This is a genomic window from Bacillus sp. FF-1, from assembly GCF_028548245.1.
Taxonomy (GTDB): Bacteria; Bacillota; Bacilli; order Bacillales; family Bacillaceae_G; genus Bacillus_A; species Bacillus_A paranthracis.
The window spans coordinates 632,367-863,052 of record NZ_JAQQGG010000003.1; the positions used below are offsets into that span (position 1 = coordinate 632,367).

At 36.2% G+C, this 230,686-nt stretch carries 257 protein-coding genes, 4 pseudogenes, 2 riboswitches and 2 other annotated features (2 of these 265 only partly in view); of the genes and pseudogenes, 93 read left to right on the forward strand and 168 right to left on the reverse strand.

Annotated elements, in window-relative coordinates:
- The 6 genes from pfkA to dnaE all read right to left on the reverse strand — a co-directional run.
- On the reverse strand, positions 1–465 hold the 5' portion of the coding sequence (pfkA, locus tag PQF83_RS13720) for a 6-phosphofructokinase (protein WP_000821160.1). It extends 495 nt beyond the left edge of the window; the window shows 465 of its 960 coding nt (coding positions 1–465); it begins with the start codon at positions 463–465; the stop codon falls past the left edge of the window.
- Between the two features lie 128 nt (positions 466–593).
- Positions 594–1,568, reverse strand: a complete 975-nt coding sequence (accA, locus tag PQF83_RS13725) for an acetyl-CoA carboxylase carboxyl transferase subunit alpha (protein ID WP_000818794.1) — start codon at positions 1,566–1,568, stop codon at positions 594–596.
- Positions 1,556–2,425 carry an acetyl-CoA carboxylase, carboxyltransferase subunit beta gene (gene accD, locus PQF83_RS13730; protein WP_000942861.1) on the reverse strand — a complete coding sequence of 290 codons (870 nt, stop codon included), beginning with the start codon at positions 2,423–2,425 and terminating at the stop codon, positions 1,556–1,558. Before accD ends, accA begins: the two co-directional genes overlap by 13 nt.
- A gap of 185 nt (positions 2,426–2,610) precedes the next feature.
- Entirely contained in the window at positions 2,611–3,255 is a 645-nt protein-coding gene (locus PQF83_RS13735; RefSeq protein ID WP_000204431.1) for a FadR/GntR family transcriptional regulator, read from the reverse strand.
- Positions 3,256–3,269: 14 nt separating this feature from the next.
- Positions 3,270–4,478, reverse strand: a complete 1,209-nt coding sequence (locus PQF83_RS13740; protein ID WP_001970845.1) for an NAD(P)-dependent malic enzyme — start codon at positions 4,476–4,478, stop codon at positions 3,270–3,272.
- Positions 4,479–4,611: 133 nt separating this feature from the next.
- Complete coding sequence (dnaE, locus tag PQF83_RS13745; RefSeq protein WP_000673751.1) at positions 4,612–7,938, reverse strand: DNA polymerase III subunit alpha; 3,327 nt, start codon at positions 7,936–7,938, stop codon at positions 4,612–4,614.
- 42 nt (positions 7,939–7,980) lie between these two features.
- On the opposite strand from dnaE, the gene PQF83_RS13750 reads away from it, so the two are divergent.
- A complete protein-coding gene (locus tag PQF83_RS13750; RefSeq protein WP_001998397.1) occupies positions 7,981–8,394 on the forward strand; it encodes a YtrH family sporulation protein in 414 nt (137 codons plus the stop codon).
- Entirely contained in the window at positions 8,391–8,894 is a 504-nt protein-coding gene (ytrI, locus tag PQF83_RS13755) for a sporulation membrane protein YtrI (protein ID WP_001265735.1), read from the forward strand. The genes PQF83_RS13750 and ytrI overlap by 4 nt, the downstream gene beginning before the upstream one ends.
- Before the next feature lie 51 nt (positions 8,895–8,945).
- Here the strand turns inward: ytrI and PQF83_RS13760 are convergent, their stop codons facing one another.
- A complete protein-coding gene (locus PQF83_RS13760) occupies positions 8,946–9,878 on the reverse strand; it encodes a DHH family phosphoesterase (protein ID WP_000545147.1) in 933 nt (310 codons plus the stop codon).
- A gap of 236 nt (positions 9,879–10,114) precedes the next feature.
- Between PQF83_RS13760 and PQF83_RS13765 the strand changes: the two genes are divergently transcribed.
- Entirely contained in the window at positions 10,115–10,420 is a 306-nt protein-coding gene (locus PQF83_RS13765; protein ID WP_001144765.1) for a YtpI family protein, read from the forward strand.
- Positions 10,421–10,427: 7 nt separating this feature from the next.
- Here the strand turns inward: PQF83_RS13765 and PQF83_RS13770 are convergent, their stop codons facing one another.
- The 4 genes from PQF83_RS13770 to PQF83_RS13785 form a co-directional block, all read right to left on the reverse strand.
- Positions 10,428–10,691, reverse strand: coding sequence for a DUF3949 domain-containing protein (locus PQF83_RS13770; protein ID WP_000099739.1), 264 nt, complete (start codon positions 10,689–10,691; stop codon positions 10,428–10,430).
- Between the two features lie 89 nt (positions 10,692–10,780).
- Positions 10,781–11,722 carry a phosphotransferase enzyme family protein gene (locus PQF83_RS13775; protein WP_000345500.1) on the reverse strand — a complete coding sequence of 314 codons (942 nt, stop codon included), beginning with the start codon at positions 11,720–11,722 and terminating at the stop codon, positions 10,781–10,783.
- Positions 11,723–11,851: 129 nt separating this feature from the next.
- Positions 11,852–12,175 (reverse strand): hypothetical protein, encoded by a 324-nt coding sequence (locus PQF83_RS13780; RefSeq protein WP_000538208.1) that lies wholly within the window; start codon positions 12,173–12,175, stop codon positions 11,852–11,854.
- A gap of 198 nt (positions 12,176–12,373) precedes the next feature.
- Positions 12,374–13,687, reverse strand: coding sequence for a CBS domain-containing protein (locus tag PQF83_RS13785; RefSeq protein WP_000201583.1), 1,314 nt, complete (start codon positions 13,685–13,687; stop codon positions 12,374–12,376).
- A gap of 244 nt (positions 13,688–13,931) precedes the next feature.
- Between PQF83_RS13785 and PQF83_RS13790 the strand changes: the two genes are divergently transcribed.
- Positions 13,932–14,093: a hypothetical protein gene (locus tag PQF83_RS13790; protein ID WP_000976310.1), complete on the forward strand. Its 162-nt coding sequence runs from the start codon at positions 13,932–13,934 to the stop codon at positions 14,091–14,093.
- A 40-nt stretch (positions 14,094–14,133) separates the two neighbouring features.
- Here the strand turns inward: PQF83_RS13790 and PQF83_RS13795 are convergent, their stop codons facing one another.
- On the reverse strand, positions 14,134–14,817 hold the full coding sequence (locus PQF83_RS13795; RefSeq protein WP_000868938.1) for a metal-dependent hydrolase: 684 nt from the start codon (positions 14,815–14,817) through the stop codon (positions 14,134–14,136).
- 149 nt (positions 14,818–14,966) lie between these two features.
- Between PQF83_RS13795 and pepQ the strand changes: the two genes are divergently transcribed.
- Positions 14,967–16,064, forward strand: a complete 1,098-nt coding sequence (gene pepQ / locus PQF83_RS13800; RefSeq protein ID WP_000994042.1) for a Xaa-Pro dipeptidase — start codon at positions 14,967–14,969, stop codon at positions 16,062–16,064.
- A 30-nt stretch (positions 16,065–16,094) separates the two neighbouring features.
- Here pepQ and PQF83_RS13805 read toward each other — a convergent pair whose 3' ends face one another.
- Positions 16,095–16,472: a hypothetical protein gene (locus PQF83_RS13805; protein WP_001998405.1), complete on the reverse strand. Its 378-nt coding sequence runs from the start codon at positions 16,470–16,472 to the stop codon at positions 16,095–16,097.
- 90 nt (positions 16,473–16,562) lie between these two features.
- Between PQF83_RS13805 and PQF83_RS13810 the strand changes: the two genes are divergently transcribed.
- Entirely contained in the window at positions 16,563–17,390 is an 828-nt protein-coding gene (locus PQF83_RS13810) for a DUF2785 domain-containing protein (RefSeq protein WP_000941483.1), read from the forward strand.
- Between the two features lie 14 nt (positions 17,391–17,404).
- On the opposite strand, the gene PQF83_RS13815 is transcribed toward PQF83_RS13810, so the two are convergent.
- The 10 genes and pseudogenes from PQF83_RS13815 to PQF83_RS13860 all read right to left on the reverse strand — a co-directional run bounded on the left by PQF83_RS13815 (position 17,405) and on the right by PQF83_RS13860 (position 24,494).
- Positions 17,405–17,611: a hypothetical protein gene (locus tag PQF83_RS13815; RefSeq protein WP_001248905.1), complete on the reverse strand. Its 207-nt coding sequence runs from the start codon at positions 17,609–17,611 to the stop codon at positions 17,405–17,407.
- Positions 17,612–17,674: 63 nt separating this feature from the next.
- Positions 17,675–17,867, reverse strand: a pseudogene (locus PQF83_RS13820) (hypothetical protein); the annotation flags it as partial.
- Positions 17,868–18,005: 138 nt separating this feature from the next.
- A complete protein-coding gene (locus tag PQF83_RS13825) occupies positions 18,006–18,461 on the reverse strand; it encodes a GNAT family N-acetyltransferase (RefSeq protein ID WP_001222931.1) in 456 nt (151 codons plus the stop codon).
- A gap of 71 nt (positions 18,462–18,532) precedes the next feature.
- The gene (locus PQF83_RS13830; RefSeq protein WP_001100205.1) at positions 18,533–18,877 is read right to left on the reverse strand and encodes a DUF6176 family protein; all 345 of its coding nucleotides are present in this window, start codon (positions 18,875–18,877) and stop codon (positions 18,533–18,535) included.
- A gap of 2 nt (positions 18,878–18,879) precedes the next feature.
- Positions 18,880–19,668 (reverse strand): GNAT family N-acetyltransferase, encoded by a 789-nt coding sequence (locus tag PQF83_RS13835; RefSeq protein ID WP_000736739.1) that lies wholly within the window; start codon positions 19,666–19,668, stop codon positions 18,880–18,882.
- Complete coding sequence (locus PQF83_RS13840; RefSeq protein ID WP_000516428.1) at positions 19,665–19,997, reverse strand: cupin domain-containing protein; 333 nt, start codon at positions 19,995–19,997, stop codon at positions 19,665–19,667. Before PQF83_RS13840 ends, PQF83_RS13835 begins: the two co-directional genes overlap by 4 nt.
- Positions 19,998–20,143: 146 nt before the next feature.
- On the reverse strand, positions 20,144–20,296 hold the full coding sequence (locus PQF83_RS13845; RefSeq protein ID WP_000600385.1) for a hypothetical protein: 153 nt from the start codon (positions 20,294–20,296) through the stop codon (positions 20,144–20,146).
- Between the two features lie 162 nt (positions 20,297–20,458).
- Complete coding sequence (locus PQF83_RS13850; RefSeq protein WP_000879945.1) at positions 20,459–20,938, reverse strand: CPBP family glutamic-type intramembrane protease; 480 nt, start codon at positions 20,936–20,938, stop codon at positions 20,459–20,461.
- 33 nt (positions 20,939–20,971) lie between these two features.
- Positions 20,972–22,285 carry an HlyD family efflux transporter periplasmic adaptor subunit gene (locus PQF83_RS13855; RefSeq protein WP_000036958.1) on the reverse strand — a complete coding sequence of 438 codons (1,314 nt, stop codon included), beginning with the start codon at positions 22,283–22,285 and terminating at the stop codon, positions 20,972–20,974.
- Positions 22,278–24,494: a peptidase domain-containing ABC transporter gene (locus tag PQF83_RS13860; RefSeq protein WP_000823107.1), complete on the reverse strand. Its 2,217-nt coding sequence runs from the start codon at positions 24,492–24,494 to the stop codon at positions 22,278–22,280. Before PQF83_RS13860 ends, PQF83_RS13855 begins: the two co-directional genes overlap by 8 nt.
- 185 nt (positions 24,495–24,679) lie before the next feature.
- Here PQF83_RS13860 and PQF83_RS13865 point away from each other — a divergent pair, with 185 nt between their 5' ends.
- The 3 genes from PQF83_RS13865 to PQF83_RS13875 all read left to right on the forward strand — a co-directional run bounded on the left by PQF83_RS13865 (position 24,680) and on the right by PQF83_RS13875 (position 25,376).
- Complete coding sequence (locus PQF83_RS13865) at positions 24,680–24,871, forward strand: hypothetical protein (RefSeq protein WP_000775177.1); 192 nt, start codon at positions 24,680–24,682, stop codon at positions 24,869–24,871.
- A gap of 98 nt (positions 24,872–24,969) precedes the next feature.
- Positions 24,970–25,146, forward strand: coding sequence for a hypothetical protein (locus PQF83_RS13870; RefSeq protein ID WP_000421056.1), 177 nt, complete (start codon positions 24,970–24,972; stop codon positions 25,144–25,146).
- Positions 25,140–25,376, forward strand: coding sequence for a hypothetical protein (locus tag PQF83_RS13875; RefSeq protein ID WP_000236389.1), 237 nt, complete (start codon positions 25,140–25,142; stop codon positions 25,374–25,376). Before PQF83_RS13870 ends, PQF83_RS13875 begins: the two co-directional genes overlap by 7 nt.
- A 527-nt stretch (positions 25,377–25,903) precedes the next feature.
- On the opposite strand, the gene ald is transcribed toward PQF83_RS13875, so the two are convergent.
- Complete coding sequence (ald, locus tag PQF83_RS13880) at positions 25,904–27,037, reverse strand: alanine dehydrogenase (protein WP_001219405.1); 1,134 nt, start codon at positions 27,035–27,037, stop codon at positions 25,904–25,906.
- A gap of 213 nt (positions 27,038–27,250) precedes the next feature.
- On the reverse strand, positions 27,251–28,042 hold the full coding sequence (locus tag PQF83_RS13885) for an SDR family oxidoreductase (RefSeq protein ID WP_002163505.1): 792 nt from the start codon (positions 28,040–28,042) through the stop codon (positions 27,251–27,253).
- Between the two features lie 147 nt (positions 28,043–28,189).
- On the opposite strand from PQF83_RS13885, the gene PQF83_RS13890 reads away from it, so the two are divergent.
- A complete protein-coding gene (locus PQF83_RS13890) occupies positions 28,190–28,648 on the forward strand; it encodes a universal stress protein (protein ID WP_001066673.1) in 459 nt (152 codons plus the stop codon).
- A gap of 55 nt (positions 28,649–28,703) precedes the next feature.
- Here the strand turns inward: PQF83_RS13890 and PQF83_RS13895 are convergent, their stop codons facing one another.
- Positions 28,704–29,375: a hypothetical protein gene (locus PQF83_RS13895; RefSeq protein ID WP_000052602.1), complete on the reverse strand. Its 672-nt coding sequence runs from the start codon at positions 29,373–29,375 to the stop codon at positions 28,704–28,706.
- A 78-nt stretch (positions 29,376–29,453) separates the two neighbouring features.
- The gene (locus PQF83_RS13900; protein ID WP_001252896.1) at positions 29,454–30,149 is read right to left on the reverse strand and encodes a hypothetical protein; all 696 of its coding nucleotides are present in this window, start codon (positions 30,147–30,149) and stop codon (positions 29,454–29,456) included.
- A gap of 95 nt (positions 30,150–30,244) precedes the next feature.
- Here PQF83_RS13900 and PQF83_RS13905 point away from each other — a divergent pair, with 95 nt between their 5' ends.
- Positions 30,245–30,424 (forward strand): hypothetical protein, encoded by a 180-nt coding sequence (locus PQF83_RS13905; RefSeq protein WP_000342760.1) that lies wholly within the window; start codon positions 30,245–30,247, stop codon positions 30,422–30,424.
- A gap of 44 nt (positions 30,425–30,468) precedes the next feature.
- Here the strand turns inward: PQF83_RS13905 and PQF83_RS13910 are convergent, their stop codons facing one another.
- The 3 genes from PQF83_RS13910 to PQF83_RS13920 all read right to left on the reverse strand — a co-directional run bounded on the left by PQF83_RS13910 (position 30,469) and on the right by PQF83_RS13920 (position 33,511).
- The gene (locus tag PQF83_RS13910) at positions 30,469–30,822 is read right to left on the reverse strand and encodes a DUF3139 domain-containing protein (RefSeq protein WP_000720046.1); all 354 of its coding nucleotides are present in this window, start codon (positions 30,820–30,822) and stop codon (positions 30,469–30,471) included.
- Between the two features lie 98 nt (positions 30,823–30,920).
- Entirely contained in the window at positions 30,921–32,309 is a 1,389-nt protein-coding gene (gene argH, locus PQF83_RS13915) for an argininosuccinate lyase (protein WP_000041262.1), read from the reverse strand.
- Entirely contained in the window at positions 32,306–33,511 is a 1,206-nt protein-coding gene (locus PQF83_RS13920) for an argininosuccinate synthase (RefSeq protein ID WP_000727589.1), read from the reverse strand. The genes argH and PQF83_RS13920 overlap by 4 nt, the downstream gene beginning before the upstream one ends.
- A gap of 166 nt (positions 33,512–33,677) precedes the next feature.
- Between PQF83_RS13920 and PQF83_RS13925 the strand changes: the two genes are divergently transcribed.
- Positions 33,678–33,995, forward strand: a complete 318-nt coding sequence (locus PQF83_RS13925) for a hypothetical protein (protein ID WP_000417212.1) — start codon at positions 33,678–33,680, stop codon at positions 33,993–33,995.
- A 28-nt stretch (positions 33,996–34,023) separates the two neighbouring features.
- Here the strand turns inward: PQF83_RS13925 and PQF83_RS13930 are convergent, their stop codons facing one another.
- Positions 34,024–34,218 (reverse strand): hypothetical protein, encoded by a 195-nt coding sequence (locus PQF83_RS13930; RefSeq protein ID WP_000910278.1) that lies wholly within the window; start codon positions 34,216–34,218, stop codon positions 34,024–34,026.
- A gap of 841 nt (positions 34,219–35,059) precedes the next feature.
- Between PQF83_RS13930 and PQF83_RS13935 the strand changes: the two genes are divergently transcribed.
- A complete protein-coding gene (locus tag PQF83_RS13935; protein ID WP_001244531.1) occupies positions 35,060–35,722 on the forward strand; it encodes a YitT family protein in 663 nt (220 codons plus the stop codon).
- Positions 35,723–35,753: 31 nt separating this feature from the next.
- Here the strand turns inward: PQF83_RS13935 and PQF83_RS13940 are convergent, their stop codons facing one another.
- The gene (locus tag PQF83_RS13940; protein ID WP_001256867.1) at positions 35,754–36,587 is read right to left on the reverse strand and encodes an EcsC family protein; all 834 of its coding nucleotides are present in this window, start codon (positions 36,585–36,587) and stop codon (positions 35,754–35,756) included.
- Between the two features lie 136 nt (positions 36,588–36,723).
- On the opposite strand from PQF83_RS13940, the gene PQF83_RS13945 reads away from it, so the two are divergent.
- Together PQF83_RS13945 and PQF83_RS13950 are read left to right on the forward strand one after the other, a co-directional pair.
- Complete coding sequence (locus PQF83_RS13945; RefSeq protein WP_001053724.1) at positions 36,724–37,359, forward strand: DUF1796 family putative cysteine peptidase; 636 nt, start codon at positions 36,724–36,726, stop codon at positions 37,357–37,359.
- 222 nt (positions 37,360–37,581) lie between these two features.
- Positions 37,582–38,016, forward strand: coding sequence for an NUDIX hydrolase (locus PQF83_RS13950; RefSeq protein WP_000283488.1), 435 nt, complete (start codon positions 37,582–37,584; stop codon positions 38,014–38,016).
- 23 nt (positions 38,017–38,039) lie between these two features.
- Here PQF83_RS13950 and ackA read toward each other — a convergent pair whose 3' ends face one another.
- The 5 genes from ackA to PQF83_RS13975 all read right to left on the reverse strand — a co-directional run bounded on the left by ackA (position 38,040) and on the right by PQF83_RS13975 (position 42,398).
- On the reverse strand, positions 38,040–39,233 hold the full coding sequence (gene ackA / locus PQF83_RS13955) for an acetate kinase (RefSeq protein ID WP_000034576.1): 1,194 nt from the start codon (positions 39,231–39,233) through the stop codon (positions 38,040–38,042).
- Positions 39,234–39,532: 299 nt separating this feature from the next.
- On the reverse strand, positions 39,533–40,519 hold the full coding sequence (locus tag PQF83_RS13960) for a class I SAM-dependent methyltransferase (RefSeq protein ID WP_000084357.1): 987 nt from the start codon (positions 40,517–40,519) through the stop codon (positions 39,533–39,535).
- 197 nt (positions 40,520–40,716) lie between these two features.
- Positions 40,717–41,217, reverse strand: coding sequence for a thiol peroxidase (tpx, locus tag PQF83_RS13965; protein ID WP_000024528.1), 501 nt, complete (start codon positions 41,215–41,217; stop codon positions 40,717–40,719).
- 134 nt (positions 41,218–41,351) lie between these two features.
- Complete coding sequence (ytfJ, locus tag PQF83_RS13970; RefSeq protein WP_000350002.1) at positions 41,352–41,747, reverse strand: GerW family sporulation protein; 396 nt, start codon at positions 41,745–41,747, stop codon at positions 41,352–41,354.
- 12 nt (positions 41,748–41,759) lie between these two features.
- The gene (locus PQF83_RS13975; RefSeq protein ID WP_000620650.1) at positions 41,760–42,398 is read right to left on the reverse strand and encodes a DUF2953 domain-containing protein; all 639 of its coding nucleotides are present in this window, start codon (positions 42,396–42,398) and stop codon (positions 41,760–41,762) included.
- 205 nt (positions 42,399–42,603) lie between these two features.
- On the opposite strand from PQF83_RS13975, the gene PQF83_RS13980 reads away from it, so the two are divergent.
- A complete protein-coding gene (locus PQF83_RS13980) occupies positions 42,604–43,407 on the forward strand; it encodes an NAD kinase (RefSeq protein ID WP_000785168.1) in 804 nt (267 codons plus the stop codon).
- Between the two features lie 234 nt (positions 43,408–43,641).
- On the opposite strand, the gene PQF83_RS13985 is transcribed toward PQF83_RS13980, so the two are convergent.
- The 8 genes from PQF83_RS13985 to PQF83_RS14020 form a co-directional block, all read right to left on the reverse strand.
- Positions 43,642–45,210, reverse strand: coding sequence for an amidohydrolase (locus PQF83_RS13985; RefSeq protein WP_000503965.1), 1,569 nt, complete (start codon positions 45,208–45,210; stop codon positions 43,642–43,644).
- Between the two features lie 69 nt (positions 45,211–45,279).
- Entirely contained in the window at positions 45,280–45,711 is a 432-nt protein-coding gene (locus tag PQF83_RS13990; RefSeq protein WP_000600363.1) for a VOC family protein, read from the reverse strand.
- A 102-nt stretch (positions 45,712–45,813) separates the two neighbouring features.
- A complete protein-coding gene (gene mbcS, locus PQF83_RS13995; protein ID WP_000817751.1) occupies positions 45,814–47,400 on the reverse strand; it encodes an acyl-CoA synthetase MbcS in 1,587 nt (528 codons plus the stop codon).
- A gap of 222 nt (positions 47,401–47,622) precedes the next feature.
- On the reverse strand, positions 47,623–47,820 hold the full coding sequence (locus PQF83_RS14000; RefSeq protein WP_000091640.1) for an alpha/beta-type small acid-soluble spore protein: 198 nt from the start codon (positions 47,818–47,820) through the stop codon (positions 47,623–47,625).
- Positions 47,821–47,900: 80 nt separating this feature from the next.
- The gene (thiI, locus tag PQF83_RS14005; protein WP_000989282.1) at positions 47,901–49,115 is read right to left on the reverse strand and encodes a tRNA uracil 4-sulfurtransferase ThiI; all 1,215 of its coding nucleotides are present in this window, start codon (positions 49,113–49,115) and stop codon (positions 47,901–47,903) included.
- A gap of 6 nt (positions 49,116–49,121) precedes the next feature.
- Positions 49,122–50,264, reverse strand: coding sequence for a cysteine desulfurase family protein (locus PQF83_RS14010; protein WP_000638965.1), 1,143 nt, complete (start codon positions 50,262–50,264; stop codon positions 49,122–49,124).
- 168 nt (positions 50,265–50,432) lie between these two features.
- Positions 50,433–52,145 (reverse strand): septation ring formation regulator EzrA, encoded by a 1,713-nt coding sequence (gene ezrA, locus PQF83_RS14015; protein ID WP_000377297.1) that lies wholly within the window; start codon positions 52,143–52,145, stop codon positions 50,433–50,435.
- 206 nt (positions 52,146–52,351) lie between these two features.
- Entirely contained in the window at positions 52,352–53,194 is an 843-nt protein-coding gene (locus tag PQF83_RS14020) for a LysR family transcriptional regulator (RefSeq protein ID WP_000362560.1), read from the reverse strand.
- A 124-nt stretch (positions 53,195–53,318) separates the two neighbouring features.
- On the opposite strand from PQF83_RS14020, the gene PQF83_RS14025 reads away from it, so the two are divergent.
- A complete protein-coding gene (locus tag PQF83_RS14025) occupies positions 53,319–54,263 on the forward strand; it encodes a DMT family transporter (protein WP_001036068.1) in 945 nt (314 codons plus the stop codon).
- An 11-nt stretch (positions 54,264–54,274) separates the two neighbouring features.
- On the opposite strand, the gene refZ is transcribed toward PQF83_RS14025, so the two are convergent.
- A complete protein-coding gene (gene refZ, locus PQF83_RS14030; RefSeq protein ID WP_000814931.1) occupies positions 54,275–54,913 on the reverse strand; it encodes a forespore capture DNA-binding protein RefZ in 639 nt (212 codons plus the stop codon).
- 147 nt (positions 54,914–55,060) lie between these two features.
- Between refZ and PQF83_RS14035 the strand changes: the two genes are divergently transcribed.
- Positions 55,061–55,540 (forward strand): GAF domain-containing protein, encoded by a 480-nt coding sequence (locus tag PQF83_RS14035; RefSeq protein WP_000494346.1) that lies wholly within the window; start codon positions 55,061–55,063, stop codon positions 55,538–55,540.
- 61 nt (positions 55,541–55,601) lie between these two features.
- Here the strand turns inward: PQF83_RS14035 and megL are convergent, their stop codons facing one another.
- Positions 55,602–56,780, reverse strand: a complete 1,179-nt coding sequence (megL, locus tag PQF83_RS14040) for a methionine gamma-lyase (RefSeq protein ID WP_000726578.1) — start codon at positions 56,778–56,780, stop codon at positions 55,602–55,604.
- A gap of 397 nt (positions 56,781–57,177) precedes the next feature.
- Here megL and rpsD point away from each other — a divergent pair, with 397 nt between their 5' ends.
- Positions 57,178–57,780: a 30S ribosomal protein S4 gene (gene rpsD, locus PQF83_RS14045; protein WP_000135319.1), complete on the forward strand. Its 603-nt coding sequence runs from the start codon at positions 57,178–57,180 to the stop codon at positions 57,778–57,780.
- Between the two features lie 54 nt (positions 57,781–57,834).
- On the opposite strand, the gene PQF83_RS14050 is transcribed toward rpsD, so the two are convergent.
- The gene (locus PQF83_RS14050; RefSeq protein WP_000050944.1) at positions 57,835–57,963 is read right to left on the reverse strand and encodes a hypothetical protein; all 129 of its coding nucleotides are present in this window, start codon (positions 57,961–57,963) and stop codon (positions 57,835–57,837) included.
- 150 nt (positions 57,964–58,113) lie between these two features.
- Between PQF83_RS14050 and PQF83_RS14055 the strand changes: the two genes are divergently transcribed.
- Positions 58,114–58,416: a YjdJ family protein gene (locus PQF83_RS14055; protein ID WP_000154634.1), complete on the forward strand. Its 303-nt coding sequence runs from the start codon at positions 58,114–58,116 to the stop codon at positions 58,414–58,416.
- A gap of 77 nt (positions 58,417–58,493) precedes the next feature.
- Here the strand turns inward: PQF83_RS14055 and tyrS are convergent, their stop codons facing one another.
- From tyrS to acsA, 6 genes are all read right to left on the reverse strand, one after another.
- A complete protein-coding gene (tyrS, locus tag PQF83_RS14060) occupies positions 58,494–59,750 on the reverse strand; it encodes a tyrosine--tRNA ligase (protein ID WP_000512096.1) in 1,257 nt (418 codons plus the stop codon).
- A gap of 70 nt (positions 59,751–59,820) precedes the next feature.
- Positions 59,821–60,049 (reverse strand) — a binding site (T-box leader).
- A 77-nt stretch (positions 60,050–60,126) separates the two neighbouring features.
- Complete coding sequence (locus PQF83_RS14065; protein ID WP_001293776.1) at positions 60,127–60,372, reverse strand: hypothetical protein; 246 nt, start codon at positions 60,370–60,372, stop codon at positions 60,127–60,129.
- The gene (locus PQF83_RS14070) at positions 60,353–60,898 is read right to left on the reverse strand and encodes an RNA polymerase sigma factor (protein ID WP_000057192.1); all 546 of its coding nucleotides are present in this window, start codon (positions 60,896–60,898) and stop codon (positions 60,353–60,355) included. Before PQF83_RS14070 ends, PQF83_RS14065 begins: the two co-directional genes overlap by 20 nt.
- The gene (locus PQF83_RS14075; RefSeq protein WP_000066454.1) at positions 60,879–61,334 is read right to left on the reverse strand and encodes a hypothetical protein; all 456 of its coding nucleotides are present in this window, start codon (positions 61,332–61,334) and stop codon (positions 60,879–60,881) included. Before PQF83_RS14075 ends, PQF83_RS14070 begins: the two co-directional genes overlap by 20 nt.
- Before the next feature lie 93 nt (positions 61,335–61,427).
- Entirely contained in the window at positions 61,428–61,976 is a 549-nt protein-coding gene (locus PQF83_RS14080) for a GNAT family N-acetyltransferase (protein ID WP_000701361.1), read from the reverse strand.
- Between the two features lie 67 nt (positions 61,977–62,043).
- Entirely contained in the window at positions 62,044–63,762 is a 1,719-nt protein-coding gene (gene acsA / locus PQF83_RS14085; protein ID WP_000862052.1) for an acetate--CoA ligase, read from the reverse strand.
- A gap of 176 nt (positions 63,763–63,938) precedes the next feature.
- Here acsA and acuA point away from each other — a divergent pair, with 176 nt between their 5' ends.
- The 4 genes from acuA (at position 63,939) to PQF83_RS14105 (ending at position 67,444) form a co-directional block, all read left to right on the forward strand.
- Positions 63,939–64,571 carry an acetoin utilization protein acetyltransferase AcuA gene (gene acuA, locus PQF83_RS14090; protein ID WP_000581400.1) on the forward strand — a complete coding sequence of 211 codons (633 nt, stop codon included), beginning with the start codon at positions 63,939–63,941 and terminating at the stop codon, positions 64,569–64,571.
- A 17-nt stretch (positions 64,572–64,588) separates the two neighbouring features.
- The gene (locus tag PQF83_RS14095) at positions 64,589–65,233 is read left to right on the forward strand and encodes an acetoin utilization AcuB family protein (protein ID WP_000634568.1); all 645 of its coding nucleotides are present in this window, start codon (positions 64,589–64,591) and stop codon (positions 65,231–65,233) included.
- Entirely contained in the window at positions 65,230–66,396 is a 1,167-nt protein-coding gene (gene acuC / locus PQF83_RS14100) for an acetoin utilization protein AcuC (protein WP_000092793.1), read from the forward strand. The genes PQF83_RS14095 and acuC overlap by 4 nt, the downstream gene beginning before the upstream one ends.
- 172 nt (positions 66,397–66,568) lie before the next feature.
- Positions 66,569–67,444, forward strand: a complete 876-nt coding sequence (locus PQF83_RS14105) for an alpha/beta fold hydrolase (protein WP_002163503.1) — start codon at positions 66,569–66,571, stop codon at positions 67,442–67,444.
- A 51-nt stretch (positions 67,445–67,495) separates the two neighbouring features.
- Here PQF83_RS14105 and PQF83_RS14110 read toward each other — a convergent pair whose 3' ends face one another.
- The 3 genes from PQF83_RS14110 to PQF83_RS14120 form a co-directional block, all read right to left on the reverse strand.
- Entirely contained in the window at positions 67,496–67,768 is a 273-nt protein-coding gene (locus PQF83_RS14110; protein WP_000502322.1) for a hypothetical protein, read from the reverse strand.
- 118 nt (positions 67,769–67,886) lie between these two features.
- Positions 67,887–68,576 (reverse strand): response regulator transcription factor, encoded by a 690-nt coding sequence (locus PQF83_RS14115; protein WP_001993852.1) that lies wholly within the window; start codon positions 68,574–68,576, stop codon positions 67,887–67,889.
- A gap of 1 nt (position 68,577) precedes the next feature.
- A complete protein-coding gene (locus PQF83_RS14120) occupies positions 68,578–70,032 on the reverse strand; it encodes a sensor histidine kinase (protein WP_000023850.1) in 1,455 nt (484 codons plus the stop codon).
- Between the two features lie 149 nt (positions 70,033–70,181).
- Between PQF83_RS14120 and PQF83_RS14125 the strand changes: the two genes are divergently transcribed.
- The 4 genes from PQF83_RS14125 to mscL all read left to right on the forward strand — a co-directional run bounded on the left by PQF83_RS14125 (position 70,182) and on the right by mscL (position 74,313).
- A complete protein-coding gene (locus PQF83_RS14125; RefSeq protein WP_000475164.1) occupies positions 70,182–70,862 on the forward strand; it encodes an ankyrin repeat domain-containing protein in 681 nt (226 codons plus the stop codon).
- Between the two features lie 709 nt (positions 70,863–71,571).
- Positions 71,572–72,702, forward strand: coding sequence for an RNA-guided endonuclease InsQ/TnpB family protein (locus tag PQF83_RS14130; protein WP_000599329.1), 1,131 nt, complete (start codon positions 71,572–71,574; stop codon positions 72,700–72,702).
- Between the two features lie 154 nt (positions 72,703–72,856).
- A complete protein-coding gene (locus tag PQF83_RS14135) occupies positions 72,857–73,783 on the forward strand; it encodes a Gfo/Idh/MocA family protein (RefSeq protein ID WP_000743066.1) in 927 nt (308 codons plus the stop codon).
- A 128-nt stretch (positions 73,784–73,911) separates the two neighbouring features.
- A complete protein-coding gene (mscL, locus tag PQF83_RS14140) occupies positions 73,912–74,313 on the forward strand; it encodes a large-conductance mechanosensitive channel protein MscL (protein ID WP_000267020.1) in 402 nt (133 codons plus the stop codon).
- Between the two features lie 49 nt (positions 74,314–74,362).
- On the opposite strand, the gene PQF83_RS14145 is transcribed toward mscL, so the two are convergent.
- A complete protein-coding gene (locus PQF83_RS14145; protein ID WP_000636594.1) occupies positions 74,363–74,635 on the reverse strand; it encodes a DUF3917 domain-containing protein in 273 nt (90 codons plus the stop codon).
- A 150-nt stretch (positions 74,636–74,785) separates the two neighbouring features.
- Here PQF83_RS14145 and dhp61 point away from each other — a divergent pair, with 150 nt between their 5' ends.
- The 3 genes from dhp61 to PQF83_RS14160 all read left to right on the forward strand — a co-directional run bounded on the left by dhp61 (position 74,786) and on the right by PQF83_RS14160 (position 75,764).
- Positions 74,786–75,082 carry a protein Dhp61 gene (gene dhp61 / locus PQF83_RS14150; protein WP_000389135.1) on the forward strand — a complete coding sequence of 99 codons (297 nt, stop codon included), beginning with the start codon at positions 74,786–74,788 and terminating at the stop codon, positions 75,080–75,082.
- Between the two features lie 81 nt (positions 75,083–75,163).
- Positions 75,164–75,400: a DUF3949 domain-containing protein gene (locus tag PQF83_RS14155; RefSeq protein ID WP_000637881.1), complete on the forward strand. Its 237-nt coding sequence runs from the start codon at positions 75,164–75,166 to the stop codon at positions 75,398–75,400.
- Between the two features lies 1 nt (position 75,401).
- Positions 75,402–75,764 carry a DUF4288 domain-containing protein gene (locus tag PQF83_RS14160; RefSeq protein ID WP_033671966.1) on the forward strand — a complete coding sequence of 121 codons (363 nt, stop codon included), beginning with the start codon at positions 75,402–75,404 and terminating at the stop codon, positions 75,762–75,764.
- Positions 75,765–75,799: 35 nt separating this feature from the next.
- On the opposite strand, the gene ccpA is transcribed toward PQF83_RS14160, so the two are convergent.
- The 4 genes from ccpA to PQF83_RS14180 all read right to left on the reverse strand — a co-directional run bounded on the left by ccpA (position 75,800) and on the right by PQF83_RS14180 (position 79,323).
- On the reverse strand, positions 75,800–76,798 hold the full coding sequence (ccpA, locus tag PQF83_RS14165) for a catabolite control protein A (protein ID WP_001103296.1): 999 nt from the start codon (positions 76,796–76,798) through the stop codon (positions 75,800–75,802).
- 552 nt (positions 76,799–77,350) lie between these two features.
- Entirely contained in the window at positions 77,351–78,367 is a 1,017-nt protein-coding gene (locus PQF83_RS14170; protein ID WP_000738019.1) for a CamS family sex pheromone protein, read from the reverse strand.
- Positions 78,368–78,484: 117 nt separating this feature from the next.
- On the reverse strand, positions 78,485–78,811 hold the full coding sequence (gene ytxJ / locus PQF83_RS14175; RefSeq protein ID WP_001057466.1) for a bacillithiol system redox-active protein YtxJ: 327 nt from the start codon (positions 78,809–78,811) through the stop codon (positions 78,485–78,487).
- A complete protein-coding gene (locus tag PQF83_RS14180) occupies positions 78,811–79,323 on the reverse strand; it encodes a DUF948 domain-containing protein (RefSeq protein ID WP_001197726.1) in 513 nt (170 codons plus the stop codon). The genes ytxJ and PQF83_RS14180 overlap by 1 nt, the downstream gene beginning before the upstream one ends.
- Before the next feature lie 187 nt (positions 79,324–79,510).
- On the opposite strand from PQF83_RS14180, the gene PQF83_RS14185 reads away from it, so the two are divergent.
- A complete protein-coding gene (locus PQF83_RS14185; protein WP_000654722.1) occupies positions 79,511–80,626 on the forward strand; it encodes an aminopeptidase in 1,116 nt (371 codons plus the stop codon).
- A gap of 45 nt (positions 80,627–80,671) precedes the next feature.
- Here PQF83_RS14185 and PQF83_RS14190 read toward each other — a convergent pair whose 3' ends face one another.
- From PQF83_RS14190 to PQF83_RS14215, 6 genes are all read right to left on the reverse strand, one after another.
- The gene (locus tag PQF83_RS14190; RefSeq protein WP_000878351.1) at positions 80,672–80,854 is read right to left on the reverse strand and encodes a hypothetical protein; all 183 of its coding nucleotides are present in this window, start codon (positions 80,852–80,854) and stop codon (positions 80,672–80,674) included.
- Positions 80,851–81,255, reverse strand: coding sequence for a PH domain-containing protein (locus tag PQF83_RS14195; RefSeq protein WP_001010634.1), 405 nt, complete (start codon positions 81,253–81,255; stop codon positions 80,851–80,853). The genes PQF83_RS14190 and PQF83_RS14195 overlap by 4 nt, the downstream gene beginning before the upstream one ends.
- Before the next feature lie 77 nt (positions 81,256–81,332).
- Positions 81,333–81,824, reverse strand: coding sequence for a GNAT family N-acetyltransferase (locus PQF83_RS14200; RefSeq protein ID WP_001003092.1), 492 nt, complete (start codon positions 81,822–81,824; stop codon positions 81,333–81,335).
- Positions 81,821–82,369, reverse strand: coding sequence for a GNAT family N-acetyltransferase (locus tag PQF83_RS14205; protein ID WP_000494673.1), 549 nt, complete (start codon positions 82,367–82,369; stop codon positions 81,821–81,823). The genes PQF83_RS14200 and PQF83_RS14205 overlap by 4 nt, the downstream gene beginning before the upstream one ends.
- A gap of 57 nt (positions 82,370–82,426) precedes the next feature.
- On the reverse strand, positions 82,427–83,332 hold the full coding sequence (locus PQF83_RS14210; RefSeq protein WP_000792462.1) for a DMT family transporter: 906 nt from the start codon (positions 83,330–83,332) through the stop codon (positions 82,427–82,429).
- Positions 83,322–83,735: a MerR family transcriptional regulator gene (locus PQF83_RS14215; RefSeq protein ID WP_000276595.1), complete on the reverse strand. Its 414-nt coding sequence runs from the start codon at positions 83,733–83,735 to the stop codon at positions 83,322–83,324. Before PQF83_RS14215 ends, PQF83_RS14210 begins: the two co-directional genes overlap by 11 nt.
- Positions 83,736–83,857: 122 nt before the next feature.
- Here PQF83_RS14215 and PQF83_RS14220 point away from each other — a divergent pair, with 122 nt between their 5' ends.
- On the forward strand, positions 83,858–84,202 hold the full coding sequence (locus tag PQF83_RS14220) for a PadR family transcriptional regulator (RefSeq protein ID WP_000414143.1): 345 nt from the start codon (positions 83,858–83,860) through the stop codon (positions 84,200–84,202).
- Positions 84,199–84,861: an HAAS signaling domain-containing protein gene (locus tag PQF83_RS14225; RefSeq protein WP_001031376.1), complete on the forward strand. Its 663-nt coding sequence runs from the start codon at positions 84,199–84,201 to the stop codon at positions 84,859–84,861. The genes PQF83_RS14220 and PQF83_RS14225 overlap by 4 nt, the downstream gene beginning before the upstream one ends.
- 52 nt (positions 84,862–84,913) lie before the next feature.
- Here the strand turns inward: PQF83_RS14225 and murC are convergent, their stop codons facing one another.
- The 9 genes from murC to PQF83_RS14270 all read right to left on the reverse strand — a co-directional run bounded on the left by murC (position 84,914) and on the right by PQF83_RS14270 (position 96,453).
- Complete coding sequence (gene murC / locus PQF83_RS14230) at positions 84,914–86,224, reverse strand: UDP-N-acetylmuramate--L-alanine ligase (protein ID WP_000219470.1); 1,311 nt, start codon at positions 86,222–86,224, stop codon at positions 84,914–84,916.
- A gap of 252 nt (positions 86,225–86,476) precedes the next feature.
- Positions 86,477–87,595, reverse strand: coding sequence for a nicotinate phosphoribosyltransferase (locus PQF83_RS14235; RefSeq protein ID WP_000658369.1), 1,119 nt, complete (start codon positions 87,593–87,595; stop codon positions 86,477–86,479).
- Between the two features lie 61 nt (positions 87,596–87,656).
- On the reverse strand, positions 87,657–91,904 hold the full coding sequence (locus PQF83_RS14240; RefSeq protein WP_196240835.1) for a DNA translocase FtsK: 4,248 nt from the start codon (positions 91,902–91,904) through the stop codon (positions 87,657–87,659).
- Between the two features lie 221 nt (positions 91,905–92,125).
- Entirely contained in the window at positions 92,126–92,470 is a 345-nt protein-coding gene (locus tag PQF83_RS14245; RefSeq protein ID WP_000813335.1) for a hypothetical protein, read from the reverse strand.
- A gap of 229 nt (positions 92,471–92,699) precedes the next feature.
- Positions 92,700–93,314, reverse strand: coding sequence for a YtpR family tRNA-binding protein (gene ytpR / locus PQF83_RS14250; protein ID WP_001006759.1), 615 nt, complete (start codon positions 93,312–93,314; stop codon positions 92,700–92,702).
- On the reverse strand, positions 93,311–94,123 hold the full coding sequence (locus PQF83_RS14255) for a DUF1444 domain-containing protein (protein WP_000784614.1): 813 nt from the start codon (positions 94,121–94,123) through the stop codon (positions 93,311–93,313). The genes ytpR and PQF83_RS14255 overlap by 4 nt, the downstream gene beginning before the upstream one ends.
- Positions 94,124–94,201: 78 nt before the next feature.
- The gene (locus tag PQF83_RS14260) at positions 94,202–94,516 is read right to left on the reverse strand and encodes a thioredoxin family protein (protein ID WP_000838188.1); all 315 of its coding nucleotides are present in this window, start codon (positions 94,514–94,516) and stop codon (positions 94,202–94,204) included.
- A gap of 83 nt (positions 94,517–94,599) precedes the next feature.
- Positions 94,600–95,109, reverse strand: coding sequence for a DUF84 family protein (locus PQF83_RS14265; protein ID WP_000869929.1), 510 nt, complete (start codon positions 95,107–95,109; stop codon positions 94,600–94,602).
- A gap of 270 nt (positions 95,110–95,379) precedes the next feature.
- Positions 95,380–96,453: a M42 family metallopeptidase gene (locus PQF83_RS14270; protein ID WP_001031511.1), complete on the reverse strand. Its 1,074-nt coding sequence runs from the start codon at positions 96,451–96,453 to the stop codon at positions 95,380–95,382.
- 148 nt (positions 96,454–96,601) lie between these two features.
- On the opposite strand from PQF83_RS14270, the gene PQF83_RS14275 reads away from it, so the two are divergent.
- Entirely contained in the window at positions 96,602–96,913 is a 312-nt protein-coding gene (locus PQF83_RS14275) for a PepSY domain-containing protein (protein WP_000118540.1), read from the forward strand.
- Positions 96,914–97,149: 236 nt separating this feature from the next.
- On the opposite strand, the gene PQF83_RS14280 is transcribed toward PQF83_RS14275, so the two are convergent.
- Positions 97,150–98,004, reverse strand: coding sequence for a YtnP family quorum-quenching lactonase (locus PQF83_RS14280; RefSeq protein WP_000436881.1), 855 nt, complete (start codon positions 98,002–98,004; stop codon positions 97,150–97,152).
- Positions 98,005–98,074: 70 nt separating this feature from the next.
- Positions 98,075–98,728, reverse strand: a complete 654-nt coding sequence (gene trmB, locus PQF83_RS14285; protein WP_001239378.1) for a tRNA (guanosine(46)-N7)-methyltransferase TrmB — start codon at positions 98,726–98,728, stop codon at positions 98,075–98,077.
- A 233-nt stretch (positions 98,729–98,961) separates the two neighbouring features.
- Between trmB and PQF83_RS14290 the strand changes: the two genes are divergently transcribed.
- A complete protein-coding gene (locus PQF83_RS14290) occupies positions 98,962–99,240 on the forward strand; it encodes a YtzH-like family protein (RefSeq protein WP_001122234.1) in 279 nt (92 codons plus the stop codon).
- A 3-nt stretch (positions 99,241–99,243) separates the two neighbouring features.
- Here the strand turns inward: PQF83_RS14290 and PQF83_RS14295 are convergent, their stop codons facing one another.
- From PQF83_RS14295 to pepV, 4 genes are all read right to left on the reverse strand, one after another.
- Positions 99,244–100,041 (reverse strand): phosphotransferase family protein, encoded by a 798-nt coding sequence (locus PQF83_RS14295; RefSeq protein ID WP_001998457.1) that lies wholly within the window; start codon positions 100,039–100,041, stop codon positions 99,244–99,246.
- Positions 100,042–100,270: 229 nt separating this feature from the next.
- A complete protein-coding gene (pulA, locus tag PQF83_RS14300) occupies positions 100,271–102,412 on the reverse strand; it encodes a type I pullulanase (RefSeq protein ID WP_000921718.1) in 2,142 nt (713 codons plus the stop codon).
- A 138-nt stretch (positions 102,413–102,550) separates the two neighbouring features.
- Positions 102,551–103,096: an RNA 2',3'-cyclic phosphodiesterase gene (gene thpR / locus PQF83_RS14305; RefSeq protein WP_000418993.1), complete on the reverse strand. Its 546-nt coding sequence runs from the start codon at positions 103,094–103,096 to the stop codon at positions 102,551–102,553.
- A 219-nt stretch (positions 103,097–103,315) separates the two neighbouring features.
- A complete protein-coding gene (gene pepV / locus PQF83_RS14310; RefSeq protein WP_001274287.1) occupies positions 103,316–104,722 on the reverse strand; it encodes a dipeptidase PepV in 1,407 nt (468 codons plus the stop codon).
- A gap of 357 nt (positions 104,723–105,079) precedes the next feature.
- Between pepV and PQF83_RS14315 the strand changes: the two genes are divergently transcribed.
- Positions 105,080–105,301 (forward strand): DeoR family transcriptional regulator, encoded by a 222-nt coding sequence (locus PQF83_RS14315; protein WP_000805512.1) that lies wholly within the window; start codon positions 105,080–105,082, stop codon positions 105,299–105,301.
- Between the two features lie 81 nt (positions 105,302–105,382).
- On the opposite strand, the gene PQF83_RS14320 is transcribed toward PQF83_RS14315, so the two are convergent.
- Together PQF83_RS14320 and PQF83_RS14325 are read right to left on the reverse strand one after the other, a co-directional pair.
- Complete coding sequence (locus tag PQF83_RS14320) at positions 105,383–106,111, reverse strand: pseudouridine synthase (RefSeq protein ID WP_001234931.1); 729 nt, start codon at positions 106,109–106,111, stop codon at positions 105,383–105,385.
- Between the two features lie 41 nt (positions 106,112–106,152).
- Positions 106,153–107,805, reverse strand: coding sequence for a putative polysaccharide biosynthesis protein (locus PQF83_RS14325; RefSeq protein WP_001284044.1), 1,653 nt, complete (start codon positions 107,803–107,805; stop codon positions 106,153–106,155).
- Positions 107,806–108,059: 254 nt separating this feature from the next.
- Here PQF83_RS14325 and PQF83_RS14330 point away from each other — a divergent pair, with 254 nt between their 5' ends.
- A complete protein-coding gene (locus PQF83_RS14330) occupies positions 108,060–109,331 on the forward strand; it encodes an NAD(P)/FAD-dependent oxidoreductase (protein ID WP_000558878.1) in 1,272 nt (423 codons plus the stop codon).
- Positions 109,332–109,616: 285 nt separating this feature from the next.
- Positions 109,617–111,053 (forward strand): MDR family MFS transporter, encoded by a 1,437-nt coding sequence (locus PQF83_RS14335; RefSeq protein WP_001228033.1) that lies wholly within the window; start codon positions 109,617–109,619, stop codon positions 111,051–111,053.
- Between the two features lie 31 nt (positions 111,054–111,084).
- Here the strand turns inward: PQF83_RS14335 and PQF83_RS14340 are convergent, their stop codons facing one another.
- Together PQF83_RS14340 and PQF83_RS14345 are read right to left on the reverse strand one after the other, a co-directional pair.
- On the reverse strand, positions 111,085–111,408 hold the full coding sequence (locus PQF83_RS14340) for an ArsR/SmtB family transcription factor (RefSeq protein ID WP_000098837.1): 324 nt from the start codon (positions 111,406–111,408) through the stop codon (positions 111,085–111,087).
- Positions 111,409–111,840, reverse strand: a complete 432-nt coding sequence (locus PQF83_RS14345; protein WP_000437668.1) for an SRPBCC family protein — start codon at positions 111,838–111,840, stop codon at positions 111,409–111,411.
- Positions 111,841–112,264: 424 nt separating this feature from the next.
- Between PQF83_RS14345 and PQF83_RS14350 the strand changes: the two genes are divergently transcribed.
- The gene (locus PQF83_RS14350; protein WP_000498984.1) at positions 112,265–112,492 is read left to right on the forward strand and encodes a DUF3973 domain-containing protein; all 228 of its coding nucleotides are present in this window, start codon (positions 112,265–112,267) and stop codon (positions 112,490–112,492) included.
- Positions 112,493–112,526: 34 nt separating this feature from the next.
- Here the strand turns inward: PQF83_RS14350 and PQF83_RS14355 are convergent, their stop codons facing one another.
- Both PQF83_RS14355 and PQF83_RS14360 read right to left on the reverse strand, forming a co-directional pair.
- Positions 112,527–112,709, reverse strand: coding sequence for a sporulation protein Cse60 (locus PQF83_RS14355; protein ID WP_000621751.1), 183 nt, complete (start codon positions 112,707–112,709; stop codon positions 112,527–112,529).
- A 1-nt stretch (position 112,710) separates the two neighbouring features.
- Complete coding sequence (locus PQF83_RS14360; protein WP_000533800.1) at positions 112,711–112,947, reverse strand: DUF2553 family protein; 237 nt, start codon at positions 112,945–112,947, stop codon at positions 112,711–112,713.
- Between the two features lie 255 nt (positions 112,948–113,202).
- Here PQF83_RS14360 and PQF83_RS14365 point away from each other — a divergent pair, with 255 nt between their 5' ends.
- Entirely contained in the window at positions 113,203–113,697 is a 495-nt protein-coding gene (locus PQF83_RS14365; protein ID WP_001998466.1) for a CarD family transcriptional regulator, read from the forward strand.
- Positions 113,698–113,768: 71 nt separating this feature from the next.
- On the opposite strand, the gene PQF83_RS14370 is transcribed toward PQF83_RS14365, so the two are convergent.
- From PQF83_RS14370 to moeA, 7 genes are all read right to left on the reverse strand, one after another.
- The gene (locus PQF83_RS14370; protein WP_000286687.1) at positions 113,769–114,554 is read right to left on the reverse strand and encodes a glucose 1-dehydrogenase; all 786 of its coding nucleotides are present in this window, start codon (positions 114,552–114,554) and stop codon (positions 113,769–113,771) included.
- A 13-nt stretch (positions 114,555–114,567) separates the two neighbouring features.
- Positions 114,568–115,425: a glucose uptake protein GlcU gene (gene glcU / locus PQF83_RS14375; protein ID WP_000350871.1), complete on the reverse strand. Its 858-nt coding sequence runs from the start codon at positions 115,423–115,425 to the stop codon at positions 114,568–114,570.
- A gap of 36 nt (positions 115,426–115,461) precedes the next feature.
- Positions 115,462–115,881 carry a DUF3888 domain-containing protein gene (locus PQF83_RS14380; RefSeq protein ID WP_000717662.1) on the reverse strand — a complete coding sequence of 140 codons (420 nt, stop codon included), beginning with the start codon at positions 115,879–115,881 and terminating at the stop codon, positions 115,462–115,464.
- Positions 115,882–115,974: 93 nt separating this feature from the next.
- Positions 115,975–116,208, reverse strand: coding sequence for a molybdopterin converting factor subunit 1 (gene moaD / locus PQF83_RS14385; protein ID WP_000621789.1), 234 nt, complete (start codon positions 116,206–116,208; stop codon positions 115,975–115,977).
- A gap of 2 nt (positions 116,209–116,210) precedes the next feature.
- A complete protein-coding gene (gene moaE, locus PQF83_RS14390) occupies positions 116,211–116,675 on the reverse strand; it encodes a molybdopterin synthase catalytic subunit MoaE (RefSeq protein ID WP_000799835.1) in 465 nt (154 codons plus the stop codon).
- Positions 116,672–117,187 (reverse strand): molybdopterin-guanine dinucleotide biosynthesis protein B, encoded by a 516-nt coding sequence (gene mobB, locus PQF83_RS14395; protein WP_000513637.1) that lies wholly within the window; start codon positions 117,185–117,187, stop codon positions 116,672–116,674. The genes moaE and mobB overlap by 4 nt, the downstream gene beginning before the upstream one ends.
- On the reverse strand, positions 117,157–118,446 hold the full coding sequence (gene moeA, locus PQF83_RS14400) for a molybdopterin molybdotransferase MoeA (protein WP_000229678.1): 1,290 nt from the start codon (positions 118,444–118,446) through the stop codon (positions 117,157–117,159). Before moeA ends, mobB begins: the two co-directional genes overlap by 31 nt.
- 83 nt (positions 118,447–118,529) lie before the next feature.
- On the opposite strand from moeA, the gene moaC reads away from it, so the two are divergent.
- Positions 118,530–119,015, forward strand: coding sequence for a cyclic pyranopterin monophosphate synthase MoaC (moaC, locus tag PQF83_RS14405; protein WP_000094151.1), 486 nt, complete (start codon positions 118,530–118,532; stop codon positions 119,013–119,015).
- Between the two features lie 38 nt (positions 119,016–119,053).
- On the opposite strand, the gene PQF83_RS14410 is transcribed toward moaC, so the two are convergent.
- The 6 genes from PQF83_RS14410 to PQF83_RS14435 all read right to left on the reverse strand — a co-directional run bounded on the left by PQF83_RS14410 (position 119,054) and on the right by PQF83_RS14435 (position 126,082).
- Positions 119,054–120,067, reverse strand: coding sequence for a molybdopterin-synthase adenylyltransferase MoeB (locus tag PQF83_RS14410; RefSeq protein WP_001158102.1), 1,014 nt, complete (start codon positions 120,065–120,067; stop codon positions 119,054–119,056).
- 16 nt (positions 120,068–120,083) lie between these two features.
- Positions 120,084–121,097, reverse strand: a complete 1,014-nt coding sequence (moaA, locus tag PQF83_RS14415; RefSeq protein WP_001157135.1) for a GTP 3',8-cyclase MoaA — start codon at positions 121,095–121,097, stop codon at positions 120,084–120,086.
- Between the two features lie 173 nt (positions 121,098–121,270).
- Positions 121,271–125,011 (reverse strand): BclA-related collagen-like exosporium protein, encoded by a 3,741-nt coding sequence (locus PQF83_RS14420; RefSeq protein WP_001209153.1) that lies wholly within the window; start codon positions 125,009–125,011, stop codon positions 121,271–121,273.
- 119 nt (positions 125,012–125,130) lie between these two features.
- Positions 125,131–125,454, reverse strand: coding sequence for a hypothetical protein (locus PQF83_RS14425; protein WP_001110853.1), 324 nt, complete (start codon positions 125,452–125,454; stop codon positions 125,131–125,133).
- A gap of 20 nt (positions 125,455–125,474) precedes the next feature.
- Positions 125,475–125,699 carry a spore germination protein gene (locus PQF83_RS14430; protein ID WP_000512463.1) on the reverse strand — a complete coding sequence of 75 codons (225 nt, stop codon included), beginning with the start codon at positions 125,697–125,699 and terminating at the stop codon, positions 125,475–125,477.
- Between the two features lie 77 nt (positions 125,700–125,776).
- Entirely contained in the window at positions 125,777–126,082 is a 306-nt protein-coding gene (locus tag PQF83_RS14435; RefSeq protein WP_000141219.1) for a rhodanese-like domain-containing protein, read from the reverse strand.
- Between the two features lie 199 nt (positions 126,083–126,281).
- Between PQF83_RS14435 and PQF83_RS14440 the strand changes: the two genes are divergently transcribed.
- Positions 126,282–126,464: a hypothetical protein gene (locus tag PQF83_RS14440; protein ID WP_000171893.1), complete on the forward strand. Its 183-nt coding sequence runs from the start codon at positions 126,282–126,284 to the stop codon at positions 126,462–126,464.
- Positions 126,465–126,513: 49 nt separating this feature from the next.
- Here the strand turns inward: PQF83_RS14440 and PQF83_RS14445 are convergent, their stop codons facing one another.
- Complete coding sequence (locus PQF83_RS14445) at positions 126,514–127,638, reverse strand: alpha/beta fold hydrolase (RefSeq protein WP_000706681.1); 1,125 nt, start codon at positions 127,636–127,638, stop codon at positions 126,514–126,516.
- 152 nt (positions 127,639–127,790) lie between these two features.
- Here PQF83_RS14445 and PQF83_RS14450 point away from each other — a divergent pair, with 152 nt between their 5' ends.
- The 5 genes from PQF83_RS14450 (at position 127,791) to PQF83_RS14470 (ending at position 132,872) form a co-directional block, all read left to right on the forward strand.
- Complete coding sequence (locus tag PQF83_RS14450; RefSeq protein ID WP_000638096.1) at positions 127,791–129,902, forward strand: spore germination protein; 2,112 nt, start codon at positions 127,791–127,793, stop codon at positions 129,900–129,902.
- A gap of 17 nt (positions 129,903–129,919) precedes the next feature.
- On the forward strand, positions 129,920–131,020 hold the full coding sequence (locus PQF83_RS14455) for a spore germination protein (RefSeq protein ID WP_000049063.1): 1,101 nt from the start codon (positions 129,920–129,922) through the stop codon (positions 131,018–131,020).
- The gene (locus tag PQF83_RS14460) at positions 130,990–132,075 is read left to right on the forward strand and encodes a Ger(x)C family spore germination protein (protein ID WP_000411398.1); all 1,086 of its coding nucleotides are present in this window, start codon (positions 130,990–130,992) and stop codon (positions 132,073–132,075) included. Before PQF83_RS14455 ends, PQF83_RS14460 begins: the two co-directional genes overlap by 31 nt.
- Positions 132,076–132,165: 90 nt before the next feature.
- Entirely contained in the window at positions 132,166–132,351 is a 186-nt protein-coding gene (locus PQF83_RS14465; RefSeq protein ID WP_000038783.1) for a hypothetical protein, read from the forward strand.
- A 98-nt stretch (positions 132,352–132,449) separates the two neighbouring features.
- The gene (locus PQF83_RS14470) at positions 132,450–132,872 is read left to right on the forward strand and encodes a hypothetical protein (protein WP_000180554.1); all 423 of its coding nucleotides are present in this window, start codon (positions 132,450–132,452) and stop codon (positions 132,870–132,872) included.
- A 44-nt stretch (positions 132,873–132,916) separates the two neighbouring features.
- Here the strand turns inward: PQF83_RS14470 and PQF83_RS14475 are convergent, their stop codons facing one another.
- The 11 genes from PQF83_RS14475 to PQF83_RS14525 all read right to left on the reverse strand — a co-directional run bounded on the left by PQF83_RS14475 (position 132,917) and on the right by PQF83_RS14525 (position 145,555).
- Positions 132,917–133,753 (reverse strand): hypothetical protein, encoded by an 837-nt coding sequence (locus PQF83_RS14475; RefSeq protein WP_000677600.1) that lies wholly within the window; start codon positions 133,751–133,753, stop codon positions 132,917–132,919.
- 203 nt (positions 133,754–133,956) lie between these two features.
- Positions 133,957–136,365, reverse strand: a complete 2,409-nt coding sequence (leuS, locus tag PQF83_RS14480) for a leucine--tRNA ligase (protein WP_000009457.1) — start codon at positions 136,363–136,365, stop codon at positions 133,957–133,959.
- Positions 136,366–136,430: 65 nt separating this feature from the next.
- Positions 136,431–136,650 (reverse strand) — a binding site (T-box leader).
- 188 nt (positions 136,651–136,838) lie between these two features.
- Positions 136,839–138,032, reverse strand: a complete 1,194-nt coding sequence (locus PQF83_RS14485; RefSeq protein ID WP_001137564.1) for an MDR family MFS transporter — start codon at positions 138,030–138,032, stop codon at positions 136,839–136,841.
- Between the two features lie 305 nt (positions 138,033–138,337).
- On the reverse strand, positions 138,338–139,561 hold the full coding sequence (locus PQF83_RS14490; protein ID WP_000380204.1) for a cation:proton antiporter: 1,224 nt from the start codon (positions 139,559–139,561) through the stop codon (positions 138,338–138,340).
- Between the two features lie 3 nt (positions 139,562–139,564).
- Entirely contained in the window at positions 139,565–140,062 is a 498-nt protein-coding gene (locus PQF83_RS14495; protein ID WP_001026041.1) for a cation:proton antiporter regulatory subunit, read from the reverse strand.
- A 33-nt stretch (positions 140,063–140,095) separates the two neighbouring features.
- Positions 140,096–140,662, reverse strand: a complete 567-nt coding sequence (locus PQF83_RS14500) for a tyrosine-type recombinase/integrase (RefSeq protein ID WP_000454218.1) — start codon at positions 140,660–140,662, stop codon at positions 140,096–140,098.
- A gap of 328 nt (positions 140,663–140,990) precedes the next feature.
- Positions 140,991–142,850 carry an FtsX-like permease family protein gene (locus PQF83_RS14505; RefSeq protein ID WP_000897792.1) on the reverse strand — a complete coding sequence of 620 codons (1,860 nt, stop codon included), beginning with the start codon at positions 142,848–142,850 and terminating at the stop codon, positions 140,991–140,993.
- 18 nt (positions 142,851–142,868) lie between these two features.
- Entirely contained in the window at positions 142,869–143,630 is a 762-nt protein-coding gene (locus PQF83_RS14510; RefSeq protein WP_000165846.1) for an ABC transporter ATP-binding protein, read from the reverse strand.
- A 337-nt stretch (positions 143,631–143,967) separates the two neighbouring features.
- Entirely contained in the window at positions 143,968–144,990 is a 1,023-nt protein-coding gene (locus PQF83_RS14515) for a DUF418 domain-containing protein (protein ID WP_000527877.1), read from the reverse strand.
- Between the two features lie 136 nt (positions 144,991–145,126).
- Positions 145,127–145,276 (reverse strand): hypothetical protein, encoded by a 150-nt coding sequence (locus PQF83_RS14520; RefSeq protein WP_001129345.1) that lies wholly within the window; start codon positions 145,274–145,276, stop codon positions 145,127–145,129.
- A gap of 15 nt (positions 145,277–145,291) precedes the next feature.
- Entirely contained in the window at positions 145,292–145,555 is a 264-nt protein-coding gene (locus tag PQF83_RS14525; RefSeq protein WP_000840869.1) for a YtzC family protein, read from the reverse strand.
- A gap of 110 nt (positions 145,556–145,665) precedes the next feature.
- Between PQF83_RS14525 and PQF83_RS14530 the strand changes: the two genes are divergently transcribed.
- The 7 genes from PQF83_RS14530 to PQF83_RS14560 all read left to right on the forward strand — a co-directional run bounded on the left by PQF83_RS14530 (position 145,666) and on the right by PQF83_RS14560 (position 151,553).
- Entirely contained in the window at positions 145,666–146,625 is a 960-nt protein-coding gene (locus tag PQF83_RS14530; protein ID WP_000868043.1) for a TIGR01212 family radical SAM protein, read from the forward strand.
- Positions 146,622–147,194 carry a class I SAM-dependent methyltransferase gene (locus PQF83_RS14535; RefSeq protein WP_000764489.1) on the forward strand — a complete coding sequence of 191 codons (573 nt, stop codon included), beginning with the start codon at positions 146,622–146,624 and terminating at the stop codon, positions 147,192–147,194. Before PQF83_RS14530 ends, PQF83_RS14535 begins: the two co-directional genes overlap by 4 nt.
- 192 nt (positions 147,195–147,386) lie before the next feature.
- Entirely contained in the window at positions 147,387–148,220 is an 834-nt protein-coding gene (locus tag PQF83_RS14540) for an ABC transporter ATP-binding protein (protein ID WP_000959708.1), read from the forward strand.
- 18 nt (positions 148,221–148,238) lie between these two features.
- A complete protein-coding gene (locus PQF83_RS14545; RefSeq protein ID WP_000880394.1) occupies positions 148,239–148,919 on the forward strand; it encodes a hypothetical protein in 681 nt (226 codons plus the stop codon).
- A gap of 24 nt (positions 148,920–148,943) precedes the next feature.
- Positions 148,944–149,618 (forward strand): aspartate/glutamate racemase family protein, encoded by a 675-nt coding sequence (locus PQF83_RS14550; protein ID WP_000579312.1) that lies wholly within the window; start codon positions 148,944–148,946, stop codon positions 149,616–149,618.
- Entirely contained in the window at positions 149,615–150,139 is a 525-nt protein-coding gene (locus PQF83_RS14555) for a hypothetical protein (RefSeq protein WP_001024981.1), read from the forward strand. The genes PQF83_RS14550 and PQF83_RS14555 overlap by 4 nt, the downstream gene beginning before the upstream one ends.
- A gap of 112 nt (positions 150,140–150,251) precedes the next feature.
- Entirely contained in the window at positions 150,252–151,553 is a 1,302-nt protein-coding gene (locus tag PQF83_RS14560) for a PepSY-associated TM helix domain-containing protein (RefSeq protein ID WP_000867806.1), read from the forward strand.
- A gap of 37 nt (positions 151,554–151,590) precedes the next feature.
- On the opposite strand, the gene PQF83_RS14565 is transcribed toward PQF83_RS14560, so the two are convergent.
- From PQF83_RS14565 to PQF83_RS14575, 3 genes are read right to left on the reverse strand one after another with little or no spacing between them, the layout of a single operon-like run.
- Positions 151,591–151,824, reverse strand: coding sequence for a hypothetical protein (locus PQF83_RS14565; RefSeq protein WP_117611438.1), 234 nt, complete (start codon positions 151,822–151,824; stop codon positions 151,591–151,593).
- Positions 151,825–151,864: 40 nt separating this feature from the next.
- Positions 151,865–152,929 (reverse strand): tetraprenyl-beta-curcumene synthase family protein, encoded by a 1,065-nt coding sequence (locus PQF83_RS14570; protein ID WP_001102457.1) that lies wholly within the window; start codon positions 152,927–152,929, stop codon positions 151,865–151,867.
- 37 nt (positions 152,930–152,966) lie between these two features.
- Positions 152,967–153,770, reverse strand: a complete 804-nt coding sequence (locus PQF83_RS14575; RefSeq protein WP_000267442.1) for an alpha/beta hydrolase — start codon at positions 153,768–153,770, stop codon at positions 152,967–152,969.
- A gap of 74 nt (positions 153,771–153,844) precedes the next feature.
- On the opposite strand from PQF83_RS14575, the gene PQF83_RS14580 reads away from it, so the two are divergent.
- The 3 genes from PQF83_RS14580 (at position 153,845) to PQF83_RS14590 (ending at position 156,189) form a co-directional block, all read left to right on the forward strand.
- Positions 153,845–154,357: a gamma carbonic anhydrase gene (locus PQF83_RS14580; protein WP_000640211.1), complete on the forward strand. Its 513-nt coding sequence runs from the start codon at positions 153,845–153,847 to the stop codon at positions 154,355–154,357.
- A gap of 143 nt (positions 154,358–154,500) precedes the next feature.
- Positions 154,501–155,034 (forward strand): phosphatase PAP2 family protein, encoded by a 534-nt coding sequence (locus PQF83_RS14585; protein ID WP_000868600.1) that lies wholly within the window; start codon positions 154,501–154,503, stop codon positions 155,032–155,034.
- Positions 155,035–155,046: 12 nt separating this feature from the next.
- The gene (locus PQF83_RS14590; protein WP_001261612.1) at positions 155,047–156,189 is read left to right on the forward strand and encodes a glycosyltransferase family 4 protein; all 1,143 of its coding nucleotides are present in this window, start codon (positions 155,047–155,049) and stop codon (positions 156,187–156,189) included.
- 280 nt (positions 156,190–156,469) lie between these two features.
- Here PQF83_RS14590 and PQF83_RS14595 read toward each other — a convergent pair whose 3' ends face one another.
- The gene (locus PQF83_RS14595; RefSeq protein WP_000049606.1) at positions 156,470–157,072 is read right to left on the reverse strand and encodes a molybdenum cofactor guanylyltransferase; all 603 of its coding nucleotides are present in this window, start codon (positions 157,070–157,072) and stop codon (positions 156,470–156,472) included.
- On the reverse strand, positions 157,069–157,578 hold the full coding sequence (locus PQF83_RS14600) for a MogA/MoaB family molybdenum cofactor biosynthesis protein (RefSeq protein ID WP_000117134.1): 510 nt from the start codon (positions 157,576–157,578) through the stop codon (positions 157,069–157,071). Before PQF83_RS14600 ends, PQF83_RS14595 begins: the two co-directional genes overlap by 4 nt.
- A gap of 239 nt (positions 157,579–157,817) precedes the next feature.
- Here PQF83_RS14600 and PQF83_RS14605 point away from each other — a divergent pair, with 239 nt between their 5' ends.
- The gene (locus tag PQF83_RS14605; RefSeq protein ID WP_000424795.1) at positions 157,818–157,997 is read left to right on the forward strand and encodes a hypothetical protein; all 180 of its coding nucleotides are present in this window, start codon (positions 157,818–157,820) and stop codon (positions 157,995–157,997) included.
- 6 nt (positions 157,998–158,003) lie between these two features.
- The gene (locus PQF83_RS14610) at positions 158,004–158,132 is read left to right on the forward strand and encodes a hypothetical protein (protein WP_001998486.1); all 129 of its coding nucleotides are present in this window, start codon (positions 158,004–158,006) and stop codon (positions 158,130–158,132) included.
- 42 nt (positions 158,133–158,174) lie between these two features.
- Here the strand turns inward: PQF83_RS14610 and metK are convergent, their stop codons facing one another.
- The gene (gene metK, locus PQF83_RS14615) at positions 158,175–159,374 is read right to left on the reverse strand and encodes a methionine adenosyltransferase (RefSeq protein ID WP_000163115.1); all 1,200 of its coding nucleotides are present in this window, start codon (positions 159,372–159,374) and stop codon (positions 158,175–158,177) included.
- Positions 159,375–159,543: 169 nt separating this feature from the next.
- Positions 159,544–159,665, reverse strand: a riboswitch (SAM riboswitch).
- A gap of 228 nt (positions 159,666–159,893) precedes the next feature.
- Here metK and pckA point away from each other — a divergent pair.
- Together pckA and PQF83_RS14625 are read left to right on the forward strand one after the other, a co-directional pair.
- Positions 159,894–161,480: a phosphoenolpyruvate carboxykinase (ATP) gene (pckA, locus tag PQF83_RS14620; RefSeq protein WP_000108804.1), complete on the forward strand. Its 1,587-nt coding sequence runs from the start codon at positions 159,894–159,896 to the stop codon at positions 161,478–161,480.
- 290 nt (positions 161,481–161,770) lie between these two features.
- Complete coding sequence (locus tag PQF83_RS14625) at positions 161,771–161,968, forward strand: hypothetical protein (RefSeq protein WP_000788116.1); 198 nt, start codon at positions 161,771–161,773, stop codon at positions 161,966–161,968.
- 234 nt (positions 161,969–162,202) lie between these two features.
- On the opposite strand, the gene PQF83_RS14630 is transcribed toward PQF83_RS14625, so the two are convergent.
- On the reverse strand, positions 162,203–162,586 hold the full coding sequence (locus PQF83_RS14630) for an ATP synthase subunit I (RefSeq protein ID WP_000624930.1): 384 nt from the start codon (positions 162,584–162,586) through the stop codon (positions 162,203–162,205).
- 278 nt (positions 162,587–162,864) lie between these two features.
- Between PQF83_RS14630 and PQF83_RS14635 the strand changes: the two genes are divergently transcribed.
- Complete coding sequence (locus tag PQF83_RS14635; RefSeq protein WP_000639042.1) at positions 162,865–163,086, forward strand: hypothetical protein; 222 nt, start codon at positions 162,865–162,867, stop codon at positions 163,084–163,086.
- 28 nt (positions 163,087–163,114) lie between these two features.
- Here the strand turns inward: PQF83_RS14635 and PQF83_RS14640 are convergent, their stop codons facing one another.
- Complete coding sequence (locus PQF83_RS14640) at positions 163,115–164,020, reverse strand: DMT family transporter (RefSeq protein WP_001255400.1); 906 nt, start codon at positions 164,018–164,020, stop codon at positions 163,115–163,117.
- Between the two features lie 298 nt (positions 164,021–164,318).
- Complete coding sequence (locus PQF83_RS14645; RefSeq protein WP_000289578.1) at positions 164,319–164,642, reverse strand: iron-sulfur cluster biosynthesis family protein; 324 nt, start codon at positions 164,640–164,642, stop codon at positions 164,319–164,321.
- Between the two features lie 123 nt (positions 164,643–164,765).
- On the opposite strand from PQF83_RS14645, the gene PQF83_RS14650 reads away from it, so the two are divergent.
- Together PQF83_RS14650 and PQF83_RS14655 are read left to right on the forward strand one after the other, a co-directional pair.
- On the forward strand, positions 164,766–164,939 hold the full coding sequence (locus PQF83_RS14650) for a hypothetical protein (protein ID WP_000916134.1): 174 nt from the start codon (positions 164,766–164,768) through the stop codon (positions 164,937–164,939).
- A 24-nt stretch (positions 164,940–164,963) separates the two neighbouring features.
- Positions 164,964–165,884: a Nif3-like dinuclear metal center hexameric protein gene (locus tag PQF83_RS14655; protein WP_001111112.1), complete on the forward strand. Its 921-nt coding sequence runs from the start codon at positions 164,964–164,966 to the stop codon at positions 165,882–165,884.
- Between the two features lie 21 nt (positions 165,885–165,905).
- Here the strand turns inward: PQF83_RS14655 and PQF83_RS14660 are convergent, their stop codons facing one another.
- Together PQF83_RS14660 and PQF83_RS14665 are read right to left on the reverse strand one after the other, a co-directional pair.
- On the reverse strand, positions 165,906–166,532 hold the full coding sequence (locus PQF83_RS14660) for an HAD family hydrolase (protein WP_000676034.1): 627 nt from the start codon (positions 166,530–166,532) through the stop codon (positions 165,906–165,908).
- Positions 166,533–166,546: 14 nt separating this feature from the next.
- Entirely contained in the window at positions 166,547–167,308 is a 762-nt protein-coding gene (locus tag PQF83_RS14665; protein ID WP_033671964.1) for a DeoR/GlpR family DNA-binding transcription regulator, read from the reverse strand.
- Between the two features lie 108 nt (positions 167,309–167,416).
- Between PQF83_RS14665 and PQF83_RS14670 the strand changes: the two genes are divergently transcribed.
- Positions 167,417–168,067 (forward strand): HAD family hydrolase, encoded by a 651-nt coding sequence (locus PQF83_RS14670; protein WP_000946538.1) that lies wholly within the window; start codon positions 167,417–167,419, stop codon positions 168,065–168,067.
- 416 nt (positions 168,068–168,483) lie between these two features.
- On the opposite strand, the gene PQF83_RS14675 is transcribed toward PQF83_RS14670, so the two are convergent.
- The gene (locus tag PQF83_RS14675; protein WP_001030619.1) at positions 168,484–169,704 is read right to left on the reverse strand and encodes an ATP-binding protein; all 1,221 of its coding nucleotides are present in this window, start codon (positions 169,702–169,704) and stop codon (positions 168,484–168,486) included.
- Entirely contained in the window at positions 169,701–170,954 is a 1,254-nt protein-coding gene (locus tag PQF83_RS14680; protein ID WP_000664894.1) for an ATP-binding protein, read from the reverse strand. The genes PQF83_RS14675 and PQF83_RS14680 overlap by 4 nt, the downstream gene beginning before the upstream one ends.
- Before the next feature lie 268 nt (positions 170,955–171,222).
- On the opposite strand from PQF83_RS14680, the gene PQF83_RS14685 reads away from it, so the two are divergent.
- Positions 171,223–172,032 carry an alpha/beta fold hydrolase gene (locus PQF83_RS14685; protein ID WP_000498293.1) on the forward strand — a complete coding sequence of 270 codons (810 nt, stop codon included), beginning with the start codon at positions 171,223–171,225 and terminating at the stop codon, positions 172,030–172,032.
- A gap of 357 nt (positions 172,033–172,389) precedes the next feature.
- On the opposite strand, the gene PQF83_RS14690 is transcribed toward PQF83_RS14685, so the two are convergent.
- Positions 172,390–174,459 carry an LTA synthase family protein gene (locus PQF83_RS14690; RefSeq protein ID WP_000873612.1) on the reverse strand — a complete coding sequence of 690 codons (2,070 nt, stop codon included), beginning with the start codon at positions 174,457–174,459 and terminating at the stop codon, positions 172,390–172,392.
- A 290-nt stretch (positions 174,460–174,749) separates the two neighbouring features.
- Here PQF83_RS14690 and PQF83_RS14695 point away from each other — a divergent pair, with 290 nt between their 5' ends.
- Complete coding sequence (locus PQF83_RS14695; protein WP_000956217.1) at positions 174,750–176,003, forward strand: glycosyltransferase family 39 protein; 1,254 nt, start codon at positions 174,750–174,752, stop codon at positions 176,001–176,003.
- A gap of 82 nt (positions 176,004–176,085) precedes the next feature.
- Here PQF83_RS14695 and PQF83_RS28585 read toward each other — a convergent pair.
- From PQF83_RS28585 to PQF83_RS14705, 3 genes and pseudogenes are all read right to left on the reverse strand, one after another.
- Positions 176,086–176,160, reverse strand: a pseudogene (locus tag PQF83_RS28585) (YwbE family protein); the annotation flags it as partial.
- 106 nt (positions 176,161–176,266) lie between these two features.
- Positions 176,267–176,497 (reverse strand): hypothetical protein, encoded by a 231-nt coding sequence (locus PQF83_RS14700; protein ID WP_000227427.1) that lies wholly within the window; start codon positions 176,495–176,497, stop codon positions 176,267–176,269.
- 11 nt (positions 176,498–176,508) lie between these two features.
- Positions 176,509–176,805: a DUF3986 family protein gene (locus PQF83_RS14705; protein WP_000455572.1), complete on the reverse strand. Its 297-nt coding sequence runs from the start codon at positions 176,803–176,805 to the stop codon at positions 176,509–176,511.
- Between the two features lie 120 nt (positions 176,806–176,925).
- On the opposite strand from PQF83_RS14705, the gene PQF83_RS14710 reads away from it, so the two are divergent.
- The 3 genes from PQF83_RS14710 to PQF83_RS14720 are packed head-to-tail and all read left to right on the forward strand — an operon-like array spanning position 176,926 to position 179,508.
- Positions 176,926–177,933: an ABC transporter substrate-binding protein gene (locus PQF83_RS14710; protein ID WP_000733214.1), complete on the forward strand. Its 1,008-nt coding sequence runs from the start codon at positions 176,926–176,928 to the stop codon at positions 177,931–177,933.
- Between the two features lie 11 nt (positions 177,934–177,944).
- Entirely contained in the window at positions 177,945–178,709 is a 765-nt protein-coding gene (locus PQF83_RS14715; protein ID WP_000009047.1) for an ABC transporter ATP-binding protein, read from the forward strand.
- Positions 178,702–179,508 carry an ABC transporter permease gene (locus PQF83_RS14720; protein ID WP_000368785.1) on the forward strand — a complete coding sequence of 269 codons (807 nt, stop codon included), beginning with the start codon at positions 178,702–178,704 and terminating at the stop codon, positions 179,506–179,508. Before PQF83_RS14715 ends, PQF83_RS14720 begins: the two co-directional genes overlap by 8 nt.
- A 34-nt stretch (positions 179,509–179,542) precedes the next feature.
- Here PQF83_RS14720 and PQF83_RS14725 read toward each other — a convergent pair whose 3' ends face one another.
- Positions 179,543–179,770 (reverse strand): hypothetical protein, encoded by a 228-nt coding sequence (locus PQF83_RS14725; RefSeq protein ID WP_000849110.1) that lies wholly within the window; start codon positions 179,768–179,770, stop codon positions 179,543–179,545.
- A gap of 214 nt (positions 179,771–179,984) precedes the next feature.
- Positions 179,985–181,100: a hypothetical protein gene (locus PQF83_RS14730; RefSeq protein WP_000827057.1), complete on the reverse strand. Its 1,116-nt coding sequence runs from the start codon at positions 181,098–181,100 to the stop codon at positions 179,985–179,987.
- 92 nt (positions 181,101–181,192) lie between these two features.
- On the opposite strand from PQF83_RS14730, the gene PQF83_RS14735 reads away from it, so the two are divergent.
- Positions 181,193–181,867 carry an HAD family hydrolase gene (locus PQF83_RS14735; RefSeq protein WP_000617313.1) on the forward strand — a complete coding sequence of 225 codons (675 nt, stop codon included), beginning with the start codon at positions 181,193–181,195 and terminating at the stop codon, positions 181,865–181,867.
- A gap of 38 nt (positions 181,868–181,905) precedes the next feature.
- Here PQF83_RS14735 and PQF83_RS14740 read toward each other — a convergent pair whose 3' ends face one another.
- From PQF83_RS14740 to PQF83_RS14750, 3 genes are all read right to left on the reverse strand, one after another.
- A complete protein-coding gene (locus PQF83_RS14740) occupies positions 181,906–182,445 on the reverse strand; it encodes a DUF3267 domain-containing protein (protein ID WP_000370319.1) in 540 nt (179 codons plus the stop codon).
- Positions 182,446–182,553: 108 nt separating this feature from the next.
- On the reverse strand, positions 182,554–183,033 hold the full coding sequence (gene mutTA / locus PQF83_RS14745) for an antimutator 8-oxo-(dGTP/GTP)ase (protein WP_000276388.1): 480 nt from the start codon (positions 183,031–183,033) through the stop codon (positions 182,554–182,556).
- Between the two features lie 84 nt (positions 183,034–183,117).
- Entirely contained in the window at positions 183,118–183,435 is a 318-nt protein-coding gene (locus PQF83_RS14750) for a hypothetical protein (RefSeq protein ID WP_000435818.1), read from the reverse strand.
- A gap of 83 nt (positions 183,436–183,518) precedes the next feature.
- Here PQF83_RS14750 and ytzI point away from each other — a divergent pair, with 83 nt between their 5' ends.
- From ytzI to PQF83_RS14765, 3 genes are read left to right on the forward strand one after another with little or no spacing between them, the layout of a single operon-like run.
- Positions 183,519–183,668, forward strand: coding sequence for a YtzI protein (ytzI, locus tag PQF83_RS14755; RefSeq protein WP_000472802.1), 150 nt, complete (start codon positions 183,519–183,521; stop codon positions 183,666–183,668).
- Positions 183,661–183,837, forward strand: coding sequence for a DUF3953 domain-containing protein (locus tag PQF83_RS14760; RefSeq protein ID WP_219993374.1), 177 nt, complete (start codon positions 183,661–183,663; stop codon positions 183,835–183,837). The genes ytzI and PQF83_RS14760 overlap by 8 nt, the downstream gene beginning before the upstream one ends.
- Before the next feature lie 44 nt (positions 183,838–183,881).
- Positions 183,882–184,112, forward strand: a complete 231-nt coding sequence (locus PQF83_RS14765; RefSeq protein WP_000911960.1) for a YczI family protein — start codon at positions 183,882–183,884, stop codon at positions 184,110–184,112.
- 495 nt (positions 184,113–184,607) lie between these two features.
- On the opposite strand, the gene luxS is transcribed toward PQF83_RS14765, so the two are convergent.
- Positions 184,608–185,081: an S-ribosylhomocysteine lyase LuxS gene (luxS, locus tag PQF83_RS14770; protein ID WP_001141369.1), complete on the reverse strand. Its 474-nt coding sequence runs from the start codon at positions 185,079–185,081 to the stop codon at positions 184,608–184,610.
- Between the two features lie 128 nt (positions 185,082–185,209).
- Here luxS and yidD point away from each other — a divergent pair, with 128 nt between their 5' ends.
- Positions 185,210–185,446: a membrane protein insertion efficiency factor YidD gene (gene yidD, locus PQF83_RS14775; protein ID WP_000809333.1), complete on the forward strand. Its 237-nt coding sequence runs from the start codon at positions 185,210–185,212 to the stop codon at positions 185,444–185,446.
- Here the strand turns inward: yidD and PQF83_RS14780 are convergent.
- Positions 185,443–186,006, reverse strand: a complete 564-nt coding sequence (locus PQF83_RS14780; RefSeq protein WP_000838159.1) for a beta-class carbonic anhydrase — start codon at positions 186,004–186,006, stop codon at positions 185,443–185,445. The two genes, yidD and PQF83_RS14780, sit on opposite strands and share 4 nt — an antisense overlap.
- Positions 186,007–186,229: 223 nt before the next feature.
- Here PQF83_RS14780 and cydA point away from each other — a divergent pair, with 223 nt between their 5' ends.
- Together cydA and cydB are read left to right on the forward strand one after the other, a co-directional pair.
- On the forward strand, positions 186,230–187,579 hold the full coding sequence (gene cydA, locus PQF83_RS14785; RefSeq protein WP_001286187.1) for a cytochrome ubiquinol oxidase subunit I: 1,350 nt from the start codon (positions 186,230–186,232) through the stop codon (positions 187,577–187,579).
- Entirely contained in the window at positions 187,569–188,597 is a 1,029-nt protein-coding gene (gene cydB, locus PQF83_RS14790) for a cytochrome d ubiquinol oxidase subunit II (RefSeq protein ID WP_000017662.1), read from the forward strand. The genes cydA and cydB overlap by 11 nt, the downstream gene beginning before the upstream one ends.
- A 166-nt stretch (positions 188,598–188,763) precedes the next feature.
- Here cydB and PQF83_RS14795 read toward each other — a convergent pair whose 3' ends face one another.
- Together PQF83_RS14795 and PQF83_RS14800 are read right to left on the reverse strand one after the other, a co-directional pair.
- Positions 188,764–188,997: a spore germination protein gene (locus tag PQF83_RS14795; RefSeq protein ID WP_001998505.1), complete on the reverse strand. Its 234-nt coding sequence runs from the start codon at positions 188,995–188,997 to the stop codon at positions 188,764–188,766.
- A gap of 84 nt (positions 188,998–189,081) precedes the next feature.
- On the reverse strand, positions 189,082–189,900 hold the full coding sequence (locus PQF83_RS14800; RefSeq protein ID WP_001211243.1) for an S-layer homology domain-containing protein: 819 nt from the start codon (positions 189,898–189,900) through the stop codon (positions 189,082–189,084).
- A 709-nt stretch (positions 189,901–190,609) separates the two neighbouring features.
- On the opposite strand from PQF83_RS14800, the gene PQF83_RS14805 reads away from it, so the two are divergent.
- Both PQF83_RS14805 and PQF83_RS14810 read left to right on the forward strand, forming a co-directional pair.
- On the forward strand, positions 190,610–191,644 hold the full coding sequence (locus PQF83_RS14805) for a YdcF family protein (protein ID WP_000007818.1): 1,035 nt from the start codon (positions 190,610–190,612) through the stop codon (positions 191,642–191,644).
- A 187-nt stretch (positions 191,645–191,831) separates the two neighbouring features.
- The gene (locus PQF83_RS14810; protein WP_000411240.1) at positions 191,832–192,704 is read left to right on the forward strand and encodes a YitT family protein; all 873 of its coding nucleotides are present in this window, start codon (positions 191,832–191,834) and stop codon (positions 192,702–192,704) included.
- 169 nt (positions 192,705–192,873) lie between these two features.
- Here PQF83_RS14810 and PQF83_RS14815 read toward each other — a convergent pair whose 3' ends face one another.
- The 5 genes from PQF83_RS14815 to PQF83_RS14835 all read right to left on the reverse strand — a co-directional run bounded on the left by PQF83_RS14815 (position 192,874) and on the right by PQF83_RS14835 (position 195,699).
- The gene (locus tag PQF83_RS14815; protein WP_000180098.1) at positions 192,874–193,092 is read right to left on the reverse strand and encodes a hypothetical protein; all 219 of its coding nucleotides are present in this window, start codon (positions 193,090–193,092) and stop codon (positions 192,874–192,876) included.
- A 100-nt stretch (positions 193,093–193,192) separates the two neighbouring features.
- Positions 193,193–194,008 carry a DUF4247 domain-containing protein gene (locus tag PQF83_RS14820; RefSeq protein WP_000071211.1) on the reverse strand — a complete coding sequence of 272 codons (816 nt, stop codon included), beginning with the start codon at positions 194,006–194,008 and terminating at the stop codon, positions 193,193–193,195.
- 12 nt (positions 194,009–194,020) lie between these two features.
- Positions 194,021–194,527, reverse strand: a complete 507-nt coding sequence (locus PQF83_RS14825) for a DUF4178 domain-containing protein (RefSeq protein WP_000051759.1) — start codon at positions 194,525–194,527, stop codon at positions 194,021–194,023.
- Positions 194,528–194,548: 21 nt separating this feature from the next.
- Positions 194,549–194,953 carry a DUF350 domain-containing protein gene (locus PQF83_RS14830; protein ID WP_000220322.1) on the reverse strand — a complete coding sequence of 135 codons (405 nt, stop codon included), beginning with the start codon at positions 194,951–194,953 and terminating at the stop codon, positions 194,549–194,551.
- 80 nt (positions 194,954–195,033) lie between these two features.
- Positions 195,034–195,699, reverse strand: coding sequence for a PspA/IM30 family protein (locus PQF83_RS14835; protein WP_000110281.1), 666 nt, complete (start codon positions 195,697–195,699; stop codon positions 195,034–195,036).
- Positions 195,700–196,102: 403 nt separating this feature from the next.
- On the opposite strand from PQF83_RS14835, the gene PQF83_RS14840 reads away from it, so the two are divergent.
- Both PQF83_RS14840 and PQF83_RS14845 read left to right on the forward strand, forming a co-directional pair.
- A complete protein-coding gene (locus PQF83_RS14840; RefSeq protein ID WP_000737498.1) occupies positions 196,103–196,681 on the forward strand; it encodes a lipoprotein BA_5634 family protein in 579 nt (192 codons plus the stop codon).
- 114 nt (positions 196,682–196,795) lie between these two features.
- Positions 196,796–196,915: pseudogene (locus PQF83_RS14845) on the forward strand (IS3 family transposase); the annotation flags it as partial.
- 56 nt (positions 196,916–196,971) lie between these two features.
- Here the strand turns inward: PQF83_RS14845 and PQF83_RS14850 are convergent.
- From PQF83_RS14850 to PQF83_RS14860, 3 genes are read right to left on the reverse strand one after another with little or no spacing between them, the layout of a single operon-like run.
- Positions 196,972–197,139 (reverse strand): FeoB-associated Cys-rich membrane protein, encoded by a 168-nt coding sequence (locus PQF83_RS14850; protein WP_000989595.1) that lies wholly within the window; start codon positions 197,137–197,139, stop codon positions 196,972–196,974.
- A 16-nt stretch (positions 197,140–197,155) separates the two neighbouring features.
- On the reverse strand, positions 197,156–199,144 hold the full coding sequence (feoB, locus tag PQF83_RS14855) for a ferrous iron transport protein B (RefSeq protein WP_001044825.1): 1,989 nt from the start codon (positions 199,142–199,144) through the stop codon (positions 197,156–197,158).
- The gene (locus PQF83_RS14860) at positions 199,141–199,368 is read right to left on the reverse strand and encodes a FeoA family protein (RefSeq protein WP_000060519.1); all 228 of its coding nucleotides are present in this window, start codon (positions 199,366–199,368) and stop codon (positions 199,141–199,143) included. The genes feoB and PQF83_RS14860 overlap by 4 nt, the downstream gene beginning before the upstream one ends.
- A gap of 194 nt (positions 199,369–199,562) precedes the next feature.
- Positions 199,563–199,664: riboswitch (TPP riboswitch) on the forward strand.
- A gap of 85 nt (positions 199,665–199,749) precedes the next feature.
- Here PQF83_RS14860 and thiT point away from each other — a divergent pair.
- On the forward strand, positions 199,750–200,418 hold the full coding sequence (gene thiT, locus PQF83_RS14865; RefSeq protein ID WP_001246599.1) for an energy-coupled thiamine transporter ThiT: 669 nt from the start codon (positions 199,750–199,752) through the stop codon (positions 200,416–200,418).
- A 208-nt stretch (positions 200,419–200,626) separates the two neighbouring features.
- Here thiT and PQF83_RS14870 read toward each other — a convergent pair whose 3' ends face one another.
- The 7 genes from PQF83_RS14870 to PQF83_RS14900 all read right to left on the reverse strand — a co-directional run bounded on the left by PQF83_RS14870 (position 200,627) and on the right by PQF83_RS14900 (position 208,124).
- Entirely contained in the window at positions 200,627–202,480 is a 1,854-nt protein-coding gene (locus PQF83_RS14870; RefSeq protein ID WP_001225473.1) for a sensor histidine kinase, read from the reverse strand.
- Positions 202,477–203,166, reverse strand: a complete 690-nt coding sequence (locus PQF83_RS14875; protein WP_001097107.1) for a response regulator transcription factor — start codon at positions 203,164–203,166, stop codon at positions 202,477–202,479. Before PQF83_RS14875 ends, PQF83_RS14870 begins: the two co-directional genes overlap by 4 nt.
- Before the next feature lie 37 nt (positions 203,167–203,203).
- On the reverse strand, positions 203,204–203,824 hold the full coding sequence (locus PQF83_RS14880) for a class D sortase (protein WP_000771577.1): 621 nt from the start codon (positions 203,822–203,824) through the stop codon (positions 203,204–203,206).
- Positions 203,825–203,913: 89 nt separating this feature from the next.
- Positions 203,914–204,357: an LPXTG cell wall anchor domain-containing protein gene (locus tag PQF83_RS14885; RefSeq protein ID WP_000728008.1), complete on the reverse strand. Its 444-nt coding sequence runs from the start codon at positions 204,355–204,357 to the stop codon at positions 203,914–203,916.
- A 160-nt stretch (positions 204,358–204,517) separates the two neighbouring features.
- Positions 204,518–207,223 (reverse strand): S-layer homology domain-containing protein, encoded by a 2,706-nt coding sequence (locus PQF83_RS14890; protein ID WP_073536317.1) that lies wholly within the window; start codon positions 207,221–207,223, stop codon positions 204,518–204,520.
- A gap of 168 nt (positions 207,224–207,391) precedes the next feature.
- Positions 207,392–207,724 (reverse strand): hypothetical protein, encoded by a 333-nt coding sequence (locus PQF83_RS14895; protein ID WP_000415597.1) that lies wholly within the window; start codon positions 207,722–207,724, stop codon positions 207,392–207,394.
- Positions 207,725–207,908: 184 nt separating this feature from the next.
- The gene (locus tag PQF83_RS14900; protein WP_002156638.1) at positions 207,909–208,124 is read right to left on the reverse strand and encodes a hypothetical protein; all 216 of its coding nucleotides are present in this window, start codon (positions 208,122–208,124) and stop codon (positions 207,909–207,911) included.
- Positions 208,125–208,284: 160 nt separating this feature from the next.
- Between PQF83_RS14900 and hpt the strand changes: the two genes are divergently transcribed.
- Entirely contained in the window at positions 208,285–208,812 is a 528-nt protein-coding gene (gene hpt, locus PQF83_RS14905) for a hypoxanthine phosphoribosyltransferase (protein WP_001019304.1), read from the forward strand.
- Positions 208,813–209,028: 216 nt separating this feature from the next.
- Positions 209,029–209,931, forward strand: coding sequence for a diacylglycerol/lipid kinase family protein (locus PQF83_RS14910; RefSeq protein ID WP_000167903.1), 903 nt, complete (start codon positions 209,029–209,031; stop codon positions 209,929–209,931).
- A gap of 60 nt (positions 209,932–209,991) precedes the next feature.
- On the opposite strand, the pseudogene PQF83_RS14915 reads toward PQF83_RS14910, so the two are convergent.
- Positions 209,992–210,177: pseudogene (locus PQF83_RS14915) on the reverse strand (DUF7003 family protein); the annotation flags it as partial.
- Between the two features lie 145 nt (positions 210,178–210,322).
- Between PQF83_RS14915 and PQF83_RS14920 the strand changes: the two are divergent.
- A complete protein-coding gene (locus tag PQF83_RS14920) occupies positions 210,323–211,294 on the forward strand; it encodes an Rpn family recombination-promoting nuclease/putative transposase (RefSeq protein ID WP_000483132.1) in 972 nt (323 codons plus the stop codon).
- 53 nt (positions 211,295–211,347) lie between these two features.
- On the opposite strand, the gene PQF83_RS14925 is transcribed toward PQF83_RS14920, so the two are convergent.
- The 8 genes from PQF83_RS14925 to PQF83_RS14960 all read right to left on the reverse strand — a co-directional run bounded on the left by PQF83_RS14925 (position 211,348) and on the right by PQF83_RS14960 (position 217,986).
- Positions 211,348–213,252 carry an ABC transporter permease gene (locus tag PQF83_RS14925; protein WP_000059447.1) on the reverse strand — a complete coding sequence of 635 codons (1,905 nt, stop codon included), beginning with the start codon at positions 213,250–213,252 and terminating at the stop codon, positions 211,348–211,350.
- The gene (locus PQF83_RS14930; RefSeq protein WP_000855631.1) at positions 213,239–214,009 is read right to left on the reverse strand and encodes an ABC transporter ATP-binding protein; all 771 of its coding nucleotides are present in this window, start codon (positions 214,007–214,009) and stop codon (positions 213,239–213,241) included. The genes PQF83_RS14925 and PQF83_RS14930 overlap by 14 nt, the downstream gene beginning before the upstream one ends.
- A gap of 177 nt (positions 214,010–214,186) precedes the next feature.
- Positions 214,187–214,603 (reverse strand): SRPBCC family protein, encoded by a 417-nt coding sequence (locus tag PQF83_RS14935; protein ID WP_000024113.1) that lies wholly within the window; start codon positions 214,601–214,603, stop codon positions 214,187–214,189.
- Positions 214,604–214,620: 17 nt separating this feature from the next.
- Positions 214,621–215,631, reverse strand: coding sequence for an aldo/keto reductase (locus tag PQF83_RS14940; protein WP_000653985.1), 1,011 nt, complete (start codon positions 215,629–215,631; stop codon positions 214,621–214,623).
- Between the two features lie 388 nt (positions 215,632–216,019).
- On the reverse strand, positions 216,020–216,199 hold the full coding sequence (locus PQF83_RS14945) for a hypothetical protein (RefSeq protein ID WP_000924672.1): 180 nt from the start codon (positions 216,197–216,199) through the stop codon (positions 216,020–216,022).
- Between the two features lie 75 nt (positions 216,200–216,274).
- Positions 216,275–216,622, reverse strand: coding sequence for a YxeA family protein (locus PQF83_RS14950; protein ID WP_000819359.1), 348 nt, complete (start codon positions 216,620–216,622; stop codon positions 216,275–216,277).
- A gap of 195 nt (positions 216,623–216,817) precedes the next feature.
- Positions 216,818–217,408, reverse strand: a complete 591-nt coding sequence (locus tag PQF83_RS14955) for a DedA family protein (protein WP_000418914.1) — start codon at positions 217,406–217,408, stop codon at positions 216,818–216,820.
- Positions 217,408–217,986, reverse strand: coding sequence for a class I SAM-dependent methyltransferase (locus PQF83_RS14960; RefSeq protein WP_001176078.1), 579 nt, complete (start codon positions 217,984–217,986; stop codon positions 217,408–217,410). The genes PQF83_RS14955 and PQF83_RS14960 overlap by 1 nt, the downstream gene beginning before the upstream one ends.
- A gap of 370 nt (positions 217,987–218,356) precedes the next feature.
- Here PQF83_RS14960 and PQF83_RS14965 point away from each other — a divergent pair, with 370 nt between their 5' ends.
- Both PQF83_RS14965 and PQF83_RS14970 read left to right on the forward strand, forming a co-directional pair.
- Positions 218,357–219,586: a helix-turn-helix domain-containing protein gene (locus PQF83_RS14965; protein WP_001067273.1), complete on the forward strand. Its 1,230-nt coding sequence runs from the start codon at positions 218,357–218,359 to the stop codon at positions 219,584–219,586.
- A 296-nt stretch (positions 219,587–219,882) separates the two neighbouring features.
- On the forward strand, positions 219,883–220,182 hold the full coding sequence (locus PQF83_RS14970) for a YolD-like family protein (RefSeq protein ID WP_000099615.1): 300 nt from the start codon (positions 219,883–219,885) through the stop codon (positions 220,180–220,182).
- Between the two features lie 75 nt (positions 220,183–220,257).
- Here PQF83_RS14970 and PQF83_RS14975 read toward each other — a convergent pair whose 3' ends face one another.
- Both PQF83_RS14975 and PQF83_RS14980 read right to left on the reverse strand, forming a co-directional pair.
- The gene (locus PQF83_RS14975) at positions 220,258–222,207 is read right to left on the reverse strand and encodes an ABC transporter permease (protein WP_000176116.1); all 1,950 of its coding nucleotides are present in this window, start codon (positions 222,205–222,207) and stop codon (positions 220,258–220,260) included.
- Entirely contained in the window at positions 222,194–222,964 is a 771-nt protein-coding gene (locus PQF83_RS14980) for an ABC transporter ATP-binding protein (RefSeq protein WP_000859654.1), read from the reverse strand. Before PQF83_RS14980 ends, PQF83_RS14975 begins: the two co-directional genes overlap by 14 nt.
- Before the next feature lie 305 nt (positions 222,965–223,269).
- On the opposite strand from PQF83_RS14980, the gene PQF83_RS14985 reads away from it, so the two are divergent.
- Complete coding sequence (locus tag PQF83_RS14985) at positions 223,270–224,142, forward strand: AraC family transcriptional regulator (RefSeq protein WP_000377682.1); 873 nt, start codon at positions 223,270–223,272, stop codon at positions 224,140–224,142.
- 42 nt (positions 224,143–224,184) lie between these two features.
- Here the strand turns inward: PQF83_RS14985 and PQF83_RS14990 are convergent, their stop codons facing one another.
- Positions 224,185–224,823, reverse strand: a complete 639-nt coding sequence (locus tag PQF83_RS14990) for an SdpI family protein (protein ID WP_001225511.1) — start codon at positions 224,821–224,823, stop codon at positions 224,185–224,187.
- A complete protein-coding gene (locus PQF83_RS14995; RefSeq protein WP_001070523.1) occupies positions 224,820–225,092 on the reverse strand; it encodes an autorepressor SdpR family transcription factor in 273 nt (90 codons plus the stop codon). Before PQF83_RS14995 ends, PQF83_RS14990 begins: the two co-directional genes overlap by 4 nt.
- A gap of 208 nt (positions 225,093–225,300) precedes the next feature.
- On the opposite strand from PQF83_RS14995, the gene PQF83_RS15000 reads away from it, so the two are divergent.
- The 4 genes from PQF83_RS15000 to PQF83_RS15015 all read left to right on the forward strand — a co-directional run.
- Positions 225,301–225,996 carry a response regulator transcription factor gene (locus tag PQF83_RS15000; RefSeq protein WP_000276737.1) on the forward strand — a complete coding sequence of 232 codons (696 nt, stop codon included), beginning with the start codon at positions 225,301–225,303 and terminating at the stop codon, positions 225,994–225,996.
- Between the two features lie 2 nt (positions 225,997–225,998).
- Positions 225,999–227,021: a sensor histidine kinase gene (locus PQF83_RS15005; protein WP_000765352.1), complete on the forward strand. Its 1,023-nt coding sequence runs from the start codon at positions 225,999–226,001 to the stop codon at positions 227,019–227,021.
- 94 nt (positions 227,022–227,115) lie between these two features.
- Positions 227,116–229,089, forward strand: coding sequence for an FtsX-like permease family protein (locus PQF83_RS15010; protein WP_000145071.1), 1,974 nt, complete (start codon positions 227,116–227,118; stop codon positions 229,087–229,089).
- Positions 229,090–229,163: 74 nt separating this feature from the next.
- Positions 229,164–230,686, forward strand: partial view of an ABC transporter permease gene (locus PQF83_RS15015; RefSeq protein ID WP_000144975.1) — the 5' portion only. Its footprint extends 433 nt past the window's final position; 1,523 of the gene's 1,956 nt are visible here — the first part of the coding sequence; its start codon is at positions 229,164–229,166; its stop codon lies off the right edge, out of view.

Consider the following 230,686-nt stretch of genomic DNA (forward strand, 5'->3'; position numbering starts at 1 on the left):
GTCACGAATTTTATCAATTGCATCAATAACAGTATTTAAAGCTGTATCGAAACCAATTGTAAAGTCTGTTCCAGGGATATCATTGTCGATTGTACCTGGTACACCAACACATGGGAATCCTTGTTCAGTTAATTTTTTAGCGCCTTGGTAAGAACCATCTCCACCAATAACAACAAGTCCTTCGATACCGTGTTTCTTTAATTGCTCGATACCTTTTAGTCGTACTTCTGGGTCTTTAAACTCAGGACATCTTGCTGTATATAATTTCGTACCACCGCGGTGGATAATATCGCCAACAGAACCTAGTTCTAATTTTTCAATGTGACCAGAAATTAATCCAGCGTATCCATGGTAAATACCATATACTTCAATATCATGGAAAATCGCTTTACGAACAACTGCACGAATGGCAGCATTCATACCAGGTGAATCTCCACCACTTGTTAATACACCAATACGTTTCATTTGTACTCACCTCATAAAGATTATTTGCCTTATAATAAAATAACACGAAAAAATATAAAAATACAATGGAGAAGATGTGTCTTTTCATAATAAAAACGTGCATTCGCGAAGTGGAACGCACGCTTTTCTTATTTTATCCAAATGGAAGCGTTTGAAAACGAAACTTGCCCAATTTTCATATATTTTTCATAACGTTTTTCGATTAATTCATCTTTCGAAATTCCGTTTAATTGTTCAAAAGTTTTTCTAAGCATTAAATCTATATTTTCTGACTGTTTCAAAACATTACGGTGTGCTCCACCTTTTGCCTCTGGAATAATTTCGTCAATTACACCTAATTCTTTCAAATCTGCTGCTGTAATTCTCATCGCCTCTGCAGCTTCCTTTGCTTTTCCTGCATCTTTCCAAAGAATTGCCGCTGCACCCTCTGGCGTAATAACAGAATAAGTGGAATTTTCTAGCATATGAATGTAATCTCCTACTCCAAGACCTAGTGCACCACCACTACCACCTTCGCCGATAACGATACAAATAACAGGAACCGTTAAGCCTGCCATTTCAAATAAATTGCGGGCGATCGCTTCACTTTGACCACGTTCTTCAGCAGCTTTACCAGGATAAGCTCCTTTCGTATCAATAAAACAAATGATTGGACGATTGAACTTTTCCGCCTGCTTCATTAAACGCAATGCTTTTCGATATCCTTCTGGGTGAGGCATCCCAAAATTACGGCGAATATTTTCTTTCGTATCTTTTCCGCGTTGATGCCCGATTACAGTTACAGGCATCCCTTTATACTTCGCAATGCCGCCGACAATCGCTGCATCATCGCCAAATAGACGATCTCCATGACATTCAAAAAAATCAGTAAATAAGTGCTCAATATAATCGAGCGTTGTCGGTCGTTCTGCATGACGAGCAATTTGAACACGGTCCCATACTTTCATATTGCCGTATATATCTTCCTCTAAATTTTCTAGCTTGTCTTCCAAAATACGAATCTCCTCACTGAAGTCCATCTGGCTGTTTTTCGTATAGTCTTTCAGTTCACGAATCTTATTTCTTAGCTCAACAACTGGTTTCTCAAATTCTAGCTCTGCCATACAGCCATTTCCCCTCCTTGATGAACTTCTAAAATCTTACGAAGCGATTCTCTCATATCATCACGATGTACCACCGCATCTAATTGACCATGTTCTAGTAAGAATTCTGCCGTTTGGAAATCTTCCGGTAGTTTCTCACGCACCGTTTGTTCAATTACACGTCTACCAGCAAATCCGATCAGCGCCCCTGGTTCTGCAAGATTATAATCACCAAGTGAAGCGAAACTCGCTGAAACCCCGCCCGTCGTTGGGTGAGTCATAACAGAAATAAATAATCCTCCTGCATTACTATGCTTTTTCAAAGCTACGCTTGTTTTTGCCATTTGCATTAAACTTAATATCCCTTCTTGCATACGGGCACCACCCGAAGCAGTAAAGATAATAAATGGAACTTGTAAGTCGTATGCCTTTTCAACCGCACGGGCAATTTTTTCTCCTACAACAGAGCCCATGCTCCCCATTCGAAAACGAGAATCCATTACTGCAACAACAACAAGCATGTCATCAATTGTTCCTTCACCAGTTACAACCGCTTCGTTCAAGTCAGTCTTCTTACGATCGCTCTCTAGTTTCTCTTCATAATCTGGAAACTCGAGTGGATTTAATGAAACCATTTCTTTGTCATACTCACGGAATGACCCTTCGTCCAATATACTATCAAGACGTTCCCATGCATTCATAGGATGATGATATCCACAATTCACACATACTTTTAAATTTTTTAGAAGCTCTTTCGTATACATGATTTTTTTACATTTCGGACATTTTGTCATAACGCCGTCTGGTACATCTTTTCGTACTTGTTCTGAAGGTATTGCAGCGTACTTTTTCTTTTTCACGAATAAATCTCTTAGCACAATTTGACCCCCTTCGTTGAGAGCTAAGGTTAGCGTAAGAAGAAAATTGGGCTAACACCAAAGTTTGATGTTAGCCTTATCTTCTCAATCTGTCTAATAACCTCACTCTTTACGTTTAACTTTAACCGCTACGCGATAGAATGTTTGTCATAACGTGTCATGGTCATTTCGACAAATTTTATACATTACGAGTGAAACTGTATATTCTCTACTAATTCATCGTAAATTTTTAGTGCATCATTTTCTTGTTTTTCTTCCAAAATAGCGTAAAGCTTTCTATACATATCGATAGAATCTCCTGAAACTTTACAAGAAAGCGTTGATACGTAATCATTTACGATCATCCAAATGCGATATAGTAAATAATTATCGACTTGTTCAATAAGTGTTTTAAAGAACGTTTGGTGAAGCATTGGAACTGAGTTTTCATTTCCTTCAAGCACTTGATGTAATTTACTTAGCACTTTAGAAAACATTTCTTTCGGTAAATTACATACAATTCGAATCATATCTTTCTCAAGCAATCGTTTTGTTTGTAATAAATCACGAATTGTTTTCTCATCTTGCAGCAAGAACGGAGCAATCAATTGTACAAGACCGTTATCGTAAAAGTTTCGAATAAACGTCCCTTCACCACGTCTCGTTTCAATTAATCCTACAAGTTCTAAAGCACGCAACGCTTCTCTTACAGAGGAACGTCCTACGTTTAAACGTGAACTTAACTCACGCTCAGACGGCAAACGATCCCCTGCTACCAATCCATCCTCTTCCATAATGGAACGGATTTTTTTTACAATTTCGAGATATACTTTTGTATTTGATGATGTCAATGGAAATTCCTCGCTTATTCTTTACCAATCAGCGCTAATTGTTTTGTTTTCTCAGCAACTTCATTTGGATCTACTTGACGGCGAGCTACTCCTGTCTCCATTGCAGCTTTTGCAACGTAAGCTGCTACTTGAGGCGCTACACGCGCGTCAAACGGTGCTGGAATGATATAGTCTGCATTTAACTCATCTTCTGCTACAAGCTCAGCAATAGCTTGTACAGCTGCCATCTTCATTTCTTCGTTAATTTGTGTCGCATGTACGTCAAGTGCACCGCGGAAAATACCAGGGAACGCTAGTACATTATTTACTTGGTTTGCGAAGTCAGAACGACCCGTTCCAACAACAGCTGCGCCCGCTGCTTTTGCCAATTCTGGCATAATTTCTGGAACTGGATTCGCCATTGCAAAAATAATTGCATCGTCATTCATTGTACGAACCATCTCTTCTGTTAATGCACCTTCTGCAGATACACCAATGAATACGTCCGCACCTTGTACAACATCAGCTAAAGAACCTTCGATACGATTCTTATTTGTATATTTTGCCACTTCATCCTTCACCGGATTCATACCTGTAGGACGACCATCATAGATTGCCCCTTTACGGTCACACATAATAATGTCGCGTACGCCATAGCGATATAAAAGTTTAATAATTGCAATACCTGCTGCACCTGCGCCATTTGCGACAACTTTAATGTCAGACATTTTCTTTCCAACTAGTTTTAGCGCGTTCACAAGACCCGCTACTGTTACGATAGCTGTTCCGTGTTGATCATCATGGAAGATAGGAATATTTGTTTCTTTTTTCAAACGTTCTTCAATAATGAAGCAGTTTGGTGCTGCGATATCCTCTAAGTTAACGCCGCCAAAAGTTGGCTCCATTAATTTTACAGTTTCAACAATTTTATCTACATCGTTTGTATTTAAGGCAATTGGGAATGCATCTACACCAGCAAAGCTCTTGAATAATACAGCTTTACCTTCCATTACTGGAAGAGATGCTTCAGGTCCGATGTTACCAAGACCAAGTACAGCCGTTCCATCTGTCACAACTGCTACCATATTTCCCTTCATTGTATATTCATATACCTTACTTTTATCGTCATAAATTTCTTTACAAGGTTCTGCAACCCCTGGAGAATATGCAAGACTTAAATCTTTTGCATTTTCTACTTTTACTTTTGATACAGTTTCTAATTTTCCTTGATGCACTTTATGCATGTGAAGTGCTTCTTCACGAAGTGTTGACAAACTATCCACTCTCCTCAAATTATTCTTGCTGATATCAATTTCTCCAAGTGGTCTGACCACGAACACTACTACTATAATAATCGAAGTGTAGGGAAATTGTCCATTATATTTTCACAACCACATTTTCTTCCCCGACAATTTCACGAAGTGCTCCTAAACATTCTTCACTTGGATGAATCGATAAACTTCGTGATAATTGTACCATTTTATGTTCCTTTTCATAATAAATTAGTACTTTCGCAAAACCCGAATAGTCAAACAATATTTTAGTAACCTGATTTAAAAGCTTTTTCTCATATTGAGATGGCAATTTCACGTAAACAGACGCATCTTTCTTTTCTTCATACACATCCATTTCTTCTAACGGATATAGTCCATTTACAATCCATTGCAGCTTATGATTTCTAAGCTCAATCATGCCGTCAACTAAAACAATTGCTCCTTCTTGTAACTTATCTGAGAAATGTATATACGTTTCGGGGAAAAGAACTGCTTCCATTTCATCATTTTGATCACAAAATGTAATAAATGCCATCTTTTGCAACTTTTTCGTACGAATCACTCTCACGCTTGTTATGTACACGATAGCTCTTTGTACTTTTTTCTTATGTCGCATCGCCTGAGCGAGAGTTGGAATTTCTAATTCTTTCGCTAACTTCACATACTGCGCTGTCGGATAGCTTGATAAATAAAAACCTAGTACTTCCTTCTCTTTATTTAACTGTTCAATAAAAGAGAGCTCTTCTCCTTGTACGTATTTTGATTTCGGAACAGCATCTCCTAAATCACGTGCAAGATTGGCATACTCTAACGCTCCTTTAAGACTTTTCCATAAATTCGTTCTCGAAACACCGAAATCGTCAAAACACCCAGACCAGACGAACGCCTCTAAATTTCGCTCTGTTACAAACTTTGATGGCATGCGCAGACAAAATTCAAATAAATCTTCAAACATTTTTTTCTCTCGTTCTTCGATTAATGCTGTCACTGTAGCCATTCCGATGTTTCGAATGGAAAGTAAGCTGTAACGTATTGCATTTCCTTCTATTTGGAAATTGTAACCACTTCTCTGAAGAGACGGCGGCAAAACATGAAAACCTTTTCGCTTCGTTTCGCGTATATACTGCACAATCTTATCTTCATTTCCAATTGCACTCGATAATAGTGCCGTCATAAATTCCAGCGTATAATTCGCTTTTAAGTAAGCAAGCTGATATCCAATCATACTGTAGGCTACAGCGTGACTTCGGTTAAAGCCGTAATTTGCAAATCTTACAATTAAATCATAAATTTTCTCTGCAGATGTCTCGTCATAACCATTTTGTAAACACCCTTGCACAAAATGCTTACGTTCCTGATCTAAAATATCACGATTTTTTTTACTCACTGCACGGCGTAATAAATCGGCTTCTCCGAGCGAGAAGCCCGCCAACTTCGACGCGATTTGCATAATTTGTTCTTGGTATACAATTACACCGTATGTTCTTTCTAAAATCGGCTTTAAGTCCGGATGTAAATATTCAATTTGTCTTTTTCCGTGTTTTGATTCAATAAAGGTTGGAATTTGTTCCATCGGTCCTGGTCTATATAACGAGTTAACAGCAACAATATCTTCAAATTCATTCGGCTTTAACCCGCGAAGCACATTTCGCATACCACCTGATTCAAGCTGGAATACACCTGTTGTATCCCCTCTACCTAACAATTGGAATGTCTTTTCATCTTGAAGTGGTAAATTTCTTATATCGATTTCTTTTCCTGTTTTTTGCACGATAAACTTTATAATATTTTCAAGTAACGTTAAATTACGTAATCCTAAAAAGTCCATCTTGAGCAACCCAAGTTCTTCTAATGCATCAGCTGGGTATTGCGTAACATACACATCGTTATGCCCTTCTTGAATTGCAACACTTCCAGTTAATGGCTCTTGGCTCATAATAACGCCAGCTGCATGAATAGACGTATGACGCGGTAAGCCTTCTACACGTTTTGCAATTTCAAACACACGTTCATGCAGAAGATTCCCTTGTATAAATTCACGGAGTGATTGCGATTCCTCATATGCATCTTTTAACGTTATACCAAGCTTTGATGGGATAAGTTTTGAGAATATGTCGATATCTCGCGGCGGAAGACCCATTACACGCGCAATATCTCTAATTGCCGCTTTCGCTGCAAGCGTCCCAAACGTTACAATTTGCGCAACACGAAGCTGACCATATTTATCCTTCACATATCGAATCATCTCATCACGTCTTATATCCGGAAAATCAATATCAATATCTGGAAGTGTCACACGCTCTGGGTTTAAAAACCTTTCAAATAATAGATCGTATTCAATTGGATCAATATCTGTAATTTCTAATACGTAAGAAACGAGTGAGCCAGCCGCTGATCCACGACCTGGTCCTGTTAAAATATGATTTTCATGCGCGTACTTCATAAAATCCCAGACAATGAGGAAATAATCACTAAATCCCATGCTAGAAATCACGTTTAATTCATGATTCAAACGATTTATATGTACTTCTTTCGGCGTACCATAACGTTTCTGTAACCCTTCTTCACAAACGCGGCGCAAATACATATCATTCGTCTCGTTAGATGGAACAGGGAATTTCGGTAATTGATTTACATGAAACGGTATTTCTACTCTACAACGTTCTGCAATTTCTACTGTGTTATAAATCGCTTCTTCTACGTGAGAAAATAGGGCTTCCATTTCATCTGATGATTTTAAATAATATTGATCTGTTTTCAGCCTCGGCCTATCAGGATCCGTCATTTTCGTTCCACTTTCAACAGATAATAAACATTCATGAACAAGTGCGTCACTTTGATTGATGTAGCGTACATCGTTCGTCGCTACAACCGGAATATTTATCCTATTCATAAATGCAGGTAATTTTTCTTGCAGAAGCAGTTCATCTTGAATCGCATGATGCTGTAAACTCATATAAAAACTGCCGAACATATTTTGATACATACGAGCTACTTCTTCAGCTTGACTCTCTTTGTCTTCTAATAATAATTGTTCGATTTCCCCATCTTTACCTGGTGAAATAGCAATTAATCCTTTCGCATAATGTGCAAGCCATTTCTTAGGAATACCTTCTTTTGACTTTGTCATAATGCTACTAGAGATCTTTAATAAATTTTGATAACCTATTTCATTTTCAGCAAGTAAGACAAGCGGATAAGACTTTTCTTCTTCTTCACTAAAAATAGAAGCTGTTAAGCCGATAATAGGATGTATACCATGTTTCTTACATGCTTTATAAAATGGAATAACGCCATACATAACATTTTCATCCGTAATAGCTAGCGATGAATAACCGAGCTCTTTCGCCCTAACTACAAGTTCATCAATTTTACAAGCACTTTTTAATAAACTAAAAACGGTTTGACATTGTAAATGCACAAACTTCACTGTTGTACCCTCTCTTTACCTATTTGACTACTTTTATTATAGGTGAAGAGGAAAGAGGAAATCAAAACATACTTCTTATACTTTGTCCATATATATGAAGAAGAAAGGGGAATGACGATGGATGTAAGAGAACACACTTTTTTCTCTCTGCTTATTATTAGTTACTTTATTGCCTTTGGGGTTATACTTGGTGGTTCATTAATTGGTGGATTTGGTGCATTTCTTATCGGAAAACCAACTCTCACTTACATTAATCAATTCGCCCAAAATTTAAGAATTTGGGCACTCGTTGCAGCGATCGGCGGAACATTTGATACTTTTTATAGTTTTGAAAGAAGTTTCTTTGGCGGGGATATGAAAGATATCGTAAAACAAATTCTCCTTATTTTTTTCGCAACAGGTGGTATGCAAACTGGTCTTATTATTATTAAATGGCTAACGCAGGAGCATGTATGAGAGTACCAAGTGCCAATACAGCAAAAAGATGGTATTTAGTTTTAGCTGGTGCTGCTGTTGGGGGCGTGTTGAGCTGGTTTATTTTTTTGTACATATACGGTGTTTTTCAAGAAGAACAAGCTAGTAAAATAGCAGAACAAAGAGAAATTATAGAAAAACAAGAAGCAAAACTCCACGTCCTTCTCGAAGATCAAGAAAAATTAAATACTGAAAATAAACGGCTCTTAACCATTCAAGAGATTAAAATAAAACTTATAAATCGAGAAAAATACGATTTAGACAACCTTACAATTGAAAACATGACTACTTCTATCCATAATGACCTCCAGCATCTTTTAACGAAAAACATACAAAGTATCGCAAAAAATAAAGACCTACTCAAAAAGGTAATCGAAAACAAAACGTACAAACATTACGATCGGCTATACCGTTTTAAAGTCGATACAATATCTTTCGATACCGTGCTTGAAATTAGCATTACGATAGAGAAAGAAAAATAAAGAAGGAGGGGTTTAGCGCCACTCCTTCTTTTCGTTCTAACATATAATTTCTTATTTACAAATCTCACGTAAATCAGCAAATAGACGATCCGCTTCCTCCCAAGAAGATGCTTTTGCACCAGAAGCCATCGGATGTCCTCCGCCGTTATATTGCATTGCTAATTTATTTATAACTGGTCCTTTTGAACGAAGGCGAACACGAATCACATCGTCTTCCTCTAAAAATAGAACCCATGCCTTTAATCCATCAATATTACCAAGTGCTCCAACAACGCCGGATGCCTCAGAAGGAAGTACATCAAATTCTTCTAATACTTCTTTCGTTAATTTAATGTAAGCTGCTCCTTCTTCTACCATCGTAAAGTTTTGTAAAATATAACCGTTTAAACGAGCGATTTTTTCTTTTGTCTTATACATTTCATTGTATAAGTCTGTGAATTTCACACCCATGTCAACAAGCTCACTTACGTAACGAAGTGTTTTTGCTGTTGTATTCGGGAATAAGAAACGACCTGTATCCCCAACAATACCCGCTAAAATAAGACGAGCTGCTTCTTTTGTTATTTTTAATCCTTTATCTTTTCCATAATTATAAAACTCATAAATCATTTCACTTGTAGAACTTGCTGTCGTATCTACCCACGTAATGTCTCCGTATGGATCTTCATTTGGATGATGATCAATTTTGATTAACATCTTCCCTTTTGTATAGCGTTGATCGTCAACACGTTCTTGGTTTGCTGTATCACAAACGATAACGAGCGCATTTTCGTATACACTATCTTCAATATCATCCATTACTCGTAAATATGCTAATGACGGTTCATTGTACCCAACCGTATAAATATTTTTCTCTGGAAACGATTCTTGTAGAATTGTACTAAGACCGCCCTGTGAACCTAACGCATCTGGATCCGGACGCACATGACGATGAATAATAATTGTATCAAACTCTTTAATTGCTCCTAAAATTTGCTCATGCATATGTATAATCTCCTTTTTATTCAACTTCTTCACTTTAACGTGCAGTAAAAGCCCAATGAATGTGGGCTAATCATTAGCACGGACACATCCCCACACTAATGAAAGTCTCACTTTATCCTCCATTATAACGGAAAGTATTTCATACATGCGAACAATTGCTTTATAATAAAAATTAGAAAGTTTAGATATTTCTTTTTTCTCTACTATTTTTTCATAAAGCGATGGGAGTGTGCATGATGCCAGTATTAGTCTTCTGTATTATCGTCTCATTTATGTTGTACCTCTTCTACAAAACAAAATACTTTCGTACAAACCGCCCAATGGAGAAAGGTTGGCTCTCAGGAAAATCCGCAATGGCACTCGGTTCATTCGTCTTATTCTTCGGGATAAACCAATTCTTTTTAGAACTTTCAACCGCTCGTATTATCGTTGGTATCTTATTCGTTCTATTTGGCAGTGCAAGTGTATTTAATGGATTTCGCCAATACAAACATTTCTTACCATTAGCAGTTGAAGAAGCCGAAGTCTATGAAGCAACGTAAAAAAGCATCAACATTGTGATGCTTTTTTACGTCCTCTAACTTTCAAAATCATATATGCGACAAACGCAGAAGGAATATTGAATGGATTGCCTTGCACATGGAGATGTAACTGTTCTTCCCCAAAAGACATTTTTTCATATAGCTCTCGCTGAGATAATCCTGTTTTTTTCTTTTTTTCATGTAAACCTTGTAAGTATAAATATTGAATCGGTATCATCACAAGGAAGTAAAATAGTGCGATACTACCAAAAAAGAGTACTGTCGATGACATCATGCATACCACCTTTCAGAAATCCATTTTCTTACAATTAAATTATAACATAGTCTAGAATCCAAATGAATTAATATTCTGTTTTTTTATCAGACAATTGTCTTACTGTATAACTCCTCTTCCGCATACTGAATATATCGGCGAATGAAATAATCAGGATTCTTTTTAATAGGTTCAATATCAAGTCTTAATGGTATTTTCCCTGCCATATAAAAGATTCTTAAAGCAGTTCCAAGTCGAATGGCTGCTTCCGAAATATTTCCCCCATATCCCATCATGAAGTTCCCCCATGCCTCTTCTAACTGTCCAGAAGCAATTAAATGCAATCTAGGAACACCAATATCAAACTCTTTATACCCAAATCCACATTCATCAAAATCGAGTAAATACCAATCCTCTTTGTCTACAAGAATATTTCCAAAATGCATATCTCCGTGAACAAATTGTTTTTCTCCCAATTGAATTGAGTTTGTAAGTTCTTGTATTCTTTCTGCAATTCTCAAGCATTTATTTTTATCCTCATAAGATAAAAAAGAAGCATGTAATAAACATTGTAAAGGCTCATGAATCATCTTTTTCTCGCTATATATAGGTCTTTCATAACCCCTCCAAGTTTGCGGCACACTTTTAAGTACTCCATTTGCTTTTTCATGAAACATTCGCATGAGTGATCCAAGTTTTTCATAATCTTTATCCTTTGGTTCTATAATTTCACTTCCATTTATAAACCTAAAGACAACAAAATACTGGATACTTCCCTCATCTTTCATAACAGGTGTGATCCAGTCACCATCTTTATTTACAACTACTTCTGGTACTAACATTTGTTTTTGTATCGCTATTAACCAATGTATTTCAGCTTCTATTTGCTCGGCTGTATAACGTCCTTCTCTATACTGCCTAACTACAAATTTATTTTTGTCCGATTCGAACATATATGTTTGATTTTCTCCCCCATGCAACAATGAAACTTTCATAAGACTATTTAAATTATATTGCTTACATAACTGCTCTTTAATGTGAAAATCCATTCTTCTCCCCCCTAGTACATATAGTGCAGCATAGTTTCCCTTTAATAATTAGTAGTGTAAGCTTTTCTATCGACTAACAACCAATTCTCTAACCTGATATAGATTAGCTAAAGTCTCCAACATATACTGCTATTTTTGCACTTCACTACCCAAACTCTTACGCAGCTTAAATAACAGCTTCAAAATCCAATAAAACAAAATAAAGTTAAAGAAAAAGCCTAATGGATTAAAAGATATTTCCCATCCACCATAATAAACAAATGTTTCAGCTGGTACACCAAAGTATAGAAAATCGCCCTTATTTTCTCCAGCTGTAGAGATAAAGGAACAAACAATAGCGAAAATCAAACTTACTACATACAATTTCTTTTTCTTTATATCCATTCTTCGATGTGTTAACACATGAAAAGTTATTGCAAATACTACCCCTAAAAAGAGAATTATTACTCCCATTCGACACCTCCACAATTATTGTTCAAGCATCTTCAAATGATTGCACGCTTCTATTTATAAATATGAAACAGAACGTAATTTACCTTTTTCTTTTGCAATTCAAAACATAATAGATTCAGTTGATAACTAAATTTTAAAAAGCTCTACTATACCTTCTTAAAAAAAATGGAACAAACCAAAGCGGCTTGCTCCATCTTTTTATTTATCGATCAATTGCACCATAAGTAATGCTTTCCCAACAACATTACCTTCATGATGTACTTCTACATCAACCTTACCAAATTTACGTCCTATTTCTAATACTTTCGGATGAACCGATACAACATTGTCAATTTGAACTGGTTTTACGAAATAAATTGTTAAGTTCTCAACAATTAAATCGCTCTTCTTTTGCGCACGAATAACGCGATTCGTTGCTTCTGTCACAATCGTTGCGAATACACCGTAAGATAGCGTTCCGATTGAATTCGTCATTTGCGGTGTCACTGAAAATTGATATAGATGCTCATTTTTCGCTTCTTTCGGCGTCATAAATTGATTCGTTACAATATCATCGATTGTTTCACCGACTTGCGGTTGACGCTGAATCATTTGCAACGCCTGAAGTACATCTTGACGGCTAATAATACCTTGCAACTTATTTCCTTCATCAACAACTGGAAGTAACTCAATACCTTCCCACACCATCATACGCGCCGCAGCTGCGACAGACATTTTTCCATTTACCGTAATCGGATGCTTTGTCATCACTTTATCAATTGGTGTTTCTTTCGCTACACCGATCATATCTTTTGAAGTTACAATACCTAACACTTTTTTATTTTCATCAACAATCGGATATCTTCCGTGCATCGTCTCTTCGTTATACGCATGCCATTGCTGCACTGTATCATCTGGCTTTAAATATAACGTTTCTTCAATTGGCGTTAAAATATCTTCAACGAGTACAATTTCTTTCTTAATAAGCTGATCGTAAATCGCACGGTTAATTAACGTTGCAACTGTAAATGTATCGTAACTACTTGAAATAATCGGCAGTTTTAATTCATCTGCTAATTTCTTCACATGATCTTCCGTATCAAATCCGCCCGTAATTAACACCGCAGCTCCGGTTTCTAACGCTAATTGATGTGCGTTCGTACGATTACCGACAATAAGTAAGTTTCCAGCTTCTGTATAGCGCATCATCGCTTCTAATTTCATTGCTCCGATTACGAATTTATTTAACGTTTTATGTAGTCCTTCTCTGCCTCCAAGTACTTGACCATCGACAATGTTAACGACTTCTGCATATGTCAGCTTTTCAATATTTTCTTTCTTCTTTTGTTCAATTCGAATTGTTCCGACACGTTCAATCGTACTAACATACCCTTTATTTTCTGCATCTTTAATTGCACGATAAGCTGTACCTTCACTTACACTCAAATCTTTTGCAATTTGCCTTACAGAAATTTTATGCCCTACTGGCAGGCTATTAATATGTTCTAAAATTTGGTTATGCTTGGTAGCCAAATGGTTTCACCATACTTTCTTTTCCCTAAATTCTTCATGTGTTGTATTTTCAGTATACTATATTTTCAAAACTGTTACACTCTCTCTTTGTATATCTGTACTATTTTTTTTATAACAAAATACACCTTACATTACACCACTTCTTCTATTACAACAATGTAATGGTATTGTCATCTCGTTCGATAGTTTGTCCAGCCACTTCCATATACAATGAAGACAAGAAATGAAACAAAGGAGCGGATACATGATGAAAAAATTATTAGAAGTTGTAGGTGCTGTATTGTTAGCTTTCGTAGACGGGAAAAAAGTTGCAATGGAATTGAATGAAACACCTGAACAGCCACTTCCAAAAAGAAAAGAATCATCAAAACAAGTACAACCTTTACAAGCTGTCCTACACACGTAAAAAACCCTTCACTTGTCTTTTCAAATGAAGGGTTTCTTTTCTATAGTGTAATACTTTCTCCAGCTTCTAATACTTTCCCTGTACAATTTTGTAGCTTTTCTACAAATTGATATGGATCTTGTTCAATAACCGGGAACGTATTGTAATGCATCGGTACAACAGTTTTCGCCTGAACCCATTTTGCTGCTAAAACAGCATCTTCTGGTCCCATTGTGAAATTATCACCAATTGGTAAAAATGCTACATCAATGTTATTTAATTCCCCAATTAATTTCATATCAGAGAATAGAGCAGTATCCCCTGCATGGTACAAAGTCTTCTCTTCTGCTGTAAATAAAATACCCGCTGGCATACCTGTATATGTAATCGTCTTATTTTCTTCATCAATATAACTAGAGCCGTGGAATGCTTGTGTAAACTTCACTTTTCCGAAGTCAAATTCATGTGAACCACCAATATGCATCGGATGTGTTTTTACACCTTGCCAACTTAAAAATGTCGCTAGTTCAAATGGTGCCACTACAACTGCATTATTTTTCTTCGCAAGTTCTACTGTATCTCCAACATGATCACCATGACCGTGTGATAAAAGAATCGCATCTACTTTTACATCTTCAGCCTTTAAATCTGTTTTTGGATTTCCTGTTAAAAACGGATCAATTAAAATTACTTTTCCATTCGTTTCAATCTTTACAACTGAATGCCCGTGATAAGATACTTTCATTATTACATTCCTCCCCTTATTACATTCTCACTTTTTATTCTACATGATTTTTCAATTCCCTGTCTTTTCTAACATCGATTTACTTGTCATAACGCTTTCTTCCGAGTTAAAGTTATATTTGTAATTAAATATCTCGGGGGTGCCAATCGATGAATGCTAGATTAGAAAATTTAATGCAATGGCTAAAAGAAAAAAACGTTGAAGCTGCGTTCTTAACTTCTACACCGAACGTCTTCTACATGACAAACTTCCACTGTGAACCACACGAAAGACTTCTTGGTATGTTTGTATTCCAAGAAAAAGAACCTATTTTAATTTGCCCTAAAATGGAAGAAGGCCAAGCACGTAACGCTGGCTGGGCACATGAAATTATCGGATTTACTGATACTGACAGACCATGGGATATGATTGCAAAAGCAATTAAAGACCGCGGTATCAATGCAAATGCAGTTGCAATTGAAAAAGAACATTTAAACGTAGAGCGTTACGAAGAATTAACAAAATTATTCCCAAATGCAGCTTTCACGTCAGCTGAGGAAAAAGTTCGTGAACTTCGTTTAATTAAAGACGAAAAAGAACTTTCTATTTTACGCGAAGCAGCTAAAATGGCAGACTATGCTGTTGAGGTTGGTGTAAATGCAATTAAAGAAGATCGTAGCGAACTAGAAGTATTAGCAATTATTGAACACGAATTAAAAACAAAAGGCATACATAAAATGTCATTTGATACGATGGTATTAGCAGGTGCAAACTCTGCTCTTCCACACGGTATTCCAGGTGCAAACAAAATGAAACGCGGCGATTTCGTACTATTTGATTTAGGCGTAATCATTGACGGCTATTGCTCTGACATTACACGTACAGTGGCATTTGGCGACATTTCTGAAGAACAAACTCGTATTTACAACACTGTACTTGCTGGACAACTACAAGCAGTTGAAGCATGTAAACCAGGTGTTACACTTGGTGCAATCGACAACGCTGCTCGTTCTGTTATCGCAGATGCAGGTTACGGCGACTTCTTCCCGCACCGCCTTGGTCACGGACTAGGAATTAGCGTACACGAATATCCAGATGTAAAAGCTGGTAACGAATCTCCATTAAAAGAAGGTATGGTCTTCACAATCGAGCCAGGTATTTACGTACCAAACGTAGGTGGCGTTCGTATTGAAGATGATATTTATATCACAAAAGACGGATCAGAAATTTTAACGAAATTCCCGAAAGAATTACAATTTGTAAAATAATAAAAAAGGCAGCGTGAGTGCTGCCTTTTTCTATTTCCGCTTTAACACCATCTTCTCTTCATACTTATCATCCCATTTAATCACAATCTCTATCGGTTCATCTTTAGATAGAGGCGCACAACTTACACAAGAAGACTTCATTTCAATCTTTGCTCCTTTATGATTTTCTGACGTTTGTGTCATTGTGCTAAAGGCTCCATTAATAGCAATCTCTAAATTTTTAAATTCTGTATTTCCATCTCCGCCCTTATACTGAAATGTAAACATTCCATCTTCACTGTCATCCTTAATATGGCCTTTATATTGTCCCGTCCAACTTTTGCTCTCGCTAGAAAAAGTAACATACCAAATCGAGCAGCTTCCTAAAAAGAAAATACTAATGAAAAAGAATAATGCTCTCTTCATCATGCCCCTCCATTCAAATGCACTTATTTATTGTCTATTTCTTCCTTCTATTATACTATTAAAATACAGAATTTTCTAAAATAGGAGGTTTATATGTTACAACAACAGTTAGAAGAAATTCGTAATAATAATTACATGCTGGATAACAAAGTTAACATTGATTCTTTAAGTTCCAATATGCTTGAACATATCGGTGTTACTGATAGCTATTTAAGAGACAAACTTATTTACTCTACTTTTTATCATCTCATCAAAAAGGAATACCTTTCACACACGCAATTACAGAAACTACTATTAGAAAGCATCAGTGAAAAATATTTATTGTATAAGATTCATTCGGCTGATGAAGATGCGGTATTTACGCGAGCATTTACAACATTATTAATTGCCCTCATTATTGATGCTGATACAAATCATAATTTCTTATCACGGACTGATATTTCAAATGTAAAAGATCAACTAATTCTATATATGAACAACGAACATGATTTCCGGGGATATGTGCAAGACCACGGCTGGGCACATAGTATCGCTCATGCTTCCGATACATTTGAAGCGCTTGTTCGTAGTCCTAAACTGGAAACTTTATGTTACGAAGAAATATTACAAACTTTATTAAACAAAGTCTGTGTCCATTCTATTTACTACAAATATGAAGAAGACGAGCGTCTCGTTTATCCGATTGTGGCAATGCTACAAAATGGTCTAAAGGAAGAAGTACTCCTATTAGCCCTTCATGACTTAGTAGCTCAATTACCCGTCAAAAAACAAACATTACATATTGAATCGTACGAGTACTTATACGGAAATGTAAAATCTTTCTTACGTAGTTTGTTTTTCCGACTACGCACACTGTCTATATGTGAAGAAACCGAATGCAAAATTGAAAAATTGCTCCAAGAACTTCCAAAATATTATTAAAAAAAGAAGGCCACTTAAAAAGTGCCTTCTTCTATTTCACTAATATTTAATTGAAATTTCACGATCCAAACTGAGAAAAGGTGGACAAGAAGCGCAAACGCCATACATGCTCCGCTTAAAAAAGTTAGTATAGGATGCGAATACACGTGCCCTAATCCATAAGATATCGCCACGAAAAACATTGTTATGTAAATATAAATTGCTCCATGTATTTGCCTCATATAAACCTCCTTTTCATATAGTATAACATAAATTTTCTGATTATTCACATTAATAGACTGTAATTAATATTTCTCAACTGTTACACCTCTAACAGCCACTTTAATATATGGCGCTCCTTGTAAACTTTGTAAATCCTCTGTTTTACCTGTTACAATTACACCTTATATTGGTAGGTCTTTTGGTTTTCTGTTTTTTATTTCTTTATAGTCTGTCCTAAAAGATTCTTAATATCCCACTTTTATTTTCACTTAAAGATATCCAAATACAGCTTTTCTACATTTTTATCATAATAAAAAGCACATCTATTTTGATGCGCCCTTCACATATACTTTAGTAACATATAAATCACTTTTTTGAAATAAAGACTCTCACTCATCTCTCTCCATACTATCGTTATGACTTAGTTTCCATAATAATTGAACGAGGATAAAACCCCAGCTTTTCATAAAACGATACAGCTTCATTTCCGTACACTACTGTTAATTCAATTTCATCTATCTTCTTCGCTTTAAACCATTCCACTGCACTATTCATTAATTTCAAACCAAATCCGTTTCCTCGGTGTTTTTCATCAACGAATAAAACTTCAATCTTTCCGTTTACACTTTTGCTATATGCTATACAACATCCTAATATATTATCTGTTTCCGTCTCAACTAATAATTCAATTCTATACTCTCCGTACTTTGAATTTTGTTTATAATTTTCAATACGTTCCTCAAATGACATTCTTGGATAGTCACCAGAAAAATGTTTTGATGTATTATTATGATATTCATGCAATTTATTTAAAGGTTCTCTTATTACTTCTATTTCATTGAGAGTGATATATTTATTACTAATTCTCATCCTACAGCATCTCCAATAATGTATATTCAACCAAAAAGATGACCATTTTACGGTTACAAAATACCAATCTATTATTTCATCGCATCCTTCACAACATCTTGAATCATAACGACTTCTGTTTTCATATCAACAGAGGGTGCTTCTTCATCAATACATTCATACCAAAATTCCAAATGCTTTTTATCAATTTCATGATGAGAATTTTCGACAAGAGCCCCGCCTTCTCCTTGCACAGAATACCAATATAAGTACTCTTCTCCATCTCTTATTTCCCGGAAAATTGTCTCAACGTACATCTTTTCGTCGTTTAATGTCAAAAGCACTTCTTTCATATTGTCATTCAGAAGCTGCATCCATTCATCTACACGATGACTTTTACCAGGCTTCACTTTAAATCTCGTTAATTCCACATTCATTTTTATTCCCCCGTTTTCTTCCGTACAAATAATCTATATTCTATTGGATTATGAAAACTTAATTTGCTAGCTAATTTTCGCGAAGAAGTATTGTCTACATAACAATCCCAGCACGGTATAATATCATTTTGCATGCAATATTCAATAAACCTTGCTGCAACAGCTTGAGCTAATCCTTTCCCTTGATATGCTTTATGCGTCACAATATCAATTTCAGCAAATCCGTTTCCACTAAATATTGAAACACATTCCGCTACAATCATTCCCTCTAGTTCTATACAAAATCCAAAACCATCGTTTAAAAATGTTTCTTTTGATCCCCAATATTCTTTGTAGTACTCCTCAGTAAATTCACTGCTTCGTTCTATATATCTTCTATCAATACGCTTCACTTCATATGTATTTTTGTTACAATCTCGTTTTCTCTCTTCAAAGATTACGCTTTGAAACTTCATTCGCGGGATGTTTCGAAGTACATGACTAAAACGTTCTTCTATCATCATTTCCCACTCGTCACTCGAAGAGAACAATGTAAATCTCTTCTCTGTTTTTTCAATAGCCTTTTTTATAAAAGAAAATAAATCTTCGTTGTAATTTTGATCATCAGTATGACCAAATAAATAATAAATGCCATTCGCTGTACGAATTAGTCCTGCTGTTAACTTCTCGTTTACAAAAACATCACCATCTATCACTTGATCACATACCGCATAAGCAAACGTCGTCGTTTTTGTATGGCTTTCTAAAATTGGAAGGATTTTTCTATACTCGGCTACGGATAATTTTTTCATAATTGCTCCACTTTAATCGTATCCGCCTCTATATGTTCAAAACAAAGATTTACCGTTCTCTTTAATGCTCTCGTTCTATGAATCGTACATGCTGGAATTAAAATAGAATCATTCGGCTTTAATACCGCTGTTTCTCCATCTTCAAAATCAATAAGTAATTCTCCCTCTAACACAATAAATAATTCATCTGAATTAGAATGATAGTGCCAATCATATTCACCAGTAAACACAGCGATTCGTAAGCAATGACTATTTACATTTGAAACGACGAAGTTTTTATGTTGCTCTTGAATGTCTTTTGTTAGCTCCATTAAATTTATTTTTCCCATAGAATCTCTCCCCTTTACACCCTTTTATATACTTATCTTAAAATTAGCATAAGAGGTATTTTACTAACAAGAAAAAAATCCCATATTCTGAAATCAAAAAAGATCCCTAATCTTTCCTAACTATAAGAAAAATTAAAGATCTTTTTTTATTTTATCGGAAATGTACTATCTCCAGCAGAAAGTACACCTTTCGTATAACCTTTTGCAAAATCAGGCAATCCAATAATAAGTACTGCGGTTACAATTCCAATACCAATACCTCTTAGTTTCGGATTATTCTTCTTTTTACCTAAAATCATTGTAATAATTCCTACTATAAGGGGTCACCATATCATTTCGGGAAAATTGTACGTTTAGATACAATCCAAGTGTTTTCTGTACGTTAAGAAATATTTGTCCAGGAAATCATCATTTATCCAACAAACCAATATACGCAATCTATATAATCAAACTATTATTTATTAGAAAACATTTGCAATAACAACAATAGAATTATGTAATGAGTGAATCAAAAAAACAATCCAAAAAGCAGATATTGTAACTTTAACTTTTTCATTCTTTTTTTGATATACCCAATAAGCGTAATTATATAATACCCCAATTATTGCTGTAGCAACTATATAAGTAATACCCTCTGGATGACTTAATCCAAATATAATTGATGCGATTAAAATAATAAGATAATCAAAATCTTTAATAAAAGGAATACAACTTAATACCCAAAATAAAAACACCTGGTAAATTACTGTTTCATATATAGGTGCCGCAAATACACCTACTAATATCTGTATGATAGCTGGTTCTTCCTTTATCGGATGTTGTTTTAATGGTGGTAAAAATAAATCTAATGGTATTACAACTAAAAATGTCCCCAATACTATAAGCAATACAAACCAAATTACAGGTAAATTAAACATAAATTTATTTAGTTTCGCTAACATATACCTATTTCTCCTCGTTTTTATTAAGTTATACTAATTAGAAGTCAAATCTAGTTTTCTCAATATAAATTTCCATATAGGTTCTTCTCCTATCACTATAGAAGCCCTGCCTACCATCCCTGTATGCAACTCATATAATTCTTTAGTATCAATTGTCCCTTCTAATTCATATACATAGGCTTTTGAATCTTTATCCAAAATTGGATGTGCTGATAAATATGTCACTTTTCCTATTTGTTTATCCGTCTTTTTTAACTTAAATGAATATTGAATTTTATCTCCTTTTTTAATCTCTTTTATATCTTGAGCTGACAACAAAATTCTTACCCTTTTTTCATCTTCCTTTGGAATAATTGAAACTATCTCTTCACCAGATTCAATCAAATCACCTGTCTGTATGATAGAAGGAAATTGTACAATACCATCCTTTTTTGCTTTTATAATTGTCATTTCATTTTGACTTTGTAATCCATCTATTTCTTGTTTATTCACAAATATTTCCTGATCTAAAGATTCAATTCGTTGATTAACTGAAGTAATAGCATTTTCTTTATATTGATTTAAAACATCTCTTTTTTGTTCTTGTTTACCTTTCCTAATAATATCAACCTTATTTCTTTCATTTTCTAAACCTTTTTTTCTCTGTTCAATTTGCTTTTCAATACCATTTTTTTGGGAATCTAAGGACCACTCTTTATCATCCAATAATTGTTTTTGTTCTTCTAATAATTTTCCTCTCTTTTTTTGTTTATCAATAGACTCTATTTCTCTTTGAACATTGTCTTTTTCCATAATTAATCCTTGTAAAATCTGATCTTGTTCATTTGATAATTTACTATTTTCTATTACTTCTATTTCATTTTCCTTTTCATTTTGTAAAGATTGGTATCCCTGTTCATATGTTTTATACTCTTCTTTAATTTTTGTATCTACTCCATTAGAAAAAGAAAATTGATGTACTTGAATACTTTTTTTTAATTGTTCCAACATCCCTCTTTTTTCTTCTAAATATTTCACAATTTGATTCACTTGATTTTGTCTATTAGTTAATTCTTGATTCTTTAATTGAATCAAAATATCACCTTTTTTTACCTCATCCCCTGATTTAACTTTAACATTATCTACAATACCTGCTATTTCAGTTTTAGATACACTTATATCCGTTTTACCTTGTATTATTGCAGTTCCTTTACTAACAACATCAAACTTCCCAACATATGCCCAAATCATAAAACCTATTAAACTCAAAAAAAGCAAGGATAATAATACAGCAATAAACCGAGGTGGTTTTCTTTCTAATAGCTCCACACTATCTGTAAATTGATCAAAAGAATAGATTTTACTCATATTGATCACCCCTCATTGCATAAAATTGTTGTTCTATATGCTCTACATGAACTGTTTGATTCTTCCAAAGACGATAATATTCACCTTTTTTAAATAATAATTCTACATGTGAACCTTCTTCTATAATATTACCCTTTTCCATTACAAAAATTTGATTTGCATGTTCAATTGTACTTAAACGATGAGCAATCATAATTACTGTTATTCCTTGTAAACCTAATTCTTTTAACATATCTGTAATATGTTTTTCAGTTGTAGAATCTAAATTACTTGTTGCTTCATCTAAAATCAATATATCCGGTTTTTTCAATAAGGCTCTCGCAATTGCTAAACGTTGTCTTTGTCCACCTGATAAATTCGAAGCATTTTCCTCCAGAGGGGTTTCATAACGCAAAGGTAAATCACTAATAAAATCATGAACACAAGCCTGTTTACATACTTGAATAATTTCTTCTAATGAAACAGAATTGTTAAGTCCAAATCTTAAATTATCATAAATAGATCCACTAAAGAAAAAAGATTCTTGTGATACATACGCAATTCGTTCTCTCAATGCTGTTCGATTTATCTCTTTAATATGATAATCATCATAATATATTTCACCTTGTTGCGGTTCATAGTAGGACATTAATAATTTTGAAATTGTTGTTTTACCTGAACCACTTTCCCCTACAAAAGCTACTTGACTACCTGGTTCAATAGAAAAACTTATATTATTTAAAACATTCTTACGTGTTCCATAGCGAAATGTAATATTCGAACACTTAATTTTCCCAGATAAATACTTTGGAAAAACTTTATTATGTTCTTTTTCATCTTTTTCTATATCCAAATCAAATATTTCATTTAATCTTTCCCCTGCAACCAATGCAGATTGCATAGTAGGTTGAATTCCTATTAAATTTTCAATAGGGTTTAGAAAATATGCCAAAAGTGCATTATACGTAATCAATTCACCTATTGTCATATTCCCCTTTAATACTTGCATAGCACCCACCCAAAGAATAATTGTACCACCAATCAATTCAAGTCCTGTCTTAATAGAACCCTGTAAATTCAATAACATTCCTTTTTTAAATATATATCTAAGTAAATTAACAAAACGACTTTCTGTTTGATAGAACACTTCTTTTTCAGCATTATAAGATTTTACAGTTGCAATCCCATTTAAAGACTCTATTAAATACGATGTTAACTTTGCATTACTTTCCATTTCCTTACGATTAATACGTTGATATGGTTTATGAAATACAAATATAATCCCTATATAAAATGGAATTAATAATAATGTAATTCCGAATAACATTGGACTATGTGCATATAATAAAATTGCACCTAATAAAACCATTACAGTATCAATCATTAATGTAATAGTTACATTTGATAAAGCATCACGTATTTTACCAGCATCCATAAACCTTGAAATAATTTCACCTACTTTTCTGGTTTCAAAAAAATTCATAGGTAAATTAATTACATGACGATAATATTCAAGTACTAATTGAACATCAATCCTTCGACTCAAATATAAAATTAAATGTGTTCTAAAATAAGAAAGTAAAACTTTAAAAATATACAAAACAATAACTCCAACAGAAATAATATGAAGTGACTGTATTAACTGATTAACTACAATATCATCTATTAAAAATTTAAAATAAAACGCTCCCAATAATCCGAATAAATTTAAGAAAATGGATGCTAAAAATATAGGAAAAAGCAAAGATTTTTGTGTTTTTAGTAATACTAAAAAACGTGATAATGTTCCTACATCCTTATTTCCCGTTTGAAAATTTTGACTAGGAACTAATAATACTAATATTCCAGTCCAAATTTTGCAAAAATCATCTCTCGAATATACCACTAACCCTTCAGCCGGATCAGCTACATATATTTTTTGCTTTTTTATTTTATAAACCACTACATAATGAAGTAATCCTCCTGGCATAACAACATGTGCAATTGCAGGTAAAGGAATTTCATTTAAAGCCTCTGAATCAGTTGCTTTAACACCTTTTACCTCAAAACCTAATTTTTCACCAGATTCAATTAATCCTTGTACATTTGTCCCTTCTAAATCTGTTCCAGCAATTTCTCTAATTTTTGATATAGCTACAGAAAGACCATAATAACGAGAAACCATTGAAAGACAAGCTGGCCCACAATCTTTTAAATCCTGTTGTTTGACACAAATAAATTTTCTTTTCAAGTTATATCCTACCCTCTTATTCCTATGTAAAATTTAATAAGTAAATTATATAATTATAAATTTCAAATTTTAAAAAATATGTAAAATTGCATATTAAAATATGTATATTACAATATATAATCAATATTGTTATTAATTTCAAAAATTAATGCAATTTCAACACATTATAATTAGGAGGAAATATCATGAAACTAAACACAACAAAATTACAGGAAATGAACAAAGAGGAAATTGAAAAAGTAAATGGTGGAGTAAGTCCTTTTGACATGTATACAATTGGATCAGAACTTTGGAAACTTGCTAAGGAATATGGAAAAGGACCAGGTCCATCAATGGAAATGCAATACAAACATGGCATGCCAGGCGGTAAATGGTAATAATAATTAAAAATATCCCTATCAATTTATATAATTGATAGGGGTATTTTATAAATTAGAACACATAAAAAATCTATATAATAAGGGGAATTTTAATCGTGGAACTAAAAAAAACAAAATTAAAAAATCTTAATAAAAAAGAAATAGAAAAAACTAATGGCGGAGCTATAAATGTTAACAAATGGATACGTGAACAATTCGAATCATACACAAAAGGACCAGGTCCATCAATGGAAATGCAATATAAACATGGTATGCCAGGCGGCAAATGGTAATAAATAAAAATGCCTCTATCAATTATATAAATTTAAAAAGAAAAAATACTAATATATTAAAAGAAGAAATAACAATGAATAAAAACAAATGTACTCTACTTTCAAAAAAAGAATTATTAAACACAAATGGTGGTAAAACAACATTTGTAACAACTTCAACTAATGCATCTTATTATCCTATAAAATGGGGTAAAGAACTTGGACGATGGATTGGATCAAAAATTAAATAACAAAAAGACAGCAATAACTCAGCTGTCTTTTCTTTCTTAGGCCTCATCACATTCTATTTTTAGGCATCTATGTATTACAAAATATATAAACTGAAATAAGATACGGATAGTATCAAAATAAGAAAAAAACTAAAATCGAAATTCTTTTTCTTATTCTCCAATGTAAAATTTTGAATATTAGTTTACTTTCATATCCTTTTAAACATTACTTTTCCACTGAATCCCTAATATCCCCAACTTATACAACAAAAATATACATTCAAATTACAATAAATAAAGAAGATTTTCTGGACAAATGTCTCTTAACGTACAGGAAACACTTGAAATGTGTCCAAATTGTGTTTAAACGTACAATTTTCCCGAAATGATATGGTAACCCCTATAAGCAAAACAAATGACAAAATATCATAAATATCCCCCATGTTGTGCCTCCCATTCTCATCCTAATTTCTTATTATATATATTATAAGATGTTTTTATTTTAAATAAAAGCCCTCCTAAAAAAAGGAAGGCTACATATATTTTAATTATGATAAAGCAGGAGCTTTTTCAAGAAGCTCTTTCGCATCAGCGTATTGTAAACCGTGAGCTTCTGCAACTGCTTCGAATGTTACGTATCCATCTAATGTGTTAATACCTTTTAGTAATGCAGTGTTGCCTAAGCAAGCATCTTTGTAGCCTTTGTTCGCAATTTGTACTGCATATGGTACTGTTACATTTGTTAATGCAAGAGTTGATGTACGTGGAACCGCACCTGGCATATTAGCAACTGCATAATGAACAACGCCATGTTTTTCGTAAGTTGGGTTGTCATGAGTTGTAATACGGTCAGTTGTTTCGAAAATACCACCTTGGTCAATCGCGATATCTACAACGACAGAACCTGGTTCCATTGATTGAATCATTTCTTCTGTTACAAGTTTTGGCGCTTTTGCACCTGGAATTAATACTGCACCAATAACAAGATCAGATTCTTTTACAGCTTCTGCGATGTTGTATGGATTAGACATTAACGTTTTTACTTGGTTACCGAAAATGTCATCTAGTTGACGAAGACGTTCTGCACTTAAGTCGATGATTGTTACATCTGCACCTAAACCTACTGCAATCTTCGCTGCGTTTGTACCAGCTTGACCACCGCCGATAATTGTTACTTTGCCGCGTTTTACCCCTGGAACGCCTGCAAGTAAAATACCTTTACCACCCTTGTTTTTCTCAAGGAATTGTGCACCGATTTGTGCAGACATACGACCTGCTACTTCACTCATAGGTGCAAGTAATGGTAATGAACGATTGTCTAATTGTACTGTTTCGTATGCAATTGATACAACTTTGTTATCAATTAATGCTTTTGTTAATTCTGGTTCTGGAGCTAAGTGTAAGTATGTGAATAAAATTAAACCTTCACGGAAATAACCGTATTCACTTGCTACTGGCTCTTTTACCTTCATAACCATATCTTGATTCCATGCTTCTTCAGCAGTTTCAACAAGTTTCGCACCAGCTTGTACGTATTCTTCATCCGTAAAGCCAGATCCTAAACCTGCTCCTTTTTGAACAAAAACTTCATGACCATTTTGTACTAAATGTACTGCTCCCGCTGGCGTCATTGCCACGCGGTTTTCATTGTTTTTAATTTCTGTTGGAATACCGATACGCATTATTAGTTCCCCCTTGAGTTATGAAATGACCCCTGAATCATTTTTTAAAGCGCTTTCTACGCTCTTATATTTTAACATAATATCTCAATATTTGACAAAAAATAATACAAGTTTTCCGATAGATTTAATTTTATATTAAAGGACAGTATTATCCGCACCTCTTTGCATAAAGGATAAACTGTCCAATTATTCGAAACTTCTCTTTATTTTTCTCTATCGATGTCTATGAATAACATCAACTGCACCAGTCACTTCAATAATTGTACCGGTAATCATATCGGAATCGTCCTCACATAAAAACGCAATCGTTCTTGCAATATCTTCACCTGTTCCAGATCTACCAACTGGTGTGTTACGTTCTTTCAACTGACGTGCTTCTTGAATCGTCGCTTCTTTCATTTCACCAATAATATCACCAGGACATACCATGTTTGCAGTAATACCATATTCAGCTTCTTCGTAAGCCACTGTTTTCGTTAATGAAACAAGTCCTACTTTCGCTGCGGCAAAAGCTGAACGATAAATCCATCCCGGTGCGCTATCCGCCCCTTGAAATCCGTAATTAATAATACGGCCAAAGTTCTGTTTTCTCATAATCGGAACGACAAGTTTCAACAAATGAAACACCGCTGTTAAATTACCCTGAATCATTTCATTCCATTCATCTTCTTCATAATCGACTAACTTTTTTCGTTCAAATACATATGGACCAGCATTATTAATTAAGAAATCGATTTTGCCAAAACGGCTTATCGCTTCTTCTACTATTTTATGTAAATCTTCCTTTTTCGTGACATCCGCTTGCACGAATTGTAGACGCTCTTCCATATTTTTATATGTTTCTTTCATCTTTTCCATAGCCGTGATATCGCTATGATATGTTACTGTTACTGAATAGCCTTTAGCCAATAATTTTTCTGTTACTTGCTTTCCTAAACCTTTCGTACCGGCTGTAATGAGCGCGTGTCTCACAAAACGGCCCCCTTTTAAATTGCTATAGTTCATATGTAACAAGTTCTCGCACCAATTACAACTAAAATGAATCAAAACAGAGTTTTCGAAATTCTGTAACGTTTCTGGCAAGCACATTACCAAAATTTGTTTTATAATAAAGTTGTAAACGGTAATAAAAATGATTGGGAGGAATTTACTATGAATAATACATATACAAATATTTTAATCGCGGTGGATGGTTCTAAAGAAGCAGAAAAAGCCTTTAAAAAAGCAATTCAAGTCGCAAAACGCAACAATGCAACATTAACTATTGCTCATATCGTTGATGTAAAAGCATACTCAGCAGTAGAAGCTTATAGCCGTGCAATTGCTGAACGTGCAAATCTATTTGCAGAAGACTTATTAGAAGACTACAAAAAAACTGCGCTTGAAGCTGGCCTTGAAAAAATTGAAACTGTATTAGAATTTGGTAATCCTAAATCAAAAATTTCAAAAGAAATCGCTCCAAATCATAAAGTAGATTTAATTATGTGTGGTGCAACTGGTTTAAATGCTGTTGAGCGTTTCCTAATTGGTAGCGTCTCTGAACATATTATTCGCTATGCGAAATGCGATGTCCTTGTTGTTCGTGGTGATGAGGAGCAAGGTGAGCTTTAATTTATAAAAATAAATAGGGTAAATAAGAGGCTTCTCTTATTTACCCTATTTTCATTTATACTTTTGGAATTCTGTAATCTGGATTATGCTGTTCCCAGCCACCTTGTGTATGTACACTCGTATCGCCATCACCATCTACCCATATTGTTCTCCCGTCAGGTAAAACTCTTTCATGGGGTGTTACATGATGCGTATTCGGGTTTTCCTCCGCTGTATATTCTGCATCCATTACTTCTGGAGCTGATGCTTGTGCTACACTATCACCTTCTACTCCGTCGGCGATTCCATCCACACCATCAACTATATCAATAACTCCAACTGAGAAGACGCCTACAGCTGCAACTTTAGCTAATTCTTTCCCTGCTTCTATTGCTTTATCAGTATCTCCTTCTCTTATTGCTTGTACAGTTTCAACTCCCTTTTCCGAAACATGTACAATCCCTTTTCCAATTGTCGTTGCTGTATCTTGAACTGTTCCAAGTATTTCTTCGTATCCTCGCTTCGCTTGCTGTTTATCATCTGTAATAAGACCACCTATAGCATCATACGTCCCATCAGCAAGATTCCCAACGATTTCCCCAGTTTTCACAGTAGCTTTATTAACACCTTTTCCAACATCCTTTATGAAATTACTGTTCGTAACTTCTCCTACTGCTTCTATCGCACCGCCCACTACTTCTGCTGTAACTTTAGCGGCTGCTTTAGTTACTAATTTAATTAAACTCATACCGCATCTCCTTTTTAATATCATTATATAAAACTATTGCGATTATAATTATATAGCTGTAGTCTATATAACTACAACTTATTTCACATACTTTACTATAAAGACAAAACAAACCACAACAACAATAACGATCGCCAACACATAAGGCGGAAGAAACTTCAAAGACCATAATGCCATCATAATCGTAGCTACTGTTAAATAAGATTGCCTTGCATCTTCTGTCATTTTTTTACGAAGGCAGAATACATACAAATAACCGATTGGCGGCGTAATAAAGCAAAGAACATATATAATTTTAGATTTCAAATACCATTTTTGTTCCCCAAGTTTCTGTATATCTTCTTCTATTCTCTTATGCTCTTGTTCTCTCGCTTCTTCTACAAGCGGATCTTCCTCTTCTCCTCGCTTTTCTTTCATATAAGGAAGAAAATGCATGAAAAAATAGTATGCAAATACGAACGCTCCAAATCCAATATTTAATCTTTCTATTGGAATATGCTCACTAAAAAAGACAGCAGTAAGCACTAAAGACAAACAGTACGTCATCATCCAAAATGAACGTTTTCTCTTTTTTCGTTCCATTTCTTTTTTATCTTGTACATGTTTTCTTTTCGAAAGCCATATCGAAATACAGCAGTCTACTACAAATAGAATAAAGATAAATATCCCGATATGTACTGTTTCTACATCCTCAAATGAAAAGATATTTGGGAATGCAACGTGCAATACAATTAGCGTATACAAAATTAACCCTATAAAATAAATACGTCTCATTTTCCATCCCTTTCTTATTTCCTAACATTACATTAACATACATTTTTTAGAAATAAACGGACAAAATATATATGTTTAGAAAAGGAGGGTGCTACATGGATGATTCTGAACGTATTATTTTAGATGTGAATGGGAAAGAAATCGAAATGTTAGATACGATTCGTACTCATTTTAAAGAGAAACATGGAGTTGAACTAAGTAACGGTGCATTGCTTAGAGATTTGATGGATATTGAGTATATTCGAATTACGGAAGATCGGCATAAGTATGATTAAAAGAAAACGACTGCAGGCGAATGCCATCAGTCGTTTTTCTTTCTTTATTTAAGCTCTTGATGCTTCCCGCCCATACCACCTGGCTCATTGCTATCTTGGTGTACAGTTACTTTATTGGTTTTCGCATCTTTCAAAACTCTATATGTATATGATTCGTTTGGTTCATCTTTAAACTGTACATTCATACCATAAGAATCCATTTTGCTATAAAAGGCCGGTTTTATATATAAAATATCACTTTCTTTATATCCTTTTTCTTGCAAGTGCCACATCGTTGCAAGAATCGCTTCCTCTCGCTTTACTTGTTCACCAACAAAGATATATTTGTCTAGGAGAAACACTTTAACATTTGCACTTAAGCTAATTAACAGTAAAACGATAAATATTATTTTTTTCATAGACTTCCCCTAAATTATTCTTTTTTACTATATCATAACTTAAATACTAGTAAAAAAGAAAGTACGCCAGACTTTAACAGACTGGCGTACTTTTTAACTCAATTCTTGATAACTTCTTTCGTTAATCCCTTCGCCTTCTCCAAAGCCTTTTCAATCTGTTCAAATCCTGTTCCACCAGCACTGTTACGACGCTTTACAGCTGCATATGGTGACAGCACTTCATACAAATCTTCTTCAAATAACGAGCTCATTTCTTTATACGTTTCAAGTGGTACATCTACTAAATAAATTCCTTTTTGTGTACAGTGCAGCACTAGCTTTCCAACAATTTCATGAGCTTGACGGAATGGTAGTCCTTTGTTTGCTAAGTAGTCAGCAATTTCTGTTGCGTTAGAGAAATCTTGCGTTACAGCTTGCCCCATTTTTTCTTTGTTGACAGTCATCGTCTCTAGCATGCCTGCCATAATATGAAGGCATCCTTCTACTGTTTTTACTGTATCAAACATTCCTTCTTTATCTTCTTGCAAGTCTTTATTGTAAGCGAGCGGCAATCCTTTCATTACTGTAAGTAAGCTAAATAAATTACCGTACACTCTGCCTGTTTTACCACGAATAAGTTCCGCCATATCTGGATTTTTCTTTTGCGGCATAATGCTGCTTCCCGTTGCGTATTGATCGCTCATTTCAATAAATTGAAACTCTTGGCTACTCCATAAAATAAGTTCTTCGCAAAAGCGTGATAAGTGCATCATAAGCATAGATGAGTTACTGAGGAACTCCAATATGAAATCGCGATCGCTTACTGCATCTAAACTATTTTCATAGATTCCATTAAATCCAAGAAGCCCCGCACTATATTCTCGGTCAATCGGGAATGTTGTCCCAGCTAACGCTCCTGCTCCTAATGGTGAAATGTTAATACGCTTTAACGAATCTTCATAACGATTCACATCGCGCTCTAACATCCAAAAATAAGCGAGAATATGATGCGCAAATGAAATTGGCTGGGCACGCTGTAAGTGCGTATAGCCAGGCATAATCGTTTCAATATTATTTTCTGCTTGATGAACAAGAACAGTTTGCAATTGTTTTGTAGCTTTTATAATATGCTCTACTTTTTCTTTTAAATATAAGTGCATATCTGTCGCTACTTGATCGTTACGACTTCGGCCAGTATGAAGTTTCCCGCCTACTTCACCGATTTTTTCAATTAACATCTTTTCGATATTTAAATGAATGTCTTCCGCTTCAACGGAAAAATGCAATTTATTTTGTTTCGCTTCTTCTAATAAATATTGAAGACCTATCTTTATTTTCTCTGCTTCTTCTTTCGTAACGATGCCTTGCTTTGCTAGCATCGTTACGTGCGCAATACTCCCGTTTATATCTTGATTTACTAATTGTTGATCGAAGGAGATGGATGCCCCGAACTCTTCAACCCACGCTTCCGCTTCTTCTGTAAAACGTCCGCCCCAAAGTTTGCTCACGCTTCCACCTTCTTTTGATTCACTTGGCTGTATACTTTCGTCGGTAAACCGAATAATGAAATGAATCCAACTGCTGCATCATGATTAAATTCATCCTGAGCTGTATACGTTGCTAATTTTTCATCGTATAAAGAGTACTCAGATTTACGTCCTTCTACAATTGCATGACCTTTAAATAATTTCACACGCACCATGCCTGTTACATTCTTTTGCGTTTCTTGTAAGAAAGCATGAAGCGCTTGTTTTAAAGGCGAGAACCATAAACCGTTATAAATAAGTTCTGTTATTTTTTGCTCAATCATCGGTTTAAAATGTGCTACTTCTTTTACGAGTGTTAAATCTTCAAGTTCTTTATGCGCCGTAATTAATGTCATTGCTGCTGGGCATTCGTATACTTCACGCGATTTAATACCGACAAGACGATTTTCTACGTGATCGATACGTCCAACGCCATGTTTTCCAGCAAGTGCATTTAACGTTTTAATAAGTTCTGAAAGTGGGTATGCAGTACCATTTAAAGTCGTCGGTACGCCTGCTTCAAAGCCGATTTCTACAAACTCTGGTTTATTCGGTGTATCTTCTAATGCTAATGTCATCTCATATGCATCTTCTGGCGGTGCTGCCCATGGATCTTCTAAAATGCCACATTCATTACTGCGTCCCCATAAGTTTTGATCGATTGAAAATGGGCTGTCTAAATTAATCGGAATTGGTACATTGTTTTCTTTTGCATAGGCAATTTCTTCTTCACGTGACCATTTCCATTCACGTACAGGTGCAATCACTTCTAAGTAAGGATTTAACGCTTGAATAGAAACTTCAAAACGAACTTGATCATTCCCTTTCCCTGTACATCCGTGTGCCACTGCAGTCGCTCCTTCTTGTTCCGCAATTTCTACTAATTTCTTTGCGATAAGTGGACGAGATAACGCCGAAACGAGAGGATATTTCCCTTCATATAACGTGTGTGCTTGCATCGCCATCAATGCATATTCGTTTGCAAATTCTTCTTGAACATCAATCATATATGATTTAATTGCACCTACTGAAAGTGCTTTTTCTTTTACAAATGCTAAGTCTTTACCTTCCCCTAAGTCTAAACAAAGCGCAATAATATCATAATTCTTCTCTTGTAACCATTTAATTGCAACGGAAGTATCAAGGCCTCCAGAATATGCTAATACAACTTTTTTCTTCTTCATTTTGCATCCCCCTAAAGAATAAATATTCATTTTCTTTTATAATAATTCACACTTTAACACCTTTTACAAAATGTATCAAGAGTCATTTTCAAATTTTTTCAAACAATTTCGTCGAACTTCTTTCTGTTTTTTTGTACAATATAAGCAGGAAAACGGGGGTGAACTTATGGAAAAGTATTTCTTATACGATGAACATCTCGGAATTGAAATTCCGCATTTACAAGAAGACTGGGAAGATATCCCCGAAAAAATGCAACATGCGATTTTATTAAAATGGGAACAAGTTCGCGGAAAGATTCCTGATCGTATAAAAGAACTCGAACATTATATTAATGCAAAACAGCATCACTTAAATAACGAAGAAGACTTCGAAATTTCTTGCAAACTGAATTCAGAAATTGCCGATCTCGCTTCCATCATTAATGACCTTTGGCTTTGGTATCGACTCACTCAAAATGTATCTGAGGGGAAAGCACACCAATAAAAAAAGCATGCCCCTCAATTACTTTGGGTCATGCTTTTTTGTCGTAACACGATTTACAATATATTTCTTGTGCTGTTTTTGCCAAACACACATCAAATGGACCAACTAATATACTTCTTTCTTTCGGCAACTTTACAAAAGCAACAAGCTCTTCTTCATATTGAATCTTTTTCTGACATGAAACGCATATTAACTCTTTTCTTTTAAACATGTCTTTTAACATATTCTCACTCTCCTCTTCATCTATCTATATTAATATACTCTCATAATAGCTAAAACTTGTAAAAAAATGACACATTCCAAAGTGAACGATTCATATACTATGTACAAAAGGAGGCCTTACACTTATGCGCGCTTTCGTTATTATCGCTTTAACTTTTTTAAGTGTGATTAGCTGGGATGCGTTTTTTAAAGATAAAAATACAACTGAATAGAAACTCTTCTTTTCTTACTTATTGGACAAACTAAAAAAACTGTCCAATTCTCCAAAATAACTTAGGCTTTTCTACAAAAATATTTAAACATAACAATTTTTGTAGATTTCCTCCGTTTATTGTCGGTTTCCATCCGCATACATTTTTTGAAAGTATGATATAATAATATAAATCTTGAAGGAAGGGATTTTGATATCATGATCGCTCGAAGGAGCATGTGGCATCGTATTGACGAATCATACACGTAGCGTATTTTCCAGCTCAGATACTTTAGTCTAGCGAAAAAAATACGAGAGTGGGGAAATTATGATTGCCCGAAGGATAATTTGGCAAAAAAAAGACTCTTCTTACACATAGCGTTTTGTTTAGGGCTTAATTGTTACTAGCTAAACAAAACAAAGAAGAGCAGGATTGCTAAATGAAGAATCCTACTCCACGTTTTGTTTAGTCGTTTTAAGACTTAAACTAAAACGAAAGTAGGGAGAATTGATGGACGAGAGGATTATTCGTTATTTCTTCAGCGACATATAGCGTAGTTAGTTTTTTCGTAAACTAACTGAAGCTACATGTGAGCTCGTAGTTAGTTTACAACACAAAAAGGACTACTAACTACGGAAAGAAGGAATAACGATGAGGAACATCCAAAGTCGACAAATTATTAAAGAAGTTTTTATGGTTTTAATCGGTTCATTTATTTTAGCAGCAGCGCTATATCACATTCACTTCCAAAACCACTTAACAGAAGGTGGCTTTGTAGGTATCGCACTATTCATCCAAAATTTTTATGATATTTCACCATCTATTTCAACTGTAATGATGGATATCCCAATTATTCTACTATGCGCTTCATTGTTAGGTAGAAAAATGGTTGGCTATTCATTCTTAGGTTCAATTTCATTCGGAGTATTTTATTCTCTTATGGAAAATTATTCTCCATTTACGGTCGATTTATCAAACAATTTATTTATAGCTGCAGTAGTTGGCGGTGCGTTAGCTGGTATTGGACTCGGTTTTATATTGCGATTTGGCGGTGCAACCGGTGGAGACGATATTTTAACAATTGTATTAAGTAAAAAAACACGTTTTACAATTGGGCAAATTTTCTTCGTCTTTGACGCGATTGTTCTTGCGCTTTCATTATATTATTTAAATTGGACAGAAATTGCTTTTACTATTCTTTCGATTGCCGTACAGGCAAAAACATTGGATTTAATTTATTATCCAAAAACAGAAAAAGCAGAAGAAAAGCAGCCAGTATCTATTCCAATGTCCAAAAAGCATGCAACAAATTAAAAAAGCGAAAGGCTTCGGCCTCTCGCTTTTTTTATGCTCTTTTTTCCTTCTCGACTATGTGGCGCACTTGATAAAATCTATTTGCAAATTCAGTAACGTTTCTTGTTAAACGATAATTCACTGTAGACCCGATTGCCATTCCAATTACCGGAATACCTTGGAATAATTTACGACGAAGAGCATAAATCGAAAATGTTTTCAAAATTTGTTTTAAAATAATTTCAGTCGAAGCTGGTTGTAACACCGCTTCATCTCCTTCGTAGAAGAAGGAATCTTCTTGTTCTAGCTCTTGCAGTAAATTGTACCATGCGTATTGCTGAAGTCTTCCTGGTAGTAATGACGCATGAAATACCTTTAACGCAAGCATCATTTCATAAGGCTTGTTCACATCATGTCCAAATGATGTTGCAATAAGTTGGACAGCCTTCACATTTAACGCAATCATAACCGGAAAATCAGCCGTTAATAATAATAAACCTCCAGCACCCGTTGCTCCGCCTTGTACGAATGAATATAGGCGATGGCGTGCTGTTTGCTGCTCTGCTATGTATGTTAATTGATCGATAGATAATGCTTTTAAATCCTCTAGTTGCTCAATCGATTCATCAAATAATCTCGATGTTCCTAAAATACGATTACGCGCCTCTAACTGTGATTGTGAACTTTGAATCAATGCATGCAAATGAAAGAGCCATCCATCTGCTTTCGTAAAGAAATCTTTTCGTTTTTTCTCAGGTAGTTTCGCAATTGTATTATGTATCCATTTATCAAACAGTTTTTGAAAATCAGTCGCTTCTTGCTCAACTAATTGCGATTCCCATTCTTTTATATTGTCTAAAATGGCTTGTTCTCGCTTCGATCGCATCGTAACAACCACCTCGTTCGATTTTTTTCTATTGTAACATATTTCTGCTTATTCTTTGCAAATATGCTTGTCTATCTTTATTCACATACCACTTTTAGTGACATAAAATATTAACAAAAAGGATGAGATAAATCACATGAATCTATCCGATATAAAAAAAGAATATCATGCAGTATTCAGTTTAGGACAAAACTGCTGGCCTGCTTGGGCGTTATATCAATTCAAATTATCACCATTTTTTGGCGTTATTGATTTTATGCTAAGCCCATCATTAGAAAAGGTGAATATATTATTACAAAATCGATTTGACCGTTTTTTACAGTTAGAAAACTTATCCTTCATCTCATTTTGGGATGATGATGCGAAATTAAGACTACGGGACAATCTATACGAAATCGACTCCTGCCACGACTTTAAAACAGATGTAAACACACCAACTTCTTGGCCTTCTTATACAGAAATTAAGTTAAATTATGAGCACCGAATTAATCGTTTTCTAACAACAATTGACACAGCACAATCCATATTATTTATTCGAACTGGAGGAACATACGAAGAAGCACGTTCCTTAGAACACATTTTATCTCAAATCGTTACACATACATTCTCTGTCCTATTACTCATTCCTGAAGATGTACCAACTGTTACGGAAGAAGATTGGGGATTGCAAAATATTTGCGTTATAAAATGTCCTATTATGGATGTATTTCAGTACAATGAAACATTTTGGAATGACTTATTTAATGGCATCGTAATTCGACCACATTCTTAAATACACGACACTTTTATTACGCAATACATTATAATCATCCTTATACAAAATAAAGTGAAACTTTAATCAGTGGGGGTTTTGTTCATCCCCACTGATTATCAGCCCTCACCAATCGGACTTTTACGGACAGCCCGACCCCCACCTAACTTCTTTGCTTCCGCTAAATTTTGAGGTGAGGGTCTTACTGCCCGTTAAAGCGGGATAAATAAGGAGTGATTGTATATGTATCCACGTGCAAAAGCTTTCGGTCTTGCTTTACATCACGAGCGGCTTCTCGTACAAGAATATCATACAGACGATGAAACATATTACCGGCCTCTTGGCGGTTCAATTGAACTTGGTGAAAAATCAGCACATACTGTTATTCGTGAATTTCAAGAAGAGCTTCATACAGAAGTGGAAATCACTGCTTATTTAGGTTGCTTAGAAAACATCTTTCATCTTGATGGAGAAATTGCTCATGAAATCATTCAGTTATATTCTTTACGCTTATTAGACACGTCACTATATGGAATGGAAGTACTGAATATACAAGATGAACAAACAGTATCGTATGCGAAGTGGATTCCCATTACAGCATTCATTCAGGAGAAAAAAGCACTATATCCAGATGGAATTTTAAACTGTATCCAAAAGAAAAAAGACGAAATCCTATAGGACTTCGTCTTTCTTTTCATATATTAACCGATGTTTCCAAGACGTAGTACGTCACGAGCGATCATAACTTCTTCGTCAGTTGGAATTACAATAATTTTTACTGGAGAATGTGGGAAGTTGATGAATGCTTCCTCACCGAATACGTTATTGCGTTTTGCATCGAAGTATACGCCCATGTATTCAAGGCCTTCTAATACGCGTTCACGAATAATCGCACTGTTTTCACCTACACCAGCTGTGAAGATGATTGCATCTACACCTTTCATACGAGCAGTGTAAGAACCGATGTATTTGTGGATACGGCTTACGAATACATCAAGTGCTACTTTCGCACGGTGATCGCCTTCTTCTTCTTTCGCAATGATGTCACGTAGGTCACTAGAGTAACCAGTAAGACCTAACATACCACTCTTCTTGTTTAATACGTTAACTACTTCTTCTACTGTTTGGCCTGTTTTTTCCATGATGTATGGAATTAACGCAGGGTCAATGTTACCAGAACGTGTACCCATTGTTACACCAGCAAGTGGAGTGAAGCCCATAGAAGTATCGATAGATTTACCGCCTTCTACTGCTGCGATACTTGCACCGTTACCTAAGTGACAAGAAAGTAAGCTTAAGCTTTCAAGTGGACGACCTAATAGTTCAGCCGCACGTTCAGTTACATATTTATGAGAAGTTCCGTGGAAACCGTATTTACGGATACCGAATTTTTCATAGTACTCATATGGTAAGCTGTATAGGAATGCAGATTCCGGCATTGTTTGGTGGAATGCTGTATCGAATACTGCTACTGCTGGTACGTTTGGTAATACTTCTTGGAATGCTTTAATACCAACAACGTTTGCTGGGTTGTGAAGTGGTGCTAAATCGCTTAATTCTTCGATATCAGCTAATACTTCATCAGTAATTAGAACAGAGTCAGCAAATTTTTCGCCGCCGTGAACAACACGGTGACCGATACCGCCAATCTCATCTAGAGATTTAACGATTCCGTTTTCAGTTAATTTTTTAAGAAGCATATTAACTGCTACTGCGTGATCTGGAATGTTTGTAATTTCTTTTTGTTTTTCGCCATCTACAGTAATAGTGAAGATACTATCTTCTAAACCGATACGTTCTACTAAACCTTTTGTTAATACTGTTTCACTTGGCATTTCAAATAATTGGAATTTTAAGGAAGAGCTTCCTGCGTTAATCGCGATGATTTTTGACATCTAGTCTTTCGCCCCTTTTTCTCTTGGTAGTTGTGTGGATGTTTCCACAAACCGCTCGATTTTATCTGATCAAATTTACTAAATATGAAAACGTTTCATCATTAGTAAATTTTATACTCACGATTTTAATTTAAACATCGTACGACATATATTTCAAGTGAAAAAATTGTAACACCAAGAAAAAAAATATATTACAGATTTCAAAAAAATTCAGTTAAATCTTGTATATATTTAAAAATATGACATATCATATAAAACTGTACTACATGAATTACTAACCCTGTTACATATACCTAGCCTTATTTATGCGTTGCAAACCAAGTATTTAATTGGTCCATAATGTCCTCCATCGCCTTCATGTTGGAGAATTTAGGTAACTCCACTAATAACGCCTGTTTTGGCATCGTTACACTAGGACCTTTCTTTTGGAGAACAAATATACTTTTTGCATTTTTCTCGTTTTTAAACATGGAAACAGGTAGCTGTAATAACCCCTGAATAAAGCATGTTTCTTTAATAAATGCATGTAATTTCGGTGCTTGATCACTTTCAAAAATGAAGTTCGGTACTAGGAAGAATAAGTATCCGCCTTCTTTCGTATGCTTCACACTTTGTTCAATAAATAGGTGGTGGGCATATGACATTCCTTCATCTGCTTTTAACTTATATTCACTTGCACCGATTTCATTTGGATAGTAACCAACCGGTAAGTCTGAAACGACTGCATCAACTGGATCGATATAAAGCGGTGCTAGTCCATCTTGATGGAAGAATTCGATTGCATGCTTTTGTAAATTCGCATTTACTAAAGCAAGTTTAATTAGCACTTCGTCCACTTCTACACCAAATCCACTCATCGTAACGTTTTCTTGAGCACTATTGAAAACTGTCGTCATCAAGTTACCTGTTCCAATTGCAGGGTCTAACACAGTAATTTCATTTTGACCCTTCATAAATTTATGGAATAAGTAACTCATGAACATACCAACTGCATCAGGCGTCATTTCGTGATTCGCTTGTACGCCTTCCTTCATTCCTTTTAAGATGGCTAACTGAAATGCTTTACGAATTTCTTCACCTTTATATGTTTCTTCATTAAACGTACTATATTCACGATTCAGCCTTTCAATTGCTGATTCTGATAATTCCTCTTGTAAAATCGCTCCTTCAAACAAGTTATCCCCTGTTTCTACAAGCGCCTCTAAATATGTTACATCTAATTCTTTACGTAAAACTACCGCAGAAGAATCAAAAATAGAAAATAAAGTTTCTACTGTCTGACTCACGTACATTCCTCCTTCTCTCTTTTACACATAACTTATATCATACCATAATCTGATTTTTTCCCAAAAGAAAAAGCGACCTCTTTTTAAGAGCTCCCTTTTTAGTGATGTATGATGTAACGTCTTCTCTCGTATATCGATTCCATATAGCAATATATGAGAGAAGACGACCTCTTACAAAGAGGTCATCTTCGTTCACATTATTTTGCAGCTTTTGCTGCTTCTAATGCTGCTTCATAGTTTGGATGGCTTGTACCTTCGCTTACGTATTCTACGTAAACTACTTTGTCATTGCTATCTACTACGAATACTGCACGAGCAAGTAAACGAAGCTCTTTCATTACTAAGCCGTAAGCTTCACCGAATGAAAGGTCACGGTGGTCAGAAAGTGTAACAACATTTTCTAAACCGTTTGCTGCACACCAACGTTTTTGAGCGAATGGTAAGTCAGCGCTAATCGTTAATACTTTCGCGTTTTCAATACCTGCTGCATCTTGGTTAAAACGACGTGTTTGTGCATCACATACACCTGTGTCGATAGAAGGTACAACACTAATTAATTTCACTTCACCTTTGTATGTTTCTAAACTTACTGGAGATAAGTCATTTGCTAACACTTGGAAGTTTGGCGCTTGATCGCCAACTTTAACTTCTGTTCCAACTAAAGTCATTGGGTTACCTTTAAAAGTTACGTTTGCCACTTGAAAATCCTCCCTTATTTAAACAAAATATGTACAATGTAAATGATAGTTTGTCCCTATCGATAATGCAAATAAAATCGCTTTATTTACAAAAAAATTAAAGAAGCTAATCTATTGATCAGCTTCTTTATTCGTTAAATTTGAAATTCAGGATCGTCTTCTTTTCGTTTATCCATCATTTCTTTCACTTTATCAACAGCTTGTGGCGCTAATTCAATTATTTTATCGATGACGTGTGTTTGCTTATCTAAGTGCAACACTTTTACGCCTTCTCCATTTATAACAAGAAAAGCAACAGGATTAATAGAAACTCCTCCACCGCTTCCCCCGCCAAATGGATGGCGGCCTGAATGTTCTATTTTACCAAATTCACTTCCACCAGCCGCAAATCCGAAGCTAACTTTTGAAACGGTAAGAATTACACTTCCATCAGCAGCTTTAATTGGATCGCCGACAATTGTATTTACATCAGTCATTTGTTTTAAATGCTGCATTGCAGTTGTCATTAAACCTTGAATTGGATGGTCCATTCTATATCCCCCCTATGCTTGAACAGATTTTTCTGTCGTACCAGATCTTTGTCTTCTCATAAACACGAGTAATTTCACCGCTGTTTTTATAGTACGGAATATACGAAAAGATGCTGTTAACTCACATCTTGATGCAAATCCTTTCCCTTGAAAAACAGGAGTAATTTCAAATTCTGGTACGTCGACAATATGCATATATTGTCCTACAACTCCAGCAGCCATTCCTTTTGTCCCCCATGCATATCCGGTGACAATTCCAGTACTAGCTGCGTCGCCTGCTCCAATTTGTGTATGCCATTTCCAACCATTGATTTTCACTCGTTTGAGAAAATCTTTAACAATAGTATGAACTTCTTGCAGCTTTTTTATCAGTTCCCCCATACTATCAAGTTGTGCCATAATTTTATTGTCTAGTCCGCCGTCCTCTTCAGCTTTTTCGATTTTTTGTCCTGTTTTCTTCTGCTGTTTCTCAATTCTTTCCAACACATCAAATGTATATCGGATCATCCATATTTTCACTTGAAGCAAACATTGCTTTTCCATTTCTGAATATAAAAATGTCACTTTAAGCTTTATTTTCGACAATAGTATAAACAAAATAAAAAGGAGAAGAATTATTATTCCAATTACGAGCCACTTCATACGTATCATCCTTTCACTCCGTACCCATTATCGACAACTTTATTCATCATTAAACAGCGTTTCATAAGATTGAATATAAAAATTTTTCTAAAAACAAAAAGGTATTTTGACAATTTATATCGAAATATATTATTTGAACATATCATCAGGGAACGGACTCTAATGATATGTAGCACGAAGCATAGAAAATTTAACTGCAGTGGAGGGATACATAATGGCAGATCGTCGCAATTTATTTTTCTTTTATGGTGATGACAAAGCAAAGCTCGTTGAAAAAATGAAACCAATCTATCGTATTTTAGAAGAGAATGGATTTACCATATTAGATCATCCAAAAAATGCAAACGCTATCGTCAGTGTTGGAGATGATGCAACTTTCTTACAAGCCGTTCGTAAAACTGGTTTTAGGGAAGATTGTTTATACGCAGGGATTTCTACGAAAGATGAAATTTCATTCTACTGCGATTTCCATATTGATCACGTTGATACAGCCCTTCAAGAAATTACAAAAAATGAAATTGAAGTGCGAAAATATCCAACAATTGAAGTAGATGTAGATGGTAGCACATCTTTCCATTGTTTAAATGAGTTCTCATTACGTTCTAGCATTATTAAAACGTTCGTTGTAGATGTTCACGTTGATGATTTATATTTCGAAACTTTTAGAGGTGACGGTTTAGTTGTTTCTACCCCAACAGGAAGTACAGCTTACAATAAATCGTTACGTGGTGCAGTTGTTGATCCGCTTATCCCTTGCTTCCAAGTAAGTGAATTAGCATCTTTAAATAACAACACATATCGTACACTTGGTTCACCGTTCATTTTAAATCACGAACGTACATTAACTTTAAAACTAAGACCAGACGGTAACGATTATCCTGTTATCGGCATGGATAACGAAGCGCTTAGCATTAAACAAGTGGAAAAAGCTGTTGTACGCTTAAGCGATAAACAAATTAAAACAGTTAAATTAAAAAACAACTCTTTCTGGGAAAAAGTACAGAGAACGTTTTTATAAGATTAAAATAACCGCAGAATTATGGTAGTACATAATTCTGCGGTTATTTATTTACCCCGATTGACGCGTATAACAATCTCTTGCTATCCGGCCGATATTCTTGTCAGTTTTTGTCGGTAAGTCGATATATTCTAATAATCGCTGATATATTTGGAGTTACGGTCGATATATTTCAATAATCGCTGATATAATTCAGGTTACGGTCGATATATTCCGATAATCGCTCATATATTTTTACGCACCTTTTCTATAGACGACTTTGCCATCTATTACGGTCATCTCTGCTTGTACTTCTTTTATTTCCTCTGCCTCTATTTCAAAAATATCGCGGTCTAATATTGTAAAGTCTGCCTCATATCCTTTTGTAATTCGCCCTCGCTTCGCTTCTTTTCCGATTGCATAGGCACTTCCTGTTGTAAATAAAGAAACAGCCTCATATACCGTTAATCTTTCTTCTGGCATATAACATAAACCGTCAATAAAACTTCTACGTGTAACAGCGCTATATATGCCTAGAAACGGATTTACTTGCTCGATCGGAGCATCAGATCCCCCGTTACAGTGTAATCCCGCTTCCAGTAACGTCTTCCAAGCATACGCATAACGAAGACGGTGCTCGCCTAGTTTTTCAATGACTGATGGAAAATCTGATGAAACAAAGACTGGTTGTATATCAATAATGGCTTGCAAGTTTTTCATTCTTTCAATCAACTCTTCACGAGCTAGCTGACAATGAATAATACGGTCGCGTAATCCTTTTGCTGGCGGATACAATTCAAGCGCATCAATGACATATTCAAGCGATAAGTCACCGATAGTATGAATCGCAACTGGCATATGTAAGTCTCGTGCTTTCTTCACTAATTCCGCAAGTTCTTCACGTGAGAAAATGGCAACTCCATTTGTTTCTCTCGCATCTTCATACGGTTCACTTAATAAAGCTGTTCTTCCGCCAAAAGAACCGTCAGAAAAAATTTTCATTGCCCCAAACTCAATATAATGCTCATTTTCATATTCTTTTCGTTCATGTGCTACTTCATGGTGAACAAGTAAATGTGCTTTAAATGGCATTTCTTTTATAACATGAGAAAACGCATTATGCGTTTTTCTAAATCCACCGTAATAATTTAAATCTTCCGTATGCCCGCCAACGAGTCCATATTGCCAGCAGTCTTTAATTGCTGTTTGCACAGCACTTTGTAAGTAGGCTTCATCAATTTCAGGCTGGACATGTTTGATTAACTCTTGGCCTTGTTCATATAAAAGTCCTGTTAATTTATTGAATGAGTCCCGTCCAACTTTCCCGCCTTTTGGATCTTCTGCCTTTTCTGTTATATTCGCTTCTTGCAGTATGTATGAATTCACCCATGTAACGTGACGACAAACTCTCTTTAATAAAATGGGATGTTCTTTCGAAATTTCATCTAAATCACGCGTGTGAACATCTTTCGTATCCTTAAAATTATTTTCGTTCCAGCCCTCTCCGATAATCCAAGAACCTTTCGGCGCTTCTTCTACTCGCTTCCGAACGAGAGTCAGCACTTCTCTATAAGATGTGCAGTTTGATAAATCTAAACGAAGTAACCTCTCCCCGTGACCAATAAGATGCATATGGCTATCAACGAGACCTGGAATCATCGTTTTGCCTTTTAAATCGCGCAATTTAGCCACAGCATATCGGTTTTCTAACTCTTCTTTACTTCCATTATCAATGATCCTGCCATTTTCAACATAAATAGCTTCTACTTTTTCATTTTCTTCCCTCATCGTGTAAATGTTGCCGCCATACCAAATTTCCCCCATATATTTCATCTCCTTTGTTTTATTGTATAAAAAAAAGCACCATTTCAAAACATGGTGCTTTTCTAAACATTACTTTTGTTCAGTAGTAGACGTTGTAACTTGCCATTCAATATTAAATTTATCTTTTACTTGTCCGTATGCTGGGCTCCAGAACGTTTCTTGAAGGGGCATAATAACTTCGCCACCTTCTTGTAACTTATCGAATACTTCTTTCGCTTTTTCTGCGTTACTAATTTGAATTGCGATTGTTACTTGAGATCCAATTGCATGCCCTTGACCTGGGAATGTATCAGAAATCATAAGATCCGTATTACCAACTTTTAAAGTAGCGTGTAAAACGCGTTCTTTCGCTTCAGCTGGAACCGGGTATTCTGGATTTTCAGGCATATCACCAAAAGTTTGCATGACTTCCACTTTTGCATCTAACGCCTCTTTATAAAACTGTACAGCTTCTTGCCCACTACCATCTAAAACTAAGTACGGATTAATACCTAAAATCATACGGACACCTCTTTTTTCAATTTATAAAATCGAACTTGTGTTCGTTTTTATATTATCATTGTTTGCCATTTCATTCAACTATTTCCTTCACTGTTTTCAAATTTATTTTGACGGAATCTCCATCTCTTGTTTTCTAAGCTCAATACGGCGGATTTTTCCAGAAATCGTTTTTGGTAGTTCATCTACAAATTCAATTTTGCGAGGGTATTTATATGGTGCAGTAAGTTCTTTGACGTGTTGTTGGAGTATTGGAATTAATGTTTCTTCGTTCTTTTCTATATTCTCTCTTAATACGATAAATGCCTTCACGACACTTCCGCGAATTTCATCAGGACTTGCGACAACCGCACATTCTCTCACGTAAGGGTGCTTTACGAGCGCATCTTCTACTTCAAACGGCCCGATTGTATAACCAGAGCTAATAATAATATCATCACCGCGCCCTTCAAACCAGAAATAGCCGTCTTCATCTTTTTTCGCTTTATCACCTGTAATATAATAATCACCGCGGAATTGCATCGCTGTACGCTCATCGTCTTTGTAATATTGTTTAAAGAGGGCCGGCGTTTCAATGTGAACTGCAATATCACCAACTTCGCCTACTTTCACTGGAATACCTTCCTCATTTACAATATCAACGTGGTTACCCGGCGTCGGTTTCCCCATTGATCCTGGTCTAATATCCATCCCTTTCATTACACCAACAAGCAATGTATTTTCCGTTTGCCCATAGCCGTCTCTTACTGTAATATGAAAGTGCTTTTGGAACGTTTCAATGACTTCTCTATTTAACGGCTCACCTGCGGATACAGCGCTATGTAACGCTTCTAAATTGTACTCGCTTAAATTTTCTACCTTTGCCATTAATCTATACTCAGTTGGCGTACAACAAAGCACATTCACCTTATTATCGTCTAATAAATTTAAATACGTTTTTGGTTCAAACTTACCGTGGTATACAAATCCTGTTGCCCCCGAGCCTAGAGTTGCTAAAAACGGACTCCAAATCCACTTCTGCCAGCCTGGACTAGCTGTTGCCCACACAACATCATTCTCTTCAATTCCGAGCCAATTTGGAGCGCTCGTACGTAAATGAGCGTATGCCCACGCATGTGTATGAACAACACCTTTTGGATTTCCCGTCGTTCCTGACGTGTAAGATAAAAAGACCATATCTTCTTTATCTGTCTTCGCCATTTCTAACATGTCACTTTCTGTTTCTAACGCTGTTTTTAAATTCATCCATCCATCTACTGACTGCTCGCTCAGAACGAATTTTTGAAGAGATTCCATCGCTTCTATATCATCAAACTGTCCAATGTAAGGCTCATAACTTACGATTGCTTTTACTTCCCCATGTCCAATGCGGTATTCGATATCCTTTTTGCGTAACATTTCCGAACTCGGAATTACGACAAATCCTGCTTTAATCGCAGCGATATACGTCATGTATGCTTCAATTAAACGCGGCATCATAATGAGGAGCTTGTCCCCTTTTTGCAGACCACTCTTTATAAAAGCGTTTCCAATTTTATTTGCACCTTTCATTAACTCCGCGTATGTAACTTCTCGGCGATTCCCTTTATCATCTTGCCAAATTAAAGCAAGCTTCTCTTTATCACCTGTATATTTCTCTATTTCAGAAACTAAATTATAAGACGGTGGTGCCAACAATTCCTCTCTCTTCATAAACATCCTCCTTTTTCTTTATGCCTCCCTTATATAATAAAGAATTTTCTGTCAATTTTGAACCCTCATCTTTTGACAAATTTTTTAGTTCTGTCGAATATATCGAACACAACTTAGAATATATTAACAAAAAATTAAATATATCAATTTACCGACAAATAGCGACACAACACAAAAAAGAAAGAGCGGGAGAACCCGCTCTTTCTAAGCCATCATATGGGATTATTTTTGGTAACCGCCTAATTGTTGCTCAGCTAGTGAAACTAGACGTTTAGTGATTTCACCACCAACAGAACCGTTAGCGCGAGCTGTTGCATCAGCTCCAAGTTGAACACCAAACTCTTGAGCGATTTCGTATTTCATTTGGTCTAATGCTGATTCAGCACCAGGAACCGCTAATTTATTTGTGCTACGTGACATGTTATATCACCTCCTTGTGAGTATAGAGTGTGATAAATAACATGACTTCATACACGGTTTACATATGGTAATTTATGGTTTTAGAAAAGTTCTTCGAATTTTTCTTCTTCCGCTACTACTTCTACCGTTTGTAATACCATTGTTTCTTTGTTCGCTACAGCTTCATCGATTAATGGTGTGAAATCGTATTTCGCTTCAAAACGATTCGCTTTTTCACGCTTCGGCTTCGTCGCTGGGCTTGCTGGTGTGAATACTGTACAGCAATCTTCGTACGGACGAATTGAAATATCATATGTGCCGATTTCTTCAGCAATTTTAATAATCTCTAATTTATCCATCGTAATAAGCGGACGAATAATTGGATAGTTTGTTACTTCGTTAATCGTATGCATACTATCTAACGTTTGACTTGCTACTTGTCCAAGACTTTCACCAGTCGTGATTGCTAGTGCGTTACGCTCCTCTGCGATACGCTCTGTAATACGCATCATCATACGGCGCATAACTGTCATTGAATAGCTAGATGGGATTTCTTTATTAATCGTTTTTTGCACTTCTGTAAATGGAACAAGGTGAAGTGTTACACGTTTACAGTATTTCGTTAACTCTTGTGCTAAATCGATTACTTTTTGTTTTGCGCGCTCACTTGTGAAAGGTGGGCTATGGAAGTGAACTGCCTCCACAGATACGCCGCGTTTCATCGTTAAGTACGCTGCTACTGGGCTATCAATACCGCCAGACAGAAGTACCATTACTTTTCCGCCAACGCCAACTGGTAAACCACCAGCTCCCATACGCTCATCACACATAATGTAGCTATAACCGCTGCGAATTTCTACGCGTACATTTACATCTGGATTATGAACATCTACAGTAATATCTTCTGTATTTTCTAGAATATGTCCACCAATCTCAGGTAATAATTCCATCGTTCTCATTGGGAAATGCTTATAAGAACGGTGTACAGTAATTTTAAATGTTTTCACATCGCCTTTTACTTGTAAGAAAGCTGCTAATGCACCTTTTTTAATGTCTTCTAATTCTGATGGTACTTTCATCGCTAAGTTAAACTTATGAATACCAAACACATCTTTTAATCTTTCAGATACCGCTTCATGATCTTCGCCATTTAATTGGATATACATACGATCATGTGTTGCATCGATTTTAATATTTGGGAATTTTTTCAATTTGAACTTCACGTTATCTTTTAATGTGCTTACAAATTTAGAACGGTTCTTACCTTTAGTCGTCATCTCTCCATAACGAACTAAAATATATTCATATGTCATCATATTCCTTTACCTCATCACTTCATATAATTTTGGCATCGTCTCTTTCACAATACCTTCAAATTGCTTTACTTCTTCCATCGTGTTTTCTGGTGCCAAACTAATGCGAATAGCACTTGCAGCAGCGGCATGTGGTACTCCCATTGACACTAACACTCTGCTCACTTCATTTGCTTTTGAAGAACAAGCAGATTTCGTTGATACATATACACCGTGCTCTTCTAAAGCATGAACGACCACTTCTGGTTTTAAACCTACAAATGATACATTTAAAATGTGCGGTGCTGCATATGCAAGCGACGTATTAATCGTTACATCTTCCATCTCTTTAAAGAAACGAACAAGCTCTGCTTGTAAACTTTGCAAATGAGCTACCTTTTCTTTCACTTGCTCCATTGTCATGCGAAGTGCTTTCACCATCGCTACAATGCCAGGTAAGTTCTCTGTACCAGAGCGATACTTCAGCTCTTGTTGACCACCTGATAAAATTGGATCTAACCTTACGCCATCACGTACATAAAGAAGACCCGTTCCTTTTACACTATGGAATTTATGTCCAGATATTGAGCAAAGATCAATATGAGAAGCGTATAAATTAAGCGGTACTTTTCCTATCCCTTGTACATGGTCCACATGGAATCTTATTTTCGGATAATTCGATAATAACGTTCCAATTTCAGCAACAGGCTGAATTGCTCCAGTCTCGTTGTTCACGTGAATAATTGACACAAGAATCGTATCTTCACGAAGCGCTCGTTTTACATCCTCTACCGATACAACACCATGCTCATTAACCGGTAAATATGTTACATCAAAACCGAGATCTTCTAATTGTTTATATGCTTCAAACACAGACGCGTGTTCAATATTTGTTGTAATGATATGTTTACCGCGCGAACGATTCCTCATCGCTATTCCTTTAATCGCAAGGTTATTCCCTTCCGTTCCACCTGATGTGAAAATAATTTCAGAAGGCTTAACGTGAAGAAGCTGCGCTGCAATTGTTCTTGATTGTGTTAATAGACGCTCTGCCTCTCCTCCAAGCGAATGAATAGAAGAAGGATTCCCAAAATATTTCCCCGCAACCGTTACGTACGATTGAAGAGCTTCTGGATATGGCTTTGTCGTCGCACTATTATCAAAATAGATCATCGTTCTTCCCCTTTCAGCGCTGTCACATCATATAATCATATCACAAATACGTGTCATTACGCTAAGACTACTCAAAGGTTCCGTTATATTTTAAAACGAATAACCTTACTGTATTCCGCTATTCATTATAGCAACATCGCCTGCAAAATTACACAAAAAAACAAACCCTTATGAAAGGGTTTGTTCATTGTCTACATATTCAGCTATTTTTTGAACAACGCCAGGCTCAAGTTGCTCTAGTACAGAAGCCGCTTGTTCTAAAGCTGCATCGTATTGATATTCACGGAATAATTTCTCCGCATAATTTAAGCTCTCTGCAAGGTTTTCATCATGACTGCGGTAACGATTACCGTATTGAATTAATTTTTCAACTAAATACGCTTGTCCAATTAACTCTTCTGTCATTTCAGCAACACCATTAACAGTTGTGTAAGCTTCTTCTAAACTGCTATTTACAGCATTCATATTTAACGGCTTCACTTCTAATTGCTCATATACAGCTTGCATTGCCATTTGTCCTCTTTTTAAATCTTCCATAATGCTCTCTGGAAGACCTGGCAAATTCGACTTTTGCATAAAGCGTTTCGTTTCGAAAATAGTATTTCGCATTTCTTGTAACTTCTCACGCGCTTCAAATTCTTCTTTGCGCATCGTTTGCAGCATTTCTTTATATTCTGCATGAAGTACTTTTAATGTTTCACATTGCTCATAAATCTCTTCTAGTTCCTCACGAATAATAGAGAAGGCAATATCTTGTTCCGCAACCCGTAATTGCAACATTTCAAAACGTTTCATTAAAATGTGCATTTGCTTTTCAATTACTTTTTGAGACTCAATGTCCTTATCTTGTAACTGATAGCTTTGTTTCACGAGCTGTGTTTCTGCTTTTGTTTCAATCGTTTCAATGCGAATTTCTTCTAAGTCTTCATAAACAGAAAGTGTTTTTTGCTCCACATAATGTCTCGCATGTACTTCTTGTTCTAGTTGATCATAGAAGCTATCTAAACTTGTTTTTAAGTTCTCTACTTTTTCAGCCGCTTCTGTTATGTGAAGCTCCTGTATATCCATTAAACATATTTGTAGTTGTTTCTTCATATCGCGAACTTCTTTAGGAATTTCCAAATACTCTAATACATAACCTTGTCTTACCATATCATTATGTCCGTGTAATAAATCTTCCAACTGAACCGGTAACGTCGCTTGACACTCTACCAATAAATCTGGAATTTGGTGAATAATGATTTCTAAATCTGCTAAACCTTCTTCCAAACTAATAACAATTTCTCTCGCTTTTAAATAGTCGCCATTGTTTGTTGCTTCTTCAAAGGTTTTAAATTTCTCAGATTCAGCGTCTAGCATCTCTTCGATTTTCTGCTCTGCTGCTCCATACATATGTCTATGAGCAAGAACACTCTTCTTCATACTACGATATGTATCACGTAACCCTTCGATTTCCGAGCTATTTTTTTCATGGCTTTCTAACAATTGCTGTAATTCATTTAAAATGTCTGTAATACGATTATCAGCGTCATCTAAACCACTTATGGATTCATTCATCGCATGCTTTGCTTTTCGGAAGGAGAATTGCGAGGCGAATTTTCGCGCTTGCGCTAAATCTTTTTCAGCTTTCGGAATGGTTGTTGATACAATTTCATCCCATTCTTCACGCCATTTACCAAACAGTTCTTCTGTTTGACCCGTCATATTTAAATCTTTCACCCGTTTTAGCTCATCTGCCACAGGTTTATCTTTTATCTCTTGTTTCCACTGCTCAAGTGCTTCAATATCTTTATATGAACGATTTCTTATCACAAGCTCTATCATGAGCAGCACTAGAATAGAGCTTACTACAATGATAACGATCGTCAGGATAGAATCCATGCAAAAAAGCCTCCTAGTTATATCTCTTTTTTTGTCCGTTCCGTTTATGAAATGGAAGGCATTATGTATAAAAAGGGAATTCCCCTATATTTAACAACTAACAATGTACTAATCATACCATGTAATGGTTTGTTTTTGACCTAGTTTTTTTAAAATTTCATGTTTCTTTCAATGCAATTGTAATCTTTCTCAATATTCCGTTTGGATTACCTCTCATCAGCAAATGAATGCAATACAAGGCCTTCTTCCATATGAGATGCGAAATAAATTTTGCGCAAAAGTGGCGGTTCAATAGAAATCGCATGCACATTTCCTTGCCTTACCGCTTGCTCTACTGCTATTTCTGGAAGTAACGTAATGCCAAGTCCAGCACTGACCATCGCAAGCATCGGTTCTGCATAAGAAGTTTCAAATGCAATAATCGGTTTCGCACCTATCCCTTGAAACAGATTCGTAATCATTTTTCTTACATCGCAGATTTCTGGGTATACGATTAACTTTTCATTTTGCAAATCTTCCATTCGGATTACTGTTTTCTCTTTATAAAGATGATCATTTGAAACGACACACACAATTTTTTCTTCTCGTATTTCTTTTATACACGTAGCACCTTCTACTACTGAATCGATGAACATCGCTTCAATCTTCCGTTCTTTAAAGAGTCCCATCAGTACTTTCGTATGCTCAATTTTCCATTCTACTTCGAACCCGTCACCTAATACATCTTTACATTTTGATATATAATGTGCTGCTAAACTTGGCAATATGCCTATAGAAATGTTTCGCTTCTCTTGAAATTTCTTCATCTCGGCTTTCACTTCATGTATGTGTTCCAAAATCGGTAACATTCTTGTTATGAATAACTCTCCAGCACTTGTTAATTCCACTCCTTGCGCGGAACGCTTCAGTAAAGTAACTTCTAAATCGGCCTCTAACCTTTGAATTTGTTTACTAAGCGCTGGCTGCGAAATATGTAAAATCTTACTCGCCTTTGATAAACTTCGCGTATTCTTCACTTCAATAAACGATCGTACTGCCTCCAAATCCATCGTACACACCTCTAACAAAAAGTTATAACTGTCATAAAAAATCGATATTTCCTTCTATAAACAATTACTCTTTATACTTATTTCATCAACTTACTATAACGAAATGTAAAGGGGAAAGATACTCTTGAACAAAAAACAAATGCTACTCGGATCCCTCCTATGCTTACTTGCCGTAACGGCTTGGGGATTTATGTTTCCTGTCATGGCAAACGCCTTACAGTTTATCGATCCATTCTTCTTCACAACGATTCGCTATGGATCAGCAGCTATTATTTTTCTTATTCTGTTATTAATGACCGAAGGGACAAAGTCACTCCGCTTAGAAAAGAAAACACTTTCGTTACTCTTTTACGGAACAGTCGGTTTCGCAGGATATGGTTTTCTTGTTTTCTACGGACAGCAACTTGCCGGACCGTCTGGAGCCATCCATGCCGCGATGATTCAGTCTCTTATGCCACTCATCGCTTTATTATTGCAGTGGATAACAAAAAACAAACGTCCACAAAACTACACTTTCCTTTGTATGTTCGTTGCACTTATCGGTGTTATGCTTGTCATTTCAAAAGGAAATATTCACTTATTATTTGGAGCTGCCAGTCACCTTTCAACAAATATACTTATGTTATGCGGCGTTACTTGCTGGGTCATTTATACAAACGGTGGTGCTAGTTTTCAATCTTGGTCACCACTTAGGTATACGACGTTAACTTGTTTATTTGGCTCAATTTCACTCATCACTATCGTCACTTTTTTAACTTATACAAACGTCGTTACTGTACCTTCACTATCGACAATTATGAACGTTCGTTTTGAACTCTTATATATGTCTATTATTGCAGGCGTTATCGCAGTATTTTGCTGGAACGCAGGAAATCGCTATATTTCATCCATTAATGGCATATTATTTATGAATTTAGTTCCTGTACTTGCACTTATCGGTTCCATCTTTCGAGGTTATACAGTCGACAAAATTGAAGTTGCTGGAGCCTCATTAACAATTATCGCGCTATTATGCAACAATTTATGGCAAAGAAAAGAAAGCACAAAAATCCCCACCTCAGTTCGTTAGGTGGGGATTTCTCACATATGAACAGCTCTTGGCCATTCATAATACATATTCGTTATACATAATGTTTGTTCCATCCATTGTTCAATTTCTTTCGTGTACATTTCTAAGAAAAAGGTCTCAGATGGAAAAGAATGCAACACTTCTGATATATATTGCGGATATAAAAACGGCATATTTATCATGCCTTTTAATTGCGTCATAAACATTGTAAAAGATACCTTCTTAAACTCTTGTTTCATTTGTCCCTGTCTAATCATTTGCTCTATATAATATCTTTCTTTAGAAAAATAAACGGTCATCACTTCGCGAATTAATGTCGTATCAAGCGAAAGCTCTCGGTAAAAGAAACGTGTCAGCTCCCTATTATCAAATTGATATCGTAAAATCCCGCGCACCATTTGCACCATCACATCTTTAGCCGACAAATATTCTCTCTGTTCAAAGGACGTTTCAATCACATGAATATACCCTTCTAAAAAATTAGTAATAAGCTGCTCTAATAGGCCTTGCTTTCCAGCAAAATAATATGAAATATTCGCTACATTCACATCCGCTCGCTTTGCAATGTCTCGCACCGACGTTCCATCATAACCTTTCGTGTTAAACAACGATATTGCCGCATCAATTACTTTTTGTTTCGTCTGTTTCATGCGCTCACTTCCTCTCACTGAACAGCTATAGTGTAAATTTCTTGACTTTTAAGACAAATTCCTTTAATTTTCTATCGACAAAGTCATGTGAAATACATCGTATTTTGCTAATATTTTACACATCTCGATAAAAAAGGAGCTGTTTCCATGTTTACTAAAGAAAGTTATACAGGATCTCGCGTGCAGCAATATGAGACAGTAATAAAACAACTGGATGCATTATTAACTGGCGAATCAAACGTAGTCGCAAACTTATCAAATGCGTCCGCATTATTAAACCAATTTTTGGATCGTGTTAATTGGGTTGGCTTTTACGTAACAGAAGGAAATCAGCTTGTTCTTGGACCATTCCAAGGAATGCCTGCTTGCGTGCGCATTCCATTTGGACGAGGCGTTTGCGGCGTTGCAGCTGAAACGAAAACAACGCAGCTTGTAGCAGACGTTCACCAATTCCCAGGACATATCGCTTGCGACAGTGCTTCAAACTCAGAAATCGTCGTACCGATTATTAAGGATGGGAATGTCATTGGTGTACTTGATATTGATAGCCCTGAAAAAAACCGTTTCGACGAAGTAGATCAGCGCTATTTAGAAAAGTTTGTGGAAACACTCCTAAAACATATGTAACAAAAAAGAGCTAGTTATTGATTAAGTACATGACGTACAAAACCGATAGCTAGCTCTTTTTTTATTGATTACTAACAGTAGATATTTTCTTTAACGCTTGCTCTAAATCAGAAACAATATCCTCCCACGATTCTAAACCGACAGATAAACGTATTAAATTATCATAAATGCCCATTTCTTGTCTTAACGCAGCTGGAATCGCAGCGTGCGTCATCGTTGCTGGGTGCTGAATTAACGTTTCTGTATCTCCTAAACTTACCGCAATTGTAATAAAGTGAAGGTCATTAATAAACGCCTGCGTCTCTTCTTTCCCGCCTTTAATTGAAAAAGATATAACACCGCCCCCACGTTTCATTTGGCGAGATGCTAACTCTCCTTCTGGATACCAAACACCTTCTACCGCATCATGATTTTTTAGGAACGATACAATTTTTTCTGCATTATCACAATGACGATCCATTCTTACTGCTAGTGTCTTTAATCCGCGTAACAATAACCATGCGTCAAACGGTGCCATAATACCGCCGATATCTTTTCGCATCGGGCGGATTTTTTCAGCTAACGCTTTCGTTTTACAAATTGTTACACCCGCCACAACATCACCGTGACCACCAATATATTTTGTCGCACTATGAACAACCGCGTCACAGCCAAGTTCAAGCGGTCTTTGTAAATAAGGTGAACAAAACGTATTATCAACAATAACAAGTAACCCATTTCGCTTCGCAACCCGAATCACTTGTTTTAAATCAATTAATTTCATTGTCGGATTAATCGGTGTTTCAACGAAAATAAGCTTTGTATTCGGGCGAATTTTATTTTCCATATCAGCCTCTGTCTCCATATCACAAAACGAATGCGTAATCATAAATTTTTCTTCTAACACTTCTAAAAAACCGTATGTGCAGCCGTATAATCCATTTGAACAAATAATATGATCTCCAGCTTTTAGAAAACCAATTAACGTTGCGGAAATAGCTGCCATACCAGATCCGAAAGCAAGCGCTTCTTCTCCTCCTTCTAACACCGCCATACGTTCTTCGAATAATTTCACAGTCGGATTTCCAAGTCTTGAGTAAATATAAGATGGATCCACTCCCGCAAAACTCGCCTCTCCTTGCTGCGCAGTCTCAAATGTAAATGTAGACGTTTGAAATAAAGGCGGTGTTAAACTTCCTTTATGTGCCTCTGATGTATAACCGTGATGAATTAACGCTGTCTCCATATGCTTCTTTTTCATAAAAACATCCCCTTTTATGTTTTTATTGCCGCATATTCATCATTAAAACTTTGATGAACGTTTTACTTCATTTTATGTAAGCGTTTTATTTGTGTTTCTATCTCTTCTTTTATATCGTTTTAAATTCCTTCTTGTTCATTTCCAAAATTTATATGCATAAAACAAAAACGTACTCGCTTGACGAAACTCTGGGTAAAAGATATAATAGCGTTTGTGTAAAATAAAAAGGCAGCCTTGTAATGTGAGTTTATCGTTTGTATTTTGTTCCTCTACGGAGGTGTATCTCGTAACTCCCTGCTGCTGGAGCGAAGGTACATGAAAACAAAATGCCCGTAAATATCGATTACGTCTGTTTTTATTTTACGTAAATAAAAACATTTTAAAGGAGGAGTCAACTATGGCTCGTTATACAGGTCCAGCTTGGAAACTGTCTCGTCGTCTTGGAATCTCTCTAAGCGGCACAGGAAAAGAATTAGAAAAACGCCCTTACGCACCAGGTCCTCACGGTCCTAACCAACGTAAGAAACTTTCAGAATACGGTTTACAATTACAAGAGAAACAAAAACTTCGTCACATGTACGGCATGACTGAGCGTCAATTCCGTCGCACATTTGACCAAGCAGGTAAAATGCCTGGTAAGCACGGCGAAAACTTCATGATCCTTCTTGAAGCTCGTCTTGACAACTTAGTTTACCGTATGGGCTTAGCTCGCACTCGTCGTGCAGCTCGCCAATTAGTAAACCACGGTCACATCATGGTTGATGGCGCTCGCGTAGATATCCCATCTTACCGTGTAAAACCTGGTCAAACTATCAGCGTTCGCGAAAAATCTAGCAACCTTGTTGTTGTTAAAGAAGCGATCGAAGTTAACAACTTCGTACCAGAATACTTAACTTTCGATGCTGACAAATTAGAAGCTACTTACACTCGTCACGCTGAGCGTGCTGAGTTACCAGCTGAAATCAACGAAGCATTAATCGTAGAGTTCTACTCTCGTTAATGACAAAAAGCCAATCCTGTGGATTGGCTTTTTTCGTTTATATATAAAATAAAGTTATTTATTTTCCTCTTTCTGAACATATACATAAGCATCTTTCTGCTCTTTATGTACATCCACCTTCGAGTTCTCTGCAAGCTGACCCGCATTTAGCAAAGAAAAAATAATGAGCGCTTCTAGTGACATTTTGTTTTACCACTCCTTTCTAGTTGTTATACATTTATCATACCGCTTACATGTGATTTCCGTATGAACTCGAAAAGGAGATTACAACAAAATGGTTACAAGTATATGAATGCACGCTATAATAACCATAAAATAGGAGGTTGATTCATTTTGACAATAAACCAAATGGTTCAGTTAGGCAGTGCATGTATGTTGTTTATTACTTCCGCGCTTATTAATTGGTATCAGGGAAGTAATTTAATAGATGATCCTGATGAATGGAAATATAGCGCTAAGTTTACGAATTACTTCAAAGGCACCGTTTCAAATTACGAAGATATTTATCAAATTGATTTCTTTATATATGCAGCAAAATTTTATCCAACAGCATTTATCGTTATGCTAGTGAGTTTACTTTATATGCTCATATTAATTCTTTATATTCTATTCAAAAGAAAAGATGCGGCGTTTTAAATCCATACATAAAAACCCCGAATCATAAACTTTTCAGCCTACAATTCGGGGTACTATTTGTTTATATTCGTTTCGGATTAGTAACGAATTAAGAAATATTTCTTTTTACCGCGGCGAATGATTGTGAATTTACCTTCGATGCGGTCTTTTTCTGTTACAACGTAGTCTAATGCTTGTGTACGCTCACCGTTTACGTAGATTGCGCCGTTCGTTACATCTTCACGCGCTTGACGTTTTGATGGAGAGATTTTGCTTTCTACAAGTAAGTCGATTAATACTGTATCTTCTGCAGTGCGTTCTACAGATGGTACGTCTTTGAATCCTTGCTCGATTTCGCTTGCAGTCAATTCTGCTACAGAACCGCTGAATAATGCAGCTGAAATTTTAATCGCTTGTTCTAATGCTTCTTCGCCGTGAACAAGTTTTGTCATTTCTGCACCTAATGCTTTTTGTGCTGCACGTTTTTCTGGTGCTTCAGCTACTTGCTTTTCAAGCTCAAGAATTTCTTCATGAGATAAGAATGTAAAGTATTTTAAGTATTTAACAACATCACGGTCATCTGTGTTAATCCAGAATTGGTAGAACTCGTAAGGGGTTGTTTTCTCTGGGTCTAACCAAATTGCGCCGCCTTCTGTTTTACCAAACTTCGTACCGTCAGATTTAGTAACAAGTGGAATTGTTAAACCGAATGCTTTCGCATCTTCTTCTGATTTACGGATTAATTCAAGACCAGCTGTAATGTTACCCCATTGGTCACTACCACCGATTTGTAAGCGGCAATTATGGTGTTGGTATAAGTTTAAGAAGTCGTATGATTGTAAAATCATGTAACTAAACTCAGTAAATGAAATACCAGTCTCTAAACGAGATGCTACTGTATCTTTTGCTAGCATATAGTTTAAACCGAAGTTTTTACCGATATCACGTAAGAATGAAATGACATCTAAGTTACCAAGCCAATCATAGTTGTTAGCCATTGTTGCTGGGTTTTCCACGTTTTCGAACTCTAAGAAGTTTGAAAGTTGGTTTTTAATGCTTTCTGTGTAGTAAGCAACTGTATCTTTCGTATTTAATGTACGCTCTGCTTTTTTACCACTTGGATCACCGATCATACCAGTACCACCGCCAACAAGTGCGATTGGTTGGTGACCAGCTAATTGGAAACGACGTAACATTAATACTGGTAACATATGACCGATGTGTAAGCTATCCGCTGTCGGGTCGAAACCACAGTATAATTTAACGCTTTCTTTTTCTAATAATTGCTCAAGGCCCTCAGCGTCTGTTTGCTGATTAATTAGACCGCGAAATTCAAGATCTTGTAAAATACCCATATCCTACATACTCTCCTTTAAGTTCATTACTGGCGTGAAGGTTAAAAACATAAAAAAATCGCCCCTTCAAATAAGGGACGATTTTGATTATCGCGTTACCACCCTAGTTGCAGACCAAAAAAGCCTACCACCTTATTTACATAACGGCTTAGCACCGTCTCTTCCCTTTTGAATACAATTCAATCGAAAAAAGATGCTCCAGGGGCGTAATTCGCGATCATCTATGTGCTGATTTTCACCGGCCATCAGCTCTCTAAAACAGGGAAATGATCACTACTTCTCCCTTTCCACGCTCAATTATTCATATACTTTTCTTTATACCATCATTTATATAGGCGTGTCAAATAGAGGTCAGGTTTCCCTCCTTGCCAATCCTTTACAGCGTCATAAAGAGTATCGTAATAAGAGAAAGAATTGGAACCCCAACTAATAACGATACGTGAAACACAACTGATAAATCATTCCCAATTGTCGCCTCCACAGGATCTTTCGCCGGGGAACCAAGAAACCCGATTAATCGATCGAATCGACTTACCGTTTTTGGAAAGTCCGGTACTTCTATATGGTCACTATCTAAATGCTGTTTTAATTTATATTCACTCTTAAAGGGATTTTCGCTCAATTTCGTCCACCTCCAGCAATTGTTTCAATTTCTTTATCCCGTTATGAAGTCTCGACTTCACCGTTCCGACTGGAATATCTAATACCTCTGCAATTTCTTTTTGCTGCATATCATGATAATAAGACAGGATTAGGACCGCTCTTTGCTCTTCTGGAACTTTCAAAATTGCTTCTCTTACTGTGAGCCGATCTTCGTGAGAAAATTCTTTTTCCTGAATCGGCACTAAAAACGGCAAAAGCGTACGCCACTTTTTTCTCCTATTTAATTTATTAATCATAAGACGATAACCAATTTGAAATAAATACGTTTTTATTTTTCCCTTTTCAGGTTCATACATATGTTTCTTACGCTCTAGCGTCAAAAACGTATCTTGGACAAGGTCGATACTCAATTGTTCATCTCGGTTAAATCGATATAAAAATGTGTATAGCGCAGGTTTGATTAAAACGTATAGTTTTTCCCCAGCCTGCTTATCTCCACTTTGATACGCAAGCATAAGTTCCTCCTCAATCCCAATCTGCGCCATGATTTTTGATCTCCTTTATTCCTTTTAACGTTAATGAAATACGGGAAATTAAATAGCCACTTGCGACAATAATCCATACTTGTGATTGATTCGTAAAAAATTGAACGTACGGGTTTTGAATTGTCTCGCCGGTTGAAACTAAAATATTTAATGCTTGCACACATATACATGCATACACTGCCAGGCAAGCCGAAATCGTATCAAATACATTCCAGCGAAAATATACTTTTGTTTTCGTAAAATCAATTTTATATCCATTTTTTCTTACTATATGTTTTCTATCAAATGGAATAATGATTGAAAACATAACAATCATCATAACTCCAGCTGTAATCATTGATACTTTAAATCCGATTGGCATCGGTAATAGCAAACCACAAGAAAATACGACTATAACTCCAATTAAAGCAAAAGTAAGAAGTAATTTATTAGACATAAAAAAGCCTCCCTCATCTATTCTTTCATAAATGTATACAGACGAGGAAGGCACTTCGTTCAAATATTATTTTATTTTTTCAGCCATAACCTTTTATCCAAACCAGTCCTCTCTAAATAGTACATAATGGTTTTCCAAAAATAGTTCATTGTATTTAGGGAATAAGCGTTTCACTTGATTCTCTAATTTAAAGCCTATTTGTTCCATAGACCTGCATGAATTGATATTATTATCCCAAGCCTGCGCACGGATCTCATCCACATCTAAAGTTAAAAATAAGTAATTATATATTAAATTCCTTGCTTCTCGATTGACACCTGTACGCCAAAACTTACGTGCAATCCGCTGAGCCTCTGCACTCACAATTAACTTTTTATTTTCATCCACCGTTGGCACAGAGATCCAATATGTCCCTACCATTTCCTTTGTGTGTTTCGTTATAATTGACCAAGCTATAATATCTTTTAAATTTTTATAAGTATGTAACAAGTCCTTAATTTCATTACTATCTTTTGGAGTCACATTCCCTGTCCAATGGTGCATATCTGGATCTTTCATTACCTCATACCACTGTCTGTAATCCTTTTCCGGTTCCACAGAACGTAAGCATACTATGTTTCCTTCTAAAACAGGTATCTTCATCTACATTCCCCCTTTATTATTTACAAAAAGAAAGGTCTGAACGTTGTTTCGTTCAGACCTTTCTCTCTTAATCTTCCATCGTTGATAAGTCACCTGTTGGTAAGTTTAACTCCCACGCTTTTAATACGCGGCGCATAATTTTACCGCTTCTCGTTTTCGGTAATTTATCTCTAAATTCAATTTGTCTTGGCGCTGCATGAGCTGCTAGACCTTTTTTTACAAATTGACGAATTTCTTCTTTTAATTCTTCAGATGGTTCGTACCCTGCACGAAGCGCGATAAATGCTTTAATGATTTCGCCGCGCACCGGATCAGGAATACCAATTACACCAGCTTCTGCAACAGCAGCATGCTCGATTAATTTGCTTTCTACTTCAAACGGACCAACGCGCTCACCTGACGTCATAATTACATCGTCAATACGTCCTTGGAACCAGAAGTATCCATCCTCGTCCATATAGGCAGAATCACCTGATACGTACCAATCGCCCGGCATAAAGTAAGATTCATACTTTTGCTTGTTATTCCAAATTCCACGCATCATAGCTGGCCAACCTTTGCCAATTGCTAAGTTACCCATTGTGTATGGAGGCACTTCATTTCCTTCATTATCAACAATCGCTGCTTTTACACCTGGAATTGGTTTCCCCATTGAACCTGGACGGATTTCCATACAAGGGTAATTACAAATAACTTGTCCACCTGTTTCTGTCATCCACCACGTATCATGAATACGAAGTCCAAATGCGTTCATACCCCAGCGAATTACTTCTGGATTTAACGGTTCACCAACGCTTAACACGTGGCGCACTTGTGATAAATCATATTTTTTAATTGCATCTTGTCCAGCACCCATTAACATGCGAAATGCTGTTGGTGCGCTATACCAAACTGTTACACCGTAATCTTGCAGCGCTTCATACCAAGCTTCTGGACTAAATCGTCCGCCTAAAATAACATTTGATGCTCCGACTAACCACGGCGCGAAAATACCGTAAGCAGTTCCCGTTACCCAGCCTGGGTCAGCTGTGCACCAATATACATCGTCTTCTTTTAAATCTAATACCCACTTCGCCGTTTGATAGTGCTGAACCATTGCGTTTTGTGCATGAAGCACACCTTTTGGCTTACCAGTAGAACCAGACGTGTAATGTAGAATCAAACCGTCTTCACGGCCTAACCATTCAATATGTAATTCTTTTGAAGCTTGTTCGAATAAAGGATTGAATGCTACCGTTTTACCGCCTTCTTCTACATTATCTCCAACAAGAAAGACTGTTTTTAAAGCAGGTAAATCATTTAATGGTACACGCTCTAACAATTCAGGTGTTGTAATTAACACTTTTGCTTCGCTATCTTCTAAACGATCGCGAACTGCGCCTTCCATAAATGCTTCAAATAGCGGACCAACAATTGCTCCCAACTTCACTGCACCAAGAAGTGCGAAATATAACTCTGGGGAACGCGGCATAAAAATAAAAACGCGATCGCCTTTTTCTACATCGCCATAATTTTTTAGGACATTTCCTGCTTTATTAGAAAAATCCTTCATTTCCTTAAATGTATACTTCTCTTTTCGAGATCCATCTTGATAATAAAGGGCTACTTTATTCTTCCGATCGGATTTCGCATGCTTATCAATTGCCTCATACGCCATATTCACTCGGCCTGTTTCATTCCAAGTAAAGTTTTTATTAACCTCTTCCCAGTTAAAATTCGCGTATGCCTCATCATAATTCGGCAAATTATTTTCTCCTTTAATGACAGGAAGCGTTTCTACTTTCATACTTTACATCCCCCTCCTATGTATTCTATTATCTATTATAATAACATTATTTAAAATTTTCAGTATATTTGTTGATTTTTAGACAAATTTTTAATGACAAATTTCGATTCACATCGCATATATTATAAAGTACGATATGAATAGATTCACAAACCCTCAAGGTGGTGAGCAATACATTGATCCATAAAAAAATATATAATGCTAGAAACTTAAAAACAGCGAAAGGCACTTTAATTATTGAAGGGCCTGTCTCTACACATAACTTAGAAATGTATGAATTTCATCCAGATTTAGTTGCGTTTCGTCCTGCCGAGCAGCAATATAAAGCAATTGTCGAAATTTCTAAATTGCCAGAAGCTCGTCTCATTATTGCTAGACATGACCAAACGATTGTTGGATATGTTACATACTTGTATCCTGATCCACTTGAACGATGGTCAGAAGGAAAAATGGAAAACTTAATTGAGCTTGGGGCAATTGAAGTGGTCCCAGCCTTCCGCGGGAGTTCTGTCGGAAAGAACTTACTAGAGGTTTCTATGATGGACGATTATATGGAAGATTACATTATATTGACGACTGAATATTATTGGCACTGGGATTTGAAACAAACAGGCTTAAATGTTTGGGAGTACCGAAAAGTAATGGAAAAGATGATGAATGCTGGCGGGTTACAATGGATGGCTACAGATGATCCTGAAATTTGTTCACATCCTGCTAACTGTTTAATGGTCCGCATCGGCAAACGCGTTGATACGGATTCTATTCAAGCATTTGATCGTCTACGTTTTCACAATCGTTTTATGTATTAATAAAGGGGGCAACTGGAATGATTGTAGAAGAAATTATGAATCAAGATGTGGTGACACTACACCCAAACGATACAATCGAAACAGCAATCCGAACGATACGCACGAAAGGCATTCGGCACATTCCAATTGTCGATCAAAATAATCATGTTGTAGGCATTATTTCTGATCGGGATGTAAGAGATGCAAGTCCGTCTATTTTAGATGAACAAGTTTCACTCGATATGCTGAAGCAACCGCTCGAACTGATTATGAAACATCCTGTTATGACTTGCCATCCTCTCGACTTTGTTGAGGAAATTGCTACTTTATTTTTTGAAAATAAAATTGGCTGTCTTCCTGTTACAAAGGCAGGAAAGTTAGTTGGAATTATTTCTGAATCTACTGTACTGCACACGTTAGTGAAATTAACAGGAGCACATCAACCGAGTTCACAAATTGAAATTCAAGTAAAAAATGAACCTGGCATTCTCGGAAAAGTCGTTGCTATTTTTAGTGAGTTACAAATAAATATCGTGAGCGTTCTCGTCTACCCAGCAAAAGATGAGAATGATAAAGTACTCGTTTTCCGCATTCAAACGATGAATCCGCTAAAAGTGATTGATGCACTTGAAGCAGAAGGCTACCGCGTATTATGGCCAAACATTATGGGGATGCAAGCATGAGTAGCGCGTTTATTTATTCGGATGACTTTCGGGGCTATTCATTTAGCCCTGATCATCCCTTTAACCAACTGCGCGTCACACTTACGTATGATTTATTACAAAAGGGCGGTTTCATCTCTCCTTCCCAAATCATCTCACCACGGATGGCTACAGATGAAGAGATTGCCTACATTCATACAGAGGAGTACATAAATGCGGTAAAACGTGCTGGAGAAGGTAAGTTAGAAAAATCAATTGCGTTGACATATGGACTCGGAACAGAAGATACACCGATGTTTCCAAATATGCACGAAGCAAGCGCATTACTCGTTGGCGGTACGTTAACAGCTGTCGACGCTGTTCTTTCTGGAAAAGTAAAGCACGCGCTTAATTTAGGTGGCGGCTTACATCACGGCTTCCGCGGCAAGGCATCTGGCTTTTGTATTTATAACGACAGTTCCATCGCAATGAAATATATTCAGAAGAAATACGGTTTACGCGTTTTATATATTGATACAGATGCTCATCACGGTGATGGTGTACAGTGGTCCTTTTATGACGATCCTAACGTATGCACCATTTCACTACATGAAACTGGTCGATATTTATTCCCTGGAACTGGCGCTGTAAACGAACGAGGACAAGGTAATGGCTATAGTTATTCTTTTAACGTTCCACTCGATGCTTTTACAGAAGACGAATCGTTTTTAGATTCCTATCGAACTGTCGTAAGAGAAGTGGCCGCATACTTTAAACCGGATATTATTTTAACGCAAAATGGTGCTGACGCACATTACTACGACCCACTTACACACCTTTGCGCAACGATGAGTATTTATCGTGAAATACCGAAGCTCGCTCGCGAAATCGCTAACGAATATTGCGAAGGTCGCTGGATTGCTGTAGGCGGCGGTGGCTATGACCACTGGCGCGTCGTCCCAAGAGCTTGGGCACTCATTTGGCTCGAAATGAACAACATCCAAAACATCTCAGGTTATCTCCCTCCAGAATGGATTGACGCTTGGAAAGGACAAGCAGAAACAGAACTTCCCCTCACATGGGAAGATCCAGACAACATGTATAAACCTATCCCCCGCAAACCAGAAATTGAAGAAAAGAACGCATTAACTGTAGCGAAATCCCTTGAAATTATTCGGAATAATATGAAAAAATCTTTGTACTAAACGAAAAGGAGGCTCGTTTTTGAATAGCCTCCTTTTATTTATTGTCGGTTTCTGTCGGTAAGTCGATATATTTTAATAATCGCTGATATATTCCTAGTTGCGCCGATATATTTTGATAATCGCTGATATATTTCGAGTTGCGCTGATATATTTTTATGTACTAACGGACTTTATGGGAAAAGGTCGTGATATTATGTGGAAACAACAAATGGTCAACACGAAACGTGGCACATTCGAGCTTTTTACTAAAGGCAGTGGCGAACCGCTTTGCATTACACATCACTATTCGCAATTTAATGAGACTGGTGATTACTTTGCGGATGTTTTCACTGCTACGCATCGTGTATTGCTCATTAATTTACGAGATGCTGGTAACTCAGCAAAAGCCCAGGTAGAAAACGAATTAAGTATGATTGAAACAATTCACGATTTAGAAGCGATACGAGAAGCATTACAACTTCCAATATGGCATTTCGCTGGCCACTCAACAGGTGGTATGCTTGGACTTCTATACGCAATCACATATCCAAAATCCTTACAATCACTAGTCGTCGTTGGAGCCGCAGCAAGTAACTATACTGAAACACCATTTTGTATTTATCATCCGGAAAATCCTCAGTTTCATTATATGCAACAGCTCATCGAAAATTTAAAAAGCCCTCACCTTACAAATGAGGAACGGAAAGAACTATCTACTGAGAGAACAAAATTATCATTGTTTAAACCAGAAAACTACAACTCTTATTTTTGTAAACCAATCAACAAAACAATGTCCATTAGCCGGATGAATGCTTTCGCCAATGAATATCCTTCATTTGATTTAAGAGAGTATTTACCTTCCATCCAAACAAAGACACTTATTATATGCGGAAGATATGATGTGCAGTGTCCTATTCAATATTCCATCGAGATACATGAGGATATATGCGATTCTACTTTTGTGACATTTGAGGAGAGCAACCATTATCCTTTTTTAGAAGAAACTACTCTGTTTACTTCTACCACTCAAACATTTTATAAATCATTACGCCAGTACCGTTATTATTAAAAAAAGCTCACAGCCTCTATGAGACTATGAGCTTTTTTCAAAAGAAATATTTCAACTAGTAACAATTAAAAGAAGAACACACAAAACCACTAAACCTAAATCAATAAATACTGCCTTTTTATCTCCTTCTTTTAAACTTATTAGAAAACTAGAAACTATTTTAATTGCAAAAAAGACCATCATAAACAACCCACCAAAATGATCATTTGTATAATCTTCATCATAAAACATTTGTATTGCACCAATAATTAATAAGATAAGTATAATATTAGTCCCGATTTTTAAAGCCTTGTTTGATTTATTATCTTTTAATATATCCCCCAAAATGTAGCACGTCCTCTCACACTCTCCTATGTTTTATCTCTTTTTATATTTTAACATAAATTACCTATTCTTCCCTTTTGATCACATAAAAAAACCTGCCAAAGCTTTGACAGGTTCCCTACACGTTAAAACGATAACCAGCTCCCCATACCGTTTCAATATATTGCGGGTGAGCTGGATCTCTTTCAATTTTTTCACGTAGCTTTCTAATATGAACGACAACAGTTGCTAAGTCACCAGCGGAGTCTAATCCCCAAATACGTTCAAATAGCTGTTCTTTATTTAATACTTGATTTGGGTTTGTGACAAAGAATGTTAATAAATCAAATTCCTTCGTTGTAAACGCAACTTCTTCATTGTTTATAAAAACTTTCCTCGCCCTTTGATCAATAGAGATTCCGTGAATATATAGCGTATCGCGTTGCTTACTTACATTTCCTAATAATCTTTCATAACGAGAAATATGTGCTTTTACCCTTGCGACTAATTCACTCGGGCTAAACGGTTTCGTTATATAATCATCCGCTCCTAAACCGAGCCCGCGAATTTTATCTATATCTTCTTTTTTTGCTGAAACAAGTAAAATCGGAATATCTTTTATAGCTCGAATTTGCTTACAAATTTCAAATCCATTCATTTTCGGAAGCATAATATCTAAAATAATTAAATCGTAGTCTTCTTGCAGGGCCATTTGTAAACCTGTTTCTCCTGAATGTTCGACATCAACTTGAAAATCATTAATTTCTAAATAATCTCGCTGTAATTCTGCAATGCTTACTTCATCTTCTATTAGTAAAATTCTTTTCAATTTACTCACCACATTTCTCTACTTTTTCCAATGAGAAGAAAATGCTTGTGCCTTCCCCAAGCTCGCTTTCCGCCCAAATATTCCCGCCATGTTCTTCAATAATTTGCTTCGCTATCGCTAAGCCAAGTCCACTTCCACCTGTACTAGAATTTCGTGATTTCTCTGCACGATAGAAACGTTCAAAAATATAAGGAAGTGTATCAGATTCTATACCTGATCCGTTGTCCATTACTTTCACAATCACTTTATTGTTATCACTCGATACTGTTACAGTAATTTTCTTTTCTTCTTTATCCATGTATTTCACACTATTATGAATTAAATTTGATATCACTCTATTTATCTTTTCGCAATCAGCCTTTACATAAAGTGGTGATGCATGTAATTGTAAGTTAACTTCTATACCTTCTTTACTTAAATCCATCTGCATCTCTTCTATTAATTCTTGCATAAACATATTTAATTCAACCGTTTCAAACTGAAAGGGAACTCGATTCAAATCGAGCTTTGAGAATAAAAATAACTCATCAATGAGTGTATCCATATGTCTTGCTTTCGTATGGATAGTTGTCAAATACTTATCCATTTTTTCTGGCGTATTTGCTACTCCGTCTTTTATTCCTTCTACATATCCAATAATAGATGTAATCGGTGTTTTTAAATCGTGAGAGATGTTTGAAATGAGCTCTTTTCGATTTTCTTCATACTGCGTTTGCATCTCTATCGATTCTTTTAATTTCTTCCTCATTTCCTCAAATCCTTGATTCAATTGCCCAATTTCATCGTGCGATGTAACTGGTATTTGAAAATCTAAATTTCCTTCTTTAATTTTTTCAGTCGCATCTTTCAATACAAAGATTGGTTTTATAACACTTCTTGAGACGAGGTAACTTAATAATCCAATAAGTAAAATAGCTAACAGTAAAAGTGATACGAACAAAATCGGAAATAACTTTTGTGTAAGATCTACAAATGAACTTTGCTTCTTTAATACAAATATACTCCCCTCTTCTTCCTGAGGAAAATAAAAATCAAACTTTACATATCGATAAAATGTATCGCCTAATTCCGTTGTACCACGACTATTAATATTTGCAGATTCAAATTTCGGAAGAGCTTCCTTTAAAGCCCCACTTTCAAATACTTTTGTAGCATAAGAAATGTTTTCTCCCTTTCTTACAACGATTTTCACCCCTTCTTTTTCAAGTGATGAAACGAATGATTCATCTAATAGTTGCGATTGATGTTTCTTTGCTGCCGTCTTTAACTCAATATACACATTCTCTTCTTCTGACGTAAGCGGCTTTTGAATATAGGAGCTTTTATAGAAATTTTTCACTGCTTCCAAATCACCTGTTATCGAAAAAACGATTAAAAATCCCGCGATTAATATAAGCGTAATGGAAACGAGAATGACAGCGATATAAGAAAATAAAAACCTTGTTTTAATAGACATATGTTACATCCTCACTTTATCAAACCTTGTTACTCATAAGCATAAAAATATATGTTCAAATACTCAAGCGATTTTATAGTAATTTTAGCGTCAGTTTATAAAAATTTAATGTTCTTCTTTTACAGTTGAAATGAGGAGGTTGAAATTCCATGTTCAAAAAAACAGTAAGCATGATATGTTGCGTAATTTTTTTGCAAGGTTGCTCGCAAGAACAAGAAGTTAAAAAGGAGATGATAAACATGGAGACAGCGCTACTAACAGCTACTGAGAAACAAGAAACGAATACTGTTATATCGTTACTCAAAAAAGGGGCTGACATAAATATAACAGACAATAAAGGACGCACCCCTCTTATGATTGCTACATATAAAAATGATGTAAAAACCGCAAAAGTACTTATCGAAGCTGGTGCTGACGTAAATATCCAAGATGATATGAAAAACAATCCCTTTCTATACGCCGGTGCAGAAGGTTACTTGGATATTTTAAAACTAACGATTGATGCCGGCGCAGATCCAACACTTACGAATCGTTACGGCGGAACAGCCCTTATCCCTGCCTCAGAACATGGTTATATTGATGTTATAAAAGAACTCCTCACGCGAACAAATATCGATGTAAATCATGTCAATAATCTCGGATGGACAGCTTTAATGGAAGCCATCGTACTAAGCAACGGAGATGAAACACAACAACAAGTCATCCGCCTTCTTATTGAGCACGGTGCAGATGTAAACATTCCAGATAATGATGGTGTTACTCCGCTAGAGCATGCTCGTGCTCATCACTTTAAAGAGATAGAGAAGATTTTGTTAGAAGAACATAAGTAAAACGCTAATTTTTGCTTTCCTTCCCCGCCCTATGCTACATTTAAGCCGTTATATTAATATTAATAGGGTAACTAACTGTTACGATTTATTTAACCAATTATAACGAAAGTTAATTAAATATATCAGTAAGCCCTGCTAGTCAAGTGATTGGCTAGTAGTGAGGGTTAACTGCGGGCAATCCCTAAAGCTGATTGAACTACAACGTGGCTAGAAATGGCGAGCGTGAATGTCGCGAAAGCAGAAAAAATCAATCAGATGGTGCAAGGTTAAATCCTAAACACTAGAACAATGGGTCTTCCGCCTCGAATCATCTAAGTCAAAATGGATAAGATGAACGTTCAACGACTATCTCGTATAACTGGCGAGAGTACATCACAAGCCTATGGTGATGGAAAAATCCTCTATCTCTAAGTAGATAAACATATAGTCTGCGCTCATGTGAAAACATGAGAAGTTCATAAGAGAACTGGCTAAGGAATTGCGCCCTTAGTTGAACGAGATACATTTAATTAAATCTATCAAACCGCATTGAATTTATCGAACATATGTGCTATTGTGAATTTAATGAGGTAAGAATGATAATGAAATTTTTACGAGTTAGTCAAGTATCAGAATTAACAGGTTTGCATCCGAGTAGTCTCAGGAGAATGCTGGTGGAACACGCTACGATTCAGAAGAACAAATCTTTCATTAAAGGAGTTACATTCTGATGATATTGGCGAAGAAAGTTAGACTGATTCCAACGCCTGAACAAGAAAAAGTGCTTAGAAACCATGCTGGTGCTGCAAGATTTGCTTATAACTATTGTAAAAGAATGAGTGATAGATACTATAAGCTATTTGGAAAATCTGTTTCACAGTTAGCTTTACAGAAACGATTTACAAAGATCAAGAAGCGAAAGAGGTATGAGTGGTTAAAAGAAATCAATGCACAAGTTCCCAAACAGGCTTCAAAAGATTTTGATACGGCGAGAAAACATTCGTTCAAAAAGTACAAAAATGGTTATCACACTTCTTATAAATCCAAAAAAGATGTAATCCAAGGATTTTATGCCAATTATGAAAGACTGGTTATAGGAAAGAAAGTCGTTCATATTCAGTCTATTGGAGAAGTGAAAACAAGCCAACAACTACCAAGGAATAAAAAACCATCCAATCCAAGAGTTACCTTTGATGGTCGTCACTGGTGGATTAGTGTAGGGTTCCAAGAAGACTTTGAATCACAAGAACTAACGAATGAGTCGATTGGTGTGGATGTTGGTTTAAAAGAACTTTTTGTAGCTTCTAATGGTATGAAAGAACGAAATATAAACAAAGATGCTAAGGTTAAAAAACTTTTGAAAAGGAAAAAGTCAGTGCAAAGAGATATGTCTAGGAGATTTAAAAAAGGTGTGAAAATTCAGTCTGCCGGATATGAAAAAGCGAAAGCTGAGCACCTGCGGTTATCTAGGAAAATTATGAATATCCGAAATAACCATATCCATCAAGCAACAGCTAAATTGGTGAAAACCAAACCAATGAGGATTGTTGTGGAAGACTTATCTATTTCGAACCTGTTAAAAAACAAAAAACTATCGAAGGCACTTTCCTTTCAAAAATTAAACTTCTTCTTTCAATGTTTATCATACAAGTGCGAGAAGTACGGCATTGCGTATGAAAAAGCTGATAAATGGTTCGCCTCAAGCAAGATTTGCTCATGTTGCGGCGTAAAATACGACCATTCGGTTCAACCAGAAGGACAGTGGAGTTTAAAGATTCGTGAATGGCGTTGTGCTTCATGCAATAGCTATCACGATAGGGATGTAAATGCTGCGATAAATTTATCAAGATGGGTAAAATAAATGCTTGATAATAGGAGGTAACGATACTGCCTCGTGTGGAGTGTTATACCCCTCGTCCCTTTGGGGCTGCGAGAACACGATGAAGCACTAACTTGTATAAATTTGATTAAATTGTATAGATTTAGTTAAGTTTATCGTATCGGTGGGAATACACATGAAAAAACCTAAAATTGGGATGATTGGACTTGGAAGTATTGCACAAAAAGCTTATCTTCCAACACTTACAAAAGAAACAGATTGGAATTTTGTAGGGGCGTTTACACCTAACGCAGAGAAAAGGAAACAAATTTGTCAGCAATACCGCATTCAAGAATTCCATTCTATTGAAACGTTAGCTTCAGAATGTGATGCAATCTTCGTTCATAGTTCAACTGCTACTCATTATGAAATCGTTTCTGAACTTCTGAAAAAAGGAATCGATGTTTACGTAGATAAGCCGCTAGCTGCTACAGTGGAACAGGCTGAAAAACTAGTCGAGTTGAGCGAAAAATATAACCGAAAGTTAATGGTCGGATTTAATCGCCGCTTCGTTCCTATGTATGTTGCGGCAAAAGAGCAAGCTCATCATATTTCATGGATTCGAATTGAAAAGCATCGTACAAATAAAGTCGGGCCCTATACGTACGACTTTACGATGTTAGATGATTACTTACATATTGTAGATACTGCTCGCTGGTTAGCTAACGATGAGCTTAACGTCGTTCATAATATGATGCAAATCAATGAAAAGAATGAACTTCTTTACGGACATCATACATATACAACGCCAAGTGGACTGTTACTTTCTACCGCAATGCATCGCCATGCCGGTACAAATTTAGAACAAATTGAACTTGTCACAACAGGAAAAATCATTCGCGTAAAAAACATGAACACATTTGAAGTTGAGCAAGAAAATGCAGTTTCTCAAATTGGTTCCCCATCATGGGATACGACGTTAAAACAACGTGGTTTTGAAGATGCTGTTCATCATTTCATTGAATGTGTGCAAGGAGATACAAAGCCTGTTGTAGATGGATTAGAAGGATTAAAAACGCAGCAGCTTTTGCAATCTCTGCTGAATAATGTAAACAAAAATTAAAACGGATACATTTTTCAGAATTTACTTTCATTCCCATTCCCTCTTTATTTCTCTCGAAAATTTCTATAGAATATGTTGATAGGAATTATAAATTTCATAATGAATCGTGGAAAGGATGGGATTAACACATGTGGAACGAGTTTAAGAAATTCGCGTTCAAAGGGAATGTCGTTGATTTAGCTGTCGGGGTTGTAATCGGTGCTGCATTCGGTAAAATCGTTAGTTCTTTAGTAAAAGATGTTATTACACCATTACTTGGTATGGTATTAGGTGGCGTTGACTTTACAGATTTAAAACTTACATTCGGTAAGTCATCTATTATGTACGGTAACTTCATCCAAACAATTTTTGATTTCTTAATTATTGCAGCGGCTATCTTTATGTTCGTTAAAGTGTTCAACAAACTAACATCTAGAAAAGAAGAAGAAGAAAAAGAGGAAGAAATTCCAGAACCAACAAAAGAAGAAGTTCTTCTTGGCGAAATTCGCGACTTGCTAAAACAGCAAAACTCTTCTAAAGATAGAGCATAATTGAACGGATAAAAAGGCATGTCCCAAGGGGGCATGCCTTTTCTATATGCTATAACGTTTCCGAATTCATATGAATAAATAAAATAATACCAGCAACCATAAGTACCATAATACTACTTGAAAATAGTGTAATCCCCATAAACATTAAACTTGTGCTCATATCCACTGATACACTTTCAATAAAAATAGAAATTACATACGTGATAAGGGCAATTCCTGCAAGAATACTTCCTGGAACAAATCGCTTTAAACCATTTTGTTTTAACGTCATATATGCAAAAATAGCAGTCATACAAAGCGTAATTATCCAAAGAACGATCATCTCTTCTCCCCCCTCACAAGCCTTTTCTTTCTATTATACATGACATTGCCCTATAATAGTTATTTTTACACTTATGTGACATATAACAAGGAATCATACAATCTATATAGAAGTCTTCCAGATAAGCTATAGTACTTGGGAGGGTTTCAATTGGAAGATGATATTGTAGGATACTTTAAACAAGTAGAGCGATATGATTATATTATAATTGACTTAGACAAAAAGTTTTTTTACATGGAAGTTGTACAACTAAAAACAAATATAACTTCGCTAAAAATATCACTTAACTTAGATAAAGATGAAACTATTATTGCTGGCAATGTGAAACAATATGATCCTTCTAGGTTAGAACAATTCATACAAAGCTTTAAACACACTGCACAAACATGTCTTGCACATAATTTACGAAGTCCTGAAGAACTTTTTGCATTTTGGAAAGGAAATTGACCACTAGAAACAAATGGATATTATTCGTATAATTTGATATAATTACCATATATAAATATTCTTTATAAGGGAGTGTTCATAATGATTTGGATTTCACTAATCGTATTAGCCTATTTCATCATTCTCGTCCCAATACAGTATAACTACATTAAAATACTCAAAGAAAAACAGAAGAAAATGAATATGTCACAAAACGAACTATATGACAACATGTCTTATGAAGAATCCCAAATACATTACCATTACCAAAGTAACGTATTTACAATACCTGCTTCACTTGTCGCAAGTATTATTTATAGAGTGAAACATGCAGCATAATATGTACGCTGTAAAATTATTGTTTGAATCTGTTCATTCTGGTGAGCCTGATCCTACGAAAATGGATGAGCATTATGAAGAAAATCACGATACACTTTTTGAAGAAAGTATTATTCTTGTTAAGGCACACAGTTTTGAAGAGGCCCATGCACTAGGTGAACAAATCGCTATACAGTCTGAGCATACGTACGATAATATGTACGGTGAGCAAATAACATGGACGTTTCGAAAACTGTTGCATGTATTTGAATTAGACGATACACCATTTGAAACTGGAAAAGAATTATACGCAAGATTTTTACACGTTAAGAAAAATGAAACGGTGGATACTGTAGTAAAAGCATACTATCCTGAATACGAATAAAAGCTCACAGCAATCGCTGTGAGCTTTTTTTATACTTACTTCGTTGAATCTCTAAATTGGATACGGTGAGGTAAGATAACAGTGTGATCTTCCACTTTTTCTTTGTTCATATACTTTGTTAATAGACGCATTGCTACTGCACCGATATCATACATCGGTTGTACAACTGTTGAAAGTTGTGGACGAACCATTAATGCAAGGCGTGTATTATCGAAACCAAGTACTTCTACATCAGTTGGTACATTTAATCCAGTGTCTTGTGCTGCGTGGATTACACCTAGTGCCATTTCGTCAGAAGATACGAAGATCGCTGTTGGCTTTTCATCAAGGCTCCAAAGCTTTTCGAATGCTTCGATACCTGAGTCATATGTGTAATCTCCATCGATTACAAGATTTTCATCATATGAAATACCTGCTTCTTCTAGAGCTTTTTTATAACCTTGTAATTTCTTCGCGCTTCCCGCTTTATCAATGAAAGGACCAGAGACGAAACCGATACGCTTATGTCCTTGTTCAATAAAGTGCTTCATTGCGTCGTAAGCTGCTTGTGTATAATCAATGTTTACTGATGGCGTTTCATTTTGCTCATCAAATGACGCTGCTAATACGATTGGTACTGGAGACTTTTTAAATTCTTCAATGTGAATGTCTGTAATATCTTCACCCATGAAAACAATTCCGTCCACTTGTTTTCCAAGCATCGTATTTAATAAATGGAACTCTTTCTCTTTGTTTTGGTCAGAGTTACTTAAAATGATGTTATATTTGTACATTGTTGCGATATCTTCAATTCCACGAGCAAGTTCTGCATAAAACGTATTTGAGATATCAGGAATAATAACACCTACTGTAGTTGTCTTCTTACTTGCTAATCCACGTGCTACCGCATTTGGGCGGTAGCCTAAACGATCAATTGCTTCTAATACTTTCTTTCTTGTTGTAGGCTTTACATTTGGGTTACCGTTCACAACGCGTGACACGGTAGCCATTGAAACGTTCGCTTCGCGCGCTACATCATATATTGTTACGTTCATCTCATCGCACACTCCTTCTATTTTTGCTATCTATTTTTATGTATCGGTTACTTGAATGAAAAAAAGACATCAACTCTATTTGCAGATGCCACCAATCGTCCCGAGTTCTTCCTTTTACTAATGATACGATAAAAACGCAGGGTCATACAATATTTTCCCGCAAAAGTTTCGAAAAAATTCGCTTCTTTTCTCGTATTTTCGTATTTTTCATGAAAAAAAGGGTATTTTTTGTAAAAATATAGATGTTTCATAAGTAGAAATCTTATTTTAAGCAGTACACTAGCTAGTAATTGAAATTTATATCAGCGATTTTTTGAATATATCGACTTACCAACAAAAATCGACAATGATAGGCATTTGATGCGCTGGATCTGGAAGTACTCTACAATTGGCAATAGAAGATCCCATCCCCCTGTAGAATGCGTTACATCGACAATGCAAGGGGTAAATTGAGATTAGTACAGCGGAAATATGGAGCGTATTACGTGACGCCCTGTCCCATCGTCCCCTTTCATTTACAGTAAAAAAAGACAGTTTAAACACTGTCTTTTTTTATAAGAAGGAAACAAACGGTTTATCGCTGTTTTTCTCTTTTATAACAATTGCCTCAATTTTATTCTCGGACTTTATCTGCAGTTGTACTTTTGCATCTTTCGGTAATTGGTCTAACATACTTTGAGCGGCGAGTTGAGTAAGAGCCATTAATTCTGTTTTACCGTTATATTTAATAACAATATCCATATTTAATGTATCCATTTGATTTTTCTTATAAGAAACTTTAGCATTTACTGGGATAAAGTCTCCAGGAGAAAAACCTTTCATTGCCTCAGCAAATTTATTTATTTTTTCATTATCTTCTCCATGTGCTTGTGTAAATTCATCGGAAGGATATGAATACGCTTTTTCTTCAATTGCATTCCAATTTCCAAGGTTCGTATCATTCTTTTGAACGGTAGCACTAGCAATATACGTTCCATTTTTTAAAGAACTTGTACTTTCTTGCTTAAAGATAGCAAACGTAATTGGGGATTTATTATACTTGTCATTTTTATGAATAGCTTCAATAAGTTGCTTAGCAACTTCAGTCCCCTTAGACATTGCCTCTTCATTGGATACACTTGAAGACATAGCTAACCCAATTACAACGCCAGATAAACTTAATTCATTTGAATTCTGTTTCCCGAAATAGTCTTGTTCTATAATATTTGTCAAAACGGGTGCTTCTACTTTTGCGACTAGTTCATCAACTAACTTCTCAGGAATATACTGATTTAATTGAAGCACATGGTTTTCTGTATCAAATTGCTCTTTTGCAATATTCATTAAACCATTTTCATACTCTGCTAAATCTAATTTAGAATTTGTTTTTACATTAGCTGTATTTATAACCTTTTGTTCTTTTAAAGGAATTACAGTTCTATAATAATCTTTAGAAACAGCAGTTCTCGGAATCATGCTTTTTTCTTTCGTATCTTTCTGTATAACTTCATCCTTCTTACTAATCGTATCATTACTACAAGCTCCTAGTAATAAACTTACGACTGCGAAGGATAATGCCATTTTCTTCATTACTTAAAACCTACTTTCAACAATCTAGTTATTTAGTTTGAACTATTAACAGTTTACCATTAAATATATTTCAACAAAAACAAAAAAAAGAAGCAAGCACCGTTTGCTTGCTTCTTTTTACTTAATATTCTCTTCTAAAGCATCTTTTTTTATGTTCCAATGAGACGTATTCCATACTACCATCCCATCTTTTATGTATAACACTTGCGGAGATTCATGTTTAATGCTGTACTGTTCTGCAACACGATTCGAAACATCTCTCGCATCTTGTACGTATAAGTAATACGCTGGTACCGCTCTTTCTTCACTACAATAAGCTTGAAATTCTGTATAGGCACCATGACTAATCGGGCATGTCGTACTATGTTTAAAAAGAACATAAGGCTCGTTTTTTTCTACTAGTACTTCAAGCTCTTCAATTGTTTCAAGTTTTGTCATATTCATTACGATTCACCTCTCATACGAAGTCTAGAGCGCTTTTCTTTCTTTTCAGCTTTTTTCTCGAGTCTTTCTAATTTACGTTCTTCTTTTTCAACCTTTTTCTCTTGTCTTGTCGCACGATAATGATTGTATACTTCAATTGCTGCGCTACTCCACTGTACAACTTGCGCTACTTTATCTGCATTATTTTCAATTTCATCCGTAACAGACTCTGATACATTACGAAGTTTCGTATTTAAAGAATGGATTGTCGTTCCAATTCCATCTACACCCGATACTACTTTATTTAATGATTGTGACTTCTGTTGAATGTCATCAGCTAACGCATTTGTTTTATGTAATAATTGCTCCGTCTCTACGCTAATCCCTTGCATTTGCTTTTCTAAACCTTCTAACGTGCTTGCAACGTTTTCTAACGTCTTCTGAACCGATAACAACGTTCTGCATACATACACTACTAATACAGCGAAAGCAACCGCGATAATAGCTGCACTTACATATAAAAGAACTTGCATTTCATCACTTCCTTTATCTTTTTCATACTTTCCCCTATTATACAATCATTTTCCGTTTCGTTCTAATCCCTATCTTCCCATTAGAATTTTCATACTTATTCGTTAACTTTAACATAAATGATTCAACAAATTCCACTAAGTAGGTTACAATAGGAGAGGATACATAATTAGTAGGGAGGCTTTACATATGAAAGATCCACGCATTGAAAAGTTAGCATACAATTTAATTAACTACTCTATTCGCTTACAAAAAGGCGAAAAAGTATTAATTGAAAACTTTGGCTTACAAAAAGAACTTGTAACTGCACTTGTTAAAGAAGCATATGCAGCTGGTGGTTTCCCATTCGTTTCTTTAAAAGATCATCAAGTAGATCGCTCTTTATTAATGGGTGCTACTGAAGAACATTTTGAACAAATCGCAGCCTATGAAGCAAACGTAATGAAAGATATGGACGCTTATATCGGTCTTCGCTCTGGCGATAACATTAACGAACAAGCTGACGTGCCAAGTGAAAGAATGCAAATTCACGGTCAAACAGTTGGTAAGAAAGTTCATAGAGACATTCGCGTTCCAAAAACACGCTGGGTTGTTCTTCGCTACCCAAATGCTTCTATGGCACAGCTTGCGAAAATGAGCACAGAAGCTTTCGAAGACTTCTACTTCGAAGTATGTAACTTAGACTACGGTAAAATGGATAAGGCGATGGATAGCCTTGTTACATTAATGAATAAAACAGATAAAGTGCGCCTAACTGGACCTGGAACTGACTTAACATTCTCTATTAAAGACATTCCAGCAATTAAATGCTCAGGTCATTTAAACATTCCAGACGGTGAAGTATACTCTGCACCAGTTCGTGATTCTGTTAACGGTACAGTTTCTTACAACACGCCATCTCCTTACAACGGTTATACATTTGAAAATGTACAACTTAAGTTCGAGAACGGCCAAATCGTTGAAGCAACTGCAAACGATTCAGAACGCATTAACAAAATCTTCGATACAGACGAAGGCGCACGCTACGTTGGTGAGTTCGCAATTGGCGTAAACCCATACATCTTACATCCAATGGGAGACATCCTATTCGATGAAAAAATCGATGGCAGCTTCCACTTCACTCCTGGACAAGCTTACGACGATGCATGGAACGGTAACAACTCGAACATTCACTGGGATTTAGTATGCATCCAACGCCCTGAATACGGCGGCGGCGAAATTTACTTCGACGACGTACTAATCCGTAAAGACGGACGCTTCGTTGTACCTGAATTAGAAGCTTTAAACCCAGAGAACTTAAAATAATGAAAAACGCTCGGGATTTTTTCCGAGCGTTTTTTTATCTTCACTCTATATTGAGCTACTTTTCTCACTTTTTGTTTGCTGGAAGTGAAAATAATACAAAAGCGCCACTGCAATAGTACCAATCAATATAGGAACATATAAAGGCAGATCCCATTTCATATATACTCTAGTGCAACCAACAAGTACAAATAATATTTCCAAGCAAAACAAAGGTTTTACATATTTCATTTCTTCCCTACCATTTCTATTTTCACATGTGGATTCTCTTTCTCAATAAGTGCCAAAAATTCAGTCATATGTTGCGGCATCGCAACCATATGTACTTTATATGCATTCGTCGTAATTTCAAGGTAGTTTCCAACTTGACGAACAACTCTTATATCTTTTAATACAACATCATCATTTAAAATACCGTACTTTAATACACCATCTTCTACTTTATGCTTTTTAATAAATACTTCCCAAACGAGTGGTACATTAACAAGGAAGCATAAACTCATCCCAATTAACGCTGTCATCCACTGCTCTTTATTTGCGACAATCATGACGAGTGGATACACAAACATAAAAGCTAACGTGAGACAAACGAAAATGACTACTGACTTACTTCTTTGAATCGGAAAGTTCATACACGCACCCCCTAACCTAAATTATACCACTTTTTCCATTTTAGTTCATAAAAAAAGGCCATTTCTATATGACCTTCTTAAACAATATATCTATAAAATTTCTTATCCACCTGCAACACTGGAAAACTTTTTGGCAACTCATCTATACTCACACTTTCAAAACCATTCTTTTCATAAAAGCAATGCGCCGCTAAAAATTTCACTGTCGTTCCTAAGTAAATATCCTTCAGCTTTTTATTCTCAGCCCACGAAATTGCTGTTTGGAGCAACTTATGTGATGCACCCCACTCTTTTCCCCGAAATTCTTTTTTTACGAACATTTTTCTTAACGCTACTTGATGATTCCCAATATCTAATAAAGCTACTGTTCCAACTACTTTACCATCATAAATTGCTACCCAAAAGTTGCCATGATTCCTTTGATAAAATGTTTCTATTTCAAGCAGGTCCGGCTGCTCTTCTTTCATAATGGGGACATTGTACTCTTTTTGCTGAATATGAACGATAAGATTTACTACTTCCTCTTGAAATGTACTTTCATACGGAACAATATGAATCTTCTCGTTCATCGAATCTCCTTCCACTCTGAAGCTAATAAACTATATACAGCGATATCGTGGAAGTGATCGTATAGCCATTCTTCATCTCTTAAAACACCATCTAACTTAAACCCTAAACGTTCTGGAATAGCGCGGCTTTTCACATTTTCAACACCGCATCTAATTTCCATTTTATTTAATTTTAAATTCTCAAATGCATAGTGAAGTACAGCCTTCACGCTACGCGTCATAATACCTTTCCCACCAGCATCTTCTGCAAGATAATATCCAAGACTCGCCGCTTTCTTCCCCCAGCTCACTGGATGAATACCTACCATCCCAACGAGCTTTCCTTTATAACGTATACCACTTTCAAAACCGTCTCCCTCTGCAAACTTCTTTAACCACATCGGACAAATCTCATTATAAGCATCAGCAGATTTCGTCCCATCTACCCAAGGAAGCCATCTTCTTAAATGATTACGGTTTTGATTTATTAATTGATATAGTTCCTCTTTATGATGTTTTTCTAGTAATTGTAGTTCGATTTCGTCATCTACCCGGAGTGTGAACATGTTTTTTAGCTCCCTTTTTATTTTTCTTATTATTCTAACATTTCTAAACGAAAAATGTTAAATATTCACACTTTCTTTTGATTTTATTTGTATAAAACCTGATGAACACAATACTCCCGTAATAACCAATAGCATCCCTATACATTGTGCGGGTGCTATATTTACTCCCTCTAAAAAAGAAATAATCATTGTAACTACAGGCACTAGATTAAAAAATAAAGATGTTCTCGCTGCACCAATTTGAGCAATTCCATTATTCCACCATAAGTAACCTAGCACACTCATTCCGATTGCCATAAAGAGAATCGCTCCCCATGCCAACAAAGGAATTTCTAAAACTGTTACTATACTTTTTTGTGTAGAAGATATGATCATAAAGGCAAGTGCACCAATAGTCATCGTATATGTCGTCGTTTGTATTGGATTACCAGTTTTAATAAACTTTCTGCCTAGTACACCGTATAACGCCCAGCAAATATTTCCTAATAAAATATAAAAATCCCCTTTTGAAAATGATAAATTTTGTATTGCGGTAAACGAACCTTGCGTAAGCACAAAAACAACACCAATTAGTGCAAGTAACATTCCAATACCTTGGCGCTTTACTATTTTCTCCCGTAAAATAACACTTGCTAACAGCGTCGTAACAAGCGGGTTTGTCGCCATAATAAGTGCACCATTCATAGCTTCTGTATGTTTCATTCCTAAAAAGAAAAAGAAGTTAAAACCGAATACACCAACAATGCCTAACAAAAGGTAATAGATCCTGTTTTGCCTCCATACCTCCACCTCAAAATCTTTTCGTATTTTTAACAGACATAACATCACAAATGCAGCAATCCCAAAACGCCATGCTGCTATATGAATCGCTTCGAAATACTGCACCGCATATTTCGAAGCATTAAATGTTCCACCAGTAAATATCGCAAATCCTAATAACTGCGCATATACTTTATTTTTCATTGTCGGCCTCCAAGTCTTTTCCTTCTAGAAAACCGTAATAGATTTCTAACTTCTCTTCTGTTAGCTGGACAACTTTTCGCAATTGTTCTTGCTGTTCTTTTAATCTTTCTAAATGAGTTGTTAAAATTGAAATTCTCTTTTTTACTTTCGCTGGCACTTCCTCTTTCCTCTGCCTAATTTCCTCTATAATGCATCCATCACTTGCAAACTCAGCCATCTCTTCTAATGACATTCCAGTTTGTTTTAATGAACATAAAAATTTTAATAGACGCACATCACCTTCTGTATATTGACGAATCCCGCTATTTCGCGTTGGTGGTGGTAATAATCCTAATTTCTCATAGTAACGCAAAGTATGAATACCCATCCCTGTTAATTCTGCTACTTCACCGATTTTATACATGTTCTCTCCCCCTTGTTTTTACATATTCATCTTACAACCTAGAGTTAGCTCTAGGTCAATACAGAAATAAAAACCCACTATATATGATTGATATCTAGATATGAATCGTATATAGTTAAAGTATGGAAAAAAATGATAATTTTATAATTCAATTACGTAAAGGTGTTTTTGATCTCGCTATTTTATCCTTAATAAGTAAACAACCTATGTACGGATACGAAATTACAAGTGCATTACAAGAAATCCCTGTATTTCATATCCCCAATGGCTCGATTTATCCTATATTAAATCGAATCACGAAAAACAATTGGGCTGTTTCCTATTGGGAAGAGTCCGGTGATGGCCCAAAAAGAAAATACTATCGCATTACAGACGAGGGGAGAGAAATTTTACATAGTCGCTTACATGATTATGATGCCGTGTATCAAGCTCTAATGTTACTAGCTAAAGGAGAGGATAAAAAATGAACAAGGAACAATTCTTTGCAAATGAACTCATTATTTCTTTCTTACACGATTTTCAGAAAGGTTTAATGAACTTACCTACATCAGCACGCGAACAACATGTGCTAGAAATTAAATCTGATTTATACGAAAATGCATTAAGTAAAGAAAGTGAAGGGATACCATCAGCAAGCATCCCTTCACAAGTGATTGCAGAATTTCTTCCTCCAAAAGAACTAGCAAAGGAAATTGCAGCAGAATATATCGACGTTATTCAAGATGTACAGCAATCTACAAATACATTTATAAAATATTATTCTGGCCTATCTATCGGTCCACTTGGTGCTCTATCAGTACCTATTGTACTAGGCTTCATCAATATTTCAGCTAATTTGCCATTTGTACTAGCTTTTATAGCAAGTAACATTTGGTTCATCTGTAGAGAAAACCATTGGAATACAGACTTATTAAAATACTTTAAAACAATAATTTCCATTAGCTCAAGGCTTTTAATCGCTCTTCCATTTTCATTTTTCGCAATTCGCATCATCATAACAAAACAATTCGATATGTTTTCATTCTATTATTTAATTGGATATGTACTTTTTAGTTCAATTTATATCGTTTTGTTAAAACAACTCTACAAAAAGAATAAACAATACCAACCTATCCATGGTTTTTAAATATATCGAACACAACAAAAAAGACGCACAGCTAAGCTATGCGTCTTTTCTATTACTTCTCTGCAACTTGAACTTCTTTTACGTAAGCTGCTTCGAATTTTTGGATGTCTCCTGCGCCCATGAAAATGAGAACGCCGTTTTTATGTTTCTTTAATACATCCGTTGTTGTATCTGTAATTAATTCTGCACCGTCAATACGCTTTTGCAGATCTTCGATTGTTAATTCACCTTTGTTTTCGCGCGCTGATCCGAAAATATCACATAAGTATACTTGATCAGCTTTGCTTAGGCTTTCAGCGAACTCATCTAAGAACTTTTCTGTACGTGAGAATGTGTGCGGCTGGAATACAGCGACAATTTCACGCTCTGGATGTTTTTGACGAGCGGCTTCAATCGTTGCATTAATTTCTGTCGGATGGTGTGCGTAGTCATCAATAATAACTTGCTCTCCCATCGGCTTCTCATTAAAGCGACGTTTTACGCCTTCAAAAGTTGTTAACTGATGCTTAACTGCTTCTACATCAACATTTTCATAATGGCAAAGCGCGATTACTGCTAATGCATTTAATACGCTGTGATTGCCGTATCCTGTAATTTTGAACGTGTCATAGTACGTATTACGAACGAATACATCGAAAATAGTACCATCTGTTCTCTTTTGAATGTTACGTGCTTGGAAATCATTATCTTCTCCAAATCCATAGAAAATAACAGGTACTTTCGCTTGAATTTTTTGAAGTTCTTCATCATCTCCACATGCAATAATGCCTTTTTTCACTTGCAATGCCATCTCTTGGAATGCACTGAATACATCATTGATATCTGTGAAATAATCTGGATGATCAAAATCAATGTTTGTCATAATCGCATAGTCTGGATTGTAAGACAAGAAATGACGACGATACTCACAAGCTTCAAATACAAAATACTTACTATTTTCTACCCCATGCCCTGTTCCATCTCCAATAAGGTAAGATGTAGGGTGTGCACCTTGCATTACATGGGCTAACAAACCAGTTGTTGATGTTTTTCCATGTGCACCAGTTACAGCAACACTTGTGTATTGGTTCATAAGGTCACCTAAGAAGTGATGGTAACGATGTACTGGGATGTTTAATTCTTTTGCTGCTACGATTTCTTCATGCGTATCAGGAAATGCATTTCCTGCAATAATCACTTGTCCTTCTTTTACATTACTTTTATCAAAAGGAAGAATCGAGATACTACGCTTTTCCAACGCTGTTTGTGTAAAGAAACGCTTTTCATAATCAGACCCTTGAACAGTATGCTTCATGTCATGAAGAATTTGCGCTAATGAACTCATTCCTGTTCCTTTAATTCCTACAAAATGGTAAACTGTCATCTTAAAGAACCTCCAACATTTCGAACTAATACAACGGCCTATCTATAAGACAGTATATGAATCTTTTCTTATTTTGGTAATCATCATACATTTTTGATGTAGTGAAGTTATTCTTCCCTTCACTTATCAGGATAAACTCGTACGTACTTCTTTTTTATGTCCATAACAAATCCATTATAGCAAAAAAGAAGCCGCTATACTATGATAACAGAAAAACTGATAGGGTCAATCACCTATCAGTTTTTCTCTCTCTTACATATCTTCTCTTTTTTCTAATTGAACACGTTCTAGACGTGGGTTTGGACGATATTTACGACCAGCTTTCGCCTCTGGTTTTCCATTTAATTCTACGTTATCACCAGTAAAGCCAATATTCATTTTTAATAAGCTACTTCCTACTCCGTATATATCAACAGGTACGTTTTGAGCTTCAAATTCACGAATACGTTTCTCATCAAATCCACCAGTTACAACGATGTCTACATGCTGGAATCCTTCTTCATCAAGCGCTTTACGAAGTGCGAATACAAGCGATGGGTTTACACCACGTGGATCGAATGTTCCAAGTACTTCTGGGTGGCGAATGAAGTATTGATCAATCATCGTGCGAGACGTATCTACACGTACACCTTTTAATGTTGATCCAAATTCACGTGCTACGCGAAGTGCATCTGTAATGACATCATTGTTGTAATCAATTAATACAACTAATTCATCTTCTGGGAATTTTTTATGATATGCTTTTGCCGCTTCCACAACATCACCATTAAACATTTGAATTAATGCGTGAGGCATTGTCCCCATACCACTTTTGCCCCACCATTCATTCATCGCATGCGTCGCTTGTGCGCTCATACCACCGATGTATGCTGCATAACCGTCACCAGCTTGTTGTGTATAATGATCATCACGGTCTCCCATGAAAATAACTGGTTTTTCTTTATCTACGCTACGTGCAGCTTGGACAACGTTATATACGTTTGTCGCAACCGATGTACGACGAGCTAAAATCCCATCAATAACACCTTCTAAAAATCCGAAATTTTCATAAGGACCATGAATTGTTAACACTGTTTCAAATGGACTAATTTTATCGCCATCTTTTAAAGAGTTAATCTCAAGTTCCTCAGGATTTTTAGCGAATGTTTGTAGCAATGCAATGACTTCATCTGTTCCGCAAAGAACTGCATTTTCCTTTTGGAAAAATTGCATCGTTACAACACTTTTCGGGCGAAATTCTTCGATGATTTCTCTAGTCTTTAAAAAGTAAACGGCAGAGAACCAACCTTCTCCAACGCGTTCGTCAAATTTAAATGTTTTATTTGTTAGTCTATTTATTTCACCTTTTAATTTTAATTCAATTTCTTTCATGTCGCTTTACTCCCTACTTTACTATCCAACATTTTCTCTTAGTATACAGCAAAACCGTTTACTATACATTTGTTTCCTGCATAGCGGCAAATTCATCCTCAGAAATAAGGACATCTCTTGGCTTCGTTCCTCGTGCTTCAGAAATAATTCCTTGCGATTCCATCTCTTCAATGAGACGTGCCGCGCGATTATAACCGATGCGGAATTTTCGCTGTACAGAAGATGTGGACGCTCCCCCTTGTTCTACAACAAATTGACATGCATCAAGGAACAATTCGTCTTCCGACTCAGCCTGTTCTGTTTTCGCTAATAAATCCTCTTGCTTAAATAAGTAATTCGGCTTCATTTGCTTTTTCACATGATCAACTGTCTTTTCAATCTCATCATCCGATACATATACACCTTGTACACGAACTGGCTTAGACGTACCGTTCCCTAAGAATAACATATCACCACGGCCAAGTAATTTCTCCGCGCCCCCAATATCAATAATCGTACGCGAATCAACTTGAGATGATACAGTAAACGCAATACGCGTTGGAATGTTCGACTTAATTAAACCTGTAATAACATCTACAGATGGACGCTGCGTCGCTACTAATAAATGAATACCACAAGCACGTGCTTTTTGCGCAATACGACAAATCGCTTCCTCAACATCACCAGGTGCTACCATCATTAAATCGGCTAGCTCGTCAATGACAATAACGATATAAGGTAATGTCTCTCCCGGAATTTCTCGCTCACTTACAATCGTATTGTAACGAGTTAAATCACGAGCTCCTGCGTGCGCAAATAATTCATAACGGCGCTCCATTTCTTCAACTGCCCATTTTAATGCAGCTGTCGCTGCTTTTACATCCGTAATAACAGGTGCTACAAGATGTGGAACAGAATTGTATGGTGCAAGCTCAACCATCTTCGGATCGATTAACATTAACTTCACTTCATGTGGTTTCGCTTTATATAAAATGCTCGTTAAAATGGCGTTAATACACACACTTTTACCTGAACCTGTTGCACCTGCAATAAGTCCGTGTGGCATTTTTCGAATATCCGTTACAATTGGATCACCTGAAATATCAAGTCCAAGCGCAACCGTAAGCGGTGATTCACTCTTTGTAAACACAGGACTTCTTAAAATTTCACGAAGAAATACTGGCTTACTTTCTTTATTGGGAACTTCGATTCCAATCGCACTCTTCCCTGGAATCGGCGCTTCAATACGAATATCTTTCGCAGCTAAACTTAGCTTAATATCATCACTTAAGTTTGTAATTTTATTTACTTTTACACCTGGGTCTGGCTGTACTTCAAAACGAGTTACTGCTGGACCTTGCGATACATTAATAACATGTGCGCCAACGTGGAAATTATTAAACGTTGTATCTAATAATTCTTTCTGTTCTTCCAACCATTCCGTATTATCTAACGCTGCTTGCTGCGGAATCGATAGTAATGTTAATGATGGAATCGTATACGTCGGTGGCGTTTGCAATACATTGCGCACATCATTCTCTCTTTGATTTACAACATATGCTTTCTCTTCTACTTCCGTACTTGAAATTGGCTTTTGTACTTGCTCTGCCACTACTTGTTGTACTGGCTGCACTTGTGGCTCCACTACTTGCTGCATTGGCTTTTCTTCCACTTGTGGTTCCACTACTACTTGTTGCATTGGTCTTTCTTCCACTTGTGGTTCTACCACTACTTGCTGCATTGGCTTTTCTTCCACTTGTGGTTCTACCACTACTTGCTGCATTGGTTTTTCTTCCACTTGTGGTTCCACTACTACTTGTTGCATTGGTTTTTCTTCCACTTGTGGCTGTTCTTCTACTTGATGTACAGGCTTATTCTCTACTCGTTCACTCATAGAAGGTTGCATTGCATTCGTTCTAGACGCATGTCTTTCCATTAATCGCGCTCTATCTTGTTTCAACATAACAACATTAAATGGTACGTGACGCTTTTTCTCACGTTTTGGTTCTTCTTTTTGTACAACTGGTTGTTCTTCTACAATCGGTGTTTCTTCTGCAACTGGTTGTTCTTCTACGACCGATGTTTCCTCTGCAACTGGTTGTTCTTCTACGACCGGTGCTTCTTCTGCAACTGGTTGTTCTTCTACAATTGGTGCTTCTTCTGCAATCAGTGCTTCTTCTACAATCGGTGCTTCTTCTGCAACTGGCTGTTCTTCTACGACCGGTGCTTCTTCTGCAACTGGCTGTTCTTCTACGACCGGTGCTTCCTCTGCAACTGGCTGTTCTTCTGCAATCGGTGCTTCTTCTACAACTGATTGTTCTTCTACGACCGATGTTTCTTCTGCAACTGGTTGTTCTTCTACGACCGGTGCTTCTTCTGCAACTGGTTGTTCTTCTACAATTGGTGCTTCTTCTGCAATCAGTGCTTCTTCTACAATCGGTGCTTCTTCTGCAACTGGCTGTTCTTCTACGACCGGTGCTTCTTCTGCAACTGGCTGTTCTTCTACGACCGGTGCTTCCTCTGCAACTGGCTGTTCTTCTGCAATCGGTGCTTCTTCTACAACTGATTGTTCTTCTACGACCGATGTTTCTTCTGCAACTGGTTGTTCTTCTACGACCGATGTTTCCTCTGCAACTGGTTGTTCTTCTGCAATCGGTGCTTCTTCTACAACTGATTGTTCTTCTACGACCGGTGCTTCTTCTACAACTGATTGTTCTTCTAAGGCCGGTGTTTCTTCTGCAATTAAAACATCCGCAAAGCTTTGAACATCTTTTTTCGTTTGTTCATCAGCCTCAGCAACATGTATGAATTCATTCTTTTGTTCAATTGCTTCATTTAACACCATTTCTTGCTGCGTTTCCTCAAGTACTACAGGTTCCACTTCTTCTGACTCTTCTGTTTCTGCAATTACTTCTACTTCTTTTCGCTCTTCCGCTTCCGCAATTGCTTCTACTTCTTCTTGCTCTTCCGCTTCCGCAATTGCTTCTACTTCTTCTGCTTCCGCAATTACTTCTACTTCTTCCGACTCTTCTGTTTCTGCAATTACTTCCACTTCTTCTGATTCTTCCGCTTCCGCAATTACTTCTACTTCTTCTGACTCTTCAGCTTCCGCAATTACTTCTACTTCTTCTGACTCTTCTGTTTCTGCAATTACTTCCACTTCTTCTGACTCTTCTGTTTCCGCAATTACTTCCACTTCTTCTGACTCTTCTGTTTCTGCAATTACTTCTACTTCTTCTGACTCTTCTGTTTCCGCAATTACTTCCACTTCTTCTGGTATTTCTACAACAATTGTTTCTTCAAGTTTTTCTTCTGCTTTGACAATCACTGATTCTTCTGGTGCTTGTTTTTCTACTTCAATAGTAGGTTGTTCTATTTCTGTACTACGTTTAATTTCTTCTGATAATATTGTATCCTCGTGCTCTACTTTAGAATCTACTAATTCCTCTTGTAGAATGTTTTTGTCCACTACATCACTTTCTTGCTTCGCACCTTCCATGCGCTCAGCAATTGTTTCATGAAGTAATTCAGCCGCTGGAACTTCCTGCGGTGCACTCATTTCTTGAACCACTTCTTTTTCTTCCACTATAGGCTCTTGGCGTTCGATTTCATAACCGTTTTTCTCTAGCCATTGATCAACAACTGACTTTTCTTCCTTTTTACTCTCTTCATATTGTTGCTCTCCTTGCTCGTTAGCAGCTCTATGACTAGAAGAAGTCGGTGCTTGTCCTTCTGAGAAATCAGATAATGTATATCCTTTTTTCTCTAACCATGCATCAACGACTGATTTGCCCTCTACAGATATTTCAAGGTCTTCTCTTTCCTTTACTTCCTCCTGCTTTTCTTCCTTTTTCTCTACTGAAGGACGGTTATATCCGTAAATTGGCGAAATCATTTCTGTTGGACGAAATGGTCTACGGTTACTTTCTTGCGCTGGTGTAGATGCTTTCTTTACGACAGGCTCTCGCTCCGGTTCATATTGTATTTCCGGCTCTTCATATGTAGAAACTACCTTCTCCACATACTGTCGTCTGCTTCTTTCCACTTTGATTCCTCTTTGAATAGGCTGATTCTCATATGTTACAGCTTGAACAGGTTGTTCTTCAAAACGCCCTGTTTCTATAACATCCTCTTCATCGAACCCATTATCCGGTACTAATGGAAAACGGCATTTACCTGCATTCCTACTTGCCATTTGTGCTTCTCTTGCTTCAGTGTAGTGGTTTACACGAGGAATTTTCGGCTGACTTTCAACTTGCTTTTGTACTTCTTTATTCATCGCTGTTTGTTCTTCCTCTTTGTTAAACAGCTTTTTCATCCAATCTAACATGCTTACCACTCTTTCTACTAAATAGTAACATCCTTTATTGTATCAGCATTCGGCAAAAAGTGCAGGTAAAATTAAGCATGTCATATTTATCCATAATATTCTAATTTACGAGTGTTTTCATATAGAAAAACGCATTCTTACATGTAAGAATGCGTTCAAGCTTTACTCTTCCGATACTCATCTACCCTATCCGTTACACTTTGCACCGGTCTCAAAGTTTTTTATAATTGTTTTATAATCTCATCTATATTTCCAATATGAACGGGTTGCCACAATTCTGTACCACGCTCTGCCGTATACACTGGATACGCATCATCATCGATATTCACGAAAACTGGGTCTCCCATATCTGTTTCATATCCAATAACAATCCATTCATCTTTCCATTTTCCGTGTTCTTTACTTAGTAATGAATTTTTATGTTTATCATATCGATAACCAATTTGTCCTTTTTCTAATTCATTTTCACTAAACAAATATATCTCATAAGTACCTAACTCGATATCTTGCTGTTTTGAAGTTTCAATTCGTTTCAGAAGTTCTGCGATTTTTGGTTGTTGTTTCATACGTCTATCCCCTTCTTTTTTCTAAATTTTAACTAGTTTGTTTATAAAATACAATATAGATTCAAAGAAAAAAGGTGACATCCTTATAATATGAACGATTTTTTGAATATATCTGTCACAACTCGCAATATATCAACGATTCAATAGAAAACATAGATTACCCGGCGCAAAATAAAAATAAAGAAAAGAGAGGCTGCCCAAAAGGACAACCTCTCTTTTCTTATATCAATTAAAATTTAAACTCTTGTCCAACTTCAAAGCTATCTTCTAATACAAGAATACCTTTTTCTTGTGGAGCATCTGGAAGCTCTAATTCACGTGCTGAACAAATCATTCCAGCAGAAGGAACTCCGCGAAGCTCAGCTGGCTTGATTAACATACCGCTTGGCATTACAGCGCCGATTTTTGCAACGACAACTTTTTGTCCTGCATCAACGTTTGGTGCGCCACATACGATTTGTAATGTTTCTGTACCGATTTCTACTTTACAGATGTTTAGCTTATCGGCATTTGGGTGTTTCTCTTTTTCAGCTACATAGCCTACAACAAATTTCGGAGAAAGATCTGCTTCTACTGTTTCTTCAAAGCCGTTCTTCGCTAAAATTTCGTTAATTTTTTCTACAAGTTCTTTCGTTAATGTAAGGTTACCTGTTTCTTTTACTTCTAAGTAAGAAGATGCATTAAAGATGTTGAATCCTGCTGTTTCGTTGCTTTCACGGTCATATACGCGTGCAACATCTCCTTTGCGATCAAAAGTACGGTTCTCTAAAGTAATATCTTGTAAGGCAACAATTAAAGTGTCACCAATTCCTTCAAGGTTGTAAAAAACGTTCACTTCGTTCATCCTTTCTCTTTTCCATCTGTCTTCTTCCGATTCTTCGCTAAAATAAAGATTGGTTCAAAGTCCCCATCTTCATATACGAATGAAAGTGATGTAATCGGAACATGCCCTTCGGCAAAAAATTTCATTGTCATTTGTGCAATAATATCATAACCGATTTCGTTGACGATATCAGCAATAATTAATACATCTTGGTGAGGAACAGCAACAACCATGTCACCAGAAATCTTTTCACGCATCGATTGTAGTAACGATTCGTTTAAAATACGAGTGGCATCATACCCATCATTTGTGTTTAAAAAGTAGAATGTATTACCTGCTACTGTGTCTTGTTTAAATTCATAACTTAATGAGCGAGCGTTGAATAATGCCATTTCACGTACTTGTTGCTCTGTAAGCCCTAATTTTTGTAATAAACGCTCGTCAATGAGACGATATGTTTTATTCGAATCTAGCGCATAGTAAATACGTGTTTCCGCCGTATGATCCGTCATAATAAACGGATTTCCTTCTTCTGCTTGTTTCGGGAAAGAAGTAGAGCGAATAACAGGTAAAATTTTCGCCGCGCTATTTTCTTCCTTATGCATCGCAATTAACGCTTCTTGTACGTAGTAGGCAACCTCTTCAATCGCCTTTTCTTTATTCACTTCCCATTTTGCTACAACTCCTGGAAGCGATACGTTAATACCTTTTTTTGAGTCTTTCTGTTCTATACGTAGAACTTCTTTCTCACTATCATACTGAAAGTCCCATTCCGGGCGAGATAATCTCTTCATTAACTCGTCTTTCATCTTTTTACTTGTCATCTTCATCTCTTTTTCCTCCCTTCCAAAAAAATAACCTCCCCCGCGAAGGTAGAGGTTGTTTTACAATTCAATTGGCAAATTGCCTTATTTTAAACCTTCAATGAACTCTTCGATTTGTTCTTGTGTTTTACGATCTTTGTTTACATAGCGACCTGTTTCTTCACCTTTATTGTACGCTACAAAGCTCGGAATGCCAAATACGTCTAATTTTACGCATAGATCAATAAACTCATCACGATCTACATAGTAAAATGAGAAATCACTATATTTCTCTTCTACTTCTGGCATAAATGGATCTACGAAGCGGCAGTCTGGGCACCATTCTGCTGAGAACATAAAGATTACATTCTCTTCATTTTTTAACTCTTGGAATTGCTCCATGCTTTCTAATGATTTCATCTATATTTCCTCCTCTAACGAGTGCATTTTTTCATGTTATAATCTTTCCTTTATACTACCATACATCGCGCACGGTGCAAGGTTTATGCTTGCTTTTCATCATACTTATATTGCCCAACAAGTAACTTAACAACGTGTACAAATAATTCCGTACGGTCCACATAATCATCCGTAAAAATACCGATAGCACCTTCATGACTACGAATATCTTTTCTCTGTACAAACTCTTCCATCACTTCACTTAACTCCTTGCCCTCTTCAAGAGGTGCTAAAAAATCATCCGGTAACGTAATACGCGCCCCGCCGGCAACGAATGTTTTACCATCACTTGTTGCTAGTGCGCCCCAATTACACATAAATAAACCGTACTCCGTTTTCATCACGCCGCCCTCTAGTCCAATGCCAATTTGAGCTTCCCCTTCCTCTAGCGCTCGCTTCGCTCTATTGATCGCTCCTTGCATCGTCTCTTCATCTGAAAACGGTTGTGCTGCTACTCCTGAAGGAACAGAAAGAGATGTAATTTCGGCATCTTTCCAAACCTTCTCCACAGCTCCAACCTTCGTTTTATTCTTCGATCCAACTACTACTTTCATTTCATTCACCTCCATAAAAATTTATCATTTTGTTCTACTTAAATTAAACATCAATCACTACCATACATCACTGGGCCATCTATTCAACCTAAAAAAAGAAGGTGGATTTCCTCACCATTACCGTCTTCGAACACAAAAACAGCCTTCCTCTCTTTTCCTACTCAGGGTCTTAATACACCATTCGAACACCAATTAGGCACTGACCGCTCCCACACATGGATGGGTCATCTATTCAATCCAAAAAAAGAAAGGCTCTTCAGCCCTTCTTCTCTACGCGTTATTCTTAATTGTCTCTAACGTCGTTTTATCCGTTGCTCTTACAAGCTTCGTAATTAGTTCTTTCGCTGCTGCATAGTCATCAACATGTAAAATAGAAGCATGTGTATGAATGTAGCGTGCGCAAACACCAATTACTGCTGATGGGATACCTGAGTTACTTGTATGTACACGGCCCGCATCTGTACCACCTTGTGAAATAAAGTATTGGTACGGAATGTTATGTGTTTCTGCTGTATCTAAAATGAATTCGCGCATTCCTCTATGCGTTACCATCGTACGGTCATAAATACGAAGAAGAGCACCTTTTCCTAATTGACCGAACTGTGTTTTGTCACCAGATGCATCGTTAGCTGGACTTGCATCAAGCGCATAGAAAATATCTGGTTGAATCATATTTGCAGCAGTTTGAGCACCGCGAAGACCAACTTCTTCTTGTACAGTCGCACCAGAGTACAATGTGTTTGGTAATGTTTCGTTTTTTAATTCTTTTAGTAATTCGATTGCAAGGCCACATCCATAACGGTTGTCCCAAGCTTTCGCCATAATTTTCTTTTCGTTTGCCATCGGCGTAAACGGGCAGATTGGCACGATTTGTTGTCCTGGTTTTACACCAATCTCAATCGCATCTTCATAGCTATCTGCGCCTATATCAATTAACATATTTTTTATATCCATCGGTTTTGCACGTTGCGCGTCACTTAATAAATGAGGAGGAATAGAACCAACAACCCCAATAACAGGGCCATTCTTCGTCATAACTTGAACGCGCTGAGCTAATAGTACTTGGCTCCACCAGCCGCCTAAAGGTTGAAAACGAAGCATTCCGTTTTTCGTAATTTGCGTAACCATAAAACCTACTTCATCCATATGACCTGCTACAAGAACACGCGGGCCAGTTTCGTCCCCTTTTTTCAGACCAAATACGCTACCTAAACCGTCTTGTACAATTTCATCTGCATATTTGCTTAATTCTTGCTTCATAAAACGGCGTACATCATGTTCGAAACCTGATGCACCTTGTAATTCTGTTAACGTACGAAATAATTGTAATGTCTCTTTATTCACGAAGTCCCCTTCTTTCAAACCTTAGTAGAATACCTCTTTTATTGTAACGAAATTTTCGAAATGTTTCTAGTTTCTTCTTTTTTAGCTGTATTTGCTTTATAATTATTATCGGTACACTATTTTTATTTTATAGAATTGAGGTGAATATATGAGCTGGAAAGGTTTAGTAGCAGGTCTTGGCGTTGGGTTCGCAGCTGGTTATTTCGTTGCAAACAAAGTACAAGAACAATCCCATATTTCTTCAGAAAAAGCATTGAAAATGGTAAAACAAGCATTAAGTCATAAAGGTGAAATTACTGGCTCTTGGGTACATATGGTTCCAGAGACATTTGAAAAATATGATGTCGCGTATGAAGTGTATCGCGGCGGTCTTACAACGATGTTAAATGATATACAAGAACGATTTGAATTTTTAGTTGATGCTAAAACAGGTACTGTTTTAGAGGTTATAGCAGCATAAAAAGGAGGGTTCCCATTAGGTGAACCTCTTATTTTTTAATTGCAGATAGTGCTTGAAATTATATCGGCGTTTTTTCGAATATATCGGCTGCAACTCCAAATATATCAGCGATTTTTGAAATATATCGACCGTAACTCAAATTATATCGGCGATTTTTGAAATATATCGACTTACCGACAAAAAACGACAACAAAAAGGAGACTGCTCCAACAGACTGCTGGAACACCCTCCCATTTTTATGCTTCTATACCCGTTTTCCGTTCTATTTTTTGTACGATATGACCTTCCTCATTCCACTTTACTGCGCGATAATACGCGTCATGATAAAAAGTGAACCAAGCATCGTTTTCAGCACCATACTTCATCCACTTTTGCTTATTTTCAATCGATGTCATCGGATAATCATCATAAGCCATGACCCATAATACATTTTGATGGGCGTGCGTCGGCAATAGGTCTGCTAAATGCAACATCGTTTCCCCTTTGCTTTCTAAAGCGATCACTGCGTGTCCGTCACTATGGCCGCCCGTATGCGCCATTTTTATTTCATCCGTAATTTCTATTTCTTGCTGAAACGTAATAACTTGGTCTACAATTGGCTCCCAATTTTCCTTCCAATATGTATTACGGGATCTAATATTTGGATTTCTCATTTCATTCCACTCTGTTTCACTTACGTAAACTTTTGCATTTGGAAAAGTTGGTACAAGTTGATCACCTTCCCATTTCGTTAAACCAGATGCATGATCAAAGTGAAGGTGCGTCATTAAAACGTAATGAATATCTTCAGGCTTTAGTCCCATCTTTTCTAAAGAATTCTCAACTGACGACTCTTCCGTTACACCTTGATTCCGCTTCATCTTTTCATTCAATTTACCATTTCCTATACCAGAATCAATGAGCATGTTGCCATCTTTCGTTTGTAAAAGTAACGGATCTGTTCGTAAATAAATATGATTTGTATCATTATGTTTATATTTACGTGACCAAAGTACTTTCGGCACAACGCCAAACATTGCTCCTCCGTCTAAATGTGTGTTCCCACCTTTTAGCCACGTCACTTTTATATCTCCAACTTGTAACTGTTCCATTTTTCATCCCCCTTTTCTTTTAATACTAACATAAAATTCTGATTATTTTAGACACAAAAAAACCTATGCATTACTGCATAGGCTCTGTACGATATTTTGCTTCTACTCGGTAAATGCGATGACCTTTACTAGAGAATTTCTCTTCGTACTCAGTCATAATGTTACCTTCAAAGTCGCTGTTATGAAGATCTAAGCTTAAGTAAGTTAGTAACATACCATACTCCGCCATACTCATAAGAGAATATTCAAATAAACCTTGGTTATCTGTTTTGAAATGAATTTCTCCGCCTTCTACTAACACTTCTTCATAATTGCGTAAAAACGTTTTGTACGTTAAACGACGCTTCGTATGACGTTTCTTTGGCCATGGATCTGAGAAGTTTAAATACACGCGATCGATCTCACCTTCTGCAAAGAAAACTGTTAAATCTTCAGCATCTTTATTAATTAACTTTAAGTTCGGCAATTCTTCTTCAATTAATTTATCCAGTGCATCTACAACAACACTTGTGAATTTTTCAATTCCAATATAATTAATATGTGGATTGGCTTTTGCCATATCATACATAAAGCGGCCACGACCTGTACCTACTTCGATGTGAATGGGTTGCTCATTTCCAAATACTTCTTTCCAGTTACCAGCGCGCTCCTCTGGGTTTCCGATTACGATATGTGAATACTCATTAATTCGATCCATTGCATATGGTTTATGTCTTAAACGCATAGATGTTTCCCTCTCTTTACATAGCTATTTTAAAGGAATAATTCCTTCTTTCTGTTTTTAATCAATCTACCAAACAAAAAACCAAGTACGTACGAGCACTCGGTCCGTTTCTTTCAAGTATAAGATGTACCATTTTGATAAAAACTACATACAGCATTAAACATTCCATGACGAAACAGCTTTTTCTCTTACTTTTCTAAGAAGAGAAAAACAATCGAAAGGATGATCCGTTCATGCCAATTAATCAACAACATCAATTAGAAGTGCTGAAAGATATTTTAGTCAATCACCAAAGTGATTGTTGCGGGACAGTTTCTGAATGCGAGCAATTAGAGCGTCTCATTCAATCGTTACTCGCAAACGATAATATAAGTAGTGACGCTAAAGCAATGCTAAACGATGTATATTCTTATAGTCAATCGGGTAAATCTTCCTCTAATTTGGACAACCACATTTCCAATAATCAAGAACAACTTACTCAGTGGATTGCTGGAATGGACAATTTTTCTTAAGTATTACTCTGAAGCAAGTAGTTGCTGTAAATATTGATGCCAATATTCAGCTTCTGCTTGCTGTTTTTTTGTTGTATGCCATTGAATAGACAAAATCGTTTGTGCTATCACATACCATCTCATACGTTTAAGCAGCGATTCATCCATTTCAATATCATAGTAACCGAGCCACTCACTCCATTCTTGGCGCGGAATGTACCAATATAATAACATACCGAGGTCTAGAGCTGGGTCAGCAATTACAGCTCCATCCCAATCAATTAAAAACAACTCATCTTCATCCGACAATAGCCAATTGTTATGGTTTACATCACAATGGCATACAACGAATTCGTTGTATTCAATATCTTTTAATGAATCCATTAAATATTGAAGACCTTGTTGAATTGTTTCCTCATCCCTTATATCTCCTCTTAACACAAGTTGCAGTTGTTGTAATAACTCTTGTGCGTGAAGCGGCTGCTTCCCAAGTCTCTGAATCATCTGCACAAGTGCTTTAGAGGAGTGTATTTTCTTCAAAAGTTTCGCAACACGTTCTAGTTTCATATCCTCTGGCTCTAACTTCTGTCCCGGAAGCCATTTTTGAGCAGAAATTACATCACCGTTCGTTACCCTTCTTGTCCAAAGTAATTTTGGAACAATTCCTTCTGCTGACAATACCGCTAAAAAGGGCGATGTATTCCGCTTTAAAAATAACCTCTGTTGTCCGTTTTGCGCAATATATGCATCGCCCGTTACTCCACCAGCCGGTACAAGACTCCACTCTTTTCCTAATAATTGTTCCAACCATTCCATATTCATTACCCGTTAACAAATCCTTATCTTTTATAGTTATGAAAAGAAAAACCGCAACATTTCTACACATGTTGTGGATTCATATATATTTTACTGTAAATGAAAAGAAAATTTGGCATAAGCCAAAAACTCTCTATTTTATTTTACAAAACCAGCCATAGAATGACAACTTATCAAAATCGTCACCTTTGTCAATTCTACATTTATTACATTCTCACCGTCAAGTAGCGATTTGTCACATTATCGTCAATATATACGTGCTAATCGGAGCGAGCCTAAGTTCCTTTCCTCTAAATGAAGAAATTGGCTCTATTTTCGCTTGCTTTTCGTTTACTAGCACATGCCACGTTTCTTCTTTCGGCAGTTGCACCGTTTTCGCTTCTAAACTGCTATTAAATAAAACGACAATTTCTTTCCACGGTCCAAACGACTCTACATTTTCTAAATGATATGCAAGTACTTCTGGGGATGTTTGCAAAAAAGTCATATGCTTTTTTATAAGGTCTGCATTTTGTAACCGGAATGCTCCGTGCTCTTTACGAATCGCAATTAAACCTTTTATATAGTTAACGGTCTCTATTTCTTTCTCTTTTCGATCCCAATCTAATTGATTAATTTCATCATTTGCATTATAACTATTTTCATTTCCTTGCTTCGTACGATAAAACTCTTGCCCAGCATGTAAGAAAGGGATGCCTTGCGACAGAATCACCATTGCAGTTGCTAGCACGTGACGTTTTTTCAAAATCTCTTCCGACTCTTCATTACTGCGCATTAGTTTATCCCACATCGTCATATTGTCATGACATTCTACATAGTTAATGCTTTGCACAGGCTCTAGAAACAAACCTGTTTCTTTCATACTCAAAAGGCTTCCTGATGCAATATACTGCAAATGATTACAGTCTACATACCCACCAAATGCAAAACCACGTTTATTTATATGAAAGGTACTCCCTTTTATCCCATCACGAAATTGATCATTAAATTGCGCAATATGCGGCATTTTCTTTGCGTTATTTAACGTTGCTTTTTCCTCTAGAGGAAGTGGTGTTTGTAGATCCCATCCTTCTCCTAATAGCAGTGCATCTCGCTTTATGTTTCGCACTTCTTTTTCTATTATATTGATTGTATCAACATCTAAAATTCCCATTAAGTCGAACCGAAATCCATCAACATTGTACTCTGTAAGCCAATATAAAATAGACTCTACAATGAATTTCCTCATCATTTTCCGTTCAGATGCTGTATCATTTCCGACTCCCGTCCCATTAGAAGGCATACCATTTTCACCATGACGAAAATAATATCCTGGAACAAGCTTTTCAAATGACGATAGCTCTCTTTCATACACATGATTATATACAACATCTATAATCACCCTAATGCCATGCTCATGAAATGTTTCAATCAGCTGTTTACACTCTACGATCCTGTTATACGGGTCAGAAGGATTTGTAGCATAAAATCCCGTTGGTGCGTTGTAATATAATGGATTGTAACCCCAATTATACGCAGAGGAAGGGTTTGCCTCATCTACACCACCGAAACAATATAAAGGTAATAGTTCAACATGTGTAACACCTAAATCTTTTATATGAGACAAACCTGTTAACGTCCCATTTTGTCCTGTTGTTCCTTCTTCCATTAGCCCTTTATATGTTCCTTTTTTACTCACTCCACTATTCGGATGAATAGTAGCATCACGAATATGCAGTTCATACAATATGGCATCTGTCATTGCTTGTAAAGGTGGTAATTGCCCTCGCTTTGTTACATTCGTCTTTTCCAAATCAATAACAACGCCGTACTTCCCATTTACAGTCACTGATTTTGCATAAGGATCCACAGCTTCGTTCCATATTAAATTTATACAAACAAGAAATGTATACTTTTCTCCGGCTAAATCGCCTTGTAATGTATGAGCCCATACCCCATTTTCTTCTCTGTGCATTTCGTGATCGGTATATTCTTTATCACTTTTATAAATTCTTACTTTCGCAAGCCTCGCAGTTGGAGCCCATACTTTAAATGTAGTTGCTTCCTTTTGGTGTACTGCCCCTAAATCTGTACCTTCGTAATAATACTTTTCATCGAAAATCGCTGTTCTTATGACAGCACCTATTTGTAAATCTGTTTCTTCATTCCGTTCATCTCGTACTGTATAATACTTCCCCACATCTAGCGGCTCTTCTATAAAGCACTCATACTTCGTTGCATCCGGAAGCGCAATTGTATGAGCAATCGGTAAATCTTTCACGTTACTTCCTTCTTGCAAACGAAATGTCCGACTTGTTCCATACGCATGTGGGAGCAAAATTGTAATTTTATTCATTTCATCTAAATAGGCATCAAATGGACGTTTTACTTTCAACATAAAAAAATCACCATCATTCTTAAAGTTAAAATGAAACGAGCTGCAAATGATAAGGCTTTTCTTATCAGCGAAGCCCTATACAGTAACACATTATTCTTTATAGTATATTCACCTGTATAAAAAACGTTTTCATACATTCTATTTTTGTAATTTTATTTCAGCAATTGCTTTATATTTCGGTGTCTCCTTTACGTGAGATTCGTATAAAGTAATCGTATCCGCTTGAAATGATATTTCAGGCACTTCCTTTATATGTTCTAAATTAAACTTTTCTTCTCCTACCCATTTACGTGCAACAGTAATATGCGGATGATATGGGCGCGTTTCTAAAGAAAATCCATTCTCTTCACACATAACATGTACTCGCTTTTGCAATTGAAACAAATCTTGATTTCCTCTTACCTTTGCCCAAAAAATACGCGGCCTGTCTTCCATACCAAACGTTGAAAATCCTTGTAATGTGAACGATAGTTCTTTCATTTGTATAAGTGTTTGTAATCCATTCTTTATTCCTTCTAATTGTTCCTCTGTCGCACTACCTAAAAACGAAAGGGTAACATGATAGTCTTCTTTATGTACCCATGAACGAAATGGTAATTCCTCTTGCATTTCCTCTTTATAGTTAGACAGCATTTCTTTTATATGATTTGGTAACGTAATCGCGACAAAATAATGCAGTTCCATGTACATCTTCTCCTTCTTTCTATTGTTGCTTTTCTTTCTTATCTCATTCCATTAAAAAGAATCCAACTTCCCTACAAGTCTAACCAAGTTCAGGTCGCGTTAATAGATGAAATGATATCGACATTTCGACAAGGAACATCTGCTTACCAACAAACGACACGTAATAGAAAACCGTCCCAAAGAATGTATCGGGACGGTCTTTTATTATTTATATATCCATTACTTCGCTAATTCATAAATTGCTTGCGCGTAAATTGCTGTTGCTTTTAATAAGTCTTCAATTTCAATATACTCATCTTTTTGATGCGCAAGTTCTTCTTTTCCAGGGAACAATGGGCCAAATGCAACACCAGCTTTTAACGAACGAGCGTAAGTACCACCGCCAATTGCTAATAGTTCTGCTTTTTCACCTGTTTGTTCTTCATATACGCGCTGCAACGTACGAATTAATACGTGGTCTTTATCAACGTGATGCGGACGAGAGTTTGAATAATCAGCTACTTCAAATCCATGAGTACCCACATATTCTTTTAACTTTGCAATCATTTCTTCAAAGTTAGTCGTAACTGGGTAACGTACGTTTAATCCTAAATTGCCACCATTTTCTTTCGTATAAGAAAGGCGACCAACATTCACTGTTAACGGACCACTAATATCGTCTTTATAAGAAATACCAGCTTTCTCTCCTAAAGTATCTCCTGTAAATGTTTCTGTTGCAAACGATACAAACGATCCCCCTTTTCCATCAAGAGCAACTTTCGTTAAGAAGTTTGCCAGTAATAAACCTGCATTTTCTCCTTTTTCAGGAGTAGATCCGTGAGCTGAAACCCCTTTAATTTGCAACGTTACTGTATTACCTTCTACAATTGCTTCACCTATTTTTTTAGCAGTTTGTAAATACTCTTCATATGCTACTGTAAGTGCACTTACATCCTCTCCTGTAACAACCGCTTCTGCAAAATCAGGAACCATATTTAAACGGCGACCTGACTCAAATGAAACAAGTTCATATGTACCTTTCTTCTCTTCACTACCATTTTGCACAACTTGTATATCAGAAATTCCTTTTTCTGCATTAATAATTGGAAAGTCCGCGTCTGGCGCAAAACCGATTGTTGGCATTTCTTCGTTTTTAAAGTAGTGATCTACACATTTCCAATTGCTTTCCTCATCTGTTCCTAAAATCATACGAACGCGTTTTGAAAGAGGTAATCCTAATTCTTTCACAATTTTCATCGCATAATAAGCTGCCATCGTTGGGCCTTTATCGTCAATTGCACCACGTGCAAAAATCTTTCCATCACGAATATCTGCACTATATGCAGGAGTCGTCCAGCCATCTCCTTCTGGTACAACGTCAACGTGACAAAGAATACCTACTAATTCTTCTCCTTGTCCCATTTCAAGATGACCTGCATACCCTTCTAAATTTTTAGAAGTAAAGCCTTCCGTTTCTCCTTTATGTAACATGAAAGATAAAGCTTTTTCTACACCTTCACCGAATGGTGCGCCCTCTTTCGCCGATTCTTCTTCCCATACACTTTTAATTTGTAAAAATTGTTGTGTATCACGAATTAAATCATCTTTTCGTTTTACAACTTCTTCTGTCCAATTAATTGCTGACATCACGCATCCATCCTTCACTATATTGTTTCTTTCATCATAACAAACCAAAATCTCTTATGCCATATACGAAAACCAAATACCGAACAATTGTAATATTTCAGATATTTCTTATTAGTTTTTCTTTTATTTTCTCAAAAAAATTTGCAGGAATTTGGCGTTTTACGTAGAATTTTATGTGTTAGTTGACTGACCATATATACAATGTCAACTACCAATATTTTTCTATATGAATATTTGTTAAATTTCTGTAAAATTTAAGTAGATTAAAGCATGAATTTTATCATGTAGAGTACAATGGTAGTAACGACCTTCTTTCCTGAATGGGGTCAAAAAAACTAGTAGAGGAGTGGTTTTCTCTTGAAACCTACAACTACTCGTATGCTAACACGCATTAAATCAATTTATATGTACATCAATGAAAACGGAACGGTAACGACGAAAGACCTTGTAGATGAGTTCGGGATCACACCGCGAACGATACAACGTGATCTAAATGTGTTGCAGTTTAATGAACTCGTGTATAGCCCTTGCCGCGGTAAGTGGACAACAACAGGAAAGAAAGTGAGAATGACCTCATAACGAAAAATAATTGTATGTAAATAAATACATACCCCTTTCTAACTCATTAGAAAGGGGTCTTTTCTGCGCCTAAAAATAGCACTATTTCTCAGTATCTACTTGATATGTTTTTAACATCTCTACTTCTTCATCTGTTAGCTCTCGGTATTGTCCAAGTTCTAGCTCTTCATCTAACACTAACGGCCCCATCTCTGTTCTCTTTAAGTAGACTACTTTTTTCCCTACCGCTTCAAACATACGCTTCACTTGATGGAACTTTCCTTCTGTAATGACAAGCTCGATTTCAGAAATATCATCGCTTTTTAATATTGTAAGTGCACCTGGCTTTGTTTCATAGCCATCATCTAAAATAACACCTTTAGCAAACTCTTTTACATCCTCTTCCGTTACTACTCCTGCAACGTGTGCATAATATTTTTTCGGCACATGCTTTTTCGGAGATAACAATTGATGTGATAACTTCCCGTCATTTGTTATTAATAAGAAACCTTCTGTATCAATATCAAGTCTTCCCACTGGGAACGGATTAAAAATCGCATCTTCTAACTCTAATAAATCTATTACTGTTTCATGATTATCATCTTCTGTAGCTGAAATAACGCCTTGTGGTTTATGCATCATTAAGTAGACAAACTCTTTATATTCCACGACTTCACCGTGAATCATAACTTCTTGTTCTTCTACATTTACATGAACCTTTGCATCTTTCACCGGTATTCCATCAATTTTCACAACGCCGTCTTTCAATAATTTCTTTACTTCTTTTCTACTTCCATATCCCATATTTGCTAATAATTTATCTAATCTCACGTTTTTCACCTTCTTTATTTATCATAGAAAAGGGGACGTAATTACGCCCCTTTTGATTTCAACTTTATTTTAAATCTATTGCCAAGTTTACGCTGGATTTTCTCTAACGCTTCTCCGCCGAATACTCTTTCAAGTACTCCTGTGCGAATTGCTAACAATCCGTAAACGAGACCGCCAAGACCTGCACAAATGGCAACTGTAATAAGAGCGCCAACTCGGCCATCCGGCGAAATCATGAAGGATAGAATCCATTGTGATAGTTTTACGACCACAACCATTACAAATGTTAATACTGCAATTTGGAACGTTCTCTTATATACAACACCGAATGAATAGTGTGCGTATTTTTTAATTTGTTGATTTGTGTACCAAACAGAAGCTAAGAAACCAACAGCTGTTGCTAGAATCGCCCCTACTGTACCGAAATAACGAATAAAGATTACGTTACATACAAATTTCAAAATAACACCCATTATAAGTGCGATAATCGCATGCTTTTGTTGGTTAATACCTTGCAGAATTGCCGCTGTTACTGTAAATAAAGCAAATAACAACGCAACCGGTGCATACCACATTAATACTTGTCCACCTAATGGATCTAAATCGTAAAATGCAGTATAAATCGGATAGGCAAGTGATGAAATACCGACAACTGCTGGCAATGTTAAGAACATATTTGCCTGGAATGTTTGTGTAATTTGTAACTTTAAATAACGGTATTGCTTTTCAGTAAATGATTTTGTAATCGCTGGTACGAGCGTTAAACTAAACGCTGTCGCAAGTGATACAGGAATCATAATTAATTTATGCGTCCACATTGTGAAAATACCGAGCGCTCGCTCTGCAATATCACCTTGGCCAATCGCTTGCATAATTGAGTTAAATGTCAATGTATCAATTTGTTGATATAAAGGAATTGTTAACCCAATTACAACGTAAGGAATCGCATATGCAAATAATTCTTTAAATAATTGAACAGTACTCACTGTCGATTCTGGTACAGTTTGTTCAATTAAATATTGATCCAAATGTTTTTTACGTTTTAGCCAGTACCAAATGAGTACACCGAGCGCTCCAACTGCTGAAACGAATGCAGCAAATGTCGCTACCCCAACTGCTGTTGCAACTGTACCACCAAGTACTTTAATAACGATAAAACTACCCGCTAATAAAAAGACGATACGAATAATTTGTTCAATAATTTGCGAAACAGTAGTTGGTCCCATCGATTGGTGACCTTGGAAATAACCACGAATTAAACTCGCTGCCGGCACAACAATAAGCGCAAAACTTACAAGACGAATAATCGTCGTAACTTCTCCTATATTACTGTGTACACTTTGTTTACCAAGCATTGCTTCTGCAAACAACGGCGCCGTCATGTACAGTACTAGGAATGAAAGAACTCCTGTTACTATCATCATAACCATTCCCGAGCGGAACATTCTCCGGCTCGTTTTATAATCGCCAAGCGCATTATATTTGGAAACGAATTTTGAAACAGCAAGCGGCACCCCTGCCGTTGCAATACTTAAAAAGATCGTATATGGAATGTATCCATATGTATAGAGCGTTCCGCCTTCTGTCCCTACTAATGCATGAAACGGAAAGACGTAAATCATGCCTAAGAACTTCACTAAAAATGTCCCTAACGTAACGATAAGCGTTCCGCGCAGAAATTTCGAATCGGACATACAAAAATCCTCCTACATCTACATAAAGTGAAACTATAATAAATTGAACTATTCGAGCATTCGAGAACTATTAGACTTCCCCTAACTCATAAGGTTTTAGTCCTATGGCCCACAAATAGCAGGATAGTGCTGAACTCTAACTTTTGTATTGTACCACAATTCTCTCCTTAAGCAGTACTTCACTCTATTTTTCTTTTAAGGGAAAACATGCTATTCTTTTAGGCAGGAAATGTAGAAAATGAGGTCGATATATTATGCATTATGATGTTATTGTCATCGGCGGCGGGCCTTCTGGGCTAATGGCTGCAATCGGTGCTGCAGAAGAAGGCGCAAGCGTCTTGCTTCTTGATAAAGGAAATAAACTAGGGCGTAAACTTGCGATTTCTGGTGGCGGCCGCTGTAACGTAACGAACCGTCTACCACTTGATGAGATCGTTAAACATATACCAGGAAATGGCCGCTTCTTATACAGCGCTTTTTCTATTTTTAATAATGAAGATATTATTACATTCTTCGAAAATCTCGGTGTAAAACTGAAAGAAGAGGATCATGGCCGCATGTTCCCTGTTTCAAATAAAGCCCAATCGGTAGTAGACGCACTTTTAACACGATTAAAAGATTTAGGTGTAAAGATCCGCACGAATACACCTGTTGAAACGATTGAATATGAAAATGGTCAAACGAAAGCAGTCGTACTAAAGACTGGCGAAGTGCTAGAAACAAATCACGTCGTTATCGCTGTTGGCGGAAAATCAGTTCCTCAAACCGGTTCTACTGGAGACGGATATGCTTGGGCAGAAAAAGCTGGTCATACAATTACAGAATTATTCCCAACAGAAGTACCAATCCTTTCAAACGAACCATTTATTCGAGACCGTTCACTACAAGGCCTCGCTTTACGAGACGTAAACTTAAGTGTATTAAACCCGAAAGGAAAAGCTATCATTTCTCACAAAATGGACATGCTCTTCACTCACTTCGGTTTATCTGGTCCTGCTGCTCTTCGCTGTAGTCAATTCGTTGTAAAAGCACTGAAAAAGTTCAAAACGAATACAGTGCAAATGAGCATCGATGCATTGCCAGAAGAAAATAGTGAACAACTATTCCAGCGCATGCTGAAACAAATGAAAGAAGATCCGAAAAAAGGAATTAAAAACGTGTTAAAAGGTTATGTTCCTGAACGTTACTTCCTATTCTTATTAGAAAAAAATGAAATTGATGGCAGCGAGCAAGCTGGACAAGTTTCTCACGAGAAGATTCGTGCACTTGTGAAAGACTTTAAAGAATTTACTGTAAATGTAAATGGTACGCAGTCAATTGAAAAAGCATTCGTTACTGGCGGCGGTGTATCCGTTAAAGAAATTAACCCGAAAGAAATGTCTTCTAAATTCACGAACGGCTTATATTTCTGCGGGGAAGTTCTTGATATTCACGGTTATACTGGTGGCTATAACATTACATCTGCTCTCGTTACTGGTAGAATTGCCGGAACGACAGCTGGAGAAAACGCGAAAATGCAATATTAAACTGAGAAACAGGGATTCCTGTTTCTTTTTTTTATAGGTACATGAAATTATATCGGCGATTCTGTAAATATATCAGCGATTCTGCTACTTATATCGGCGATTTTCCAAATATATCAGCGATTCTGCTACTTATATCGGCGATTTTTCAAATATATCGACTTACCGACAAAAAACGACAAATATCCCCTCCCCTTAACTTTCCATTGCTTTTTTGTTGCTTTATTTACCTTAGTACCTTTATATTTTATATTGTTGAATATTTGAAAAAGGGTAAGGGGAAAACATATGAGAAAAAAAGTCATGATGTCTTTAATGCTAATGACGTTTCTTTCTGCTGTAGAAGGAACGATTGTTAGTACAGCGATCCCTCGTATAACGAGTGATTTATCCGGCGTTGAACTTGTTAGCTGGGTTTACGCAATTTACATGCTTGCCACAGCGGTTTCAACTCCAATATACGGAAAGCTAGCTGATTTATTTGGCCGTAAAAAAGTTTTACTTATTGGAGCTACAATCTTTTTAGTCGGTTCTGCACTTTGCGGTGTCGTTACATCGATGGAACAACTTATCGTCTTTCGTGCCCTTCAAGGTTTAGGTGCTGGTGCTGTCATGCCAATTACTATGACAATCATTGGTGACTTATATGACGAAGCGAAAGACCGCGCAAAAGCACAAGGATGGATAAGTGCTGTTTGGGGTGTCTCAGGTGTTATCGGACCATTAGTCGGCGGATTTTTAGTTGATTCTCTTTCTTGGCGTTATATTTTCTTCTTAAACGTTCCATTTGGAATTATCGCTTGCTTAATGATTGCCATTTACTACAAAGAATCTATTAAGCCTGCTAAGCACCATATCGACTATCTTGGTGCAACAGTATTCTCACTAAGTACGATTGCTCTACTATACGCATTATTAACAGGTAGCAGTAAGCAAAACTGGGGAGATATAACAATTATCGGCCTATTAATCTTCGCCGTCGTTTCATTCATTATTTTCTTATTCATCGAGAAAAAATCTCCGGAACCATTAATTCCGCTAGCACTTTTCTCTAACCGTACATTATCTACGATTAATATATTAACGCTTATCGCTGGCGCAATGATTATTAGTATTACAATGTACCTTCCAATTTGGAGCCAAGGTGTATTAGGAAAAAATGCAACAGAAGCCGGACTTATTTTAATGCCAATCCCTGTTATGTGGACATTTGGAGCTATTTTCTCTGGTAACTTAGTAGGAAAATTAAAAACGAAACAAATCATTTTACTTGGGGCTAGCATTTTATCAGTCGCTACGTTCTTATTATTTACATTATCAACACATTCACCATCGTTCCTTATTTATGTGGCAGTCGGATTATTCGGCTTAGGAATGGGGCTTGTGACACCGATTTACATGGTAACAATTCAAGCAGCCGTACCAGCTCATACACGTGGAACAGCCGTTGGTTTAAACACATTTATTAATACATTTAGTCAAACGTTAGGTGCGGCAATATTCGGTACAATCTTCAATACGATGATTCACGCACGTGGTATTAAAAACCTTGATCTTGTATCTGGCGGACATGGAGGTACTACAACAAACGTAGTAACCGAATCACAATCTGCATTAGCATCAAGTGTACACGTCATTTATATGAGCACTTTCGTATTAGCAGTATGTACATTAATTATCGCTTGGCTTTTATTAAAGCCCGCTACACAAACGAGTGAGCAATAAGAAAGAGGATGACCATTTCGGTCATCCTCTTTTACTCTTCATTCTCCACAATATGTTTCAGCATGGACAATTTATTATCCCAAAAACGTTCATAATACGAGAGCCACTGTTGTAATTCCTCTAATGGTTCTGGATGCAAGCGATATATTTTCTCTCTTCCGCTTTTTCTTCCACTTACTAAATTCGCTTCTGAAAGAATATGAAGGTGCTTTACAACCGCAGTACGACTCATCGGAAAATGATCCGTTATTTTGGAAATCGGTAACTCTTTATCGCTTAATAACCGTATTACTTCTCGGCGGGTTGGATCAGCAATTGCTTGAAACACATCATATTTCGCTGCTGATGAGGACACTTAGCCTTCGACAACCTTTTTCAGTTTTTCATTTACAATCGCTACCCAGCCTCCGCTCATTCTGTCGCGAATAATAGAGCTCTTCGCATTCGCTTTCGGAAGAATTTCATCAGGGTGTTTCCAGCCGCCGTGAATTAACGTAAATTCTGTTTTATTATCTCCTAGGTCTTTCAGATGAAATGAAACAACCCAGCCATCTGTATCCCATGAAAAAGATAGATGATTTGGCTCATCGATTTCTAATACTTTACATGGTGATGGTCCAAATGGTGATTGTATATGAAATTCATGTCCTACCTCTAATACGAAATCATTTGGCATAAACCATGAGGCAATCCCTTCTGCAGTTGATACTACATTCCACACCTTTTGAATAGACGCGTTAAAAACGATCGTTTGTTTAATGTCAGTTAATGTATGTTGTTGTTCCATTTCCATTCTCCTTTATTCGGCAATCAAATATAACACCTTTTGGTTACACTTCGATAATATAACACCTTTTAGTTTCATGTCAACGCTAACTCTTTTTTACTGTTGAGAAATTCTCAACATTTTTTCAACAGGACAAACACCCTCCGAACATTTCCTCATAATATACTCACAAAGGCAACAAAAAATAAAAACTTCTCTCAACATGAAACTCCATCATTCATCTTGGAAGAAGCGCCTTACGTATATCATGCGTATTTCGTCTCTCCTCCTTCCCTCAGGGACACTACGCGAGATATGAAAAATCAGAAGGAATATGCCCACCATTTGAGTAGGTAGTTATTTCTCTTCTCCTCAACATTTCCTTAGGAGCGAAATGACTACCGACTCACTTTTTTCAAACAAAAATAAAAAGGGGTTGAACGCTATGTTCTATTGCATTAACTGCTCTGATATTCACCATGAAAAACATCCGAATGATAAAGTATTCAAAAACGGTTTTTATATTGATCCATTTTTAGGTGATCGTTATCACCTTGGTATGTGTAAAGATGCCCAAAATCATGAGACAGGGGAGCCTCTTTTAACGACAAAGAAATTAGGCGCAACCCAATCTATTATGAACGTATTACCGACACATGTTGTCCCAACATAAAGCATAAAAAAGAGCTGGCTCATCCAGCTCTTTTTTATGCTTTATAAACGATCATTGCTGAAAAACAATAAATTTGGTTTTCGTCATCGTTAATAGAAACACCGACTTGGTACTTAATGTCTACAAAGTTACTATCATCAATCTTTTTCAAAAAAACATTTACAGCGTCTTCTAAGTCTTTTTCGTGACTTTCATCAAACACTTTTACACGAATCATGTTAACACCATCCTAGATCGCAGCCCTCCGCCGCTTGATTATTGCCACGGTGCGTATCTATGATGCGATAAAACTTTCCGTCTTCATATATATATCCGTCTTCTAACACATATTGTTTACCTTCAGTATAGACATAAAACTTACCTATCATAAATTTACTCGTATACAATTCCAAATAATCTGGTCTAAATTTAGCTACCACTTTATTTGTAATATCAATTTTTATTGTGCGCCCCACCTTCTCTCCCTCCTTTGCAAAGAACGGATTTAGGTATATTGTATTAGCGATTTTACATTTTATGCTTAAAAATAAGTGGATATGCCTCCTTTCTCCACCTGTACTATTTTTCTAAAAAAATCATCCATAAATAAAAGCAAAAAAAATATATATAAAAAGAGCTTTTACTTATTGACTCAAATATAATTATTATGGTATTATATAAAATTTGACATTTACATTTACTTATGCTATCATTAAAGATGGTTACCACATATGGAGGTGGATGATTTGTTTCAAATTGGTGATAAAATCGTTTATCCAATGAACGGCGCAGGAGTCATCGAAGCCATTGAAGAGAAAGAAATATTAGGAACAATACGTCAATATTGTGTAATACGTATCATTAGTAAGGATATGCAAGTAATGCTTCCGATGGATCAATTACAAAAATCAGGTATTCGTTATATCGTAGATAAAGGTACGTTAGATGATATACTTCTTGAATTTCAAAACGGGGAATCAGATACATCACTTTCCTGGAAACAAAGATATACAATGAATATGGAAAAAATGAAAAACGGCAATCTGCAAGATAGTGCAGAAGTTGTTCGGGATTTACTTCGCCGCAATAAAGAGAGAGCTTTAAATGCGAGCGAAAAACAAATGCTAGATAACGCCCGAAAAATGATGATTAGTGAAGTTGCACTCGTACAAAATGTTTCTGAACATCAAGCAACAGAATATCTTCAAGATACAATTAATCACTAAATTTAAAATAGCTGGCCGCTATTTTTTTTTGTAAAAAAGGACGAAGAGTTTTATCTCTTCGTCCTTTTCTATTACCCTCGCCCAGCTTGAAACGATGGGTATAACGTCATTCCACCATCTGCAAATAGCGTAATTCCAGTTACATAACTCGCCTCTGAGGAAGCGAGCCACGTTGCGACTGCTGCAATTTCTTCCGGTTTTCCAATGTAGCCCATCGGTATCATACTTTCTACGTCAGCACGTTTTTTAGGATCAGCAAACTTTTCTGCATTGATCGGCGTATTAATTGCACCTGGCCCTATATTATTTACTCGAATACCTTTTGGTGCATATTCTAACGCTAACGTTTCTGTCATTAGTTTCATACCGCCCTTACTAGCTGCATAATGCACGAATAGCGGCCACGGAATTTTCTCATGAACACTCGACATGTTAATGACAGATCCTTTAATATCATGTTCTACAAAATATTTAATCGCTTCACGGCTTCCTAAAAAAGCACCTGTTAAATTTGTGTTAATTACCCTATTCCAATCTTCAAGCGGCATTTCATGCGATGGTACCGCATTTTCTATCCCTGCATTATTAATCATAACGTCAAGCGTACCAAACTCTTTCACAGCAGATTGAATGAGATTCGCCACATCTGATTCGACCGTCACATCACCTTTTACAGCAATCGCTTCTCCACCTACTTGTTTAATTTCTTCTAACACATCATTCGCTTCTGATTCTCGTGAGCGATAGTTAATCACTACTTTTGCTTTCTCCGCAGCAAACCTTACTCCCATTGCTCTTCCAAGACCACTTGCTGATCCTGTAATAACGACAACCTTTCCTTCTAAATCACTATACATTTCCATACCTCCTTTAACTTTTTGCTATACCTAGCATAATTCCGGCTGCAATAATAAAAACGATACCGACAACGATACCCGTTAATTGACGTTTCGTTTTTCTTTCACCTAATATAAGAATCCCACCAAGTGTCGAAATAATAATTCCCATTTGCGATAACGAGAAACTTGTTGCCACTCCGACACGCGGTTGCGAAATGAATAAAAACATATTTCCAGCTGCCCAAATTAATCCTGGAATAATATTTCGTATTGCATATTTATTAAATGGATGATGTTTAAACGTAAGCAAAATCCCTCCTAACACCATACCAACTGCTTGTGGCAACAAAGCTGACCAACCATCTACGTTAAACAGTCTAATCACTACTACATAAACTAAATAACCGACTGTTGAAATTAATAAAATGATAATGCCCCTTTTAAAATTCCCCGCTTGCTCTGCATTCTTTTCTTCTTCACTTTGAAGAGATGTTAAAATAACACCAATAATAATACAAACGAGAGCTAATACACCAAGGACGACTGATATTGTTGTGGACCACTCATGAAATACGATGACTCCAAATAAAGTTGTCGCAACTAATTGAAGTCCTGTTGAAATGGGCATCGTCCTTGAAACGCCCATTAAATCAATACTTTTTAATTGATTCGCCTGACCAAGCGCCCAAAATAAACCTGACACAATACCAACTCCGATAACAGTAGGAGTCAATACTGGTTTCATAAAAATATAAACAACAATCGAGAAAATAAGCGCGCCAAGCGTTGTTCCGAGCGTTTGACTATACGGTCCCCCGCCCAGTTTTACGTTAAATAGCACAATACTTCCCCAAAATATAGCTGGTAAAATCGCTAAAAATATATCCATCGCTCATTACCTTTCTTTACTAAATGTCATAGGTTATCACTCTGAATCAGTAGAGTGAGCTTTTATTTTTTCTTTTTCCCTTTCACAAATCTTTTCTGCAATAGCACCAGAAACATTCTTTTCTCGCTCCACTTTCTTTATCCTTACGTGATCTAAATAATCTTCCAAAGTAAGCGTAACTTTATCATTCGGCGGGTTATGTGCTCCTTGAAATGTAAGAAATTGTAGCGTCACTTCATATCTAGGAACGAACTCACCATTCTTGCCGAGACGCTTTATATTGATAACTGAAGCACATTCATATTGATCTTCTGTCACTTGTCTTATCACAGAATAATATCGATTTAATAATGCACTTTCTAAAAGTTGTTCATTCGATTCTTTTGCCAAAGAATAACTTGGCAATAAAGAAAAGATAGAACATATCATTGTTAGCATTACACATATTTTTTTCATAACGCCCTCCTTGTTCTATACGTTAGTGTTCTCAAAAACGCCATAAAAAAACGACTTTCCCTACATAGGAAAGTCGTTTTAATGAATCCAATATTAACCACCGCTCACTGGTGGGATTAGTGCAACAACATCACCAGATTGAATCGTATCATCTTCATTTGCATATTCTTCATTAATCGCAACCATAATTGGTTCTGTGACTGGTACATTATATTCTTTTGCAATAACATCTTTTAACTCTGCAACCGTAATACTTTCTTTCTCTATTTGTAATTCACTTCTTCCTGCTTCTTCTTGCAAGTTCGCAAATAACAATACTCGAATCATACTTATAGCTCCTTCCCAGGCTCTCCCGCCGGATATGGCGTTTTTTCTAATTGATCGCCAATCCAAGAGTCTCCATCTTCCCAAAACTCCTTTTTCCAAATTGGAACAATTTGTTTTATGCGTTCCATAATATATTCATTTGCTTCATAAGCCGCTTTACGATGCGGCGTTGAAACAGCCACAACAACCGCGATATCAGAAATTTGCAGTGTACCGATGCGATGTGTAATCGCAACGTGTGTACCTGGCCACTTCTCTTTCACTTCTGATCCGATTTTCTCTAGCATCTTTTCTGCCATCGTTTTATAAGCGACATATTCTAAGTATAATGTACGACGCCCTTTCGTAAACTCTCTAACCGTTCCAATAAATGTTGTAACAGCACCACATTCGCGGCGAATAACCTTATTCGCTACTTCTTCAATTGAAATTTCTGTATCAATTACTTCATAATACGTATTTTTCATTTCGCACTCCTTACCGTTTGTAAAAACCAGTCTATGTACAATTTTTCTTCTGTTATATGAAATACTTTATATTCTTCTCGTAAGTTTGCAGGAGCATCATACCACGTAATAACTGCTACTATATTTTCTACTTTATGTAAAAGTTCAACATCTTCCGCAGAACGAAGTAACACCACTTTTGGATAGCTCTCTTTTTTATAGCCCTCAATTAAAATTGTATCCACTTCAAAAAACTCGTATAAACGGATAATTTCTTGCAAGGACCATTCCTCTCTTAATGATGACAATGAAAGTAACCCAGCACCTTCTACACTACTTACGACAGCACCGGCCTTTCTATGCCTTTCACTATCTTTTTGCGCTACTTCTGGAAACCCTCCATGCCCGTGATGTTTAATCGTAGCAACTTTCATTTCGCTTTCAGTTAATACATGTACAATTTTCTCAACAAGTGTTGTTTTCCCGCTATTTTGATACCCTACTATTTGTAAGATTGAAGGGGCTTTGCCCATGGCCAATCACATCCCTCAGCGTGCTCTAACAATAATACAGACACTTTCATCCCTGCCTCAAAGCCTCTCGTTCCTCCAGGCAACACAATAAAAGCATTCGCATCTGCAAGTGAAGATACCGCACTCGATTTATCTAAACCGACCGGCATCGCTTGTAATGCCCCGTCCACAATTGTCACCTTTGCTCTTACAAAACGAGTAAACGGATTCGGCTTTGGAAAATCTTTTTGTAAAATAGCATCTGCTCTATATATGTGAGGTTCTTTCGCATTCAAATATGTTTTTATAACTGGATGCACAAATAGCTCAAATCCTACGTAACAAGCTGACGGATTCCCTGATAAACCGAAAAGTAACTTTCCATCCACTTCAGCTACAGTCGTTACACTTCCTGGTCTCATCGCTATTTTATTGAAGAGTACATTCGCTTGTAATCTTTCATAAATAGCTGGCAAGTAGTCATAATCTCCTACCGACACACCGCCTGTCGTAATTAAAATATCAACTTCATCCATCGCTGCTTGAACAGCTGTAAAACATGCATCTAACTCGTCAGCAAGTTGGCCATAATATCGGACTTTACCTCCGGCTTTCATAATTTGAGCAGCAATCATATAAGAGTTACTATTTCTAATTTTCCCCGGCTGTAACGACTCATGTACTTCTAACAATTCACTTCCTGTCGTCACAATACCAACAACAGGCTGTTTTACAACTTTCACAGTACTATATCCAAACGTCGCTAATAAGGCCGCAACACCTGGATTAATTGCAACACCTTTCTGAACGAGAACTTGATTTTGTTTTATATCTTCCCCTTTAAATGACACATTGTCGCCACTATGAAAAGGACGCTTTAACTTCATATATGTTTTTCCGTTCTTCTCAAAGCCTTCCGTCAGTTCTAGCATTACAACTGCATTACAATCCGCTGGAATAGCTGCTCCTGTCATAATACGAACCGCCTGAAAAGATCCTACTGTATCTAGAAAAACAGACCCCGCTCCGATTTCTCCTATTACTTCAAACTCAATTGCATTCTCTTGATTTGCTTCTTTCGTATCTTCCGCTCGAATTGCGAAACCATCGTAAGGAGAACGATCAAAATGAGGAACGTCATGATCAGAGACAACATCCTCCCCAAGAATTCTCCCGTAACTTTCCGTAATAGAAACTTCTTCTACTTCACCAATTTTCGCATATTCCATTACTCTCTCTACTGCCTCAGCAACTTGAATCGGAATTCGTTTTTCTACCATCGTTTCTCACCCCATATTTGCAATTTTTTTTATCTCGATTAAACTTTATATATTAAATAGAAATTACTTCAAGGAGGAATTCCATGTCTTCATTCACACACTTTAATGACCAAGGACGCGCGAAAATGGTTGATATAAGCGACAAAAAAGCAACCGTTCGAACAGCAATTGCGCGCTCTAGCATTGTCGTTACAAAAGAAATTTACGATAAAATCTCTCATAATGAAATCGGGAAAGGTGACGTATTAGCAGTTGCACAAATCGCTGGTATTATGGCTGCGAAACGCACTTCTGATATTATCCCAATGTGTCATCCTTTATTATTAAAAGGTGTTGACGTTTCTTTCGATTGGAAACAATCTGATGAACAATATCGATTACTGATTGAAGTAAAAGTTAAAACAGAAGGTAGCACCGGTGTTGAAATGGAAGCTTTAACAGCTGCTTCCGCTACTGCCCTTACTGTGTATGATATGTGTAAAGCTGTTGATAAAGGTATGATTATTGGCGAAACGTACTTACTTGAAAAAACAGGTGGAAAAAGTGGAGATTATACGAGAAAGTCTTGATTTTCTCTCTGTTGAACCTAAAGGGTTTCTCTTTAGGTTCAACCTATGTATCTTGTATATAAACGTTTTGCTACATTTATATCATTCGTCCCATGAATAAAAGCTCTGCCATCTGTAAATAAAACAAAACGAAATTCCTCTACCAGAAACGATACTAAATACGGAGTAGCCTTTACATCCACACTTCTTTGTAAGCGCTTTTTAATTTCTTCTAAATTAAATTCATTCCGCACACCTGGACGGATTTGTACTGTATTTCGTCCACATAACACTTCTGTTTTCGTTTGTGCTTCAAATGTTAAACTCGGATATGTACGTAATCTTCCGCAAGATAAACACGTTTCTTTTTTCTGTCTATTCACTTTAAATGCCATCTGTTGATTATTCCAAAGATCAAACGATAACATCGTTTCGCGAAGCGCCCCATAGTCTTCTACTAATATTTTCAACGCTTCTGTTATTTGATGCGCAACTACTAATTGCACCGCCGGCTGTATAATACCAGCCGTATCACATGTTGCTCCGCTTGCTGGATGCTCCATTAAACAGCGGAAACACGGTGTTTTTCCTGGTACAATTGTATACGTTACTCCGTAGCTTCCGACACAACCACCATATATCCATGGAATATTATACTTTTGTGAAATATCATTAATAAGAAGACGCGTTTCAAAATTATCTGTCGCATCTAATATTAAATCTACACCCTTCACTAACTCTTCCATTTCCTGCACTGTTACATCAGTCACAACCGGATTTATTTCCACCTCAGAATTAATCGCTTTTAAATGCTCTGCCGCTGCTACCGCCTTCGGTTTATACTGCTTTGCATCTTCTTCTGTATATAATTGTTGCCTTTGTAAATTACTCCACTCTACATAATCACGATCCGCAATTGTTACTTTTCCAACACCTGCTCTAACAATCGCTTCTGCATTTGCTGCACCAAGAGCTCCCGCACCAATAATAAGCACATGCTTCTCTCTAATTTTTCTCTGTCCTTCTTCTCCAACACCAGAAAATAATATTTGCCTTGAATATCGCTCCTGCATACGATAGCCCCCTTTCTTATCCTCCTATATAAGACATTTCAATTTTCGGACGATTTTTTGCACTTTCTTCTGTCCGTTCATCCGAATACCTATCTTTTCTATTCATCCATACATCTTGTATAACACGTAATAACTCCTCATCTGAAAGATTCCCTCTAAGAAGCTCCCTTAGATCGAGTCCTTCTGTCGCAAATAAGCAAGTATAAAACTTTCCATCTGCTGAAATTCTCGCTCTCGTACAAGAGGAACAAAAGGACTCAGAAACAGAAGTAATAAAACCGACTTCAATATTTGTTCCGACGTAACGATATCTCTTCGCAACTTCACCAAAATAATGCGCTTCAGCTTGCTCAAGCGGATACACGCGATGAATCATCTCAATTAACTCTCGCTTCGTAACGACTTGATCAAAGTTCCATCCATTTGTACTACCAACATCCATAAACTCAATAAACCTAAGCGAGATTCCTTGCTCTTTAAAATACGCAGCCATCGGAAGTACTTGATGATCATTCATCCCTTTTTTCACAACCATATTTACCTTTACATCAAGCCCGGCCTCTTTTGCAGCTATAATTCCCTTTATAACAGGTTTCGTATTAATATTCCGGCCATTAATAGCCTTAAATATATCATCATCTATTGCATCCAAACTAACATTTACTCTATGTAATCCAGCTTCTTTTAATACTTTTGCTTGCTTTGTTAAATGAATTGCATTGGTCGTTAACCCTATATCTAACAGCCCGTCAATTTTCACGAGACGTGCAATAAGTTTTGTTAAATCTTTACGAAGTAGTGGCTCGCCACCAGTAAGTCTAATTTTTCGTACACCGATGCTCACAAATAGTTTTGCTAAACGCTCAATTTCATCAAACGTCAGTAAAAACTCATCTTTCAAAAAAGCATAATCTGGCCCAAACACTTCCGCTGGCATACAATATGTACATCTAAAATTGCAACGATCAATGACAGATATGCGTAAATCTTGAAGTGGGCGTCCAAAAAAATCTGTAACCATCTCCTGCATCGCCACCCTCCCTTTCTGCCAAATTTCTCTCTTTTCATTCTATTATAATATATTTTCGAACTGCGATGTTTTTACTCATGTGAATAAAGTAAAACTTTCCTAATCAATGAGACTACATACAAATAAGGAGATAAAAAACCTTGAAGCATAAAAGCCCCAAGGTTTTCTCCTTATTAACTTAATCTAATAATCGTTAAAGTAGCTCCTGGCGTTGCCGTCGATAATGTAGCCAACGCAACTACTCCAAATAATTGTAAGCTAACAGCAGCTCCAGCAGGCAAGTTAGCAATGATTGTTGCACTAAATGAACCGGTAGCTACTGTCGGAGCATTTATCGTTCCCGCAAGTGGGCTACTATTTACAGTTATACGGGAACTCACAAGTAAACCTGCTGTTAAATTAATTGTATAGGCTATATAATAATTCCCTGCATTTGCAACTGTAAATACAGTATTCCCACCACTAACAGTTATTCCCGGTCCAATATTTTGATTGTTTGGTAACGGAATATTCGTGCCACCTAACAAAACAGAAATAACACTTCCTGATGTATTATTCGCAAACGCGTACGTTGCAGTTGTACTAACTCCAGTCGCCCCGGTCGCTCCAGTGGCTCCAGCTCCGGTTGGACCTGTATCTCCAGTTGGACCTTGTGAACCGGTTGATCCTGTTGCCCCCGTTGGACCTTGAATTCCTTGCGGGCCTTGAATTCCCTGTGGGCCTTGAATTCCTTGGGGACCTGTCGCTCCGGTTTCTCCTGTTGCTCCCGTTGGACCTTGAATTCCTTGCGGGCCTTGAATTCCCTGTGGGCCTTGTGGGCCGGTCGGACCTATGTCACCTTGCGGACCTTGGATTCCCTGTGGGCCTTGTGCTCCGGTTGCCCCCGTCGCTCCTTGGATTCCTTGCGGACCTTGTGGACCTTGAATTCCTTGTGGGCCGGTTGGACCTATGTCGCCTTGTGGGCCTTGAATTCCTTGGGGACCTTGTGCTCCGGTTGCCCCCGTTGGACCTTGAATTCCTTGCGGACCTTGAATTCCCTGGGGACCGGTTGGACCTATCTCTCCTTGAACACCTTGGATTCCTTGCGGCCCCTGTAAACCCGTCACTCCGGTTGCTCCCGTTTCTCCTGTCGCTCCGGTCACTCCAGTTGAGCCTGTCGCCCCGGTATCTCCTGTTACTCCTGTCGCACCTGTTGCTCCTGTCGGGCCAGGTGGTCCACCTGATGGACCTGTCACTCCTGCTGGACCTGATGGCCCCGTTGGGCCGGTCGGTCCGGCAGGTCCTCCTGACGGACCTGTCACCCCTGTTGGACCGGTTACCCCTGTTGGACCGGTTGATCCTTCTCCCGTCGCTCCGGTTGCTCCTGTTTCTCCTGTTGCTCCCGTCGGACCTTGTATCCCTTGAACCCCTTGTGGTCCTTGCACTCCTTGTGCACCTGTTGCTCCTTGAATCCCTTGTATTCCTTGCACTCCTTGTGCGCCCATCGGACCTGTTGGACCAATCGCCCCTTGTATTCCTTGCACTCCTTGAGGCCCCTCTGGACCGGTTGCTCCTATTTCCCCTTGTATCCCTTGAATTCCAGTTGCTCCTTGTGCTCCAGTTGCTCCCGTTATCCCTTGCACACCTTGTATTCCCTGAATTCCTTGCGGACCTTGTGGACCTGTTGCTCCTTGCACTCCTTGAATGCCTTGTATCCCCTGAGGACCCTCTGGACCCGTTGCTCCAACTGGCCCTTGAACACCTTGTATTCCTTGCGGACCCTGCAGTCCCTCTGGGCCTTCTGGACCTGTTGGACCTATCTCTCCTTGTATCCCTTGGATTCCAGTTGGACCTTGTGGCCCAGTCGGACCTATGTCACCTTGCGGACCTTGGATTCCCTGTGGGCCTTGTGCTCCTGTTCCCCCTGTCGCTCCTTGGATTCCTTGAGAACCTTGTGGGCCTTGAATTCCTTGTGGGCCGGTTGGACCTATGTCGCCTTGTGGGCCTTGAATCCCTTGCGGACCTTGATCTCCAGTGGCCCCCGTTACTCCTTGAATTCCTTGGGGACCTTGAACACCTTGGGGACCCGTCGGACCTATCTCTCCCTGCACACCTTGTATTCCTTGCGGACCTTGCAAACCCGTCACTCCGGTTGCTCCCGTTTCTCCTGTCGCTCCTGTCACTCCAGTTGAGCCTGTCGCCCCAGTATCTCCTGTTATTCCTGTCGCTCCAGTTGCTCCTGTCGGGCCAGGTGGTCCACCAGATGGACCAGTTACTCCCGCCGGACCTGATGGCCCCGTTGGGCCGGTCGGTCCTGCTGGTCCTCCAGATGGGCCTGTTACCCCTGTTGGACCAGTTACTCCTGTTGGGCCTGTAGCGCCTTCTCCTGTCGCCCCAGTTGCTCCCATATCTCCTGTTGCCCCCGTCGGACCTTGGATTCCTTGAATTCCTTGTGGACCTTGCACTCCTTGTGCACCCGTCGCTCCTTGAATTCCTTGTACTCCTTGCACTCCTTGTGGCCCCATCGGACCGGTTGGACCAATTGCCCCTTGAGCACCTTGCACTCCTTGTGGCCCCTCTGGACCCGTTGCTCCTATTTCCCCTTGTATCCCTTGAATTCCAGTTGCTCCTTGTACTCCTGTTGCTCCCGTTATCCCTTGCACACCTTGTATTCCCTGAATTCCTTGTGGACCTTGTGGGCCTGTTGCTCCTTGCACTCCTTGAATGCCTTGTATCCCCTGGGGACCCTCTGGACCCGTTGCTCCAACTGGCCCTGGCACACCTTGTATTCCTTGCGGGCCCTGCAGTCCCTCTGGGCCTTCTGGACCTGTTGGTCCTATATCACCCATCGCACCTTGTATCCCTTGAACTCCCTGTGGTCCTGTTGCTCCCGATGGCCCTGGTACTCCTTGTATTCCTTGTGGGCCTTGATCTCCGGTTGCTCCTGTTACACCTTGAGGCCCTATAACCCCCTGTATACCTTGTGGACCTTGATCTCCTGTTGCTCCCGTTATCCCTTGAATACCTTGAACTCCTTGAATTCCTTGTTCACCAGTTACTCCCGTCGGACCAGGAATACCTTGAATACCCTGCGGACCTTCTGGACCTGTTGGCCCAATTGGTCCTTGAATCCCTTGTATTCCTTGCAAGCCCTGTGCTCCTGTGCTTCCAGTCGGACCTGTAGTTCCCGTTGCTCCTGTTATCCCTGTATTTCCTGTTGCTCCTGTATTTCCTGTTGCTCCAGTCGCCCCTGTACTTCCACTCGGTCCGCCCCCCGGACCTGTTGCTCCAGTCGGACCGGTTGGACCTGGAGGTCCTCCTGATGGTCCAGTTATCCCTGTTGGGCCTGTTATCCCAGTTGGACCTGTTATCCCCTCACCAGTCGCTCCAGTTGCCCCTGTATTTCCACTCGGTCCTTGTGGACCTTGTATCCCTTGCACTCCTTGTATCCCTTGTGAACCTGTTGCTCCTGGTAATCCTTGGACTCCTTGAATTCCTTGTGGACCCTCAGGTCCCGTCGCTCCAATTGGTCCCTGTAATCCCTGTATCCCTTGTATACCTTGTGCCCCAGTCGCTCCCGTTGGACCAATCGGACCTTGTAACCCTTGCACACCTTGAGGTCCTGTCGCTCCAGTTTCTCCTTGTGGTCCTCTCAACCCTTGTGGCCCCTGCTGTCCTTCTGGACCCGTTGCGCCTATTGGTCCAACGGGTCCTTGAATTCCCTCCACGCCTTGAGGTCCTGTCGGGCCCATCTCCCCCATCGGACCTTGAAACCCTCTCGGTCCTTGTGGGCCAGTCGGGCCTCGTGGACCGGTTGGACCAGTAATCCCTATACCTGTAAATCCAGTTGGAACAGGGGGGAAGGTAGGCCCAATAAGATTTGGTGAAATTCTGAAATTAGAATTTAATGAATTTTGTTTATCGCGCTCTCTCACACTTTCACCACCTACACACCATCTATTTTTACATTAAACAAACCTCTTCTTAATATGTATTTACAAAAATAATCTCAAAGACTATTTTTATTTTAAATAATAAAAACTCCCTTAATTCCTTAAGGGAGTCCAGCAACTGAATCCATATTATCTGTATTAGGGACAGCTTGTGCTATACCCGATGCATTTACACTTTGCCCCATATTTGTTCCTGTTACAGTACCAGCAGGAGTACCCCTTGTATATGTTGTCGTCACCGAATCTCCTGGCTGTAAACAAAGCTTCGTCTCCGTCCCTATTACTGTAACAACATCAATCCAAGTGCATCCCATTGAACCACTGTACGATTTCGAAGCAGTAAATGAAGTATCACTCAAATTATCACCTGTAAATATATTCCCAGTATTATTCACAATAACAAACTCTTTTATATGAGCAGGCATAATTACACTCTACCTTTCCTCTATGAACCTAATGTACGTGTACTCGTTGCTAATGGCGGAAGAAACACTGATGTTCGAATTACCGCTTCCGGCTGTCTTTTCCCATTTAAAAAAATAGCCGCACTCGATCCTCCAGCACCTGCATACACTTTCGCTACAGCTAAAGGTGAGATATCATAACAATCGCCGACATTAACAGCCCCTGTATTATTTATAATTTTTACTTTCCGTAAGTTAATCCCCATTTACCTATCCCCCTTTTGTACACTGTATGCAAAAGAAAAAAACTTGAAACAGACTCGTTTCAAGTTTTTTAAACTACTTATTTGATTTCGCCTTCATATTGAAGCATACCGCCAACCATGTTCACTGTTTTAAAGCCTTGCTCATTTAAATAATGGCATACATTTTCACTGCGCATTCCCGAGCGACAAATAAAGATATATTCATTCTCTTTATCAAAGAAATCTACTTTATTTGGGATATCCCCCATTTTAATATGTACAGCTTCTGGAATTTTCCCTGTTGCTACTTCTTCATCTTCTCTTACATCTACTAAAAATAACGTTTCTCCGTTTTCTAAACGCTCTTGTACTTCTTCTGTAGTAATTGTTTTCACTTCTGTCATATTTCGTTCCTCCTTATATACAATAAAACCTTTAATCTCTTCTTTAAACAATCATTTCTCATCAATTTTAGCACGCGAAAGAAAGAACGCAAAGAATAGGGAATTTATTTCTCAATTTTCTCGTAAAACTTATCCTTTACAAACATAACTCTTGCATTGTATCCTCAATATACTTGTTTTATGAAGGGAGTCGATTAAAATGACACTTTTTCTTTTCATTATGAGCATTGTGTTCTTACTCGCTGCAATTATTGCACTTAGTATGAAAAATAATAAAAAGATAAAATCACCACAAGAAATGTCATTCTTGTTTCTATTGCTTAGTATCGCCTTCTTCGGTATAGCAATTGCCACATATATTTTCCGCCTACAAATCATGTAAAAAAAGGTGCCTACTACATACATTGCACCTTTTTCACATCATTTATTTTCTACACAAAACTAGATACTTTCCGATTTAAAAACTCATACACTTTCTTTTCAAATAAATGAATATCAAATACTCCCGCCATATGCCCATTTATACTTTCTATCTCATATACTTCTGCATACTTCCCTTGTTTTTGCAATAGGTCTACCATTTTATAATTATAACGTGACGGCTGAAGCAAATCTTGTTTACACGGAATCATAAGTACATTTGCTTCTACATTAGACAGCGCCTCTTCTAAAGACGAAAATCCATGCGCAATGTCATGTAATAAAACTGCTTTCGCAGTGTACATCCACGAATTTGCATCTACTAACTCTATACTTCTATATGTCAATTTGTTTATCTCTTTCTCAAATGATGTTAATGAAGAAACCTTTTCATACGGTTCTACTTCTATACTATTACGAGGGAAGGTTGTTTCATAAAAATGCTCATCAAACGCGTTCATAAACATCATTCTATTTGCTAACTGAAGCCCCTTCATTGGCTGCTCTTCTCCATATTTCCCGCCCTTCCAACTTGGATCCAGCCGGATAGCCTCAATTGCATTTTGCGCTACATTTACCGACGTAATAATTGGATTTTGCGGGTTCGTAATAACACCAATCATCCGCTCTACCATATGAGGGTAATGAACAGCCCATTGCTGCGCAATCATCCCGCCAGCTGATGGGCCCATTACAGCGTGTAACCTTGGGATTCCCATATCTTTTATTAACTCGTATTGCATACGAGCTACATGAAGAAATGTAAAAACCGGAAAGTCCATCGCATATTCATCTCCAGTTTTCGGATTAATCGATTTCGGTCCCGTTGTAATTACATAAGGGTTCTTCACCTGCACATTACAAAGATTATCAGTGCATATAACAAAGTATTTATTTGTATCAATTGCTTTTCCCGGTCCAATTAAACCATCCCACCAACCAGACTCCTCATCATGCGCTGTATATTTTCCTGCTGCGTGACTAGTTGCACTAAAATAATGACAAATCAAAATCACATTGGATCTCTCTCTATTTAAAGTACCATACGTCTCATACCCCATTTGAACAGGAATTGTCCTACCATTTTCAAATGTAAACTCCTTTAAAATAAACTTCTCCTTTTTTACAATTTTCACAGACTCGCCCTCTTCTCGTCATAGTATGAACTGCTTACTAAAAGATTTTTTCTATGCAAACCAATCTCCTCCTTCTTTTCATAAATAAATGAATAATATACAAAATTAGCCACAAAATAGCACTATATTACACAATTAAAGAGGGCATACATATGATTTGGAATTGGCTACGTAAGAAAAAAAAATCAAATACAACAGAGAAAAACGAAACAGATAATTCGGAGCAAAAACCTAACAATCAAGAGGACGACAACAAAGAACAGACTAGAAGTACGAAACATAATAAAGGTAACAATAGCGAGCAAAAAAAAGAGGAACACAAGGAATCTTCTCAAGATAAGCAGCAAAATCAATCGAATCAAAATCAGCAACAAAGTGCTAAACAAGATGAATCTTCTCAAGAGCAACAGAAGCATTCTAAGCAGAACAACTCCGATCAGGGTCAACAGCAACACTCTAAGCAAAACGACTCGAATCAAGGGCAACAGCAGCATTCTAAGCAGAACGACTCCGATCAGGATCAACAGCAACACTCTAAGCAAAACGACTTGAATCAAGGGCAACAGCAGCATTCTAAGCAAGATGACTCCAATCAAGGGCAACAGCAGCATTCTAAGCAAGATGACTCCAATCAAGGGCAACAGCAGCATTCTAAGCAAGATGACTCCAATCAAGGGCAACAGAAGCATTCTAAGCAGAACAACTCCGATCAGGGTCAACAGCAATACTCTAAACAAGACAACTCAAATCAGGATAAGCAAAAAAATTCTAAAGGTAATAGTATTTATGATTTTTCGAAACCAGAAAAAGATCGTATTCATTCTTTACAAGATTTAATAGAGAAGCTGAAAAAGTCTAGTGATTTTGTGAATTATCATACATCCGACGACGAAACGATGCCTTATTGGATTTCTTACTATCGTCCTTCGCTTGATGGAGAGAAATTACAAAAATATTTAATGCCCACTCTTTTAGAACGACCTAACGCATCACTAGAAGAGCTGAAGGAACATATTCCGATGAGCGGCATTACAATTACGAACGATTTACAAAAAATTGAGGACATGGTTTTAAAGGGGCATGCGATTGTTCAAGTAAATCAACAAGATCAAAAATGTATGCTCGCAAATATTGCAATTGATAATTATCGTGCACCAACTCCTCCTTTAAATGAATCGACTGTTATTGGTCCGCAAGAAGGTTTTGTAGAAGATATTGATACAAACATAAATTTAGTACGAAAACGTCTTCCTGTTTTAGATTTACAAACAAAAGAGATGATTATCGGTGAGTTTTCCAAAACAAAAGTTGTCATGATGTATTTAGACAACCTTGCTGAAAAAGATAATGTTGATTTTCTAGAGGAGTCTTTACGTGCTCTTGAATATGATCAAATTAATGATAGTGCTTATTTACAAGAATTGATGGGAGAAAAGTCGATTTTTCCTCTCTATATCAATACAGAACGCACTGATAGAGTTACAAAAGCACTAATCGATGGGAAAATCGCTATTTTTGTGGACGGTTCTCCAAGTGTTTTACTAACACCTGTATCCTATTTCGATTTTTTCATTTCACCAGAAGACTACAACGTCTCTTGGCTATACGCTACATTCTCAAGGGTTTTACGTCTTATTTCCGTTTTATTCTCTATATGCGCTACACCGTTATACGTTGCAGTTTTAAATTATCATTATGAACTCATTCCGAGTGATTTACTTGAAACTTTAATTTTATCAAGGGCGCAAGTACCATTCCCGCCTTTAATTGAAGCACTCTTTTTAGAACTCGCAATCGATTTACTGAGAGAAGCTGGGGCAAGGTTACCGATGAAAGTTGGTCAAACGCTCGGTATTGTAGGCGGTATCGTAATCGGGCAAGCATCTGTACAAGCTGGTTTAACGAGTAATATTTTATTAATTATCGTTGCCTTATCAGCACTCGCTTCCTTTATTACACCTATTTATAAAATGGGTAATGCAGTTCGATTACTACGTTTCCCGTTTCTCATATTTGCAGAAATAGGAGGACTTTTCGGGATTTCACTTGGATTTATCTTCTTATTTACGCATCTATTTAGACTTACTTCTTTACGCAAGCCGTACGCTTTGTTCTACCCAACAAGACAACAATCTGTTAAAGATTCTTGGATCCGTTTCCCTTTAACAATGATTGATACACGGGATGTACAAGCAAGGCCACAACATGTAAAAAAAGCAGCGAAAGGAATTTCAACAAAACATAGATCAGACTTTGATGATTAAGAAATGAGGTGCATTCGATGAGTAAAGTTCAAGAAAAATATCAAATATCTCCTATCTTCGTTTTCTTCTTAATTCACGGTGCACAGTTCGGTGCTGGCGTTCTCGGCTTCGCTCGAATCATCGCAAAGGCCGCTGGATATGACGGATGGATGGGCGTTGTAATCACAGGACTCTGTATCCATCTCCTTATATGGATGATGTATTTTTTATTAAAAGAAACAAATGGAAATTTAATTGATTTACAAAGGCAAACGTTTGGAAAGTGGATAGGAAATGTCTTTAATATCATCTTTGCAGCTTATTTTTTAATCGTCAGTATTTCGGTTATTCGAACGTATGTTGAAATTATTCAAGTATGGATGTTTCCTACCGCTTCCACCTTTATGTTAACACTCTTTTTGTGCTTAGTTAGCTATTACATTATCTCTTCTGGATTTCGTGTAATTACCGGTATTTGCGTCATCTCTATTGGTGGTACATTAGGATATTTATTTCTAAGTTTATTCGTTTTGAAATACTCACATTGGGATAATTTACTACCTATATTTACACATTCTTTTTCAGACATTTTAAAATCCGCTCAACTGTCAATCTACAGTATGACCGGTTTTGAGATTTACCTCATGGTGTATCCATTTGTGAAAAAGCCTATGCAATCTCATAAATACGCTCAGCTCGGAGCACTATTTTCAAATCTTCTATATCTATTTAGCACCCTTTTAGCCTTTTCTTTTTTTAGTGAAAAACAATTGTTAAAAACGATATGGGCCCAACTTTCTATGACCCAAGTCATTCAATTACCATTTATAGAAAGACTCGAATATATTGCAATTTCAGGCTATGCACTTGTTATTATTTCAAGTTTTATCCTCCCTTTATGGGCGTCAATGAGAGCAACTCACGAAATATTTCGTGTAAAACAACGAGGTATTTTAATTGCTTTTTTCTTTATCACGCTTATTGTTTCACAACTTTTAACAAACAGGCACGATATTAACAATTTTATTAGTAATGCAGCAAAAGTTAGTTTTTGGCTCATTTATGTATACATCCCAATCCTATTTATCATTGTGTGGGTGAAAAGAAAATGGAAAAAATCAAAAGCACAAGCAAATTAATACTTATTTCTTGTATAACATTCTTCAGTCTAACGGGATGTTTACAAAAAAACATTATCGATGATGTACAACTTATTCAAGGAACCGTATTTGACGTTGCAAAAGATAATAAAGTAAAAGTGACATTCGTTTGCCCCATTCAGAAAAAGGGAAATAAAGTTCAAGTTTTTGAAGGAACTGCAAATGCGGTAAAACAAGTAAAAGCAGATACATCGTTAGAATCTTCTCAACCTTTTGCTAGCGGACAAATGCGTGTCGCTCTATATACGATAAGACTTGCTAAAACAGGAATGGCTACTTCATTCGATACATTACTTCGAGATGTGAATATAGGGAACGCTTTATATGCTGCTTTATTAGAGGGGAATGGTACTGAACTTTTAAAAGGCAAATATTCGACTTCATACAACGTTGCAATTTATATAAAAAAATTGCTAGAACATAATATGGAGACCGGTCCTTTACCAACGGATAACCTACATGTAGGAGCATTCCGTTATTATCAAGAAGGACAAGACTACTATATTCCCATTTTAAAGAAGCATGGTGATAAAATAAAAATTACCGGAATTGGTCTTTTTAAAAAGGATAAATATATCGGTAAAATTGCGGAAAAAGATATGTTCATCTTTAAAGAACTATTAGAGAAACATAAATTAGATTCACATGAATTTAAAACGGATTCTGCATACGTAGTGGTTAACAACATTCGTTCCATTCCATATTACGATATAAAGATTAAAAACGGGAAGCCTTCTTTTTTCATTCACGTTCATCTTGATGCACGTATTCAAGAACTATCAAAACAAATTAACTTAGAAAATAATAAAAACACAAAAAACATTGAAAAAGATGTTCAAAAGCAATTAGATAAACAAGCTGCTAAGTTAATTAAGCAGTTTAAATCTTTAAATGTCGATCCCCTCGGGCTAGGAGCAAAATATAAACACCATTATCGTCCATTCAAATTAGAAGAGTGGAGAAAAATGTACAAAGATGTTCCAATTCATATAAAATACACTGTAAATATTACAAATTCTGGTGTAATTGAATGAGAAATGATTGAACTCCTCTTCCCGGCATGATACAACGGAAAGAGGAGTTTTTATTTTAGATAGAGAGAGAAGATATTTATGGGGGAGCTTATGTCTAAAAAATTAGTAAAGCCTATTTTAAATGGTATTTTATTTCTCGGCGTCTTTTTATTTGCTCATACATACTTAAAAAATGTTTCCTTCACACGTTATTTACTTGTCGTTATACCAATGTTGCTCGTTGGTATGTTTGGCATCGATCTTATTTTATCCATTTTAATTAAGAAAGAAGAATAACAGGCGAGCATCTTATTTTCTATAAGATGTTCTTTTCATTTCATAATCACCTTATGTTACAATGAGATTCGGCACTAAGCGAGAAAGGATGAAACAACATGACAAACGAAAAAGGTTTAGATAAAGGGTACGAACTTGTTGCAAAAATGCATGAAGTATTCGGACATCCCGTAACAAATACTCCAACAAAATTAACAGAAGAACGTGCAAAAATCCGTGCGAGTTTTATGCAAGAAGAGTTAGAAGAATTTCTAGAAGCAACGACTGTTGAAGATCAATATGATGCACTGATTGACCTTATTTACTTTGCATTCGGCACGTTTGCCGAAATGGGCGTACGTCCTGATAAAGGATTCGAAATTGTAAATAACGCAAACATGGCAAAACTATTCCCTGACGGGAAACCTCGATTCCGCGAAGGTGACGGTAAAATTCTAAAACCTGAAGGCTGGCAAGCACCAGAACCACAACTTCGTGCTGAAATCGAACGTCAACGCCAAGAAGCTGAAAAAAACTGCTAGGATTTCCTAGCAGTTTTTTATTATGTCTTTTTTTCTGGCAATCATTAATGACCCACGTGTCCCGCATGTCCTGCTGCTCCACTAATGCTAGCCGCTCCTGCTGCTGCCCCCGCCCCTCCTGCTCCAATTCCACCTGTCCAAGGAGAAGATTGTTGTTGATACTGTTGGTATTGTTGATGTTGTTGATGTTGTTGGCCTTGGTAACCTTGATGACCATGTTGACCTTGGTGGCCGTGATGGCCTTGATGGCCATGTTGACCTTGGTGGCCGTGGTGACCTTGATGGCCATGTTGACCTTGGTGACCGTGGTGACCTTGATGACCATGTTGACCTTGGTGGCCGTGGTGGCCATGGTGACCATGGTGATCTTGATGAATTTGATAAAGAACAGCCTGCGGATGTATATGATGGTGTCCGTGGTGATGTACTTGTTGTTGATGATGTCCATGATGACCGTGGTGACCTTGGTGGTGATGGTGTCCATGATGGCCATGGTGACCTTGGTGGTGATATCCATGATGGCCATGGTGACCTTGATGATGGTGTCCATGATGACCGTAAAAACCTTGTGGATAACCACCTACTCCGCCTGCCACAACACCTACTCCCGGTACCGGAAATCCTGTTTGTACTCCTCCAACGAAAGATGGGAATGTAGTTGGTACGCCCACTGGTACTCCTCCCGCTGCTCCGCCTACAAATGTTGGGATTCCTGTTTGCGCTCCAGCTACTGATGTGGAAAATCCTCCAGGTGTTCCACCCATCCAGCTCGGAATTCCGCCATACCCTTGTTGTCCGCCTCCCATTAACATCATTTGTTCATAACTATCCGATCCACCTCCGAAAAAGCCATGTGGTGCATTATTGTCCATCCCTTTCATTCCTTTCACCTCTTCTACTCAATTTAGCCTACCTTTTTTATCATATTTCCTATAGAAAAATAGGTGTTTGTCTGTATTGGAATTCCGCTCTTTTATTTGTACGTAGTGGAATAATTGAAAACTTAGACTAAGGTGATCCAGAAATTATTTTCTACACAAAAAAGCTCAGAGCATAAATACTCTGAGCTTTTATTTAGAATACATTAGTTTGCAACAACGTTAACAAGTTTTCCAGGAACTACAATTACTTTACGAACTGTTTTCCCTTCAATTTGGTCCTTAATTGCTTCAAGTGCAAGTTGTTCCATTTCTTCTTTTGATGCGTCTTTACTCATTGTTAGTTTTGCGCGAACTTTACCCATAACTTGAACAACGATTTCAACTTCATCTTCTACAAGTTTAGACTCATCAAATGTTGGCCAGCTTGCATATGTGATTGTTTCATTGTATCCAAGTTTGCTCCATAGCTCTTCCCCGATGTGAGGTGCAACTGGTGCAATCATTTTTACGAAACCTTCTACATATTCTTTCGGAAGCGTTTCAGCTTTGTATGCATCGTTGATGAATACCATCATTTGAGAAATCGCTGTGTTGAAGCGAAGCTCTGCATAGTCTTCTGTTACTTTCTTCACTGTTTGGTGGTAAGCTTTTTCAAGCTCTTTATTTGGTGCATCAGTAATTTTCTCACTTAATTCACCGTTATCTTGAACGAATAGGCGCCATACGCGGTCTAGGAAACGACGAGCTCCGTCAAGACCATTTTCAGACCAAGCGATTGAAGCATCTAATGGTCCCATGAACATTTCGTATAGACGAAGTGTATCTGCACCGTGGCTTGCTACGATATCATCAGGGTTTACAACGTTACCTTTTGATTTACTCATTTTCTCGTTGTTTTCACCTAGAATCATACCTTGGTTGAATAATTGTTGGAACGGCTCTTTCGTTGGAACTACACCGATATCGTATAATACTTTATGCCAGAAACGAGCATATAGTAAGTGAAGTACAGCGTGCTCTGCTCCGCCGATATAAATATCAACTGGAAGCCATTGTTTTACTTTTTCAGGATCTACAAGTGCTTCGCTATTGTTTGGATCGATGTAACGTAAGTAATACCAGCAGCTACCAGCCCATTGTGGCATTGTGTTCGTTTCACGACGACCTTTTTTACCAGTCTCAGGATCAACAACATTTACCCACTCGTCAATGTTAGCAAGTGGTGATTCACCTGTACCTGAAGGACGGATGTTGTCTGTTTTCGGAAGAACTAATGGTAATTCTTCTTCTTTTACAGCTGTCATTGTGCCATCTTCCCAGTGAATAACTGGAATTGGCTCACCCCAGTAACGTTGACGGCTGAATAACCAGTCACGTAGACGGTATGTTACTTTTTGATTTCCTGCGCTCGTTACTTCAAGCCATTCAATCATTTTTGCGATTGCTTCTTCTTTATTTAAACCATCAAGGAATGCTGAGTTTACGTGTTCACCATCACCTGTGTATGCTTCTTTCGTAATGTCTCCGCCTTTTACAACTTCCTTCATTGGAAGATTGAACGTTGATGCAAATTCATAGTCACGCTCATCATGAGCTGGAACTGCCATTACAGCACCTGTTCCGTAAGTTGCAAGAACGTAATCAGCGATCCAGATTGGTAATTTCTCACCATTTACTGGGTTAACTGCGTAAGCACCAGTGAATACACCAGTTTTTTCTTTCGCAAGTTCTGTACGCTCTAAATCACTCTTCATTTTTACAGAATTAATGTAAGCTTCTACAGCTTCTTTTTGTTCAGCAGTTGTAATGTCAGCAACAAGTGCATGTTCTGGAGCAAGTACACAGTAGCTTGCACCAAATAATGTATCAGGACGCGTTGTGAAAACTGTGAACTTCTCGTCTGTACCATCGATGTTGAAGTGTACTTCGGCACCTTCAGAACGACCGATCCAGTTACGTTGCATATCTTTTAAGCTTTCTGGCCAATCAAGCTCATCTAGATCTTCTAATAGACGATCTCCGTAAGCTGTAATTTTTAACATCCACTGTCTCATCGGACGACGCTCAACTGGATGTCCACCGCGCTCACTCTTACCGTCAATGATTTCTTCGTTTGCAAGTACTGTACCAAGTGCTGGGCACCAGTTTACAGGTACTTCATCAACGTAAGCTAAGCCTTTTTCAAATAGTTTTAGGAAGATCCATTGTGTCCACTTGTAGTAGTTTGGATCTGTTGTATTTACTTCACGGTCCCAATCGTAAGAGAAACCTAATGATTTAATTTGGTTACGGAATGTATTAATATTATGCTCTGTAAATTCAGCTGGGCTGTTTCCAGTATCAAGTGCATATTGCTCTGCTGGAAGACCGAATGCATCCCATCCCATTGGATGAAGAACGTTATATCCTTGCATACGCTTCATACGAGATAAAATATCTGTTGCTGTATAACCTTCTGGATGTCCTACGTGTAAGCCTGCACCTGATGGATATGGGAACATATCTAGTGCATAAAATTTTGGTTTTTCTGTCTCATCTGGCGTACGGAATGTTTTATTCTCTTCCCAGTACCCTTGCCACTTCTTCTCAATTTCTTGATGATTAAAGCTCATGAGATACCCTCCTTGAAATTCTATTTATTTTCACCGCCCAAAATACAAAAAACCTCTCATCCCTAGAAAGGGACGAGAGGTTATAGATTCCCGCGGTACCACCCTAAATTAATGTACAAATATACATTCGCTTAGATCCGTAACGTGGATTAACGGCAATTGCTACTATTAGTTTCACAACTGCAACTCAAAGGCGAGTTCATAACGAAACGTGGATTGACTTGCACCGACCGTCAACTCTCTAAACCAGCTTCTATTACTACTACTCCTTCTCACTGTTATTACACATATGAGTTAATTTGAACTACCCTCCACTTCGTATCTCTAAAGAGCTTACTTAAAGCGGGGCTTCTCGGTTAATCGTTACTTTTAATAACTAACGAATTCGTCTTAAGACAGCCGAGCTATCTCCCTTGTTCTAAAGGTTGTTTTATTTAAATATATTCTAAAACATGTGAACATGTTCCGTCAAACTAAACTGCAATTTTTTCTTCAACTGTTTCTTCTACTTTTACTCGTTTATCATAAATACTCGTTGCGATAAGCGCTACTACAAGCATTACCATGATTGCTATAAACAATACTTCCATATTGTATAAATCCACAATTGCTCCGCCAACGACCGGCCCGAACATTTTCCCTACAGTCGCCGCACTATTTACAACACCTTGATAAAACCCTAACTTATCTTTTGGCGCAAGTATATTTGCAATCGTTGGAACTGCTGGCCATACGAATAACTCACCAATTGTTAATGTTACCATCGCAACGAGGAACATCGTAAATTGCTGCGCTTGACTTAATACAATGAATGACACTGCAAAAATAAGAATCCCAATCATAATTTGTTGTTTTAACGAACGCTTCATCCAGCGAATTAACATACTAACTAGTGGCTGTGCACAAACGATCATCGCTCCGTTTATCGTCCATAATAAACTATAGTGACGAAGACTAATATTTAACTCTTGCATATGTGTTGCAATTGCTCCTTGCCATTGTACGTATGTAACCCAGCATAAAGCATATGCTACACATACGATAAGAAGTGCTTTGAATCCAGGTGTAAGCGACCAACCTTTTTTCGTTTCCACTTCTTTTTGTACTCCTGGCTCTTTTTTGTCTTCCATACCACGGAATCCAATAAAAGCAATTAAGAAGAAAACAAAGTATAAAATAAAGTTTGCTAAGAAAATATAATCAAAACGATATGATGCAACTAATCCACCACACGCTGTTCCAATCGCAATACCAACGTTTTGTCCAACATACATCGCATTAAATGCTCGTCTTCCGCCCTCTGGCCAAACCGTACCAACCATCGCATACATCGATGGAAAGACCATTCCAGAACCAAAGCCGATTAACGCTAGCCAAACAACATATAACGGCCAACCGTGGAAGAACACAAGACCTAAAATCGATACGAGTGTAATGACAATCCCTACTAAAGTTGATTTATAACCGCCCCATTTATCAAATAAAACACCGCCGAGCAAGTTTCCGATTACACCAGTAAGCGAGTTGATCATTAATACCATTCCGGCCACAGATAAAGATTTCCCTAGGTGATCATGCAAATAAATTGTATTAAAAGGCCATAAAAAAGAAGCACCCGTGACATTAATAATCATCCCAGCTACTAATAGCCATACTTTCCTTGGCATAGTCTCCCCTCCTATTCTATTTTTTCGTTCATCTATAACAGTAAAATTGTAGTCGTTTTTAAATAGGAAGGCAACTGATTAATAGTTGATGAAATTCAGATAATGGTTTGTCGGTAAATGAAATTATATTGATTGCTGTTTGAAAATATATCGGCGATTTTGGAAATATATCGACGATTATTAAGATATATCGACGATTCTCGAAATATATCAGCGATTATTAAAATATATCGACTTACCGACAAAAAACGACAACAGCAACACTATATAAAGAGGCTGCATGAACTTCATGCAGCCTCTTTATACTATCCAACTTCTTTTTCTCGCTTTGCACGTTCTTTCGCACTCCATTTAAATACCTTATCTAGTAGAGAGTATATTCTCCCAGACTCTTTCGTTAATAACGGTCCTAACGATGCCAATATTAAAACATATAAAGCAGAGAACGGTTTAATCGCTGACATTAAGCCACCGGCAATGCCGATATTCGCTACAATAATAGAAAATTCCCCGCGTGATACGAGTGTTAAACCTATATTCGTAGAAGCCTTATGGGATAACCCGGCTTTACGTCCCGCAACCATTCCAGCAGTAAAATTGCCGATTAGAGTAATGAAAACTGCTCCTAATGCCAACCACACTGCTCCTCCAAGCGAAAACGGATCTATGCTTAAACCGAAGCTGAAAAAGAATATGGCTCCAAAGAAATCACGGAATGGGACGACTAGCTTCTCAATCCGATCACTATGCTCTGTTTCAGAAAAGACGAGTCCTAACAATAACGCTCCAATTGCCTCAGCGACATGAATCGTTTCTGAAAATCCTGCTACGAAGAATAAAATAGCGAATATTACGATAATAAAAATTTCATTTGAGGAAATATCTAATATTTTATTTAAAAACGGCGTAGCTTTTCTAGCGATTACAAAGAATAGTAGCATATACCCTACTGCGATTAACACCGATGTAAGAGCACCTACAAATGATGTGGCACCACCGAGTACTAACCCTGAAACGACTGATAAATATACAGCTAAAAAAATATCATCAAACATGATGATTCCTAATATTAATTCAGTCTCTTTATTACCAGATCTTCTTAAATCAACAATGACTTTTGCAACAATTGCACTTGATGAAATTGTAATGATTCCAGCAATAATTAACGTCTCTAATAAGGGGAATCCCACCACATATCCATAAAGCAAACCTAATAAGAAATTAAGTGATATGTGAACAGTCCCCCCAAAAGCAATCGACTTTCCTGATTTAATTAATTTTTTTATTGAGAATTCTAAGCCTAAATAGAATAGGAGGAATATGACGCCAACGCGGCCGAGGAAGGAAATAACTTCTCCGCTTTCAATAAACCTTAAATCGATAAGTCCTAGATCTGGGGCATGAGGCCCCACTAACATACCGAGTATAATGAGAAACGGAATAATCGAAAACTTTAACTTTGCAGCGAGGATAGCTGCAAAAGCTACTAATACTAACGCAGTTCCAACTTCAAAGATTAAAGTATCCATCGATTATGAATCACCTCCTGCTGAAAGCAATTCATTAATAATTCTTTTCACTTCATGTCTCGCGCCCGATAACACAAGCATATCGCCAGCTTCAATAATAGAGTCTGGACCTGGATTAAAGAATTTCTTCATATTCTTTTTTAAAATAGCAATAATCGTTACGTTATATGTTTTTCTGACATGTAAGCTACCAATTGTTTTTTGTACGACTGGTGCGTTATTTTCCACCTTAAACCATTCAATTGATAGTCCTTCAAAAGCCATCTCAATTGTGTCTAAAGCTTGCGGTCTATATACCATTCCGCCTAATATAGCCGCAATTTGTCTCGCTTCAGAATCACGAAGAGAAATACTTGAAATACTTTCATCATGATCTGCATCAAAATGATACATTTCTCTTCGGCCATCATCATGAATAACAATAACCAGCTTTTCATTACCTTTTGTAATTACTTCAAACTTACATCCAATGCCCGGTAATTCACTCTCTCGAATATTCATATTCCCGCCTCCTAAAGTTTTTAGTTACGGCTTTTACAAATCAACATCAATCTCGGTTTTAAATTCTTCATCTTTTGAGATTCCTAAATACTTGAGCGTCTCTGATGGCGTTGCGTGATGAAAATGCTTTTGCAATAGTGCAATCGCTATCCCTCTTTTGTATGCATGAAATCCAAACGTTTTTCTCATTGAGTTTGTTCCGATTTTACCAACAATCCCAACCGCTTCAGCAGCATTATGAATGACACGATACGCTTGTTGACGTGTAATTGAATTTTTCGTTTTATTAGATTGAAATACGTAGTTTTCTCTTTTCACATCAATAGATTGTACGTACTCTAAAAGTGCTTCTTTTACTTTTGTATTTAAATAAATATCTTGTTTAAACTTTTCATCTTTCACAGGAAGAGAATAAAACTCTTTAACAGTTCCATCTTCATTTAATACCTCTTCAAATTTCATACTAAGTAGCTCAGTAATCTTTAATCCTGTGTTAATTCCAATAACAAATAAAAGATAATCTCGCTGTGAGTGCTCTTTTAAATACTTTTTCATCGCCTCAATTTGGCTTATATCTTTTAATGCCTCTACAACTTCCATACATGTATTCTCCTCATCTTATGAACGGTAATTTTCTCATCATGTTGTCCATTTTACCTTATCACGCTATGAGATTTCCATGTATTATCCATTATTTTTACAATATACTTTTAAGCTCGGAAATTTATAATTGTGCAAATACAGTAGGGGTAGGAATAATAGGGGATACAAGTTCAGCCTCTTTCTACAGATCGGATTCCTCCTTTCCTTATCCAGTTGCTTCTACTTTTATATTATGTTACTTATTTACATTATATTATATATTTCAGTAACATTAAAGTATTTTTTCTGAAAATAATAAAAACCGAGCAATTTCGCTCGGTTTTTATTAATCTTCTTTCGGAAGAACAATTCCTTTATACAATTGAACTGTAATGAAGTAATAAATCGTGTAAATAACTACGAAAATTATGATTGGTACCCAAATACGGAAGTACGGATCGATTAAAATAAATCCGAAAATATTCATACCAACTAATACGTGAGCAATACCTACAATTGCTGGGAATAAGAAGACTAAGAATAACTCTTTATAAATGGATTTCGTTAATAATTCACGGCGCACCCCGATTTTACGAAGCATTTGATAACGCGTAATATCTTTTGATGCACCAGAAAGAATTTTGAACATTAAACAACTTGCCATCATTGCTAAGAAAGCAATTCCAAGGAAGAATCCCATAAACACTGTTCCGCTCGCAACGCCATAGAACATGTCGTAAGCTTGATATTTACTATCTAATCTTTCAGCTTTTACATTTTTATATTTATCTAGCTGCAACTCGTCAAGTTTTTTCCATTCTTTTTTATGCGCTTCAAAATCATCTGTTTTTCCAGTAAATACAATTCCTTCTTTACCATTTACAGTATCGTACATTTTTTGATCTACAATTTTAATTGCATGATCTTCATGCACGTAAAATGGCTGGATTGTTCTGAAAGCCTCGTCCCATTCTTGTGGAAGTTCTTTAGCACTCGCATCTTTTTCATTCATTTCTCTAGCAACTGCACCCACTGGTAGTTCCTCTGAAACTTTTTTCGTTTTTACTAAATCCTTCATCGACTTCATATTTGTCATATCTTTTACTAAAGGACGATTTTTCTCTAAATCTTCTTTTACATAGTAAACGTATTTATCATCGACTTTGTAACGATATTCGCTTTTCTCTTTAAATGTAATATCGTCTAAAATTTTCTTTTCTTCAGCAGTTGGATTATGAACTACTGAATCATATATTACGAAACCATCAACCATTTTTATAACGTTATTTTTAAACGCCATACCACCTGAAATGGCACCGGCTCCAAGCGCAACTAACATCGCTACTGTTGCAAGTACCTTTGTTAAGCTATTAATACGGAAGTTTAATTGTGCAAATGTAAAAGCGTTAAGCCCTTTTTCACTACGCTTTTTATTACTTTTTAACTTTTTAATAATAACAGGAAGAAGTGATCCAAATAACATGTAAGTACCAGCTGTTGTTGTCACTAATGCAATAAGGATTCCCATTTCTCTTAGTTTTTCCATGTAAATCATCGATGCATAGCCAATGCCTAATAAAATAACCGCTAGGAATGCAACTACACCTGTCATTTTTCCTTTTACCGCAACACGTTCTGTTTGTGCATCTGCATGTACAAGTTGCAGTACAGAAATACGTGATAACTTAATACTATTCATAATTGCTGATAATACAAATAGTGCTAAGAAGAAAATGCAAGTAACGGTCATTGATGGAAGGTAAAATGCTTTATAGCCTTCACCAGCAAACTCTAATTGTTTCATTAATAACTGTCCGATACCTTCTGCAAGTCCTACACCAACTGTAATACCGATCGCAAGAGACGCAGCGCCTAATACGATTGTTTCGATAAACATAAGTAATGTAACTTTATGCTTTTTTGCTCCTAACATCATATACATACCAAACTCTTTTTGACGAAGAGATAATAAGAAAGAGTTCGCATATAAAATATAGAAGAACGTTATAATAGCAAGTAAAAATGAACCTGCTTGGAATACAAATCCAATTGATTGAATAACTGAGTTGGATTCAATAAACGCTTTATTTAGTGCTAACGTTTGGAACATATAAAAAATTGAAATCGACATGACAAGACCAACAAGTAAGACGATATAATCTTTCAGCTTACTTTTTAGTCCTGACATGGAAAGTTTGAATAACATGCCTTAGAACCTCCTTTCTTACGCTTTTTGTGTGCCTAAGTCTGCTAGCACATCTAAAATCTCTTTATAAAACTCTTCACGTGTACCGCCGCGGTGAATTTCTTTATATAGCTCACCATCTTGAATGAATAAAATACGCTGACAGTAACTTGCACTGTAAGGATCATGTGTAACCATCATAATAGATACGCCTTGATCTTTATTTAAGTTTGTCATCGCATCAAGTAAACTCGTTGCATTTTTAGAATCAAGCGCTCCTGTTGGCTCGTCCCCTAAAATAATTGCAGGTTCATGCACTAATGCACGCGCCGCTGCTGAACGTTGCTTTTGTCCACCAGATACTTCAGATGGATACTTTTGAAGTATTGCCGAAATGCCTAACATATCTGCTACCTTTTCTACTTTTGGTCCAATATTTCGTGATGAGACACCTTGAAGAGATAATGGAAGTGCAATGTTTTCGTAAATAGATAAGTTCTCTAATAAGTTAAAGTCTTGGAAGATGAATCCTAATTTTTGAGAGCGGAAATCAGAAAGCTCACCTTGTTTCATTTTCGTAATGTCCGTACCCGCAATTTCAACAACACCGCCCGTTGCTTTATCTAGCGTTGAAATTACATTTAATAATGTCGTTTTACCAGAACCAGATGGTCCCATAATCCCAACAAACTCACCCTCTTGAATTGAGAATGATACACCTTTTAATGCATGTGATTGGTTCTCACCTTTTTTACCGTACACTTTTTGAACGTTTTTCACGTCTACAACTGGTTTCGTCATATATATCCTCCTACGCTTGTTTTTCCATTACCTATTTTGCGCCTTTTGGAGATGAACTGCTATTTGTTAACATTACAATTACCTTACACTTTTGTAAGATAAAAAAGGTGTGTTTGTAAGCTTGGCTTTTACTACTAGTAACATAGTGAATCGGTAACTGAAATTATATCGGCGATTTTTCAAATATATCGACGATTCTCCTACTTTTATCAGCGATTTTTTTAATATATCGGCGATTCTCCCACTTTTATCAGCGATTTTCAAAATATATCGACTTATCGACAAAAGCTGACAATAAAATAAGCTGCTCCACAAAAGGAACAGCCCACTTCTCTCTTTATTTCTTTAAAGGTGTTACCGTCCAATACGTAATAACACGCCAAATCCATTCTAATGGACCCATTTTAAAGATTTTCATCCAAATCACACTAAACACAATTTGAATTGCATAAATTGCAATACACACATATAACGTCTGCATGTAAGTTAAATTTCCCGCAAAGTTACATACACTTCCTGCGATTAAAATCATTGCAGTTTGTCCAATATAATTCGTTAAAGCCATACGACCATAATATTTCAGTGGCGCTAACAATGTTTGAACTAGTTTTAATTGAAGTAGTAAAATTAATGCTCCAACATAGAAAGCTGAAATAATTGGGCCAACTGTAACACCAATTTTTAAAAATTGGCTTGCAGCATCCATTGTTCCGTCCTCATTCATTAGTATCATATTTACAAATGGATCAGCAGGCACGTGCCCGTATTGATACCATACAGCTACGACACTTAAAACAAACATAATACCTGTAAAAATAGCGACTTTCTTTATATTTTGCGCAAGATTTTCAAATGCACGATATTGCCCTGCAGCAAGCCCTAATAAAATTAAGCCAAGTGGCAATAGTTCCTTAGCACCCATTACGCTAAAGGCAATTGTTAAAATAAGACCAATAACTAAGTTCACTTGTTTTTTCACTTTATAAAATGGTAAAGCGATCAACCCGCAAATTGCATATAACGTTAATGCTTCTCCAGGCTGAAACATTTGATGAATCAAACCGAAAATAAATAGTGCAACTAAGCGGCGTAAAAATAAAACATATCCATTTTTCCCCTTTGCAATTGCTCTAGAGATAAAGATATAGAATCCCACTCCAAATAAGAATGAGAAGATTGAGAAGAAACGACCTTCTACAAATAAGTATAAAAACCTTTGATAACTAGCATCCACTGTATTAGGATCTGGAATTTTAATGTTAAGTAGTGCAAGAATATTTACTAAAATAATCCCCAGTAATGCGAAGCCACGAATGTAATCTAACTCATCAATTCGTTTGTTTGTCATATTGTTCCCCATAAAGCAACTCCTTGTATAAAATTTAACCCTTCCTTACTCTACTGGAGAAAACGGCTCGCAACTATCGACAAACCTTACAGAAATCTTACATTATTGTCATATAACAAAATAAAACCAGGTCATATTGCGACCTGGTCTACTCTGATTGTTTCGATCTTTGAGGTTGTCCTTTTTTACTGTTACGCTGTTTCACTTGAACAACTGGATCAAGCTCATTCGAAAACTCAGCGTTATGTCCATTTTGCGTTTTTTGCTCTGGGTTATTTTGATCTGAACGTTTCGCCATTACATTCACTCCTTATTAGTGCGGTGTAATAATCATTTGATGTTGCAACTGGCGAATTGCCATACGCGCTCTATTTAATTGCTCACGTTGCTCATCATTCGCATGTTGTTGCATCGTTTGTAAATCGTTATACGCTTGTTCTAATTGTAACTGCGCATCCGAATACTCCATCGTATTGTAATGCTCTTGTCTCATGCCTTGGTCTAATTGTTCTTTCGCATATTCCACCGCTTGTTCCGCTTGTGTAATATACGATTCAAGTGATTGACGCTCTGCCATAATTGTCCCTCCTTGCTTCAATTCCCCTTTAGTGTGTCCCTTCCATATGAACCTTATGAGTATGTTATAATGGATTTTGTTTCATTTTGATCGGCTTAGGAGGGAAAGTAATGAAGGTTCAAAACCCTTTTCCATATACAAACGACAATAAACGTTATCATACATGGAATTACCATTTACGAAATGAATTTGGTGGAAAAATCTTTAAAGTTTCATTAGATGCTGGCTTCGATTGTCCGAACCGTGACGGTACAGTTGCTTATGGCGGTTGTACATTTTGCAGTGCTGCTGGATCTGGTGACTTCGCTGGCGATCGCCGCGATGATGTTATAACGCAATATCATGAAATGAAAGAAAAAATGCACTCAAAGTGGAAAGATGGAAAATGTATCGCTTATTTTCAGGCTTACACAAATACACATGCACCACTTGAAGTATTAAAAGAAAAATTCGAACCGCTTCTAGCTGAAAAAGACGTTGTCGGTCTTTCTATCGCAACTCGTCCAGATTGTTTACCAGACGATGTCGTTGCATATTTAGCGGACTTAAATAAACGCACATACCTTTGGGTTGAACTCGGATTACAAACTGTTCATGAACGTACTGCAAACCTTATTAACCGCGCTCACGATTATCCTTCTTACGTTGAAGGCGTAAATAAATTACGTAAGCATGGTATTCGAGTTTGCTCTCATATTATTAACGGTCTTCCTCTTGAAGATTACGACATGATGATGGAAACAGCTCGTGAAGTAGCGAAGCTTGACGTACAAGGAATTAAAATTCATTTACTTCACTTATTAAAAGGAACGCCAATGGTGAAGCAATATGAAAAAGGACAACTCGAGTTCCTTTCTCTTGAGGATTACGTAAGTCTCGTTGTTGATCAACTTGAAATCATTCCAGAGGACGTAATTGTGCACCGCATCACAGGTGACGGTCCACCTGATTTAATGATTGGTCCAATGTGGAGCTTAAATAAATGGGAAGTATTAAATTCCATCGATGCAGAATTTGTACGCCGCGGAAGCTGGCAAGGAAAATATGCAAATGAGGAGAAACAAAAATGAAATTAGAACGTGTATTACCGTTTGCTCGCACTCTCTTGCAAACGGCAGTAAAAGAAGGCGATTACGCTGTAGATGCAACTTTAGGAAACGGGCATGACACATGCTTTCTAGCTGAAATCGTTGGCGATAACGGAAAAGTATTTGGATTTGATATTCAAAAAGAGGCAATTGAAAGCTCAACAACTCGTCTAAAAGAAAAAGAACTTTTCGAACGTACTGTTTTAGTTCACGATAGTCACGATACACTTCTATCCGTATTACCAGAAGATGCAAAAGGTAAAGTAACAGGCGCAATTTTCAACTTAGGTTACCTTCCAGGCGGAGACAAGCATATCGTTACAAAACCGAACTCAACAATCTCAGCAATCGAACAATTATTAGAAGTAATGGCACCTGAAGGTATCATCGTCCTTGTTATTTACCACGGACATCCAGAAGGACAAGTAGAACGGGACGCTGTTCTCAAATTTGCCGAAGAATTAGACCAAAAACAAGCACACGTACTGCGCTACGGCTTCATTAACCAACAAAATAACCCGCCATTTATTGTGGCGATTGAGAAGCGATAAATATATCGACGATTTTTCAATTATATCTATCGTAACTTAGAATATATCAACGATTTTTTCGATATATCGACGATTCGACACACTATATCGACTTATCGACAAAACATAACAAAAAAAGACGTGCACTCACTGCACGTCTTTTTGTTATTCTCCTATATAATGGATATATACACTGTATAGGAGGATAGAACTTTGCTAGTAGAACTAAAGGGAATTCAAAAGAAGTATGGCAAATCACTTATACTAGACAACATTGATTTATCCATTCCAGAAGGAGAAGCACTCGCCATTATTGGCGGGAACGGGACTGGAAAAAGTACTCTACTCAAAATAATTGCAGGCTTTATTTCACATACGGCAGGGACAATTCAAAGGAAAGAACATATACAAATCGGCTATGTACCTGAACATTTTCCTGAAGGGATTCGTTTTACATTAGAGGATTATCTATTTCATCTCGGCCGCATTCACGGTTTATCAACAAAATATGTAAAAGATAAAATTCCGCTGCTTCTTGAAAGGTTTCATTTACTTCATGCAAGGCATTCCGTTATACGAAACTTTTCAAAAGGTATGAAACAAAAAACCGGTATTATGCAAGCGTTACTTACGGACGTACATTTATTAATTTTAGACGAACCGCTTTCTGGACTCGATCCGAACTCTCAGCAAGAATTAGAACATATTTTACTCTCATTAAAACAACAAGGTATATCTATACTCTTCACATGTCACGAAAAACAGCTACTAGAAAACTTCGCCGATAGAATTGTGACGTTAGCAAATCATACAATCACAGAAAATATCTCTGCACAAAAAGGAGCAGAACAAGTCTATATTGAAGCAATTGTTCACGAAACATTTTCAGCGATAGAACTACAAAAACAATCCGGTTTTATACACGTTGCACACAATTCAAATCAAAACCTTATTCAATTACAAATTGAAAAAGAATATACAAACGAAATGCTTCAGTTTTTATTGCATAAAAAAGCATCTATCACACTGCTACAACCTAACTTTTAAATCGAAAGAAGGTTTATTATGCTTGCTCTTATTCGTTACCATTTTCTCGACTATACAAAATCGTATAAGTACGTCCCTCCTATTGCGATGTACTTCATGAGCTTACTTTTTGTATATGCATATAAACCGACTCCTATTGTACCGACATATTTAGAAACAGCAATTACGCTTTATTTATTATCTGCCTGGATTACGGTCACAATTTTTCATACGGAAGATCCTGTACAAGAACAAATTACGATTTCTCACACAAATAATATTTCCGCACTATATGTAGGGAAATATATTACAGCTCTTCTCATTTGTACTGTTTTATCTTTTATATCCGTAATCTACCCAATTATTTTGCAAATGTTTAATGAAAAAATGACAGTTTCTTTATTTTTAGTCGGATTTCTCGCTCATATGTCTTTCTCTATACTTGGAATTTCAATCGCATCTTTATTTACTAGAAATATGATTCCAAAAGCAAGCACCGCTTGGCTTAGTCTTACATTTATATTGCTTATAACGATTGCATCTATCCGGTTTAAAAAAGAGTTACTATGGTTTTTACCACCTGTCGAAAGCTTTCTAATGCTTGGACAATACAAATATAATATACTGACTCACACGCTATGGCTCACAGCTTGGGCTATCGTATATTCATTTTTATTATTTACCTTATTTCTTTTTATCGTTCGCAAAAAACGTTTTTAATTACATATTGAAGGAGACAAAACAATGATCGGAATACTAGCAGGAATGGGGCCAAAATCAACTGGACCATTCGTTGATACAGTTGTAGCAGAGTGCCAAACAATATACGGAGCAAAGCATGACATGGACTTTCCTCATATGATGATCTATTCGTGCCCAACACCGTTTTACATGGATCGCCCTATTGATCATGAAGCGATGAAAAAAGCGATTATTGAAGGAGCACAAAAACTCGAGAGTACTGGCGCAAGCTTTATCGCTATGCCGTGCAATACAGCGCATCTTTATTTTGAAGAATTACAGCAATCTCTTTCTATTCCTATTTTGAATATAGTTGATGAAACGTTAAAAGCGATTCCTGAAACTGCAAAAAGAGTCGCTCTTCTCGCAACAGAAGCAACTGTTCAAGCTGGTATTTACCAAGATGGGATTGCAAAGCGTAATATAGAGTACATTCATCATGAAAAATGGCAGGATATGATTAATCAAATTATTACTTATATTAAAAGTGGAAAAGTTGAAGAAGCTCGCGAATTGTGGAATGCGCTCGTTTTACAATTGAGAGAGGAAGTTGATACTGCAATTATTGCATGTACTGATTTGAATGTGGTGGCGATTGAGGATTTTGTTGATTCCTCTCAATGTCTTGCGAAAGCGGTTGTTAGGATGTATGTAGAAAATATAAGGGGGTCCAAATGAATATACCTTTTGAAATGGGATACACATTTGATGAAAATCTTAGAGAAAAGCCTATATCCCTTGCTGAAATGAAGCAGGGGATTTTATTTTTGAAAGAGCATTTACATGAAAGATCGTTATATGGAAAAAACTGCGGATTAATCGGTGTTTATGAACGAATCGCTGGCAACCTTTCTGACAGTGAGTATTACTTACAGAAGGCTATTGAATATTACACACAAACAGATAACATCCAAGTGCTTTTTATTAACAAACTTCGCCTCGCACATACATATCATTGGGAAAGAAAGTTTGCTGCTGCAAATACAATCTTTGCCGAACTTCTACAAACACTGCCAGACTTACCCGCTTATGAAGATTTTTTCTACCAACATTACGGAAAAAGTAAATTAGATGAAGGTGACTTCCAAACCGCCCTTACTTGTTTTCAAAAAGCACTTCAAATTAGGCTACAAAAAGGAAATGAAGAGCTAATTCATTCAACTAAGCTTTGCATTGCGTATTGTATGTCTCGCCGATAAAAATCCCCAAAACTTTTAACTTTCTTCACAATTCTTTCAAAGTAATCACACTTAATCTCGCTATATTAAATAAGTAGTTATTCATATAGGGAAGGTTAGGGGAACTAAGAGCATGAAAGTAAATCGTTCGCTTCATTACATTTTTTGGCGTTGGCATTTTTATGCTGGGCTTTTTATTACGCCGCTTCTTATTACGTTGTCACTGAGCGGAATTGGGTATTTATTTCGGGAAGAGGTTGAGGATTTCATCTATAAAGATTTATATTTTGGGAAGAGTGCTCAAACAGAATCTATTTCGATGGCTGATTCTATTTCCTTAACAGAGAAAAAATATCCACATTATAGTGTGGCGAAAATTAGTGAGTTTAATGGGGATTATAATACGAGACTTACGATTGCAAATGAGTATACTGGGCAACAAAAATATGTGTATTTAGATAGTAATAATCAAATTGTTGGGGATCAAAACGCAAGTGAAACGTTTGCCAATATCATGAGGGAATTACATAGTTCTCTTTTAGTTGGTGGCACTGTCGTTAACTATACGGTAGAACTTGCGGCATGTTGGACAATCTTTTTAATTGTAACTGGGTTGTACATGAGTATACGCCAATTCAAAAATACACCGGCATCCAATAAGCGAGAAAAAGCAAAACGACGTCATTCTATTATCGGTATTATATTTACAATTCCTCTCGTTTTGTTAGTTGCATCTGGGTTGCCATGGTCAGGATTTATGGGTAACCAAATTTATAAAATTGCATCGTCAAATGAATCACTCGGATATCCAAAATTGTATATGGCACCTCCTGAATCGAAGGTAAAAGAATTGCCGTGGGCAACTAGAAAAGAAGCACCTCCTGAATCGAATTCGAATGAGCCAAAAGCAATTTCTGTCGATGAATTGCGAAACGGAATTAAAATAAAGAAACCATATGTTATTTCACTACCAGCTGATCCAAAAGGTGTGTTCACTGTTTCGAAATCGAGCGGTTCTGGTATTACAGGTATGCATGTTGCACCAAATGAAGAAATAACAGCTTATTTTGATCAATATAGCGGAGAGCTCATTTCCAAAACGGACTATCGTGATTATGGATTACTTGCGCAATGGTTCACTTACGGTATCCCGCTTCACGAAGGTCATTTATTCGGATGGCCAAATAAAATATTATGCTTACTAACGACATTATCTTTATTACTTCTTATTTATTACGGAATAAAAATGTGGTTAGCAAGAAAGCCGAAAGGAAAATTAGCAGCACCGCCAAAGCAAAGAGATAAGAAAAGCATAATCGTTTTCTTTATCATGATGGTTATACTAGGCGCTGTCATGCCTTTATTCGGACTATCTGTTTTAGCTATTTTTGTGATTGAACTTCTTATATATGTATTTTCAAAAATACGCTCATAGTAAAAAAGCATTTGTACTACCGTGTACAAATGCTTTTTTATTTACTATTTTCTTTTTTTCTATCACTTATTAAAAAGACAATATCTACTATAATAATCAATACAATAATAACTTGAGCTACATAATCCATCGTTGTAGGACCGCCGGCTTTATTCATCATCATATACATTCCAGTTACAAATGAAATGGAAAGTAGCACGAGTAATGTAACCTCAATATGGTCATATAGCTTTTGAAACAATCGCTTCATTTCTGCCACCACCTTTACCATATTATAACAAAAAACCACTCTACATGAGTGGTTTTCTTCATCACTGCGCCGTTTTCTTTCGGTACATCTTCCCGTTCCAATAGAAGAATCGTGAAGTGAGACCACCGTATTTTACAATGCGCCGTGCCATTTTGTGCATATTCTTTTGTGCTGATACTTTTTGGTCTGATAAATAAATACCAAGTAATCCTCGGCTTATGAGACGATGAAACTTCGCATGAGGCAAATCACCAATGCTCTTCTCTGCTTCTTCTACAAAATGTTTCATACGATCTAATATCACTTGCTCGTTTTCATAATAACTACAGAAATTCAAATCCCCGCCGATGCGGTCTTCTTCTTGATCAATGAAATAATCAAGTAAGATATGAAGTCCTTGTACGTAAGGAAAATATCCTTGTCTAATTTTCGCAATATCTTCATCATGTAATTCATCATGAAAGGCATATGCGACAAGACAGAAGATTCCAAGCGTAGAACCGGCACATGCTGAAAATTCAAACCAACTCATCTCCGGTAAGTTTTCTTTATGTGCTTCAAACCATGTTTGTAATCTTGGTTCTCTTTCTTCTAATTTCACATGTTTATGAATTTGCAGATCACAATAATAACAAGCAAGTTCATGAAGAATAGGAGCAATTTTGTCATAGTGCTTCGTTTTCTTTAAAACATCTTGGCATGTTTCAACAAGTTCATCTAAATAACCACCATCATCTTGATCATCACGATAGCGATAATAATTACCGCCACCTTCTACTTCAGGTGATAATGCCATTAACATAGATTCATGCAGTGCGGCAAAATCATTCGGATCAAGTGATGTACTGCGATCACATAAATTATCTAAGTAGTCACTAATCGTTTGATATGCGACGATAAAACGAATACATTCCTCACGGTGTTCATTTGCTAATAGTGCTAAAATGCCACCGCCTTCGCAATGAAACGTTTTATGCTCAATACTTGCGATTGCCTGACTATGAAGCTCATCATTCGGAATATGGTAGGCACGCTCTTTCCACATCGCTAGCTCATGGTGTACAACCGGAAACACATCACGGTATACTTTCGCCATGAGCGTTATGGGATTACTCGGTACGTTCACTTCTTCCTTCATCTCCTCTATTCAATGTACAAATAATTTACTTATTTGTTTCTATTATGTTATTGATGCGTATTTCAGTAAATGACTGAATATAATTCAAAATTTCATCACGCTCATACTCATTTAATAACTCATGATAACAATTCGGCCATTCTTTAAAAGCCTTATCACTTATTTTAACATTATTAAACCAAGTGCGGACACGTGTTTTATCTACAAGTTTATCCTCACATGCTTGCATTAGCAAGAGCGGAACATCTGGAAAATCATCTATTTTTTTATGAGCGATTTCAATAGACTTAATCAATTCACTATACCAACGTACTGATACTTTGCGCAAGAACAATGAATCGTTCTCCATCGCATCTCTCACTTCATGATTACGCGTTGACATTTCCACTGTAAGATTCGTTGCAAATTGTAACTTCGGAGCGATAATATTTAATATTTTTGAGGCAGCTTGAAGCGGTGCAGAAGGTCCAGCTAATACACCTAAACATGGCGAACTTAAAATAATGCCGTCTACATCTTCTCTCTTCGTCTCTTGCATCATACGAATGACGATAAGACCACCCATACTATGACCAAATAGAAAAATAGGTAATCGATACTTTCTTGCCTCTTTCACCCATAATTTAACTTCCTCTATGTATTCATCAAACGAATCAATATGTCCTCTATTTCTTGAAGTCGTTCCATGTGACGGAAGGTCCCCCATCACGACGTGATAGCCGATATGATTCCACATTTCCGCAACAGCTTCATAACGTCCGTGATATTCCATTGCGCCGTGCACAATAACGATGACAGCCTTTGCTTGCTCAGCTTCATAATTCCACATACGGCTCTCCTCCATTTCACTCTTTCTCATAATTTGATACACTGAAACTAGTCTCTAGGAAAGGAAGGCTTTACATGATATATCCTTACAAAGAAAAAAATCCGAAAATTGCGAGTAGTGCTTTTATCGCTGACTACGTAACCATTACTGGTGATGTGACAATTGGCGAGGAATCAAGTATTTGGTTTAATACAGTCATCCGCGGTGATGTGTCACCGACAATTATTGGAGACCGAGTAAATGTACAAGACCAATGTACACTCCACCAAAGCCCGCAATATCCTCTTATTTTAGAAGATGACGTAACAATTGGGCATCAAGTGATTTTACATAGCTGCCATATTAAGAAAGATGCTTTAATTGGAATGGGATCTATTATATTAGATGGTGCTGAAATTGGCGAAGGAGCCTTTATCGGTGCTGGAAGCCTCGTTTCACAAGGAAAGAAAATCCCGCCGAATACATTAGCTTTCGGTCGTCCAGCGAAAGTCGTTCGTGAGTTAACAGAAGAAGACCGTAAAGACATGGAGCGAATTCGCACGCAATACGTTGAAAAAGGCCAATATTATAAATCACTACAAAAATGATTTTACAGCTGCCATAATACTGGCAGTTTTTTTATATAAAATCTAACTTTTTCTTTACAAAACATTATTACTCCCTCAACAAAATCTTATTAAAATAAAAGCTAATATCTCCATATATATGTAGATGAGGGAGGAGAATTTTCATGAAGGTCAGTGGATTATATAAAATAGAATGTTACATTTTCAGAGGAATTAACCGCTACTTTGATCAAAAAACGTTAAATCTCTTTTTCAGCAATATTACTCATATCGGTGGCGCGACTTTCTCTATCGCACTCACACTGTTCTTTTTAATTTTCGCAAGTGGAACTTTGCATCAAGCTGCAATTGCAACTGCTATTTCGCTAGCAATTAGCCATATTCCTGTGCAAATATTAAAAAGATGGTATCCACGAAAACGTCCTTATTTAACAATTCAGGATGCAAAATATCCAGTCCATCCATTACAAGACCACTCTTTCCCGTCTGGTCATACAACAGCCGTTTTCTCTGTCTTTATTCCATTTATTTGCTATAATCCAAGCTTACTTATTTTCCTATTACCGTTAGCATTATGCGTCGGTATTTCTCGCATTTATTTAGGGCTTCACTATCCATCTGATGTATTCGTCGGTATGTGTCTCGGCACTTGCTCTGGCATCATCTCTTTTTATCAATTCATCCCACTTTTCACATAAAGGAGTGATATGATGAGAGTCGCCATTTTTACCGATACTTTTACGCCACAAGTGAACGGGGTTGCGAAAACGTTAGAGCGGTTAACACGATATTTTCAGAAAGAAAAAATCGCCTATTCTGTTTTCGCCCCTCAGCATACAGCTGAAGATAATTTCGTAGCGAATGTGAACAAGATGAGAAGTATCCCGTTAACAATATTATATCCAGAATGTCGCTTTTCTTTTCCTACTCCGCGCATTAAGCGAGAACTTCTTTCCTTTAAACCTGACATAATTCACATTGCTACACCTTTCAACATGGGACTTTGTGGATTGTATTATGCGAAAAAGTTAAACATCCCAGTTGTCGGTTCTTATCATACTGATTTCGATGCTTATTTGCGCTATTACAAAATCGAATTTCTCTCCAATATGCTTTGGAACTATTTAAAATGGTTTCATAGTCATATGCAAAAAAATTTTGTCCCTTCTCCTGAAACATTACATCAATTAAAACATAAAGGCTTTCAGGCCCTCTCTATTTGGGGACGGGGTGTAGATTGCACACTCTTTCATCCAGCTTACAATACAGAAGTATTCCGGAAAAAATATAATATTACAGCGAAGTATGTCCTTTCCTATGTTGGACGGATTGCTCCTGAGAAAGATATTGATACGTTGCAAAATCTTATCGTTAAATCAGCGCATACTCGAAACGATATTCATTGGCTTATAGCAGGAGACGGTCCTCTAGCAACAAGTCTTCGTGAAGCTGTTCCGAAAACAAATGTCACGTTTACTGGCTATTTACAAGGCGGGGATTTAGCTGAAGCATATGCTTGTTCTAACATGATGGTATTTCCATCAGCCACTGAAACATTCGGAAATGTTGTACTTGAATCGCTTGCATGCGGCACACCTGTCATCGGTGCAAATAGTGGCGGGGTTAAAAATATTATTACAGATGGAAAAACGGGAGTTCTTTGCCCGCCAAAAAATGAGGACGCATTTCTATCATCCATTTATTTTTTATTGCAAAATGAAGAAAAATTGGAGCAGATGGGAGTAGCAGCTTTATCTTATGCGAAATCAAAAAGCTGGGATGAGATCTTTCGTGGCTTGCTTAACGAATATGAAGAAGTCCTTCAGCATAACGAATCAGAGTTGCTTGCTTAAATAGAAAAACTCCCTTCAAAAAACGAAGGGAGTTTATTATACAATTGTAAAATTTACTTAAATAAATGATACACAAGGTGAAATATTATATTATTTCTATATTCATTATAACAAAAACAAGCATAAACAAATAGACTTGTAATAAAAACCCATAAAAATTAATATATGGTTATACAGTATTTTAACTGTATAGTGATTTTAAGAATTCCCCTTAAAATCAACTTACTCACATACCTTTATACAGTAATTGTTCCCCAATTTCTGTATACAAAAAAACCTTTCATTCATTTGAAAGGTCTTTTTGAGCCTGCACATATTCTTCTTTCGTATTCACATTTATAAACCAATCCGCATTTGCTTGTATATCTTCACCAGCAATATATTTCACATTACATTGTGATAAAAGCTGACCCATACTTCTTTTTTCTTCTTGAAGCAAAGTATAAATCTTTTCTTTCACGCGGTTATGGTACGCTGCAAGTAGCGGTTGTTTCCTTCCATTAATAATAGGTACAACTGCATCATACTCATTGCTTGTTTGCTCCAGTAAAATGGTAAACCATTCATGCGAAACATTTGGCGCATCGCAAGGCATAATAGCGTACCAATCTGCTTCTATGTATTCCATTCCTGATACAATTCCAGCAAGTGGCCCGTTCCCTTTATAGTGCGGAATATCTTCGATAACAGGAACTTGTACGAGTTTCTCTACTCGCTCTTTTATATCAGAATGACTAATGACTACAACTTCTTGGAGCGTGCTTGTCATCACTTTCAAAATATGCTCAATAAACGTACTCCCTTGCCAACTCGCTAACGCTTTCGGCTCACCGAATCTACTCGACATACCACCTGCTAATACAATTCCAGCATACTTACTCATTGGCGATGCAACTCAAATGTAATATGACCTAATTCTGGTAAAATTAATTTATTCATCGCAAGGCGAACCGCTCCGCTAGATCCTGGCATCGAGAAGACTACTTTGCGCCCAATTGTGCCGCCGATCGCTCTACTTAACATTGCGCTGCTTCCGATATCTTCTAAATAACTAATCATGCGGAACAACTCACCAAATCCAACAATTTCTTTATGTAATAACGCTGATACTGCTTCAATCGTCACATCGCGTTTCGTAATGCCAGTACCGCCATTTGTTAATACAACATCAACATCTTCCCTATGATAACCAGCTAACACTGCTTGCTGAATACTTTCTTTATCATCTTTCACAATTTCATAAGAAGTCACTGTATGGCCTGCTTCTTTTAACAATTCATGTAATAGTTGTCCGCTCTTATCTGTCTCTTCTGTACGTGTATCGGAAATCGTTACAATCTTGCAGCGCACTTCTTTTGGCGCTTGTTTTTTATGTTCGGTTACGCTCATTTTTTCATCTTTCCTTCCTTAAAGACTTTTCTTCATTTTATCATACATATGTTTACACAATTATGTATGAAGCCAACAATACGCCATGATACAATATAAATATACTAACCCACAAAAAGGAAACTGCACTTTCTTATACTCCTTAGACTACATACCTTTAGCTACTCTTTATATTTTCTACATACATAGAATTCAATTTTAAAACTTGTACTAAAAAATAAATTGGAGGTCTACCTATTATGGAACTATACAAAAAATTAACAACAACATTCATCCTCTTATTTATCGCTTCCATCACTGTCGGCTTTTCTCTAAAAGGCGCAATTCCATACGCTACATTAGTAAGTATTATATGCGCCACGCTATTTTTATTAAGCAGTGCATTTTGCGCGGGCAAAGCACGTCAAATGAAAGGTTGATTTCACATGTTTCAAAAAAGCCAACTGTTTGTAAATCATGCCAAAAAGAAATACAAACATATGAAAAAGTATATTGAGCTAGATGGAGAAGTATATTGCAAATCATGCATTCAAATTGTAAATAAAACGAAATAAAAAAAAGCTTTGCGCTCACCGCGCAAAGCTTTTTTTCATATATTATAGACCAGCTTGCTCTTTTAAAGCTGCAGCTTTGTCTGTACGTTCCCATGATAGATCTACATCAGTACGTCCGAAGTGGCCGTAAGCTGCTGTTTGTTTGTAAATTGGGCGACGTAAGTCTAGCATTTTAATAATACCAGCTGGGCGAAGATCGAAGTTGTTACGAACTAGTTCTACTAGTACGTCTTCAGATACTTTACCAGTGCCGAATGTATCAACTGAAATTGATACTGGTTGTGCTACACCGATTGCGTATGCAAGTTGTACTTCTGCTTTCTCAGCAAGACCAGCTGCTACGATGTTTTTCGCAACATAACGAGCTGCATATGCTGCAGAACGGTCAACTTTTGTTGCATCTTTACCAGAGAATGCACCGCCACCGTGGCGAGCGTATCCACCGTAAGTATCAACGATGATTTTACGTCCTGTTAAACCAGCATCACCTTGTGGTCCACCAATTACGAAGCGGCCAGTTGGGTTAATGAAGAATTTTGTTTCTCCATCGATTAATTCTGCTGGTACTACAGCTTTAATTACGTGCTCTTTTAAGTCGCGATCGATTTCTTCCCATGTAACATCTGGGTGATGTTGTGTAGAAATTACGATAGTATCAACACGTACTGGTTTACCATTTTCATCATACTCAACTGTAACTTGCGTTTTTCCATCCGGACGTAGGTATGATAATGTATCATCTTTACGTACTTCAGTTAAACGGCGAGCTAATTTGTGAGCAAGCGAGATTGGAAGTGGCATTAACTCTTGTGTTTCATTACATGCGAAACCAAACATTAAACCTTGGTCTCCTGCACCAATTGCCTCAATCTCAGCGTCAGTCATTTGACCTTCGCGTGCTTCTAGCGCTTGGTCAACACCCATAGCGATGTCAGCAGATTGCTCATCGATAGATGTTAAAACTGCACAAGTTTCTGCATCGAATCCATATTTTGCGCGTGTGTAACCAATGCCTTGAATTGTTTCACGAACGATTTTTGGAATATCTACGTAAGTAGAAGTCGTAATTTCCCCCGCTACCAATACTAAACCAGTTGTTACAGTTGTTTCACAAGCTACACGTGCATTTGCGTCTTTTGATAAGATCGCATCTAAAATTGAATCAGAAATTTGGTCACAAATTTTATCTGGATGTCCTTCAGTTACAGACTCAGATGTGAACAGATGACGTTTTTTTGTCATGTGGTAAACCTCCCTACAGTAATTGTATATATTGTACGGAACTCATCCTTAATTTGCCACAGATTGCGACATACATTTATTCTCCCACACAAGCATACAGAAAAACCTTTCCTACATAATAGAGAGGAAAGGTTTAATTTGCTACTTGCATACTGCTTTTTGCCCTTCGCTCTTATCGTTCGAGACCTGTAGCCTCGCACAGGTTTTAGCACCTATTCACTTGTGTTTACCAATACAAGTGAGGTTGCTGGGCTTCATCGGGCCTGTCCCTCCGCCAGCTCGGGATAAGAGAGTATCCGTCCCAACCTATACTAAAGAAATGATATTCATTTGTCAATTAATATTCACATTTTCGTGAAAGTTTTTCTCAATGCGCCTAAAATGAAATATTAATAAGGAAATAATGTATTCACACAAACAAAAAGAAATAAATAGTATACATTATTTATATAATTGTGTTATACTCTTGTTGGGGATTACGAGAAATATTTCATTAAATGAAAAGGATGGTATATAAATATGAGTACTGTGAATGTCCAAATTGGTTTACACGAATTATTGAACGGAAGCAATGCACAGATTCAACTAAGTGTTCCGCAATTAGTGGAAAAAGTATTAATGCGAAATGAAGGGAAATTAACTTCGACTGGTGCCGTTTCTGCTTCAACTGGAAAATATACAGGACGTTCTCCTAAAGATAAATTTATTGTGAAAGAAGCATCGGTTGCTGACAAAATTGCTTGGGGAGCAGTGAACCAACCGATTTCTGAAGAACATTTTAATAAATTATATACGAAAGTTTTAGAATACTTAAAAGAGAAAGAAGAGTTATTCGTCTTCAAAGGATTTGCAGGCGCTGACCGCAATTACCGCCTACCAATTCAAGTTATTAATGAATATGCATGGCACAATTTATTTGTACATCAACTATTCATTCGTCCAACTGAAGAAGAATTAACAACTCATGAATCAGAGTTCACAATTGTTTCTGCACCGAATTTCAAAGCTGATCCAGCTGTTGACGGTACAAACTCTGAAGCATTCATTATGGTTTCATTCGAAAAACGTATCGTACTAATTGGTGGTACAGAATACGCTGGAGAAATGAAAAAATCAATCTTCTCTATTATGAACTTCTTATTACCTGAACAAGATATCCTTTCTATGCATTGCTCTGCAAACGTAGGTGAAGAAGGCGATGTAGCATTATTCTTCGGTTTATCTGGAACAGGTAAAACAACATTATCTGCTGATCCAAACCGTAAATTAATCGGTGATGATGAGCACGGTTGGTCTGATAACGGTGTATTCAATATTGAAGGCGGTTGCTACGCGAAATGTGTAAACCTTTCTCACGAGAAAGAACCACAAATTTTCGATGCAATCACATTTGGATCTGTTTTAGAAAACGTTATCATTAATGACCAAACGCGTATCGCAGACTATAACGATACTACTTTAACAGAAAATACTCGTGCTGCATACCCTATGCATGCGATTGACAATATCGTACTGCCAAGTGTTGCAGGACACCCAAATACAATTATCTTCTTAACTGCTGATGCATCTGGCGTATTGCCTCCAATCAGTAAGTTATCAAAAGAACAAGCTATGTATCACTTCTTAAGTGGTTACACTAGTAAACTAGCAGGAACAGAGCGCGGTGTTACATCTCCGCAAGCAACATTCTCAACTTGCTTCGGTTCACCATTCTTACCACTTGATGCATCTCGCTATGCTGAAATGCTTGGTGAAAAAATTGAGAAACACGATGCGAAAGTATTCTTAGTAAACACTGGCTGGACTGGTGGCGAATACGGCGTTGGTAAACGTATGAACTTAGGTTACACTCGTGCAATGATTCAAGCAGCATTAAGCGGTGAACTTGCGAAAACTGAAACAGCTAAACATGACATCTTCGGTCTTGAAGTTCCACTTCACGTACCAGGTGTACCTGACGAAGTGTTAATGCCTGAACAAACTTGGGCTGATAAAGCTGCTTATAAAGCAAAAGCAATCGAACTTGCAAATGAATTCAAAGCTAACTTCAAAAAGTTCGACAGCGTATCTGAAGACATTATTAACTTAGGCGGCCCAATCGCTTAAGCGCAAACTTTCTGTTGGAATAACCCTTTACTCATATGAATAAGTGTCGTGTAACCGTAAAGTTTCGCGTACTCACCGACAAAACCCAATGCGGCTTAACGGTTACACACACTTACATAAAAAAGAAGCTTACGTTTTTTACGTAAGCTTCTTTCTATATCTTATATAAAGTAAAACGTTACTCTCTTCATCTGTGACTTCGTTTGTTAATTTACAGAATTTTCACTTTATATTTACTTATTTTTAGTTTTTCATGATATAATTTACATATATAGGAAGGGGTGAAACCTATGAAAAATTTTTCTCGTACAGGAAAAATTTTATTCAGTTATGGAGCGATTCAAATGTTTTGGGGACTTGTAATGCTTAACGTTAATTTATTTGAGCATACAAGTGAAACCATAAAATATATTATTCTAATTACCGGAATAGTTTTTTGTATTATATCCAACTTTTTTAAAGAACATAAAAGTCATACTAATACGTAATTTCATGTTAACTTATCGGAAGCAAAAACCTGTATTTTATGCAATGTTTCGCTTCCTGTTGTACTATTCATCGCTGGATTCCTTATTCTAGGGTAAATTCATTTTTACACATACAACTTACGGATTCGAACATATAAATTACATCCCTCTAGTTTCACAACGTATGGAGCTAAAAAAGGATTTAAACGCTTCTATCCCTCGCTAGATCCTCTATTCCATCTAAAAAGAGGCTTTTTATCTTTTTGTTAGTTCCTTTTCATCTTTCATACTATAATAACCTAAGTTCACAACGATTAAAAAATAACCGCCCATAATCCCTACTGCAAATGCCCACATTACCATATGGTGCTCAATTTCGTACATAATAATAGCGCCTAAAATAGCAGCCGCAAAACGATTAAACATACCGAGCGTCGGCGCTTTCGTTTTCTTTACGATACTATCTCCAAGCTTCTCAATTCGTCTCCCTAAAAGCCAAACGCAATACATACTTACGATAAGTCCAATTCCTGCACCTAAAAAATGTGCTGAAAACGGCGTTACCATCCAGCCTAGTAAAAGAATACCTAGTATATAATACGATTGAATTTTAAACGACCTTAATGACATACTAATCATGATGTTCTCCTCTTCCGTAATTTTTATCTATCCAACAATAAATTTTTTCAAGTCTATACTACTTACATTCATTTCACTCAAATAAAAAACAACATAAACGGTATGTTTATGTTGTTTAAATATTTTTAGAAAATAATATTATACAAGATTTCAAAGATCATCCCCCCATAATTTGTGACGTTTTTTCAAACATTTTTCGTCCATTTATGAAAAAATTGATATCAATCTATGAACATACGGATATGATGTAATAAGTACACAAATAAAGGGGGCGTCTAATGATTTATTTTTTAATGGCTCTCATTCACCTCATTATCCCTGCACTTATCGGACTTTCATTGTATTGGTACACGAAGAACCATAGTATTTTCTACGCTGTCCTCGGTGTCCTTCTTCCGGGTATTATTCTTATTACACTCTTCCGTATTCCATTTTTAAACTTAATTCCACTTATTACTGCGATCTTATTTCTCATCTTCTTACCAAAAATAAAAAAATAGGAAAGCAGATCATAGGTGATCTGTTTTCCTATTTTGATATAGGTTCCCCCGCAGTAGAATGCACTTTTACTTTCTCCGATTTCACAAACCATAAACCGAAGAAAATAATAATTCCACCGATTATTTGTTGAAATGATACGTATTCATTTGCCCATACAGCTGCAAATAAAACAGCTACAAGTGGCGTTATATACATATATACCATCGTATGTGATGCTCCAATTTTTTGAACACCAACATACCACATTACTAAACCAAATACTGTTACAAAGAAAATAGAATATAGTAAAGCGAATAGTGTTATTCCATGTGTAATATGAAATGGCATTATAAATACGTATGGTCCACTTAAAAGCAAGAGTGGAATCGCGCCAACTAGTGCTGACCATGCGGTAACACGTAGCGCTGAATATTTTTTAATTAATGGGCTTGCTAAAACAGGATAAAGCCCCCAACATATTGATGTAATGAGTCCAATCCCATTCCCGTAAAAAGAACTAGCCAGTGAATGCCCTGCTACTAAAACTAAGGCTGCACCACAAAAGGCAATAATCGAACCGATAAGCTTTCGAGAAGAAAACTTTTCTTGTTTTAAGATAATCGCAAATACAGTTGTAAAAATAGGTGAAATAGAAATGAGTAAAGAGGCATTTGTAGCGGATGTATATTTAACAGTTTCCATAAATAACGTTTGATACAGTACAATACCTACAACGCTAACGATGATTAATCTAGGTATATCTTTTCTCTCCATATAAACCGACTTTTCAATAAAAAATGTAAGGAGTAACATAAGCGGTGCCGCCGATATCATCCGAAGTGCAGTAAACTCAATTGCTGTAAATTCTAAAAGTCCATATTTCGCAATCGTAAAATTAATCCCCCAAATAATAACGACTGCTAAAATTAATAACTCAATTCCCCATCTTCTCATGCGTATCCCCTCCGCAAATAAGATTATACAGAAAATTCAATCACATGTACATTTCATTATGTGAAAAAATCTTTTTATTGTATGAAACGTTTTGGGGCATGAAATTATATCAGCGATTTTCTGAATATATCAGCGCAACTCTGATTATATCGGCGATTTTCAAAATATATCGGCGCAACTCGAATTATATCAGCGATTTTTTAAATATATCGACTTATCAACAAAAAACGACAAGAATAGCGACGTATACAATAAAAAAGGTGGTTCCAAAATACATTTTGGAACCACCTTTTCTTTACTACACTCGAACGTGTAACTTCATATTTGGATTATAAAATTGGCTCGGGCTCTTCAGCTGAAACGTCCCTCCACCTTCATGCCAATCAACTGTTAATTTATCATCCATAAATACAAGCTTTGTGCGATCTGCGATAAAATTCATTGTGCTAGATTCGATATCCACATCGCGCTCATCTTTTTCTGCTACAGCTACTAAATCGATAATTCCGCTCATTACACAACCGCAACCTTCATTATCGTAAAATAACTTTATATATTTCGCTTCATTTGGAATCGTATCCACAATCTTTTTATATGCTGCTTCTGTTACAGTAACGTACATACTCTAATCTTCATCCTCTCTTCTCGTATCCTTCATATATTGTACCACCATTTTTCTTTAAAAATATATACAGAAAATTACGAACAATATACAATGTATGTAGTAAAGGAGGTTGTATCACTCATGCTCAAATTACTGCGATACCCCATCTTCCTAGGTCTACTCGGTAGCTTTTTTATTTCTAACGGTATGATATTACAACATATACTTCCTTATTCTCCTTCTATTGGTTGGATTTTAGGTTTTATTTGTTTCCTAACCGCTTCTTATTTCGCTGTGAAGAACAAAAACATCTAATTAGTTCAAGGAGGATAACATAACATGCCAGCTTTAAAAGAAATAGAACAATCACTCAATCATTTGTTCCAAATCAAAAAATATGGAAAAGATAGTGCCTTTAGTCGATTTATCCCATCTGTATATGATCCTATCCACTTTCCGTGGCAACAATTTTTCGAAACCAATTTTGTAGAGCTATTTAACGGTCTTATGATACGAGGAGCTGAAACTGTAAATAAAGTATTTTTAGCTGTTTTTCCTACAAATGACGTTCTTGAAACATTCATTTCACAGTCCACATCTGGTGATTTACTTTTTATGCACCACCCACTTGTAATGGAATGCGGTGATCCGCTTGGAAAATCAGGTCGTGGTTTTATTCCAATACCTGAAAAATATTTGCAAGCAATAAAAGAAAAACAACTTTCTATATATACATGTCACGGACCAATGGATATTCATCAAACGCATGGAACGAGCATTTCAATTGCAAAAGTCTTAGATGCTCACGTAGTTGACGGCTTTGCATATGAAGGCCCCGAACAAGAGCCAGTTGGCCTTATTTGTGAAATGGATGAAACATCCACAGAAGCACTCCAAAAACGTCTAAAAAATCTCTTCCATATTCCTTATACAGACTTCGAAGGTAAACAACATGATTCTATCAAAAAAATTGCAATTATTGCAGGATGTGGTGATGTCGTGTCTCTCATGAAAGAAGCAGAAGCAAAAGGTGCTGAAGCATATATTACTGGGGAAATCCATTGCCATCTCGACAATGATTACGGTAAACAGAAATACTCGCTCATTATGGATTACGTAAAAGAAACGAATATGTCACTCATCGGTGTATCACACTCTGCCTCTGAATATTTAGTGAAAGAAACATTGATGTATAATTGGTTTAAAGAAAATTTTGAAGTGGATGTTACTTTGATTCCACAGGAAAAATGGTGGTTATAAATTTTTAAAGAGATAGCTAAATTAGCTATCTCTTTTTACTAAACTTAAAATTTCATGAGGCGTTTGAAAAATATAATCAGCCTCTTCGAATCCTTTCCTTGTCTTTGCTCCCCACAAGGCTAAACCAAATTTTGCTCCCGCTTGTTTTGCGCATTGTAAGTCATATACTGAGTCACCTATGTATATCGCTTCTTGTGCCTCTATATTCAATCTTTTTAGACATGTCACAAGTGGCTCTGGATGTGGTTTATGTTTCATTGTATCTTCCACACAAATAGAGTGTTCAAAATATGAATGTAATCCAAATGGCTGGAAATCATCGATAAACTCTTGACGTGTTTTTGAAGTCACAATACCAGTTCGAATCTTATATGAAGATACTATTTCAATCACTTCCGCAATTCCTTTAAATACTGTAATTTCATTCTTAAAATCTGCCATATTACGTATCCATTTCTCATGAACTGCTTTCATATTTTCCACACCAATTTCTTGTAACGTAGCCATACCAGGAATACCTAATGCAAAATGTAGCTTTTCTAATGAATAATTCATCCCTTCATCTCGCAACGTTCTCTGTAATGAATATAAAACTGCTTTTTCCGTATCTAACATCGTTCCGTCAATATCAAATATAATCCCCTTCATTTTTACGTCCCCCTTTACTTCACTCCAACGATTAGCTCAATTCCATATTCTTTCACTACTCTTTCTAAATCGCCAGGTATAGCATCATTCGTAATAATTGTATCTATCGCTTCTAATGACAGCGCCTTAAAGTTTTGACGTTGATTCATTTTTGTCTCATCAGCAAGTAAAAACACTTCATTTGTTTGTTTAACAATTTGACGCTTAAAATGAATATCTTCCTCATACGCATAATAGACACCATCTTCTGTAAGACCGGGTGATCCAATAAAAACCTTATCAAAATGATAATCTTTTAGTTTCTCCATTGCAGAAAAACCCGTCATATAACGTGAGTGTTTATTTAATTCTCCACCTAAAATATGAATATTTACATTCTCCATATCCATTAAATGATTTACTGTATCAATTGAATTTGTAACAACCGTTATGTTACTTGCTGTCAAAAATGAAGCCATACAGTTAACAGTTGTTGAAACATCAAGATAAATCACTTCATTATCTTCTACAAAAGAAGCAGCTCGCTTTCCAATAGATATCTTATATTCAATTTCTTTTTCCTCACGATTTACATAATCCGATATTTTATGGTGGAAAGATGATAAAGCTACACCACCATGGGTTCGCACTATTGTTGTTTCATTTGTTAACTTTACAATATCTCTTCTTGCTGTATCTCTGGAGACTTGAAATAGCTCACACATTATCTTCAAACTCATCGTCCTATGTTCATTCAAATACTCCATTATTTTTATTAAACGTTCCTCTTGATTCATACTCTCACCCATTTTTATTTACTTTTAAGTACTTTTAAGTTATTTTAAGTATATCACAACATAAATTCTTAAATAAACCTTAAAATAACTTAAAACAGGAGTGAGAAAATGCTACGTACAATTATTTTTGATTTTGATGGCACACTAGCTGATACTTTACCTTTATGTTATTACTCGTTTCAAAACGTTTTTTGGCAATTTGATAATAAAGAAATTACTGAAGCAGAGATTCTTTCTATGTTTGGCCCAAGTGAAATTGGTATTATTCATGAGAACTTACTCTCTGAAGAAAAAGAAGTAGCAGTTGAAAGATACTATGAATGTTATGAAGAAAAGCATCATGATTACGTAGAGCGAAATCATGAAATAGTAGACCTTTTAATACATTTAAAAAAACAAGGGTTTCAGTTAGCTATCGTAACTGGAAAAGCAAGAAGAAGCCTGGACATTTCTCTAAAAGCATTAGGATTAGTTTCTTTCTTCGACTGTATAGTAGCTGGAGATGATGTAATGAAGCCAAAACCTGATCCTGAAGGTATTCTTCTTGTATTAAATACATTACATGTAAATGCAAACGAAGCAATTTTTATTGGGGATAGTGATGCTGACATACTTGCTGGAAAACAGGCAGATGTACGAACGATTGGCGTACAATGGTTACCAAACTATCAATCTGCTACATTTACTGTACAACCAGATTATTTTATTAAGAAAACAGATGATTTTCTCATCTCATTAAATACTACATTTTCAAAATAAGTAGTCTACTACTGACAAAATTACTGGATCGGGGTAACTTCAAGTATTTAATCCTACTTCAGCTGTAGGTCCAGCTACTGTAACTTGGAGTAGCATTACAACCGGAAACCTCGTTTCGAGAGGAGATGCTATATCCCTTTATATTAATCCTGGAATTACTACCAGTGCTGTATATTCTGTTTTTCTAATCACAAATATTTAGTTCTCTCTTAAAAATAATTTATTCAACAGAAAAAGCCTCAATAATTTAGGTCAACAACTAACAAACTCACTCTATATTACCACCATAAAAATACCCATATCTTAGATTCGTAATTATACATAATGCACCAATAGTGTAAACACTTCCGGATTTTTATTCACAAAAAAGGGAAATCACTCTCAAATAAATGATTTCCCTTTTTAAAATATATTTTTTATTGTATCGGCAACATAACCTTCACCGTCGTTCCAACCCCAACTTCACTTTCAAAACTCATTTTACCGTTGTGGTCTTTAATAATTTTTTCTGTAACTACTAAGCCTAAACCTGTTCCCGTTTCTTTTGTTGTGTAAAAGGCTTCATTTAGCTTCGGGATTTTGTCTTTTGGAATGCCGCAACCTTCATCCTTAACTTGAACAATGATTGCATCTTCTACAGTCACTTTAATCGTAATCGTTCCGCCAACTGACATTGCTTCAATCGCATTTTTAATTAAATTAAAAAACACTTGTTTTAATCGTTTTTCATCGCATGTAATCGATGGTATGTCTTTACTATAAATACCTTGTATGTGCACACCTTGATTTAAAGCAGGCTTCCCCATAACTCGAATAACATAAGCGATAATTTCTTCTATATTATGAACTTCTGATTCTATTGATTTAGATTTCTCAAATCCACTAAGTTCTGTAGCGATTGTATGAATTCGTTCTACTTCTTGTTTCATAATATCACTATATATTTTATCCTCTGGATATTTAACCGCTTGCTTATTTACAAATTTATCTAAATTAGCTAAAGGTCTTTTAATTTTGGAACCAATAACTGTAGCCATTTTCCCAACAGTTGCTAACTTTTCTGTTTGTTGTATTTCTTTATTCATCATCTCAAGCGTACGAACGTAAGATTGGAACCTTAAAAACATAATCCAACATATGATAGTAAATACGCTATATAATGCCATCGGGATTAAAACGAGTGATGAGTGAATAATGATTCCTATAAGAGCATATTTTCCAACAAGTATGCTCGGAACTAACCAAAAATATCTTTTATTCACAAAAAGTGGAGCAAATAAAATAAAAAATCCTTCTACTATATTCCCACCATCAAACTCAGTATCACTACCGTAGTAAATCATAATATTATGGATAAAATCTAATAGATTATACCCAATTAGAATAATATACTTTACTGCAAATGGATTTTTCCATTTCATAAAGTATATTCCAATGCAAAATAAAACCACCATCAGAAAATAAAGCCATAAACCTAAACCATCTTCAAATTGTCCTACTCCTTCTTGCTCTCCTCCTATTAAAGGTACAATAAATTCGTAGGCAAGATCGTATACAAAAAATATAATGAAAAATAAACTTAAATATATTTTCAGCGCCTTCATTTCTTCATTTTTAAATATACCGTCTTTATTCATATGGTAACTCCTAGCTTTTCTCTCAATTGGATTTCATTATTTCCACACTTTTTTGGAAGAATAATATCTATTCTCGTTCCCTTATCTCTTTCACTTGAAATATGTAACGTACCAAGGTGTTCGTTGACAATTCGATCTGCTACCGTAAGTCCCAAACCAATTTTATCTTGTTTTGTTGTATAAAAAGCTTCTGTAACACGAGCCACATTCTCTTTCTTAATACCGTAACCATTATCGATTACACTTAGCATTACATAATCTTGTCCTTTATTTTCTAACCGTAACTCTAATGTGCCACCTTGCTCCATCGCCTCCAGAGCATTTTTTATGACATATAGAAAAACTCCTCGCATTTTCCGCTCATCACATTCAATTTCTATCATCTTTTCTTCGATATTAGAAATAAGCTGGATACTAGATTCATTCATTTTTTCTCGAAGAATTGCTACTGCTTGTAATACAATTTCACCTATATTATGTTTCTTATAAATAGAAGGTTTACATGTAGCAACTTCCATCAATTCACTTATCATATTATTCATATTTTCTATTTCAAAAATCATCTGTTTATAAATAGGGTCCTCTTCATGCTTCTCTCGTTGTAATTGCGTAAACCCTTTCAATGAAGCAAGTGGATTTTTAATTTCATGTCCCACTGTCGCTGCCATCTTTCCGATTACTGCTAATTTTTGTGATTCACTAGCAATCTTAATACTTTCCTTTACCGCTGAAAGGTATTGTATAAATCGATTTAAAATGATGTATGCTGCTATTAATACGAGTGTATACATAATGAGGAACATAAATCCTTTTACTTCTTTTAATACAAATAAGTAAATTACATATTTCCCTACAATAGTTGAAAGTACAAACACAAAATATTTTTTATTTAAAAATATAGGTACAAAGAAGATAAGAATAATTTCTACTATATTTCCCCCATCAAATGCCGCCTCATTATAAAGCATATACGAAAATATGTTAGCAATTTCTATTCCTATGTATGCAAATACACATGCATATTTCACAAAATTCACTTTCTCTTTTTTTATTAAATATACATTCATACCGAGTATTGCAGTTCCGCAAATAACTTGCCATAGTATGCTATGTCCCTTATCCGTTAGTGATTTATTTTCTAATACGATTGCATAGAAAACTTGGTATGAAACAACAATGACGTATAGCACCCACAAAAGGATTTTGGCATTTCTTTCTTCTTCTTTATATGATAGAAAACTTTCTTTCACTTCAACACCCCTTCAACATAATATCTCGAAGAATACCATTTATTATAATAAATGATTTTCTTATACAAACAAAGATAAATCGAACATTTGAGGAAAATCATCCCAAAACCGTGATATTTTCAGACGATATACAATCATAAAAATTATAAACAATAATACGTATATTATGTGGGAGAGATTTTATATAAGCGGCAAAAAATGAAGGAAAGCTTAGTGTCTTAATAGAACAAAATCATACGCTCCTCGCGTATGAATAGGAGGCTCATTCATGTTTGTTACCGTTGAAAAAGATGTGCATATTTTTGTGCAAGACGTTAATCCCGGTCCCGGTAGTAAAACCGTGTTCTTCGTCCATGGCTGGCCTTTAAATCATCAAATGTACCAATATCAGCTCAACGTGTTACCACAACACGGTTTCCGCTGCATCGCTATGGATATACGCGGAAATGGACAATCTGATAAACCATGGACTGGTTACACATACAATCGTTTAGCAGACGATATCGCCATCGTTTTAGAAGCACTTCAAGTCGAAAATGCTACATTAATTGGTTTCTCAGTAGGTGGTGCTCTTTCTATTCGGTACATGTCTCGCTATAATGGTCATCGTATTTCTAAACTTGTATTAGTCGATGCCGTTTCCCCCTCTTTCGTTAAAAATCAAGAATCTCCCTATGGTGCCCCAAAAGAACAAGCAGACACTCTCATTAATCAAATGTATGCCAATATGCCTAAATTTTTAAATGATGTATCTTTATCATTTTTTAATAGAAACTTAGGATCTGCTACGCTAGAATGGTTTTCTTATCTCGGTATGCAGTCTGCTTCTTATGCTCTCATCAAAATATTGCAAGCAGCCGCAAATGAAGATGTAACGAAAGACTTAAGTAAAATTAACGTGCCAACAAAAATATTCCACGGTATTCATGATCAACTTATCCCATACAAAAGCGCTGAACTTACGCAAAAGCGTATTAAAAATTCTCAGTTACATCCTCTCACAAATAGTGGTCACGGCTCTCCAATTGATCAAGCGGATGAATTAAACGAAGAACTTATAAAGTTTTTGCATTCATAAAAAACTATGCCAAATGTATCGATAGGAACGTAGTTTTTAAAAAGGTTAAAATTCACACATTTCTCACAAATCATTCGATAAAACGGTTACATTTTCATTTATACTAAATGTACAGGTAATACTCCCTAAACCCAGCTTGTCTGGTTACCCCGTTAAATACTATAAAAAAGAACTTGTATCGTTATACAAGTTCTTTTTGTTTCTTTTATCCCGCTTTAACGGGCAGTAAGACCCCCACCTCAAAATTCAGCAAAGCAAAGAAGTTAGGTGGGGGTCGGGCTGCCCATAAAAGTCCGATTGGTGAAGGCTAATAATCAGTGGGGGATGAAGAAAACCCCCACTGATTAAAGTTTCACTTTATTTAAAGAGGATATCTTTACTATATTGATTTCCAACAAGTAAATCATACTGAAGCATTTTATATTGCTCTAACATTTCTTTTTGTTTCTTTGTTAAATCATTGATTACTTCTCCATTTTTATCAACTTTTAATTCATCTCTAAGCACCGGTATTTCCTTGTAAAATCCCGATAAAAATTGATAAAATAAAGATTTATTTAATCCTGCATAATCAAAAATAAGATTAGAAAAATAAATTGGACTTACTACACCTAAATTATCATTTGGCATATCAAAGTTTGCGTACATTAATAGCGGCGTTTGGGCCATCGCTAAACGTTCGCTCGGTGTTTTTTCATTCGTTATATACCCATTCTCTTTATAAAAAGATTTATTTGTTCCTAATGATGGAAGATGATCTCCAAAGAATACTAATAATGTAGGTCTATCTAAATTATCTAGTTGCTCTATTAAATATTGAAGGGCCTCATCTGAACGTCTTAACCCTTCTGTATACGTTTCTAATTCTCCCTTTGATTCTTCATTTTCTAGCCCGCTAATTTCTATTAGGTTTTCACCAAATCGGCCCTCTGTAAATGGAAAATGATTTTGCATCGTAACTGCATGAATAAATGTAGGTTGTTTTTGTTTCTCTAACTCAGCAATTATCTCTTTACTCATCGCTAAATCACTAATATAATCTCCATCAACATCTACATTTTCCATCGTATCAGCTGCATTAAATTTATCAAATCCTAACACCTTATATACATCATCACGTTTAAAGAATGTGCGACCAAATGAATGAATTGCACTTGTGTAATACCCTTCTTTTTTCAACGCCGTAGGGATTGATGGAATTTCTTTCTTATTTGTAATAACCTGCTGATATGGTATAGAACCTGGCTTTAACAAACTCATTGAATAACTCGTTAATGCCTCAAATTCAACGTTCGCCGTATTTCCCCCAAATGTAGGAGAAATAGTTTGTCCACCAGGAAAGTTTTCTATATAATGATGTAAATTTGGTACAGGATCTTCACTAAAAGAAAGGTTAGTTGCTTTCGTCGGATCCCAAAACGATTCACTCATTACAAAAATAATATTCGGTTTCTCTTTTTTCTTTTGGCTCCCTATATTTCCACTATATTGTTTTTTTATATCGTTTGCTATTTGAAGCATATTTTCTTTAGAATAATTTTTGGGTTTTTCCATAACTGTTGTATCTAAATTGCTAATAAACCCAAGTACAAAACCATTTGAAGCATAGTTCTCATTTTGATCCCACAAAACAAAATCTACACCTGATTTTTGAAATACTTTATTCATAAATGTGTTCGCAAAATTACCGTACGCATATAGAACAAAAATAGAACCTACTACTAATAAGGCTCTTATTCCTAGATGAGTCTTTACATTTTGAATATACCTTCTCATATATATCCCTGCTACAATACAAGCCACGATACTTAAGATAATGACAAAAATATAACTCCAGCTAAAATAGTCCATCACCATCGGTATAACAGATTGCATATGCATAATTTGTGTGAAATCAGAAGGATACAGCGGATCACCTCTAAAAATAAGCTTTAAATAATTCACAATACCTAAAATGACTAACGTACAGCTCGTTAAAATCATACTTAGAAAAACCTTGCCTATTAAATTATAAACAAGAATGTATATTGCATAAATTACTACAAAACTTAATATAAACTGCATGTTATACAAGTAAATCCAATTCATTGCCTCTATGAAACTCATATTAACTTGCATGACAATATAAAATAACGCTACTGTATGAGCTAGTAAAAATAATACAAAATGCACTCGTAGGGATGCCCTAAGTGTAGACATCTCTTTTTTATTAAAATGTGAAATATAAAATGTTATGCCCCATATGAAAATCATCATAACAATTAAAACAAGATTTTGATTTAAATGAGCTTTCATTATGTCTAAATTAAAAACCTTTAAAAGCATAAACAGCATAGTTATTACTAATAAAGTCACCATACTACTTATAATGCTAGAAATTAATATATTTCTTTTTGGAAGATCAAAAAGTGTAGAACCATACTTCAATTCATTCCCTCGTTTCTATGTCTTAATTTCCCCCGCATCGAAAGAACTATTTCTATTAAAATAACATATATGACATATTTCGTCTGCATCGTTGATTCTATCATAAATGTATTGTCTTAATATTCCCTTAGTAAACAGTTAAATTATGGCATACAAATTACTCATTCTTGAAAAACTTAATTTCAGCATTCCACTTTATGATATAATAACTATGTTTTGGAAATCCTTAATACTATTAAAGATTTCACATGAAAATACGAAAGAATTAATAAAAAAGGAGTTGCTCATTTTTGCTTACTAAGTTTAAGAGTTTGCCTAAAGCGGTATATGCAATTTTGGCGCTTTCTTTCCTGTTGCACGTTTTTTGTTTAGTAAAACAGCCAGGATTAGATGGAGAGTTAGTCAAAGTAACATATGGTGCAAATGATGCCTTTAACTATTCGTTAACAGCTGAACAACTATTAAAACATGGTGTATTTGGTTATGTGTATTTAGAACCTAGTGAAGTTCCAGGGAAAAATGCATATATCACACCAGGTCAGCCATTACTATTAGCTGGCGCTATGATTATTTCTGATATTACATCAATTCCTTATTATTACGTAGCAACTGTTATTAACATGATTATGAACCTATGCACAGTGCTATTAGTATTCTTAATAGGAAAAGAATTGTTCGAAAAAAACATTTATGGAATTGTTGCAAGTATTTTATATGCTATTTATCCAAGTAACTATACATACTTCCGTACATTGCTAACAGAAGTTCCATCCATATTCTTATTAGCGTTATGTGTATATGTATTTGTTCTCGCATGGAAATACAATAAAGTGAAATTCCATATATGGTTTGGAATTGTCGTTTCAATTTTACTTATGTTCCGTCCAAATCCAGCTCCAATGATGCTCATTCCTGTTCTTGTTGTGTTATTTACATATGGATTTAAAGACTCCATTCGAATCGGATTGTTATGGTTTATCGGACCTTTCTTTATTATTGGTGCATGGGTTGTTCGTAACTATTTAGCACTCAACCAATTTATTTTATTCTCAACCCAAGGTGCTGATCCACTAATTGCGGGTGCTGATCCATTTAATAAAATTGGATATGAAAATATAGTAAATGAAATGAGAGCCAAAGGCTTAGATGACAAAGGGGCATACGCAAAAGAATTAATCAAGAACGGCTTTAAGACGGACTTCACTTATTGGTTCTCTTGGTTCACTGTCGGTAAAACAATTGAATTATTCAAAACAGCTCCTGCTGTAGACCAATACCGTATTCACAACTTTATGCAACTATGTCATAGAGTGTTTATCATCGGTACATTCTTGAGCAGCTTCTGCTTCATGCTAAATTCATTTAAACATAAACGCGTTATGATGCTAGTAGCAAGTTCTATTATTTACATTATCTTCTCAAACTTATTCTTAGCAATTAATCGCTATGGATTTTTCATTAATCCTCTTATGTGCTTAATTCTTGCATACGGATTAATTCACATTGTGCAGAAGCTTCCATTCTTCCGCACGAACCAAGCATAATAAGAAAGAGGTCGTCCAACGGTGGACGACCTCTTTCTTATTACCCCACACTTTGCACACAGCCAATTTGTCCATTCTGTAATCACACTTTAATTCCGTATGTATATGTTTCTGTATTTGTCAAAATATCTTTCACAATACTACTCACTATTTCACTTATAAATGCAAGTTTTTTACAACTATTACTATAACGAAAAGAACCCGCCACAAGACAGGTTCTTTTCGTTATTTTATGATAAAAGAAAAAATCATTAGCATGTGTATTATATAAAAGGAAACAGCCATATTTTCCATACGATACATACGAGTACAATAACTACAAAATCAAAAAAATCTAATCTCGGACCCTTTTTCATATTCATCTCTAGCCACATATGAATCCATTTTGTTTTTGTATATTTTTGGATGTTTTTCTTTGCAAATCGGTAAATGAGCACTTGCATAATAAAAAATCCCACTACAAAAATGAATAAGAAAATGAGAAAATCGACCACAAAATTCCTCCTTATTTTTGCAGCGATTTTTCTACTATATGATTTTTCAAAACCCACTCTTCAAATTGAGCACTTCCAAATTCCCAACTAAGATCACGAGCATGTACAGAAAAAACGTAATAGCCAGCATATTCGTCCATAAATTTACCCGTCTCGATCCCATCTTTCTGAAGACCATATGCTCCAAAATTAAAATATACATCCCACACGTCTTCATTCTTCCGTTTATAAGCAATCGATTCCATATCACATTCTGTTCCGAAATAGTCAAGATGTAAATGTACGCTATCATCATATTCGTACTCCATTTTATCACCCCTTATATTTGTACTTCTTTATCACCAAAAAAATTCCTGCTATCTACACTCACATGTGGGCACTTACCTACATATCATGCTTGTAGAGTGACTTCTAGGAGGTGTTATATAGTGAAAAAATTAATAGCTGTTTTTTGTATCATGTTACTAGCTGTCTTCACACTTGTTGCTTGCAGTAGTAAAAAAGAAGATACGAAAGAACAAACTCAAAATGTTCGAGTCGGCGAAGTTACCCACTCTCTCTTCTATGCCCCGTTATATGTCGGGATTGAAAAAGGATTTTTTAAAGATGAGGGATTACATGTTGACCTCCAAACAACAGCTGGAGGAGATAAAACGATGACTGCCTTATTATCTGGCGGGATTGATATTGCTCTCGTCGGTTCTGAAACGTCCATTTACGTTCATCAACAAGGCGCAAAAGACCCCGTCATTAACTTCGCACAACTTACACAAACAGATGGAACATTTTTAGTTTCACGTAAAAAATTAGACTCTTTTAATTGGAATGACGTAAAAGGTGTTACGTTTTTAGGACAGCGTAAAGGCGGTATGCCGCAAATGGTTGGAGAATACGTTTTAAAGAAAAATGGCATTGATCCTCACAAAGATACAAACTTAATTCAAAACATTGAATTTGCTAATATTGCAAATGCCTACGCATCTGGTACAGGGGAATTTGTCCAGCTCTTTGAACCGACTGCAAGTATATTCGAAAAAGAAGGAAAAGGATATATCGTCGCTTCGTTCGGAAATGAATCTGGTACTGTTCCGTATACATCGTTCATGGCAAAGGAAAGTTTCTTAAAGAAAGATAAAGCTGCTGCTGAAAAATTCACACGTGCGCTCTATAAAGCACAACAATGGGTTGATACTCATAGTCCAGAAGAGATTGCTGATGCCGTTTCTCCGGTATTTAAAGACACTTCAAAAGACATTACAGTAAAAGTAATTGAACGGTATAAAAAGCAACATTCTTATGCGACAAATCCGCTATTAGATGCTGAAGAATGGAAACAGCTCCAAACGATTATGAAAGACGCTGGCGAATTACAAAAAGAAGTTCCACATGAAGCGCTCGTCAATACAAAAATTGCCGAGAGCGTTATTAAGAAATAGAGGCGAAGTGTATGAGCTTTTTACAAATACGTAACGTTTCTCACTGCTTTTTCGCAAAAGAGAATGCCAAATTGATTCTCGAAGATATGAGTTTACAAGTGGAAGAAGGCGAATTCATTTCGATACTCGGTCCAAGTGGTTGCGGCAAAACGACACTCCTCTCCATTATTGCCGGGCTGCTTGATCCAATTGAAGGTATCGTCTTTTTAGATGGTGAGCCCATTACAACGAAAACTTCATCTATGGGGTATATGTTGCAGCAAGACTACTTGTTCCCTTGGAAGACAATTGAAGAAAATATTATGCTTGGACTTCATATCCGAAACATTTACGATGAACAGACGAAAGAACATACTTTACAGCTTTTAAAGCAAGTCGGTCTACATGATGTAGAGCAGCAATACCCTCGTGAACTATCCGGTGGTATGCGTCAACGTGCCGCCCTCGTTCGAACATTAGCGACCGATCCAAAAATTTTATTGCTAGATGAACCTTTTTCGGCGCTCGATTATCAAACGAAATTGAAACTAGAAGATCTCGTTTTCAGCTTACTACACAAATATAAGAAAACTTCACTACTCGTGACGCATGATATTGAAGAAGCAATTGCGATGAGTGATCGTATTTATTTACTACAAGCGAATCCCGGAAAAATTGCAAAAACATTTATCGTCCCAGAAAGCATCCGTTCCTTATCACCGTTAGAATCACGCCACCACCATGACTTCCCATCCCTCTTCCAAAATATATGGAAGGAGTTGGAGCGCCTTGGATAATATAAAGCAACTACATGAACAATTTCGGAAAAAAGAACGCAGGCGCGCATGGTTAGCACGCTCTTTGCAACTTTTACTGCTCATTCTTTTCTTTGCACTATGGGAAATCGCTAGCAAAAAAGAATGGATTGACCCTTTACTCTTTAGCTCTCCTTCAAGTATTTGGGATCTCTTCCTTAATAAATGGATGGACGGTTCGCTTTGGGTCCACATATGGACGACATTACTTGAAACGGGAGTAGGTTTCATTCTTGGAACAGTGCTCGGAGCCATTATCGCTACTTTCCTTTGGTGGCTACCACTTCTCGCCCGCGTACTTGATCCATATCTCGTCGTCCTAAACGCCATGCCAAAAGTAGCACTTGGGCCAATTATCATTGTAATCTTCGGTCCAAATATTTCTTCTTCAATTGCAATGGGAGTAATCATTTCTATCATCATTACCATTCTCGTTATTTACAGCGCATTTCAAGAAGTCGATTCTAACTATATAAAAGTGATGGACACATTTGGCGCAAATAAATGGCAATGTTATAAACAAGTCGTTCTCCCTGCATCTTTCCCAGCCATTATTTCAACGTTAAAAGTGAACGTTGGATTATCGTGGGTCGGTGTTATATTCGGCGAACTTCTCGTCTCTAAACAAGGTCTTGGCTACTTAATTAGCTACGGATTCCAAGTATTTAATTTCACACTTGTCTTACTAAGCGTACTACTCACATGCGTCCTCGCAACACTTATGTATGTGTTTGTTGAGGCATTTGAAAAACTTCTAATTGGGAAACGAAAAAGAAGCTGACTTAGGGCAATAGACTATAGTCAGCTTCTTTCTTTTACCTTTTATCACACATCTTTGTTTCATTTTTAACGTTTCCATCCGCAACCGTAACTGTATGGAAACAATCTTTCACACGTACTGTAACGACATTATCTTTTCGATCTATTACATGATAATCATTAAACTTTTTATCCAATGCACTACGAATTTGCTCCCCTTCAAAAATCGGAAAACCGTGAGACATTACCCAAATGAGACCAGCGACAGCAAGAATCGTTTTCATACGTTTCATTACCTCCTCGAGAGTAAACTTATAGTCCCTATAACACGCGCATTATAATTGTGTCTAAATTGTGACATTTTTATACTAATTCTATTTTATAATGGTAGTTCCTTCTTCTTTTTAATAAAAATACAGAATTTTCAATTTTATCAACATAAAAAACGTAAAGAACTACAATTCTTTACGTTTTCTTAGCTAACATATATAACCCGCATTAGTTTCCACTTCGTTGTTCTATCGTTTTCGAAACATCATATAATCCTGCCAACACTTCCGCCCTCATTTTTACAAGCTCAGGGAATTGATAGAAAAAGGCAATTTTTTTATACTTTAACTCCGATCCTTCTTTCACCTTTTTTGAATCTTGCAAAATAAATGCTGTAAATGTATCTGCAATATCTTCTGCTACATTTGTCGTTCCATACTGTGAGACAAACTCATCATGTTTTTCTTTAAAAAATTCAATTTGCGTTTCTTCACTTTCTTCTACTTTCTTTTCTGTCCATTCCTGCTCAATAGGCTTCCAGAAAGAATTATAAAATTGATTGATATAAGAGTTTTCCTCCGCACATCCCTCTTGTAAGAAAAGATTGCCGCATTTATTTCGGTACGTCGAAATATCTTTATCCTCTTCAAAATCCTTTACATAGTTTTCATCTACTGGTATTTGCTTATGCCCGAGCGTTAACACGTGAGCCGTCTCATGAATTAATGTTTTCATCACTTCATCAATATTTACCGCAGAATCAAGCGTATCTAAGCTAAGAGTCCATTCTTTCGGATTCTCTATACTAGGCATAACGTGAGCAACAACACCGTCATAACCATCCGTTATTAGATCAAATTCTGTTATATTCCCGCGATATTTAGCTGGAATGAGCGTGCGATACATATCCCACAAGTCTTCATGATACCCTCTATCTTGACGTTGTTGCAGTACTTCTTCTTTCGCTTCTTTATCTTCAGCAAATACTTTATTTAAACGTTTCCGTTCTATTTTTTCAAAATAAGGATCTACAATTTCATCGCCATCAATATAATAAGAAGCTAAAAAGAAATAATTTTCATCATCATCTTCTTTTTTCTGCTCTGCCTCTTTCATATCTGCACTTTCATGCTCTTCTATTTCATAATCTTCTACTGCTTCAAGCTCAGATAATCCATCTATTTTTTCATATACTTTTTGAAGTTTCTTATCTCCTATTTCCACGCATTCTTCGTCTGTTTTACACACTTCTTTTTCTTTCACACTCTTCATAGAACTTTCGCACCCTGCTAGTAAGCCGATTGCAACGATAACCCCTACTAACTTGCCATACAGTCTCTTCATACAATCCTCCATTATTCCATTCTACAAAATATCATAATCATTTTTTAACGAATATGCGATAATGAATTATAAAAAATGTAAGGAGGTTTCCTATGATTCGGGCAGTCTTATTCGACTTAGATGGAACACTATTAGATCGTCGTCAATCTTTAGAACAATTTATTCATGATCAATATAATCGCTTTGCCTCTCATTTAATGAACATAGAAAAATCCGAGTATTGTTCTCGATTTCTCGAACTAGATAATAATGGCTATACGTGGAAAGATAAAGTATATGCTACTCTCCTTTCCGAATACAACATTACTACTTTAACGCAAGAACAACTGCTGCACGACTACATTACAAATTTTCAACATCATTGTATCCCTTTCCAAAATATGCATGAATTACTTCAACGTTTAACACAACAAAATATTAAAATTGGTATTATTACAAACGGCTTTACTGACTTTCAGATAAATAATCTTCGCGCACTAAACATACATACGTATACAAATACAATTCTCGTTTCAGAAGCGGAAGGAATTAAAAAACCGCATCCTGAAATTTTCGAAAGAGCTTTAAAAAAGCTAGATGTGAAGGCAGCAGAATGTCTTTACGTTGGGGATCATCCTGAAAATGATGTACTGGGTTCTGAACAAGTAGGGATTCTTGGTGTTTGGAAAAGAGATTCATTTTGGGGTAATTTTGAGCATTCGCGTGTGGTGGATGATTTGTTGGAGGTGCTTTCGTTTTTAGAGATAGAGAAAAAAACAAGAAAATAGTAAAAGGAGGCTTCGTTTCCCGGACGCCTCCTCTTCCTTTATAATTCATATACTGTAAACTGCGGTTTACTCGGATGATCTTTAACTAGCGCATCATCTGGAAACTTTGAAACTTTTTGATATAAGGCAATGTCACCCATGCAACCTGCTGTTAGTAGAATTCCTAAAAATGAGAGTGGCTCCAGATTCATAGCTAACCCCAATACAATTGGCAAAATTCCAGTCGGTAAAAACGGCAGCATTAACACTTTCTTCATTTGCTTTACTGTAATTTCTTTTTTAGAATGAGCGTATGCAGCACCTAATTTCCAATTGACGCCCCATGTTAGTTCACTCCATGGAACACCTCCGATATAACGAAATCCAATTAAATGTATTGCCTCATGAATACAAACGAAAACAATCATTCCAATAATCAAAAGAAACATAACGGGCAATGTAAATTCAAATTGAACCCCGCCTGAAAGAAATATATGCAAATAACCAATTCCAAACGCCAACGCAAATATTATAAGTAATGAATAGATATTTAACTTAACCATCGAAACAGTAACAGTCGTTTCTTTTCTGTTATCCATCTTCCTCCTCCTAAAATGTAAATATATCTTTACAAAATTGTATAATATACCCAAAATAATGTAAAGATATATTTACATTTGATCTTATAAAAAAAGAAATCGGCCACTTTACTTCGTAAAACAGCCGATTTCTTCTATATGTTTCATCGTACGCGCCAATACATCGTCGCGCATTATAAAGCTAAATTTTCTATCCGTTTTAATGTTGTCAGGAATGTTTTTTAATAAAACAGACCCTTTCGTTTCTTCGTAATGCGTATGTTGTTCTACCGCACTAATTGTTGCAAAATAAATGTTTTTAATGATTATTTTGTCTTTTCCAGATACTTTATATTGTCCTAAGTAAGTTAAATCAGAAACTATGCCGCCGGTTTCTTCATGAACCTCTCGAACTGCCGCTTCTTCCGGTGTTTCCCCTAGTTCTACTTTTCCACCTGGAAATTCAAGACCGCGACGTAAATGATGCGTTAATAACCATTGATCCCCGTACCGGCATACAACCCAAACATGCTTTGGCTCAGGAGAAAATGGATAACGTTCAAACGATAATTGTACAGTGTTGTGGTAATAATCTTTAAATTTGTACATGCCATTACTCCCCTATTGATGGTTACAAGTTTTTCCTACCACAAATTGTAGCATATTCTCGCTTTTCTGCATAATATTATCCAATTATAATCCATTGATTATTCCCATTTGCGCGACTAATTCTTTCGTCTCATGATTTCCTAAATCGTAAATCATTTTATATGCTTTTTGTAGTTGTTCATCATATCGGTCATTATTTGAATCATGATGATACTCAACAAATGGAACGTGGGAGCGTACAAATGAACCTAAATCCTCTACATACGCTTGATCAAAGTACTCTCTTAACTCCGTAATTTCCTCATCATTTGCGGAAATCTCAAAATTATACGTATCCGCTGTCTTCACTTGTGAAATTTGACCGTTTGCTATTGATATATAATATGTTTTTTTCTGCTCCATGTAACACCCTTCTTTCATCCTTTTTATTTCTATTGTTTTCATCAATTACAAAATTATGTAAAATAAAGAAAAGGAGGGATTCCATGTTTAAAATATTAATTATCGGTATTATAATCGTCCTAGTCATATTAGTACTCTCCGTCATGACGATTAATAAAGGCTACGCTTATAAACATTCCGTCGATAAACCAGAAGATAACCCGTATACAAAAAACAGCAAGAAGAATTCATAATACGCTTCGTATACTACTACTTATTTTAGGCCACATCATATCCAGTATTCGTTTACTAGCAGGTCAACATAACTTTCTACCACTTTCACAATTTCTATTAGGAGCTTTACTATTCCTTATTGCCCTTGAACAAATAAAGAAAAAAGATTCAGGAACCGGATTTATTTAGATTTTCCTCATCATTAGCTATATAAAATAACAAGGGGGATATATATGCTAAAGGGATTACAGATTATTTTTGCACTCATTGCATTATGTATAGTAATTTACGGATATTTTACTGGTAATAGAGAAATGATGCCTTATATGTTCATTTTCTTAGGATTAATGGCTTTCACTATAGGACTAGGAGAAATAAAACAAGACAGAAAATCTAGTGGTATATTTGCTTTCATAGCTGGAGCTGGTGCTTTATTTCTTAGCTTCTCAGAAATATTCCGATAAATAATCTATTTAAGGGGGAATTACATGCTAATTGGATTACGGATTGCTTTAGGACTTTTCACGCTTCTCATACTCTTTCTTTGCACTTATATCCAGATTACCGATCATTTCTCACTTCTCCCATACGTACAATTTATTCTCAGTTTTTTCTTTATTCTTGTCGGAATTAACGAATTTATATCCGGACGAAAATCAATGAGCATTCCGTTTTTTTTTCGTTTCTATTCTTACACTCTTCGTTCTCATATCAAACTACCTTCGCTACATATAGAATGAAATCTTGAGCAATTTCGCATTTACAAGCACGTAATAAAATAGGGATGATTTTTTTGTCAGTTTTTGTCGGTAAGTCGATATCCAGTGTCGAAACGTCGATATATTAAAAAAATCGTTGATATATTTCAAGTTACGGTCGATATATTCGAAAAATCGTCGATATAATTTTATTTATTATCATGACACAAAAAAACTGCCCTTTTACAGGCAGTTTTCTTTCTATCCAAATACTTTCTCAAGTTCATCTTTATCTTGGCTTAACCAGAAGTTCATTAAACGTTTTGCTCCTTCTAAATCGTGAAGCTTCGCTTGACCACATTGCGTTTCATTTGCAGCTGGAATTTCTGTAATTTGAACCGCATCTTTTAATGTTAATTCTAATAAATCAATAATTTCTCGAACTGTCGGTGTTCCGCTTACTACAAGGTAGTATCCTGTTTGGCAGCCCATTGGTGAAATATCGATAATATCGAAATGCGGATAACGATCAATATATTTACGTAAATTAAATGCTAATAAATGTTCTAACGTATGAATAACATCTGGTTTCATCGCTTGTTTATTCGGTTGGCAAAAACGAATATCAAATTTATTTACAATACCGTCACTACCTACATTGTGAACTCCGCAATGTCTTACATAAGGTGCCTTTACAATCGTATGATCTAATTCAAAGCTTTCTACTGATGGCATACAACATCTCTCCCGCTTTTAATTTAATTCCGTTATATCCAATATGATATAACGGAAATGCACATTAGTAAAGTATTATGTACAGTCGTGCTATAATACTTTAAGAATATGCTGAAAAGGAGATCGTTATGAAACAGATTTTTATTGGGATTATACGCTTTTATCAAAAGTTCATTTCTCCGATGACACCACCCACTTGCCGCTTTTATCCAACTTGTTCTCATTACGGATTAGAGGCGTTTCAAAAGCATGGTGCCCTCAAAGGCTTTTGGCTTACTTGTAAGCGTATATTAAAATGTCACCCTTTCCACCCGGGAGGATTTGATCCTGTCCCAGATAAAAAGGATGACAAAGTACATTCTTAATTGTCGTAACCATTCACAACTAAATCTAATTTTCCTGTATCAGGATCGATAACAAGACCGTGAACAGGTACTTCTTCCGGAAGTAATGGGTGGTTGCGAAGTACTGATACGCTATGTTCTACACTTTCTTCTACACTAGAGAAACCGCGCAAGAATTGTTCTAAATCGATTCCAGAATAACGAAGCATATCTAATTTCTCTTCTGTTATACCGCGTTCTTTCATTTTCTCAATCGTACTGCTTGCTTGAATTTTTGCCATACCACAATCATGGTGACCAACTACACATACTTCATCAGCGCCAAGTTCGTATACAGCGACTAAAATACTACGCATAATACTTCCAAATGGATGTGAAATAACAGCGCCTGCTACTTTAATAATTTTCACATCGCCGTTACGCATATTCATCGCTTTCGGCAATAGTTCAACAAGTCTTGTATCCATACAAGAAATAATTACCATCTTTTTGTTTGGAAATTTCCCCGCTACAAACTCTTCATACTTTTTCTCTTCCACAAATTTCTCATTGTATTGCAAAATCTCTTCTAGTGACTTCATAGTAAAGGCCCTCTTTTCTCTCGTTTACACTACATAAATAGTGTACCAAAATATGAAAAACTCAAAAAGGATATCGCTTTATAGTAAAAATAAGATATTTTCAGATAATCGACATAATTCTTTCAAAATATACACACAGCTTTGTAACAAGTCTCACATACTTTAAACGCATTTTCACTATAAACTGATTGTAGATAATGTAAAAAAGGAGTGAATATTTATTATGTCCGACGTTCTGTTACTGAGTCGTTTTCAATTTGCAATTACTATTTTTTATCACTTTTTATTTGTACCTTTGACAATCGGACTTGTCATTTTAGTAGCATGTATGGAAACTCAATACGCCCGCACATTGAATCCAACATACCGCAAAATGGCAAATTTCTGGGGTAAATTATTTACAATTAACTTCGTAATGGGGATTATAACCGGGATTACGATGGAATTCCAATTTGGAACAAACTGGTCTGAGTACTCCAAATATATGGGAGATATTTTCGGATCACCTCTCGCAATCGAAGCACTCGTTGCCTTCTTCTTAGAATCTACTTTCATGGGAATATGGTTATTCGGTAAAGACAAAATTTCACCAAAGTTCCGTGCCTTCTGTATGTGGATGGTTGCACTTGGCACAAATATTTCCGCCCTTTGGATTATTACAGCAAACGGCTTTATGCAAAACCCAGTTGGCTACGTCGTACGTAACGGCCGCGCTGAATTAAATGATTTCTGGGCACTCGTTACGAATCCATACGCTTGGAATATGTTCTTCCATACTGTAGTTGGTTGTTATATTGTTGGTGCTTTCTTCGTCATGGCAATTAGTGCCTATCACTTATTACGTAAAAATGAAGTTGAATTCTTCAAAAAATCATTTAAGTTTGGCTTAATGTTAGGCTTATTTGCCGCAACAATTACACCGTTTATGGGACATCAATCTGGTGTATCCGCGGCTAAATATCAACCTGCTAAAGGTGCTGCAATGGAAGCTGTTTGGGAAACTGGGAAAGGACAAGGCTTCTCGATTGTTCAAATTCCTGATGTGGAAAATGAAAAGAACTTTGAATTCCTTACGATTCCAAAGTTAGGCAGCTTCTTCTATACAAATTCATTTGATGGCGAAATTGTTGGTTTAAAAGATATTCCGAAAGAAGATCGTCCAAACGTTAACCTTGTGTACTATAGCTTCCGCTTAATGGTTGCACTTGGTATGTTCTTTATGGCATTAACTTGGTACGGTTTCTACTTAAACCGAAAAGGAAAACTAGAAAACTCAAAACGTTACTTAAAAATTACAATATGGTCTGTTTTACTACCATATATCGCAATTAATGCTGGTTGGATTGTTGCCGAAGTAGGTCGTCAACCATGGACAGTTTATAAACTCATGCGTACCGCAGAATCTGTATCACCTATATCTGTCCCGCAAATTTGGTTCTCATTAATTAGTTTAATCTTGTTCTACACTTTACTTTTAATCGCAGATGTATACTTAATGCTGAAGTTCGCCAAAAAAGGACCAGCAGCATTAGAAGAACCTGCTACTGAGGGAGGCGTGGCTCATGTCTCATGATATGCTTGCGATTATCTGGTTTGGTTTATGGGGCGTGATTTGGACAGTTTACTTTATTCTTGATGGATATGCACTTGGTAACGGAATGATTTTTCCTTTCGTTACGAAAGACCGACAAGAACGAAATCAATTACAAGAAGCAATTGGCCCGTTCTGGGGCGGTAATGAAGTGTGGTTAATTACAGCTGGTGGCGCAACATTTGCTGCCTTCCCAGTCACATATGCAAATATGTTTAGTTATTTATATACACCGTTATTCTTAGTATTACTTGCACTATTTGCTCGTGCTGCTGGACTTGAGTTCATGCATAAAGATGATTCACCAATTTGGCAAAAAACTTGTAAATGGGCATTTGCAATTGGTAGTTTCTTAATTGCTTTCCTATTCGGTGTTACATTTGCTAATCTTTATTACGGACTACAAATTGGAAAAAATGGCTATGAAGGAAATTTACTTAGCTTACTAAATCATTACGGTATTTTAGGAGGGCTGTTCTTCACTGCTATATTCGTCGTATCTGGTGCCCTTTGGGTTATGATTAAAACGACTGGTGAAGTATCTGACCGTGCTTATAAAATCGCAAGACCATTTTCAATGGCAGCTGCTATCATTTTAGCTATTTTCTATGTAGCAACTGCAAATCGTACAAATTTATTCCAAAACTTCACAGAGTACCCGGTACTATTCATTCTTCCAGTACTTGCAATGTTAATGAGTGTACTCGCACTTATTATGGTGTACAAACATAAAATCGGTCTTGCATTCACATTCGTTTGCTTAACAATCGCAATGTTTATGACAACTGGCTTTGCGGGTATGTTCCCAAGAATGTTACCATCTCGTATTAATGATGCTTATAGTACAACGTTATACAACGCAGCTGGTAGTCAATTAAACTTAAAAATTATGTTCTTCGTTGCAATGGTTATGGTACCAATTGTTATTGGATATCAACTTTGGAGTTACAGTATCTTTAAAAATAAAATTCATAAAGACTCTGCTAAAGGGTATCACTAAAATGAAAAAAGACACTTCGTTTGAAGTGTCTTTTTTATACGTATGATTTTCGATAAGATGTTATATTTCTAATCTAACAACTATAATACAGAAGAATCATTAACAGCTCACAGCTAGATTGTAGCACAGGACAAGTTCATCATTTTATGCAATTTTACATATTTCTCTATAAAGTAAACTGTATTCCCTGATCATTCACATCGCTATCCCCTACATCTGATGTACTAATCCCGCTAAATGTTTGTACTTTAATCCCTGTATTCGATGATCCCGATCCATTATAAGCTTTCGTTTTTTCAATCGGCTGCACGTTATATTTATCTCCTAAATTAATCGTTCCATTGCAGTTTTCAATAATAACGCCTTCCACAACTGACGGCATTTTGTCACCTACTTTCATTTCCTTACTTTCATTTTATGAAAAGCGCCTAAAAAAATAGCATGTTTCCATAAGAAAAAAGCACTCAGACTGAGTGCTTTTTTCTTATTTACCTTTTTTCTTTTTCTCACAAGCAATTCCATCGCCATCACGGTCTAAATGCTTACCATAATACGGGCTATCTCTTGTAATGTCATAATATCCCGCATCGTTTGCTTCTTTACAGTTCGCAAAACGTTTCGGATCTGGTTTCACTTCCGGTTTTACTTCTGGTTTCGGTTGTGGCTGTGGTTGTTTTGCTCCTGGTCTTTCTTCAAATGGTAACGTTGCATTATATAAGAACTGAACGTATTGCTCACGACTTACATGCATTTTAGGTGCGAATGTACCATCACCAGTTCCAGCCGTAATATAATTTGATTTAATTGCAGTAATCGCAGGATTCGCCCATCCATTTCTATCTACATCCGGGAAATTATGATCCCCTCTAATTTGCAATTGGAATCCTCTTGTCAAAATTTGTGCCATTTCTTCACGAGTTAACGAATCTTTCGGTCTAAATTTTCCTGTGTTATCTCCAACAAATATACCCATCTCTGTTAAAGCAAGAATCTCTTTTTTAAACATAGTTGAACGATCCGTAATATCTTTATATGGATTGTTATACTGTTCTTTTACTGTCGGTTTTAAATGGCGGAACATAAGAGCTGCAACTTGCTCACGCGTTACATCATCACCAAATCCAAAAATCCCATTTCCGTATCCAGCAACAACGTTTTTATTTGCTAAATCCATAATTGCTTTATAAGACCAATGATTGTTTGGAACATCTTTAAAACCTGCGCTTGCCTCCGCTGTTCCAATTGAAGTAAATGCTGTAGTTGCAACAAGTGCACCTGTTAAAATTAATTTTTTAAATCTCATACTTAAGTCTCCTTCTCTTTCCATAATAACCATTTAACAATATAACAAATTATTCAAATGTACTTTGTCATATTCTGTCGAACACAAAAAAGAATCCTGCAGGATTCTTTTTTGCTAAGCATGAATGGCAATTTTGGAGACAGTTGACTTCTTCAAAAATTTATTAGGGGTAATATTTTGAAAAAGAAAGCCTTTCATATGTAGGTTAACACTACTGGAATATATAGTAAATTGATAATATTTATACGGAAGATTGCTAATGTTTAGTATAGATACTTTCCACTATACCAACAGTGAAAAGCATCTACATGAAACAACAAAAAAGGCGCCTTCAAAGAAGATGCCTTTCATAAACAGACACTATAAAACAGAATTATTTATTGTTATACGATTGTTAGATACAAAAAGTAGAGGGAAATGTTTGTATTACATTCTGTTTTATAAAGTATGTCTACCACTTATATTTTAATCCTCTTCACTTGAAAATAAATATAATATGCATAATTACATATGAAAAAGAAAAGACACTCCATAGAGTGCCTCTTCAACCATTTTACTTTTAATATATCGCTTTACATACATTGTAACATATGTATCCATATATTTTATTGAGAAAATTCAAAATCCTTTTTTTTTCATTTTCAATTATAAAATCATGTAATATAAAAGGTATGTCAAATTCTTATACAAGTTGAGGTGTACTATATTTATGTCTTTCGGAATCATTCCTCTTATATTGTTTATTATTTTTCTTATCTCCTATTTAAAAGATCCACGAAAAATAATAAATGGTTTTTTATTTAATACTTTTATCTGTTTTTTCCTTCTGTTTTGTATACTTGTCTCTTGGAACTCAAGTAATACTATCCTAGGCTACATAATAGTCTTACCTATTTTAGCACTTATCGTTATGATTCCTTTTGGTATTGTTGCTTTAATGTTTGGACTATTTCTGAATGCGAGAATTTTAATGAAACGAGAAGGCCGACGTTTTACTAACTGTTTAACACTTATTGCTGCTTTAGGTATTTTATTCTGTATATTATTCCTTTTCATAAGTCCAGCAAGTTTCTTCTCATCACATTTCCAGCCTATTTTCGCTGGTATTTCTCTTATAACCGTATATTTCTTTATACACTTATCTAACTTCTTAAGCGCTTATTTTCTATATCAATTCAACAGACCAAGGCGTAATCAAGATTTCATTATCGTTCTCGGTAGCGGCTTAATTAATGATAAAGTACCACCTTTACTTGCCAGTCGTATTCATAAAGCGATCGACTTTTACTGGAAACAAGCCGCTGTGAATACGCCACCAACAATTATTTTCTCTGGTGGACAAGGTCCAGATGAAGGCCTTCCTGAAGCAGAAGCGATGCAAAAGTACGCTGTTGAAAAAGGAATTCCGCTTGAACATACAGTGCAAGAAAATCGCTCTGTAAACACATATCAAAATATGTTGTTCTCTAAAGAAATTATGGATTCTTTAAAACCAGACGGTAAGTATAAAAGTATTTTTACAACGAATAATTTCCACCTTTTCCGCGCTGGTATATATGCAAGACAAGCTGGTCTTAATAGCCAAGGAATTGGATCAAAGACAGCCTTTTATTATTGGCCTAATGCAATGATTCGTGAGTATGTTGCAATCGTTGTGATGGGACGTAAGCGCCATATGAAAATATGTGGAACTATTTTAGGTTTTGCTTTATTCCTATCCGTGCTTAGTTTTATCATTTCTTAATAGCATCCCATCCTTTGAAAGGATGGGATTTCTTATACTCATTTCAAAAATATTTTAAAGTTAATATGGTCATAATATTCCCTGCATACATCCATTAAAGGAGAATTTTTTCAAATAAAATGTTAAAATAAAATTTAAGTGTGAATGACGTAACAAATAAGAAACTAGTTTGAAACGAGGAAATCATATGGAGAAAATTATCAAAAACAAGCCCAATAAGCTTAAAATCGCTTCAAAAGCTTTGATGATTATTATTGGGGCATTTATTACAGCGTACGGATTAGAGGCAGTATTAATTCCAAATAACGTATCAGACGGTGGTGTAACTGGTTTAAGTATCGTTAGTTCAAGATTGTTTGGATTACCATTAGGAGCTCTAATCGCAGTTATTAACATTCCTTTCGTTTGGTTAGGATATAAGCAAATCGGTAAAAGCTTCGCTATTTATTCCATTATCGGGATTGCTTCATTAGCAATAGGTACCGTTGTCATGCACGGAATACCAGCTATTATTGAAGGCGATACATTATTAGTTACAGTTGTTGGTGGTATTATCATCGGTTTTGGTATGGGACTAGCATTGCGTAATGGCGGGGCATTAGATGGAATCGATATGCTAGCTGTATTGCTTTCTCGTAAGTTACCATTTGGAACGAGTGACCTTATTTTATTCTTAAACATGTTCGTATTTATTTTCGTATCAACCGTATTCGGTCTTCAAGGAGCTATCCTTTCGGCAATTGCTTACTTTATTGCTTCGAAAGTGATTCATATCGTTGAAGTTGGTTTAAGTGGTTCGAAAGCATTTAAAATCATTACGAAAGAGCCTGAATTGATGGTAGAAACCATTCGTGATCGTTTAGGCCGAAGTGCAACATATAACGAAGTATACGGCGGTTATTCTAGAGAGAAATTCAAAGAAATTTCTTGTGTAATTAACCGTTTAGAAGAAAGTAAAATGAAAGAACTTATTAATGAAATCGATCCACACGCCTTTATTACAGTTTATGACGTAGCAGAAGTAAAAGGCGGTAACTTTAAGAAACGTGATATTCATTAATCATTATGAAAGAAGAGGGTGTGCCAATATGTTGGCACACCCTCTTCTGTTATTGTTGTCAATTTTTGTCGGTAAGTCGATATATTCTAATAATCGCTGATATATTTGGAGTTGCGGGCGATATATTCCAATAATCGCTGATATATTTGGAGTTGTGGTCGATATATTTTTACTCCCCCCATCTTCCCCCGCTCTTAATCCATGCCACGTATTTTTGAAAGGCTGGCACTTCTTGTTGGAAACGAAGCGGAACATATAGAAAAAGAGTACACGTACATAGTATCCATAGAATACCTACTACAAAGTGAAATTTCATCGTTGTGCTAATAAACAAACTTAAGAATAATACGAGGAACATAATTACACTAAATCTTTTATACATAGTCATAATAATCTCCTCCTTATAACTTCATTATACCAGCTATAAGGAATTAATTTCCAGAATAAAAAAAAGACCGAAAAGCCACTTCCACTTTTCGGTCTCTACACTATCTTCTCTTCGTAATCTTTCCTGAACCACCAACCCTCGTTTTCGGAGGAGATGTATTCCTTGGCGGCGTTTTAATAGATGATTTCGGCTTCACATCTGATCCGCTCGAACCACCTGGTGTTTTCGTTATTTTCCCTTTGCTTCCAGTAGAAGGCGGAGGCGTGCTGCTTCCTTTTTTCGTAATACTTCCTGTATCTCCTACAGAAGATTTCGAATCTACATTATCGCCACGCTTAATGATAGACCCTTTCCCTTCCTTCGTAATTGGAGGCGGGGTTTTCTTTTCTTCTTTCGTAGGCGGTCTCTCTGGAATAACTGGTTTATGATTTTGTCTGTCATTATATCCGCGATAATCACCGTACGATGATTTTCGTGAACCGAATATATCATTTAATATACTACCCATAATATATCCTTGCAGGAAGGACGGTTGGTAATTTTGACGGACAAACTCTTTATTACTTATTTCAATTAACGTATCAGATGGCTTCTCTTTATCCTTTTGCAGATTATAAATCTTATCAGAATAAACGAGGAACATTTGATTTTCGTCTTCTTTAGATGCTTGCTTCGGTTCTCTTTCATTCATGAGTTCCTTCGCGACTTCAGGAACTGACCGATTGGCGGCCCTATACACGTAAGATTCTTGTTTACCTTCTTTTGCGACAGATTCAAGCGGATAACGATCTTGAATCGACTTTGTCTGTCCGCCTTGGCAACCTGATAAGGCATATCCAGCAACAACAAGTAACGTAACGATAGCAAGTATAGGGATCACGAACGATTTAATCATGGTAAACAATCGGTTTGACATGATTACGCCCCCTTACGTTGCTCTTATAATTTGTACATCAGCAGGAATAATTGCTTCTCCCTCATACATCATTGTGCGACCATTTTGCCATTCAATACGTAATAATTTTCGATTATCCGATTGGAACTCCCATACATACTGTTCTTCTGAAGCTGAGAATGGTGTTTTCCCCATCACAACAACACGTCCGTTATATTGCTCTTCCATATGGTACTCTGTATCATCCATCTCAATTGTCGTCGGAATTTCATCAATCGAATCTAAACGACCATCAATTGGTGTATATAATTTGTAATACGTATTTTCACGATCTTCAATTTTTAAATAACGAATATCTTTCCCGTCTTGCAGTGTTAAAACAATTTCTTTACGAGAATGCATACTCGTTTTCCCAATTAATTCATACATGACTAATGAAACTTCAACCATATCGCCAGGAGCTAACGTTAACAAACTTTTCTCTGGTTTCGGCGGTTCTGGGCTTTTCATTATATTTTTAATTCGTTTAAATAAACTCATGAGCTACCCCTCCTTCTCTCTTTATAAACAAGCACCTAAAATAAGTGCACCCACAATATGTAATGATCCGGCCAACATCGCGTGCGCAACACTGCCTTCTTTCGTACCTTCTTCTAAATCTAAACCAGCCATTTTCTTTAACACAAATTCGATAAACATTTCTACCACTAATAAAATAACGAAAGAAACGGCTGATGCAAGTAGTGCTTGCCATAAGTCATTTGCTTTCGTTATCGATTGAGATAAAATGTACCCTTGTGCGAATAATTTCATAACGAAACGAGTTGTTACAGCTGTATTCCCATTTTTTATTTCTTTTAAATCATTGTATTTTGTAAAAATCGAATCAACCCACATAATTGCAAATAAAAGTACTGCACTCGCTCCAGTCCATACAAGCATGGCTAATACATTTGTCCATGTCATTGCAAAACCTCCTCTAAAAAGTAATAGAAAACCGACATGAATTTGTTTAGACATGTCGGTTCATTTGTCTCTATTCTATATTATTTCTCATACTGCTTCATAATACGAGCTAATTCATCGTCAACAGCAGAGTTTTTGTTTAAGCTTGCGAATTCATCATCTAATGATTTTTCTTTTTTGTACACTTCACCGCTTGCTTCTGCTTCAGCCTCTAATTGAAGAGCTTTCTCTTCCATACGGCTTAAACCAGCTTTCGCTGAGTTTGAATCAAATCCAGACATCGCCTGATTAATATTCTTTTGTGCTTTCGCCGCATTTACACGTGCTACAAGTGTCTCACGTTTATTTTTCAGCTCAGTTAATTGCTTACGCATTTCTTCTAGCTTCAGGCGAAGATTATCAGCAGCAGCTTTGTTTTGCTCATAGCTTGCTTTATACTCATTCATCTTTTGCTCTGCATTTTGTTTTTCTTCTAATGCACGGCGCGCAAGATCTAAGTTGTTAGCTTGAACAGCCATATGAGCTTGCTCTTCACGTTTTTTCACAAGCGCTTCTTGCTCTTCAAATAAGATTTTGAATTTCTTCTCAAGTGCAATTTGAGCGGCTACACTTTTCTCAGCTTCTTGTACATCCGCTTGCATATCGCGTAAATATTGATCCGTCATCTTAACTGGATCTTCCGCTTTTTCAATTAATGAATATACGTTCGACATTGTTAAATCTCTTAATCGTTTAAATACAGACATCTAAATTCCTCCTATGATATACCTCATATTTCAAATTCACTACTTGGAAAACTGAAAAATCTCCCTTTACAGTAAAGAATATTCATTTTTACAGCCTATGTGTTTATTATAACAAAACTAATATGTCCTTACATGTTATTTCCAAAATACATCCATTATAATATGACATTCTATATATAATATTGTATTTCTAATATATTCTCATTATCCCTCTTTAAAATTAACTTGCTTTTGTGCAATTTCACTAAATTACATAAGTGTAATGTTACTGTAAGCTAACTCGATAGTTGCGTCTCCCTATTTCTTATACACTAATACCAGAAGCAACAAACAAGCTTCTCATCATTTCGGAACTAATACAAAAATTGTATTTACTATAAAACAGATAAAAGGAGAAATCATCATGAAAAAATTAGTAGGAATCGGGTTAGCAGCAGCAATTTCACTTGGGGCATTATCAGGTTGTTCTTTATTAGGAGAGAAAGCGAACGGTTTTGTAATTTACGGATCAGAAGAACAAGTTCAGCAAATTACAGATAAAAACAAAAAAGAAGTGAAAGAAAAAGACTTCTATAAAATGAAAATGACAACATTAGAAGGTAAAAAAGTTCTTGTCATGGATAAGAAAACTGGTGAAGAACTGGTGAAGAAAGAATTACTTAACAAAGTGGATGCAAAAGACAACACGAAGCCACTTGATAAATTACCAGCTGTAACAGCAGAACAAGGTGTATTATTTGCTAAAGAAAAAGTAGAAAATGCTACACTTGATGGAGCAAAATTAAAATATGAAGGCAACACAATTATCGGAAGTGGCCGTGCATATGCCGACATGTTCGCAATTGTTGATGATGCAACTTACGGAAATGTAAAAGGTGAAGAAAAATCTGTAGGTGTATTAAAATTCGATAAAGATCCAAGTAAAGAGTTCCCTGGAAAGAATGGTGTAGAATCATCACAACTTGTAAAAATTAAAAAGTAAAACAAAAAAGCTTCACGAAATGAAGTGCACCCCAATTGTTAGACACATAATTAACAATTGGAGGTGCATTTTTTATGGCTAAATTTTCTTCAAAAGATAAAATACAAGCAGTAAATGGAACAATTTAAGCAAGAACTAGAAACTTATATTTATTACTACAATCACAAAGGAATTAAAGCAAAACTAAAAGGATTGCCCCCTGTGCAATACAGAGTTCAATCCTTAGTAGCTAGCTGCTTAATATATTTGTCTAACTTTTTGGGTTCAGTTCAAATTCGAAAAGCTTTTTTCTATTTATGAGCAATTTGCTCCATATCCGGACTACAAGTATTCGACTGACATGACTTATTTAAAGAACATGCCGCGCATTTTCCTTTTTTACTTCTCTTTACAAAATTAACTAACGTGTATGCTGCATAACCAAAAATGATAGCTCCAATTATAATATTGACCATCATCACAATACATCTCCTTCTAGAATCCGAGTAGGGATCCAACTTGGTATATAATGAGCGTTAATACATAAGCAACTACGAGTGGATACACGACTGAGAAAATCGTCCATTTCGCTGATCCTGTTTCACGTTTAATAACAGCTACCGTCGCTAAACACGGAACATATAATAAAATAAAGAACATAAATGCATAAGCTGATAATGCTGTATAATGTGCTCCCATTACATTTCCAAGCACATCTTCTTTCACCGCATAAATAATGGCCATTGTAGAAACGACCACTTCCTTCGCTAAAAATCCTGTTAAAAGGGAAGCTGCAGCTTGCCACGTTCCAAAGCCAAGTGGTGCAAATAGTGGTGCGATAAATCCACCAATCATTGCTAAGAAACTGTCTCCCATATCAACACCAAATCCTGATGGCCCTGCATAATTTAATAGCCAAATGACAACAGAACCACCAAAGATAAATGTACCTGCTTTACGAACAAATCCTTTCCCTTTCTCCCACGTACTTAGCCATAACGTTTTCGCTTGCGGCACGCGGTAAGGCGGTAGTTCAATAACGAAAATAGATTTTTCCGCTTTTAAAATGGTAAGAGACATAATTTTTGTAACTAATAACGCAAGGACAATCCCTGCAACATATAGGGAGAACACAACAGTTGCCTGACTATGAGGGAAGAATACTCCCGCAAATAACGCATATACAGGTAAACGTGCCGAACAAGACATAAATGGTGTTACAAGAACTGTAAGTAAACGTTCTTTTTCTTGTTCAATCGTTCTCGCTGCCATAATACCTGGAACATTACATCCAAAACCGATAATCATCGGAATAAACGCTTTTCCGTTTAAACCGAAGAACTCCATAATTCTATCCATAACAACTGCAATTCGCGCCATATATCCTGAGTCTTCTAATAATGAAATGAAAAAGAATAGTGCAAAGATTTGTGGAACGAATACTAATACGGCACCAACACCAGCAATAATACCTTCCGTAACGAGTGCTTGAATAAAATCAGAAGCTCCAACACTTGTAAGCCCAGCTATCACCCAATCCGTAAGCTGTCCAGCAAAAAACTCATCTAACATATCAGATAACGGTGTCCCAATCCACGTAAACGTAACCTGAAAAATAAAAAACATAACTGCTAAAAAGATTGGAAGTCCTAAAATTTTATGTGTAATTAATCTATCAATTTTTTCTGAAAAAGGAATTTCTCCTTCTTTCTCATGCTTCATAACATTTGTTTTTAACTTTTCAATATACGCTTCACGAGTTTTGTAAATGTGCTCTTCCAACGTACAATCAAGTTTTTCTTCTAAGCGAGATCGAATGGCTATGAGTTCCTTATAGATTGGTAATGCTTTCATTTCTTTTTCTACTACTTCGTTATTACTTAAAAATTGAAGAGCTAACCATCTCGGATGCTCATAATTCGCTTTCTCTAAAAGAGAAATTACTTCTCCAATTCCTTCATCCATTCGTACACCATATGAAATAATGAATGGCTTTTTCTCGTTTTTATCATTTTCTTTAAGAGTCGCAAGTAATTCTTCACAGCCTTTTCCACTTCTTGCAACGACAGGAACGACTGTTACACCTAATAGTTCTGATAATCGTTTTACATCAATGACAATTCCTCTTTGCTTCGCCACATCAATCATATTTAAACCAATTGAGACCGGCTTACCAAATTCAAGTAATTGCAACGTTAAATGCATATTTCGTTCGAACTGCGAAGAATCCACAATATTTAACATATGCTGAAATTCTTCTGTTAATAGAAAGTTTGTTACAACACCTTCATCACGCGAAACTGGATTTAAATCATACACACCTGGTAAATCAATTAATGTTCCTTGCTTATCTTTTAATTTACCAACCTTCTTTTCTACTGTTACACCGCTCCAGTTTCCTACGTATTCATAAGAACCAGTAAGCGCATTAAATAATGATGTCTTTCCTGTATTCGGATTCCCTAGCAAAGCTACCTTATTCACGCTAATTCCACCTTTATCATTTTCGCGTCACAATGACGAATGCTAATTAACTGTCCACGACACTCCAATGTACAAGGACCTTTGAACATCGCTTTCTGCTTCATACGAAGTTCGCTTCCTTCAGAAAGACCAAAAGCAGCCAGTCTTCTCTTTAATAATTGATCTAACGACTGAACGCTTTTTACTAACACTTTCTCACCAATTTTAATATCTACTAAGCTCATAACCTTCCCCCTCAGAAGAGAATGATAATTATTTTCAAAAAAATTATAGCACACTCTATTTCTCTTGTACTATACCCTTTTGCTTCATATTTATTAACATTTCGCTACAATTCTATTTCAATTATTGTCATACTGTATTCGTTTGCCATTCTCATCCATTTCGCTTACAATAAACAGTAGCAAATAAAGAATCTCGTTATCACAGGGGGAGCCATGCCGCTGAGAGGGAACACTTCGTTCCGACCCTTCGAACCTGTTAGTTAATGCTAACGCAGGGATTGTGCAAACGTCCGAAATACATACCTCTTTTTATTTACGTATTTCGTATCCTCCTATGATATCTATTCTTTTTTGTACAACTTGGATTTAGGGGGAGACAACATGCGTAACACCAATTTACAAGCGATGATCGAATCTGCTATTCTTGCAGCCTTCGCCATGGTCATCGACATTTTACCATTATCAATCAAACTTCCAACAGGCGGTTCCATTTCATTTGCTATGATTCCTATTTTTATTATCGCTTATCGCTGGGGCTTTAAATCAGCTTTCTTAGGTGGTTTAGTTTGGGGACTATTACAAATTGTCGTGGGAGATGCTTACATTTTAACACCTGTTCAAGCATTCATTGAGTACTTCATTGCCTTTGCTTTTATCGGATTTGCTGGCTTATTCTATCGTCCAATTCAAAAAGCACTTTTAACTTCTAATGAAAATAACTTAGAACAATCCAGTTTAGGTAGCCGTAAAGACAAACCTTCATCAAAACAAAATGAAGGAAAGAAAGTTCTTGCTTATATTATCCTTGCTACATTTATCGGTAGCTTTGCCCGCTACTTCTGTCACTTTATTGCCGGTATCATTTTCTGGGGACAATATGCGCCAAAAGGTCAATCAGCTGTGCTTTATTCATTAATCGTAAATGGTAGTACAATGATTGGTTCCTATATTCTATGTACCGTTTTACTTATATTTTTATTCCTTACTTCACCACGCTTATTCAAGAGCATCAATGCTTATCAAATAAATGCAAACAAAAAGGGCGCTTAATAAGCGCTCTTTTTTTCATATCGTAATATCAATTAAAAATACAATAAATGCGCAAAGAAAAATAAATACTACCATACCTAGTAAATTGCTATTCACGGCTAATCTACTCCTTACATAACCTCATTTTCTAACCAGATTATATCGTTTAAAAATAAAGATTAAGTAAAGATAATATGAAAATAAATTAAAAAAGCGTAGATTATATTGTCTACGCTTTTTTCTGTAAATAAAAATAAAATAACACACCATCTTCTGTATTCTTTACTCCATATTCAGCATCATGCAGTTCTAAAATATTCTTTGAAATGGCAAGCCCAAGACCTGTTCCACCTTGCGAACGCTGACGAGCTGCATCCACGCGATAAAAACGATCCCAAATTTTATCTAATTGTTCTTCTTCTATGTGAGTACCTTTATTTTCAATACATACTTTTATACGATCCTTCTCATCTATTGTAGAAATAATAATATCTTCTTTATTTGGTGTATAACGTATCGCATTCGTAATGAAATTTACGATGACTTGTTCAATCCGGCCTTGATTTGCGACTACTTCAAATGGACCTATATGTTTATGAACACGAAGTTCTTTTTTCTCTATTTCTACAGAAAGGTGTTCACATATATCTTCAATTACTGTATCAATATAAAATGAATCCTTTTTCATTTTATATGTGCCTGACTCAAACTTAGCTAACTCCAGCATATCCAAAATTAAAGTATCCATTTTGTCTACTTCCCGTTCCATCGCTTGAAAATAGTACTCTTTTTTATGCTCAGCTACTCCATCTTTTAAAATAGAAATACAGCTTTTCATAATACTCAGCGGTGTTTTTAGTTCATGCGAAACACCAGAAATGAATTCTTTCCGCGTCTTTTCTAACTTTCTTTCCTTTTCAATATCTTGTTCTAGCTGTCCAATATGTGAATTGAGTTTATTCGATAGCACATTAATATTTTTCGATAAATCACCAATTTCATCTTTTGAAGTAATTGGTATTTGTTCTGTGAAATCTAAATGCGCTATTTTCTTCGTTGTATCATTTATTTTTAATAACGGCTTTGCGATTTGCTTAGAGTAATAGAATGAAGCTAGAAAAATAAGAACAACTACAAATGCAATGATGTAAATGTAGTAATCTTGCACCATTTGTACAGCTTCATCTACAGGCTGTAAAGAAGCCATCGCATATATATATGTGACGGATCCGTCTTTTTCTTTTATTGGTTTGATTAATAATTTATATTTAATATCATTTTTTTCATAGTCCATTGTTTGTGTAGTAGATTGTATGGGCTTGCTCTCTTTCAATAATAAATCCGTTTGAAATTCTTTTATGTTATCTAAAAAGATGCTATTTTTATAAATTGGATTTATAGGACCTGTTACATCCGGAAGCTGAACTTTCGTAACACGCCCTCTTATGTGAATATCTGGTTCTTGGGCAGCTTGCTCCTGAACTGCCGGCTTCTTTTCCTTACCAAATTGTTCCTCAGCTGCTTTCTTTTTCTCCTGATCTAATTTACTCATTTTCTCATTAAATGCTTTTTCTAACGGTTTATTAAATCCATTCAAATTTTGCTTACCTAGCGAAAAAGAGAATGGAATAAAACTTTCTTCTTTTTTCACTCCAGAAAAATAAATTTCTTGTCCTAAAAATGGATCTGATGATTTATTATCAATCTCTTCTATATTGACGAGATTGTATAAGGGAATTTTGAATATTTGTTGTCCAAAGCTCTTTTGTTGCCTACGATCTATCGTTACCTCAAAATAAAAATCATCCGCATGTTTTAAATTCCCATTTTGATCTAATGTCGTAATCCACGTATTATTTTCTCTTAAAAAGTCTTGCTCTAGCTTCTGAATTCCTTCTGCACTTCCTGCATAGTTCAAATAATTCTTTTCGAAGGAATTTAAATTCACTTTAATGTCTTCTACTTTTCGATTCGCGTAATATTGTTTAAAAAATATCGTTTGTCCAATAAAAATCGTCGCTAAAATTAACATACATAATGCTGTTGTGAGGGTAAATAATTTTAGTACAACCCCTTTTCTCATACATTCCCCTCAAATTTATAACCTGTTCGTACTACAGTTGTAATGTACTTTGCTTTCTCTCCTAATTTATTTCGCAAATTACGAATATGACTATTAACCGTTCGATCGTCACCAGCAAATTCATATCCCCAAATTTTTGAAATGAGTTGCTCTCGTGTTAAAACAATCCCCTGATTTTTCATCAAGTACGCTAATATTTCAAATTCTGTATGAGTTAAATTAATGTCTGTTTTATCTACCGTAACAGTACGCGATGGAAAATGGACATGAATACCATGAATTGATAATGTATCATCTTCATTCTCTAAAAGTCGCTTCGTCACTTTTCTACTTTCTAATAACCTTTTCGCTCTTGCTAATAAAATTGGCGGACTATACGGCTTCGTCACATAGTCATCTGCTCCAAGTTCAAAGCCAAGTAACGTATCATCTTCATCAACACGTGCCGTCAGCATAATGATAGGAACCTCGGATGTTTTACGGATTCTTCGGCAAACGGACCACCCATCAAGTTCCGGCAACATAATATCAAGAATAACTAAATCAACCTCTTCTTCCTCAAATACAACTAAAGCTTCTTTCCCGTCCCTTGCTTCAAACACTACATATTGCTCACTTAAAAAATAATCTTTTAATATTTCACGCAAAATATCTTCATCTTCTACAATTAAAATGTTTTTTGCCATAACTTATATCCCCCTCTCGCTTTCAGAAACTATAATTTCATTTTGAATAACTAGCAGTTAACTTCGCCTCGATAATATATCTATCCGGTGCATCCCCTATATAATTAAATGGATAGCAAGTCGTCAGTGTTAATATCTGTTCTTCTTTTTTTATAATAACAGTACGATCATCCGCATGGGTAATCCACTTCTTTTGAATTTCATATGTGTACGTTTTATTATCATACTCTAAAACAAGAGTATCTTTTTCTTTTAACTCTCCTAAATCTGTAAAGACCGTATCCCGGTGCCCACTTAGTACAGTATGGCCCCCTCCAGATGGCGTTGTCGTTACATCACTAACGAACATTCCAACCCCTTTTTTCAGCGTTGCATCATCCGCTCCCCAATATACAGAAAACTTCTTCTTTATTTTCGGTATATGTAACATCGCTACCTTTTCTCCTTCTTTATGCTCTGTTTGAGAAGAAGGGACTTGAGAAGTTACGGGGGTTTCATGTGAAAGTTGATTATGTTGTATATTGTTAAGGCTCTTTATTTCTTCCTTCGTTAGTTGCCCGGCAGAGCTTTTTCCTTTATACCATTCCACAGCATAATATGATCCCATAAATAGTCCTATAGCCATCAATATGATACCGATATAATTGAGTAACTTCATTCTTCATTCCTCCATGCCAAAAATGGTAGGAATAACCTACCATTTTTAATATATGAAATTATCCCATTCTTTATAGGGCAATATTGTAATTACGCCTTAACTTTATTGCGACGTTTCAAACCAAATAATGTCCCTACCCCTACAAAGCATGCGCTTAGTGCCATCATTGCTACATTATTAGAAGCTGTGTTTGGTAATTTTTCACCTTGTACAACTGGCTTTGCTACTTCTTTTTTAGTTGCAGTATTTTTTTGTTGCACTTGTGCTGCCTCTTTTTTTGCTTTATCATTTTTCAACTGTTCTTGTGCTATTCTCTTTTTCTCCTCTTCGCCTTTTTGCTGTTCTTGTGCTATTCTCTTTTTCTCTTCCTCACCTTTTTGCTGTATCTTAATCGCTTCTTCTTTTTTAGCCTTATCTTGTTGTACTTGCGCTGCATCTTCCTTTGTTACTGTTCCAGTATCGGCACTTGCTACTGAAGAATATCCTACTGCTAAAAGTGCCATTGCACAGATTGGTAATAGTTTCTTTTTCATTGTATTTCTCTCCTTTTATACGTTTTACATCACTTCGCATCGGATGTATCACTAGAATAAACAAGAGATATAAATATAAGATGCAGATAAAATATATTTCATTTAAAGATTTCATTGTAAAAAAGGTTATCCGAAATCATCTTCGGATAACCTTTTAAAATTAATCTACACTTAAGGCCTTCTTGCCCATTTGATTATAAATACTTGCAAACCGGCTCTTACTCACTTTTACATTTTTCGTTCCATAGAAAGGATCATTATAGTATACGTAATTATCATCCACTCCTGTTAAAACAACCGCATGCGTATTCATTCTTGCAGAAATTGTCTTTCCACCTGGTGTTTTCCACGTTGTAATTGGTCTTGGATTATTTAAAGCGACAGTCACCCACGTTACTACTGGTTTTCCATTTCTCACATAGTCTTCTAAAACAGAAAGATCATTTCCAGTTAAATTCGTTCCTCTTGCATATTTATCTAACAAACGTTTTAGTGGTTCGGGATTAATAGAATATCCTGGCGTATTTCCTGTCACATCACCTACAAACCCTACATCTGGATCTCCCCAAATTTGTGATGATGTTTTATAGTTCTTTAATTTCGTTTGATCAAAAGGCATTTCAAAAGCAAATGCTACTTTATTTAACGAGCGACCAATTTGATGTTCTACAAGCATTTGTAAAGAAACGACTTCACAGCCATTATGCAATTCTGGGAATTGATACAGTGACGGTACGTTCAATATAACTTGACTACGATTAATATTCCCTTCATTAACCCACTTTAACCCATTACTAGTTTGAATTTGAATCCAACCACCGTCTCTCTCACCATAAACCTCGACTGTCTGTGGTGCATACCTTCCTGATACACGAGATACAAAACTTGGACTATCATAAGCAAAGAACACTTTAGATAAATACTTCGCTTCTTTTTTCGTATCCAACCATTGATAGCCTGCATATGTACGTATACGAAGCCAAGTTCCTCTTTCCTCTACAACCGTTACTGCTTGAGGCCCATAATAATCTAGTATATTCGCAGACCTGAAAGGAGCATCATAAGTAGTAAAGTCTCTATCAATCTGAACTTTTTTGTCTATTAAGCAGACCCACTTATAGCCTAAGGCCGTATAAACTTTAATCCAATTTCCTTCTCTTTCTTCAATAACCGTTACACTTTGCGGAGCATACTCACCTGAAATCCCTGAAGATAAGGATGCCTCATTATATGTCAAAAAGTTTTTATTCATATTCACTTTCTTTTCAACTAAACAAACCCACTTAAAACCAGTATCCGTATGAATTCTAATCCAGCCACCATCTCGCTCTTCATACACTGTTACTTCCCTAGGGCCATATTCCTTTGAAATTCCAGATGATAAAGATGGTCCATTATACGTAAAGAATTTTTTCGAAATGCTTATCTTCTTCATCTTCAATTCATTGTCTTTAGACTTATCTGTAACTGCGACGAGCTGTGCTGCCTCTGCACGTGTAATGGATCTATCTGGCTGCCAACGTCCTCCATCAACACCACTTGATATACCCATGCTTACTAAAATATTAATGAATTTCTCACCCCAATGATCTTTTACATCAGGAAATAATGTTGATAATTCTTCATGAACCTTTTTCTCTAGTTGATAGGCTTGTACTAACATCGTTGCCATAGCAGCTCTTGTCATTTGACCATTCGGATTAAATTTCCCATTTCCTTCCCCTTTAATGACTCCTGCCTTTTCCACAGCAGCAATATAAGAAGTTGCCCAATGATCTTGAGAGTCTGTAAAAGTTGGTTTCTCCCCCTCTTTAACTTCTAATTCTAAAATTTTCGCCATAATTGTTGCTGCTTCAGCTCTGCTTAATACTTTACTTGGTGAAAATGTTCCATCTGGCATCCCAGAAATAACTTTTTTATGAACTAAATAATAAACAGACTCTTGTGCCCATCCTGGAACGTCAGGAAATGATTGCGGCGCTACTTGCATTGTAATGGTAGCTTGTTTTAATTCTGTCTCTCTCTTTTCTTGTTCTTCTTTTTGCTTCCATTCAAATTCTTGTTTTGTTTGTTCCTCTTTTTGTTTTAGCTCAAGTTCTTGTTTTGCCTGTTCTTCTTTTTGTTTTAATTCAAGTTCTTGTTTTGCTTGTTCCTCTTTTTGTTTTAATTCAAGTTCTTGTTTTGCTTGTTCCTCTTTTTGTTTTAATTCAAGTTCTTGTTTTGCCTGCTCTTCTTTCTGTGTTAACTCAAGCTCTTGTTTCGTTTTCTGCTCCAATTCTAGCTGTTGCTTCTTCAATTCTTCCTGCTGTTTTCGTAATTCCTCTTGTTGCTTCTTTAGCTCTTCTTTCTTTTTTTGTTCTTCTAATTCTTCAAGTTTTTTTTCTTCTTGGCTATTATTTTCTTTTATTTCTAATGCATTCTTCTCTTCAAGTTCTTCTTGTTTTTTTAATTCAGCAGCTTTTTTCTCTTCATTATTATCCTTCACTTGTAACGGGTTCTTCCCTTCAAGTTCTGCTTGCTGCTTTTTCAACTCATCTAATTCCTGCTGTACTTCTTCCAGTTGTACTTTATGTTCACCATCTTGTTTCAGTAACTCGTCTTTTTTCTGTTTTAATTCATCTACCTTAACAAATAATTCTTTCTGCTGTTTTAAAATTTCTTCTCTTTTTTCTAATTCTATTTGTCGTTCTTTTACAGCTTCTAATTGTTGTTGCAGTTCGCTTTTCTCATTGCTCTGTATATAGGAAAAAGCTTCTATACTATTTCTCGTTTTATTTTCAATTTCCGCTAGCGAACTAGAAGGAAAGGTTAATAGATTTGTCGCTAACAAACTCGCTACTGCAATTACACTATATTTTTTCATCATACACGCACCTTTTCAAATTTCATTACGATCATACTTTCATACTAAATGTAAAATGTAAGATTCCTCCATAATCATAGCAAATTTTTCCTCAAACAAAATACTTTTTTGCAAAAAAGAAAAAGAGCACTGTATGATACAATGCTCTTTTCGGGTGTGTGTCTCAATTATTTACATGTTACTTTCGCGTGATTTAGAAGTAGAACGGGCCGGAGCGATAACTAATTGTCTCGGCTCAGTTTTCTTTAAGTGATTTTTGACGTTACACTTACGACGTTGAACAACCCACGCTTTAATAGGGTTTGTCAAAATAATTTTTTGCGCTTCGTTAGGGGCCTCTTCTTCCAACCTACAACTTTCGCTCCATTTATTCCATTTCATTGTAAATTTAGAAGAAGAATGATCGTCTTCTCGATCAAACAAGTGCAAAAAATCCATCTCGCCAGCTAGCATTACGGTGTTGCTAGTTGCTAAAAAAGAAAAGGTCGTCCAACGTTTCTCCATGCCCTCCTACTCCTTTTTCACATATAGAGTGCCTAAAACTTAATTTACCTAAAATATGCTTGCCTTTTACCTTACACCCATAGTTTATCCAAAACACTACTATGCAACTATCGATTTCCCTTACAACTACCTTACATTTTTGTAAGAAACAAAAAAACCTTCACTATGCCTATGTGAAGGTCTCTTATTTCTTATCTATATGATCTTTCATATCATCAAGTCCAGCTTCTTGTAGCTGCGACATCATACCATGAGAAATTGCGCCTAATACTAAAGTCATTCCAATTAGTGAAATCCGAATCGCTGGTACATCAATTATATAAGCCAACAATCCAAGAACAATTGTTAATAGTAATGCTTTTATAAATGTTACAGTTGTGTACTGTTTCTTCTTCATTATCATCACCCTTTATGGAAGCGTTTTCTTAATATAATTAGTATATCATATCATCAGATGATTTTGTCGGTATTTTGTAAAAAATTACTATCTCCTTTGACTTTTTCCTTTCTATCCTTTACAGTCGAAATGTTCACAAGTTTTACACTGTAGGAGGACTCCAATGAATATTGAAATAAAAGACACTTTAATTTCTGAAGAACAATTACAAGAAAAAGTAAAAGAACTAGCACTTCAAATCGAACGTGATTTTGAAGGAGAAGAAATTGTAGTAATCGCTGTATTAAAAGGATCTTTCGTATTTGCTGCTGATTTAATTCGTCACATTAAAAACGATGTAACAATCGACTTTATTTCTGCATCTAGCTACGGAAATCAAACAGAAACAACTGGCAAAGTAAAACTATTAAAAGATATCGATGTAAACATTACTGGCAAAAACGTAATTGTCGTAGAAGACATTATCGATTCTGGCTTAACACTTCACTTCTTAAAAGACCACTTCTTTATGCATAAACCAAAAGCGTTAAAATTCTGTACGCTACTTGATAAACCTGAGCGTCGTAAAGTGGACTTAAAAGCTGAATATGTTGGCTTCCAAATTCCAGACGAATTTATCGTTGGCTACGGCATCGACTGCGCAGAAAAATATCGTAACTTACCATTTATTGCTTCGGTTGTAACGGAATAATCATATAACTTAAAAAATCGATAGTACATGAAATTTATATCGGCGATTTTTCAAATATATCGACTGCAACTCAAATTATATCGGCGATTTTTTCAATATATCGACTTACCGACAATAACCGACAATCTTAGCGCCCTATTAATAGGAAGAAGCTGTTCTGAAATACATCGGAACAGCTCCTTCTTTCCATTACAAAAAAACAGGGAGAGATGAAAAATGACAAAGACAAAATTTGAAAAAGTACTCCTCATCGTAAATCCAAAAGCTGGACAAGGCGACTTACATACAAATTTAACGAAAATCGTACCACCTCTTGCCGCAGCTTTTCCTGACTTACATATCCTTCATACGAAAAAGCAAGGTGATGCAACGAAATATTGCCAAGAGTTTGCTAGTAAAGTAGATTTAATTATCGTCTTTGGTGGTGACGGCACTGTATTTGAATGCACAAACGGCTTAGCACCTCTTGAAACTAGACCTACACTTGCGATCATTCCAGGCGGAACTTGCAATGACTTCTCTCGCACACTAGGCGTTCCGCAAAACATTGCAGAAGCAGCAAAACTTATCACAAAAGAACACGTAAAACCAGTTGACGTTGCAAAAGCAAATGGACAACATTTCTTAAACTTCTGGGGCATTGGACTCGTATCTGAAGTATCAAACAATATTGATGCAGAGGAGAAAGCAAAGCTTGGTAAAATTGGTTACTACTTAAGCACAATCCGAACTGTAAAAAATGCTGAAACATTCCCGGTAAAAATTACGTACGACGGACAAGTATATGAAGACGAAGCAGTTCTTGTCATGGTTGGAAACGGTGAATATCTTGGCGGCATCCCGTCCTTTATTCCGAACGTAAAATGCGACGACGGAACACTTGATATTTTCGTAGTCAAATCAACAGGTATTCAAGCATTTAAAGATTATATCGGAAAGAAACTATTTGAAGACTCAAATGCAAATGACATCTTCCATGTAAAAGCGAAATCCATTCATATCGAAACAGAAGAAGAAAAAGAAGTAGATACAGATGGAGAAAGTTCGCTTCATACACCTTGTCATATTGAATTGTTACAAGGGCACTTTACGATGATTTATAATCCTGCGGTTGTGTAATACAAAAAGACGAGCTAAAGTTTTAACATCTTAGCGCGTCTTTTTTATTACAAAGATATTTCAATATAAATTTTCGTAATCAAACTCCACCCAATTTTTCCAGTGGGTATTAGCATCCTTCTTCACAATAATACTTGGATCTTTCTTCTCTATTGCAGCGGCTACTGATTGGAAGAATTCATTTTCACTTACTTTTTCATCTTCAACATGTTTCCATTCTTCCGTTTCATACGCTACTTCCCAATTTCACTAGAGTATAACATAACCATACTTACCTCTGACATTATAATAATCCTACTTAAAAATAGCAGAATGGTCTATTTGCATCCTCTAGTTATTTTTAGATACAATTAAGAAAAGAAGCACCTTCATATAAGGAAGAGGACAACCTTTGTTCAACCAACAATTAGTGAATTTACGCATTGATTTTGCATTTAAACAATTGTTTGGTACGAATGGTAGTGAAGATATTCTCATTGCCTTTTTAAACGCGATGTTACAACAGTCTTTAGAGTCACCTATTGCTTCTCTACAATTAGAAGATCCACATTTACACCGAGAACACGCAAATGATAAATTATCAATTCTAGATATTTCAGCAACATTAGACACAGGAAAAAAAGTAAATGTAGAAATACAGCTTAATAATAATCACGATATGATGAAACGCAGTTTATATTATTGGGGAAAATTATACACATCCCAGTTACAAAAAGGTATGCCCTACAGTGCACTTCGTAAAACCATCACCATTAATTTATTGAACTTCATAATGTTTTTAGATCACAAAGAATTTCATACAAAGGGCACATTGTGGAATACACAACAACAGAAACTCTTGAGTGATGACATAGAAATTCACATTGTAGAAATTCCAAAGTTAACAGAACAGTGGCATGAAGAAAAAGTAAATCCGTGGAAAGACCCATTTGCTCGTTGGCTTTTATTGCTTTCAGCAAATGAGGATGAGCACTTAACTAAACTATTGGAGGATATTGCTATGAACCAAGACCCTATTTTACAAAAAGCAATAAACAAATGGGAACGTATGAGTCAAGATTCCTCTTTCCGACAAGCCTATGACGCAAGGGAGAAAGTTTTAATGGATGAAGCAGCAAAATTCGCCCACGCAGAGACAGAAGGTATGAAAAGAGGCATGGAAAAGGGCTTAGAAAAAGGTATAGAACAAGGTATAGAGCAAGGTATAGAACAAGGTATAGAAAAAGGTCGAAAAGAAGGAGTTCAACAGGGAAAAATCCAAATGATTAAAAGTATGTATGATCTTGGTATACCACTTGAGACGATTGCTAAGGCAAGTAAATTAAGTGTACATGATGTTGAACGAATTTTAGAAAATAAATAATGATAAAAAGCGAAAGAGAACATAATTTTCACTATGCTCTCTTTCTCTCTTTTCTATTTACTAACGATCCCAAAATAAGCACGAACCGTCAACAAATAATAACCAATATAAATAACACTATACACGCCGATGCTAATTAACAACGGAACTGCAATTTCATACGGAAGTACTGTCGCTAATCCTGTTAATGCAAATAAAGTGTGTAATATGCCAACTACTAAAGGAATGAAGAAAATAAATCTCATTTGTTTTGCGATTGCCCTTTTCATTTCTTTTTTCGTGACACCTAGTTTTCGAAGAACGATGTAACGCTCACGATCTGCATGTGCTTCTGTTAATTGCTTGAAGTAAATGATAGACCCTGTTGCGAGTAAAAATACAAGTCCTAAGAACATACCACTAAACATCATTAAACCTGATACCTCAATACCATCACGGAAAATAGTATAGAAATCACTGAATTGTTCTTTACCTTCTGCATCTTCTTCCGGTATTACTTTCTTTAAATTCTCCGTTAATACTTTACTATTTCTTTCATCTTTCACATCAATATTTTTTACAGTATGAGAGCCAATTGTCTTCTTTGCTTGCTCATATACTTCGTCTGGAACGACAACTAGAAGTTCATATAAGTTTGTAATGTTTTTTGCTTGTACATCTTTCACTTGTACTGGTGCTACTTCTTCAATTTGGAATATAGCTTTTCGATTTTTATATACCCCACTATCTCTCTTACCTTCACTGTACATACCATCAAATGCATACAATTCGTTCTTCTTTAAATCTAAAGTTTCTTCATTTAAATATTTTGCAATTTTATTAAATGATGATTGTGCGATAAGTTCTGTTGTTCTTGATTGTAATGAAGTTCCATCATCGTATTCTCCTACTACTTTTACTGTCTCTAATTCATATTGATGAATGACTTCATTCTTTCCTTCTTTTAAAATCCCACTCACTTTACGATCCAATTCTATATCTTTCTTTTCATATGAATAACTAACTGGGTGATATTTCTTCGCCTGCATATATGTGTTGTAATATATCGTAACAGACATTCCAACCGCTGTTAACGTTACTGCGCTTAATACAGCAATTGTCGCTAACGATTTTGCATTTCCTTTAATGCGGTATAGTAATTGAGATGTCGTCACCATTTTCATTCCATTATAAAATGAAGATTTTATATCTCGCGCTCTTTTTAATGCAAAAACAGTAAAGAACCTAAATAATAAATACGTTCCAAGTACTGTTGCTAATACAATATAAAGCGCAAGTGGCATAAAGTTATCGCTGCTTGCATTTTTAATAGCCGTTACTGAAAAGAAATAACCTGATCCAATTAATAATAAAGAAATGATAGCCATTATTTTAGAATCTTTTGGCATAACTTCGCCTTCGTTATCTGCACGAAATAGCTCGATTAACTTAAATTGATAAATAACGCGGTATCCTTTAAATGACGTATATAAAATAATGAAACAAAAAATAACTGCTGTATCTATAATAGCTCCAATTGGTACTTCAAAATGAACATTTACATGTAGCTCTAACATATTTACAAGTAGCTTTAGGAATCCTTTTGAAAGTAAGCTACCAATTACAATTCCGATTACTAACGATAATAAACCCATTAACATATTTTCATAAAAAAGCATTTTACCTATTTCTTTCTTTCGAATACCGAGTAAAGAATAAAGACCTATTTCCTTCTTACGCTTTCGTGTAAAGAAACCATTCGAATATATAATAAATACCGCAACGAAAATAATGAGCATAACACTCGCAAGCTGGAATCCTCGTCCGATGTTATCTCCAGCTTCACTTATTTGTGAATTGTATTGCAACGCCTTAAACGTAAAATAAATGACGATGCTAAAAATCATAGAGGCAAAGTATATAAAATAATCTTTAAAATTTCGTTTTATATTACGAAGTGCAATGCTAGATAAGCTCATTTGTCGCACCTCCAGATATGGAAGACATCATATCAATAATTTGCTGGAAGAACTGTTTTCGTGTCATCCCTTTACGATGTAATTCTTTATATAACTTTCCATCTTTAATAAATACAACACGTTTACAATAACTTGCCGCAAACGCATCATGCGTTACCATTAAAATCGTTACAAGATCTTTTTCATTTAATGTCTTCATACTTTCTAATAAATCCGTCGCTGACTTTGAATCAAGCGCACCAGTTGGCTCATCTCCAAAAATCATACTTGGACTTGTTACAATTGCCCTTGATGCTGCGCAGCGTTGTTTTTGTCCACCGGATACTTCATACGGATACTGATTTAAAATATGATCTATTCCAAACTTCTTCGCAATCTTCTCAACGCGAGATTCTACTTCTTTCGCCTTCACTTTTGACAAAGCAAGTGGCAATGCAATATTTTCTCGTACCGTTAACGTATCTAATAAGTTATAATCTTGAAAAATAAACCCTAAATGATTACGTCGGAATAACGCCAATTCATCATCATTCATCTTCACAATATCTTTTCCATCAATTAAAATCTCACCCTTCGAAACTGTATCAATAGTAGAAAGGACATTCAAAAGTGTCGTCTTACCAGAACCAGACGGTCCCATAATGCCAACAAATTCTCCCTCTTTCACCTGTAAATGAATATCCTTCAACGCTTCAAACGTATTACCGCCCGTATCATATATTTTCGAAATCCCTTTCGCTTCTAACATTGTTTTCATCTATTTGTACCTCCTGTTATAATTCGTGATGTTCTCTTTAAGCAACAGAATTCAGTATAGATACATTTTCTTAACAAATAGTGCTAGGGTTTCTTAATATTTTCTTAAAAAGAAATTCCATAATCAAAAAAGTCTGCAGTTGTTACACTGCAGACTTTCAAATGTTTAATAAATTGATTAAGCTAAATATGTTTGTTGTAACGCCTCTAAACCATCTTTATAAATGCCATGGAATAGATTAATTGCCTCTTCATCAGTAACCGCTACAGGAGTGAAGCTACCAGACCATTCAACTAATGATGTGTTAGCATCTTTACCTTCTTTAACACGGATTGTAGATAAATAATTCGTCACAGGGAATGGTGCTTGCATAATTGAATATGTGTAGTAACGTTCTTTCTCATTAAATGCTTCTAAGCGCTCTACGATTGCATCGCCATCAGGATTAGCTAAATGACGTACACGTCCACCTTCCGTTACTTTACTGCTAGGGATATATGGTAACCAATCTGGAAGTGCATCAAAACCTCCGATTAATTGCCATACTTGGGCAGGTGAAGCTGGAATTTCAATAGATGTAATAGTATTTGCCATTTTCATTACTCTCCTTTTTATTTAACGTTAATTGGTAGTGGTGCATTAACTGCAACTAATTTTTGTTCACGCATTTCTTCCCAGAACGCTGCTGGAATCACTGTTTTCAATGCAGCTTGGTCTTCTGCAATTCGTTCCGGTTTACTTGCACCTGGAATAACAGCAGCAACCGCTGGGTTAGCCAGTGAAAACTGTAAAGCAGCAGCTTTAATACTGATTCCATGACGATCGGCAAGGTTTTTCATTTTATTAACTTTTTCAATGATTTCTGGTGACGCTTTTTGGTATTCAAAGTGAGTACCTCCAGCAAGAACACCTGAGCTATATGGTCCACCAACAACAATGTCCATATTGTTTTTTACAGCCGCAGGCATTACGCGTTCTAACGCACGCTCGTGGTCTAATAATGAATAGCGACCAGCTAATAAAGATACATTTGGTTTTGGTTCTTCTAAGTCCAGCATAAGTTCAATAGCTTCTACTTTATTTACTCCAAGGCCCCAGCCTTTAATTACACCTTCATCACGCAATTGAGTAAGTGCACGGAATGCTCCTGTTCGAGCAATCTCAAATTGTGAAATCCACTCATCTCCATAAAAATCTTGTGCTACGTCATGAATATAAACAAAATCTAGACGATCTGTTTTTAAACGTTTTAAACTATCTTCAATAGAACGAAGAGTTGCATCCGCACTGTAGTCGTTGATGATTTTATTTTTACGACCAAATTCGAAAAGTCCGCCTTTTTCACCTAAATCACGTGTAGATGGATCTTCCAATTCATCTGAAATAATTCGACCTACTTTTGTACTTAAGAAGTACTCATCACGATTTCTTTTCGATAGTGCTTCACCAAGACGAATCTCTGCTAAACCAGATCCATACAGTGGAGCTGTATCAAAGTAACGAACACCATTATCCCAAGCAGCATCCACTGTTGCGATTGCTTCTTCCTCTGGAATATTACGGTACATATTACCTAGTGGTGCCGTACCAAAACCAAGTGTACCTTTTAATAAATCTTTCATTTAAAATCTCCTCCTAAAATCTATTTAAAAATGATGAATGAATATCAATTAATGTGACAAGGGCTGACCGATTAAAGCACGATAGTTATGAAAAATAACGTATATGCTTTTTAGTTCTACACTACTCATTTCCCTCTCACGTATGTAATTATGTCTTATCTACAACACAATAAAAAGTACGCACTTTAAAGTGTTATAGATACTAATAAGTAACAATTTTATGTTTCAACGTCTGTAGCTCCAAAATAAAATGATTTTATAAAAAAAACCTATTTTTGCGGAGATAACCGTAGAAATTATGAGTGGAACATAGAAAGTTGTTATTACTCTTCATTCAAAAAAGGCCAAAACGAACTGAAATATGTTCGTTTTGGCCTTTTTATCTTCTTTAAAAGATTACATTACATTTTGAACAAAAAGGAGCAGCATTCCCTCTTCTAATTTTCGCATCACATTTTGGACAATATACATATCGTTCTTCTATCTTTTCTCGTTCTATCATATGTAATGATACTATTCTCATACTACACATGATTCCAATTAAAATAAGGCTAACAATGAGTAGCATTCCTCTCACTTCTCCCCTTTAAATTTTACCATAAAATAACAAACCCGATTCTCTCATCGAGAATCGGGTTTATATTTACAATCCTAACTTTGCCTTTGCACCGTCAGGAATTATTTCTTCTTCTATTTGTACCTTATCGTGCACAGACTTTCCTCTCGTAATTACATGCCAGTATGAACCTTTTTGCAATGTATCCACTCCATCAATTGTTATCTCTTTTTCGTTTCCATCCTTATCATATGTGTTCACTGTGTATGCACGGCCTTTATTTCCACCTAAATCGTTTCCATCGTTATCAATTACGGCATAACGATATTCTAATTTAAGAAACGGGTTCATGGAATCTACTGTAGCACTTCCACTTAATAAATATGTCGCTCCTGCGACGATAACAAGTAATGATCCAAAAATAAATCTTTTCATTTATATTCCGCCTTTCATTATATTTTTCGATAAGACTTTTCTAAGTATAGAGAGTGCTTCTTAATAAAAACTCGTACGATTTCTTAACTTTTTCTTAATGTTGAGTAATATGGCATCACGATATATGAAATTATATCGGCTGACCGTATAAACAATAGAAGAGGCTGTCCAAAATGGATTTTGGAACAGCCTCCGCTACTTACTCACTACTGCACTTCTTTTTACATAAAACAAACTGCCAATTAAAACGACAATTACGCCAAAATACACACCATACTCTATCGCAACTGCTACAATTCTTTCAATATGTTGTCCGAATAAAGAACCGAGCACAAAATAAATGAGCGTCCAAACAAATCCTGTCGTATAGGAATACACAGCATATATCCGAAATGACATGTTATTCATTCCAACTACATACGGTACAATATGTCTTACAACTGGTATGAAGTAACTTGTAACTAACGCATAATGACCATATTTCTCTACCATTTGTTGAGATTTCAAAAGATATTTTGCCTTTTTCTTTTTCATTAGTTTATGAAGTACTTTTGTACCAAATATTTTCCCTAGTATATAACCTAAAGAAAGTCCGGATACAACTCCTAAATATGTTAATAAAAATGCAGGAATGATACTTAATATCCCTAGTGAAGAGACAAATCCGCCACTCATTACAATCATTTCGTCTGGAATTGGCATACCGATAATACCCAACCATAAACAGAAAAATAACGCCCAATAACCATACTGCTCAATATAGGATAATAATTCATGCAATTCCATTATGCATATACTCTCCTTAGCTCTTTTTTACAGCTAAAGACGTACGCTGGCGGGAAATTGAGCCACACTTTTTCTAATGTAATTTGAGGAAAGAAATGCTGTATAAATCCTTTTTTCACAAGTGAATATTGAAATGTTATGAATTCCCCATTCTCATGTATTGCTTCCATTACATTATTTAAAATGCGTTTTGAAACTTCTTCTGGTAAAGAGGTAAAAGGTAATCCCGATAAGACATAATCCACGCATTCTATATGAAACTCTTCCATATACTTCTTTATATTTTCAGCTGAACCGTGCACAACAATGACGTTCTGCTCATCTTTAAACTTTCTCTTTAGCTCTTTGCAAAACACTTCATTTATTTCAATAAGAAGAAATATTGTTCCCTTCTTTTTTCTCTTCATAATCTCCTTCGTAAAAACCCCTGTACCAGGCCCTAACTCTACAATGCATTTTGCTTTATTAAAATCAATTACATCTACCATTTTCTTTGCTAATATTTTTGAACTTGGCGCAACTGCACCAGTATGTTTCGGATGTTTAATAAATTCATGTAAGAATGTTATGAGCTGCATGTAAACCTCTCCCCATTCGTTCAATAGTTTTTAACTTGTTTCTAAGTATAACTATCGTTTCTTAACAAAAATTGAGGAGATTTCTTAAGATTTTATGAAGAATATATCATTTGTTCTTATATATAAACATCTCTCTTATATTTATTAATTTGGTATAATAGATATAAAAAGAACTTTATGGAAGGTACCATCACTACGTCTATTTTCATACAACATCTGTAGAAATAAATCTGTCAATTACCTTTCATTATTATCCAACATATGTAATTATTTTGTATGAGCAAAGAAATTCAAATAATAAGAAATTTATATTTTGTAGAAACGAATATAGGTTCAAATATATTTCAAAACGATTTAAAAGGAGAAGATTATGAATAATTATATCGACATACAGCACTTATGCGACCTTGTACATAGCACTTTTCATGTACCTGTTCAATTTTTAGCTACTAATAAAAAAATTGTATATGAATCTACTTCTCATACGATTGGTAGTCCTTTTTATACTTCTAAAGAAGAACATCTGAATGAACTTTATCAAGAAAATGCTCCTTGTAATTTTCCAATTTTCAAAGGGAATAAATATCTTGAGAATTTCATTAGCATTCATATAACTGATCATGAACATATAAAAGGAACGATTATAATCGGCCCTACCACTTACCCAAAAGTATCAGATGAAATGGCTATTAAACTTATGAAGTATTTCAACTGTAATGATAAAACGCAGCAAGGAATAGACTACTATCAATTTCTACCCGAGATGAAAAAAAGTACACTAATTGATATAAGTATTTGGTTACATTACGTCATTTTCAATGAAAAATTAGATCGCGATATTGTTTGGAAAAAAAATAAATTGCTCGAAGATGTTTCTTATAAAATCGTAAATCCTGATCTATACATTTCAAAACGTCTTCGGCATGATCCGCAACATTATGACATATCATTGGAACGTAAATTTTTTTCTGCAATTAAAGAAGGCAATAAAGAAAAAGTCATACAATATGCATATTCCTTCCCGCAAGAAGATTCAGCAATTTCATCTAAAGGAGATCAACTAAGAAACCAAAAAAATAATGGCATTATCGCCATTACGCTAGCTATTCGATATGCGATAGATGGTAATCTTCCATCACATATTGCTTTTTCACTCGGTACTTTATATATTCAAACCATTGAAAAACTAGACAACATGTATTCCGTAAATAGATTAATTGAAGATGCATTATGTACTTTTGCAGAACGTGTAAAAGAATATAATAATCAAGCATATTCTAATGCCATTACTACATGCCTAAATCATATTCACAAACATATTTACGATGAAATAACTCTTAATGACCTTGCTAACCTTTTACATATTTCCCCTACTTATTTATCAAAGCTATTTAAAAAAGAAGTGGGAATTCCTTTAAGTGAATACATCCAGAGGGAACGAGTAGAAGAAGCCAAAAAGTTATTAACATTAACGACCTACCCACTATCAGATATTTGTGCCTGGCTCAACTTTAATGATCAAAGCTATTTTACGAGAGTCTTCAAAAAAATTACTAACATGACTCCTAGACAATATCGTGAAAATCATACCGTTATATAAAAACGCTTTCTTAATAGAGGGTGAGATAGTTGTCATACTTGCTCACCTTCCTCCATTTGATTTCCTCTCCTTCATCCAAAATAAAGTTTTAATCCTCTTCAAAAAAGTACAAAAATGACAAATAAATTACTATAAATAAGTGAATGAATTTGATAATTTTTTAGTACTAAGCAAATTCGGTTCCCAATCAGACATAATAAAACTAACACAAGGTACTTCGGAATGATCAGCAGTAGTTACTTCCATAGTGATTAACCTTCCTATATAGAAAATATATTGTTAGGAGAATAGAAAGCATGAGTAGTACAAATATATCAAAATCGGTTCAATTGACTAGTATGTCTAAACAATCTGCTCACATGAAAGAATCGGGAAAAGTATCATCATACGATGATAGAGAAAGAATTGAAGACACTTTATTACGCTCATTCATTTCAGAAAAACAAATATTGGTCACTTATTATAAAGATAATTATTTCCCTACAATGTATATGACTGTAATTGAATTAAACCCTTTGAAACGTTCTTTAATATGTATAGATACCTTTGGCCGTAAACATACCTTTAGTTTCATCGACATAATTGATGCACGTTAATTATTTCTATACAAAAAAGCCACTCACCTATAAAAATTAGGTAAATGGCTTTTTCCTTCCTCACAGCTTCACTTATTATTTCGCACTCACAATCTTATAATAAGAACGAACTGTTAAGAAGTAATATCCGATATAAATAGCGCCGTATACTCCAATACTAATTAGGAGTGGGATCATGATTTCATACGGTAATATGTTCCCTAAACCTTTTAGTGCAAACAAGCTGTGCAAAATTCCGATTACTAACGGAATAGCGAAGATAAAGCTTACTTGTTTTGCGATAGCTTTCTTCATTTCTTGCTTCGTTACACCAACTTTATGAAGGACAATGTAACGATCACGGTCAGCACTTGCTTCTGTTAATTGTTTAAAGTAAATGATTGAGCCTGTCGCTAATAGGAAGACTAATCCTAAGAATAACCCAATAAACATCATTAAGCCTGTCGTTTCAAGCCCCATTTGGAATCCTGTATAGAAATCGTTAAATGGTTTTAAAACTTCTGATTCACCAGCTGGCATAACGCTTGCTAATTTCGCTGTTAACTCTTTACTATTTCGCTCACCTTTTACATCAATATTTTTTACAGTGCGCGTTTCGTTTACTTGTTTCGCCTGCTCATATGTTTGATCTGGAACGATTACAAATAATTCATTTAAGTTTGTAACACTTCTACTATTTACACCTTTAATCTTTAACTCTTTCGATTCATTTCCAACAGGGAATACAGCTGTATTTCCTGTGTAAAGAGGACCAAAATCAAGTGTTTCAATATATAAGCTATCATATACAAAAGCTTCATTCGCACTTAAATTTACAGGTTCTATATCTAAATGTTTCGCGATTGTATTAAAGTTTGATTGAGAAATAAGCTGGTACTGCTTCGTCACATTATAGTGTGTGTTCAGAACTTGATCCGCTCTTTCACCTTTAAATGTTCCTTTCACAGGAATCATTTCAACTTCTGATTCATATGTGACTGGATGATTATTCTTTTCTCCAGCAAGTATTTCATTTACTTTTTTATCTAATGCTGCATCTTTTTTCTCATAGGAATAACTATACGGCGCAGCAACTTTTGATTGCGTAAATGTGTTGTAATACATCGTAACTGACGTACCAACCGCCGTTAATGTTACTGCACTTAAAATAGCGATTGTCGCCAGTGATTTCGCATTTCCTTTAATGCGATAGAGTAACTGTGATGTCGTTACCATATTCATACCGTTATAAAACGCTGATTTATTATTTCTCGCACGTTTCAATATAAATACTGTGAAGAACATGAACAATAAATAAGTTCCTGCTACTGTCGCTAATAAAATGTATAATGCAACGACCATAAAGTCTGCATACATAACTGCTTTCATGTACATTAGCGCTAAGAAATAACCTGAACCGATTAAGAAAACTGAAATGAATGCCATAATAACAGATCCTTTTGGCATTGCTTCTCCTTCACGTTCTGCACGGAAAAGTTCAATTAGCTTGAATCGATAAATTAAACGATATCCTTGAAGTGATGTATATAAAATAATCACAAAGAAAATAATTGCTGTATCAATAATGGCAGCCATCGGTACTTCAAAATGAACATTTAAATTTAATCCCATCATATTTACTAATAACTCAAGGAATAATTTTGAAAGGACACTACCAATCGCAATCCCGATAATTAAAGACATTAACCCCATTAACATATTTTCATAAAAGAGCATTTTACCAATTTGTCTTTTACGAATACCTAATAAGGAATAGAGTCCAACTTCTTTTTTACGTTTTCTTGTAAAGAAACCGTTCGAATATATAATAAACACCGCTACGAAAATGATAAGCATCACACTGGAAACTTGGAATGCCCCGCTAATTTTTTTAGAAGCTTCCGCTGCTTTTTCCATTTGTGAATTATATTGCAGTGCTTTAAATGTAAAGTAAATAACGATACTAAAAATCATAGATGCAAAATATACAAAGTAGTCTTTAAAGTTCCGCTGTATGTTGCGGAGGGCAATGCTAGATAAGGTCATCAGCCATACCTCCGGAAATAGAAGACATTACATCAACGACTTGTTGGAAGAACTGTTTACGCGTTAACTCGCCGCGGTGCAATTCTTTATATAACTCACCATCTTTAATGAAAATAACTCGTTTACAGTAACTTGCCGCAAACGCATCGTGCGTTACCATTAAAATTGTAGAATTATCATATTCATTTAGCGACTTCATACTTTCAAGTAAATCTGTCGCTGATTTCGAATCAAGTGCTCCCGTTGGCTCGTCCCCGAAAATCATACTTGGATTTGTAACGATTGCACGTGATGCCGCACATCTTTGCTTCTGTCCACCAGATACTTGATATGGGAACTGACTTAAAATATGATCAATACCGAATTTCTTTGAGATTTCAAGAACGCGGCGATCAATCTCACTCGCTTTCACCTTTGATAACGCAAGAGGTAACGCAATGTTCTCTTTTACAGTTAACGTATCTAATAAGTTATAATCTTGGAAAATGAAACCTAAATGATCGCGGCGGAATAACGCTAACTTATCATCATTCATTTTCACAATATCTTTTCCATCAATTAAAATTTCACCGTTCGTCGCATTATCAATTGTAGAAAGAACGTTTAGTAAAGTCGTCTTACCAGAACCAGAAGGTCCCATAATTCCAACGAACTCACCTTCTTTTACTTGTAAGTTAATACCTTTTAACGCTGCAAATTTATTACCACCCGTGTCATATACTTTTTCAATATTTTTTGCTTCTAACACTGTTTTCATCTCGACATCCCTCATTTCATCTATTCTCTATTTTCACTATATACATTCTCTACTTTTTCCACTATCGATGTTTCTTACACAAACATGACAGTTATGTAAGACCAGTAAGCAAAGAAATCAAAATTTAACCTAATGAATCAAAGTACTTTGTTACTATAACATTGGGATATCATGCCATCCATTCATTCTCCTTACAGGAACATTACAATTTTGTAAGGTACAAAATGTACCCTACAAAGTTGTGCACGAAATGTCGGATGGAGCTATTTCGTTCCTGCTATTCTATGTACAGAGGAGGTCATCATATGGATTCACTTAAAAATATGAATGCTGCAATGCACTATATTGAAAACAACCTAACAAATGAAATTAATTTTAAAGAAGTTGCGAAGCTAGCTTACTGCTCGGAATATCATTTCAAAAGAATGTTTTCTTTTCTAGCTGGCATATCACTATCAGAATATATTCGTTGTAGACGTCTGACTCTCGCTGCTTTTGAACTAAAAAATAGCGATGCAAAAGTCATTGATGTAGCTATCAAATATGGGTACAACTCACCAGATTCTTTTGCGCGTGCCTTTCAGAACTTGCACGGCATAACACCTTCAGAGGCCCGAAATAGTAGTCATTCCTTAAAAGCCTATTCACCAATGACCTTCCAATTATCCATTCAAGGAGGAAATGAAATGAATTATCGAATTGAAGAAAAAGAGCCATTTCAAATTATAGGTATTACAAAACGCGTACCGATTGTATTTAACGGTGTAAATGAAGAAATTGCTTCTATGTGGAAAAGTTTAAATCCAGATGTTATTCAAACTTTAAAGTCACTTTCAAATATGGAACCTACTGGAATTATTAGTGCTTCTACTAACTTTTCTGAAGGAAGAATGGAGGAAAAAGGAGAACTTGATCACTATATTGGCGTAGCCACAACAAAGGATTGTCCAGAGCAGTTTAAACAGCTTGAAGTTGAAGCTTCAACGTGGGCTGTATTTGAAGCTGTCGGTCCATTTCCTGAAACATTACAAAATGTATGGGGACGCATTTATTCCGAATGGTTTCCTTCCTCAAACTATGAACTAGCGGAAGGACCGGAAATATTATGGAATGAACAGAAAGATACATCCTCTCCAAACTTTAAAAGTGAAATTTGGATACCTGTTTTGAAGAAGTAAAGAATAAAGCTGCTCTTCCTGAAAAGGAAAAGCAGCTTTGTTTTACATTTTTAGTTCTTTTTTATAAGCGACATAGGAATACACCATCGTACCAACAACCAATACAGCAACAACACTTAACAAACTAATCACTTTCCACATTCCCGGAAGAAACGCGGAAAATATGATTACAATACCGCCAATCATCATAATCTTTGCCCCTAACCTATGTGTTTTTCTCCATACTTCCTCATTACTTAACGTCCACGGCGTTTTAATACCTATGAAGAAATTTGGTTTACATTGCTGCATATAATTGCCGAGTACAATAAAGAGTATACCGAGCATTATGTTCACAACAATTGCAATAGGAATGTTGTATCCTAAAGCATTTGCGAGTGCCATGATGTTATTAGCAAATAAGAATAATAAAATAGCTCCATTCATCATCATATATGCTTTCGAAAACTTGCCGTAATTCGCATATCTCGTATCTAATTTAGGTAAAACAATTGCTAAAATATATATAAATAACATAACTGCAACATCCAAAATCATCATGCCCATCTTCGACATATGTCCATCTACTTCACCCGAGACATTTATATGGCTCGGAACCTCTCCTGGTAAATAAGGCCACGCGACGCACCATGCAATAATCGTTAAGGCAATTAACAATAACGGAAATATATGCTTCCTCATTTCCCCTCTTCCCCCTTATTCGTAAACGTAAACACCCAAGTTAACAAATCTTGAAAGACAGTTGTGTTTAAAGAGTACATAACGAATTGACCTTTCTTCTCATCTTGAATAAGTTCAGCATTTTTAAGTGCGTTTAAGTGGTGTGAAATACTTGGTTTTGTCATATTGAAATGTTCAGCGATCTCACCAGCGGTTAGATCACCTTCTTTTAATAAATCTAAAATTTTTCGCCTTGTTGGATCTGCTAATGCTTTGAATGCTTGATTCAATGTCTTTCTTCCTTTCACTAATTAGACATTTAGATATTTATCTAAATGTTAAAATGATTTCAGTTAATTGTCAATTATATACGAGGCCCTTTTTACTTTCTCTGCTTTTGACCTATACTGTTTACTAGCTTATCTTTCAACATAATGAAAAGACTTGAAACACATGATACACTATAGCTACAATTGTTTTTTTAGGAGGAATATACATATGTATAAAATTTTAATCGTTGAAGACGATCCAAATATTTCATCATTACTACAATCTCACATTCAAAAATATGGCTATGAAGCTGTTGTTGCAGAGAACTTCGATGATATTATGGAGTCTTTTAACGCTGTAAAGCCACATCTTGTTTTACTTGATGTAAACTTACCAAAATTCGATGGATTTTACTGGTGCCGCCAAATTCGTCATGAATCTACTTGTCCTATTATTTTCATTTCAGCTCGTGCTGGTGAGATGGAACAAATTATGGCGATTGAAAGCGGTGCGGATGATTATATTACAAAACCGTTCCACTATGACGTTGTAATGGCAAAAATTAAAGGTCAATTACGCCGTATTTACGGTGATTATGCACCAAACATTTCTGAACGTATCGTTGAAGTAGAAGGCTTAAAACTATTCCCAGAACGTCCTGAAATTCACTTCGGATCTGAACAAGTTCTTTTAACGAAGAAAGAAGCTATTTTAGCAGAAATGTTATTATCTAAATTCCCTCGTACAGCGAGCCGTGAAGATTTACTAGCCGCTCTTTGGGATGACGAGAGCTTCGTTGAAGAAAACACATTAAACGTAAACATTACGCGTCTTCGTAAAAAGTTCAATGAGCTTGGTATTGAAAATGCTATTGAAACAGTGCGCGGACTTGGGTATCGTTTTAACGCAACTTGGAGTGAATAAGCATGAAGCTATTTCTACGTGATCATTTTGCATTTTTTCTACTGTACGTATTAAACTTCGGTATCATCTTCGTTCTTTATGATGCAGTAGATGGATTTCAAAATAATAAATTTTACTTCGTCGTTTTAAGCTTATACTTATTTATTTGTTTCCTCGCTTACCGTTACGTTCGTAATCGTAGAATGTACCATAGATTAAGTGAACAACCAGAAAAAATGGAAGATGCATTTATTGAAAGAGCAACTGCTCCGATGCCTCACGGTGTAAATGAACTCGTGCGCACGCAGTATCGTCTATTCCAAAAAGAACTACAATCGTACGAAGTAAAACAACAAGAACATCAATTATTCATTAACCACTGGGTGCATCAAATGAAAACGCCCGTTTCTGTTATGCAACTTATGGTACTCGAAATGGAAGATGAACATTTAATTCCGAAATTCAAAAAAGAATTAGAACGTCTAAACCAAGGGCTTGATATGGCTTTATACATGGCAAGGTTAAATAACTTCCATGAAGACTTCCATGTTGAGACGATTTCATTAAAAGATACGGTAACGAAAAATATTAATGGATTAAAAGAACTATTTATCCGAAACGGAGTCTTCCCTGTTTTAGAAGTTCATTCTGATTTACAGGTTGCTTCTGATGCGAAATGGCTAAAATTTATCATCTATCAGTTAATGACAAATGCCGTTCGTTACTCTGGTGAGCGCGGAAAGAAAGTATTCTTATCCGCTTATCGAAACGGAAAAGATATTATTTTAGAAGTTCGTGATGAAGGTGTTGGTATTCCACAAGAAGATATTCGACGAGTATTCGAACCGTTTTACACTGGGAAAAATGGTCGTACATTCGGAGAATCTACTGGTATGGGACTTTATATCGTAAGTAAAATTTGTGATTATTTAGGTCACTCTGTCAAACTAGATTCTGAAGTTGGGAAAGGAACGACGATTAAAATCATCTTCCACAACGCTGCAAATAATCAATCAGAACATACGGAGAAGGTGACCGAAGCATGATCGTGACATATGCAAGCAAAATGTATGAGAACTCACTCTCATACATTTTTTGCAATAAAACTACTTCTATATCTTCTAATCGGAGGTATAATTTATGACATTTTGGCAATTTGCATTTAAAAACGTCACGCGTAACTCGAGAGCTTATTTTGCTTACTTTGTAAGTAGTTCTTTTTCGATTGCCGTTTTCTTTTCATTTGCTGTTTACTTATTCCATCCGAAATTACAAAACTTTGGCACGGTCTCTGAAATTTCAGGATTAATGATATTTTCAGAAGTAGTAATTGTATTTTTTTCTTTCTTCTTTTTACTATATTCCATTGGCACTTTTTTAAAAGTTAGAAAAAAACAATTCGGCGTTTTGACCGTTTTAGGAATATCGAGAAAACAATTACACCGTCTCGTCTTCATGGAAAATATGTTAATCGGTATTTTATCTATCTTTTTCGGCATGCAGTTTGGACTTGTCTTCTCGCAATTTTTCTTATTAGTGACAGCAAAAATTACGCACGTACCAGGCATATATTTATACTTACCTATTAACGCTTTTATTTTAACGACAATCGTCTTCCTTAGTCTTTTTATCGTTGTATCTACGTTGACACCGATGCTCATTCGTACAAAAAAAGCGGTACACCTTTTAAAAATAAATAGTAAAAAACGAAAAGAAAGAAAACCGTCCATACTTATTTCTTTATTTGGTGTGATTTGTTTATTTGGTGGCTATGCGTTAGCTGGAAATCCTAAATATTTCGTATCAGTAAGCCCACAAATAGGTGTTATATATATGGTTTCAAGTATTTTCGTCATTCCAACGCTCGTTACAATCGGAACATATTTCTTCTTTTCACAAATTAGTTTCTTACTTATTCATATTTTAAAGAAAAGAAGAAAATTTTATATGAAACGTATTAATATGCTTTGGATTTCTGATTTAGCAAACCGTATTCGAACGAATATTAATATGCTTTTTATTGTAGCAATGCTATCTACTATCGCTTTCACAATGATTACGTTCCTATATGGGTTCGGAAAATTTATTAAGCTAGACGTTAATCGAACTTCGCCTTTCCCAATTTCTTATTTTTCTTATGATGCGAATCCTTTTGTTACAGAGCATTTAAATTGGCTTGAGCAACAATTAAAAAAAGAGCATTTTCCTTATGAGAAAATAACAGCTGATATGTATGAAACACCGCTAGAAGAAGATAAAGGTATAGCTATTTATAATGACGTATACGCAATTAAGCAAAGCGACTATAACAAACTTGCGAATTCTTTACGAATGAAACAACTATTTATAAATGATAACGAGGCATATGTTTTAACGGGGACGTCTTATATCACTATATTCAATGAATTTGAGCAAAGCTATAAAAGAGATTACATTACACTCTCTAGTACAAATACGAAATTAAAAGTAAAAGGCTATGAACAGATCCATGCAATTCCATCTGACTTTTCATATCAAACGATCGTTTTGCCTGATATTGTTGTGAACAACTTACCTAACTCGGTAAAGCATATATCGGCATATAATTATAAAATTCAAAATTGGGAACAGACATATGAAATTGCTGATACTTTTATAGAAAAAGTGCAAAAAGATCGCAACAACTCCCAATATGAAGGGACTCTTATTCGACTATTTGAATCAGCAGGATCGTTATACAGAATAACATCTGGTAGTGCCGCATACTTCCTAATTGGAACATTTTTAGGAGTTATTTTCTTCATTGGAGCCGGTAGCGTTCTTTACTTTAGAATGTATACAGATTTGACGAACGAACAAGAGAAATACATAACGATTTCTAAAATTGGTGTAACAGGTGCAGAGATGAAACGATCTGCAACCATACAACTTAGTATTTTATTTTTCGTTCCGTACATTATGGCATCCATTCATACAATGTTCGCAACGAAAATGCTACAAGATGTAATTGGCTTATCTTTGTTCAAAGAAGTTTCAGCCGTTCTTATTATTTTTGGATTCGTTGAAATTGTATTTTTCTTATTCATTCGCTCACTTTATATGCAGAAGTTATCACAATATACTAATACACATTAAAAAGGTTATTACATGAAAAAGGTGGGATCTCTTCCCTCCTTTTTCATGCCCATTATATTAGGAGGTTTAGGTGAATGACATTTTGGCAGTTTGCATTTAAAAACGTCACACGGAACGCCAGAGCTTATTTCGCCTATTTTGTAAGCAGCGCGTTTTCTATTGCAATTTTTTTCTCGTTTGCAGTTTACTTATTTCATCCTAAATTGCATATGACAGATGTAAATGTTGCTCTGAACATATTAATGACAATTTCAGAAATTGTCATCGTATTCTTTTCATTTTTCTTTTTACTATATTCAATCGGTACTTTCTTAAAAGTACGAAAAAAGCAATTTGGGATTTTAACAGTACTTGGCATATCCCAAAAACAATTAAAGAGACTCGTATTTCTAGAAAACATGCTAATTGGTGTTCTTTCCATCTTTTTCGGCATTCAACTTGGACTTGTTTTCTCGCAGTTCTTTTTATTAGTTACCGCCAAGATTACACATGTTCCTGGTTTATATTTATATTGGCCAACAGCTGCCATTATTTTAACTATGATCATTTTTCTAGGACTCTTCATTCTCGTCTCATCGTTTACGCCGATGCTAATTCGGACGAGAAAGGCTGTACGTCTTTTAAAAGAAGGAACAAAACAAAAAGAAAGAAAAGCATCTGTGCTCATCTCTCTATTTGGTGCGATATGTTTAATATCTGGATACGTGCTAGCAGCCAATCCGCTCTATTTTATGTCGTTAGGTGACATCATTGGGCTTTTATATGCCGTCTCTAGTATATTTGTCATTCCATCGCTTATTTCAGCTGGTACATATTTTTTCTTTTCACAGATTAGCTTCTTGCTCATTCGTATATTAAAGACGCGAAGAAAATTTTATATGAAACGTATCAACATGCTTTGGATTTCTGATTTAGCAGCGCGTATTCGGACAAACATTAACATGCTCTTTATTGTAGCGATGCTATCGACTCTCGCTTTTACAATGATTACATTCTTATATGGAATCGGGAAGTTTACAAAGTTTGATGAAATTAGGAAAAACCCTTTCCCGTTTACTTATTTATCACATACTGAAAATACGTTAGCGGATGAACATTTAAACTGGTTAGAACAAAAATTTAATGAAGAGCACTTTACTTATACAAAATTTAAAACGGATATATATGAAGTATCTTCAGCTGAAGATAACACGCAGCTCTATTATGCCATTAAACAAAGTGATTATAATGTACTTGCTAAGGCTTTAAATTGGGAAACGCTCACGGTAAATAAGAATGAATCTTATATTCTTATGACAGACTTAGATGATCAAGTTATTGGAACGCTTCATAATAAAGACAAAAAAAATACTCTTACACTTACTCAAAACAATTTACAACTACAAGTGAAAGAATATAAAAGTTATAATCCATTCCCAAATCGCTTAATATACCAATTGCTCATACTATCTGATGAAAATGTAGAGGCATTATCAACCGTCTCAAAACAGATGAGTGTATATAACTTTAAAGTTAACGATTGGGAAAAAGCACATAACATCGGTTCAGCATTTACAACAAAAATTTATAATGAAAGTGAAGCGATCAAAGCAGAGCA

Bases quoted from the DNA above. Each gene is read 5' to 3' on its own strand.
- PQF83_RS14470 (WP_000180554.1), top strand. From the start codon at position 132,450: ATGACAAACGAAAAAGGTTTAGATAAAGGGTACGAACTTGTTGCAAAA.
- PQF83_RS14715 (WP_000009047.1), top strand. From the start codon at position 177,945: ATGAGCTTTTTACAAATACGTAACGTTTCTCACTGCTTTTTCGCAAAA.
- PQF83_RS14255 (WP_000784614.1), bottom strand. From the start codon at position 94,123: ATGAAGATGACAAGTAAAAAGATGAAAGACGAGTTAATGAAGAGATTA.
- hpt (WP_001019304.1), top strand. From the start codon at position 208,285: ATGAATATTGAAATAAAAGACACTTTAATTTCTGAAGAACAATTACAA.
- PQF83_RS14145 (WP_000636594.1), bottom strand. From the start codon at position 74,635: ATGATCGTTCTTTGGATAATTACGCTTTGTATGACTGCTATTTTTGCA.
- PQF83_RS14685 (WP_000498293.1), top strand. From the start codon at position 171,223: ATGTTTGTTACCGTTGAAAAAGATGTGCATATTTTTGTGCAAGACGTT.
- PQF83_RS14640 (WP_001255400.1), bottom strand. From the start codon at position 164,020: ATGAGAAGATGGGGAATTGAGTTATTAATTTTAGCAGTCGTTATTATT.
- PQF83_RS14265 (WP_000869929.1), bottom strand. From the start codon at position 95,109: ATGAAAGTAGTAGTTGGATCGAAGAATAAAACGAAGGTTGGAGCTGTG.
- PQF83_RS14545 (WP_000880394.1), top strand. From the start codon at position 148,239: ATGCTTGCTCTTATTCGTTACCATTTTCTCGACTATACAAAATCGTAT.
- thiI (WP_000989282.1), bottom strand. From the start codon at position 49,115: ATGATGACATATGAATATATTTTAGTTCGTTATGGAGAGATGACGACT.
- PQF83_RS14220 (WP_000414143.1), top strand. From the start codon at position 83,858: ATGGAAAAAAATGATAATTTTATAATTCAATTACGTAAAGGTGTTTTT.
- leuS (WP_000009457.1), bottom strand. From the start codon at position 136,365: ATGAGCTTTAATCATCAAGAAATTGAGAAGAAGTGGCAAGGGTACTGG.
- PQF83_RS14280 (WP_000436881.1), bottom strand. From the start codon at position 98,004: ATGGAACAGTTACAAGTTGGAGATATAAAAGTGACGTGGCTAAAAGGT.
- trmB (WP_001239378.1), bottom strand. From the start codon at position 98,728: ATGCGTTTAAGACATAAACCATATGCAATGGATCGAATTAATGAGTAT.
- PQF83_RS13925 (WP_000417212.1), top strand. From the start codon at position 33,678: ATGGAAAAGTATTTCTTATACGATGAACATCTCGGAATTGAAATTCCG.
- PQF83_RS13905 (WP_000342760.1), top strand. From the start codon at position 30,245: ATGGATGATTCTGAACGTATTATTTTAGATGTGAATGGGAAAGAAATC.
- PQF83_RS14235 (WP_000658369.1), bottom strand. From the start codon at position 87,595: ATGAAAGAAATTGAATTAAAATTAAAAGGTGAAATAAATAGACTAACA.
- PQF83_RS14410 (WP_001158102.1), bottom strand. From the start codon at position 120,067: ATGCAGGAGCGATATTCAAGGCAAATATTATTTTCTGGTGTTGGAGAA.
- ezrA (WP_000377297.1), bottom strand. From the start codon at position 52,145: ATGGATTCTATCCTGACGATCGTTATCATTGTAGTAAGCTCTATTCTA.
- PQF83_RS13805 (WP_001998405.1), bottom strand. From the start codon at position 16,472: ATGATGAAGAGAGCATTATTCTTTTTCATTAGTATTTTCTTTTTAGGA.
- PQF83_RS15010 (WP_000145071.1), top strand. From the start codon at position 227,116: ATGACATTTTGGCAATTTGCATTTAAAAACGTCACGCGTAACTCGAGA.
- PQF83_RS14525 (WP_000840869.1), bottom strand. From the start codon at position 145,555: ATGGCAGAGCGTCAATCACTTGAATCGTATATTACACAAGCGGAACAA.
- PQF83_RS14880 (WP_000771577.1), bottom strand. From the start codon at position 203,824: ATGAAGTTACTCAATTATATCGGTATCATATTGATGGCTATAGGACTA.
- PQF83_RS14750 (WP_000435818.1), bottom strand. From the start codon at position 183,435: ATGGAGCAGAAAAAAACATATTATATATCAATAGCAAACGGTCAAATT.
- acsA (WP_000862052.1), bottom strand. From the start codon at position 63,762: ATGAAAGTAGAAACGCTTCCTGTCATTAAAGGAGAAAATAATTTGCCG.
- pepQ (WP_000994042.1), top strand. From the start codon at position 14,967: ATGAATGCTAGATTAGAAAATTTAATGCAATGGCTAAAAGAAAAAAAC.
- PQF83_RS14655 (WP_001111112.1), top strand. From the start codon at position 164,964: ATGCCAGCTTTAAAAGAAATAGAACAATCACTCAATCATTTGTTCCAA.
- PQF83_RS14825 (WP_000051759.1), bottom strand. From the start codon at position 194,527: ATGAGTTTATTTAAACGAATTAAAAATATAATGAAAAGCCCAGAACCG.
- PQF83_RS13945 (WP_001053724.1), top strand. From the start codon at position 36,724: ATGAATCTATCCGATATAAAAAAAGAATATCATGCAGTATTCAGTTTA.
- PQF83_RS14635 (WP_000639042.1), top strand. From the start codon at position 162,865: ATGATTTATTTTTTAATGGCTCTCATTCACCTCATTATCCCTGCACTT.
- ackA (WP_000034576.1), bottom strand. From the start codon at position 39,233: ATGTCAAAAATCATCGCGATTAACGCAGGAAGCTCTTCCTTAAAATTC.
- PQF83_RS14240 (WP_196240835.1), bottom strand. From the start codon at position 91,904: ATGTTAGATTGGATGAAAAAGCTGTTTAACAAAGAGGAAGAACAAACA.
- PQF83_RS14425 (WP_001110853.1), bottom strand. From the start codon at position 125,454: ATGCCTGCTCATATAAAAGAGTTTGTTATTGTGAATAATACTGGGAAT.
- PQF83_RS14940 (WP_000653985.1), bottom strand. From the start codon at position 215,631: ATGAAAGATTTATTAAAAGGTACACTTGGTTTTGGTACGGCACCACTA.
- acuC (WP_000092793.1), top strand. From the start codon at position 65,230: ATGAGTAGCGCGTTTATTTATTCGGATGACTTTCGGGGCTATTCATTT.
- rpsD (WP_000135319.1), top strand. From the start codon at position 57,178: ATGGCTCGTTATACAGGTCCAGCTTGGAAACTGTCTCGTCGTCTTGGA.
- PQF83_RS14365 (WP_001998466.1), top strand. From the start codon at position 113,203: ATGGAGGTGGATGATTTGTTTCAAATTGGTGATAAAATCGTTTATCCA.
- PQF83_RS14780 (WP_000838159.1), bottom strand. From the start codon at position 186,006: ATGAAGTCACTAGAAGAGATTTTGCAATACAATGAGAAATTTGTGGAA.
- PQF83_RS14295 (WP_001998457.1), bottom strand. From the start codon at position 100,041: ATGAATATGGAATGGTTGGAACAATTATTAGGAAAAGAGTGGAGTCTT.
- PQF83_RS14020 (WP_000362560.1), bottom strand. From the start codon at position 53,194: ATGGATTTGGAGGCAGTACGATCGTTTATTGAAGTGAAGAATACGCGA.
- PQF83_RS14930 (WP_000855631.1), bottom strand. From the start codon at position 214,009: ATGAAAACAATGTTAGAAGCGAAAGGGATTTCGAAAATATATGATACG.
- PQF83_RS14225 (WP_001031376.1), top strand. From the start codon at position 84,199: ATGAACAAGGAACAATTCTTTGCAAATGAACTCATTATTTCTTTCTTA.
- PQF83_RS13900 (WP_001252896.1), bottom strand. From the start codon at position 30,149: ATGAGACGTATTTATTTTATAGGGTTAATTTTGTATACGCTAATTGTA.
- moaC (WP_000094151.1), top strand. From the start codon at position 118,530: ATGTCTTCATTCACACACTTTAATGACCAAGGACGCGCGAAAATGGTT.
- pepV (WP_001274287.1), bottom strand. From the start codon at position 104,722: ATGTCAGCAATTAATTGGACAGAAGAAGTTGTAAAACGAAAAGATGAT.
- PQF83_RS14870 (WP_001225473.1), bottom strand. From the start codon at position 202,480: ATGAGAAAAGGGGTTGTACTAAAATTATTTACCCTCACAACAGCATTA.
- PQF83_RS14660 (WP_000676034.1), bottom strand. From the start codon at position 166,532: ATGAAGGGGATTATATTTGATATTGACGGAACGATGTTAGATACGGAA.
- PQF83_RS14800 (WP_001211243.1), bottom strand. From the start codon at position 189,900: ATGAGATTTAAAAAATTAATTTTAACAGGTGCACTTGTTGCAACTACA.
- ytxJ (WP_001057466.1), bottom strand. From the start codon at position 78,811: ATGAATATGACAAAACTTGAAACAATTGAAGAGCTTGAAGTACTAGTA.
- PQF83_RS14330 (WP_000558878.1), top strand. From the start codon at position 108,060: ATGCATTATGATGTTATTGTCATCGGCGGCGGGCCTTCTGGGCTAATG.
- mobB (WP_000513637.1), bottom strand. From the start codon at position 117,187: ATGGGCAAAGCCCCTTCAATCTTACAAATAGTAGGGTATCAAAATAGC.
- PQF83_RS14070 (WP_000057192.1), bottom strand. From the start codon at position 60,898: ATGGCGCAGATTGGGATTGAGGAGGAACTTATGCTTGCGTATCAAAGT.
- pulA (WP_000921718.1), bottom strand. From the start codon at position 102,412: ATGTTGAAAGTAAAACGTCCATTTGATGCCTATTTAGATGAAATGAAT.
- PQF83_RS14345 (WP_000437668.1), bottom strand. From the start codon at position 111,840: ATGGAACAACAACATACATTAACTGACATTAAACAAACGATCGTTTTT.
- PQF83_RS14200 (WP_001003092.1), bottom strand. From the start codon at position 81,824: ATGAACGAGAAGATTCATATTGTTCCGTATGAAAGTACATTTCAAGAG.
- PQF83_RS14815 (WP_000180098.1), bottom strand. From the start codon at position 193,092: ATGACTATGTATAAAAGATTTAGTGTAATTATGTTCCTCGTATTATTC.
- ccpA (WP_001103296.1), bottom strand. From the start codon at position 76,798: ATGAACGTAACAATATATGATGTAGCGCGCGAAGCGAACGTTTCAATG.
- PQF83_RS14725 (WP_000849110.1), bottom strand. From the start codon at position 179,770: ATGAAAACGATTCTTGCTGTCGCTGGTCTCATTTGGGTAATGTCTCAC.
- moeA (WP_000229678.1), bottom strand. From the start codon at position 118,446: ATGGTAGAAAAACGAATTCCGATTCAAGTTGCTGAGGCAGTAGAGAGA.
- PQF83_RS14210 (WP_000792462.1), bottom strand. From the start codon at position 83,332: ATGAAAAATAAAGTATATGCGCAGTTATTAGGATTTGCGATATTTACT.
- PQF83_RS14625 (WP_000788116.1), top strand. From the start codon at position 161,771: ATGAAAAATTTTTCTCGTACAGGAAAAATTTTATTCAGTTATGGAGCG.
- PQF83_RS14185 (WP_000654722.1), top strand. From the start codon at position 79,511: ATGAAAGATCCACGCATTGAAAAGTTAGCATACAATTTAATTAACTAC.
- tyrS (WP_000512096.1), bottom strand. From the start codon at position 59,750: ATGGGTATTTTACAAGATCTTGAATTTCGCGGTCTAATTAATCAGCAA.
- PQF83_RS14325 (WP_001284044.1), bottom strand. From the start codon at position 107,805: ATGTCCGATTCGAAATTTCTGCGCGGAACGCTTATCGTTACGTTAGGG.
- PQF83_RS14885 (WP_000728008.1), bottom strand. From the start codon at position 204,357: ATGAAAAAGAAACTATTACCAATCTGTGCAATGGCACTTTTAGCAGTA.
- PQF83_RS14675 (WP_001030619.1), bottom strand. From the start codon at position 169,704: ATGAATAAAGACGGTATATTTAAAAATGAAGAAATGAAGGCGCTGAAA.
- PQF83_RS14950 (WP_000819359.1), bottom strand. From the start codon at position 216,622: ATGAAAAGATTTATTTTTGGATCATTACTTGTTATCGTCGCAGGAGCG.
- PQF83_RS13795 (WP_000868938.1), bottom strand. From the start codon at position 14,817: ATGAAAGTATCTTATCACGGGCATTCAGTTGTAAAGATTGAAACGAAT.
- PQF83_RS14955 (WP_000418914.1), bottom strand. From the start codon at position 217,408: ATGGAATTGCATGAATTATTATCCTATATTGAGCAGTATGGTTATTGG.
- PQF83_RS13985 (WP_000503965.1), bottom strand. From the start codon at position 45,210: ATGGGGGAAATTTGGTATGGCGGCAACATTTACACGATGAGGGAAGAA.
- PQF83_RS13855 (WP_000036958.1), bottom strand. From the start codon at position 22,285: ATGAGTAAAATCTATTCTTTTGATCAATTTACAGATAGTGTGGAGCTA.
- PQF83_RS13810 (WP_000941483.1), top strand. From the start codon at position 16,563: ATGTTACAACAACAGTTAGAAGAAATTCGTAATAATAATTACATGCTG.
- PQF83_RS14990 (WP_001225511.1), bottom strand. From the start codon at position 224,823: ATGAGGAAGCATATATTTCCGTTATTGTTAATTGCCTTAACGATTATT.
- PQF83_RS13990 (WP_000600363.1), bottom strand. From the start codon at position 45,711: ATGATTTTAGGTATTAATCCGTACTTAGTTTTAGATGGTAGTGGGCAA.
- PQF83_RS14840 (WP_000737498.1), top strand. From the start codon at position 196,103: ATGAAAAAATTAGTAGGAATCGGGTTAGCAGCAGCAATTTCACTTGGG.
- PQF83_RS14890 (WP_073536317.1), bottom strand. From the start codon at position 207,223: ATGATGAAAAAATATAGTGTAATTGCAGTAGCGAGTTTGTTAGCGACA.
- cydA (WP_001286187.1), top strand. From the start codon at position 186,230: ATGTCCGACGTTCTGTTACTGAGTCGTTTTCAATTTGCAATTACTATT.
- PQF83_RS14960 (WP_001176078.1), bottom strand. From the start codon at position 217,986: ATGCAGCTCATAACATTCTTACATGAATTTATTAAACATCCGAAACAT.
- PQF83_RS14830 (WP_000220322.1), bottom strand. From the start codon at position 194,953: ATGACATGGACAAATGTATTAGCCATGCTTGTATGGACTGGAGCGAGT.
- PQF83_RS14585 (WP_000868600.1), top strand. From the start codon at position 154,501: ATGAAGGTCAGTGGATTATATAAAATAGAATGTTACATTTTCAGAGGA.
- megL (WP_000726578.1), bottom strand. From the start codon at position 56,780: ATGAAAAAGAAGCATATGGAGACAGCGTTAATTCATCACGGTTATACA.
- PQF83_RS14290 (WP_001122234.1), top strand. From the start codon at position 98,962: ATGCCAATTAATCAACAACATCAATTAGAAGTGCTGAAAGATATTTTA.
- PQF83_RS13825 (WP_001222931.1), bottom strand. From the start codon at position 18,461: ATGAGAATTAGTAATAAATATATCACTCTCAATGAAATAGAAGTAATA.
- glcU (WP_000350871.1), bottom strand. From the start codon at position 115,425: ATGGATATATTTTTAGCGATTTTACCAGCTATATTTTGGGGAAGTATT.
- PQF83_RS14605 (WP_000424795.1), top strand. From the start codon at position 157,818: ATGGAACTATACAAAAAATTAACAACAACATTCATCCTCTTATTTATC.
- PQF83_RS14765 (WP_000911960.1), top strand. From the start codon at position 183,882: ATGCTAAAGGGATTACAGATTATTTTTGCACTCATTGCATTATGTATA.
- PQF83_RS14935 (WP_000024113.1), bottom strand. From the start codon at position 214,603: ATGGCAAATACTATTACATCTATTGAAATTCCAGCTTCACCTGCCCAA.
- PQF83_RS14350 (WP_000498984.1), top strand. From the start codon at position 112,265: ATGTTCTATTGCATTAACTGCTCTGATATTCACCATGAAAAACATCCG.
- PQF83_RS14180 (WP_001197726.1), bottom strand. From the start codon at position 79,323: ATGCAAGTTCTTTTATATGTAAGTGCAGCTATTATCGCGGTTGCTTTC.
- PQF83_RS14170 (WP_000738019.1), bottom strand. From the start codon at position 78,367: ATGAAGAAAATGGCATTATCCTTCGCAGTCGTAAGTTTATTACTAGGA.
- PQF83_RS14500 (WP_000454218.1), bottom strand. From the start codon at position 140,662: ATGGAAGTTGTAGAGGCATTAAAAGATATAAGCCAAATTGAGGCGATG.
- PQF83_RS14050 (WP_000050944.1), bottom strand. From the start codon at position 57,963: ATGTCACTAGAAGCGCTCATTATTTTTTCTTTGCTAAATGCGGGTCAG.
- PQF83_RS14575 (WP_000267442.1), bottom strand. From the start codon at position 153,770: ATGTGGAATTATGAAGCTGAGCAAGCAAAGGCTGTCATCGTTATTGTG.
- PQF83_RS14705 (WP_000455572.1), bottom strand. From the start codon at position 176,805: ATGGAGTACGAATATGATGATAGCGTACATTTACATCTTGACTATTTC.
- mutTA (WP_000276388.1), bottom strand. From the start codon at position 183,033: ATGTACAAATTTAAAGATTATTACCACAACACTGTACAATTATCGTTT.
- PQF83_RS14805 (WP_000007818.1), top strand. From the start codon at position 190,610: ATGTCTTTCGGAATCATTCCTCTTATATTGTTTATTATTTTTCTTATC.
- ytpR (WP_001006759.1), bottom strand. From the start codon at position 93,314: ATGAACGAAGTGAACGTTTTTTACAACCTTGAAGGAATTGGTGACACT.
- PQF83_RS14925 (WP_000059447.1), bottom strand. From the start codon at position 213,252: ATGAGCTTATCTAGCATTGCACTTCGTAATATAAAACGAAATTTTAAA.
- PQF83_RS14645 (WP_000289578.1), bottom strand. From the start codon at position 164,642: ATGTACGTTACTGTAACAGAAGCAGCATATAAAAAGATTGTGGATACG.
- PQF83_RS14650 (WP_000916134.1), top strand. From the start codon at position 164,766: ATGCTCAAATTACTGCGATACCCCATCTTCCTAGGTCTACTCGGTAGC.
- refZ (WP_000814931.1), bottom strand. From the start codon at position 54,913: ATGAAACAGACGAAACAAAAAGTAATTGATGCGGCAATATCGTTGTTT.
- PQF83_RS14460 (WP_000411398.1), top strand. From the start codon at position 130,990: ATGGAAAAAATCAAAAGCACAAGCAAATTAATACTTATTTCTTGTATA.
- PQF83_RS13865 (WP_000775177.1), top strand. From the start codon at position 24,680: ATGAAACTAAACACAACAAAATTACAGGAAATGAACAAAGAGGAAATT.
- PQF83_RS14550 (WP_000579312.1), top strand. From the start codon at position 148,944: ATGATCGGAATACTAGCAGGAATGGGGCCAAAATCAACTGGACCATTC.
- PQF83_RS14515 (WP_000527877.1), bottom strand. From the start codon at position 144,990: ATGGGGAACAATATGACAAACAAACGAATTGATGAGTTAGATTACATT.
- PQF83_RS15005 (WP_000765352.1), top strand. From the start codon at position 225,999: ATGAAGCTATTTCTACGTGATCATTTTGCATTTTTTCTACTGTACGTA.
- PQF83_RS14380 (WP_000717662.1), bottom strand. From the start codon at position 115,881: ATGAAAAAAATATGTGTAATGCTAACAATGATATGTTCTATCTTTTCT.
- PQF83_RS13980 (WP_000785168.1), top strand. From the start codon at position 42,604: ATGGCAGATCGTCGCAATTTATTTTTCTTTTATGGTGATGACAAAGCA.
- luxS (WP_001141369.1), bottom strand. From the start codon at position 185,081: ATGCCATCAGTAGAAAGCTTTGAATTAGATCATACGATTGTAAAGGCA.
- PQF83_RS13885 (WP_002163505.1), bottom strand. From the start codon at position 28,042: ATGAACTATAGCAATTTAAAAGGGGGCCGTTTTGTGAGACACGCGCTC.
- PQF83_RS13840 (WP_000516428.1), bottom strand. From the start codon at position 19,997: ATGGGAAAAATAAATTTAATGGAGCTAACAAAAGACATTCAAGAGCAA.
- PQF83_RS14035 (WP_000494346.1), top strand. From the start codon at position 55,061: ATGTTTACTAAAGAAAGTTATACAGGATCTCGCGTGCAGCAATATGAG.
- PQF83_RS13895 (WP_000052602.1), bottom strand. From the start codon at position 29,375: ATGAGTTTAATTAAATTAGTAACTAAAGCAGCCGCTAAAGTTACAGCA.
- PQF83_RS14600 (WP_000117134.1), bottom strand. From the start codon at position 157,578: ATGAGCGTAACCGAACATAAAAAACAAGCGCCAAAAGAAGTGCGCTGC.
- PQF83_RS14160 (WP_033671966.1), top strand. From the start codon at position 75,402: ATGTACGCTGTAAAATTATTGTTTGAATCTGTTCATTCTGGTGAGCCT.
- metK (WP_000163115.1), bottom strand. From the start codon at position 159,374: ATGACAAAAAAACGTCATCTGTTCACATCTGAGTCTGTAACTGAAGGA.
- accA (WP_000818794.1), bottom strand. From the start codon at position 1,568: ATGGCAGAGCTAGAATTTGAGAAACCAGTTGTTGAGCTAAGAAATAAG.
- PQF83_RS13910 (WP_000720046.1), bottom strand. From the start codon at position 30,822: ATGAAAAAAATAATATTTATCGTTTTACTGTTAATTAGCTTAAGTGCA.
- PQF83_RS14945 (WP_000924672.1), bottom strand. From the start codon at position 216,199: ATGCTACTCATTGTTAGCCTTATTTTAATTGGAATCATGTGTAGTATG.
- PQF83_RS14860 (WP_000060519.1), bottom strand. From the start codon at position 199,368: ATGAGCTTAGTAGATATTAAAATTGGTGAGAAAGTGTTAGTAAAAAGC.
- PQF83_RS14530 (WP_000868043.1), top strand. From the start codon at position 145,666: ATGAAGGTTCAAAACCCTTTTCCATATACAAACGACAATAAACGTTAT.
- PQF83_RS14665 (WP_033671964.1), bottom strand. From the start codon at position 167,308: ATGAATCAAGAGGAACGTTTAATAAAAATAATGGAGTATTTGAATGAA.
- PQF83_RS13740 (WP_001970845.1), bottom strand. From the start codon at position 4,478: ATGCATAAAGTGCATCAAGGAAAATTAGAAACTGTATCAAAAGTAAAA.
- PQF83_RS14465 (WP_000038783.1), top strand. From the start codon at position 132,166: ATGTCTAAAAAATTAGTAAAGCCTATTTTAAATGGTATTTTATTTCTC.
- PQF83_RS14520 (WP_001129345.1), bottom strand. From the start codon at position 145,276: ATGGCGAAACGTTCAGATCAAAATAACCCAGAGCAAAAAACGCAAAAT.
- PQF83_RS14510 (WP_000165846.1), bottom strand. From the start codon at position 143,630: ATGACGAAACCAGTTGTAGACGTGAAAAACGTTCAAAAAGTGTACGGT.
- PQF83_RS14335 (WP_001228033.1), top strand. From the start codon at position 109,617: ATGAGAAAAAAAGTCATGATGTCTTTAATGCTAATGACGTTTCTTTCT.
- PQF83_RS14215 (WP_000276595.1), bottom strand. From the start codon at position 83,735: ATGTATAAAATCGGTGAAGTAGCAGAATTAACAGGGATGGGTATTCAT.
- PQF83_RS14555 (WP_001024981.1), top strand. From the start codon at position 149,615: ATGAATATACCTTTTGAAATGGGATACACATTTGATGAAAATCTTAGA.
- moaA (WP_001157135.1), bottom strand. From the start codon at position 121,097: ATGCAGGAGATGGTTACAGATTTTTTTGGACGCCCACTTCAAGATTTA.
- thpR (WP_000418993.1), bottom strand. From the start codon at position 103,096: ATGGAACTGCATTATTTTGTCGCGATTACGTTACCAAATCATATAAAA.
- PQF83_RS13875 (WP_000236389.1), top strand. From the start codon at position 25,140: ATGGTAATAAATAAAAATGCCTCTATCAATTATATAAATTTAAAAAGA.
- PQF83_RS14370 (WP_000286687.1), bottom strand. From the start codon at position 114,554: ATGTATAGTGATTTAGAAGGAAAGGTTGTCGTTATTACAGGATCAGCA.
- PQF83_RS14260 (WP_000838188.1), bottom strand. From the start codon at position 94,516: ATGAAATCATTAGAAAGCATGGAGCAATTCCAAGAGTTAAAAAATGAA.
- PQF83_RS13760 (WP_000545147.1), bottom strand. From the start codon at position 9,878: ATGCATGAGCAAATTTTAGGAGCAATTAAAGAGTTTGATACAATTATT.
- PQF83_RS13775 (WP_000345500.1), bottom strand. From the start codon at position 11,722: ATGGATTTTCACATTAAAGAGCAGTTATGTAAGCAATATAATTTAAAT.
- PQF83_RS13770 (WP_000099739.1), bottom strand. From the start codon at position 10,691: ATGTCATCGACAGTACTCTTTTTTGGTAGTATCGCACTATTTTACTTC.
- PQF83_RS14820 (WP_000071211.1), bottom strand. From the start codon at position 194,008: ATGTCAAACCGATTGTTTACCATGATTAAATCGTTCGTGATCCCTATA.
- PQF83_RS14095 (WP_000634568.1), top strand. From the start codon at position 64,589: ATGATTGTAGAAGAAATTATGAATCAAGATGTGGTGACACTACACCCA.
- PQF83_RS14010 (WP_000638965.1), bottom strand. From the start codon at position 50,264: ATGATCTATTTTGATAATAGTGCGACGACAAAGCCATATCCAGAAGCT.
- PQF83_RS14435 (WP_000141219.1), bottom strand. From the start codon at position 126,082: ATGACAGAAGTGAAAACAATTACTACAGAAGAAGTACAAGAGCGTTTA.
- PQF83_RS15000 (WP_000276737.1), top strand. From the start codon at position 225,301: ATGTATAAAATTTTAATCGTTGAAGACGATCCAAATATTTCATCATTA.
- PQF83_RS13890 (WP_001066673.1), top strand. From the start codon at position 28,190: ATGAATAATACATATACAAATATTTTAATCGCGGTGGATGGTTCTAAA.
- PQF83_RS14740 (WP_000370319.1), bottom strand. From the start codon at position 182,445: ATGGATAACAGAAAAGAAACGACTGTTACTGTTTCGATGGTTAAGTTA.
- ald (WP_001219405.1), bottom strand. From the start codon at position 27,037: ATGCGTATCGGTATTCCAACAGAAATTAAAAACAATGAAAACCGCGTG.
- PQF83_RS14580 (WP_000640211.1), top strand. From the start codon at position 153,845: ATGATATATCCTTACAAAGAAAAAAATCCGAAAATTGCGAGTAGTGCT.
- PQF83_RS13835 (WP_000736739.1), bottom strand. From the start codon at position 19,668: ATGAAAAAATTATCCGTAGCCGAGTATAGAAAAATCCTTCCAATTTTA.
- PQF83_RS14120 (WP_000023850.1), bottom strand. From the start codon at position 70,032: ATGTCTATTAAAACAAGGTTTTTATTTTCTTATATCGCTGTCATTCTC.
- PQF83_RS13920 (WP_000727589.1), bottom strand. From the start codon at position 33,511: ATGAAGAAGAAAAAAGTTGTATTAGCATATTCTGGAGGCCTTGATACT.
- ytzI (WP_000472802.1), top strand. From the start codon at position 183,519: ATGTTTAAAATATTAATTATCGGTATTATAATCGTCCTAGTCATATTA.
- cydB (WP_000017662.1), top strand. From the start codon at position 187,569: ATGTCTCATGATATGCTTGCGATTATCTGGTTTGGTTTATGGGGCGTG.
- PQF83_RS14630 (WP_000624930.1), bottom strand. From the start codon at position 162,586: ATGATTAGTATGTCATTAAGGTCGTTTAAAATTCAATCGTATTATATA.
- PQF83_RS14105 (WP_002163503.1), top strand. From the start codon at position 66,569: ATGGGAAAAGGTCGTGATATTATGTGGAAACAACAAATGGTCAACACG.
- PQF83_RS14835 (WP_000110281.1), bottom strand. From the start codon at position 195,699: ATGTCTGTATTTAAACGATTAAGAGATTTAACAATGTCGAACGTATAT.
- PQF83_RS14205 (WP_000494673.1), bottom strand. From the start codon at position 82,369: ATGTTCACACTCCGGGTAGATGACGAAATCGAACTACAATTACTAGAA.
- PQF83_RS14135 (WP_000743066.1), top strand. From the start codon at position 72,857: ATGAAAAAACCTAAAATTGGGATGATTGGACTTGGAAGTATTGCACAA.
- PQF83_RS14730 (WP_000827057.1), bottom strand. From the start codon at position 181,100: ATGAAGAGACTGTATGGCAAGTTAGTAGGGGTTATCGTTGCAATCGGC.
- PQF83_RS14980 (WP_000859654.1), bottom strand. From the start codon at position 222,964: ATGAAAACAGTGTTAGAAGCAAAAAATATTGAAAAAGTATATGACACG.
- PQF83_RS14975 (WP_000176116.1), bottom strand. From the start codon at position 222,207: ATGACCTTATCTAGCATTGCCCTCCGCAACATACAGCGGAACTTTAAA.
- PQF83_RS13975 (WP_000620650.1), bottom strand. From the start codon at position 42,398: ATGATACGTATGAAGTGGCTCGTAATTGGAATAATAATTCTTCTCCTT.
- PQF83_RS14190 (WP_000878351.1), bottom strand. From the start codon at position 80,854: ATGAAATATGTAAAACCTTTGTTTTGCTTGGAAATATTATTTGTACTT.
- PQF83_RS14075 (WP_000066454.1), bottom strand. From the start codon at position 61,334: ATGTCTAATAAATTACTTCTTACTTTTGCTTTAATTGGAGTTATAGTC.
- PQF83_RS14875 (WP_001097107.1), bottom strand. From the start codon at position 203,166: ATGGCAAAAAACATTTTAATTGTAGAAGATGAAGATATTTTGCGTGAA.
- PQF83_RS13850 (WP_000879945.1), bottom strand. From the start codon at position 20,938: ATGTTAGCGAAACTAAATAAATTTATGTTTAATTTACCTGTAATTTGG.
- mbcS (WP_000817751.1), bottom strand. From the start codon at position 47,400: ATGAAGAGAGAGGAATTGTTGGCACCACCGTCTTATAATTTAGTTTCT.
- PQF83_RS14910 (WP_000167903.1), top strand. From the start codon at position 209,029: ATGACAAAGACAAAATTTGAAAAAGTACTCCTCATCGTAAATCCAAAA.
- PQF83_RS14985 (WP_000377682.1), top strand. From the start codon at position 223,270: ATGGATTCACTTAAAAATATGAATGCTGCAATGCACTATATTGAAAAC.
- PQF83_RS13935 (WP_001244531.1), top strand. From the start codon at position 35,060: ATGAGGAACATCCAAAGTCGACAAATTATTAAAGAAGTTTTTATGGTT.
- PQF83_RS14000 (WP_000091640.1), bottom strand. From the start codon at position 47,820: ATGTCACGTAGCACAAATAAATTAGCGGTTCCTGGTGCTGAATCAGCA.
- moaD (WP_000621789.1), bottom strand. From the start codon at position 116,208: ATGATTCGAGTATTGTTATTTGCGAACTTGCAAGAAGAAGCAGGAAGA.
- PQF83_RS14895 (WP_000415597.1), bottom strand. From the start codon at position 207,724: ATGGAGAAACGTTGGACGACCTTTTCTTTTTTAGCAACTAGCAACACC.
- PQF83_RS14505 (WP_000897792.1), bottom strand. From the start codon at position 142,850: ATGTTATTCAAACTTTCCATGTCAGGACTAAAAAGTAAGCTGAAAGAT.
- PQF83_RS14155 (WP_000637881.1), top strand. From the start codon at position 75,164: ATGATTTGGATTTCACTAATCGTATTAGCCTATTTCATCATTCTCGTC.
- PQF83_RS14965 (WP_001067273.1), top strand. From the start codon at position 218,357: ATGAATAATTATATCGACATACAGCACTTATGCGACCTTGTACATAGC.
- PQF83_RS14565 (WP_117611438.1), bottom strand. From the start codon at position 151,824: ATGGTAAAGGTGGTGGCAGAAATGAAGCGATTGTTTCAAAAGCTATAT.
- yidD (WP_000809333.1), top strand. From the start codon at position 185,210: ATGAAACAGATTTTTATTGGGATTATACGCTTTTATCAAAAGTTCATT.
- PQF83_RS14430 (WP_000512463.1), bottom strand. From the start codon at position 125,699: ATGGGGATTAACTTACGGAAAGTAAAAATTATAAATAATACAGGGGCT.
- pckA (WP_000108804.1), top strand. From the start codon at position 159,894: ATGAGTACTGTGAATGTCCAAATTGGTTTACACGAATTATTGAACGGA.
- PQF83_RS14475 (WP_000677600.1), bottom strand. From the start codon at position 133,753: ATGAAAGGGATGGACAATAATGCACCACATGGCTTTTTCGGAGGTGGA.
- PQF83_RS13765 (WP_001144765.1), top strand. From the start codon at position 10,115: ATGCCAGTATTAGTCTTCTGTATTATCGTCTCATTTATGTTGTACCTC.
- moaE (WP_000799835.1), bottom strand. From the start codon at position 116,675: ATGAAAAATACGTATTATGAAGTAATTGATACAGAAATTTCAATTGAA.
- PQF83_RS14490 (WP_000380204.1), bottom strand. From the start codon at position 139,561: ATGGATACTTTAATCTTTGAAGTTGGAACTGCGTTAGTATTAGTAGCT.
- PQF83_RS14275 (WP_000118540.1), top strand. From the start codon at position 96,602: ATGAGCTGGAAAGGTTTAGTAGCAGGTCTTGGCGTTGGGTTCGCAGCT.
- mscL (WP_000267020.1), top strand. From the start codon at position 73,912: ATGTGGAACGAGTTTAAGAAATTCGCGTTCAAAGGGAATGTCGTTGAT.
- PQF83_RS14125 (WP_000475164.1), top strand. From the start codon at position 70,182: ATGTTCAAAAAAACAGTAAGCATGATATGTTGCGTAATTTTTTTGCAA.
- PQF83_RS13930 (WP_000910278.1), bottom strand. From the start codon at position 34,218: ATGTTAAAAGACATGTTTAAAAGAAAAGAGTTAATATGCGTTTCATGT.
- PQF83_RS14485 (WP_001137564.1), bottom strand. From the start codon at position 138,032: ATGCCAAGGAAAGTATGGCTATTAGTAGCTGGGATGATTATTAATGTC.
- PQF83_RS13950 (WP_000283488.1), top strand. From the start codon at position 37,582: ATGTATCCACGTGCAAAAGCTTTCGGTCTTGCTTTACATCACGAGCGG.
- PQF83_RS14595 (WP_000049606.1), bottom strand. From the start codon at position 157,072: ATGAGTAAGTATGCTGGAATTGTATTAGCAGGTGGTATGTCGAGTAGA.
- ytrI (WP_001265735.1), top strand. From the start codon at position 8,391: ATGAGAGTACCAAGTGCCAATACAGCAAAAAGATGGTATTTAGTTTTA.
- PQF83_RS13830 (WP_001100205.1), bottom strand. From the start codon at position 18,877: ATGAATGTGGAATTAACGAGATTTAAAGTGAAGCCTGGTAAAAGTCAT.
- PQF83_RS14670 (WP_000946538.1), top strand. From the start codon at position 167,417: ATGCTACGTACAATTATTTTTGATTTTGATGGCACACTAGCTGATACT.
- PQF83_RS14590 (WP_001261612.1), top strand. From the start codon at position 155,047: ATGAGAGTCGCCATTTTTACCGATACTTTTACGCCACAAGTGAACGGG.
- PQF83_RS14850 (WP_000989595.1), bottom strand. From the start codon at position 197,139: ATGATGGTCAATATTATAATTGGAGCTATCATTTTTGGTTATGCAGCA.
- PQF83_RS13845 (WP_000600385.1), bottom strand. From the start codon at position 20,296: ATGATTTTAGGTAAAAAGAAGAATAATCCGAAACTAAGAGGTATTGGT.
- PQF83_RS14355 (WP_000621751.1), bottom strand. From the start codon at position 112,709: ATGATTCGTGTAAAAGTGTTTGATGAAAGTCACGAAAAAGACTTAGAA.
- PQF83_RS13940 (WP_001256867.1), bottom strand. From the start codon at position 36,587: ATGCGATCGAAGCGAGAACAAGCCATTTTAGACAATATAAAAGAATGG.
- PQF83_RS14535 (WP_000764489.1), top strand. From the start codon at position 146,622: ATGAAATTAGAACGTGTATTACCGTTTGCTCGCACTCTCTTGCAAACG.
- murC (WP_000219470.1), bottom strand. From the start codon at position 86,224: ATGACAGTTTACCATTTTGTAGGAATTAAAGGAACAGGAATGAGTTCA.
- PQF83_RS13780 (WP_000538208.1), bottom strand. From the start codon at position 12,175: ATGGGAGTAATAATTCTCTTTTTAGGGGTAGTATTTGCAATAACTTTT.
- PQF83_RS14810 (WP_000411240.1), top strand. From the start codon at position 191,832: ATGGAGAAAATTATCAAAAACAAGCCCAATAAGCTTAAAATCGCTTCA.
- PQF83_RS14080 (WP_000701361.1), bottom strand. From the start codon at position 61,976: ATGAAGATACCTGTTTTAGAAGGAAACATAGTATGCTTACGTTCTGTG.
- PQF83_RS13815 (WP_001248905.1), bottom strand. From the start codon at position 17,611: ATGAGGCAAATACATGGAGCAATTTATATTTACATAACAATGTTTTTC.
- PQF83_RS14455 (WP_000049063.1), top strand. From the start codon at position 129,920: ATGAGTAAAGTTCAAGAAAAATATCAAATATCTCCTATCTTCGTTTTC.
- PQF83_RS14440 (WP_000171893.1), top strand. From the start codon at position 126,282: ATGACACTTTTTCTTTTCATTATGAGCATTGTGTTCTTACTCGCTGCA.
- PQF83_RS14735 (WP_000617313.1), top strand. From the start codon at position 181,193: ATGATTCGGGCAGTCTTATTCGACTTAGATGGAACACTATTAGATCGT.
- PQF83_RS14610 (WP_001998486.1), top strand. From the start codon at position 158,004: ATGTTTCAAAAAAGCCAACTGTTTGTAAATCATGCCAAAAAGAAATAC.
- PQF83_RS14130 (WP_000599329.1), top strand. From the start codon at position 71,572: ATGATATTGGCGAAGAAAGTTAGACTGATTCCAACGCCTGAACAAGAA.
- PQF83_RS14970 (WP_000099615.1), top strand. From the start codon at position 219,883: ATGAGTAGTACAAATATATCAAAATCGGTTCAATTGACTAGTATGTCT.
- ytfJ (WP_000350002.1), bottom strand. From the start codon at position 41,747: ATGGACCATCCAATTCAAGGTTTAATGACAACTGCAATGCAGCATTTA.
- PQF83_RS14245 (WP_000813335.1), bottom strand. From the start codon at position 92,470: ATGAAACAACAACCAAAAATCGCAGAACTTCTGAAACGAATTGAAACT.
- thiT (WP_001246599.1), top strand. From the start codon at position 199,750: ATGCGTAACACCAATTTACAAGCGATGATCGAATCTGCTATTCTTGCA.
- PQF83_RS14795 (WP_001998505.1), bottom strand. From the start codon at position 188,997: ATGAAAGTAGGTGACAAAATGCCGTCAGTTGTGGAAGGCGTTATTATT.
- PQF83_RS13790 (WP_000976310.1), top strand. From the start codon at position 13,932: ATGATGAAAAAATTATTAGAAGTTGTAGGTGCTGTATTGTTAGCTTTC.
- PQF83_RS14560 (WP_000867806.1), top strand. From the start codon at position 150,252: ATGAAAGTAAATCGTTCGCTTCATTACATTTTTTGGCGTTGGCATTTT.
- PQF83_RS14195 (WP_001010634.1), bottom strand. From the start codon at position 81,255: ATGAACTTTCCGATTCAAAGAAGTAAGTCAGTAGTCATTTTCGTTTGT.
- PQF83_RS14495 (WP_001026041.1), bottom strand. From the start codon at position 140,062: ATGAATATTCGAGAGAGTGAATTACCGGGCATTGGATGTAAGTTTGAA.
- PQF83_RS14450 (WP_000638096.1), top strand. From the start codon at position 127,791: ATGATTTGGAATTGGCTACGTAAGAAAAAAAAATCAAATACAACAGAG.